The following is a 230686-nucleotide window of genomic DNA, read 5'->3' on the forward strand; positions in this document are numbered from 1 at the left end:
CATACTCAACGATGGCGGCTTGCGCGGCTTTGCGTGCGGTTTCCATGTCGTTTGCTGCAACTGCGAGTACGGGTTGTCCATAGTATTGAACTAGCCCGTCAGCAAGCAGTGGGTCACCGGGTAGTATAGCGCCGATATCAAGTTGCCCAGGTACGTCTTCATGAGTAATGGCAATCGCCACGCCTTCGAATTCATAACATGGAGAAACATCAAGCTTGGTAATTTTCGCATGAGCGTGGGTACTTAAACGCGCATACACATGCAGTTGATTTGGGAATTCAAGACGGTCATCAATATAGACCGCTTCACCCGTGACCTGCTTTGGGGCGCTATCGTGTTTTACGCTTTTACCAACGCCAGTTTTGAGATCTTGCTTTACGATGGCGACCATCTCTTCATGAGATAGGGTCTGATGGTGTGCGTTAGACATAAGACGTTACCCTCGTTTCAATCTGGTTGTTCTGATGGTTCTGCTCGATAAAGAAACGGCGCAGCATGTTCGCGGCGGTCATAGAGCGATATTCTTTGCTTGCTCGGAAATCAGACAGTGGCTCAAAGTCGCTGTATATCTCTTTCATTGCTTTATCGATAGTTTCTTGTGTCCAGCTCTGGCCAATTAAGGCAGCTTCACAGTTCGAAGCGCGCTTTGGTGTTGCTGCCATGCCGCCAAAGGCAATACGAGCGTCGACCACTTTGTCATCTTCTATCTGGATATTGAACGCCCCACATACTGCTGAGATATCGTCATCTAAGCGCTTAGAAAGTTTGTATGCACGGAAGGTGTCGTTACTCTTAGGTTTAGGAATAATGACTTGTTCAATAAACTCACTTTCTTGCTGAGCGGTCACCTTGTAGCTGATGAAGTAATCTTCAATCGGCAGGATTCTTGATTGCTTACCACGGCGCAACTTAACTTGAGCATTGAGGGCGATAAGAAGTGGTGGCGCGTCTCCGATTGGTGAAGCGTTACCAATATTGCCGCCAAGCGTACCTTGGTTGCGTACTTGCAATGATGCGAAGCGATGTAGCAGCTCGCCGAAATCAGCGTAGTGGCTGGTCAGCAGTTGGTATGCATCGCTAATTGCCACGTTGGCACCAATGTGTAAAGCGTCTTCACTCTCTTCGCAAACCTTCATGTCTTCAACAAGGTTGACGTTGATTAGAGTTTCAATTTCTCGGTGGAACTGGGTTACTTCTAGCGCCAAGTCGGTACCGCCAGCAACCAGTTTCGCCTTAGGATTTGCAGTGTAAATTTCTGCTAGCTCATCGACGCTACGCGGAAGGTACGCGGTCAAGTTTCCATGACTTAAGCTAGCTGGCTGTTCTTGCAAGGTTTGCAGCCTCGCGACCGTTTTCTTCTCAAGCTCAACAAACTGATCCATTAGTGGCTCGTTTGAAACCAATGACAAGGCAGCATCTACAATCGGGCGATAACCCGTACAGCGACATAGATTGCCAGCCAGTGATTCCATGACATCTTCTTTGTTCGCTGCTGGTTTGTTCTTACTTAAAGCGAACATGGACATAATAAAGCCCGGAGTACAGTACCCACATTGAGACCCATGAAAGTCCACCATGGCTTGCTGTGTTGGGTGCAGTTTGTTTTTGTTCTGCAAGTCTTCGACGGTAATAAGCTGCTTACCATGAAGGCTAGAGACGAACGTCAAACAAGAGTTAACAGAGCGATACTGAAGTTTCCCTTCGATGACCTCACCCAGTACTACGGTACAGGCACCACAGTCACCTGAACCACATCCTTCTTTGGTACCCGTTTTTTGTACATGTGTTCTCAGGTACTGAAGCACTGTCATGTTAGGCGACAGCTCACTTTCTTGTTTGAGTTCTTGATTGAGTAGGAAAGTAATCAAGAGACCTCCTTGTGCATTGACACTATTGTTCTGATGTTTTTTCTGACCTTGTGGTCAATAATTGGATAAATTGACCATGAGGTCAACTTTATTTTTACAAAAATGCAACACGAAAAGGCGCATTTTAGGCGCTATTCAACAGAGGTTTTTTTGGTAAATTAATGATTATATGGATAAAGTTATCTAATCTTTGAGTGAAAAATCTTTACGTAAAGAAAATTAATATTGTATTTTTTGTTGTGTACAATCTTGTTGGGAAGGAATCTGGAAAACTAGAAAACTAGAAAACTAGAAAACTAGAAAACTAGAAAACTAGAAAACTAGAAAACTAGAAAACTAGAAAACTAGAAGTGTGCGTGGTTAATTCTATTTGGGAGTGTTGTGCTGGGGTAGCTTTTAGGTATAGGGGAAGTTTGAAAGTTAAATACTGCCGAACCGATTAATGGAATGGAGCGTCCTTGTAAAGTAACGCTCCAGTTATCCAGTTATCCAGTTATCTAGCAGCGAAGCGTTCCCGCATCGTGCTACCTTATCAACGCCCTTTAATCAGATCAGAGAACACAACGTGCAGGTCGTTAGATGCAGCGCCGCTATCTAGGTTGAGCTTGGAACGAATATGGTCGATATGCACTCGCATTAACTCGACGGCCTGCTCGGTTTTACCTGCCTCAATGGCATCAAGTAACACCGTATGTTCATCTAAAGAACAATTAGCGTGGTTGCCTGTTTCGTACTGGGCGATAAGCAGTGACGTTTGAGAAACTAAGCTACGTTGGAAGGCAAGCAGCGGAGCGTTGTTTGCTATCTCAGCTAGCTTAATATGGAACTCACCCGATAAACGTAACCCTTTACCATAATCACCATTGTCGAAAGCTTCATTTTCTTTCTCAACCAATCGACGACACTCGTCAATCTCGGCGGGTGTGGCGTGCTCAACGGCTAACTCAGTAATCGCCAGCTCCATAACTTCACGCGCTTTAATGATCTGTTTAGCCTCTTCCTTAGTTGGTGCAGCGACCATAGCCCCACGGTTTGGACGAATACTGACAACTTGCTCCATAGAGAGTCTCAGCAAAGCGCGGCGAATGATGGTTCGGCTGACACTAAAGATTTCGGCTAAGGCTTCTTCATTGAGTTTCGTTGCTGGTGGAAGGCGTTGTTCCAGAATTGCATCGAAAATGTGGCAGTAAACGACATCATCTTGGGTCTGACCCGCGACCTTAGTCTTGATATTTTTTGCCACAGAATTTTTTAGATTTGCCATAGGCGGCGTTCACTCTTAAACCATTTATTTCCTTTATAAAACAATCATACTTTACTTTGTATACATGTGGCTAGAGCAGGGCTGAATTTGCGACTTTGAACGCACTGTAAATTTTTGCGAATCTTAACAAGAATTCAACATCAAAGTTGTTAGCCGATTTCTAGCTAATGCTGCGCCTGATCTAGCAACTCAATTAGAGCAGAGCAAAGCGACATCAGCTGCGTAAAATTACCGTTAGTCACACTGTAATTTCTGCAAGTATAAATTAAACTTTAGGCGTAAATCACGTGCTACTTGTTGATGGTTTTGTGTGGATTAATTGGCGCACATTTTTGTCATTAGCTGTAAGCCTTTGCTTTGTTTTAACTAAATATTGCTCAATTTTATATTTCGCTTGTTATTGATTTATTTGCGTAAATTGTAGTGAGCGTTCGGTAAAAGCGAGTTGAGCTATAAACTTGCTCAATTTTGGTTCTATCTTCCATGTTTAATGTGCGATTTATCGCTAAACACTTCCTATCTTGCTGTTGGGAAGAAGGAGTTTCTACAAATAACAGGAAAGAATAATGAACCAACAACGTCATTTAAGCTGGATGATTGCCGCTATCATGGGCACGTCTATGAGCTGGTCTGTGGCTGCGGCAGAAATGGTGCAAGTCAGTGATGATGCATTACTACAACAAACTCTTCGGGCTCAATCGAACAGTGTTGTTCCAGTAGAGACAGGTTTCGTCGAAGTGAAACGTGTCGAATTGCCAAACGGAAAAACAAAGGTCCGTTACCAACAAACACACTTAGGCCTGCCAGTATTTGATACTTCAGTTGTCGCCACCGTGTCGAAAGATCAGCCTAGCCAAGTGTTTGGTACCATGGCTCAGGGTATTGGTGCAGATCTAGCAACGACAAGCCCAACGCTGGATGAAAAGCAAGCTGTCTCGGCGGCTATTGCAGCCTATCAAGGTAAGTCTGTTGCTAAGCCTAATGTCGAAAATGAAAACGCCAAACTTATGGTCCGTTTAGATGAGTCACAGACGGCGCAAGTGGTATACATGGTAGATTTCTTTGTCGCAGAGGAAGAACCAGCGCGTCCGTTCTACTTCATCGATGCAATGACAGGTAAAGTACTTCAGCATTGGGATGGCTTAAACCATGCAGAAGCAACCGGTACAGGCCCAGGAGGAAACTTAAAGACCAATCGCTATGATTACGGTAAAGACTTCCCAGCTTTTGCTATCGACAAAACCGGTACTAAGTGTAAGTTGGAAAATGCTGCGGTCAAAACCATCGATTTAAATCATGGTACTTCTGGCACTCAGGCGTATACGTACGATTGTACTGATGGGACTAACTTTACCGATCACAAATACATCAATGGTGCTTATTCACCACTTAATGATGCTCACTACTTCGGTAATGTCGTGTTTGACATGTATAAAGAGTGGATGAACACCGCCCCTCTTACTTTCCAATTAACGATGCGTGTGCATTATAGCTCTAACTATGAAAACGCGTTCTGGAATGGATCGTCAATGACGTTCGGTGATGGTCAAAACACCTTTTATCCACTAGTGGACATTAACGTCAGCGCACACGAAGTGAGTCACGGATTCACAGAGCAAAACTCAGGGTTAGTCTACCAAAACATGTCTGGCGGTATTAACGAGGCGTTCTCTGATATTGCAGGTGAAGCTGCGGAGTACTACATGCGTGGCAATGTAGACTGGATTGTGGGTGCAGATATCTTTAAATCAGAGGGGGGCCTACGCTACTTTGACCAGCCTTCAAAAGATGGTCGTTCAATTGATCATGCATCTCAATACTATGATGGTTTAAATGTTCACTACTCCAGTGGCGTTTTCAACCGCGCGTTTTATCTGTTGTCGAATAAGACTGGCTGGAATGTCCGTAAGGGGTTCGAAGTCTTTACAGTGGCTAACCAACTTTACTGGACAGCAAACAGTACTTTTGACCAAGGTGCGTGTGGTGTAGCGAAAGCTGCCGCAGATATGGGATACAGCGTCGATGATGTTAAAGCGGCATTTACCACTGTTGGTGTTGATGCGAGCTGTGGCGCAACGCCTCCAGGCGGCAACGTTCTCGAGAAAGGTAAGCCTCTCACTAACCTTAGTGGCAGCCGCTCTGCTCAAGACTTTTACACCTTTACCGTAGATTCAGCATCAAATGTGGTTGTGTCTATTTCTGGAGGTTCAGGTGATGCTGATTTGTACGTAAAAGCAGGCAGCAAACCAACGACGAGTATCTATGATTGTCGTCCATACCGAAACGGCAATAGTGAGCAATGCAGTGTATCAGCCCAAAAAGGCGTGACTTACCATGTGATGCTGCGCGGTTACACAAACTACTCTGGCGTGACATTAAGACTTGATTAAGATTATGATCTTAGACATATGACTTAGGGCATCTTCGGATGCCCTTTTTAGTCTTGTGCTATTTGCAATATTTCTCTTGATTGACTGTGCAACTTGTGGTCTACTCTCGCCCCTTTTTTGACTTGCATACAAGGAGTTACAATGCATAAGGTGAATGTTGTAGGGACAAGTGGAAGTGGAAAATCGACCTTTAGTGCTCAGCTAGCAAGTGCTCTTGATTGCGAGCATATCGAGATGGACCGCTTGTTCTGGAAGCCAGATTGGCAGGAGTCGCCAGACCTAGAATTTTTTGCCAAGATCCGCAATGCATTGCAAGGCTCCAGTTGGGTGCTCGATGGCAATTACAACCGTACACGTAAAGTGAAATGGGAGAACGTCGATACTGTTATTTGGGTAGATTACTCTCTCCCACGCACTTTGTATCAGGCGGTAAGCAGAGCGATACAACGATGTATCACAGGCAAAGAGCTTTGGCCGGGAACAGGCAATCGCGAAACTTTTGCCAAGTCTTTCTTTAGCCGTGATTCAATAATCCTCTGGACTGTGAAAACCTATCACAAGAATCAGCAGCGTTATCTAGCGGATATGAATCACCCAGATTACCAGCATATTCGGTTTGTTCGCTTGCGTAGCCCTAAGCAAGCACAGCAGTTACTTAAAGGCTTGCGTAAAGAGCACAGTGTCGACCGTTAGTCTGTTATTGATTGGCTTCTTCTATAGGCTGTTTTGAATCCTTTGTTTCAATAGCCACGGGTTTATCACTGGGAGGTGCAAGCAAGATCCTCAGCCTCTGTTTTAGTGACATATGCTTGCTCTGCACATCATGGAGCATATCTCGCCATTCGGAGAAGGTGACCGTCAGCGGATTATAACTGTCGATAGGCTTGGTAATCCCATAGCGAACGGTTTCCACTTCAGGTTCAAACGTACCGAACAGTTTGTCCCAAATAATCAAAACCCCCGCGTAGTTCTTATCTATGTATTGTGGATTACGTCCATGATGGACTCGATGATGCGATGGCGTGTTAAAAATGAGCTCGAACTTACCCAGTGAGCGAATCCACTGAGTGTGGACGAAAAACTGCAAGCCTAAGTTGAGCAGCACGGCAAAGATGACCCATTTAGGTTCAAAACCTATGATGACCAAGGGAACCCAAAACAGCCACATTCCGGCTATCGGGTACATTAAGCTTTGACGAAATGCGGTGCTAAAATTCATTCTTTCCGAGCTATGATGCGCGACATGGGCTGCCCACATCCAACGTATCCTATGGCTCGCACGGTGAAACCAGTAATAGCAAAAATCCTGCAAAACAAGTAAAACAATGAAAGAGGTCGCGTTCATTTCAATGTCGAGCAACTTCCAACCAAACAGCCAAAAATAGAGTTTTACGATGACGAGACCTGTCAGCAGATCCGCTAGTTGATGCATGCCTGCTAACGAAAAATTGCACAGCACCTCTGGCAGTTTATAGGCGGAGTTTTCTGGCAGCTTTCCTCGTTTCTGACCGATGAAATACTCTGCGGCCATCAAGCCAATAAACAGTGGAGCGAGCAACATCAGCAGCCACTCTGGGTGATCAATAATCGTTTGAAATTCCATTTCTGCTCTCCGTTAAACAGGATTACCACTTGGCATAGTGATCTTCAGTGAGCCCAAGAACACTTCTTAGCTGATGCTTTTGCCCGTCATTGTCGATGACAAAGCCGTCAAAGAGACCGATGAACTGGCGAAAGTTACTTTTAAGTAGCAGTAAGTTGAGCTTTTCACTGCGTTTATTGAGCGGTTTGAACCTAAGAGATACTCGTCCATCGTCGGAATATATGTGCCAATCTTGCTCAACATGGTCGCGATCAAACGTAAAATGGACTGGGTTGAGCAGGTGTCGTTGGCCATTGACCCAAAGTGCATTCTCGCAGCTGCCGGTTTCATTAACCCCTGCGGCTAGGTTCAACCCAAGTAAGGTGTTTTCATCACGGGTATTGATGCTCGCCCAGCGCCAACTCGTTTCACGGCGCATATACCCGGCTGAAAAGTCATAACTGGCGAGTGCATTGTTTAGATCTACGCTATTGCCAGCGATTTCTAGCTTGCCAGTTACGGTAAGGGCGTTGTGCTTTTGAGTGTAAGTCCAGCCGGAATAGGCCGTAGGCGTGCATACGGAAAGCGGCAGACTATTGGCAGGAGCATGTAAGATAATATCGAGCTTCAGATCGTTGCTCATCGCTTTAGCACGCCACTGGCCTTTGGCTATTTCAAACTGCAGTTTTGCCCCAGCAATATGTGTCAAACCAGAGTAAGGCGACTCGGTCATTTGTTTATCAAACGACAGTGGCCTTAACCAGCTTTGTTCGCTTAGCGAGTCGCTTTCGGTGTCGTAGATATAGCAAAAAGACGAACCAAGGTAGCGTATATCTGCGATGGCGAATCCTATGATGTATCTTGCCGTTTTCAAACAGACAAACTGAAACTGCTTATAGTGGAAATGCTTGGCAAGCTTGCTTGCAGGCTTGTCCATACTATTTCGATAGTCAAAACAGGTCGTATTAAGCTGTTTAGGCGTACCATCAAAATGACCATAGGTGGGTTTGCCTTCTGACGACACAAGATTCTCAGGAGCAGATTGAGTAGAGATCATAGCTTTGATTTACAAATGATTAACACCTGACTTAGCTTGAGCCATTTTGAAGCGATTAATCAGGTCACTTTCGGACATAAAGTCATCTGCGATCACGAAAGTAAACTCATAATGTCAGTATGCTAGAAACACAAACTAGCCAACAAACCCAAATAACCAAAAAAACGAGTTATGGAAATTGTCGCTGAGTATCTACCTACAGATCATCGTCACCAGTTAGGCGTAATGGACATTGCCTTATTGCTAAAGGCGGTGGAGAGCTTTGGAGTTAAGACGACACCCATATTAGAGGATCTAGGCTTAGCTCACTTAGATTGGCAAAGTGAAAAGACGCAGTTGACCTATGTGGACAAGTTGATGCTGTTTCGCCATGTGTCTCAGCAGTTTTACGATGTAGGGCTGGGTTTACTGATTGGAGAAAGGGCCAAACTGAGCCATTTTGGTCTTTTAGGTTATGCCATCTTAAGTAGCCGTACTTTAGAAGAAGCGATCAAAACGGGCTTTAAATATCTCAACCTAAATGGTCCGGTATTTTCTGTAACAGTGACAATAGATGACGGTATTGCTTCTATCGTATTGGAAAATACGCTCGAAATTGGCGAGCTTTTGCCTTTCTGTAGCGAGTACTTTTTTAGTGCGCTAGTGGCTATGTTCGAAGAGCTAACTGGGGAGAGGCTTGCGATTACTCGCCTCTGTTTTCCTTATCAAGCACCTGCTTATGGTTCGAAGTACAGCGAACGATTTAGCTGTGCAGTCGAGTTTGAAGCGCCTAGTCTAAGCTTGAGCTTTTGTTCCTCGCTATTGTCTCTGCCGCTTAAAACACATAACGCGGATATGTTGAGCAATTGCCTTCAATCCTGTGATTCAGTCATTGCAGCATTACAATCGCCATATCTGCTGACCAACCAGATCAAAACAATTCTGTATCAGAGTGCGGGGGTATTCCCATCGATTGAAGCAGTTGCAATGCAGTTTGGTTGCTCTTCACGTACGTTAAGAAGAAAGCTTGAACAGGATGGGACAAGCTACCAGAAATTGCTCGGCGAGGTACGTAGCGACATTGCTAAAGAGTTTCTGCTCCGGACCGAATTGACCATTGAAGAGATTGCTTTTCGTTTGGGGTACAGTGATACCGCCAATTTCAGAAGGGGGTTCAAACGCTGGACAGGAATAACACCTCAACGATTTCGTGGGACTCAGTGAAAGCCTGCCAGTCTTGATTTGGCAGGCTCTATTTATACCGATTGATACTAAACAGGTTATTCGCTATCGCGGCTCGATGCCCAAGCGTACATCAGTTCAAGTGCGACGGTTGCGCCCGCTAAGGCAGTCAGATCGCTATGATCGTACGGAGGAGATACTTCCACCACATCCATCCCGACAATGTTAACGCCAGCTAAACCACGCAAGATCTTAAGCACTTTGTCAGAGTTCAAGCCACCACAAACTGGAGTGCCTGTACCCGGTGCAAAAGCAGGATCTAAGCAGTCTATATCAAAGGTAACATAGACTGGCCTATCGCCAATGATGTCACGAATACGCGCTACAATCGCTTCTGCACTCAAGTCATTTGCTTCCATGGCATTAATGACATTAAATCCATGATCATTTTGGTCATACTCAGTACGAATACCAATCTGAACAGAGTGCTTCGCTGAAATTAGGCCTTCATTTGGCGCATGGTAGAACATGGTGCCGTGATCGTAAGCACTGCCGTTGTCATAAGTGTCTGTGTGCGCGTCAAAATGAATCAGTGCCATTTCTCCGTGATGTTTCGCATAAGCACGCAGAATCGGCAAAGTGATGAAATGGTCACCACCTAGCGCTAACATCGTTTTACCGCTTTTAAGGATCTCACTGGTCGCAGCTTCTAGGCGGTAAGTGAAATCTTCCGCGTCGCCACAGTCGAACACCAAGTCACCAGCATCAATGACTTTTGCGCGGTCAAAGACATTGAAATCCCAAGGGAATTTTTTACCTTCCCACGCAAGGTTCACTGATGCACGACGAATCGCATCTGGGCCCATTCGCGCGCCTGGTCTGCCTGAGGTTGCCATATCTAGCGGTACACCCAGTACCACTAGGTCAGCGTCCGCTGAGACAGGGTTGCGCAGGTAAGGTCTGCGCATAAAGCTCATTGAGTTCGAGTAAAGCGAATAATCAGTTTTTGTAAACAAATCATTCATTTAGAAATCCTCTAAATAGGTGTAGCCTCTTAAGCCACCTTCTAATTCTTCTAAGACGGTTTGCTGCTCGTTCACATTGACACGCTCAGCAACTAACTCACGGTAGTTTTGACGAATCTTATCTACATCAATGTGTACATAGCGCATCATATCTTCGACGCTGTCACCTTCATCAATCCGCTCTATAATCGCCTCACCGTTTTCATCAACGGTCACCACTGCGCTGTGGGTGTCGCCAAATAGATTGTGCATATCGCCTAAAATCTCTTGGTACGCACCGACAAGGAAGAAACCCATTAGGTATGGCTTATCCTTATCCCAAGCTGGCACTGGCAGTGTCGTTTCAATACCTTGACCTTCAACGTATTGCTCGATAGCACCGTCAGAATCACAAGTAATATCGAGCATGACTGCACGACGCTCTTCAACGTTTTCCAATCCTGATAGCGGCAGAACAGGGAACACCTGATCAATCCCCCAAGCATCTGGTAGAGATTGAAATAGCGAGAAGTTAACGAAGAACTTATCCGCTAGTCGCTCATTCAACTCATCCAAGATCGGACGGTGGAAACGGTTTTTATTGCTCATCTGGCGGCTCAGCTCGAAGTAAATTCGTAGCGAAAGCTGCTCTGCCCAAGCGCGTTGCTGTAGGTTCAGTACGCCAGTTGCAAACTGTGAGTGAACTTCGGCTAAGTCACTTTGGGTATCGTTATAAATCTCAATCAAGGCACGCGCATCGCTACCATCTTGCAGGTTTTCCCAATTACGCCACATATTCTGTAGCAGAGTTGGATCTTCTGCGCTTGGCTCTACCACACTTTCTGGATGGTACGCCTCTGTACCAATTACGTTTGTGATTAACACTGCGTGGTGTGCTGTTAGCGAGCGGCCAGACTCAGAGATGATAACTGGTACAGGTTGCTCGTACTGCTGGCAGACATCGCCCACTGTACTTACGATGTTACGTGCATACTCAATCAGCCCGTAGTTCATTGAGTTAGAAGACTGACTGCGTGTACCGTCATAATCTACTGCTAAGCCACCACCGATATCGAAGTATTTGATATCTGCACCCATGCCACGTAATTCGCAGTAGAAGCGAGCTGACTCATTAACCCCATTGCGAATATCACGAATGTTGGCCATTTGCGAACCTAGGTGGAAGTGCACCAGTTGCATCGCATCCAGTTGGTCTTCTTGTTTTAGACGCTCAATGACGGTTAACACTTGAGACGCGGCTAGGCCGAATTTAGATTTTTCGCCGCCACTCGATTGCCATTTGCCCGCCCCTTGAGATGCCAAGCGAATACGAATACCTAAGCGAGGTTTCACTCCAAGACTTTTCGCCTCTTTCAGAACCAGATCGAGCTCAGATAATTTCTCTAATACGATGAAGACTTTATGACCTAGCTTTTCACCTATTAGCGCTAAGCGAACGTATTCACGATCTTTGTAGCCGTTGCAGACAATCACAGAACTCGCTTTCTGAGCTAGTGCCAATACCGCGAGTAGCTCAGGTTTGCTGCCTGCTTCAAGGCCAAGCTGTTTCGTTTCTAGCTGAGCTTGGCTTTCAAGAATCTCGTCAACGACCTCTTTTTGTTGGTTTACCTTGATCGGGTACACCAGTAGGTAGTTGTTGTCGTATTGGTACTCTTCAATCGCTTGGTTGAAAGCATGACAGATACCATGCACACGTTGGTGCAGGATCTGAGGGAAGCGAACCAATACCGGTAAATTTAGTTGTTTCTGTTCTAGCTTAGAGACGATATTACTCAGTGGTACCTGATGGGCATTATCATTGCGTGGTGATACATACACTTCACCTTGGTTATCGATACCGTAGAAGCCTTGGCTCCAGTAATGAACATTGTAATCAGCGCGAACACGATCAAGTTTAGAATTGTTTTCCACTACAAATCTCACAAAGGTAGGGGGAAAAAACTTATAGCTCACAGAAGGTGAACCATACCTGACACGGGACTGAATTTGGCTTCTCTAAGCTTCCGCGTCGAGCGCATTAACGGATAAAAAGCCACCAGAGTCTAACAAAACAATTTTGTCGTCACGATTGATGAAATCGCTCTGGCGAGGCGATGATTTTCTATTCATTTTTACTGCGGATTTTATGTTGGATGAAGCCTTTCTTTGACTGCATTGAGCCGTTAAAATAGGCGCAAATTGATGACTTACTTGTGGAAGAACAATGGCAAAACTGACACTTCAAGAGCAAATGCTTAAAGCAGGCTTAGTGAACGAGAAGAAACTGAAAAAAGCAAAGAAAGGCTCGAAGAAATCTCGTGTACAAGCACGTGAAGTTAAAGCAGCAGTGGAAGAGAACAAGCGCCAACAGCAAGAGCGCGATAAAGCACTGAGTGAAGAGCAGAAAGAGCAACGTTTATCCAAAGAGATTAAAGCGCAAATCAAGCAACTGATTGAGATGAACACCATCGATCAGAAAGATGGCGAAATCAAATACAACTTTACTGATGGCACACTGGTTAAAGCTATCTATGTGGAACAGTTGATTCGTGACCAGTTGGCAAAAGGCATTCTATCTATTGCTCGCACTGATGAGACTTACGTGGTCATTCCAAGTAGCGTAGCGAAGAAAATTGCAATGCGTGATGAGAGCGTCATCATCGAACAAAACGCACCAGCGGAAGATATCCCTGCTGAAGATGACCCATACGCAGATTTCGTCGTGCCAGACGATTTGATGTGGTAATCGCTATTAAATAAATGAAAGCTCTACTTCGGTAGAGCTTTTTGGGTTCTTATAGGCAATAAAAAACCAGCCACTTGGGCTGGTTTTTCGAATCTTAGATAATTGACGCTTAGGTCAATCTAAAATTAAGCTGGTACTACGTTAGCAGCTTGTGGGCCTTTTTGACCTTGTTCAACTTCAAAAGAAACCTGTTGGCCTTCTTTTAGAGTTTTGAAACCTTCAGAAGCGATAGCACGGAAGTGAACGAATACGTCAGCACCGCCGTTTTCTGGAGTGATGAAACCGAAGCCTTTCTCTTCGTTAAACCATTTTACGATACCAGTAGTTTTGTTAGACATGATGTCTTCCTTATATAAGTTAAGTTAATCTTCTATATGCACTGAAAATTTGAACTATTTAATGTAACGATGAAGCTAAGGGAAACACTAAGGATAACAACGGTAACGCGTTTTACTAAGAATTTACTTTCGACTTGCAGTTTCACTAATAACTCTGAATTGCAGAGCACGTAGATAGTACCTGAACTTAGCGCATTGTAAAGGTTTATTGTGAAGGTTGAGTAGGTTTCGAAGAGATTCGTTTAAAATATTTAGAAAAGCCCTCAAGAAGAAGGCTCTATATTGTTAAATTTCACCATTACCAGCTTTGCGAGTTGCTTCTTTTGCAGAGGTGATTTTGAAAAGAACGTCCATCATGGCTTTAATGCGCTCTTCATCACTTCCATATTTGTCAAAAGTCAGCTGATTTGGTGCTTTGAATGTCACGTAGCCAACGCGTTGCCCTTCCTGGTATGCAGTGATACGAGCATCTGCGATAAAGGTTTTAAAGTCCCAGCTCCAGCGAGATACATAGTCGAGAGTGAGTTCATTTTCCTTAGGGGTTGTGCCATCTACGACAACTTTACATGTGTAACCATTGATATCGCACCAATTTAGCATTGAAGCCAGAAAAATATCTCGTGTCGCATCATCTTCGACAATGGTGAGTTGTTTTGATTGGTTTGTCTCTTCAAGGGGCTTACCGTCAAATTTAGGTGAGCTACACCCTGCCATTACAAGTACAGCAGCAACGCAAAGTAGGCGTTTAAACATCATTAATCCTTAGTTTTTATGATCTAATTATTGATAACCTGACAAGCAACCCTGTCGCCTGTGGGAGCGTAAGATTATCATACTTTTCATAGGTATAATTTATAGTTCGCGAGTTATACATTAGTGCGGGAGCGTGCATTATATGTTGTTATCTTTGTTCTCGCTGTTTGTCTTTGAAAAAATAAAAAGGCTCCTGAACATCAGGAGCCTTGTTTATAGTTAATGTATTACTTCATTACTGAGGGTTTAGACCCAGAGTTTGCAGTACAAGTTTGAAGTTGTCTTGACGCTCTTTAACTGCGTGAACTTCACCACTCACTGGACAATGACTATCAGGACAGCCACGGTTTACAATGCCTGAAACTGCGTCAATAAACTCAGTGCCTTGTAGGCCACCGTCAACGTATCTCTTCAGCTCAGTATGGTAGTTCCAGCTTGCGTATGGACCACCTTCGTCGTTGTAAGCCTGTACGGAGGTCACCCAGTAGAATAGACCTGCAATCCATTTGATCTCTCTGTTCTCTTCTGAGCTACAAATTAACCCAGGGTTAGAACAGAAGTCGAGATCGGCATAGAGTGGGTTCGCAGGTGGTGCTTGAACAACCACACCATTCACAGTGGTTCCAATTGTATCTGGGTCAACGTGAGAACGACCCATGAAGTGGTTTAGCGTACCGAAGTTCTGGCGACCTGTGGTTTGAATAACACCACGGCCCCACCAGCCACAGCCTTCGACAGTGCCGTTAGTATCGCTACCATCCCAGATGAACTTACCTGCTTTCTGGCCTTCGTAAACTTTACACTCGCCACGTTCCCAAACCTGCTTAGAGGTATCTACGCTGGTTGGGACTTCCATACAATGACCGTCGTTCGTCCAGCGACCAACATTGCCGTTCACGAGTAAACCTTTCTCTGCAAGAACAGAGTCTGGTGCTGCGAAGACTGGCGCTGGCGCACCGTACCATTTCGCATTAGTTAGTGCTGTGACTTCCATCTTCGGATCGCGAGGGCACGAGTAAGGGTGGTCAATGCCGGTAACTGGATCCTTACCGTAATCGGCGTATTTCTGACCTAGCTGACCACAACTTGCTGTCATCGGGTAGTTAACTGGTGCGCCGTATCGAACTTCAGACCAGTTGTTTTCATCACAAGCGTTGTAGCGAATGGTTTCTTGCATACTTTGCGCTAAGAAGGCAGCGATAGCGACTTTTGCGTAAACTGAGTTTGTCGCATCGTTAGCAGCGTCATCTAGTAGCCAGAAGGTGTTACCGGCAACGCCGACATTGTGCATCGAGTTAAGACCCGCTAAGAAGTCATTCCATTTGTATACCGTAGATGGTGCCCATTGTGCTTGAGCCACTTCGTAAAGGAAGGCTTGGTTGTTCATTGCGTTCTCAGCGCTTGCCAACTCAGCATTCAGTGAGGTGATTCGAGTAAGTGGTCCATTCTTCACGCTTTCGCCAACGTAGTACAAAGGTACGGTCGCAGTCTGGTAACGAGCGATCTTAGTGTTTAGGTCAGCACTGTCTGTATCGAACAAAATCGCAAAAATGTTGCTGTGCGCAGCTTTGCGAATATGGCGGTCACCAGAGTTATTGCCTAAGAAGTAGGTGGAAGCCTGTGCGGTCGGAATTGAAGAGAGCAGTGCCGGAGTTTTGATATGGTCAGATACTTGTTTTACGTATTCTAACGCATAGTGCCATTGCTCATCGGTAAGAGCGGCAGTTGTTGCTGATTTAGTAAAGGCAACAAAGTCGGCCTTATTGAGTGAGTCTGCTTTATAAAGCTCGAAACTTGCCAACAGATCTGAAGACGCGCCTGAAGCGGCGTTCCATACTGCTCGTTTACCTGAATGAGTGTTGTAAGCAAAATCACCAATGCTCAATGTCCAACCGAATGTCGCCTGTGGTGCCAGCGCTGAAATGACAAGGTTATGAGCTTGCGCCCAACCTTTAACATCATCCGTAAGCGTATTGATCGCGTTAACGTCAATTTGGCTATGAGTACTAGTGGCGTCTACTGCTGCGGTTAGTGCTTGTTTGACCGCGACAGTACCAAGGGCTGCGCCTTTATCAGCTGTTGCAGCATCCAAGACATCACTGTTGAGGATGATTGACGTCGCGCCAGCAAGATCTGCTGCTTGAATCAAGGCTACGAAGGCGTCAGTCAGTTTGGTCAGATTTGCTAGGTCTTGGCTATTAATTGCATTGATGGTCAAAGTGGATGGAGCGTCAAGACTTGCAGGGCTTGCGACCACAAAATTACTTGGCCAACCGCTGACTTCAAGCCTTACCGGGTCTAATGGGTTTGGCAGTTTCAGTGCGGTAGTGCCACCGGAAGAGTTATTGTCACAATCTAAATGGTGCGCCCAACTGCTGTCACTACCCGGAATGGAAGATGTCCACCAGTTTGCTTTGTAGGCAACATTGTCGTTGACCATGATGTCGCCACCAGTAGCATGATTTCCTTGCGTCCAATTTGGGTATACGTTGAATTCAGCACAGACCCCAGTACCAGGAGTTGGATCGGGTGTTGGGTCTGGTGTTGGATCAGGTGTAGGATCTGGGGTCGGATCGGGAGTAGGGTCAGGTGTTGGATCCGGTGTCGGGTCGGGTTCAGGCGTTGGATCAGGAGTCGTGCCGCTGACCAGTTTCCATGGAGAATCCCATTCATTGGCGTAGTTATCAGTAGGGCTTTGTCCTGCATTCACCCACCATTTTGCTTCATAGGTATTGCCACCAACGGTTACTTGGCTACCGCCAGAGTAGGTTTTCGTTGCATCGTAAGGTTCTGCAGCATAGAGGCTGCCACTTAAAACAATACACGCTAACGAAGCCGCTAACTTGCTCATTCTAAACATAATTAATCCTTTCCACTCGTTATCTTATTATTTCTGTTTCACGTTTTAACGCTTATAAACTGCGCATGGTTAGATAAATAATTACCTAAAAATAAGTTAGCAAGTCTACAAAAGGATATGTGGAATATTGGCTATATTAGGTGCGTTATGCGGCTGAAATCACGAGGTAATGACTGAATTTTTGCATGTTACTTAATTGTTAAAAATAACTTGTGAGCTTGCTTCAGATTTGAATTTAAGCCAATCTCATTTCATAAAGATTGTGCGCAAGTGCATAGAATCGTTAGGGAAACGGGAAACGGGAAACGGGAAACGGGAAACGCGAAACGAGGGGAGAGAAGTCAGCCAAGCCGCGATTGGACTTGGCTGGGAAAGAGACCCTAGTGTTAGATCTTCTTAAAGATAATCGATGTGTTGATGCCACCAAAAGCAAAGTTATTGCTCATAAGGTATTCGACATCAAGTTCGCGACCGTTACCGGTAATGTAATCGAGATTACCACACTGCTCGTCTAATGAGTCTAGGTTTAGCGTTGGACTAAACCAACCAGTGTGCATCATTTCTAGGCTCAACCATGCTTCAATGGCTCCACAAGCACCAAGAGTATGCCCGAAGTAACTCTTAAGCGAACTGATAGGCACTTTACCTAATGCGTTCGCGGTGGCTTTACTTTCCGCAATATCACCACGATCTGTCGCCGTACCATGAGCCGAAACATAGCCGATTTTCTCCGGTTCGATGCCCGCATCTTGCAGCGCCATTTCCATACAAATCTGCATGGTTTCCATCTGAGGTTGGGTCACATGAGCTGCATCGCAGTTGCTGGCAAAGCCGATGATTTCAGCGTAGATTTTGGCACCACGTGCTTTGGCGTGCTCATACTCTTCAAGAACTAGAGTACCAGCGCCTTCACCAATCACTAACCCATCACGGTGAGTGTCGTATGGACGAGGCGTACTTTTTGGCGCGTCGTTCTTTAAGCTGGTGGCAAATAGAGTATCAAAGACCGCAGATTCGGTTGGGCATAGCTCTTCACCGCCACCCGCCACCATCACCGTTTGATAGCCATGTTTAATCGCTTCGTAGGCATAGCCAATGGCTTGGCTACCCGAAGTACATGCGCTGCTAGTTGGTATTACGCGCCCTTTTAAACCAAAGAATAGGCCGACATTCACAGCGGCAGTGTGAGGCATCATCTGAACATAGGTCGTGGCGGTAATGGCTCTGGTCGATTTCTCGTTGAGCATGACACCAAATGCACCGACGGCGTCGGTACTGCCTGTCGAAGAACCGTAAGCAATACCGGTCTGACCGTTGGTAAGAACCTCTGCGCCTATTAAGCCTGCTTGCTCTAGTGCATTTTCGGTTGCAACAGTTGCCAAGCGAGACACGCGCCCCATACCGCGAACTTGCTTGCGTTTGTAATGTTTAGGCAGCTCAAAGTTATCAACTGGTGCCGCGAGTTTAGTGTTAAGACCATCGTACTGCTCGTAAGACGGCATGTATTGAGTGGCGTTTTCGCAGGCTCTTAACTTAGGTTCTACAGATTGCCAGTCGTTACCAAAGGCAGTAACGCCGGACATACCAGTGACTACGACGCGGCGACTCATACTAAACCTCCGTTAACCGAAATGACTTGGCGAGTTACATAGCCCGCGATGTCAGACATTAAGTAGCTGACCAAGCCCGCCACTTCTTCAGGCTCTCCCATACGGCGTAGCGGAATTTGAGGCATCGCGTGCTCTTTGACATGGTCATCAACCATACCGGTATCAATAAGACCAGGCGCAACACAGTTAACGGTGATTTTGCGTTTAGCCAGCTCAAGCGCAAGAGATTTTGTTGCACCAATAACACCAGCTTTTGCCGCGCTGTAGTTGGTTTGCCCGCGGTTACCCATTAGGCCAGATACAGAAGCCAGTGTGACAATTCGGCCACCCTTACGTTTTTGTACCATTGGCATCACGCATGGGTGGAGCACATTATAGAAGCTATCCAAATTTGTGTGGATAACACCATCCCACTCTTCTTCTGTCATCGCAGGGAAGGCGGTATCGCGGGTAATGCCTGCGTTGTTAACCACACCATAATAAGCACCGTGCTGTTCGATGTCGGCTTCTAACTTAGTTCGGCACTCTTCGCGATTGCTGATATCGAACTGGATCAGACGGCCGCTGCCACCATTTTCCTCAATGAGGTTCAATGTGTCCTGAGCACCTTGCTGATCACCCATATAATGGACGGCAATGGTAAAGCCATCTTTAGCTAATTGAACGGCAATCGCTTTACCGATACCTTTACTTGCGCCTGTCACTAAAACTTGTCGGGTCATTGTTGACTCCTGATTTTCATTTCTTTTAATTTTTCTTCGGATGGTACGTAAACATTCAATTGGCAGCTCGCCACGGTTTGCTGCTCGAATTCGATTCGCGCAGTGAACACAGCCATTCCGTTATCTTCCATCATTTTCTCGGCGTATACATCGAGTATTTGACCTTGATTGAAATGGTCACAATGAGATGTGTAACGGCGACTACCAAGAAGAAAACCTATTGGGGGTTCTTGGTCTTGTTGCATGGCATGGTAACCAGACCAAGCTGCCACTGATTGAGCCATAAACTCAATACCGACGTATGCAGGAATGGTTTGTGACTCGGCGTTGAAGAACGGATTCTTATCACCAATATCCACCTGACAGTGAATGGTGTCTTGTTGAATGTTTAGCGCACGATCAATAAGTATCATGGGCTCATCATGGGGCAATAGGCGCCCAACTGAGGGGTAGTTAGTCATGGGTGTAACCAAAAATTAGACTAATGTTGTTACCACCAAACGCAAAAGAGTTACTTAAAATGGCTTTGCCTTGCAGCTTGGTTTGAGTTTCAACCAGTGAAACTTCAATGTCTTCTGCTTTGTTTTGGCAATGCTGAATCGGTAGTGGTAAATCGTGTTTTAAAATGTGCCAAGCAATCGCGGCTTCGGTAGCACTAGCAGCGCCCAAGGTATGGCCTGTCAAAGGCTTGGTTGAGCTAACAGGCACGCTGTTTGGGAACAGCCTATGGATGGCTTTGCTTTCCATGCTGTCGTTGAGTGGGGTCGCTGTACCGTGTGCATTGACGTAGCCAATATCAGCGGCAGTTAGCCCTGCATCATCAAGTGCTTTCTGCATCGCTTGCTGAGCACCAACACCTTCAGGGTGAGGTGCAGAGATATGATGAGCATCAGAACTATCACCTGCACCAAGTAAGGCAACCTTTGATGGTGTTTTGCCTAGCAGCATTATCGCCGCTGACTCGCCGATATTGATGCCATCACGAGCCTGTGAAAATGGCTGACAAAGGTTCTGGGATAAAGCTTCTAAACCGTTAAAGCCATTTAATGTTAGGCGGCAGATCGTATCAACGCCCCCGACAATGACAGCATCAACCAACCCACTGCGCATTAAACGCTGAGCAGTTATAAATACGCGCCCACTGGAAGAGCAAGCGGTTGAGATAGCATAACAAGGCCCGGTAATTCCAAAGTAGGACGCGACAAAGTCACTGGTATTACCTAACTCTTGTTTACGGTAGTGGTATGAATCGGGAAAGTCGCCACTATCTAACCTCTGCTTATAGGCAATTTCGCCATCGGCAATGCCAGATGTGCTAGTGCCGATAATCACAGCGATACGTGATGCACCATATTCAGCAATGGCATTTTGGACCGAACCCTCAATTTGCTTAAGTGCAGAGAGAGCCAATTGGTTATTGCGAGTATCAAATGCGCTTAAGTGCTCAGGCAGTTCGGGCAGCTCAGCTTGCACGCGACCGACTATGGTTGAGGTTTTCGTATTGAGTATATGATCATCTCGCACCATGTTTGATGCGCGTTGACCGGACAGGCACTGATGAATCTGAGAGTCTTCAGATCCCATCGCAGAATGAAAGCCACAGTCTTGAATAAAAATGGGTCTTGAAACGTGTGTCAGCATGATGGCTATCTATGGTGTTGTCTAAACTTTGTTAAATTGCAGTGTTTTAATTTTAATAGTGTAGTTGTCGATTAAGTGATGGAAAACGATATCTCCGCTTAGCCTGTCCTTGTTGCTATATTGGATATCAATGACCTTTTTACCACTATTATCGAAAATTGCTCGGGTATTATAGTTATCAATTATTTGCCACCTTACCTTATTTAATGGGGCTTCCCAAGCAGAAACAGGCCAGAGCGTGATCATCAGGTTAAATAGTACCTGCTCTGGAGGAGGTAAGACGCCCCCTAGACCACTTAGTACCTCGGTTGTGATCTCATCATCTTGATAGTTAAGCGATAATATTCGAGTGCCCCAAGATGAAAAACCAGCTAAAACCAGTTTATCGCCACTCACTTGTAGCTGAACAGGCAGCTGCTCTGTACGTTTTTGCTTATTGCTGTTCCACGTCGCTTCAATCAGTTGGCTTGCTGTTAGGGAATAACCTAAGTCGCCTGGCGTCGGTAAACTAACTTGCTCCTGCTGAGTAATCTGAACAACGGGTGTAGCTGATTGAGGAGTTAAGCTACAGGCACTTACAGTCACACCAAGCAATGTGACTAATAGCGTTTGGGATAGAAAACGTGACTTCATGATGGTTTCCTTTCTTCAATAGCCATAGGGGACAGCAACCAAGCAACGAAAATACCGCTCAACACTGTGATACCAAAACTATGAATGGCATGTGTCTGGCTCAGTGACAGCAAGCCAAACGAGAGCAATGTGGTCATCGCCGAAAGCGTAATTGCCAGTAATGTACTTTGACTACGCGCTTTTTCAGCAAAAAACAGTGTGTAGTCGATGCCAATCCCAATAATGAGAATAAGTGCGAGTAAATTGAACAGATTCAGAGTTGATCCTATAGCTGAAGCGGTCGCTAAACCAGCAACGCAGGCAATCAAAGAAGGCACCAAGATCTTGATTGAATGCTTGAAGCCATAACGTTTCACCAGCAGTAGTGCAATTACCGTCAATGCCGCAATAAGCAGTTCCATGACTTTAACTCGATAGTCGGCAAACAAAGCCGAGATCTCTTCGGCTTTATTGAGGTAGCTAATATCACTATGAATATTGGCAAATGCCTTAATCTCTTCTGGTTGCGAGAGCTCATTGAGAACAACGACCCCGGCGACTTTATCTGCGATTTTGCCGATATAGAGAAAGCGCACCGGCTCTGAAACCGTATGCTCAAGATACTCTTGCAGCGTCACTTTCGATAACGGAGCAGACAAACTAGGTACTTCGGATAGCTTTAACGTATCGCGGAGAAGAGTACCTTGCTGCTGATACAAATCTTGAATCAGTTGATAGTTTTGCTCTTGGCGAGCGACAGAACCAAGGTATTGGCTTAGGCTCTGATAACCTTGGACTTTACCTTCACCTTGCCAATTTTTTAGCTGTGTGTCTAAATCTTCAAGCCTTTGCAGTAACGCTTCATCGTTGGCAGCGGTCACGACTAACATCTGTTGTGATGATTGTAGGCCACTCAGTTGGGTAATGAACTCTTCCTGTTGTTTTAAACTCTCAGGCATGGCTTGAAGCTGCCTGATATCGTCATCATAGTGCAAATTTGATAAAGGCAAGGTCGACGCGATTAAGCAAGTTAAAGGTAGCCCGTACTTAACTGCAGGCTTAGTCCACACAGCGAGCCACTGTTGCCAGAACCATTGCCCTGGAAGCTTTCTGTCAGCACTTGGCTTAACCGCGAGCACAGGATACCAAGCGACGACAGTGGCGTAGGCGGCAATTAAACCAATGGAAGAGAACAGAGCCAGTTGTTGTAGCCCCGGGAAAGGTGCAATCAGCATTCCTAGGTAGCCGATTAAGCTGGTGATGAGCCCCATAGTGATTGCGGTAAAGATATGCTTTAGCCCTTTACGGCTGTCCCATTTTTGACCCGCGGCCAGACGTTCGGTTAGATAGTGGAATGCATAATCGATGGAGACGCCAATTAAGCTTGCCCCAAATACTAAGCTAAACAGATGCACGCTGCCAAATATCCAGGTTGTTAGAGCTAATGCGGATAAAAGGCCCACACCAATAGAAAGAAGCGCAAGTGATAACGGTGCTGCACTGCGGAAAACACCAACAATTAAAATGATGACGCCTAATAGCGAGAATAAACCTATGGTACTGATCTCGGATTTGGCACTTTCAGTACCAAATTGGGCGTAAAACAACACTCCAGTATGGAAGGTATTGGCACCAAATTGTTCGGTTAGCGAGTGCTCAATCGAAACAATATCTGCGACACCTTGCTGCGCCGTTAAGCTATAAGGTGAGTCATTGAGTGTCGCACTGACAAGTATATATTTTTGCCCTTCAAACTCTGTAGTGAGGAAACCTTGGTCAAGGACAAAAGCCGAGCTCAACTGAGTTAATTGAGAAAGGTAATCTCGAAAGAGGAGGAATGGATCGCTCGCGAGCTCTTGACCTGTTACACCAGAAAACGGGTTATACAGTGACTGGAGTACATGTTGAACTTGAGCTTGAGGTTGATTGGCTAACCTATCACGCTGCTCGGCTGTCAGTTGTTGGTAGCGGTGATCAAAATAGTAGGCCGCCCACTGACTTTGTTGCTCTGCGCTTACTTTACCGACGACTTCGGCAAACAGCCCTGTTTGGGTCAAATCTTGTTCCAATTGGCTGGCCGCCGCGAAGGCATGATCATCCTTGTTGGCGGTGACAACAAACACGACTTTGTCACTTAAATTGCCAGAGACAGATTCAAAGGCTTGTTCTGCGACAGGATCTTGCTGATTGATAGGCAGCAGCTTGAGGATATTGGTTTCAATTGGAGATTGGGCTGACCAGAGCCACTGCTTCGCAAGCATAGCAATAAACAGCATGACTAAACCTAGCCATGCTAGTGCGATTTTTCTCGTTGTTTTTGCTTCTGCTGAGTTAGGGAGCTTAGAAGCTGAATTGCGCTTGTTCAGCATCCGTTAGACTCTCTGGTTGATGAGTTTGATTGGAGAAAAGAATCTCGGTTTTATCACCACGAATTTCTTTTAAGGTCAGTTGATCAATGTTCTGGCTTCCAACTAGGGTGATTGTTTCGAATACTGCATTTAATGGCGCTTGCTTCGGTGTGAGCGTAATAGTCCAGTCACCAGAGGTCACCTTGAATGCAATGTCGAACTGTTCCTGCAGTGCTTGCGTATCACCATGGAAAACCGCCAAAAACACATGGCTGAAATAAAACGCCATTGGGTTGTCTTTTGCGGTGACGGTTTGTGGTTTTTGACCTGCAAAAGTTTGGCGCAGCTTATCTTTAGTCAGAACGAGATTAACTGGAAAAGGGACTGTTTGCTGCCAAAGTAGCCCTTGCTGTTTGCTTAATGTGAAATTGCCCTGTGAGCTAAGAGGTTGCTCGAACATTTCGATGTGTCGCAGTTGGGTGAAGTCTCCGCGAACAATTTCATGCTGTGCAAGTTGAACTTGCAGCGACTCAAGATCAGTGACTGTAGCCGATGAAAATGGAGAGACAGCAAGCAGGGCAATTAACAGCCATTTTTTCATTCGGCAATTCTCCCGTGTTGGTGCCAGTATTCTATTTTATCAGTTAGCGCCTTAGGTGAGGCAAAACACATCTCTTCCGTTTCCATTGCCACTGCGACTTGCATTGTGTGACCCTTACACATTCTTTGTCCTGACTTGCTATCATAAATGACGTAATCGACGCGCAGTCGGTTTTCCCACTCGGTGAGTTTCGCGGTTACGCGGATCTCGTGGTTAAATGGAATCGCTTTTACGTACTTAACTTGAGTCCCTATGATAGGCCACATGTAGCCAGAGGCATTCATTGCTAGGTAACCGTACTCAATCTTATCCATCATCACACGACGAGCTTCTTCAAAGTAGCGGAAGTAGTTACCGTGATAGATGACGCCCATCGGGTCAGCATCTTGAAAAGAGGTGACTAATGTCACCTCAGATTCGAGCGGGAATAGGATCTCTTGCTCCATTATGACTCCGAGTACAAAGACCAGTGACGCTGTTGAATACGTGAAATAAAGTGGCGCAGATCTTTCTCCAATGGACGATCTTCTGCAACAAATTCAAACTCTCCAAGTACGGCATCGCGAATCATCTTTAGATTGTCGCTCATATGGTGCTCATCGAGCTCATTATGACGGCGACGAATCTCTACCGCTTGAACACTTGCCAAAAGCGAAGCGGCAGCAACTTGTTCAGTCAGCTCCAATACGCGAATACAATCACGCGCTGCAATGGTGCCCATGCTGACTTTATCTTGGTTATGACATTCCGTTGAGCGAGAGAAAACACTGGCAGGCATGGTGTGTTTTAGTGCCTCTGCTGTCCAAGCCGAGATGCCAATTTGTACCGCTTTGAAGCCATGGTTAATTGGTTTACGTTCGCCTTCGGCACCCGTTAAGTTGAATGGTAAGCCGTTATTGAATTTGTAATCCATTAGCTGCGCCATTTGGCGGTCGAGCAAGTCAGCTAAGTTAGCGATACCTGTTTTTAGCGTATCCATTGCCATCGCAATATGGCCGCCATAGAAGTGACCACCATGCAGAACGCGTTCGTTGTCGCCATCGATTATTGGGTTGTCGTTGGCACTGTTTAGCTCGTTCTCAATCATTGAACGTAGCCAAGGTAGTGAGTCTTGTACTACCCCGATAACATGCGGCGCACAGCGCAGTGAGTATCGGTCTTGTAGTCGGTCACTGTTGCGCGGTGGACGATCCGCTTTTAGATCATCACGTAACCAAGCTGCGACCTGCTGTTGACCCGGGTGAGGTTTAACCGCAAACAGAGCTTCATCGAAGTGGAAGTCGTTACCATGCATACCGACAGAAACCATGGCAGTAATCTTGGTGCAAAGTTGCGCTAAGTACTCGGCGCGTTTATAGGCAAGACAAGCCAAAGCAGTCATGACGGATGTACCGTTCATTAAGGCTAGGCCTTCTTTGGGCTTTAGGTGAATAGGATCAATGCCAAGTTCGGCAAACACCTCAGCGGTAGGGCGCACTTCACCTTTGTAAAGGACATCACGTTCGCCAATTAATGCTGCAGCCAAATAAGAAAGTGGAGTAAGGTCGCCACTGGCACCAACAGAGCCCTCTTGAGGAATACGTGGCGCAATATCTTGATTGATCAAAGTAACGATTTGGTTAAGCAGATCATGGGTAACGCCAGACACACCTTGCGCTAATGAGCAAAGTCGCGTTGCGAGTACTGCTCTTGCTTGTTCATGAGAGAGCACCTCACCTAAACCACAGCCGTGGAAGCGAGTTAAATGCAGTGGCAGTTCGTCAACAAGGTTAGGCGGAATTGCGACGGTACATGAGTCGCCGTAGCCGGTTGTGACACCGTAGATGACGCCTTCTTCTTTCAGCAGGCGTTCTAAAAACGCAACACCGCGATCGATCTTTGCAGTGAATTCTGGTGAATTATTGAGGCTAGCATTGGCACCTTGGGCAATGGCAACCACGTCTTCTATGGTTAGCGCCTGTGCGCCAAACTTAATGGCGTTAGTGTTTTGCTTTGTCATCATTCTGATTACTTAATGTCCAAAAATTGAAAAAATTATACCACTGCAAGGGTGCTCGCAGGGTGTAGTGTTGCAGTCGATTAGCGTAATCTTGCACCACTTTCTCTAGCGCTTGCTGACGTTCTTTACGTGGAAGAACGATCTTGTCGCTAAATGGTTCGAAATAGACGTCAAAGTGAGGTTTCTCACTTGAATCATCTCTTAAGCCAAATAATAGGTAAACAGGTGCTTTGAGCACTGAAGCCAGCATAAATGGGCCTTGCGGGAAGGGAGCAGGTTTACCTAAAAACTCTGCCCACACAGAGCGACTTTCTTTGCTGGTGGAAGTGCGGTCACCGACAATAACCACCCACTCACCTTGCTCGATTTTTTGCTGGAGTAAAATCGCAGTATCCGGCCCCATTGAGCTGACCTGTATTAAATTTAACTCAGAATTTGGGTTGACGGCCTTCATCACGGTGTTGAAACGCTCAGCATGTTCAGTAAAGACCAAAGCGTTAATCTTGACGTGTGAATGTCGGCGGCCAAGCGCACGGCAAAGCTCAATATTACCCAAGTGCGAACCAAGGATAAGTACCCCTTGGTTATTGTCGACCATTTCTTGGAAATGTTCTTGACCGTGAATGGTCAGATTATCGACATTGAAGTCACCTTTCCAAGCGGCCAGTTTATCTAGCATGGTATGACCAAACGAGAGTAAATGCTGATAGCTATCTAATCCATTGGGCAGAGTGAGCGAGTGTTGCTGAGCGTAACTTTTCAGCTGCTTGAGATAGATGTCAGAAGCTTGTTTCGCGTCTTTGCCAGTTAGGTGATAGTAACGCATGACAACTTTGAGGATAAGGTTAAACACCTTACGCCCCAGCAAGCTGTAGATCGCGAGCATCAATTTGATACCAAAGATGGTGCCTTGCTCTTGTCGTTTAGACCAGTGTGCATCTTTATTGGCAGCGCTCTTGCGACGGTTACGCGCCAGTAAACGAGGGATTCTTGGCAACATGGCGAAGAAAAGTCGCGTGTGCATCCAACTGATTTTAACGTTGTCCCACAGAGCATCAAAGTGGGAGATGCCGCCTTCAGGGTAGATAACGCGAGTTTCAACAAAATCAATCTCGACGCCTTCCCAATACATACGCACAAGAATCTCGATATCGAAATCCATTCGTGTGCCGATGTCGTACTTATCGAGAACGTCTACGGTTTTGGCTACTGGATAGGCTCGAAAGCCACACATACTGTCTTTGATGGCAAACGACAGTGTCTCTATCCAGACCCAAACGTGGGTCGCGTATCGACCATATAAGCGCGATTTAGGCACGCTATCATCGTAGACGGGCTGACCAGAAATGAGATGATTGGGGTTTTGCTGTGAAGACGCTAGCAGATTAGGCAGCGCTTCTACGTCGTGCTGCCCATCGGCATCAATTTGCGCCACATGACTGTAGCCAAGCGCTTTCGCTTTGCGAATACCGGCCATGACGGCGCCACCTTTGCCCGAATTCTCAGACAGCGTGACCAGAGTAATATTGTCTTGCTCGGCTAACTGTTGAAGTGCCTGTTTAGTTTCATTATTGCTGCCGTCATCCACCACAATAAAAGGTAATGAAAAAGGTTCGAGCGATGACACCACAGCAGCGATGGTACTGCCATGGTTATAGCAAGGGATAAGGAAACAAGGTTGGTAATGTTCCACGTTACTGACCTAACTTCATTTTACCTGAAGAGTGGATAACCAATCTCTCACCTTGTTGTGAACTGTACTTGAAGGCGAGCTTTTGCTTTGTTTCATCCCAGCTCAGCGCAAGGTTAACTGTCATGTCTGGTAGGATAGGCTCTTGGAACTTGATCACTTCCATGCCTTTAAACGTCGGCGGAGTGCTTAGCTGTTCAACGGCATAATACAGCGCCCAATCGATTTGGCTGACGCCCGGCAGCAAAGGGAAATCAGTAAAGTGACCACGAAAATCCAATATGTCAGCATCCACTTTAAAAGTTAAAGTCGTTTCTGAATCTATTGTCTTTACATCTATTATCGTTGGTTTTCTTTTATCCATGTTCTTTTAATCTTGGAATAGCTTTTCAATTTCAGCGACTTGTCGCTTACCTTGACTGTTAAGCGGAATTTCATCTAGCACGCGATACTTTCTTGGAATCGCGATAGGCTCTAGCCAGTCGCGCAGACTTTTACGTAAAGAGAGCCAAAACTTTCCTTTACCAAGTCGCTCCACCTCTTGTTGGCCTGCGTTGGTTAATACTATGACTGCGCAAAGTGTTAAACGGTTCCCATCTTGCATTGGAATGACCGCGCTTTCTTCAATGCAATCTAATTGTTCCAAACGTTTTTCTACTTCAACCAAAGAAATACGTTTTTCCTCAATTTTCACGACTCGATCAGTACGCCCTTTTAGGTCAAAGGTCACATTATCATGGAAATGGCATTCATCCGCTGTCTGATACCACTCACCACCTGCAATGTGCGGAGCACGCAGTCTAAGACAATTTTCGCTATTTAGCTCTGCTTCTACACTTGGAAACAACTGCCAAGGTGTCGTTGCCACTTGCTGTTGTCTAAATGCAATCCCTCCAGTTTCTGTACTACCGAAGACTTCAATCGGAAGGTGAGTAAATAACTCATTGCTGTGTTTGGCTGCACTTAGGGGTAATGGACCGCCCGAGGAGAAAACACAACGTAGTGGTGAGCTAGAATGCTCCTCTGTCAAACGCTTAAGTAAGGCAGGGCTGCTAACCAAGACAGTATTGTCATCCGCGTGGTGGACAATTTGTTCTGGAAACTCAAGATTGAACTGTGCAAACGGCCTACCTGCACACAAAGGCCATAACAGGCGAAACAGTAAGCCATAGATGTGTTGGTGAGATACGGTACTTTCAATACGTGTATCTACCAAGGTTTGTCCCCACAGTGACTCTAATATTTCAATTTCAGTTGCAAGCTGTAAAAGCGTTTTGTTGATCGCTTTCGCTTTACCGCTAGAGCCGGAAGTGAACAAGGTTATCGAGATCTGTTCGAGTGATAACGTATCAAAGGAAACTTCATTGATCGTCCCGTGTGCGTATTGATTGAGCTTTAGTGCTTTCAGTTCGTTCGCTACCACGACTTGCTCATCATGGATAACGAGATCGAAATGGTCATTTAGCTCCGCTACGGCTTGAGTTTGGTAATTACCCGGTAGGATGATTGTTTTACTTGCATAACAACTGGCAAAGAAACTGACCGCAAATAGATAGCTGTTACCAAAGCACAGAGCGACGCGCTTTGCCGAATGTTGCGATAGCTGCTGAGAAAACTCAGCCACATCTTGTTGAAACTGACCCCATGTAATGGTTTCGTTTGACTCGAACGCCACTGGCTTTGTGCTCAAGCGCGATGCGTCCATAAGCGAAGCAAGCGAAGTAAATTCGGGGTTAACTAGGTTCATTTTGGTGAGTGATCCTTACGAATAAACTGACGCACAACCCACTCAATTGCAAACAAGCTGCCAGCAAGAATGTAGCTGATCAGCCCGTTGTATAGTGTCCAAACTTCGATAGATTGGAAACAGGTATACAGGGCAGTCAAACCATTGAGAACAAAGAATAGACACCAAACTATGGTGACTTTACGCGTGTAATCAACACCGCTTTGAGGTAGGTCGGGTTCTTGAAGGCGTGCCAAGCGCTCTATGATGGTCTGGGGCTGCTTCAAGCTAGAAGCAAACACAACCAGCATACATAGGTTGACAACGACGGGGTAGAACATCAACCAGCCATGTTGTTTGAACAGGATACCTAATCCAACCAGTGAGATACCCGTAACAGCGGTAACTTGCGCGACGTATTTGAGTTCTTTTAGTTTGGTACGATGTACGGACAGAAGGCGTGCTCCCAAGGCGGCGATCAATAGAATCCCCACCATGGAAAGGCCGTATTTATCTATGCCGAAGTAAACGGCGAATGGATAAGCGAGCAGGACAAGTGCAGACAGAACTGTCAGCAATTGGCGCATTAGGCTTCCTTAAGAAGCTCAGTCACTGCGTTAACCACGTCTTCGACAGTACGCACAGTACTGAACTCAGCGGGTTTGATTTTTTTGCCTGTCACGTTCTGTAGGTGAACTACTAGGTCAACAGCGTCAATGCTGTCTAAATCAAGATCTTGATACAAGTGCGCTTCAGGCACGATATCCGCAGTATCAATCTCAAATAACTCTTCAAGTGCGTCCTTTACTTGAGCAAATACCTGTTCTTTATTTACATCTGTCATGGGTGTACCTACGGATTATTCACTGATCTGTGAAGAAATATACTTCGCTAAATTACTCACTGAAGCAAAGTGCTCGCGAGTATTTGAATCATCCGCATCGATGACAATGTTGTATTTCTTCTTAATCGCTAAACCTAGCTCTAACGCATCGATTGAGTCTAGGCCAAGACCATCACCAAACAGTGGAGCGTCTGTCTCAATATCGTCAATGGTTAAATCTTCTAGATTTAGTGCATCAATTATAAGTTGTTTTATTTCGTTGTGTAGTTTTTCCACTTGGGCCTACTTGTCACTAGTCATTTTCTGGAAAGATCGTCTCTGATAAATGCTGCTGCAAACGGCGAGCGGCAATTGTTGGGGACGTAGTTTGCTCTATAAATGGTTTAACCTCAACTTTATCCTTAACTTCAACAAGGAAAAAAGGCTTGGTAGGGGGAACTTGATACCATTTTGTCTCTTTTGTGAGAAAGCTCGGAGAAACGCTAATGTGAATTACGCGTAAATCTCGCTCAGTGCGCACAGCGATTTGCGCTGAGCCTCGCTGTAGTTTCGATTCAACACCGGGTGTGGTTCGGGTGCCCTCTGGGAAGACGAGCAGTACGTTGCCTTGTTCAAAACGTTTTTCGCATATTGCCAGCAAGTCATCAGGCGTTTCATTTGGAATGTAACCCGCCGCCTTAACAATATGCTTCATAAATGGGTTGGCCCAAATGGCAGATTTAACTAAGCAGTCACATCGTTTCAATTGCGATGCAATTAGAACATAGTCAATAAGGCTTGGATGGTTGGCAACGATTAAGCAGTTTTTGTCTTGTTGCAGAAGCTCAGCGCCGACAATTTTGTAATCAATGGCACCAGTGAACTTCATCAGTTTACAAAACAGATTGAATGAACGCTGAATGGCACCTTGAACACGGTACTCTCGAACCGTTTGATCTTTGGTCAATAGGTGAATTGCGGGGATTACGACAAAACTCAGGGTTAAGCCGCCAAGGCCAAAAACAGAGAAGCAGAATCCCGTCGCGAAAACACGCCAATGTTGATCGAATGTTTTCATTAATTTCTCTGCCAAGTCCATGTCTGTTGTGGGGATTCAATTTTCCATTGGCTTTGATTAGACAAGAAATGACGGATGAATTCTAATCCTTGTGGCAGTGTTTGGGCTGATGTCTCGCTAGTTTGATGCTGCGATAGCGAGAAGCCGTTGCCATTTGCAACAACAAGTCCTAAGCCGTAACCGCGATAGCTCTGGTCTTCATACTTTTTGTAAGCGTCAGGTAGTGGCTCATCGAAATCGACAACCAATACTTTGCTGTTTGGATGATCGTTTAAGTACAACCAAGCTTCGATAATCGCACTTTGGAACGTATTTTCTGAAGCAGCAATAGAAGTAAGAGGAATAGGTTTTTTGGTCGCGATGGTGGCAAGACCTGCCGCAGTATTGTGTACCGACTGAGAAAACGCCATCGGAGAAGCTTCTTCACCATTTAAGATGTCGTCGACAAGTTTGACACTGCGGTGCAGTTCTCCATGACGACTGGCGAAGACCAGGTAGTCGACCTCGTGCTCATTGAGAAGTTCGATGGTCGTTTGAACGGCAAGCTTGCTCAGATTACTCATTCTACGGCGCATCATAGGTGGAATCGCAGAGGTAATTAATTTGTCCTCTTCAGGCCACTGTAAGCTATTTGCCCAACTTTCCCAGTTTTGAGACACTGAGAATCCGTTAGAATGCGCGAGCCACGCGTCGATGTTAAATGAGATGTTGATATCTGAATTTAGCATAAGATATTGAATTGTCGTTTTTACAGCGAAATACTATTAAAGACTAAACACCTAATAAGGAATTATTAATATGTCACCACTAAAGTTACTCAGCTCAGTATTGCTCGCATTGCTACTTGTCGGTTGTGGTCGCGTTCAGCCAGTAATGAACGTTGAGGATACTCCAGTTGCTTATAATCTTCAAAGTAAACAAGTTAAGATGGCGATTATGCAAGCTGCCATGAATCGCGGTTGGGTTGTAGAAGAAGTTTCTGCAAATGAACTGAATGCGAAATTACACGTTCGCTCGCATTATGCGGAAGTAAAAATTCCATATAACGACAAGTTTTACTCAATTATTTATCTCAACTCAGAAAACTTGAAAGCAGGTGATGGCAAAATTCACCGTAACTACAACCGTTGGATTAACAACTTAAACGTAGATATTAAGAAGCAGCTTGCGCTTACAGCGTCTGCACAATAATCATTTAATCAACTTATAGTTAGGTTTTTCGTGGTACAAGAAAACAAAGACCCGTTTAATGCTCTAGAAGCAAAAACAGAGGCTCAAAAGCTATCATTTGCGCCAATTGTGTTCCAAACAGCGCGCACTTTACGTGATTTAGGTATTTTGTCTGCTCTAGATAAAGCAGGTGAAAAAGGCTTAAATGCGGTAGACATTGCTCAGCAAACTCAGGTTTCCGAGTATGGCGTTAAAGTGTTGCTTGATATGGCGATCAGCGCCAATATCGTGTTGTGGGAAAAACCTAACTATTGCCTAGCAAACTTAGGCTTCTTTATCCTCCATGATGGCATGACCAATGCCAACATGGATTTTACTGCTGATGTTTGTTACGCGGCGATGATGCATCTCACCGAAGCGATAGTTGAAGGCAAACCAGCTGGCTTGAAGGAGCTTGGTGACTGGGAAACCATTTATCAAGGTTTGTCGACTCTGCCAGAGCAAGCAAAAGAGAGCTGGTTTAAGTTTGATCATTTCTATTCTGACCGTTCGTTCCCGGTTCTGCTCGAAGAAGTTTTTAAAAGCCAACCGAAAACACTGGTTGATATCGGTGGCAACACGGGTAAGTGGGCAATGCAATGCTGTAACTACAACCCAGATGTTGAGATCACCATTGTTGATTTACCTCAACAGCTTGAGATGGCGATGAAAAATGCTAAAGATCAGGGCTTTGCAAGTCGAGTTCATCCGCACCCTGCCAATATGCTCGATAAGCAGCAAGTACTGCCAGAAAGCGCCGATGTTTGGTGGATGAGCCAGTTCTTAGATTGCTTCTCGCCAATGGAAATTCTCAATATCCTCAAGAAAGTCAAAGGTCAGCTTCGTCAAGGCGATTCAATCTACATTCTTGAGTTGTTCTGGGACGCGCAAAAATACGACGCCGCTTCTTTCAGTTTGAATGCCACTTCTCTCTACTTTACCTGCCTAGCCAATGGCAATAGCCGTTTTTATCGTAGCGACGATTTCTTAGAGATCATTGAAGCAGCAGGTTTAGTCGTTGAAGAAAGAACCGATAATATTGGTCTTGGGCATACGTTGCTCAAGCTAAAATCACAATAAAAATTATGAAAAAAGAAATTACCCAAGTCGTTGTTGTTGGTGCAGGGCCTTCAGGTTCTACGGTTTCTGCGTTGTTAAACGCGCAGGACATAAACGTAATTGTTATTGAAAAGGCGCTGTTCCCACGCTTTTCTATCGGAGAAAGCCTACTTCCCGCGTGTATGGAAGTGGTAGAGCAGGCCGGCATGCTTGATGCGGTTAATCAATACGGTTTTCAGTACAAAGATGGCGCAGCGTTTAGGCGCGCTGGCGTATACACCCAGTTTGAATTCACCGATAAATTTACTTCAGGGCCAGGGACCACGTTCCAAGTACAGCGAGGTAACTTTGATAAAGTCCTCGCCGATAGCGCTGAGACGCAAGGGGTAGAAATTCGATATCAGCATGAGTTAACTGAACTTGAGTTTGTTGGTGAGCGCTCTTTGCTGACAGTGAAAGATAAGCAGGGTGAGAGCTACCAAATAGAAGCAGACTATGTGTTGGATGCGAGTGGCTTTGGGCGAGTTTTACCAAGAATGCTTGACCTTGAAGAGCCTTCTTGCCTTCCGCCACGCAAAGCTATTTTTACTCATATCGTTGATAACATTGACCCGCAAGCGTTAGAGTACGACCGCAACAAGATTCTAATTTCAGTGCACCCAGAAAATCACGATGTCTGGTACTGGTTGATTCCTTTTTCCAATGGCGTGTGTTCATTTGGTGTGGTGGGGGAACCTGAGTTCTTCGACCGCTACCCGGAAGATAAAATTGCCGCTATTAAGCAACTGGCGAGTGAAGAGTCTGGTTTAGCCCGATTGCTTGCCAATGCAGAATACCCAAACCCTGCGGGAGAGCTAGGCGGATACTCAGCGAACGTAAAACAACTCGCGACCAAGCACTATGCTCTGCTAGGCAATGCAGGAGAGTTTCTTGATCCGGTATTTTCTTCCGGTGTGACCATTGCGATGAAGTCGGCCCAGTATGCCGCCGAGTGCGTGGTGAAACAGCTAAATGGGCAAGAGGTGGATTGGAATGAAGAGTATGCTAAGCCACTGATGGTTGGTGTAAATACTTTCCGAACTTATGTCGAAGGCTGGTATAGCGGTATTCTGCAAGATGTTATCTTCTACCAGAACCCTAATCCTAGAATTAAGCAAATGATCAGCGCTATCTTAGCGGGGTATGCATGGGATCAAGATAACCCATACGTTAAGAATAGCGATCAACGATTAAAAACATTGGCGGAGCTAGTTCGCGAAAACAATAACGCTTAGAGTTTTGATTTGGCTCAAGACTAGAGATGGCGAAAACCTCAATCACCGATCATACTTTTGGAGGGCCTGTTGACCTTTTGAGCTGATTTTTGCAGCTGTTTGTGGGTTCTTTATGCAAGGCAGAGGCTTTGAATTGTAGTTGCCCTACCTGATAAAGCCGATAACGCAGCAGAAAGGAGCCACAAACGCTGCCCGAAGGGTTCGGCTAAAAGCGTTTTACTCTTTGTTGAGAGGTGTTTTGCTTAGAATGACTAGGCTACAAACAACTAGCCGTCCGCCACTCGCCGCGATTAAAACGCTTTTGTCTCGAACAAAATTTAACCGCAAAAGGTCAACAGACCCTCGAAATAGATCGCTATTCAAACCATTTACGTAGGTTTGGATAGGGAAAGGAGGTGATCTATGAAGAACGAACTTGATCCAACCAAGGTTCTACAAGCTTACGAAACGGTGATGGCGAACGGCTCACCAACTGAGCATGGCAAGATCTATGAAGGTGTTGAAGCCTTCTCTGATTACGATGGGTACAATGTGTATATGCGAGGTAATGGTGTCGAGCTAAAAATTGGCTTTCACAATACCTATCATCTCGATTATGACCAAGAGCACCTTAGAGATAGCTTCCTGAAAAAGGTCGCCATGTTAGCGAAATAGAAAACACCATAAATAAGATAATGAATCTGCCCCAATGGTTGAGTAATCAACTATTGGGGCATTTTTATATCCATACACATCATAGATTACCCCACTTAGCAAAATGGTTTGGCTTATCTCCTATGTGTCTCAATTCTGAGTAGAGTTATGATAAATCAATGTATAGAAGGATGGTTTGATGGCTAACTATATGGGTGGTAAATGTGGTTCTGTTTATCATGTGAGATTGGTGTCACTTTTTGGTTTCGGTCATGAGGTTTTTCTTTTTCTTTGTTTCAACTTTGATATATTGCACGCGAGTAGTTGCATGATTGGCTGCTCTGGCGGTTTGAGTTGGATCTTAACGTTTTCTATCAGATAGGACTGAGCCTAATTTCGATAGGTGTGAAAACGAAAGTTATGGACGGATATCTTAGTGAAACATACTAAGTGTTACTGAGTTGCTATACATACCATGGTTGTAAGAAAGGAATGAATACAACGGTTCTTAAACAAATGATTTAGTTGGTTAATCAAATACAACGATATCGCTGTTGGCTTAATTTATATGCAGTAAGGTATTGTTCTTTGGGGGATAGATGTTCTATTCATTTAATCTATGTGATGATAATTCCTTAGATTTGGTTCTGAGTGGCAGTCAGCTATATAGCGTTGAAAATGATAATAAAAAACGTGAAACTGACCTTGATGAAAGAGAACGTTTTGTACTCGAATTTCTTATCAATAATAGTTCTGTAGATAACCCGATTAGTCTAAACGACCTCGATAGCGCTTACAGGAGCATTGAATGTAAGGAGACTGAAAGGGAGCCGTGGCAGACAACGATTCGGAGATTGCAATCAAAGTTCAAGCGCTTAACCACGGGTTATGGCCAAAGTATTAATGAAAAGAGACTGATATCGAATGTATGCCAAAAAGGTTATTATGTTGATCTTACACGCTCGACAATGACGACCCCCCAAAATACTGATCTCAAATTAAGCGATTTCAAGCCGAGTCTTTTTTTGATGTTAGGCTCATTTTTGATGACCTACAAAATGATGTTATTAAGAAAATCGGCCCGAGTTTTGTTGTATGTTGGAGTAATAACCTCTTTATTTTACTCATTGCATATCTATCAACTGACCTCGATCGTTGAACAGTTTCGAGGCAATATCGATCATGTCGCCCAAGAGTTAACATCACTCGGATGCCATGATGATGAAACTCTGAGTGCTTTTAATCATTCTCTATATCTTGATTCAGCTCTTTTAATTTCGCCCTTTGATTCATGCTTTGTAGATAGAGATTCGGTTGAACTGCTCAGCACCGATTATGTTAACTCGCTGCTCAACTTGCCTCAGTTTGTTTATAGCGTTAGAGATAACGATGAGACTTATACCACGATGATTGGCAGGGTATCTCTTCGAGCTGTTGAGAGTATGTATAGCAACAACCTTTGGTCTTTACTGGTTGATGGTTTAGTTATCCAGTATATGAATGAAGAAGAGGTCGCTATCGGTCAATCTGGTGGTATTCGAATTAAAACAAAAGTACTCTCTAGTGGCACCACAGTTTCCTTCTATGCGAGCAATCTAGTGGTTGAAATTGTGTCTCTTTTCTTTGTTGTTTCTTTTGCATTGCATTGGCGCAAAGTCGCAAGGTTTATCCGTTTTTGCCAAGATTGGACTTTGCTTGATTACGAGTTAGAGCCTGTGGTTGACACCAAAAAGAAAACCACGATTTACGAGGAGATATTAACTCGTGTAACGCAACGTTCAGCGTTGCAGTACATAGAGAATTTGGCGGAAAATCGGCTTATAACCTTTCATACCATACTTCTCGCTAAGGTCATTGCGAACGCGAATCGAAAGGGATCAGCTGGAGTCTATGGGATCAATATTTGTCCTAGTTCCTTGCTAGGTGATAACTATTTTATCTTAGAAAAACATCTATCTCGGTTACGACCAAGTGAGGTGGTGTTGGAACTGACGGAAAACTCCAATTTGCCTTACGACAAGGAGATTTGTGCCAATATCACTAAGCTTCAACAGAGAGGTTTTAAGATAGCACTCGATGATTTTGGCACTGGTAATAACAATGTTGAGGTTGTTCAAAAGATTTCTCCTGATTACCTCAAAATTGATAAAGAATTTATTCGTGACATTGACTCAAACGAAGCTAAGCAAAGGTTGCTAGGGATGTTGTCTGAAATCGGTGCGATGTCAGCATGTGATATAATCCAAGAAGGGGTTGAAACCTATGCTCAGCAACTTACCTTACAAAGCTTGGGTTATAACCTTCACCAAGGTTATTTGTACGTATAGCTAATACCAACTAAAAGCCCCAGACAATTTTTCTGGGGCTTTTGTTTATGGGCTTTGCTGATGTAATCTTCACAGGTTTTTGGCTATCTAGTGTAGTAAACGGTTTTTACGGTGTGTTGTTTATTACAAAGCGATCCGTTTCAATAATCTTGATCGATACACCTTCAACGCTTTTGGGGATCTTGCGCTCCATGACTAATTTTGGGAGGGCGCTATATATAACTAAGCAAGCCTTTCCATTCAACTCACCAATTGCAACACCAACCACGCCTTCGATTTTCATCCACTCGATCTGCCATTTCTCTTGCAGCTTTATTACATCAGACAATTTCATTGGAGATATTAAAGCCCAGAGCGCACTGGGCTTTGTATTGCTAGAAGTTCGTAACAACCGTGTTGGAACATGAACTGGTGCCGGCTTCACAGAGCTTATGGCTATAGCTTGCTCCGCCTTTGTTGTTAATGTGATCAGTATAAAAGCCAGAGTTACTCACGGTATCCACAACTGAGCCATCTCGATAAACATCGACATTTGAAGCTTCGCTACCAGACCATTCTAAGTTTACTTTATGGAAGCCTTTTACTTTATAACCTGAAGCCGTCAAAGAGAAATCTCCGCTTGGAGGTGGAGGAGGTGGCGGTGCATCAGAGTCGATACTCACTCCAAAGCGCACCAATACAGGTTCAATGGGTGAGGCTATAGTATGCGAGGATGAACCCGCAAACAGCAGTCCAACTGGATTGTTGCCATTGCTACTCACAATAAGTGAGCCCGAATCTCCTCCGGCGCTAAATGTTCCCGGTGTGACAACGATTTGTCCGACAAAGAGCGCCAATTTCGTACAAGTTGAAGATCCCTCGTAGCAGACATTGACAGAAGCGTTAATGGCGTCAACGGTACCTTGAGTGAAACCAGTTGTTCGGCCATATTTCTTGACCGACATACCTATAACAGCCTCATTGACTGTGCTATCGGGTGTTCCGTAACCATCGGCAGGAGTTGAAGTGGTTAATTCACCTGTACTAGTGAGTGCGACAGCCGCATCCATAATGTTTGCGGAGCCATCAAATAGAATGGGCTCGTAATCGGTCAGTGAAGCGAAGGTGTCGTTCTGTTCAGTACCGCCGTCGAAAGGCCCTGGTTGTAGCATATTTTCCGGCACATTAGTGTCATTAGAATTGGCAAATACATGATTGTTACTGAGAGCAAAAACGTTAGTGCCATTTGTTACACGAGCGCCAATTGTACCCGCTGTGATCGCTGGGTGGCCGGTTGAAACTCCGATAGGTACGGGTCGCTCAAACCGAGCTGTTGGGTCGACAGGGTCTGGTTCGGGATCAGGGTCAGGATCGGAAAAACACTCAGGGGGACGTTGCGATGGTGGCCCTCCACACTTTGGGGGAGCGAGAGAATAAAACCGCCCTGTATAGACTTCTTTAACCGCAACGCCATCTAACCATTTTGGTGTGCCTTTAGGCTTGGGATCGTCAGTAAAGACAACAATGATACCTTGGCCATTTTCATCCACAGCAAGGCCGTGACCTACAACGCCGGTTGTCTGAAGTAGTTCTTGGCTGTGTTTCGCTTGAGCTGCGGCTGCAACGGCAAGACCGGGTGGTACGTCAAATGGAGGGGACGCTAAGGTGGTGATCGACCACAGTGCACTAGTTAACAAGCTAACTAATGATATCAACCAATGTTTGAATAGCATAAAGCAACTCTCCCCTAAAAGTTTAATTAATAATTATGTCAATTATGGTTTGGAAATGTCTGCTTTGCGTATGGTCAAAGGGAAGAAATTGACCACGATTGAGGGATTGGAAAGAAACTGTTTGACTAGAAAGAGAAAACCCGAGAAATAAAATTTCTCGGGTTGGTATTATTGAACTTGAAATTACGCTTCAGAGTGTTTGAGATGAACTTCTTCTTCTTTTACACCCGCCATTGGGTCATTGAAGCGATTTTCATCTAGCGCACCTTCAGATTTAGCAACAATGATGGTCACTGCGCTATCACCTGTGATGTTTACCGCGGTACGAATCATATCAAGTAGACGGTCGACACCCATAATAAGAGCGATACCTTCTAGTGGTAGACCAACTTGGTTTAGCACCATGGCTAACATGACAAGACCAACACCTGGAACACCCGCAGTACCAATTGACGCTAGAGTTGCCGTCATGATCACCATTAGGTAATCACCCATAGTGAGGTCAATGTTGAATGCTTGAGCAATAAACGCTGTAGCGACACCTTGCATGATCGCCGTACCGTCCATGTTCACTGTTGCGCCCAATGGCACAGTGAATGAAGAGACACGGTTTTCTACACCCATACGGTTCTTCGCTGTTTCCATTGTGACTGGAATCGTCGCATTTGAAGAAGCCGTAGAGAAAGCAAACATGATCGCATCTTCCATCTTCTTCAAGAAGGTAATTGGGCTAAGGCCCGTAAAGCCTTTTAGCATCACACTGTAAGTCACCAGACCGTGCAGCAATAGCGTTCCTGCTAGTACAAGGAAGTACTCCGCTAGATTGACGATAGCGCCAAGACCTAAGCCAGTGAATAGCTTCGCCATCAAGAAGAACACACCGTATGGCGCAAGGTTCATTAGGATAGCAACAAGCTTCATGATCACTTCATTGAGATCTGAGAAGAAAGAAGCAATACGCTCGCCCGGTTTACCCGCAGCGCTGATTGCAATACCAAAAAGCACAGCAAAGACGATAACTTGAAGGGTTTTACCTTCTGCCATTGCGCTAATTGGGTTGGTCGGGAACATATCAATGATCACCTGACCAAGAGAGGGTGCTTCCGCCGATTTAAACGAGCTTGCGGCAGTTAAGTCTGCACCAGCGCCCGGCTGGAAAAGGTTACCCATGGTTAGGGCAAGAGTGATGGCAACGGCTGTGGTTGCAACATAAAACGCGAGTGTTTTACCACCCATACGACCCAGTGTAGAAAGGTCTTTCAGAGAGCTTGTACCGCAAACTAGTGAAACGAAGACTAGTGGGACAACAAGCATTTTCAAGCTAGCGACAAAGATCTGGCCGCCGACTTCAAATAATCCATTTACAATATATGCATCGACAAATCCGTTGTCAGCAAAGAGACTGCGAATCGCAAATCCTGTCAAGATACCCGCAACCATACCTAGAATTACGCGGCTGGTTAGCGACATCGGTTTCTTGGTATTCATAGTGAACACTCCTTATAGTTATGCACCTTGAGTTCACTTCAAGGCGAGCAGGAGGTTAGCAGGCAGATCGAAAAATCAAAAAGCAAAATAACTGACTAGATTTATAGATGTGACATTCATCACTAGAATTTTATGCCATTTAACAGGTTTTTAACCAGTATGATTAACGGAATTATCTATAAATTCTATTTTGTAACAAGGAAAGGGCTGATCATTAATATATGTAGGTTTCTCATTACTTGAGAATCTAAATGCATATACTGGTATGAGGTGTTAAAAACTGCATATATAGTCGAGGCTTATGCAGTTTTTAACATGAAATCATAGGGCTAGAGTTGTTCTTCAATTGGCAGCAACCCTGAAACCCAAGCGCCCATTTTTCGCCAAATACTGGCGTCTGGTTCAGAGGTTAACAGTTCCCCAGAAGAGAGGTCTTTCCACGCAACGTCACCGTCTTGAATGACTATTTGATAGGCATTTTTCTCTAAGCTTTTTGGCAGCTCTTCGAGAGATTCTTCTACAAAGCGCTTTTGTTCTATGACCACTGCCATTTCTGTGTTGAGGTATGCAGAGCGAGGATCCCAGTTCATAGAGCCGACAAATAGAGTGCTGCCATCGATGAATATCATTTTGGCGTGCAAACTTGAACGACTGCTGCCTGTTACACTCCATTTACTTGCTAGATCTGCATTGGCTTTGGTTTCCCATAGTTCTACCCCACCTTTGACGAGCGCTTCACGGTATTTTGCATACCAGCCATGAACGGCAAACACATCGTTTGAGGCGAGACTGTTAGTCACAACGGTAACGTCTATTCCTCGTTGAGCCGCTTCTACCAAAGCGGTTGTTCCAGATTCGGTAGGAACGAAATAAGGAGAAATCAGTATAATTGAGGAATCAATATCTGCTAGCAGTTCACTTAAATTATCAACCAGTTGGCTCTGCTGTGTGGCGACTTTGTCAGGTAAGTCATACCAAACAACACCTTCTCCCCAATACATATCTAAATCACCTGCGACGAGCTGCTCGTAGAGGTCTAATTCAGTAAAGTCGTATTGTCCTTCTGAGAACTTTTCGCCGAGCTTTCTTTCCGCGACTTCTTGTTCAATAGCGCTCTCATTTGGGCGTTGTGCATTTTCAACGATCCACTCCATTGGAATGGCGTAAAGGCTGTTCCAATAGAGGTCAAACTGCTCGGCGGTTTGTTCAACGGCTTTACCATATAAAAGCACATCAAAGTCACCAAACTCGACATTAGACTCAAATGAAAAGTACTCATTGCCTATGTTGCGTCCACCTACGATAGAAGCAACGCTGTCAGCGGTGAAAGACTTATTGTGCATGCGCCGATTTAGTCTTTGGAAGTCACTTGCCATCGCTATTATTCGGGCACTTCGATAGTGGTGAGGGTTAAACAGGCGAATCTCTATGTTTGGGTGGGCATTGAGTGCAGCCAGTTTATCATCACCTCTATCCTGCATATCATCGAGGAGCAAGCGAACCCTAACCCCACGCTCCGCTGCCTCGTAGAGTCGCCAAGTCAGCAGTTGGCTTGTCTCGTCATTACGATAGATGTAGTACTGTAAATCAAGCGAGCTTTGTGCCGATTCAATCAAGGCTAGGCGGGCTAGAAGAGCGTCTTCTCCTTGATCTAAGGGCAAAAATCCAGTCAGGGAAGGATCGGGGTGCTTATCAAACTCAAAGTATTTGGCGAGTGGGCTACTCTGTTGATAACCCAAATGAGTGGAGGTGGCTTTTTCAGGCAGCGTGCTTGGATCCACCGACGCACAGCCAACCAACCAAGTGAAACACAATAGTGTAAGCATGCGCCAAATGAGAGTGAACAAGCCTAGCCCCTTATAAGTGAGAAACAGTTAATAGACTGATTATAATATCATTTAGCGTTGTCACCACTAATCCAACCAATTACGTGTATTGGTTTTAAGAGTTCATTGCTTTATGTTAGACGCATAACACAACAAATAACGATAAAAATCTCAACTATGAATACCGCTTTGCTGGGAATGTTTATTCCGACTTTTTTCTTTGTCTCAATTACGCCGGGGATGTGCATGACGTTAGCGCTGACCTTAGGCATGAGTATTGGCTATCGCCGAGCGCTGTGGATGATGGCAGGGGAGTTAGTTGGTGTCGGTCTAGTGGCTGTCGCTGCTGTCCTCGGTATTGCTGCTGTGATGCTCAATTATCCGTGGTTATTTGTAGCACTGAAGCTCATTGGGGGCAGTTACCTGTTTTATCTAGGCATTCAGATGTGGCGCTCAAAAGGTAAGCTTGCTATTAACCTAGATGAACAAGCTCCGCAACCTTCAAGTGATTGGGATTTGGTGGTGCAAGGCTTTGTCACTGCGATCGCTAACCCTAAAGGCTGGGCGTTTATGATCTCTTTGCTTCCTCCGTTTATCGACCAGAGTGCTGACTTAGCCCCTCAGTTGATTGTATTGGTCTCGATAATCTTGGTATTCGAGTTTATCTGTATGACTTTGTACGCAACGGGCGGGAAAGGGCTGAAACGTCTACTTGGGCAATCGCAAAACGTTCGGTTGCTGAATCGTATTGCTGGCACGCTTATGATGGGTGTCGGTGTTTGGCTGTTTATGAGTTAGTTATGATAAATATAAGGAGAACTCTATGATTAAAACTACTACTTCAGTTGTTGAAGGTCGTCCGGTCCAAGACTATTTGGGTGTTGTTGTTGGCGAGGCAATATTAGGAGCCAATATCTTCAAAGACATGTTTGGCGCAATTCGCGATGTGGTTGGCGGTCGTTCAGGTGCCTATGAGCGAGAGATGGGACGCGCGCGTGAAATCGCCTTCCAAGAGATGGAGTCCAGAGCTCGTGAGTTGGGTGCAGATGGTATTGTCGGTATTGATATCGACTACGAAGTGATAGGTAGCGGCGGTAGCATGATGATGGTGAGTGTTAGCGGAACGGCGGTTAAGTTTAAATAACGCTATTAAGTCCCTAGTAATTACGGTCTAATAGCGTCAATAGACCGTTTTTAGGAATAATGAAGAATGAAAATTTGGGTAGATGCGGACGCTTGTCCTGTCGTTGTACGAGACATCTTGTTTCGCGCTTCTGAGCGTACTGGGGTTGAAGTTACTTTGGTAGCTAACCAGTTTATTCGCACTCCAGCCTCTCCAAAGGTAACCATGCTGCAAGTTCAAGCCGGATTTGATGTGGCTGATAACGAGATAGTTAAACGCTGCCAAACGGGTGACTTAGTGATCACCAGTGATATTCCGCTTGCGGACGAAATCATCACCAAAGGCGGCCATGCACTGAGTTCGCGCGGTGAGTTGTTTACCAAAGAGAACATCAAATCACGTTTGAATATTCGTGATTTTATGGAGACCATGCGTAGCAGCGGTATCCAAACAGGAGGGCCTGCGCCATTAAGTCAGGCTGATCGCCAGCAGTTTGCGAACCATCTTGATAAGTGGTTGGTGCAATGGCAGCGAGCTCAATAGTAAGGTTGTAATATGGCGTTAGTGAATCAACTCTCTCTGTTTATCGATGTCGTCCAGCAAGGCTCATTTACCAAGGCAGCCGCTCTGCATGATATGGACAACTCTTCTCTCTCAAAGCAGATAAAAAAACTAGAGTCTGATTTAGGCGTTCAGCTTCTTAACCGTTCGACGCGCTCATTTTCACTAACGCCAGCAGGAGAAGAGATTCTCGAACAAGCTCATAACCTTGTGGGTACTTTGACGCACGTTCAATCAATTGCTGACTCTTATCATGCTCAGCCTAAAGGGCGAATTAGAGTGACTGCCCCGTACCATGTGGGTCAAAACTACCTTCGCCCTGTGATCAGTCAGTTTATGCAGGCGTATCCAGATGTTGAGATTGAACTGCTATTGGATGATAAACGTTCGGATATAATTTCTGACCACTTTGACGTGGCGTTTCGTTTAGGGCGCTTAGATGATTCGAGCTTGATTGCGAAAAAGATTGCCGATATTAGGGCGGTGATCCTTGCTTCACACAGTTTTATCGAAAAGTATGGAGAGCCGTTAACCCCTGAAGAGCTAGTAAAGCTTCCTTCTGTGGTGTACAGCAACCGCTCTTTGACTGTCGATACGATGAGGCTTAGCGAGCAACCCAACTCCAGTAATATCGTTAACTACAAGATGAGAGGCAAGCTCAAAGTCAATGATGTCCCGACCTTGATTGCTTCGGTTCAAGATGGGCTTGGTTATGTGACGCTTTCTTCTTCCAATCTAAACTGCTCTATTGATGAGCTTGGGCTGAAGCCGCTTCTTACCGACTATACCTTGTGTAACAAAGGACTGGCTCTTTACGCTTTATACCCTCACCGTAAGCAGACGGCACTGGTAAGAGAGTTTATTACGGCTGTTCAACAGTATATTGGGACTCCACCTATTTGGGAGCGGCATATTCCCAACTTTGAACATTACTATCCTGCTAAATCATAGTGACTCACTCTTGAAGTACTATCTCGTATAGCGACCGTAAATGCATTAATTCTACTGGTAACCTTATTTTAACTAAGGTTATCGTTAGCATTATTTATCAGAGATAAAAATTTTCTAAGATATCTTGCTATATTAGAAATATTTCACCTTTAATGGGTAAGGTTTGATGTAAAAGGAAAACATTTTCTCTTAGTGATTCATTAGACTACATGCCAAATTTTTCGTGCTTCAACGCACAGTTTTCATTTGCGTAGTTGATGAGTTATCACCATGAATTCAAAGTCATTTACCTTTTTTCTGTTCCTATCGGTTTGTTTAATTTGGGGGACAACTTGGTTTGCGATGGAAGTCGCGCTGCATTCCATTCCACCCATGTTTGCCACTGCTCTACGCTTTTTGCTCGCAGTTCCACTGCTTATTGTCTTAACCAAAGCATTTAACCAACCGCTGCTTTTTCCTAAGGGTAAGCGTCGTTGGATGCTGATTGTGTCGATTATGTATTTTGCAATCCCGTTCACCCTGATGATTTACGGCGAGCAGTACATTTCGTCGGGTCTTGCTTCGATTATCTTTGCCAATATGCCGATTGCGGTGATGTTAACCTCTTCGCTATTTTTAGGTCTACGTTTGGAAAAGCACCAAATGTTCGGTTTAGTGTTAGCGGTGATCAGCCTATGCATCATCCTATCTAATGAAATGGAGCTTGGAGGTGAAGATTACCTTATTGGCACCTTATCGCTGGGTATGGCTGTTGCGATCCATGCGTTTATGTATGTTTTTGCTCAAAAGCAGTGTCGTGATGTTCAGGTTCTGACCTATAACGCGATACCTTGTTCTATTGCTTCTCTATTTCTATTTGCTGTTTCGGCTGTCGGTGAAAACGTAGAGATTGACGCGTTCACATGGGACTCGATCTGGGCGGTTATCTACCTTGGCTTGATTGCCAGTGTTGGCGGTATCGTGGCTTACTTTAAACTGGGGCAGGTGTCGTCCCCATTTCATGCTTCAATCTGCTTTTTGATCTTCCCGATTGTCGCATTGTTTATTTCTTCTTATGTAAACGATGAAATGATCTCAGATCAGTCAGTTGTTCTGATGTTACCTCTCCTTTTTGGTATCTTGTTGACTAAAGTTCCTAAGAAGTTTTTCAAGCGCGGCCAAGAAGCGACAAACGCTTAGTTTGTTTTGGGTCGGAATAGATCAAAGCGCCAACTTTTAAGATGGAGACAGTAAACGGATGATCAAATTTGAAGATATCAAGCGCAGTCAAATTCTAAACGGTGTGACACCTTTGGAGTTCGCCCCAAGGCTTTCCGCAGAATTGGGGTGCAATTTGTATATCAAACGTGATGATTGCACCGGATTGGCTGGTGGTGGAAACAAGGCCCGTAAACTTGAGTACCTTATTGCCGATGCGCTAGCACAAGGGGCGGATACTTTAGTAACCGTCGGTGGTTTCCAATCGAATCACGCCAGACAAACTGCGGCAGCGGCTGCTAAGTTTGGTTTGGATTGTGAGTTAGTGTTGGAGGATGTCGCGGGTACACCAAAGACTGACTACTACAATAACGGCAACATGTTGCTAGATCACCTACTGGGTGCTGAAATTCACTCCGTGCCTCAAGGTCAACAATGCGATGACTTTGTGGCTCAATTAATGAGTGAGCTTACCGATAGCGGGCGTAAACCTTACTTGATTCCAATGGGTGGCTCTAACGTCATTGGCAGCTATGGTTATGTTCGATGTGCCAACGAGTTGGTACAGCAGATTGCTGAACAAGAAGTAAAAATCGACCAAATCGTTTTGGCTACGGGGAGTGCTGGCACACAAGCGGGTTTATTGGCAGGGTTGATTGCTGCCGATGTTGATATTCCGGTACTTGGAGTAACGGTTAGCCGTTCTACTGAGGAGCAGCAGGACTTGGTGATGCAGCTTCTACGCCAAACGCTAACAAGCTTAGATTTAGACCCTAATCAAGTGAACGGAAAAGTGTTTGCCGATGGCAGTTATTTTGGCGACGGCTATGGCATTCCTACCAAAGCGATGGTGACAGCGGTTGAGCGCTGCGCTCGACTTGAGGGGCTGCTCATTGATCCTGTTTATACTGGGAAAGCAATGGCCGGTCTTATGGATCTTTGTGCTAAGGGAGAGATCAAGGCGGGCAGTAATGTTTTGTTCTTACATACCGGGGGCAGCCAAGGTTTATTTGCTTACCGCGAGACATTTGCTTATTAAGCACTCGCTTAAACAGAAAACAATCGGTGTTTGATTAAGCCAAACACCGATTTTTGTTTTTAGTGAGCACTCTCGATCAAGCCAAGCGTTCAATTGCCTCCACGACTTGTTGAACTTTCAAATCATCAAGCGCATCGACATGCGGCTCAGAGAAACGTTCGAGGTCGTTATCGAAATAGAGTCCATGCGCATTGGCAAACTCGGCTGAAAGGCTCGCTCTTACGAGTATATCGGCACCTAAGCTGAGGTCACCACCAGCAATGCCAAACGCGTCTTTTACCATCTTGCTTCCGAGTAATGATTTTGGGTTGACGGAAACAATTACAGGGCCAGTATCTTTATGAGCTAAACCTAAGTGACGAGACCACATAGTGAGCGCGAGCTTACTCTGTGCGTAGGCGTCACCATCAGCAAGCGCTTTATTGCCAATAAGAGCCTCAATGCTGACACTTCCTTGAGCGGCTGAAGATAAGTTTACTACTCGACCATCACTTGGTAGCAAAGGCAAAAGCGCTTTAGTGAGTTTATAAGGCGCTAGAGTATTGACCATAAAGCGGATGTCTAAACCCTTGTCGGTACGTGGTTGTTGGGTAGAAAATACGCCCGCATTGTTAATCACGACATCGATGGTTTCAAAGTCGCTAACAAGTTGCTGGGAGAGCTTGTCTACGTCACTTAAGTCAGACAGGTCCGCCACATAACTAGAGACGTTGCCAAGTTGACTTAGTGTTTCTTCTACATGTTGCAGCTTGCTTGGATTACGGCCATGAATAAGAACGTGATGCCCTTGGCTAGTGAGCATTTTTGCAGTTTCAAAACCGATGCCATCTGTTGCGCCTGTTACGAGAATAACCTTTTGCATTTTACTGAACCTGTCTGATGTCGATGTAGCCATTATGGGACAAATGACTCAAGACTACATTAATCGATTCTTCCGAAGATTATGGGTTAAAGCTTCCATAATCAAAGTACACTTGAACGGGAAGTTTATTGCCAGTAAGTGCGAGAGCGCACATTTCACGTCAGTATTCGTTGCTATGGTTAAAAATTGAACAGTTAATTTCTACCATGGAGGAGTACATATGCTCGGTGAAGATCATTCTCTACTAAAAGAATTTCCTGAATATAAAGATGCGATTCTTGCGCTTGTCGAAACCAATGAGGACTTTGCGCAGATGATGAGAAACTACAACTCATTAGATAAAGAGATTCGAACCCTTGAGTTGCGAGATTCTCCAATTAGTGACGGAGAAATGCATCAAATGAAACATGACCGAGCCGAGATGAAAGATGCTCTCCATAGTTGGGCTAAATCCTTTTAGTCCAACACTTAGCAAAAAATCTCAATTTTATACGAGCGCCTTTCTGGCGCTTTTTTATTGATATTCATTAGGTTAAATCTCAGCCTTATCCCTGATTTTAGGCAGCATTATGCTTTTCTTACACACGTAGCTTCTACCACTTTTAAAGCTTAGAAAGTCACTGCTACTAAATTAATGAATGAATAAGTATCCAAGCTTAAATAGTGATTCTGTGCGTCTTATAAAATGAGACTCAAAAATTGAATATGAGTAATTTGTTTCATAGTTAAGATTTTCCCGTCTAGATTATTCAGTGATTTCGCAGTAAGTGAGATCCGGTGACGGCAATGCCGTTTGTATAAAATATACATAGGTAGAAGAGCTAAGATGGAACTTAAAAAACTAACAATAGCAGTGGCAGGTGCTTTATTTTCTTTGAACGTGTACGCGGCGAGCGAGCCAGTGCCGCAATATGTAGACCGAAGTGTTCTGCATGACCATGAACATCATGGTGTCGAAGATCATCAACCAGACAACGCACCAAAGAAAACACTCACTCAAAAACCAGAACCAACTTTTAAGATGTTTTCTGCTGCTGCAGATGAAGCAGCAGTAACCTGTGATGTAGAGACATTTGCCACTTCAAATAGTACAGCGCTTATCTCCGCGATTACGACGCAGGGAGCGAGTTGCGTGAACAAACTTTTCTCAGCAGAAAGCCGCGTTCAAGAAACAGCCTTTGAGTCTAGCAACATGTTCAATGTCGCCAAGCACACGGTGAATATTGCAAAAGCATATCAGGGTGGTGGAAGTGATGAGTTAGAGGCGTTGTTCCTCTTCCTGCGCGCAGGCTATTACGCTGAATTCTATAACAACAACGTGAGCTTTTTATCTTGGGTGACACCTGCGGTAAAAGAAGCGGTCGATGCTTTTGTCGCGAACGCTAACTTTTATGAAAGCAGCGATGCTCACGGTAAAGTGTTGCGTGAAGTGATCATCACAATGGATAGTGCAAGTCTTGAGCATGCCTACCTTGATGTTATTACGCAGTGGCTAAATCGCTGGAACTCCGATTACGCTCAGCATTGGTATATGCGTGATGCCGTCAATGGCGTTTTCACCGTGCTGTTCGGGGGGCAATGGAATGACCAATACGTTCAGTCGATAGGTTCGCAGACCGCTTTGGTCGACGCACTCGCTAAGGTGGCACTCAATCGAGATTCTATTACGCGAGCGGATGAGTTTATGACCGCTAACGCGGGTCGTGAAATGGCCAGATTACTAAAGTACAGTGGCACTGCGATTGAAGCGAAAGTAAAAGCTAAGGTCACCGAGGTGTTCAGCCAATACGAGATGTATGGCTATGGTGATACGGTTTGGCTCGCGACTGCTGATACTGCCTCCTATCATTCCGATTGTTCTCAATTTGGGATCTGTAATTTTGAACAACAACTGAAATCCCTTGTGTTGGCACAAAGCTACACGTGTAGCCCAACTATTCGTATTCTGTCTCAGAATATGACCCAAACTCAGCATCAGGCTGCGTGTGAAAAAATGGGTTTTGAGGAAGGTTACTTCCATACCCGACTGGAAACTGGCAATCAGCCTGTCGCAGATGATCACAATACTCAGCTGCAGGTAAATATCTTCGATAGCAGTGACGATTACGGCAAATACGCAGGCCCTATTTTTGATATCAGCACTAACAATGGTGGCATGTATCTAGAAGGTGACCCTTCTAAGCCGGGCAATATTCCTAACTTCATTGCTTATGAAGCGTCTTACGCTAACCCAGATCATTTCGTTTGGAACCTTGAACATGAATATGTCCACTACTTAGATGGGCGATTCGACATGTATGGTGACTTTAGTCATCCAACTGAAAAAGTTGTGTGGTGGAGTGAAGGGGTCGCTGAGTATGTCGCAAATGAAGACAACAATCCTAAAGCGATAGAAACAATTAAAGATGGCTCTACTTACACATTAAGCGAAATATTCGAAACCACTTACGATGGCTTCGATGTCGATCGCATCTATCGTTGGGGTTATTTAGCCGTGAGATTCATGTTTGAACGCCACATGGATGACGTCAATCGCATGTTAGTTGAAACACGAAGCGGAAACTGGTCCCAGTATAAAGTCATCATCAATCAATGGGCAGTTCAGTATCAGTCTGAGTTCGAACAGTGGCAACAACAACTGGTCAGTGGCGGTACAGAGTCACCGACCGCGGTAATCAATGTAAGCAATGAGGGTAAAGTCGGTGAATCCATTTCATTCAGCAGTGCAGGTAGTTCAGACAAAGACGGGCAAATCACAAAATACCTCTGGGACTTCGGTGATAGCTCGACAAGTTCCGAGGCCAATCCGTCGCACCAGTTCAACAGCGAGGGTAACTACACGGTTCGCTTAACTGTTACGGATAACGATGGAAATACCGGCACGACGACCGCTTCGATTGTTATTTCACCGCAAGGAGGTGATTCTTCACTACCTACTGATTGTGCAGTACAAAGCAAAATCTCAGGCGGACGATTGGTGGCAGGGGAGCCTGCATGTCTTGCGAGCCAGTCAGCCATCTGGCTTAGTATCGAAGGGGTCAATGAGCATCAGTCGATGGCAATAACTTCTGCCAATGGGACAGGTGATCTTAAACTGGAATACAGCAATTTTGGATGGCCGAATGAAGCAGGATCAAACCTTCACGGATGGTCAGACAATGAAGGCAACAGTGAGTGTATTACTATCGCTGGGCAAGCTAATTACTGGGGATATCTGAAAGTTTCCGGCAATTTTGAAAATGCAGCAATAGTCGTTGATTTCGATACCGCAAGCTGTCGCCCGTAATCAGCTAACCAAAGAAAAAGCTCAGCAATCGCTGAGCTTTTTCAGTTGAAGTTATGAACCACAGTTTATGAAAGTTTGATCTTTTGCCAGATTTTTACTTATAGCTTTGCTTCTTGTTGCACGTAAACAATGTCTGATTCACGAATTTGTATCGCGATTACTGCGAAATAACCATGTCATACATTCATAACATTTATGTAAAGCATATGCTCTAGATTCAAGCCTCCAAAACACAACAAGGATAACGTAATGAATTTTAAGCAGTGTTCCATCGCCTTAGTCGCTCTGATGGCAAGCTCAGCTTTTGCTGACACAGATGTGTATCTCACCAACAACTCTAGCCAAGCGCTGACTATTCAAGTCAGCCATGACGGCACAGACATTCTCAAACATGGTGAAGAGTGGAAGCAGCATGTTGAAACCCTCGGACCTTGGGAAACCAAACAGGTGATGAGCTTCAATCGTTGGGAAGGGGTTAAATCCGGTAAAACCTACCGTTTTAGTACCGTTGTTTCAAACCCGGTGGGTGAAAGTGTAACGTTAAATCAGGTGATGAAAGGGCATTGGTACAACTCTTCCATTGAGTATGGTGTATCTGCGTCAGATGTTTCGTTAAGTTTGAAAGATGATCGAAATGTTCACCGTTACAACAGCCAATCATTTGGGGAGCGCAGTGCTGAGCTTGCTTTTAAATCGGCTAAAACAGCTCGTTATGATGACCTTTACTACACCATTACGCCACAAAAGGTCGAAGAGCAAGTAGAGAACGATGAGAACACCCTCAAAATGATGACCTACAATATTTGGGCACTTCCTGTTATCGCTTCTCATATTGGTGATCGTTATGATCTGATCCCTGAATATGTGAAGGGTTATGACGTGTTGGCACTGCAAGAAGTATTTGCAAGTGGACGTGATGCTTTTCTGCGTGAACTGGCGAAAGAATACCCTTATCAAACCAAGATGCTCGATAAGGAAGGGATCAACATCTACGATGGTGGCGTGATGATCGTGAGCCGCTATCCTATTGTGAATCAGGCGCAATATGTTTTCCCAGATTGTACGGGTACTGATTGCTTTGCGGATAAAGGTGTCAACTATGCTGAGGTGATCAAAGGTGGAAAGGCTTACCACGTATTCGCCACTCATACTGCGTCGTTTGATACCGATACGGCGAGGGATTACCGTCAGCGTCAGTTCAAACAGATTCGCCAGTTAGCGACGTCACTCAACATTCCCAAAACAGACACTGTGGTGTACAGCGGTGACTTCAACGTCAACAAGCTGAAGTTCCCGGGTGATTACCAACAGATGATTGCCAACTTAAGCGCTATCGAGCCAACCTACTCGGGCTATACGGCGTCGACGTTTGATCCTCGAATCAACGACTTTGCTGGTGAAGCCATGTCTGGGGGAGAAAACGTCGAATATCTAGACTACGTGATGGTCAGCAATGAGTATCAGGTGAAGTCCTATAACGACAACCGTGTGGATGTCCCTCGCTCAACCGACGAACGATTATGGAAACACTATAATCTGTCGGATCACTTCCCAGTGACTGCGGTAGTGAAATAATGCAGCGTTTGTTGGCATTGGTTATGCTCGTCGCTTCGGCGAGCATTATTGGTTGGTTCGTCATCGAGGATCCGTCCTCTTCAGCAATGAATCATAACGTTAACCTTGTAGAGTCCGCGGTTGAGACGGCGAGAACACCTCCTCCTATTGATAATCTGGCTCAAGAAGACAAGGCTCAAACTCAGGCGCGATCTGCTCAACCTAATCAGCCGAATGCAAATGAATGGGTAGCGCGCTTATCAGGTTTGGAAGGGACAGCGCTAAGTCAGGAGCTCGAAGCATTCTGGCAACATTGCCTAGAATTGAACAACTGTGAAATGCAACTGGTCTCGCTGAAATCTTTAATGACTGACTCAGGTTACTTCTTGCTGGCAAATTATCCTCAATTGAAGCAGCAATGGCATGACAGTTTAGGGACTCTAGAGTTAAACCAACTAGCAACGTTAGCAGACAAAATTGCTGAGTTTAAACGTCAAGCGCAAGTGATTTGGGGTCAGCAAGCAGGAACAATATTAGCAGATCAATTTGCAGCCTATGATTTTGCTCTCGACTCCCAAGCACTCGCTGATATCTCGCCAGATGATTACCTCGCTCAGTTCCAATCCCTTACGCAGCGTTGGCAACAGAATTCGGCTTCGGTGGGATTGGACGGTGATGTTGCCACTTTTGAAACGGCGGTTTCTCTCATTCCGGCTAGTTACAGCCAGCAGCAAAGAGATGCGGTCGTCAATCAACTAGCTGCGACTTACCTAAGCAGTGAACAAATCAATGAAATCAGCACTCGGCAACAGCAAGTAAAGGATCAGCAGCAAGAAGTACAAGACTATCAAAGCCAGCTTTCAGCATTGAAGTCCTCACTGAGTCAACAGCGAACTTCCACTTACGGCGCGATGACTGATTCTGATTGGATAGCCTATTACAATGAGCAGATTAGCCAGTTCCGTGTCGACTTTTTTAATTCTAAGTAATTGTTAAATAAGTGTTTAATGAAAACGATTGCTATTTGAACAGAGAGCGAAATTTTTGAATGGGAGTCTAAAAGGCTTCTGATATGTTTTTAGTTAATATATTGATTGTTGTTATAACGCGCCTGCCATTTATCAATAAAAACAGGGTGTTGCAAATGAAACAACGTCAATGGGCTCTCGGAAAATTAGCGGGAGCATGTCTAGTAGCGAGCTTGGGAAGCTACGCTCAAGCGTCTACACAATGCGAATATAACGAATTATCTCAAAGTCATTTATGGGTAGAGAGTATCGCATCTGCTCAATCATCTTGCTATCAATCTTGGTTCAATGCGCCAGCTGAAGCGGCTGTTTCACTTTATAGTGAAGCATCACTAAACCAAGTAGCACGCGCGTTAAGTGCTGAAGTGAACCAGTACAAAGGGGAAGACACGCAGGCAGTTCGAATTGCTAATCTAAGCGAATTCATCAAAGCGGCGTATTTTGCTCGTTATGCGACACAGGAGCAGTACGGCTACTTTTCAGATGATTTGAGTCGCTCGATTGCAAAAATCTCAGATCGCTTTATTCGCTCTCAACATGCAACAGACCAAGGACGCGAGCAAGTTAGGGCAATGTCGTCCATGACCTTGTTGGTTGATAGTGTTAAACAGCTTCATGTAACGATGGAGTCTATGCTGACTTTACTAGAGTCGTTTGATCGTGAAAACAGCAACAATCTTCAGTACGTTGATGGCTTAAACAACCTCTTTCGTGCAATGAACGGTCACATTGTTCGCGATGCTTTCTATGAGGAGTTGGTACAACATCCTCAGTACTTGCAAAGATTAAAACAATTTGTCGATAGCAACTTGTGGACTCTAGGGACGGACTCTGAGTTTCTTATTTACAACGCAGTGCGTGAAACAGGGCGTCTTCTAGCGGGCAGAAACGAATCGCTTAACCAGCAAGTTATGCCTTTCTTAGAAAGCATTATGGCTCAGCATAAAATCGGAACCCAAGGTGAAAAACTTTGGCTGGCATCCGCTGAAATGCTGAAGTTCTATGCGCCCGAAAAGGCAGAACAGCTCAATATTGAGGGTAAAAAGCGACAACTAGAGCGACGCTTGTTAGTGAATCGCTATGAGTGTAATGGTCCGGCAGTGATTCGCTCTCAGAACCTTACTCAGCAGCAGTCACAGCAGGCATGCGAGATACTGGGTTCGACTGAGGCTGATTTCCATCTAGTTGCCAATACTGGTCAGATTCCAGTCAAAAACGACCATAACAACAAGGTAGAGGTTGTAGTTTGGCAAGACAATAATTCGTACACCACATATTCGAACTTTCTGTTTGGTAATAGTACTGATAACGGTGGTCAGTATTTGGAAGGAGACCCTTCGGATGAGAACAACGTGGCGCGATTCCTCGCGTATCGATATTCGTCAGATGAACTCTCAATCCTCAATTTAGAACATGAATACGTTCACTATCTTGATGGTCGATTCAACTTGTATGGTGGCTTTGGTAAGACACTAAGTGAAGGAAACATTGTTTGGTGGCTCGAAGGTTTTGCTGAGTACATGCATTACAAAAAAGGCTATCAGGCTGCGGTGGATCTTATTGGTGATGAAAACTATTCATTGGCAGAAATACTAACAACAACATATGAGCATGACCTTAATCGAGTTTACCGATGGGGCTACTTAGCGGTTCGTTTCCTGTTCGAGCAACATCCAAGCGAAGTTGACCGTCTGCTTCAGTTTGCTCGTTCGGGCGATTATGTGACATGGTCTCGCGAAGTAGATCAGCTTGGTGCTAACTTGAATGCCGAGTTTGCTACTTGGCTGAAAGTTGTGTCAAAACAGCCGGATACAGAAGAGGGGGGCGGCAATGGTGAATCGGGCACCATTGATGAACCTCAACCACAAGAGCTATTGAGTATCGGCTTAAATCAAACAATGAGTTTTAAGGCTGATGATTATCAGGAGCAGCTGTTTTATGTTGATGTTCCTAACGGTATTTCGGAGTTCAGTATTTCGATAACAGGCGACGGAGACGCTGATCTTTACGCTAGTTACGAGAAAGTCGCTCACTATTATGACTACCAGGTTTCAGAGTTCCAGCGTGGAAGTGAAGAAACGATTCAGTTCCTTGCACAATCGAACGGTTTGGTTGCCCCTGGGCGTTACTATTTTAGCTTGGCAGCGCGCGAGGCATTTCAAAATGTCGAAGTTGTTACGTTTGCTAAACAGCAAAATCAAACTCATAAACCGAAAGATGACCTATCGCCACTATTGATTGAAAATAACAGTGCTAAATCACTTACTGTGAATGAGCGTCGTTATATCGGATTGTACGTTGAACAGCCGGGTACTGTCCGTGTTTGGTTGACACCTAAACAGCAAGCGCAAGGAGAAGTCGATATGTACGTTGGTCTAGAGGCCTGGGCATCTGAAAATCAGTATGACTTTTCCACGGTTTCACAGGGCAAACACCAGTATCTTGAGTTCAATGTCGAAAAAACGGGCTATGTCCACTTCACTCTCAAGTCTTCTCACTTAGGCAGTGAAATAGAGCTATTTGCAAGTTACTAAAACTAAACATAAAAGAGCGCCAATGGCGCTCTTTTAGTTAATGATATTACAAATATGTCAATAGGTGGAGGTTAAATTCGCTGTTGCTAAATTAGACAAAATTAAATATTGATATTTTATGTGATAGAGTGATCTTGAGCAGAAAAATCGGCCAAAATCTAATCATTTTGCTTCCTCTTATCCACCAAGCTGATAGGTTGTAGTAGTAGATTAATTACTCTACTACTGATAATTATTACAATGAGGATCATTTATGAGACCGAATATTTCTATCAGCTTAATGCTTGCAACGGCAGTGGTTGGATTCCAATCCAACGCAAAACCTCTTATTGCACAAGACATGACTCCGGTGTCGAAAGCAGAAGAAATCTCCAAACAGAAACAAGAACTCGCATTTCAGTTCAGTGAAAGGTACCAATCGCTAGAAGCTAACCTGAAAGCGCAAATCACCGAGAAGAATTTGTCGGCATCCGTCAGTCAGATTCAGTCGGCCCAACCGTACTCGGCCTTTAGTCGTCAGTTACAACAAGCAGACCAAGACTACCGGACGATCAAAGGAGTCGAAGATTTTACGGACTCTTTAATCGAGCTACGCATTGCTGATGCTTCGATGGTAGAACAGTGGAAGCAGGGGGAAAGCCCACTTTTCGCATTCGAACCTGCTGGCGATGACTCCAACTGGCAGTACATAGAGGCCTACGACATATACGGTCAGCTGCATCAGTTAGACGTATATGAAATGCCAGACGTACCTGTTCTGGTTGTTGATAGTAATGGCGCCGAGGAGCTAAGAGCGGGTCTACAAGCGATGCAGGCAGAGATGCAGCGCTTAGGCCAACCAACCAAGCTAACAACCGATGAACCCGTTGCTAAGCAAAAAGTTCAGCGGTTTAAACGCTCTGCTATGGCAGCAGATGTGCAACCTCTGAGTACGACTCAGCTTACCAAAATTCGCCTCAATGATGACCAAGAACCTTGGATTTCTGGCAAGGCAGAGATCTACGCTATCATCACTGGTGTTGATCCAAGCAGAGACGCGCCTCAGATAGATTTAGTTGAAATGCCTTACCTCGATTACGACGGCCAAGACTACTACCCAGGGCAAACAATCATAATCTGGCCTCGTTACCGCTGGGGAGCCGTTGATATGGTTCTGATGGAGCAGGACGACGGCACTGACTACAAGGAGCTTGCCAAGCTTCTAGTGAAAGCCGCTGAAGAGATCTTAAAAATGATTCCAGATCCGGAAGTGCAAGGCTATGCCATTATCGCTCAGATCACCGGAAAAATTATTGACGTGATTCCTGATGGATTGCTGACCAATGATGACGATTATGTCGATGTTTATTACACCTTGATGCAAAACACGCCATATGTCGATCGCCCTGGTGCTGGTGGTAATGCTACGGCGACCTTCAAGCCAGTGACGATTAATCCAACTGAGTAAAGATAACGAAACAAGATCTAAAATAATGGGACTAGAAATTAGTCCCATTTTTCGTGGTTCAAGATTATCGACGCAAGAAAGTTTAGATGAATAAGTACCGCATCACTTCAATGGAAACGAAACTGATTAATTTGGAGATGAATGCGATCCATATACACCCTTCAAGAGGTGTTTCGGTCACGTAGTAAAGAAGGGTGACAAAAATGACTAAGCTAATCACCCACCCTAGTGAAGGAATCAAGGAAAAAAGAGACACAACAACAACGATTGCTGTGAGAGAAGCGAAATGCACTTTCTCGAGTGCAATTTGTGCAGCGACATAAACACAACACGCTGAAATGAAAACTTCAAAGGCAAACTCAATGGCGAACGAGTCCATAAGTTCTTTCCCCAATGCTCTGACTAGTTATTGGTATTTGCCTACGACATTGTTGATGGAATTGTTATTATTGTCTTAGTGTAGCTCAAGTCTTAGTACTCATTTTTCGTTATGATGTTTTAGAACGGGCGACGCAAACGTATCTGGTTTGAGCGTTACAACTGAACAATCGAGTTGGCTAACCATTGCTTCAGCTGTGTTTCCGAGCACAAAACCTGCTATGCCTGTCCGCGACATGGAGCCTAAGATTACAAGATCTATGTCTTCATCAGCGACATACTGAGGGAAAACTTCTCGAGTTTCACCTTCGAGTATTTTAGTTGTTATATCTACTGAGCACTCTTTTTGTCCTTCTAAGAGTTTACTCAAACGAGATTGTCTTTCTTTGCGCATTTCTTGGGCTAGCAGTGCGATTTCAATGTCACTATAACCACTCCAATCTTTTAGAAACCCTTCGGATTCAAATTTCCAAACGTGACAAAGGGTGAGAGAAGCGCCAATTTGGGTGCAGAAATCTACTGCCATTGCCAAGAGCTGTGCATTGAAATCTTGATATTCGTTATTGGTTAGATCGACAGCGGCAACAACGTTGCGAGTTGCTCTTGGAGCTCGGCTTAAAGACCAGATCGGCACTTCCGATTTACGCATTAGATTGAGAGTGTTGCTGCCTCTTTCGCACGCATCTTGTTTCGATTCTCGATAGGAATTAATGATGATCATTGACGAGTTCGACTCGTCAGCTTCCTGAATGATCTCAATAAATGGTGTACCAACACGAACCTTAGTCGTAAAACGTATATTGGCATATTGTTCTGATAGGGTTCGCGCTTGTTGAGCCAAATGGTCTTTAAAGTGATGGGTCGCTTGGTCAAGTACGTTGAGCGATGATCCAGAAAGGTGAAAAATCTCTTTGAACTCCGCCAATTCCTTTATAACAAGCAGCAAGGTGACATTTGCTGAACAATTATTAGCAAATTGGAAAGCTTGATGGTGGGAATCATCAATCTCTTGTCCAGGAGCAATAGGGACCAATAGTTGAGTAAATGTCATATACCTTCCTCCAACATAATGTGGAATGGATCAAGCTACACTTCTAACTATAGGTAATGTGTCCTAAATTATCATTTTGCTCTTATCTATTTTTTGTAATGAGCACTTCATTCAATTTTTCCTAAATAACTGACGGGTTAGTCTTTAAACCAAGACTGGTAAATTGGGTTTAGATCCCTAACATCTCGATAGATCCAAACCATACGATCAACAAACCACGCTTTGGTTGCCATAAGCCAAAGCGTGCCAAACAACATTGATTCGATTTGGAGCGAATAGACGCCATAGAGCCAAACGGGTAAGCCGAGAAGCTGTAGCAGCATCAAAATTTTGCACATAATAAGGTGATGCTTGGGAATAAGGTCTTCTTTGTTTCGATTAAGGTAAATGCGTTCGCCAAATGTTCCCATTGAGGCCCAATTATTGGTTGAATTTGGAGCCGGGAAAATACGTGGATTGAGCCATACCCAAGCCAATACCAATAGTGTTGGAATCAAAGCATACCCGCCTAACCACTCCCTTGACGCTAGGGCAGAAGTAAGCAGCGGTAAAATTGAAAAGCGAGAATAGACACTCCAAGGGCTAGAGTGTTTAGCCCATGCGTCGTCGTCCATAGACATGGCTTTTTCTGCAAATTTCAAAATGTCCATTTCAAACCTTTAGGAAGAGGCATATCGGCTACGATAAAGCTTCGCGTGCGATAAACAATATTCGTCAGTTAACTGAGCACGAATATCGGCGTCTACTAGCATTTCTGGCGGTTTACCATAAGCATAAACAGTGAGAGCCTCACCTGTCTCTACACACTCAACTTCAAGTGAAACTCTCCTATAACCGTCCTTCGCATCAATACGTTCAAGCTTGTCCATTGCCGACAAAGCTTGGTCAGTAACGCTAAAAATTTGCCCCTTGACCGGATGACCTTGCCCGTGTTGTAACACTAGCCAAGGGGAGTGGCGTTCACCAATCAGGTAAAGAGGGAATCGCTGTTTGGTTTGGAATGTATTGCCATAGCGAGTCCCTTTATTAGTTTTAAAATTAGGAAAGCCTTCCTTTAGCGTCCCAAAAACAAATACCTTGTGCACTTAACTCTCCCTAGTTTGATGGCAAATATCATTCGTGCCAATATGCCACTAATGGGGTATAGGTGCAATTTCTAACCCGCGAATTTAGGGACAAAACAGAGCTTGTCTGCGGACATCTTTAGCCCATTTTGCATTTTTATATGGGTGACAGCCCAGAGCACGCAACCATGCGGTAAGTTCAGTAAGGAGCGGGTCTGCGTGAACAGGACGCCATCATCGTATGCGGGGGTGATGTTGGTGGCGGCTCCTTGCCAAGCTTGACGGACAGTTTTGATATCCACGTTTGGAATGATCAGCGAGAGCATTTCTGGTTCAACATCTTTGACGACTTTTAGGCAAAGACGGCATCCATCATAATATGGTTCAATCCAGACTTTATGCATGATGGCTCGATCAACCCAAGTTAGCTGTAGAATATGTTCCATGGTGTAAATCCCTTTTCAGATCCAACAAAGGCAGCGCATGAAGGCTGCCTTGAATTGTCGTTTTAACGATATCAGTCGTAAGTTAAGCCGTGACCAAAGGCGTACAAGGTGTCGGCTTGGTCATACCCAGGGTAATCAGAATCTTGATCCACAATGGCTTGTGCGCTGTTGGCGAGTGCGAAGGGCAATTTACCTTGCGGAGCAAAGTTACCCGATAAGACTTCCATTAAGTTGCTATCGGATACGCCAAAGGTTGCCACAATTGCGCCAGCAGATTTGAGTTTGCTGGTGTCATCTAACACAAATGGCTGGCGGAAGTTGATAGAAAGGATGGTGTTTTCAGCGCCGACCTCATTCATGACCGCTTGAATATCTTCTAGGCTTGGTTCAACCTTCCAAGATGCTGCTGTTGCCATTTGGCTAAAGGCTAATAGATCAAGCTCATCAGGGTTTGCGCCACCAAAGAACAACTCAGGATTTGCGCCTTGATTTGATACACGAATTCGAATAACCGCGTAGTCGGTGTTTGTAGGTACTTCCGGACGAACCTCACCCTCTTGATAGTCTCCAGAGGTCACGTTAAAGCCATACTTGCTGTCGCTAACTATCTCTCCATCCATCCCCATGGCATATAGAGAAACGGCTTTGTTCGGAGTCGGTGCATTTAAAGGTAAAGCGTGGTTAGTGTTCTGCAGTAGTACTACGGATTTCTTCTGAGCATAATCAGCACGTTGCTGATGCTTCTTATCACCTAAGACTTTCTCAGCTTTGTTTTCGTTGACATAGCTGTTTTCAAACAGCCCTAGTTGAAATTGTTCTTTTGCTAAACGAGCGACTGAAAGATCTACCCTTGATTCACTAATCAGTCCTTTTTCAACTAAGTTAACAATAACGTTTTTGTCATTGAAACCAGATAGAACATCGACACCAGCATCGACTGCCATTGCGACTTGTTCGTCGATGGTTTTATCTTCTGCTCCCCACGCGCGACTACCGATAATCCCAGTGTCTGAGTTGACATTCCCTGTGTAGCCAAGTTCTCCACGTAGTAGATCAGTAACGATCCCTTTCGAGAAAGACATGCCTACATCGTTTGGCATCCATTTTTGATCCACGGGGATGCCATAGTAAGGCATGATGGATGATGCGCCTGCATCAATTGCTGCCTTAAATGGAATAAGGTGATAATCAAAGTTGTTCTTTGGATAGACCTGATTTTTACCGAAGTCGTAATGAGGATCAGCGCCATTTTCTTGCGGGCCGCCACCAGGGAAGTGCTTGATGGTTAGGGCAATACTATCGCGGTCAATTTCTCCACCACCCTGCAGTCCATTGATTAGCGAACGCATGATATCTGCGGCAAGGTGCGCATCTTCAGTAAAGGTTTCATGTACGCGATACCAGCGAGGCTCGGTAGCGAGATCCATCATATAACCATACATACTGCGCAAGCCAATAGATGACCACTCTTCATTCATGATGCCTGCAAACTCTTCGATTAGTTCTAAATCGCGTGTTGCGGCTAAGCCTGCTTCTTTTGGCCACGCAGAGAATGCGCCGGAGGATACATTGATCCCGGCTCTGGCTGAGGGATCAATATGATTGCGAGCATTAGACTTAAACAAAGCAGGTATACCCATGCGTGTTTGTTCACGAAGCTCTTGAACGCTATTCATGAATACAGCCGCCTCTTTAGGCGTGATTTGGCAGCCGGAGCGTCCATTGGCACAATCTGGATTATTATCAGGTTGTTGCATTACGTTATTGCGGAAGATAAAGCGAGTCATCTGAGCGTTGCCAATCATATCTTGGCCTTTGCTGGAAACAAGCCCACCTTGATCGGAGTTCAGTGTATCGATCAGCATCATGCCTGCTTTTTCGTCGAGGGTCATACGTCCGACCAAATCTTGTGCGCGCTCATTGGGTGTTAGTCGCCAGTCTTCAAAGGGCTCGAGTGAGCCATTGCCATTGGAATCGCGAAACTGGTATCCATCGACATTGAGTAGATCATGTACGCGGGAGAATACTTCAGGTTGTTCGTAGCCGTAACATCCGGAAAGAACAAGCGCCACAGCGATAGGGGTAAGTTTAGAAAGGTGTTTCATGTCGCAGTCCTATTGTTGGTATAGTTGTTATGTTCTAGACCAATTTTAGTGACTTAATTATATTGGTTAACCAAATGTAAGAAATCTTTAAGATTTGGATCACCATTTAATTTTATTTCGTGATACTACTCAACGATGCAATAAAAACTGTTTGACCAAAAAATCGCCTTTTCAATTTGCTGCGAGCTAAACAACCTCTAAATGGTCTCTGTGCTAGGGCATTTATTGGAGGGAGATGAGCGATAAAGTCGAACTATGGTGATGAGGTTGGTCACGATAAATGTGGCTTCAATCAAAGAGCCACCAATCGAGCCTAGCCAGATGTTATGGACAACCCAGCACAGTGAGTTGAACAAAATAAGACAGCGCAATGCAATCCCTTGTTTGCTAAATAGCGCCCACGTTGCCACTGACGAACCAACCACTGTCATCAACTCAAACAGGTGAGTGATATTAGGTAACGTCATTAGCCACATTAATCCAATGAAAAACCACATGACTTTGCGCGATTGAGTTTTGATCGATGCAAAACTACGCACAGCATTGATGATGACACCAATCGCAGCGACGGTAGCGCCCATCAATATGAAATGCACCCCCATAATCAAGCAGAAAGTCATCATCTGATAGCGGAAACGAATATCGTCTTTTTGCCAAAATGCCATAACACCAATAATAAAGGCGAAGCCGCCGACACTTTGTGCGAGCCAGTTTTCCATTGTCTTGTCCTGAACTATGTGGTGAATTTGAGGGTTATAAGGTGGTTGGGGGCTATTAAGTGTTGGCTACCAATGCACTCAGCCCTCCCTTTAAGGGAGGGCTGAGTGTGTGGTGGTTAAATTAATAGCGCGTTATTCATTGACCAGTGCGACCGCCTCACGGGTTAAACGTGCAAGCTCTTCCCAGTTCCCTGACTCAATCAGCTTTTTATCTACCATCCATGTTCCGCCACATGCTACGACTCTTGGAATAGCGAGATAGTCTTTTACGTTTGCTGGGTTGATACCACCAGTTGGCATAAGTTCAACATCGGTGTAAGGAGCCAGCAGAGACTTGACCATGTTTATGCCGCCAGACGCTTCAGCCGGGAAGAATTTAAGTGTAGTCAGCCCCATTTCAAGTGCTGCTTCTACTGTGCTTGGGTTGTTAACGCCCGGAACAATATCAATGCCGATCTCTTGGCATGCTCTCACGGTGTTAGGGTTAAAACCCGGCGAGACGATAAAAGTTGCACCAGCCTCTTTTGCCGCAATTGCTTGTTCCTTGTTAAGCACGGTTCCTGCTCCAATAAGCATGTCTGGTTGGTGTTGGCGAAGAAGGCGAATTGCCTCTACCGCTGCGTCTGATCGAAAGGTGATTTCAGCGGCAGGTAAACCATTTTCTGCTAGTACCTTACCCAGAGGGATAATGTCTTGCGCGTTGTCGATAGCGATGACTGGGATGACTTTGAGTGCTTTTAACTGTTGTTTGATGTTAGACATGAGTGTTCCTTTAAACGACGCCAAGCGCCGGTTGTGTAAATTCTTTTGAAATTATGGCACCGCGATGTTGAATTACGACGCCAGCCAACTGGTTTCCTCGTTGGCATGCGGTGACTAAGTCTGCTCCTGCAAGGTAGGCAGAGAGGAAGCCACCATTAAATGAGTCTCCCGCTGAAGTGGTATCAACAACCTGCTCAACGACTTGAGTTGTAACTGCATGTTGTTGTAAATGTTCATCTTGGACCAAGCATCCATCGGCGCCCATTTTTACTACTGTTTTTGCTACGCCCAAAGATCCTAAGCGAGCAAGGGTTTGCTCGGGAGTAGCATCTCCCCATAGCGCCTGCTCATCGTCAAACGTTACCAACGCGATATCGGTGAGCTGGTACATCGCTTGGTAGATCTCTTTGACGGTTTGATTGTCATCTTGTGGCCAAAGAGCAGGGCGAAAGTTGCTATCAAAGGCGATCTCAACACCTGATGATTTAAGCTCCACAATTAAGTTGAGCAGCGAAATACGGTCTTGCTTAGGTAGAATAGCTAAGCTAATTCCGCTCAAAAACAGCGTATCCACTTCTCTTAACGCCTGCTTAACCAGTGAGAAGTCGGGATGTTGGAGAACATAACGGGCTGCTGATTGATCTCGCCAGTAAAGGAACGTCCTTTCTCCTTGCTCATCGAGTTGGATTAGGTAGAGCCCTGGCGTGCGGTTGTCATCGTGTAGAACAAGTTCTGTCGAGATGCCTTCTTGTTTCCAACGATTGAGCATACCTAAGCTGATGGGATCTTGCCCCAATGCGGTGACATAAGAGGTTTTAATCTCTTGTGGCTTGGAATTCGCCTCACATCCGCGCGCTAAATAGACCGCAGCATTGAGAGTATCCCCACCAAAGGTTTGGTGCATTGAGCCAAAGGGTTTCCCGTTTAGCTCAATCATACATTCACCAACAATGGCGATGTGTTTCATGGGTTAGTTCCTCTCTTCAAAATAGCGCTTAGCATTGCCAAAGCAGATGTTTTCAATCATAGGCCCAAGTAGAGTGAAGTCTTTCGGTACTTCGCCGTTTTCTACCCAGTGTCCGACCATATTACACAAGATACGACGGAAATATTCGTGTCGAGTATAGGAAAGGAAACTGCGCGAATCAGTTAGCATACCGACAAACTGACTGAGTAAGCCAAGTTGCGAAAGCTGTTCCATTTGGCGCTGCATACCGTCTTTCTGGTCGTTAAACCACCATCCAGAGCCGAATTGAATTTTGCCTGCAATACCACCACCTTGGAAGTTACCAATCATGGTTGCCATCATCTCATTGTCACGCGGGTTCAAGCAGTAAAGAATGGTACGAGGAAGTTGGTTCGTTTTGTCCATTTCGTCTAATAGATTGGCAAGCTCAAAAGCAAACGGTCGATCGCCAATCGAGTCAAAACCAGCATCGGCCCCAAGTAGGTTAAACATACGCGTACTGTTGTTGCGCTGCGCACCAATATGAAGTTGCATGACCCAACCAAGCTGAGCATAGCGCTTACCTAACCACACTTGTACGGCAGTGGAGAACTGAGCGCATTCCAACTCACAGAGCACTTCACCATTGAGTCGACGTGAGAGTAGGGCATCGAGGTCAGATTCGGTTGGAATGGGCGCATAGCGAACCACTTCAATACCATGATCCGCCGCTTTGCAGCCGTGAGTATCAAAGTGAGCAAGCCTTTTATCTAAAGCGTCTAATAGATCATTGAACTTGTTAATCTCAATATCGGCAACCATGCCCAGTTGCTGCATATAATCAGCGAATCCATCGAGTTCGATTTTAAACGCTTTGTCTGGTCGCCAACTTGGAGCGACGTTAACGTCAAAAGAGTCATCTTCAGCGATGGTCTTATGATGTTCGAGCGAGTCGATTGGGTCATCAGTCGTACCCGCCATAACGACATTCATCTGCTTCATGATGCCGCGCGCACTGAACTCAGGCGTTTGCAGCAGTTCATTACATTGATGCCAAATGTGCTCGGCGCTTTCAGGTGAAAATAAGCTATTCGTAATGCCAAAGGGGCGGCGCAGTTCAAGGTGTGTCCAGTGATAGAGCGGATTACCTAAGGTCTGTGGAACCGTTTTTGCCCAAGCTAGATACTTTTCGTAATCACTGGCATCTCCGGTAATAAATCGCTCGTCTATCCCCGCTGAACGCATACCCCGCCATTTGTAATGGTCACCTTCAAGCCAGATTTGTCCGAGGTTATCGAATTGGCGATTGTTGGCGACTTCTGACGGATTTAGGTGGCAGTGGTAGTCATAAATTGGCTGGTGGGCTGCATGCTCATGGTATAAGCGACGTGCCGTTTCATTTGAAAGCAGAAAGTCTTCACATAGAAATTGTTTCATCATCCTATCCTTTACAGTGAAGCGACGGTTTTACGTGCGCCATGGTCAATGAGTGATTGATAAGCTGTGCTCACTGCGTCTATAACTTTAGGGTTTTGACCCAACTCTTTGGGAAAGATCGCTTCTACGGCAAGTAAGGCAGGAACAACGGATACATTAAAGCCATGCTCATCGCAAATTTGGCGCAGAGTATCAGCCATTGGGTCGCGAACATCGATGTTATGTCCTTGCTCATCTACCCCAGACACATAACGCATCCATCCGGCAATAGCAGTGGCAAGCCAAGAAAAATCCGAGCCTTGTGTTAAATGGAATTGAAGGCTGCCTCCAAGACGTTGTGGGATTTTTTGGCTGCCATCCATCGCGATTTGCCAAGTTTTGTGTTTAAGACTTGGGTTAGTGAAACGTTCAATGAGCAGCTTAGCGTAGCCTTTTAAATCCGTCCCTTCGGGCATGTTTAAAGAGCGAGCCTGCGCCTTTATCATCATATTAAACGCAGCTTTTCGGTAACCGTGGTCAGTCATGGTATCTGAGATATGCGCATAGCCACCAAGATAACCGAGATAGGCGAGGAATGAATGGCTGCCGTTGAGCATTCGCAGTTTCATCTCTTCATATGGCACAACATCAGCAACAAACTCCGCACCTGTAACGTCCCACTCTGGTCTGCCAGCGACAAAGTTATCTTCTATCACCCATTGGCGAAAAGGTTCGCAGGCGATAGCGCAAGGGTCATCGCAACCAAGCAATTCGGCGATCTCCGCTAAGGTTTCTTCTGTCGCAGCAGGGACAATGCGGTCAACCATAGTGCAAGGGAAAGTCACATTCTCCTCAATCCAATGAGCAAATTCAGGGTCGAGTAATTGGGCAAATTCCAATATCGCTGCTTTCGCTACGTGGCCATTCTCTTGAACATTGTCGCAAGACATTACGGTAAAAGGTTTCAAACCACTCTCTCGGCGCATTTTTAGGGCTTGAACAATATACCCAAGCGCAGATTTAGGCTCGGTAGGATTGGCTAAGTCGGCGATAACCAATGGGTTATTCTTGTCTAGCTTGCCTGTTGCAGGATCGGCGCAGTAACCTTTTTCTGTGATTGTCATCGACACAATCGACACCTGTGGCTCTGCCATTTTACTCAGGACAGTATCAATGCCATCAAGGTTTGGATGGAGAGACTCAGTGACCGAGCTAATCACACGAACGGTGGTTGATTCTGCCCCTTTCTCGGCGACCGTATACAAATGGTCTTGCTGTCTAAGCGATTCGATTAACGCTTCGCCACCAAACAGATTTACCTCGCAGATTCCCCAGTCTGAACCCGTTTTACTCAACATTTCATTGGTAAACAACGCTTGATGTGCGCGGTGAAAAGCGCCAAAGCCAAGGTGAACAATGCGGCTTTTCAGATTGTGACGATCATAGTCCGGCAGCAGAACAGCGTCATTTAATATGGTGTTTGCGATAGTTTTCATTGTTATATCCCTCATCCCACAGAGTGAACTATGGGATGGTTTATTGTATTAGTTAGTAGCCAAGCACAAGGTTCGGTAAGAAAAGGCTCAGTTCAGGAATAAAGGTGACGGCCATCAGTGCGGCGACCAGGGCTGCGTAAAATGGCAGCAGAGGTTTAATGATCTTATCGATAGCAACGTCAGCGACTGAACAACCAATAAACAGAGCACTGCCGACAGGTGGAGTACAGATACCAATCGCGAGGTTAAACGTCATCATGATGCCGAAATGGACTGGGTCGATACCCATATCGAGCGCGATAGGCAGGAAGATTGGTGTAAAGATCAATACCGCGGGTGTCATATCCATAAAGATACCGACAATCAGCAGAATGATATTGATAATCAGCAAAATCATCAGCGGGTTATCAGAAACAGCCAATAACGCATCCGCAATCATGTATGGGATATCCGCGTTAGCCATTGCCCATGACATACCCATTGAAGCGCCAACTAACAGTAAAACGATCGAAGTGGTCACCGCAGACTCAAGAACAATCTTTGGTAGTTCACGCCATTTCACTTCACGATAGATGAGTACAGCAAGGGTAAAGGTGTAGACAACCGCGATGGCAGAGGCTTCGGTCGCTGTGAAAATACCACCAATGATTCCGCCCATTATGATGACAATCAGCGCTAATGATGGTGCCGCTTTGAGGAAGGTATTCCATACCACGGACATAGAAGGGCGCTCTGCGATTGGGTAGCCACGTTTTTTGGCGATGTAGCCTGCAACCAGCATGATACTTAAGCCCATTAAAATACCGGGAATGTAACCCGCTAAGAAGAGCGCAGCGATAGATGTGCCACCTGAGACCAGTGAGAAGACAATCAAAGTATTGCTTGGCGGGATCAACAGACCTGACGGACACGACGTAATGTTAACCGCTGCCGAAAAGTTCTCATCATAACCATCTTTCTTTTGCAAAGGTGACATCGTGCCGCCAACTGCAGCAGCAGAGGCAACAGCAGACCCTGAAATCGAACCAAACATCATATTCGCCATCACGTTAACGTGAGCAAGAGAACCTGGCAGGCGACCACCGAGCACTTTTGCGAAGTTAATTAGGCGCAGGGCAATGCCCCCTTGGTTCATGATGTTGCCTGCAAGAATAAAGAACGGGATTGCGAGCAGGGCAAAGTTGTCTAGCCCAGCAGCCATACGCTGAGCAACCACTGCGATTGCAGGTTCAAGTGGTAGACTCATGAGAATGGTCGCCAAAGACGATAAACCAATCGCAAACGAGACAGGAACACCTATTGCGAGCAATACGGCAAAGGTGCCGAATAGAGTAAGAATTACTTGCCATTCCATTGTGGAATCCTTCTATTAATCAATCTGAGATTCGGCGACTAGTGCGTTGCCTGAAATAAGCTGTTTAACGCGTTCAGTGGCGAAAACTGCCGAATAGAAAATCATTAGTACGCCGCTGATAGGCAAGCAGAAATAGATGTAACCCATTTCTAAACCTAGGGCGGGAGTCTGTTGACCTGTGGCTAGTGTTTTAGCAGCGAGCTGAATGCCACCATGAACCAATACGATATAAGCAAACACGCCAATCGCAATTTGAATAACAATCTCATTAATCAGTTTACGTTTGCCCGTTAGCTTCATGGTGAGTAGGTCGATAGCCAGGTGTCTTTTTAACCCTGTGGTGTAAGCCGCCCCTATCAGTGCGACCCACATAAATAGGTAGCGGGCGAGTTCATCGGTCACTGTACTGGGTTTGCCTATCACATAGCGGGAAACGACCTGCCAAATGACGCAGAACACCAGAAAGGTAGAGAGGGAGACGGTAAACGCGGCTAACCCCTTGTTTATGTAACTGACCAATTTATTCATCTTTAATTCCTTTCAACAACATACCGTACATTCCGTAACAATTGGTATACCAATGTGGTGTCTTTTTATGACTTCGCCAAAGAATGCGCCGAAATTACTGTTTGGATTATAAGTTAGACAATTTGGTTGTCACGTGAGCAGGTTCACAAACGTATTGGTTGACCAATTTATGGGTATTTATTGTGATTTTGGTCAATCAATTTGCTTTTTTGTTTTGACGATTGGTTTTTTAACCACCAATATTGGCTTTGAAACAAGAAGTATCCCTAAAAAAATAAACACCCTAGATATTGGACAACCAATCAATGGAGAGAAGAATGAATAAGCGCACAACTTTGCTAACTACCGTAATTGGAGCAGCACTGACATTAGGAGCGACTGCTTCAGCTTTCGCTGCCACTAACCTAAAGCTAAGCCACAACCATCCACGTGACCATGCAGTACATAAAGCAATGGACTACATGGCAAAAGAAGTAAAAGAATTGACGGATGGTGAAGTTCGCATCCGTATTTACCCTGATGCTCAGCTCGGTACACAACGTGAATCCATGGAGCTAATGCAGAATGGCGCTCTAGATATGGTGAAAAGTAATGCCGCAGAACTTGAAGCCTTCTCTCCTGCTTATTCAGCGTTCAACTTACCGTATTTGTTCCGTGACAAAGACCACTACTACAAGGTGACGGACGGTGAAGTTGGTCGCGAGATCCTTGGTTCTTCTAAACAAAGCGGTTTTATTGGTGTGACTTACTATGATGCAGGTGCTCGTAGTTTCTACACCAGCAAACCAATCAAAACGCCTGACGATCTTAAAGGTCTGAAAGTTCGTGTTCAGCCAAGCCCATCGGCCATTGCAATGGTAAAAGCACTCGGTGGTAACCCGACCCCACTGGCATACGGTGAACTTTATACGGCATTACAACAAGGTGTGGTTGACGCAGCAGAAAACAACATCCCATCGTTTAGCTTAAGCCGTCACAGTGAAGTGGCGAAGTACTTCAGCTTAGACGAGCACACTATGGTGCCAGATGTATTGGTTATCTCATCGAAAACCTATGACAAGTTGACGCCTGAGCATCAAAAAGCCTTGATGAAAGCCGCGGCAGATTCTTCAGAGTACATGAAAAAGCTTTGGGCTGAATCTGAGGCTAAAGAGCGTGCTAAAGCTGAAAAGATGGGCGTCACTTTTGTTAAACCAAACAAAGAGCTGTTTGTAAAAGCTGTACAACCAAGATATGCAGAAATTGAGAAATCGAACCCAGAGCTAGGTGCTTTGGTAGAGAAAATCAAAGCTGTTCAGTAATTCACAAAAAATATAAGTAGTTATCGAACCAAAACAAGGTGTTACCACATTCTGGTATATAGAGGTTGACCAATTTTTATTGGTCGCTATGATGGCGTGAGAAGTTAGATGGAATACAGTGATAATATCATCATGATGCCTTTTGAAGCGAAAAGACCGTATCAAGAGATCGGTTTAGTACTAAGACAAGAGTTAATCGAAGGCCAATACAGTGTCGGAGATAGGCTCCCGCCAGAGCGCGATATTGCAGAACGTTTAGACGTTAGCCGCACAGTAGTGCGTGAAGCGATCATCATGCTTGAGCTAGAGAACTTAGTCGAAGTGAAAAAGGGATCCGGTGTTTACGTTATCAATATTCCATCTCAACCTAACTCTCGTGAGAACGTGATTAGTGATGACGCAGGTCCATTTGAGATGCTGCAAGCTAGGCAATTGCTAGAAAGTAATATTGCTGAATTTGCGGCTATGCAAGTGACACCAAGTGACATTGTCAAAATGCGTTCAGCGCTTGATCTTGAGCGAGAAGAACTCGCAAGCGGGACTGCTGATTGCAATGGCGATGAGACTTTCCACCTATGCATCGCTGAGGCAACGCAAAACTCAGTGCTAGTGGATATGTTGAAGCAGTCTTGGGAGCGTCGTGAGTGCAGCCCTATGTGGAAAAAGCTTCACTCGCACATTGTCGGTCAAGATTATCGCGAAGAGTGGATCGACGATCACGCCAAAATCCTCGCCGCATTACAGCGAAAAGATCCTATTGCTGCTAAAAATGCTATGTGGCAACACCTTGAAAACGTCAAACAGCGCCTGTTGGAGTTGTCTGACATCGATGACCCAAATTTTGATGGTTACCTATTCAGCTCAAACCCGGTAGTTCTGCGGGGCGCTGAAAAGAGTTAACCACATTATCCGACTTAGGTCGGGGTTAGTCAGAGTAGCGGCATAGTCACCGCTACATAATAAGAAGTCGTTTGCACTTAGCTTGAAATCTTTGAGCGGGATAAGTGCGTCTTAAAAAAGGTGAGTGTCATGGAACAAACTTGGCGTTGGTATGGTCCGAATGATCCTGTGTCGCTAGACGATATTCGTCAGGCTGGCGCAACAGGGATAGTCAATGCGCTGCACCACATCCCAAATGGTGAAGTGTGGTCAAAAGAAGAGATCTTAAAGCGCAAAGCAATTATTGAAGCAAAGGGCTTAAACTGGTCGGTGGTTGAAAGTGTACCAGTGCATGAGGAAATCAAAACTCAAACGGGCCAGTTTCAACAGTGGATTGATAACTATAAGCAAACTCTTCGCAATCTTGCGGAATGCGGCATAGATACGGTTTGCTACAACTTTATGCCTGTGCTTGATTGGACTCGTACAGATTTAGAATTTGAGATGCCAGATGGGTCAAAAGCGCTCCGTTTTGACCAAATAGCCTTTGCGGCATTTGAGCTGCACATTTTAAAGCGTCCTAATGCACGTGCAGATTATACTGAAGCTGAGCAAGCTCAAGCTTTAGATTACTTCAATCAGATGAGCGAAGAGCAAGTTAAGCAGCTGACAAGTAATATCATAGCTGGTTTGCCGGGAGCAGAAGAGGGTTACACCCTTGAAGAGTTTCAAGCGCAACTCGATCGCTACAGTGGTATTAGCAAGGATAAATTACGTGAGCATATGGCACATTTCTTAGCGGAATTAATGCCAGTTTGCGAAGCGCACGGGCTTAAACTTGCGGTACATCCTGATGATCCACCACGCCCAATCCTTGGTTTGCCTCGTATCGTGTCCACAATCGAAGATATCGATTGGTTGACCGAAAATATCCCGAGCAAAATGAATGGCTTAACCATGTGTACCGGTTCCTATGGTGTGCGTGGCGACAATGATTTGGTCAAAATGATCAAAAAGCATGGCGACCGCATCTACTTTACTCACTTGCGCTCAACCAAACGTGAAGAGAGTAACCCAATGACGTTCCATGAAGCGGCCCACTTAGATGGTGACGTAGACATGTATAACGTGGTGATGGCTATCCTAGATGAGGAGCAACGTCGAGCGGAAGTTGGGGATGACAGACTTATTCCAATGCGTCCTGATCACGGCCACCAAATGTTAGATGACTTAAATAAAACCACCAACCCTGGCTATTCAGCGATTGGTCGCCTAAAAGGTTTAGCAGAAGTTCGCGGTCTAGAGATGGCACTGAAGCGCGCTTTTTATACTAAGTAGTATTGAAATGGTTGAAGAAAAACGCAGATCACTCAAAGACCTGCGTTTTTTTATGGTTGTCTCGATGATTCCATGACGTTGAGTTAAGATCCGAGCGGGTTGATCTTTGGGATGCTCAAAACAGATTCAATCCAAACACCTCTTTTACCTTGTTCAGCATCAGTTGTGTTGTTTGATGAGACCTGATGCTGCCTTGTTTTAGCACCTCAATAAGCTGCGCTTTATCAGCGAGATAATCGGCGCGTTTCTCTCGTATTGGACGAAGCATCTCTTGCAGGCACTCCTCAAGGATTTTCTTCGTTGTACCGTCACCGAGACCACCTCTTTGATAGTGGGCTTTAAGCTGCTCGACATAGTCTTTGTCGGTATGAAAAGCATCAAGATAGGTGAAGACGATATTACCTTCCACTTGCCCTGGGTCTTCTACTCTTAAGTGGTTTGGATCGGTAAACATTGACTTTACCGCAGCGCGAATCTCTTTTTCATTTGCACCTAGATTGATGGCATTACCCAAACTCTTAGACATCTTGCTTTTACCGTCAGTACTGGGTAAACGCGGCGCGTCACTTAGTAGTGGTCGGCATTCATTGATGATTGGCTCATCCGCTAGATTGTTAATTTTTCGAACGATTTCATTGGTCTGTTCCAGCATAGGCAGTTGGTCATCGCCAACCGGAACCAGCGTCGCGTTAAATGCGGTGATATCGGCTGCCTGAGAAATCGGGTAAGTAAGAAAACCAGCCGGAATAGAGCGCTCAAAACCTTTACTCTGGATTTCATTTTTAACGGTTGGATTACGTTCTAAGCGCGCTATAGAAACCAGATTGCTATAGAACATGGTGAGTTCGGCAAGAGCAGGCAGTTGAGATTGCAAGCAGATGATTGTTTGTGATGGGTCTATGCCCACGGCTAAGTAGTCTGCCACCACATTCAAAATGTTTGATGAGACTTTTGCTGGGTTATGCGCATTGTCGGTAAGACCCTGCATGTCGGCGACCAAGATGGTTTGATCATGTTGTGCTTGAAGGGAAACGCGCTGTTGCAGCGAGCCGACGTAATGACCTAAATGCAAAGGACCTGTTGCTCTATCCCCAGTGAGGATGACTTCGCGCTGTAAAGGGGGTGGATGATTGTTCATGGTTTATCTCCGAGTTAAATAGATCGCTACTGGAGATAAAAAAGCACCGCACTCTTAGCTACCATCCAGCAGCGTAAGAATGTGACTATTCTGCGCCGCTCTAGTTAGAGCGCCACCAGAAAAGATTGATGTGAGAGGTTTTAAATTCTTTCATCCTCACAACGTAACAGTCGGTGAGGATGAAAGCAAGCAAAGAGCAATAGCGGCTTAAACAATTGAAACGGGGAAGTTTTAGCTCAACTTATTCACTGACAAACACGTACAAGTCGCCTCGACAATGGTTGATGCTGTACTCAATCGGTCTGGCTGATTTGTCGTAAGCGGTTTGTTCAATCAGCAGGACTGGGGTCTTCTCGTCGATATGGAGCTTTTCTAAAGACTCTTTAGTCGGCATGATGGCCGAAACGCGACTTTTTGTTTTTGACGGCATAATGTCTTGGCTACGGAAATAATCGTAGAGCGATAACTGAATTTCGTCTGGGTTGTGGATGAGCTGTGCTGGTACATAAGATTCTTCGATGGAGACTGCCTGATCATCGATATAGCGAACACGCTTCAGAATAAAAACTTCATCTCCTTGGTTTATATTAAGCGTTTCTGCAATCTCAGTAGAGCAAGGGACAATGTCTTTTTTAATCCACAATGTGTCGGGTTTTTTGCCCTTCAATACCACCTGCTGTGAAAAGCCCGCGGCTTCTTTACCTGAATATTCGACGGTTTCACTGATCTTTGTGCCTAAACCTCGTGAGCGGATGATGACCCCATCTTTATCAAGTAGGTCTAATGCTTTACGAACCGTAATCCTTGAGACACTCAGCAACTCACTAAACTCACGCTCTGTTGGGATAAAGTCTCCACCGTTGAGAATGTCTTGCTCTGTGGCACTTTTAACCGATTCAGCAATTTTGATGTACAACGGAGATTTATCGCCTTGTTCGATGCGCTTTTTGATCAGCGAAATCAGAGGTTGATACGTAGTCATGAGTTTCTTTTTGTTATCAGTGATCTGGCGATTATAGCCGATTTGCTCTACCGATATGAAGAGCTGTGCAAAGGAGTGGGTGTATCCCCACTCGCTTTTTAGAGCGTTATGAGACTTGTGCGATGACAACATCTTGTGAGCGGGGTTTTACTTGCCAGACTAGTAGGCAAGCGATGAGCACGAGCCCTGCACAAATTAAGTATGAAAGGTCATAGGAACCGAAGCTATCGATTGACCATGCGGCGAGTACAGGGCCAATAAAACCACCCATTCCCCAAGAAGTGTAGAGAATGCCGTAGTTAGTACCGAAGTGTTTGAGTCCATAAAGATCTGCCATTACTGATGGGAAAACAGCAAGCAAAGTGCCGTAGCCAATTCCTGCTAACCCGGCACCAATGATGAGAGTGAGTGAAGTATCATACTGAGTAAACAGCAGCATGTTGCTGGTTTGCAGCCCCATTGCCAATGCCAAGGTTTTCACTGCGCCGATTTTGTCACTGAGTAACCCTGCCGCCAAGCGGCCGCCTGAGTTGAATATTGCTAAGGCGATAACCAAATATGCACCATCGAATATATTGGCTTGATGAGTGGCGATAGAGGTGATGTTTGCGATAATCATTAACCCGGCTGCAGCTGCAAAAGCGTAAGCAAACCAAAGTAAGTAAAATGAGCGTCCTGCGAGCATTTCTCTCCATGCAATATTGGTTTGAGATCTCTCGCTTTTCGTGGCGTTTGTTGCTTGTCTAGCTGGCGGATTATAGCCCGCTGGTGGATTGCCGAATGAACACGCCAATGGAAAAGCAATGAGCAGTAATCCCGCTCCCAATATTTTCAGACTAGCCGATAGACCATACTGGCTGATTAAAAAAGTCGTGAGAGGCGCAAGGTAGAGTGCGGCGAGCCCAAACGCGGTCGCGAGAACACCGTTGACCATCCCTTTCTTTGAAGGATGAAACCATTTCATCGCTGTTGGGTTAAGGCAGGCGTAAGCAAAGCCAATTCCTGTGCCTGTCAGCGCCCCAAAGCTTAAGCTGAGATTGAGTGGCGTAAGTGAAAGCCCAGATACCATCATTCCGCTGCCAGCGATTAAAGTGCCGACCATCAAGATCTTTTGCGGGCCAAACTGGTCTTGAATTCTGCCTGCGACAAGCAGTGCTAACGATAAAGTCACAATGGTGATCGTATAGGGCAGAGAAGCTTCAGTATGTGTCCAACCCATTTCAATAAGGGCATTTTTAAACACACTCCATGTATATAGTACGCCGATGCACAAATTGATGCCGCATCCAGCGGCGAGAATGGTGTTCGCTCTAGATTTCATAATGTCTTGGGATTGCAAATAGGTAAAGGATATGCTCTAAGAGGCTTAACGCATGGTTAAGCCTCGGTTACTAATCGATTTCTGAGATTTAAGCGTATTGAGATAGATAGTTTGAAAGCTGTTTAGCGTCAGGGGCGCAATCGCCTCCGGCATGGCTGACGACGTATGAAGCAACGGCATTGCCCAATAAGACTGCATCAGCAAAATCCCAACCAGAGCTAAGACCCGCGAGTACTCCGCCAGCATGGGTATCGCCGGCACCTATCGTATCAACCACTTGTGCAGCGAAAGGAGCGACAGTGCCATAAGCGTCACGATTGCTGAACAGAGCCCCATCACTGTCCATTCGCAGGATTAAAGGGCATTGGTAGCGAGAGTACCACTGTTCGACAAACTCTTGGCTAACATCCATTCCTAAGTGTTGTGCTTCTTGTCGATTCAACGAAACGATCGGTTTCAGCGCTAGAAGACGTTCCATGATATTTGGCTCTATGTCATTGATTCGTGGGCCGAAGTCGATAAAGAGTTGGGTACTACGTGGCAAGGTTTCAAGCCAATCAACAATCGTTTCGCCACATTGTGAAGCCAGTTGATAACCAGAAAGATAGATGATGGCATCTGCGTCTAGGTTAAGCGTATCAAGCACCTGCTGATTCCAATTATTCTCAACACCGCTGACAGAGAGAAAGGTTCGCTCACCATCAGGCTCTACGAGTGCTAAACACCAACCATTATCGCCGCTGTTATCTTGGAGATCAGAGCTTATCCCTTTTTCTAGCATGGCGTTGCGAATCAAATCGGCCCATCGCCCTTGTCCAATAGGTAGGGCATTAGTAGAGCGAATTCCAAGTCGATTGACCGCAATAGCGATGTTCAGTGCGCATCCTCCGACATGCATACCTTTTTCCTGCATTTCAACATCACCACCGCGCTGCGGAAGTGCGGGAGTTTCAGTTACGATGTCGACGACGGCTGCACCAATTAGGCATAGTTGACGCCGATTACTCAAGCTAGGTATCAGGTTGATTAGAGCATTATGAGGCATAGACATGCTCCTTACTTTCTCTCAATACTCTGAACTTACGAGCGTACTCTTCAAAGTCGAGCTGATTTTTGTCATCGAGCTGTTTTCTAAGCATAGGATCAATAGCCTGAATGCCATGCAAAGCGCCACAGATAGCGGTTGCCATCGCACCGATAGTATCAGTATCACCACCCAAGTTAGCACATAAAATCGCGCAACGGTTAGGGTCAGTTTGTGCTAACTCGACCATTGCAATTGCCGCAGGCACGGACTCTATGGTGCTTACTCCTGCACCTACTAGGTTATAGATTTTCTCCATGCGTTCCTCTATGCCTGAAGGCTCGCTAGCAATGTTCAGCGCTAGCTCGATACGCGCTCCCATTGAAGCACTGAAAGTGGTGATGTTCTTAGTTTGAGCAGCAATAGCAATGGCAGGCAGCTGATCTTTAATGGAAGACCAACTCGTACCTTCAATGGCTTTAGAAATCGCCCATGCAATCGCGACGGCACCTGAGATAGCGACATCTGATTTATGAGTTGGGCTAGATGCCAATGCAACCTCACTGATAAAGTCGTCAAGGCTTATAGCAGGTAGCAGGCACCCCATAGGAGAGACGCGCATTGCTGCACCATTGGTTACGCCATTGTTTTCAAGTTCGCTGATCGCAACACCATCTTTAATCGCGCGCATCGCAGCTTTTGAACTAGGGCCGAAAATGTTCTTGTTGAATGCATCGAACCCTTCCGCCCACGTTAGCACGTTGCGAGCAATCACTTCAGGAACAATTTCACCATCACATTCGATAATCGCATCGGCTAGTGCTAGCGCCATATTGGTATCGTCGGTGAACTGGCATGCTTCAAAGTAGCAGGCGGCATTATTTTCTTGTGGGCCATCGAGAAAACGATCAATCCAACCAAAATGGGCTTTTACTCGACTACGTGGCCACAACTCAGACGGCATTCCCATCGAGTCACCTAATGCCTGACCATAAAAAGCACCGAGAATTTTATCTTGTTTTGTAATCGTCATTTTACTTACCAAAAATTGAGGTTGAAGAGCCTGCTCAGAAACCGTTGTGGGGCTATGTCTGAGCAGGAAATTAATTAAGCTTGTGCTTTTTGTTGGGTATTGGATTCATCGCTTTGTGAGTCAATCTTAATCGGTTTGATCTCACCGTTTGGTTCACGGAAGAAATACATGAAGATGACTAGGATGACGGCGATCATCAGGCCACCGAATCCCCACATGCCCGCCCAGTTAAAGGTCAATCCGTCTTGTGGCGTGTCATAAGCGAACATTTTTTCCATCAATACTCCCCCGAGACGGTAGCCTAGCAAGCTGCCTATACCTTGACAGCCAAGGGTGATAAGGCCTTGAGCGGCTGTTCGCATATGCGCTGGCGCTTTCTTATCGACATAAATGTACGCCGTAACGAAGTAGAAGTCGTAACTAACCCCATGCAGTAGAATGCCCAAAAATAGCAGTGAGTATAGGTACCAAGCTTCTGCACTGCCGTAGACAAAGAATCCGTAGCGAATTGCCGCAGTAAAGAGACCAAGTAATAGTACCTTTTTAATACCAAATCGCTTGGTGAAGAAAGGCAATGCGAGCATGAAGAAGATTTCAGAGAACTGGCCTAGCGTCATCCAACCCGTGGCGTTGCTCATACCAACTTCAGTTAAGAAACCATTCGCGAAGATGTAGTAGAAAGCCAAAGGCATGCTAAACATGAAAGAGCAAACAAAGAAAGCAAGGAAGTTACGATCTTTTAGAAGCACCATGGCATCAAGACCAAGCATAACTTTTAGATTCAGCTTGCCAGTACTTTTTGGTGGTGTGTTAGGTAGTGTTAAAGCAAATACGCCAAGTAATGCAGAGCTTAGAGCCGTGATGATCAGTGGGATATTGCTTGACGAGATATCACCATAGCCTAACCACGATGGTAAGAAGCCGATAGCGATACCAGACGCAATCCACCCAATCGTGCCCATTACACGGATGCGTGGGAAGTCGCGTTCAACGTCATCAACGTTTGAGAAAGCGATGCTGTTGGTCAGTGCGATGGTCGGCATGTAAGTGAGTGAGTAACCGAGTAGCAGCGGGAAAAAGGTAGAGAACTCAGTTTGTTGTGCTGCTAGGTACATCAGTCCTGCACCCGCTAAAAGCATCACGGAAAGTACTTTCTGCGCGGGGAAAAAGCGATCAGTAATTGAGCCAACAAGGATCGGCGACAAAATAGCGGCAATCGCAGTACACGCATAAGACCAGGCAATTTCCGTAGGAGTAAATCCGTTAGTATTTAGAATTTGCCATAAGGGGACGAACCAAGCGCCCCATATAAACCATTCAATGAACATCATGAATGATAGTTTGATGTTAGTAGATTTCATTTTATGTCCTTAGGTACTGTAGGGTACGCATTGATGGTATTTTAAAATATAATACCAATACAATACCAAGGTGATGCTTTTGTGATCTGAATAAAATTGTCAGTAACTGACTTTTATAATTAAAGCAGTGATCTCCAGAGATGACGAATGAGTGCTGAAATGCAGAAAGCTTGATTAAGCAAAGCGTTAGACTCGCTGAAAGCTGTTGTGAGACAAGGCGAGATAAAGAGGACCCGAAAAGCACTTGATCCTTTAAACGTAGCATATACAATAAATATACGTTTTATATATAAAGTGTATTTTATGGGTATTGTTAAGATTTCAGACGAGTTGCATGAAGAGCTCAGAAAAGCGAGCTCTGTGATGGCGCGCTCGATCAACTCGCAGGCAGAGTTCTGGATCAAGATTGGTATGCTTGCTGAGCTGCATCCTCAGCTCTCTTTCAATGACTTGGTGGCAGATTTAATGAAATCGGCAGAAGTGTCAGTGACCAATGTTTCTGCGACAGAAGGCGTTGCTAATGAACAGTAATGTAGCGATCAAGTCAGAAAGCGAGATTGAATTAATGCGCACCTCCGGCAAGTTGTTGGCTAAGGTGTTTCAAATGCTGGATGACTGCGTGAAGCCGGGTGTTTCAACTATGGACATTAATAACCGAGTTGAAGATTTTATTGTCAATGAGCTACAGGCGAGACCAGCCAGCAAAGGGCAGTATGATTACCAGTACGTACTCAATACTTCGTTGAATGAAGTGGTTTGTCATGGTGTGCCTAAAGCTAGCCAAATCCTAAAAAGTACTGACATTATCAATTTGGATATTACGCTAGAGAAAGGTGGCTTTATCACTGACTCAAGCAAAATGTATGTGATGCCTGATGCAAACCCACTGGCGCGAAAGTTAGTGAAAGTTACTTATGAAGCGATGTGGCAGGGGATCAAGCAAGTCAAGCCAGGAGCGCGTCTTGGTGATATTGGCCATGCCATTCAAAGCTATGTAGAGACTTACGGCTACAGCATAGTAAGAGAGTACTGTGGTCACGGCATTGGTCGAGAAATGCATGAAGAGCCGCAAGTTCTTCATTATGGTATTCGCGATACCGGTTTGCTGTTAAAAGAAGGCATGGTGTTTACCATTGAGCCTATGGTTAACCAAGGTACCGAGAAAACCAAGACTAAGAAAGATGGCTGGACGGTGATAACCCGAGACAAAAAGCTGTCTGCTCAATCAGAGCATACTGTGTTGGTGACCAGTAGTGGATATGAAGTGCTGACGTTACGAGAAGAAGAAAGATTGCCTAGTTGACAATAATGATAGGGAAGGGATGTTAACTCTGTTAGAATCCGCGCCACCAAGTGTTGCTGTCTTTGTCCTTACTATTTGGACATCTACTCAGCAGGGTATGCGCAACACGGGCTATTTAACTCGCCGCAATTAGTAAGACACCTAGGATCTCAATATGATGACCGATGAAGAAAGAATTGAACTACAACAAAATAACCCTCTACACGGCCTGAAACTAGAGACTTTACTACAAGAGTTAGTAGACTTTTATGGTTGGGATATTTTAGATACTGCAATGCGCTTCAACTGCTTCCATACCAACCCTTCGATTGCTAGTAGTGTCAAATACTTAAAGAAGACCGACTGGGCGAGAGAGAAAGTAGAAAACTTTTATCTGTACCGTTTTAAGCGTATGCCTAGAGCATCTAGTGAAGAATATGATCTACCTCCACGCGCTCGTACTTTCCCACATGGCCTTAAACCAAAAGAGCCGATGGAACTGACCGTTGAATCAATCTTGAATTCACAAGCAAAGGCAGCCTCGGCGCATAAAGCGCGTTCGTCGCGTGGCGGTCGCTCACGAAAATAACGCTTCAACAAAACCTATTGATTCTGCCAGATACATCATGGCGTATCTGGCAGAGTGACGGCATGAGGTTAGATCGCCTGCGTCGCTTTCTCTAACCAAGCTTTTCCTTGCTCATCGAGGTCTGGTGAGAGCTTGCTCCAACATTGCTGATGGTAGTCATTGAGCCATTCAACCTCACTGCTATCCAGCATCGATTTATTAATCATCTTGGTCGCGATTGGCGCGAGGGTTATGGTCTCAAAGCCATAGAAAGTGCCAAATTCGTTTTCTTCTAACTCGACCACTTTCATGATGTTTTCAATCCGTACTCCATGCACACCTTCGCGGTAAACGCCGGGTTCATTAGTTATCACCATACCCGGCCTAAGGGCGACTTCGGCAGGATTTTGCGAAAAGTTTTGCGGCCCTTCATGAACATTCAAACATACGCCGACACCATGGCCCGTACCACATTTATAGTCGATGCCATGTTGCCACAACACGCCGCGCGCCATGATATCGAGATTGGCTCCAGTCGAGCCTTTCATAAAGCGAGTTTGTGTTAGGCGTATGACAGCCTTTAGCACTAAGGTGTAGTCCTTTCTTTCTTGTGCTGAAGGGCTGCCAAAGTGGAAGGTGCGAGTGATGTCTGTTGTACCACCTGGATATTGCCCACCCGAATCGACAAGGAAGAAATGGCTCTCATCGACTTGGTAGCAGCTCGTTTCGTTTGCCGCGTAGTGCATCTTAGCGCCATGCTCAGCAAACCCTGCGATGGTTCTAAAGCTCTCGCCTAAATAGCCATCAATCTGCTTGCGGTAGCCCATTAACTGTTGTTCGGCATTTAACTCGGTGACTTTGCCACTGGGTACTTGTTCATCTAGCCATTGCATGAATTTCACTACTGCGACGCCATCTTGGCGTAAGGTCTCTTCCATACTGGCAAGTTCGGTTGAATTCTTTTGGGCTTTCATTAGCGTGACAGGGCATGGGCGGTCAAGTAGACATAGCTCCGATTTAATCTGGCTTGCTAACAGGCTGTCACAGTTTTTAGCGGTATAAATGACCCTAGCGCCTTTTTCGGTAAGGTTTAACGCTGTGCTAAGGTGTTCGTAATCATGGATATGAACCTGAGATTCTTCTAGTGCGGCGACAACTTGTTGAGTGAGCTTTCGGTTATCAATAAACAAACGACAACTTTGCTTATCGACAAGTAGGTAGCCCTCAGATATCGGGCAATAGGCGGTATCGCCTCCACGAATGTTAAGCGTCCACATCACGTCGTCTAGCGTTGAAATCAATAGTGCATCGGCTTTCTCATCATTGAGGTATTGACGAATCTGAGCGACTTTTTCGCCACATGTTAGCCCTGCTACCTCTATTGGATGGTTAAAAACAGGCGCTGTCGGTCGCGATGGTCGATCATGCCAAATGGGGGAAATAAGATCGTGCTCTAGTACCACTCGAATCGATTTGTCTTCGAATGCGCTAGTAAGCTCATCAAAAAACTGTTTGCTGATACTGCGACCATCAACACCTACCGTTGCGTTTTCTGGCAAGGTTTGAGCTAACCATTGCGCAATTGTTGGCGTCTCGGCTAAGCGCCCTTTAAATAGCGATAAACCAGAGCCTTCGATTTGCTCTGCACCTTGAATGTAGTAGCGTCCATCTGTCCAAAGCCCACCGCCATCTTTGGTCACCACCACATCGCCAGCAGATCCAGTAAAGCCGGATATCCATTGTCGTGCCAACCAATAATCGGCGGAGTATTCACTGGCATGTGGGTCATTATTGGTGACGATATAAGCATCAAAATTATGTTTTTGCATCCCGTCGCGTAAAGCGTTAAGTCTTTGTGGAACAGTGGTTAAAGTCATAATGGTTGGCTTCCTAGCAAAGTATGAGTACAGAAAATGTGGTGGTCTGGCAGACCACTTCGAGTCGGTTTTTGTTGACCACACAAATTAGTGGCACTTGGGCAACGAGTGCGAAATACACATCCACTTGGTGGGTTAAGGGGCGAAGGAAGATCGCCAGGCAGTAGTTGAATATCACGATTGCGAGCGAGTGTTGGGTGAGCGATAGGAACTGCAGATAGTAAGGCCTTAGTGTATGGGTGTTGGGCGTCATCGAAAACTTTATCGTAGCGCCCAACTTCCATCGGTTTACCTAAATACATCACCATGACACGATCGCTGATGTGTCTTACTACACTTAAGTCGTGGGCGATCATGAGCAGTGTTAAGCCCATCTCTTGTTTTAAGTCATCAAGAAGATTAATCACCTGCGCTTGTATCGATACATCAAGGGCGCTGACAGGTTCATCGCACACCACTAAGTCGGGTTTGAGGATCAGAGCACGCGCGATGCCCACGCGTTGACATTGACCGCCCGAGAACTCGTGCGGATAGCGATTTCGCTGGCTCGCAAGTAAGCCCACTTTGTCCATCATCGCGATAACGCGACTTTCTACCTCTTGGCGGCTTAAATGGGGTTCATGAGTAAGCAAGGGTTCAGCGATACATTCGGAGATCGTCAGACGAGGATTCAAACAGGCAGAAGGATCTTGAAACACCATTTGAAACTCACGACGTTTTTTCGCTAGCTCTTGTTTACCAAACCCACGCATATCTTGCACCTTCCATGAGAGCTCGCCACCTGTCGGTTCTATCAGGCGAAGCAGTGCTCGTGCTAGGGTTGATTTTCCGCACCCAGACTCACCGACAATGCCTAAAGTTTCTCCGCGGAACACTTCTAAGTCGATACCATCGACGGCTTTCACCACTTTGCGTTTACTTGGCAATATGTGCTTATTGATTGCGAAGTGAACTTTTAGATCACGCGCTGAAAGTAAAACTTCTGGTTGGTTCATGTTACCTCCTAAGCTGAACGCGCAATGGATGTGATGGAAGCGGGGGCATTGACATGGCAAGCTAGCCCTTGGCTCGTAGAGAGTGCTCTAAATGGCGGCATTTGCGCACTGCACTCCGCCCGGTACTCGTTACAACGTTCTTTAAAAGGGCAGCCTTTGTTGTGAATCAGTGCACTAGGGGGATTGCCGGGAATGGTAGGCAGGCGATCCATATCTTCACTGATTGAAGGTATCGCTTTGAGAAGACCTTGTGTGTACGGGTGAGAAGGAGTCGAAAAAATTGACTCCGTATCTGCTTCTTCCATTTTGCGCCCGCCATACATGACCAAAACTCGATCACACATTTCCGCGACCACGCCCATATCATGGGTAATAAGCAGGATAGCGGTGTTGAATTCAGCTTGCAGCTCACGCAATAGAGTCAAAATTTGCGCTTGTACCGTGACATCCAATGCGGTGGTCGGTTCATCCGCGATCAGTAGTTCAGGTTTGCACAGCAATGCCATTGCAATCATCACTCGCTGGCGCATGCCGCCGGACATTTCATGCGGATACTGCGCCATCCTTGTGGCCGCTGATGGAATCCTTACCGCATCAAGCATCGCAATGGCTTCTTTATCGGCTTCTTTGCGTGACATACCTTTGTGAATCATCAAAACTTCGGCTAGTTGCTTACCAATTTTCATAAACGGGTTAAGTGAGGTCATCGGATCTTGGAAGATCATGCCAATCTTTTCTGCACGAATATGATTGAGTTGGCTCTTTGACATCGAAAGTAGGTTTTCACCGTGGAAATTGGCTTCACCGCTGACCAAACCGTTGTCAGCAGTTAAGCCCATCAGAGCAAAAACCGATTGGCTTTTGCCCGAGCCGGACTCGCCGACAATGCCCAAGGTTTCGCCCTTGTTTATGCTATAGGACAAATCACTGACCGCTTGCACTAAACCATCAGGGGTTTGGAAGCGCACATTCATCTGGTTAATCGAGAGAATACTCATCACTACTCCTTAGCGATCTTTTGGATCGAGTGCGTCACGCAGACCATCACCGATAAAGTTAAAACAGAACAAGGTGGCAACAAGGAATATTGCAGGGAACACCAATTGCCAAAGGGCGACATCTATTGTTTTCGCACCCTCAGCGATTAAGATGCCCCAACTGGTATCGGGTGGTTGAACGCCCAGCCCCAAAAAGCTTAAGAAGGACTCAAACATAATGAACCCGGGTACCATGAGTGAGGAGTAAACCATCACAATGCCCAGTACATTGGGTAACACGTGACGGCGCACTATGGTCAATCGAGACACCCCGATAGAATGGGCTGCTTCGATAAACTCCCTTTTCTTGATACTGAATGTGACGCCGCGTACGACCCTAGCAATGCCGAGCCAAGAGACCATGCCGATCACAACAAAGATCAGGTAGATATTATTGCCAAATAGGGTAACGAACAGGATGACCAGGAACATAAATGGGACGGAGTCGAGCACCTCGATAATGCGCATCATAGTGCTATCAACGATCCCCCCGAGGTAACCAGATAAGGCTCCCCAAGCGGTTCCAATCACCACCGCGACCAGTGCGCCCATAAAGCCAACCATGATCGAGAGCCTACCTCCCTGCATGGTGCGGGCGAAAATATCTTGGCCTAAGTCATCGGTACCAAAGTAGTGCCCCGAACTGAGCGAAGGTTTACCCAATTCATAAGGGTCAGCAACCACGTTCCAATCAATTTCATCGTGACCGAAGGCAGCAAGCTGTGGGCCGAACGTGATACACAAGACGATAAACATCAGCACATAAATGGATGTCATTGCAGCACGGTTCTTACGAAAGCGAGTCCAAGCGTCTTGCCATAAGCTACGCCCTTCAACCGCTTCAACTTGAGAGCTTACTTGATCTGCTAGTTCCTTGGCGTCAATACGTTTGGTTAACATTGGTTACCTCCTAAACACGAATGCGCGGGTCGATGACGGTGTAGAGAATGTCGACCACCAAGTTAAACAAGATGGTAAGAGAGGCGACAATCAGGGTTATGCCCATGACTAAGCCGTAATCTCGGTTGAGTGCTCCAGAGACGAAGTGTTGCCCCATACCTCCGGTACTAAAGAAGATATCGATGATCACCGAGCCAGTGACAACGGCAACAAAGCTCGGGCCGAGCATCGCGACAATCGGTATGAGTGAAGGGCGAAGAGCGTGATGAAACAGGATGTAGCTGGTGGACAGCCCCTTTGCTTTTGCTGTGCGTATATAAGGTTGGTTGAGCGTCTCAATCATTGCGCCGCGCATGACCCTAGCGATACTTGCCACAGAGCCAATCGCTAAACTAAGTACGGGCAAGATCAAAAACGAAGCTTGGCCGCCTTCCCATCCGCCTGCGGGTAGCCAGCCTAAATGGATGGAGAAAATAGTCACAAGCACAGGCGCCAAGACAAACGCAGGAATCACGACACCTGTCATTGAAAGCGACATAAGTAAGTAGTCGAGTTTTCCATTGCGATTGAGCGCGGCTACGGTGCCTAGAACCATGCCTAGTGGGACGGAAATACAAAAAGAAATTACGCCCAACACAGCTGAAACAGGCCATGATTGCGCAACAAGTTCGGTGACACTAAAGTCTTGATAAACGAAGCTAGGGCCAAGGTCGCCCTGAATGAAGTTCCCAATGTAGATAAAAAACTGAACAATAAAAGGTTCATTAAGGTGAAACTTAGCTTCAATATTAGCGCGTACCACTTCTGGCATCGGCCTTTCCATATCAAATGGGCCGCCCGGGGCAATATGCATAAGCCAAAAAGAAACCAAGGCGATAAACAGTAATGTGGGCACTGCGATAAGCAAGCGACGGAGAATATACAGCAACATGACGCATCCTTTCGTTCAAAAAAGCCCGCAACCTACGAGGTGCGGGCAAACCGTCCCAATTAGTGGGCCTTTACGTAAACATTCTTGCGGTAGTATGACGACTCAGGGTTGGTGCGCTCGAATCCACCGACATACTCTTTGATCAGGTATTGGTCATTGCCATTGCGATACATCGGAATGATCGCCATGTCTTCGATAAGAAGCTTCTCTGCAGCAATATATTCAGCGGAAGGGTCACTTAGGCTCTTAGAGTCAGCCATCAAACGATCATACTCTGGGTTGTTGTATTTTGAGTCGTTGTACTCGCCGGTTGAGACAAAGATATCTAACCAAGTGGATGCTTCATTGTAGTCGGCAGTCCAACCACCACGGCTGATGTTGCCCGGATCTTTAAGTGCGTAAAAGACTTTAGGCTCTAGCTGTTTGATTTCGATTTGTGCACCCAGTTTGCTCTTCCACATACCAGCCATTGCGGTCGCCATTTTCACATCTTTCGAGAAGGTAGGGACAGTGAAGGTCAGCTTAAGTGGATTGCTCTTACTGTACCCCGCATCTGCAAGCAGTGCTTTAGCTTGAGAATCTCGCTTAGCTTGATCCCAAGTTGCGAAGGTTGGCGTATGAGTTTTAAAACCATCGGTTTGCGGTGGCACCAAAGTGAACATAGGGATGCCGCCATTCTTAGCAATCGCTTTGGTAATGATGTTACGGTCAATCGCAAATGATAAAGCCTGACGAACGCGTAAATCTTTGGTTGGCCCTTTTTGTGTGTTCAAGTAGTAGAAAGTCGATCCTAAAGAGGCACTGGTATCAGCGACTTGTTCTGGGTATTTCTTAAGGAGTTTGTTTTTCTGCGCCGCTGGAATTGAGAGTGCTTGATCAATTTCCCCTGCAAGGTAGCGGTTTAGTGCGACGTTAGCATCACCAATCGGTAACCAAGTAATTTTCTCTAGTACGACATTATCTGCGTCCCAGTAGTGAGCGTTTTTCGCCATCACCATCTTCTCATTGACTTTCCAACTTGAAACGGTGAACGCGCCGTTGGTCACGATGTTTTCGGGCTGTGTCCAAGCGTTGCCATGCTTTTCTACCGTTGCCTGATGAACAGGGGCGAGTACAGGATGGCTAAGCAGTTTGATGAAAAAAGGAACAGGCTTTTCTAACGTTACCTCAAAGGTATAGTCGTCAACGGCACGCACACCTAAGGTATCTGCCGATGCTTCACCCTTCATAATCTTGTTTGAGTTTTTTATGCCCGGAATCGCAGCAAACCATGCGTACGGAGAAGCGGTCTCGGGATTGATTAAGCGTTTCCAGCTATAAACGAAATCGTGCGCAGTCAAAGGCTCGCCATTTGACCATTGAGACTCACGCAGCTTAAAGGTATAGACAGTGTTGTTATCATTAGCCTGCCAACTCTCTGCGATACCTGGAATGGTTTTGCCTTGTTTATCTTGGATTGTAAGACCTTCAAACAGGTCTCGTCCTAGATTAAATGCAGGCTCTGCCGCTTGTTTTGCAGGGTCAATAGAGGTGACTTCTGCTCCGTTGTTTAACACAATCTCTTGTTTATCTGCGAGCTGTGTCCCAACAGGAAAGGGTTTAGCTATCGCGTTGCTAGTCAGTAGCGCAGCAGCGATGGTACTTAGTGCGATCAGTTTTTTGGCTTTCATAGCTTCCTCGTTATGTCCTTATCGGAGTGGCCCTTTGGCGTCACTTTTTGGGGGAGGCCTACTCGAAAAACGGCACAAGAGTAAGCTTGATGTTTCACCAAAGGGATAAGAGAAATGTATATTGTATAAAATAATCAAACAACATTAATTAACATGTTTGTAACAAGGTGGCAAAAAGAGAGACCGGCAGTCTTAGAATCTGAGACTGGGTAAAAAACAAGCTATTGATGTGACAATTACTTCGCTTTGATCACAGTAAGCTCTCAGGAAGAGAGGGTTACTGGCGACGGAAGCGGGAAGAGACTTCTTTAAGCAGCTTTCCATCAATTTCAGGAATGCCGTCAGAGAAGAAAATCTGTTGTCCGGGAATGTTTCGCAGCAAGACATTCGTCAACTCGCCCGTTCCATTGGCGCTGTTGGCGGCATGCATCTCACCGATTTTCTGATCGACTTCTTTTTCTAGTTGCAGCCGTTGCTCTGCGGTTAATCGAACGCGAGCGTGGCAGACTTGTGAGAGGGTTTCATCCGCCATAGACACTTGTTCAAAGCGTTTTTTGAACAAGGTATCAAGCGCAGTGCCTTCTTCCATGATAAAGCGGCGTCCAGAACGATAAAAAATCTTATCTCCGAGATTTTCTATGTAGTCCAATACTTCTGCAATACTAAGGTAAAAACGTACGCTGGTATCAGACAACTGGTACTCCTCAGCGATTTCCTCTGGGGTTTTATTGCAAGAAGTCACTAGGTAGATGAAGTCGAGCAGGTAAGGGTGTTCAACAAACAAGGCGTTTTGTTCGTCGGATAAAAACTGTTCGTTATCGCGTTGAATTTGAATCGCGATATCTGATATGCCTTGTAAATCAGTATTAAGATGCGTGGTGTAGAGCAAGATTTTATCTAAGCCCAGCGATGGATTGTGTAGCTGGCGCTTAATCGTTGACAACGGGATCCCCGTTTTCTCGGACAATTCGCTGTAACACAAACCTTCGTCTTTAATTTTCTGGCGAATTGCCGCCAGTAAGAACTCTGGGCCTAGATGCATGGCTTTTACTCACTCTATTGATGGTTATTACGCTCAAGCAGTAAGTCGCGAATGGCAGCACCAGCCTCAAGAATATGCTTTTTCAGCATGTACTTAGCGCCGTCAATATCGCGGTTTTGGCACATTTCCAGTAGCGCCTGATGCTCTTTATCTGCCTTTGCCGTTCCTTCGGTGAAAAGGAGCTGCATGCGAATGTAGCGGTCACACTTGGTGTTGAGGTTGTAAATTACATCCATAGTCTCAGGCATGTTAGCCGGAGCGTAAAGCGCCTTGTGAAGCTCATAGTTGTAATTGCTCCACTCTTCGACTTCGTCCCCGCGGCTCACAACATCATCGAAGCGTTCGCGAATCTCATTGGCACGCGCCAGGTCTTCATCTGTCATATTTTGAATCGCACGCTCTAAGATGTGGCATTCAACCACTGCGCGCAGTTCAAACAGCTCATCAATCTTATCTGGTGAAAGCTCGGTTACCGTCGCACCTTTATGGGCTTCGAAGCTCACTAACCCTTGCGCCTCAAGCTGCATTAAGGCTTCACGTACGGGAATTCGACTGACATTAAACTCTTTTGCCAACGCATCTTGACGTAATGGCTGCCCAGTTTTTAACTCGCCTTTTAAAATCTTGCTGCGGATTGCTTCTTCCACTAATTGGGTTCGAGTCTTAAAAACAGGTTGTTGCGACATCCAAGTCTCCGGTGTTTCTCTATTACTATTTTGTATTCAATATACCATTTGATTGGCGTAATGCGACTTTACAACTCAAAAACAGCTGCTTTTTGGGGGATTGGTCAATAGTTGGTGAGTACATGCAAACGAGCTAAAACGAACCATTGCTCTAAGTTGTGCTGTTATTGTTTCATTTAAGTTCTAAATACGCAGAATTCAATTTGCACTTAATATCGATATCATTACTATATTCAACTGATGTATAAACTTTAGTTTCATAATATGCGCCTAGGCCCTGATTGCTCAAGGCTTGAGCAGTGTTTCTTAAAGCGCAGAAACAGAAAATAATAAGTATAAATTCAAAGGAATGATATGGAAGTTGTCAAACGCCTAAAAGTGGCTTTGTTGTGTGCAGTGTCTTTAATCGCATCTATTGGTTTTGCCTACGCGGATTCAGATGCAAGTTACCCAGAAGGGTGGGAAGATTGGCCGGTTGTGAAAGAGTCGATGAACCTTCCTGCTGATACCGTTTTACCGCCAGATACCTCTCTGTTTATTCAAGAGTCAGTTCGTGCGTACGCGTGGATCAATGAAGGAAGAGGATCACCTCTCACGATTCGAGTTAACCCAAGTAAGTTAGAGCAATACAAAACTCATGGACCTTATACCGATGGCCCAACAGTCGTTGCGGTTTCAGAAGTAGACGGGATTATCTGGGTAACGGAACATATAGAAGGGTTGGCGATTTATGGAAGCTACAATCGCAAAGGCAAGGACATTAGTTCGATGCACCCTTCTTTAGAACCTAGCTTTTGCGCTAGCTGCCACACCACTTACAAAGATATCTGTATCAATGGTACCTGTACTGAGCCTGTGCTCGCGACCTATATGGATAGCAAAGAGTAACGCTGTTGAGTGACCGTTTATTTGGCTGGATGACAATCAACCAGATGCTGTTTGTTTCGCATCTGGTTTTAGTTTTGTCCATCATCTTTGGTATGTCTTACAGCCGCTATCAAAATGACTGGTCAACAAAAGTTGAGTACCTAGCGGATATGTCTGCCAGTCATCTCGCGGCTTATAATACCTTCTTTTCTGGCTCTGTAGCCGGAAGAAATTATGCCAATCTGCTCATGCAGTCGACGTTAGATAACCTCAAAGCGATACCGAACTTAAAGTTTGCCGAAGTCTCGGGAACCAGTGACTACCTAAAGCAAACCGTTAAGGTGAGATACTCGATAGCCAAAAGCAAAGGGTGGCGGTTGGATGTCACGGAAGAAGAAGCTCAAATACTGGCTAACAAATTAGTTAAGCTTGAGAACAAATTAGCCGCAACACCAGCCACCAACGCAGTACATATTAAGAAACTTAATCGATTGATTAATAAGCTAAAGGTTGATCTTTCGGTTATCAATGAGAACCTTGAGCTACGCTCACTGCCAATTCCGACTATACCTGAGAATCTATACGACTCTGGTTATTACCTCGATGAAGAAGCGGGGCTACTTCATGTTCAGGTTAAATTACGCAATAACAATGGCGGCTACTTTAAAGCGGTTGTCGATGCCACATCGCTCGAGCAGATCCAAAAGGAACTGCTTGTTCGCGTATTGTACGAGGCATTGGTTGCGTTAGTTATCTCATTCCTACTGATTTATTTAGTGACTTTTTGGTTGGTCAGCCCGGTCAAAGCTTTAGCACTGTCTATGAAGCAAGATATTGAAAAGATTGATCAATCTAAAATTCCAGAGATAAAAAGAGCGGATGAGATTGGTGATTTGGCGCGCTCTTACTCGAGCTTGATCACCAAGATTAAAAACCAACTGCGGATTTTACATAATCAAACAGAAACCGATCCGCTAACCGGTATTGGCTCTCGCTTTAAATATCAGAAACATGCCGCGAAAACGGTACAGCAAGCATTGCATCAGGGAGAGTTTGTCTATTTCGTCATGTGTGATATCGACAACTTTAAACTGTTTAACGACTCTTACGGTCACACGGAAGGGGACAATGTCCTCACTGATGTGGCGAATGCAATGAACGGTTTACTTGAGCCACAAGAGTTAGGTTGTCGTCTAGGTGGAGAGGAGTTTGTATTCATTCTTTCGAGCAAAGTGGAAACGCAGCTAAAAGAAAGGGTCAACGCACTAAGAACCGCCGTTCAAGAGCTCAATATTGAGCACTGCAAGAATTCCCCGCATGACGTTGTCACTGTGTCTATTGGAGCTGTTCCGATATCTTCAGGGTTGCACGATGTCACCGTGGAGCAATCAGACCAATGTATCCAACGCGCTATTGTCAAAGCGGATGAGCAACTCTATTTGGGTAAAGAAGCTGGCCGAAATATGGTGATGTATAGCCAGGCTTTGATCATTGAATAAGCCTTCCTTTTTATCCTACTTAAAAAATAATCCCACTAATAAACAGAAAGCAAAGGAGAGTCTATGCAAGGTCTTGATTCTAAAGACTTCTTGATGCAGCCTCAAAAACGTACATGGATAGATACGGATATTACCGTCGACCACTACAATGGGTTAATCCCTTGTGACGTTGATGACGGGTACGCGTTAGGTGTTTTATTCCGCAGTCAAGAAGTCGATATTGTTGGTTTGAGCTCAACGCTTGGTAATACTGATGATATTGACGTGACGACGGAGATTGCAACTCAGTTTACCGCCAAATTTGGGCCAACCAGTTTGAGGGTATCGAAAGGAAGTCCCGTTTTCTATTCTGAAGCGCAAGACAAAGAGTTGCCAGAAGCCGTCAACAATCTCGCTCAAGAGTTAAAGCAAGGCCCATTGACCATTCTTGCTATCGGCGCGTTGACCAACATAGCCTTACTTATCAAACACTTTCCCGAGTTGGTCGCGAACATTGAAGAAGTTGTCTGTGTTGCTGGGCGTCGAAATACAGACCAACATTTCGTAGCGAGTAAGAGGCAGTTGCGACCTTTCAGAGACCTCAACTTTGAAGTCGATGAAGCGGCGTTTAACGTGCTGCTAAACAGTGACGTTCAACTCACGCTTATTCCGTTTGAAGTTTGTGATGATATTTGGATTGATTTCCATGAGTTGAGAGAAATGCGTAACGGCAGTTCACTGGCGGAGTACTTAGAAAAAGAGTCGCGTATTTGGGCACTTGAATGGGCGGCGCTATTTGGGTCAAGCCAAGGGTTCATTCCTTTCGATATGGTTGCTGCGGCTTATGTGATTAACCCTGAGTGGTTTGCTTTAAAGCAATGGCATACTCAGGTTCAAGTTGCTCCAAGTGACACCGATAGAGGTGAAACCAAGGAATACCTAGTATGCAATGAACAGCTAACCACGGGCAAATTGGTGAACTACGCGGTGGAGTTGTCGCCTAGTGCTGAGCCTGAGCTATTTAAACGTCTTACGCAACAGGATATCAGTAGTTTTATACTGGGTTTATCTCACGTCAACATCATTGTTGAAGATGTCGACAGTGCCGCTGAGTACTATCACAGAGTACTGGGTTTTGAGCGTGCGATAGATGACCAAGGCCAGAAGATGGACTATCGCAATGTTTCAATGGCGGAGTTCAATCAAGATGCTGGACTGTCAGACCAAGATGTCGAGCTGGATGTGCTTTTCCTTAAACACCCTTATGCTTCGATCTATTTGGAGCTGATGCGTTATCACAAGCCGATAGGTCAATCAGAAATCCCACCTCAGCCAAGAACCTATGATCTAGGTGGTCCGCGACATATTGCCCTTGAAGTCTCGAACTGTACTGCGGTGTTTAGATACCTTAAGCAACAAGAAGGTGTGGCGATGATTGATCCGTCTGATGATTATCACCCTGAGAAGCTAGATGGTTTCCCGATTTCGTTTTTCTACTGGATTGACAAGTATGGTGTGCAGTGGGAAATGGAAGAAGGGCGCCGCGTCGGTGTCGCTAGAGGGATCATGTAAACCTTGTTAGCAATATGAAGCAGTCATTGGCGACTGCTTCACTTACTCCATCATCTAATTGCTTTCTGCGATAGCAATAATGCGTTTTATCACCGTATCTGGCTCAAGATCTTTGTCGCGATAGAATCGGAAAATGGCTGAGTTGATCGCTTGCTGAGCCACAGGGTTAACCGCCATCGAATCAATCATACTCGGCACGACTTTGTTATTGGTTATTCCGACTTGGAAATCCTGATATGACTGTATCTGACAAGGATTGAAGTCACTGATATCAATATCTTCTCGAACGGGAATAGAGCCTTTTATCTGATTAAAGTCACGTTGAAAGTCTTTGTCCGCCAGAATATCAGCAGCATGATTGGCCTGAGAGAAGCTAAAGGATTTGCTCGCCATAAAGATAAGGCTGTCCATGTTAAACAGGAATACGCCGTCACTTTCTGGTGTGGCGTAACAACCGACATCATTGGGTACATTGATGTTGTTCGCCATTAACTCACCTAATATCCAGTCACCGCCAAGTTGGAACAAAGCTTGGTCTGAAGCCAGCGCACGGGTAGCAGTGTCCCATTTTGTGTCCGGTAGCGAGTTTTCTACCAGTAAACTTATTCGTCTTAGTTGTTGCAGCGCAAGCCTCAAAGGTTCACTGTCGATACTCTCTTTTTGTAGCTCAACCATGGCTTTGGTATAGAACTCTACGCCTTGCGTTGAGATAACTAAATTCTCAAACAACATGGCGATTTGCCACGGCTGCTCACCGACCGCAAGTGGGCTAATACCACTTCGTTTGGCCAGTTCCATAGTAGTGAACATTTGCTGCCATGTTTTGGGAACAGGCTGACCAAGAGAGCTAAGAAGCTTATGGTTAACCCACATCCAGTTAAGTCGATGCAAGGTCAATGGTAAGGCTACGTAACCATTTTGCGTTTTATTAATATCTCTTGCGAGTGGGTACAAAGTCTCATCCCAGTGATGCTTCTGCGCGACGGAATTGACGTCATGGAGAATACCTATCGCATCCCAAGATTTGATGCTCGGCCCTTCAGTTTGGGCAAAACTTGGTGGATTTCCCGCTAAGGCGCGTGCTTGCAGAACCGTCATGGCGCTGTCACCACCGCCACCTAATACTGGGCTAGGGGAGAGTGCTAAGCCGTGGCTAGTGAGCTGTTTTTCAAGCGCGCTGAGTGCCTGCTGTTCACCGTCCGATGTCCACCAATGAAGAAACTCGACGTTAGCGTAAACGGGTAACGAGAGAAGAGGGAGGGACAATAGTGATGCAAGTTTTTTCATAGCGAATCTCTTGGGAAAGATAACGTAGCGCATAATCCACCAAACTGAGAGCGGGATAAGGAGAGAGAGCCGCCATGCGCTTTGGCAATGCTCTGGGAAATGGTCAAGCCTAGCCCGGTGCCCTCATGCTCAGTGTTGGCTCGGAAATAGGGTTGGTAGAGCTTTTCGAATAGCTCTGGCTCTATGCCCTGACCATGGTCTTCAATCCGTATATCGACATACTCGGTCTCTTCAATCAAAGTGATTTCAGCTTTTTCACCATATTTAAGCGCGTTGTCGACTAGGTTCTGAACACAGCGTTTGATGGCTAAAGGCTTACCTGCTAAGGGCTTATCGACGTGCCCTAAGACCGTTAGGTTATCGGCTTGATGAGGAAATGAAGTAGTAATATGTTGGATCAACTCATTAAGGTTGATAGGTTCAATTTCCTCGTGGATATCTGTGTCTTTTATGCATTGAAGGGCGCCTTTGACCATGAGGTCGAGGTCATTAGCGATGCGAGTAAAGCGCTCTCGTTCTAATTCATCTTCAAGCATTTCGGCCCTTAGCTTGAGACAAGCAATCGGGGTTTTGAGATCATGAGAAATCGCGCCGAATAGCATTTCACGATCGTTAATATGACTATCTATTCGGCGATTCATTTTATTAAACGCTCTCACCGCCGCTTTTAACTCTTTGCTCCCTCTTTCTTTCACTTTTGGTACATCGAGCCTACTCGACATTAAGGTCGCAGCTTTGGCGAGCTCACGGATAGGTAGTATCTCGCGTCGAACGATAAACCAAGTACAGAGCAACAGAAGCAAGGCAGATAAACAGAGCGTTAACCATTCTCTGAGCTCAAAATAGTTGGTTTCAAGGTTCACATAGGGAGCGGGTAGGACGGCAGCAAGGTAAAACCATTCATTCTCGGCTACTTCAACTTGCATCACTAAAATCGGCGGATCTAAATCCCCAAACGAGAGTGAGTAATGTGCCCAGAGTAGTGGTAGCTCATCAATGGGTAACTCGTTATTAAACACACGCAGGTTTTCTCTTTCAGTAAACTCAACGTCGATATTCGGAACGCCTTGTAACTCATTCTTTAACACTTGCTCAACTTGATTGACGACCAGTGTTTTAGTTTCGCTTTGAGCAATGGGTGGGACATCAATACGGTGGTTGTTAAGTGAGACAAAAAAGCGCGTGCCGCCCATATTTCTCAATTGGTTTAGGACTAAGTGTCGATATTCAGCAGGAAGCGTCTGAAAAAATGAAATCGTCGATGAGGCACTTAAGGCTAAGCTTTTAACGGTATTGGAGAGCCCTTGCTTGTCCCGCTCACTGGCATGCTGATACCAAATCAGTCCAGATAGTAGCTGCGCGGCAAGAATTACCACCAACAGGAATGCGCTGGCACGAAAGGCTAACGACTGGCTGAGTGCTCTAATTTTCATAGTGGACATCCGTTGTCAGCATGTAGCCTTTGTTGCGAACTGTTAAGATCAAAGAGCGATCTTTATCTTCGAGATGGTGTCGTAGACGACTGATTTGAACATCAATTCCTCGTTCAAACGGGTCGGCGTCTCTGCCCCATATTTCGCGGGCGATATCGTCGCGAGACAAAATAGCTTGAGCATTGTTTATAAATAGTCCAAGCAAGGAGAGATCTGCGCCACTGAGTTGTTTGACATGCTTGTTATCTAGGTGAGTGAGCTGACGAGTGACCGTATCGAGTTGCCATTCATTGAATATAACTTTACGGGTAAGTTTCGCCTCAGCGGTGTGTTGGCTGCGTCTTAGAATGGTCTTAATTCGTGCTAACAGTTCACGAGGGCTGAATGATTTGGTGATGTAGTCATCCGCGCCCATTTCGAGTCCAGCTACTCGATCGGCTTCCTCGGTTACCGCAGTGAGCATGATGATCGGAATTTGCGAGTCACGACGAAGTTTTTGGCACAAGGTAAAGCCATCTTCACCGGGCATCATGATGTCGAGGATGATCAAATCGGGTTGATTGGATTGCAGTAAGTGCCACATCGCTTGACCATTCTCTGCGCCAATAACGTCGAAGCCTGCCCGGCCAAGGTAATCAGATAGGGCTTCTCTTAGCTCTAAGTTATCATCTACCACCAGTATCTGTTTGTTTTCCATTGTCATGCATCCTAGCTTGTGCGCACAAATATGATGCATTTTTGCTTACTCTTTCTCAATCGAGGACGAGGCAATTTTCAGATTTTGAAGCAACACTTTTGTAAGTCATCACTTACAAACTGGCAGTGTTTTGTAACCTTCAACATTTCTAGACTGGATAAAATTTCCCTGACTTTACGTGAAACACAAAACCCGAGGATTCCTCGGATACTAAATGACTGACATAAGTCAGGAGGGAACCATGTTTGGAAGTTTATTTGGACAACTACAAAAAATAGGGCGGTCATTGATGCTGCCAGTGGCCGTGTTACCTGTCGCGGGCCTTATGCTCGGGATAGGTAATGCCGGATTTGCCTTTATCCCAGAATCCTTAAGTAAGATTATGCTGGCGGCGGGTGATGGCGTATTTGGCAATATGCAGCTGATGTTTGCGGTCGGCGTTGCGCTTGGACTATCTAAAGGTAACGATGGCGCTGCGGCACTCGCTGGTTTAGTCGGTTTGATTATTATGAACGCCTCGCTCGGTATCGTTACTGGGCTTAGAGGTTTTGAAACGGATGCGACCATTATGGGCGTTAGCACCTTGCAAACAGGGGTGTTTGGCGGCGTGATTATTGGTGCCGTCGCAGCTCTAATGTACAACCGTTTCTACAATATTCGTTTACCCGAGTATCTCGGCTTTTTTGCCGGAAAACGTTTTGTGCCGATTGTTACTGGTTTAAGTGCCATTGTCGTTGGTGCATTTTTGGCGTTTGCTTGGCCACCAGTAGGGCAAATGTTAGATGCATTCTCCCATTGGGCGGCTTATCAGAATCCAGTTTTGGCTTGGGCTGTTTATGGAGCGGGTGAGCGCTCACTACTTCCAGTTGGCTTGCACCACATATGGAACGCGCCTTTCTTCTTTGAAGTCGGTAGCTACATTGATCCTGAGACAGGTAAAGAGATCACTGGTGAGTTAACTCGCTTCTTTGCTGGAGATAAAACAGCAGGGTACCTCTCTGGTGGCTTTATGTATTCAATGTGGGCATTACCCGCAGCGGCTTTAGCTATCTACAACTGTGCAACCCCAGAGCGTAAGAAAATCGTCGGTGGTTTAATGATGTCAGCGGCGCTAACCTCGTGGCTAACAGGTATTACAGAACCTATCGAATTCACTTTCTTATTTGTTGCACCAGTGCTGTACATTATTCACATCTTTTTGACTGGTATCGCCTTTGCTATTACTGCGTTCTTGGAGATCAAGCACAGTACTGACTTTGCCCACGGAGCGATTCAGTTCTTCTTGTACTACCCAATGTCGACTAACGCGTGGATGTTTATCATCATAGGTCCAATATGGGCATGCCTATACTATGGTCTGTTCCGCTTCTTAATCGTAAAACTGGATCTTAAAACGCCAGGTCGTGAGACTGAAATTGCGGAAGTTAAAATCGCGGGTCAGCCAGATGAGATTGCGGTTGATGTGATTGCCGCTCTCGGTGGTAAAGCGAATATCAAGTCTGTTGATGCGTGTATAACCCGCTTGAGAGTATCAGTAAAAGATATTGCCAATGTCGATATAGAAAAACTCAAGCAGCTCGGTGCCCATGATGTGCTAGTGATAGGTGACAGCCTGCAAGCTATCTTTGGTACTCAGTCAGATACAATTAAATCTGAAATTCACGGAGTGCTCGCTACCTCCTGATCTTACCTTTCCCCCTAAATCACCTGATTGGTAAGATTTTGCCAACCTCAAACGAGGTTGGCTTTTTCGTTTTACACTGATTTACTTCCCATCGACGCTCATACGTACATTTAGTGGATTAGTCGACTTCAGTGCTTGAGGCAATAACTCTTCAGGCACTGATTGATAAGCGACCGGCCGTAGCCAACGTTTAATCGCCTCTGCGCCGACAGAAGTACTCGCGGGCATAGTCGAAGCAGGGTAAGGGCCGCCGTGTACCATGGCATAACTGACTTCGACACCCGTTGGCCAACCATTAAACACGATACGACCTGCGACTTCTTCTAACTCAGACAATAGTTGAGCTGCGACCGGATGATCGTTGGGTTCTGCTTGTATGGTCGCGGTAAGGCTACCTGCTAAGTTTTGGCTAAGTTCAAGCATATCTTGGTCGTCTTCACACAAAACGACAATGGATTGGGGGCCAAAAATCTCTTCTTGCCACTGAGGATTTGAGCGCCACTTCTCGCTGGTGGTTTCAAACAGCATTGACGGTACGCCTTGTTCCGCTGACGATAGTGTGCGAGTAAGACCTGATTGCTTTGCTCTTAGCTCACTTTGCTCTAGATAATTGTGTCTAATGCCAGCGGTGAGCATGGTTTGCCCTTGCTGAGCGGTAATACCTTCGCGTACGGCAGCTAGGAACTCATCGGTTGCAGTGCTTTTTGCGACAAAGACGACCGCAGGTTTGGTGCAGAACTGACCGCAGCCCATATTCATCGACATTACATACTCTTCAGCCAAAGACTTTGCGCCACTCTTCATTCGATTCGAAAGAATGAAGACAGGGTTTGAAGCGCCTAGTTCACCGTAGAAAGGAATCGGTTCTTGTCTTCGCTGAGCGAGATCAAACAGTGCTCGACCTCCATGAATGGATCCAGTAAATCCGACCGCTTTAATTGCAGGGTGCGTTACCACAGCCTGCCCAAGCTCGTGTGTAGTTCCTTGAAGCAGAGCAAAAACGGCTTGCGGCAAGTTTACGATGTTGAGTGCTTTTGCTATGCACTTAGCGACGATGTCACTGGTTCCAGGGTGGGCTGGGTGGCCTTTTACAATCACAGGGCAACCTGCCGCAAGTGCAGAAGCTGTATCGCCACCAGCAGTTGAGAAGGCAAGGGGGAAGTTAGAAGCACCAAATACGGCAACAGGACCTAAGGCGATGTTTTGACGGCGAATATCGGGTTTAGGTAAAGGCTCGCGAGATGAATTAGCAGTATCAAATATTGCCTCCTGCCAAAGACCTCCTTCCACTACATCAGCAAACAGTCGGAGTTGAGCTGTAGTGCGGCTTAGCTCACCATTAAGTCTTGCAAGTGGGAGGGCTGACTCAAGATTCGCTCTTTCTACAATCGCTTGGCGATCCTCTTCTAAGCAGTCGGCGATGGTCTGTAACAGTTGGCTACGTATATTGGGAGAGGTTTGCCTATATGCTTTTGCTACTTCATGAGCAGCAGTAATCGCGAGATCAACGTCTTGGTCAGAATGCTCGGCGAATACCCCTTGCAAGGGCTGCTGTGTTTGAGGGTTTATGGCTGAAAAAGTAGTTGCGGTACTCATAACGGGTTCCTAGTTGTTCTAATTCGATTCGGGTTATTTAAGTTCAAAGCCATATGCGTAAGGGTCTTGATCATCTACCCATATGGTGTTGTGTCCAGTGACTTGAGCCCAACCTTCGATGCTTGGCAGTATGGCCGCGCGCCCGTTGACCTCAGTGATACCTTCAATACGGCCAGTGAACAAGCTGCCAATAATGCTTTCGTGGATAAAATCTTCGCCCTGTTTGAGTTTTCCTTTGGCATACCACTGCGCCATGCGCGCGCTGGTTCCTGTACCACATGGTGAGCGGTCGAGCGCTTTTTCACCGTAGAAAACGGCATTTCGTGCGGTAGATTCTGGCTGAGTCGTTGTGCCTGTCCACAAAACATGAGACACACCACATACGGTTGGATCTTCAGGGTGGATACATTCGACGGCCTGTGAAACCGCCTGTCTAACTTTAGGGCTAAGCATTAGAATTTCATCTGATGAGTAGTGTTCAAGCCCTTTATAGTTTTCTTGTGGATCAACAATGACGTAGTAATTGCCACCATAAGAAACATCAACCGTTATTTCACCCAGTCCTTCCACGTTAACGGTGACATCTTGATGGGCTAGGTAGGCAGGAACATTGTAGATCTTCACAGAGGTGACTTTCTCGCCATCGCGTTGGTAATGCACTTCAATTTGACCAGCCGGAACATCGAGGATCAACTTGCCTTCGACGCGCGGATTAATCAAACGATGTTCTAGGGCCGATGTCACTGTACCGATCGTGCCGTGCCCGCACATCGGTAGGCAGCCGCTAGTTTCGATAAACAGAATCGAAGCATCAGCATTCTCACTGCAAGGAGGAAGAACGACTGAACCAGACATCATTGCATGACCGCGAGGTTCAAACATCAGCGATTGACGGATCCAATCATAGTGCTCCAAGAAAAACTGACGCTTGTCACTCATCGTCTTGCCTTCTAAATGGGGAACACCGCCTGCTACTAGCCGAACAGGATTGCCGCAGGTGTGTGCATCGATACAAAAGAAGGTTCCTTGTCTCATTTCTTGCTCCTTGAATAAGAAATTGGTTGAAGTGGTGAATTTGGATGTTATCGTGATGTTAAGTATATTTTATACAATTTTGTTTTTGAAACGTGATAAGGAGCAAAATAAATGGTGAACAACAATTCAGCAGATTCGCAAAATATTGCAGTGATTGGTGGTGGGATAATTGGCTTGTGCATTGCTCTGAAGTTACAACTTGAAGGTGAAAACGTGACGGTTTTCGATAAGCGTGGAGCAGGGCAAGGATGCTCGAAAGGCAATGCTGGACACTTCGCGACCGAGCAAGTTTTTCCGCTTGCGACACCAGCACTTTTGCCTCAACTGCCAAAGATGCTTCTGTCTCGTCATAGCCCGGTCTCAATACGCATTCAAGACATTCACAAAACCACCCCTTGGATGATTCGTTTCTTACTAAATGCGAGAGATAAAACGACCAAGCAATCCACTCAAGCCTTGACCCAACTTAATCAGTGCGCAATGCAAAGTTGGTTCGCGCTGCTTGAGGAAGTCGGGTTGCAACACTTAATCGAGATGGATGGTTCATTGCTGACATTTGAAAGTGAGCGGCTGTTTGATTCGTATCGTGCGACGCTAAAAAGCTTGCGAGAACACGGGGTGGAGTGCCAAGTTTGGCAGCAAGAGAAACTGCGCGAACGAGTCCCTCAACTTTCTGAATCAGTAAAGTTTGGCGTGTTTTTTCCAGATGCTGGCCATAGCCTAAACCCTTATAGGCTATGCGTTGAGCTTGAATCTTCTTTTAAGTTTCGACAAGGGAGCTTGGTAGAAGAGCAAGTGGAAGAGGCATTTTTTGATGGTGAGTTGGGTATTGTCGCAACGGAAAATGAGAGCTACTCGTTTGACAAAATTGTCATTGCCACTGGTGCTGAGTCAACCGATTTGGTTAGAAGAATTACCGGTATTAAGGTACCACTTCAAGCAGAAAGAGGTTACCACTTAATGGTGCCAGAGCTTAAAAATGCTCTCCCTTTTCCTGTCAGTTCAGCGGATAGAAAATTCATCATGACGCCTATGGAAGAGGGACTGAGGTTAGCGGGTACGGTTGAGTATGCAGGGCTGAACTCACCCCCGAATATGAAACGTGCGACCATGCTTAAAGAGTTGGCAAAAGGGCTTCTAAAGTCGGAGTTATCCTTTCAGTCCGATGGTGAAAAGTGGATGGGAAACCGCCCCTCATTGCCTGATTCTTTGCCCGTTATCGACAGCGTAGAAGATGGAAAAATCCTGTTTGCTTTTGGCCATCAACACCTTGGTCTTACGCAAGCGGCCATCACTGCAGACCTAATCAGTGAACTAAACCGACAGCGTGAAACATCGCTTGATATTTCACCATTTGCGCTAAGTCGCTTTTGCTAAAAAATTTTAAAATTAAATATTGTATAAAATATACAGACATATTATGTTAACAAAAGGTTGCATTAAAAATGCAAAAGGAACGAGAGATGATTAACTTAGACGCGCAGCAAATAGTCAACTGCCTTTCGATGGTAGGGCTGATTGAGTCAATGCGACTAACCTACCAAGAGCAAGCAACTATTCCACAGCGTAACGTGATGCCTTTAGAGGAAGGTAAATACGATGCGTTTGCCTTGTTACCTGCTTGGAGTGAATCGCTGATCACCGTAAAAGCGTTTACTTATTTCCCAGATAATTACATCGAAGGCAAAGACAGCTTAGCATCGAAAATTCTCGCCTTTGATCGCTCTAATGGTGAACCACTGGCTTTGCTCGATGGAAAAGTTCTTACCTATTGGCGTACTGCCGCAGCATCAGCCCTTGCTGCCGATTATTTGTCAAGGCGTGAAGCTGAAACCCTGCTCATTTGTGGAACAGGTAATCTTGCTCCCTACATCGCTTACGCCTATTCAGCTATTCGTCCGATACGCAAAGTGCTGATTTGGGGGCGCGATGAGCAAAAAGCACGTCAAACTCTCGATACTATTTCATCGAGTAGTGAGTATCAGTCGCTGCCCAACTCTCATCAGTTCACGTTAGAAGTTATTGAAGATGTCGATTCAGTTCTCAACCAAGTGGATATCATTTCATGTGTCACTGGGTCAGATAAGCCTCTGTTTAATGGCGCTCTGGTTCAACCAGGAACTCATATCGATCTGATTGGTAATCACGACTCTGACAAGCGCGAATGTGACAGCACTATAGTTCAAAGGGCTGAAGTGTTTGTCGATAGCAAAATTAATGTGTTGGCAGAAGCAGGTGATTTGCTCATTCCGATCGAAGAGGGAGTTTTCGCCGCCGAGAATATACGAGCAGAGCTATCTGATCTGTGTAAACAAACTCACCAAGGTCGCAGTAATGAAGAGGAAATAACCTTATATAAATCAGTAGGTAGTGCTCTTGCTGATCTTGCTGCGGTAAAGTTTGTGCTACAGGAAGAAGAGATTTTTTAACTAGGGGAAATCCCCGTATAATTGCAGTTTCGACTGTAAACTTAAATTGCATACAATATACAAATGGAAGGTAAAGATGAACGTAGATTGGAAAGGTGTCTACCCTGCAGTAAGTACTCAGTTTCGTAAAGATCAGAGCATTGATCTCGACGCCACTCAAACTGTAATCGATAACCAAATTAACGATGGCGTTAATGGCATTATTTGCTTGGGGACGGTCGGCGAAAACTGCGCGCTGTACCCTGAAGAGAAGCGTCAGGTTCTCGCGGCAGCGAGAGAAGTGGTTGCAGATAGAGTGCCACTGATTGCGGGGACAGCAGAGTCGATAACCACTGCGGCGATTGATTACATGCAAGATGCGCAAAAAATAGGTATCGATGGCTGCATGGTGATGCCTGCAATGGTTTACCGCACATCGGATAGCGAAACAGTGGACTACTACAGTACTCTTGCGCATGCAACGCCTGAAATGCCAATTATGATTTACAACAACCCTGTTTCCTATGGCGTAGATGTGAATCTTGATCTAATGGAACAACTTGCAGAGTGTGAAAGTATCGTTGCGGTTAAAGAGTCTACCACTGACACGCGTCGTATTACTGAACTGTACAATCGTTTCGACGACCGTTTTACCATCTTTAGTGGCGTTGATGATATCGCTCTGGAGTCTCTCATGCTTGGTGCGACGGGGTGGATCTCTGGTTTAACCAACGCATTTCCTGCTGAGTCTGTTGCTATCTATAAACTGGCAAGCCAAGGACGCTATGCTGAAGCGTTAGAAATCTACCGTTGGTTCTTACCACTGCTTCGTTTAGATACGATTCCAACTTTGGTTCAATGTATCAAACTGGCGGAACAGGTGTGTGGCCGAGGAAGCGAGCAAGTACGTGCTCCTCGCCAGCTGCTGAAAGGTGGAGAACGCGCGCAAGTGATTGCATTAGTCGAACAAGCGATAGCGACGCGTCCAGATTTGTCGAAGTACAATCTTTAAATCATGTTCCTAGCAGGGCAAGTTCCATCTTGCCCTAATTAAACCGAGCCCTAAATTGGGTGGGTGTCATCTGCTTAACGGCGCGGAACTGGCGGTTGAAATTAGAAAGGTTAGAAAAGCCCGCTTTTTCCGCGACCAACGCAATTGGAGACTGAGTACTGGCAAGCAGTTCACACGCTTTACCAATTCGAAATAGCTTTAAGTGATCGGAGAAACTGACTCCAAAGTGCTTTTCAAATAACCGATATGCGGAGCTTTCACTGATGTGGAGGGCGTGGCACACATCAGAGATTTTGATCGGTTCGTGGAAGTGCTTTTCGATGTATTGTGTGGCTCTTTCCACTTTCTGGTGGGCATCCTTATCAGAGATTTGGCTAATTCGATAAGGCGTCGTAGAAAGTTTCTGGGATTCTAAATCATCCGCTAAGTGAATAAGAACTTCCATGACTTTTAAAGCTTGGTAGTGGCGCTCAAGCGATTCCGTTCCAATCAACAACTGCGCCACCTTTTGGGCCGTTTCGTTACTGAATTTGATACCAAACGCCGCTTTTTCTAGTAGCGCTTTGATATTTCGTGCTTCGGGGATGGTTGACTGAAGCCTTTCAATCCAATGATGCTTAAGCCAAACGATGATTGAGCTGTGCGGTTTTTCTACACTGCTGGCAAGCTTGCCTGTGATCATATGCGGTAACCCCGGCCCATAAAGCAGAAGCGTGTTGTTATGGACTTGGCCTATTGCATCGCCTGCAAGATAATTGCCGTTAAAGACATTCTCCGGATCAAGGTAAAGAACCAACTCGTACTCAGAGTGATAGTGCCATGAACAAGCAAATTCTTCTTTCTTCACACGACAATGAAATTCTCGCACCAGCCAGTCGTAATTTGGTGCGCTGAGTACATTTTCTATAAATGGTTTCATCAATAAGCCCCTTTGTCAGCGCCTAGGCTAAGCCAGATGACTTTAACCGTCAAAAACAAAAGAGATATTGAAGGAATAGTATTAGAGGTGGCTCGAATACTATCAATTGATAGGCATCGGTTTGATTAAACTAGCGATAAGTTAAAGACATTACATCGCACGAGTTGGCTCATCATGTACAAAGATAAAATTGCTCTATTATTTATTTTCACCGCATTTGTAACAGGCTTATGTGGTGCGTTTTTTTACCCACTTTCGAGCTTATTTATCGTCGAACAGCTTGGCGCCTCGCCAATGATGTTGAGCTTATATATGGTGCTCGCAGTGGTGAGTTCCGTTGTCGTCTCACAGCTGCTGGCTGCTCAATCTGACAAGAACTGGCAACGAAAAACGATCTTAGTTGTTTCGTTGACCTGTTACTTGGTGACCGTAGTGAGCTTTATCTTTATCCGAGACTATTGGATGGGGGTCACAATAGCCACACTGTTTGGCAGCTTCGGTGGTGCGGCGTTTGGACAGCTATTCGCCATGGGGCGCGAGTACGCGGATGATAACGTTGAAGATAGCACAACATTCCTGTCGACCATGCGTGCAGGTATTGCCATTGCGTGGGTGTTCGGACCGCCTATCGCTTTTATGCTTAAAGCGACCTTTGGTTTTGGCGCGGCATTTAGTACATCTGCTGTCATTGTCGCTGTCGGTATCTTAGTGATCATGTTTTTCTTACCTTCATGTAAAACGTCTGCCGAAGAGTTAGAAGAAGACCCGACAAAACCGAGTTCGAAAGGTAAAGGTGGCTTGATTTCATTGTATTGCCTAGTGCTGGTTGTCGCTTTTGGCGCTAACAATCTCTATATCACCAGTATGCCTCTCTATCTCTCGCAAGAGTTACAAGTTGACCCTAACTGGTTGGGCTTTTTATTTGGTGCTGGCGCACTATGTGAGATCCCTGTGATGCTTTGGGCTGGGCGCTTGTCGGAGAAAGTAGGGACGGTAAAACTACTGCTTATGGGTATTACCAGTGGTACGCTTTTTTATGCGGTGATGCTGACCAACACAAGCTTTGAGGCCATGTTAGCTGCTCAACTATTGAATGGGTTCTTTATCGGTATTTGCGCCACATTGGGCATGGTGGTTCTGCAAGACATGATGCGAGATAGATTAGGAACAGCATCAACTTTGTTCTCCAATATGCTAAATATCAGCATGCTAGTAGCGAGCCTTTCTGTCGGCGTTGTCGGTGAACTATACAATTATTACAGTACCTTATATGTCTCCTTAGGTGGAACCTTGGCTGCGCTCATCCTGTTAGTGTTATTCAATATAAAGTTGAATAGCAGTGGCGATGAACTGAAGCAGGCAAAGGTGTCTTAATTAGGTAGTAAATGATTTATAGAGAGAGTTGATGGACGGCAACATTCCTTACAATACAAGATGTTATTTGCAATCTTGAGTTTGATGGAGTTCTCTTTTCTAGTTCAAAAGTTAACCAAGTGCTCAACTTTAGTACTGTTTTATATTGTGGGAGATAGTTTGAAGTATAGTTATTAAATATATCTATAATATTTATGGTTGTTGGAATTGGCGTCTCTTAACGATAGAAAACTGGTGCTGTTAATTCGATATGTACCCACCTTGATTGTTGCTTTGTTTGCGACTGTCATCATGTTGGTGTTTATCAGCGACAGTAAGGAAAAAGCACGCCTTAGTGTTGAATCGTTACGAAGCAATATGTTGGATCACCAAAAGCAAGTGATCTTTGAGCAAGTGGAGCAGGTTTACAACCGAGTTGTTTATCGTCAGGCACAAACGGTATCAGAGTTAAAAAGTCAGGCAAAGCAAAGAGTTGATGAAGCTCATCAAATCGCCGTAAGTATCTTCCAAAATAACCCGAATAAAAATAAATCAGAGATCAAGAAAATGATCTCTGATGCCCTCAAGCCTATTCGCTTCTATAATAATCGAGGTTACTTCTTCATCTTTCAGATGGACGGTATCAACGTAATGCACGCCCTTAAGCCGCAAATAGAAGGTAATTCGGCGTGGAATGCTGTCGATATTAAAGGCACCTATATCTTAAGAGAGCATATCAAGCTGATACAGCAGAATGACGGAGAAGCTTTTTATCGCTGGTGGTACCAAAAGCCGGGCTTCCCTGCCACACAAGAATTTGAAAAGATAGGTTTTGGTAAAGCCTTTGAGCCGTATGACTGGTTTATAGGAACGGGTGAATACGTAGCTGATGTAGAGGGAGACGTAAAATCCGCCTTGATTACAAGTATTGCTGATTACCAATCTAACCAAGAAGAAAAGGTGTTTATCTTTGATGCCGATGGCGTCATTTTAGTGCATGAAAACTCTGATTTGGTTGGAAAGAATGTTTATCAACTCGACGGTCAATTGGCTAAAGCTTGGCAGAAACTCACTCGTCGTGATTTCGCGCAAGGCGATTTCATTGAGCCTCCAATTGAACAAGTCAGCGCAAATTCCAAAATTGCCTATTTGAGGCAGTTTAATCCTTGGGGCTGGTATATCGGGGCCTCGTTTCCGATCAACGAAGTTAATCGTTACATAGAGAAGCAGCAAGAGATACTTGAAGACAGCCACAACCAGCAGTTAATTAACCTCGTTCTTATTAGCTTAGCCTCAACGTTGCTCATGGTTGGACTGAGCTTTGTAGCAAGCCATATTATTGTGAAGCGTTTTGGCAAGTTCCAACAACGGATTACCGATGACTTTGAACGCTTAGAAGAGTCCAAAAACCAAATGCAGTACATGGCGCTGCATGACCCACTAACAGGGTTATCCAACCGCTCTGCTCTGATAGAGCAAATTGAAACGGGAATCAAACAATCGAAAGATAGCCAGAAAAAGCTTGCCGTTATCTTCTTGGATTTAGATGACTTTAAAAAAGTTAACGATCTTTATGGACACTCTGTGGGAGACAAGCTTTTAGAGTGCTTAAGTCGTAAGTTCGAATCACTGCTTGAACCTCAAGACTCAGTGGCTCGTTTCGGTGGCGATGAGTTTATTTTCTGTTTCCCAGCGTTAGACGATAAGCAGCATGCAATAGCGAAAACATCGGCAGTCAAAAGCGTGTTCGATGAGCCTTTGATCATTGATGGACGCTTACTGACAGCCGATTGCAGCATCGGTGTCAGTATGTATCCATGTGACAGTGATAGCGCAGAAACCTTAATCACCAATGCAGACATGGTCCTTTACCGTTCTAAGCAAAATAAGAAAGGCAGCATCCTTTTCTTTGATCATGAGATTAATCAACAGATCAAAGATGAGTATCAAATTGAACAACAACTAAAACATGCGCTGCGCCGTCAGGAACTTAGCGTGGTGTATCAGCCCCAAATATGCACTGCACGCGGAGAAACGGTGGGTGTTGAAGCCTTAGTCCGATGGAATTCGAAAAAACACGGATTTGTTCCACCGGATGTCTTCATTCCTCTTGCAGAAGAGAATGGAATGATCAACGAAATAGGGCTGTTTGTGTTCAGGAAAGCCTGTGAAGATATTTGCCATTTACCGGGTAATGGCGGTGAGGGGTTAAATGTTTCTATCAATGTTTCTCCTAAACAGCTGCTGCTCGACGGATTTGTTGAAAGTCTACTTGCGATCACGGAAGAGGTTGGAATAACCACCAAGCGAATAATGCTTGAAGTAACGGAAAGTATTTTTATTCATGATTTGGAGAGAGTGACACCTATCATTGCTCGATTGCAGTCACATGGATTCAGCATTTCACTGGATGACTTTGGCACAGGCTACTCTTGCTTGAGCCATCTTAATCAGTTCACTATTGACGAGTTAAAGATTGATAAGAGCTTTATCGCTAATTTAACGGACAACGCGCAAAGCAATGCATTGATCAAAGCTATCTTGGCAATCGGAGAGACTTACCAAATTAAAGTGGTGGCAGAAGGGGTCGAAACAAAAGAGCAACACATGATGCTAAGTTCATACGGTTGCAACTGCGTCCAAGGTTATTACTTCTCTAAACCCATTCCTGTTGAAGCGCTAAATGTGTGGCTGCAAGAGCGGGAGCAAGCTTAGAACGTCACTTCAAGCAAGGGCCATGTTGCAAGCCAGTTTTTCTCCTCAATTCTACTCACGAATAGTTTTTTCGGTCGCGCAGGGTTGTGAGATATTTTTAGTTCAAACAGTGAGTCTAAACCGAATGCAGAAACGCATTCATATTCAAGTTTATCGTTTAGTCTAATTCCTATGGCGGTTTCTTTTTCCGGCCAGTAGCCCATCGCATCAACCGAATTTCGGTATGGTGCATCTCCATTCCGAATATGCATCAATGCTTGGTTTCTAACCTGCCAGTTTAAATTTGGCATCTGTAGTCTTAGTTGTTGTTCATATTCGAGGTAGCTGTCTGAGTTTGATTCACTGCTATCGAAATAGATGACGTCAACGTCATTTAACGGTGTTGGCTCAGGTTGATGGTGTAATGAGTCCCACACTAAATTTCGCACAAATCCAGCTGCAATATAGCAATCAGGTAGACAGAGTTCAGCAACGCACTTTAGAGCTTGAGTACGTAAGGAATCTGCTTGAATAAGGTCTATCAACTGCTTTTCAAAGGGCGCGTGTTGCATCGGGTAGTCTCAATCAAAAAAGCCAAGTGCTAAAACACTTGGCTTTATCTCATTAAGCGAGTTTTTGCTCAAACTGCTGGCGGTACATCACCATATCTTCAATGGTCAGTACTGGCATATTATGTAGCTTACCAAAGGCGACGATTTCTGGTGTTTTCGCCATGCTACCGTCTGGGTTTGTCACTTCGCAAAGTACGCCTGCTGGCTGAAGACCTGCCATCTGCATGAGATCGATTGTGCCTTCAGTATGACCACGGCGAGTAAGTACACCACCTTTGCGCGCACGCAGTGGGAAGACGTGGCCAGGTCTTGCTAAGTCTGAAGGTTGCGCTGTCGGGTTTGCGGCAGTCTTGATAGTAGTAACGCGGTCTTGTGCGGAAACACCTGTTGTCACACCCACTTTCGCTTCAATTGAAACCGTAAACGCAGTTTGGTTTGCGCTGTTGTTGTTTTCAACCATTGGGGTCAGTTCAAGGCGGTCTGCTTGCTCTTCTGGTAGGCATAAACATACGATACCGCTGCACTCGCGAATCATTAACGCCATTTGCTGCGTTGTGAGTGATTCAACTGAATAAATAATGTCGCCTTCATTTTCACGATCTTCATCGTCAAGCAAAAGCACGCCACGGCCCTGTTTAAGAGCAATAAGTGCGTTTTCAACGCGAGTAATTGGTTCGCCGAACTCGGCAAGTAGAGATGACTGATTCATGGTTAACTCCTAAATATCACCAGAATCAGGGCATACATGAGCACTGAGGTATAAAACCCCAGCCAAAACGAAATGCACCACGACACACTTAGATCAACCGATCTTTGCATGATGGTGTGTTTTCATTCTCTCTCATCCGGACTTTAACCGTCGGCTCTGGGTTTTCACCAGATCTGCTGACCTCGACGTATCGAGCGCTCGCGGGCTCACCCTAAACTTTGAAGGGAATACCGCCGGTGGGGAATTTCGCCCCGCCCTGAGAATAAATAAACGTTTGCTTAAATAGCGCAGAGATTGTATCGGTTTTGACAGGGAAATCAATATCGTGCCAAGAAAGCTATGATTTAAGCGCTTAGTTTGTAAGCTAAAAAGGAGGTGATAATGGGAAAATCTCGCCTTTAATTTCATCTCTTTTTTCCAACCTTGTTCGTCTTTAATCTGATGATTATCGAGACTAAAGAGGCAAAGTGATGAAAATCGAACATATCGCAATCTGGACAAAACAACTTGAAGTGCTTAAAGAGTTTTACACTAAGTACTTTGATGCGAAGGCCAACGAAAAGTACCATAACCCAAGCAAGAAGTTTTCTTCGTACTTTCTATCCTTTGATAGCGGCTGCAGACTAGAGCTAATGGAGATGGAAGGCGTTCCGGAATCAAAAGATGATTTGTATGAACAGTTTACGGGCCTGATTCATTTTGCGATTTCATTGGGTAGTGAACAGGCTGTTGACGAGTTAACGGCTCGCTTAGTCGCGGATGGGTATGAGAGAGTTGACGGTCCAAGGCATACTGGCGATGGCTACTACGAAAGCTGTGTGTTTGACCCAGATGGTAATCGACTAGAACTAACGGTATAGAGATGGATAAAGATAAGGTTTTACTGCAACTATTTAATCGGGAAGCAGAGCCGCAAGCCTTGGTGAACAAAGAAGCCTTATCACCAACGCAAATGCAGAGTAGTGAGTATCTACATTGGCTTGAAGGTAAGCGTGAACTTACACTTGACGATGTTGTGGGCAATCATTGGATGAAGACCTGCACTGGTGGCTACATTACCGAAGTCGCTTTTCATTGTGATGGTACTTTAGACGAGTATCGATTGTTTGACCGTTTCCATACTACGGGGAAGTGGAGATTGAATGAGGGGCTCGTCTTGGTAGAGATCTACAAAGGGGAGAATACCTACAGTTTTTACATTGTCGGTAACGCTGAGATCAATATTCATTCTGCGGTAGAACGCAAGAATGGCGAGCTCCACTCCTATCTTAAGCTGTCGCAGATTAAATAGGGAAACCTTTACTGGTGAGTTGTGCCTATTTAGGGCTGCCAATGGTGTTTGGTAGCCCTGTTTAGCTTACTTAACTGGCTCGGTATGAACATCTACTTCGCCAGTAGCTTGATTTACTTTTGCATGGTAGGTGAAGTCGGGATCACCGTAATGCTTGAAGGTGAAGCGAAACTCTTCGGCCGGTGCCCAAATCTCGACATCATAAACCGCTTTAATATCGTAACCATCTTGTTGATAAAGCTCCATTGCCATGACTTTCTCCATGGCACTTTGTCGTTGTGCTTCGAGATCGATCACTGGCTCTACAGATGGGTTACTTGGGTAAGACTCTCCGTTGAAGCTCATCAGTCGGTATGCGCCATTACTCCAAACGATAAAGTCTCGCCAACCACTGCGGTAGCTATCAGCGAGTAAGATTGACGTATCGGTGACTGTCATGTTGGTGATGATGTTGCCTGCATTATCGAAGATGGTCGCACTACAGCCGCCGCTGCCACAAAAGTAAGGATCTTGAATTAGAACAAAATACTCGGGATTACCATCGCTGTTTAAGTCCGCTTTCCCTGATAGATATTCGATATTGTCAGTGGCTAGCGAGAGTCCTTCTGGGGCTAAAATCTGTGAGTCTACCCATCCTGCAATCTGGGCATCAGCATTTTTATCGGCCGCATTTTCGATGTCGCCAGTTGATGAGCAGCCAAACAAAGATAGTGAGCCTGAGATTAATGCTGTGGCAATGAGTTTGTTTTTCATCCAAGTTGTCTCTGTAGTGTGATGTTGGGTCTAAGCCCTAGTATACGCGCTACTTAGCATTTTGAATAAATGTTTTGATATCAAATAAAAAGCCAACTCAAACAAATGAGTTGGCTTTTGGGTTACTATACTTTGCAAACAAGGTTAACCGTAGGCAACACTCGGGAACCAAAGAACTAACTGCGGCCAAACAACCAAACAGATAAGTGCGACCAACTGAATGGCGATAAACGGAATAACGCCGCGGTAGATATCTTTTAGTGCGACACCCTCTGGGCAAACCCCTTTCAGGTAGAACAACGCAAAGCCAACCGGTGGGGTTAGGAAGCTCGTTTGCAGCGCCATAGCTACCAACATCACGAACCAAACCAAGCTTGGGTTATCCACCACACCGTGACCATCCAGTTCAATTCCTAGGCTTGCGATGACTGGCGCGAGTAGTGGCAGCGCAATCAAGGTGATTTCAATCCAATCAAGGAAGAAGCCAAGCAGGAAGACGATCATCAAAATGAAAGCGATAATGCCATAAGGACCAAACGGTAAGCCGCTTAAGAATGACTCAATCAGTTCATCCCCGCCTAATTCTCGCAGCACTAGAGCAAAACAAGAAGCGCCTAAGAAGATCATAAAGATGTAAGCCGTAGTGCCGTATGATGACAGTAGAACCTCTTTCAGTACTTTGAAGTTAAGCTTCTTATTGTAAGCCGCGAGCATAGTCGCCCCCATTGCTCCAATGCCGGATGCTTCAGTTGGCGTAGCGACTCCAGCGAATATCGAACCTAGTACACAGAAGATCAGCATGACGGTTGGCGTGATGTCTTTGAAGACTTGCAGAATCAAGCTCCAATCGACGGGCTCGACATCTTCTGGGACAGGGGCTTTGTCTGGGTTCATCTTACCTACTACCAGAATATAGATGATGTACAAACTTCCCAGTAGCAGACCCGGCATAATGGCACCCATAAACAAGTCACCGACCGAGAGACCAAGTTGATCCGCCATGATCACGAGCATAATGGATGGGGGAAGTAAAATACCCAGCGTCCCTGCCGATGCGACCGTGCCGAGAGCAAGAGGTAGGTGATAGCCCTGACGCATCATGCTTGGCAGTGACATCACGGTTAACAGCACCACAGAGGCACCGATGATTCCAGTAGAAGCCGCTAAGATGATACCAATTGCCATTACAGTAATCGCTAAGCCACCATGCACCTTACCAAACAGAGCCTGCATTGAAGCCATAAGCTTTTCTGCGATTCCTGATTTATCGAGCATGTTACCCATGAAGATAAACATAGGCAGGGCAACCAAGATCCAGTTGTCCATGATCTTGTAGATACGGTTAACCACCAAACCTAAACTGGTGTAATCGAGGCCAGTAAAAGTATCGAGATAGATATCCGCGAAATATCCCACTGCCGCAAACACAACGCCAATACCGCCAAGTACGTACGCAACTGGAATGCCGGTAAACAGTAACAGGATAAACGAGCCAAACATGGCGATCACAATCCATTCATTCGCTTCCATGATTTGCTCCTTTTGATTGTTCGCCGCCAAACAAAGTTTCTAAATTGCGCAGAATTCTCGCCAGCATCGACAGCAGTAACATCGTAAAACTGAGTGGGATAACGCTTTTGATAAGCCAGCGATAAGGCAGTCCGGATGGGGACGCAGAACTTTCATTCACGCGCCAAGACTCATAAGCGAAATCATAAGAGTGAAGAATCACAATCGCGACAAAAGGTATCGCTAGCAGGGTTAGACCAATTAGATCGACGAGTGCTTTTTTACGTTCCGAGAACTTGTGATAAAACAGATCGACGCGTACATGTAGGTTGGATATTTGCGCGTAAGCGGTACCAAACATTACCGCCGTTGCGTACAGGTGCCATTGCAACTCTTCAAGCGCGATTTGGCCATTGGAGAAGACTTTTCTCAGCACTACCTGAATGATGATCACTGCAACTAGGGCTAGGTTCGTCCAAGCCAAGGCCTTACTTGCGGTGGTGATTAAGCGTTCAATGTGGCAGTACATAGGGACCGTCGGGGTTGAATACAACACTTTGCTCATTGGTTACTCCTTACAACCATGGCCGACGTTTTCACGTCGGCCTTTAATACCAACCAGAATAAATATCTGTTCATTCTTGCTAGTTAAAATCGCTGATAGCGTCGTTATAGATTTTGAAGGTAGATCAACTAGCTAGCTGCAATCTATGCCTTGCTCTAAGCGATTTTTCCTGCGCAATTATCTGATCACCTATTTATCCCGATTGGTATAACCAATTAACGTAAGCTTATTGGCTTTGGGTTTCACGAGGTAAGAAGCCGTTGGCTGCCCACAGCGCGTATCCTTCACGGAAGGTGCTTAGGTCACTCCAGACTTTATCGAAGAATGGGTCGGCGGCTTTTTTCTCATCAACCACTTCTAGCCAAGTATTCTTAAACAGGCTGAGCATTTCTTTGTTCCAGTAACGAATCTCTACTCCGTTTTCCTTAGCTTTTTCCATCGCAGCAAATTGCAGTGCTTCACCTTCTGCAATTGAGTAAGTCATGGTTGCCATACAAGTGGTTTCAACCGCAGCTTGTTGAGTGTCACTCATCTTGTTCCACGTATCTTTGTTGATCAGCAGCTCGAATACGGTCGATTGTTGGTGCCAGCCCGGGAAGTAGTTGTACTTAGCCACTTTGTGGAAACCTAAACGCTGGTCAATAGCAGGCTGAGAGAATTCTGAAGCATCAATCGCTCCCTTCTCTAGAGCGCCGAAGATCTCACCACCTGGTAGTTGAACCGTACCAACGCCAAGTTTTTCCATCACCGATGCGCCAAGGCCGAAGAAGCGCATGTTAAGGCCTTTTAGGTCCTCTGGCTTCTCGATAGGTTTACGGAACCAACCCGATGTTTCAGGGGAAATGATCGCACAAGGCATCACTTTTACGTTGTAGCCACCTTGGTCATACATCTCTTGATAGAGCTTTAGTCCGTTGCCGAAGAACAGCCACGCCATGTATTCCCCCGCTTCTGGGCCAAATGGTACTGCTGAGAAAAGTGCGGATGCAGGAAGTTTACCTTGCCAGTAACCAGCAGTTGAATAACCTGAGTTGACCTTACCTGTAGACACAGCGTCTAAGATCTCAGCTGGATTGACCAACTTACCTGGCTCATAGATCTTCATTTTGATCGTACCGCCCGAGGTTTTGGTGATGTGATCGGCGTACCATTGAATCGGTGTACCAAGAGCAGGTAAGTGGCTACCAAAAGCGATTGGGGTTTTCAGTAGTACCTTTTTATCTGCGGCATGAGCGCTGATAGAAAGACCTGATGCTGCAAGAGTGAGTGCAGTAGCGATGGCAACTTTCTTAAGGTTCATGGGGGTGTCTCCTTGTTAAGCTGAGTTCCTTGTCAATATTGAGAAATGTGAACATCGCGTAGTAATTTGTGTTAATGCAATGTTACATTTGAGCTTAAGTTTAGAGAGGGGATTTATTGCTCTCTATTGGGAGAATTGCGCAAATTTAGTCGGTATTAAGTGCAATTTTCCGAATAAAGTTTCAGTAAAACTACGTACAAGCATGGATGGCGAAATGGGATTTGTAAGTAACAGAAGGCTGACACTCAACATCATTCTACTATCGATAGTTCCATTAATTATCGTAGTGGTGATTGTTGCTAGCATCCTATTTAGTCAAGCAAAACAGCTAGTTGAGGAGCAGGTTGCCTTGACCCGAAATAATGTCCTCGCGGTCAAAAAGCAAGAATTAAAACAGTACGTAGAAATGGCAGTCAAAAGTATCGAGCCTTACTACCTAGATGACTCGTTAACTGAGGAGCTAGCCAAGCAAATTGTTGCCGAAAAGTTGAGCAGCCTCACATATGGCAGTGATGGTTATTTCTTTGCCTATACCTGGGAAGGCGATGCGCTCGTGTTGCCATATCAAACAGATAGAATAGGCAAGAACTGGTGGAACGTAGAAGATGTTCAAGGCAAAAAATTGCTGCAAGAGCTCATCCAAGCAGGAAAAAACGGTGGCGGTTTTGTCGATTACCTATGGCATAAGCCATCGAAGAAAGAACCCTTACCCAAGCTGAGCTATGCAGTCTCGCTTGATAAATGGCAGTGGATGGTAGGGACAGGGGTCTATCTCGACGATATTGAGCGACAAGTCGAGCATATGCAAAACGGCTTTGACCAGAATGTTGGCAAAACCAGTAGCGCCTTGTTTGGTTTGGTGTTTGTTGCCGTATCTGTAATTGCTGCTTTGGGTGCTTCACTCAATCTCAATGTTCGCCGATTAGCGAATCAACAGTTAAGCGTATTGAATCAACAGATTATCGATTCGCAAGAGAATGAACGTCGCCGCGTATCGCGAGAGCTGCATGACGGCGTCAACCAGTTGTTGGTCGCCGCTAAATACCGTTTAGACAATGTTTCCCAAGAAACGAATGAAGAGAAAAAAGAACTCGAGCTCGATGCGAGTAAAAACGCGATGGAGCAGGCGATTGTTGAATTAAGAAGAATTTCGCGTGATTTACGCCCACCGCAATTGGATGACTTAGGGTTGGTGGCGGGGATTGAAGCCTATATTAACGAGCTAAGAGAGCGTACGCAGTTAGAGCTCGTGTTCGAACACGATATAGATGGAGAGGAGTTTTTACCAGAAGTAGAAACGACCTTGTATCGGGTTGTGCAAGAGGCACTGCATAACGTCGAAAAACACGCCAATGCACAAGGCGTCGATGTGATTATGCAAAGAGAAGGCAGAATGTTGATTTTAACCGTTAGTGATGACGGGGTCGGTATTCCGGCCAAGAAACTAAAATCAGGAAAGCGCAAACAACCTATATTTGAACATATGGGATTGCAGAATATGAAGGAAAGGATTCAGGCGATTGGTGGCACATTTGCCGTAACCAGTGAGCAGGGACAAGGTACAGAAGTACGAGTGAGCTTAAACATGGAGTTTGTATGATTAGACTTGTATTAGCCGACGATCATCGTTTGATGCAGGATGGGCTAAAGTCGCGACTTGAAAGGGAAGACAACCTAGATATCCTCGCTTGTGTGGGAACAGGTATCGATGCACTGGACACCACACTGTCACTGAAGCCCGATGTGTTGTTGCTCGATATTAATATGCCGGGCCTCAATGGGATTGAAGTCTTAGAGAAGCTAGAAAAAAGCCATTCACGCACGGCAGTGATTATGTTGTCGATGCACGATAGCCGAGACTATGTCGTTCGCTCTGTCAAAGCAGGGGCGAAAGGGTATGTGCTCAAAGATGTGGGTTCTGAAGAGTTGGTCATGGCAATCAACCAAGTGGCGCAAGGGCGTTCTTATTTGTGTCCTCAGGCATCAGATCGATTGCTTGAGCAGATAAACGATAAGCCAGAGCCAAAAGACGATACGCTAACTAACCGCGAGTCAGATGTGCTGAAGGCGATTGTTAATGGCGCGTGCAATAAAGATATTGCCGACTCGCTTCATATCAGTGTTCGTACGGTAGAAACGCATCGACTCCGAATCAAAAAGAAGCTCGGCGCTACCTCAACAGCCGCGTTGGTCAAACTCGCTCTGCAAAAAGGGTTGGTGAGTGAATGACAACGAATCTGCTTTCAAGCCGACAGCCTATTCTGGATAAGATAGTCTTTTTTTGTGCCGTGATTCGATTTGGCTCTTTTCGTGAGGCGTCCATTCAACAAGGTATTTCTCCTGCGGCGGGCAGTCGGTGGGTTAAAGAGCTTGAACAAGCAATGTCTGTCGAGCTGATTAAACGAAGTACACGGCAGTTGATCGCCACTCAAGCAGGCCAATTACTTTATGAGCGTTTTTCTCCGCTATTGCCCGATATTCATAGCTTGTGTGAAGAGGTGCAAAATCTAGCGGAAGAGCAACGTGGTGAGATAAAGCTCTCTTCCACCCCCTTATTTGCACGTCAATATCTGACCAAGATTGTCGCCGAGTATATTGAAATGCACCCACAGGTGAACTTTAAGATCTTTATTGAGGCAGGAGAGTTTGATCCACTCAGTATCGACTTTGCGTTTCGTGCCAGCGCCAGTTATGACGGTGAACCAGAACAAGATTCGTTACTTGTGCGTAAGCGGCTGCTGCGTGAGCCCTTATACTTATGCGCCTCTCCTCATTACCTTACTAAACATGGTATACCCGAAAATCCCAATGAACTTGGTCAGCATCGTTGCCTATATGCGCGAACCTTGGTTGGAGGAAACCGATGGTGTTTTGAGCGTGATGGAGAAACGGAGATAGCCACCATTCAAGACACTCTAGAGTGTGACAACAGCGAAATGCTGCTTGATCTCGCCCTAGAAAATGCTGGGATTGCTTATCTACCTCATTCCTTGGTGAGCAAGCAGATTCAAGACGGCGAGCTGCAACACATCATGCAAGATTACCAGTGCGCGAGTTTTGATATCGACCTGTTTTTCCGCCCAAGAACGCCAATGCCAGAACGTTGCCTCGGCTTTAAACAGTACCTCTATCAGAGGGTCGAAGAGATCTGCACCGCTCACTCCCCTAGCTAAAAACTATTCCTAATATGAAATTCACAATCCCTATTTGTGCAATTAACAACAGCGCCGACAGGAACTAAGCTGATTTGGTAGACAGAAACTCGGGCAGAGACAACAAGGGAGGTTGAAGTGGTCGCAAAGCTTACACCGGAACAGGCAGCGCAATGGATTCATGACGGTGATTCAGTATTACTCGGGGGCTTCATTGGCAGTGTCGTGCCTGAAGCCATTGAAAGAGCCATTGGGGAGCGTTTTACTCACACTCAGCAACCGAAAGACCTTACTCTGATTTTTGCCGCAGGGCAGGGAGATGGGCGAGGTCGCGCTGTTAATCATCTTGCAAAACAAGGTTTAGTGAAACAAGCCATTGGTGGGCACTGGGGCTTAGTCCCTAAGCTACAACAGTTAGCGGTCGACAACCTGATTCAAGGCTACAACCTTCCTCAAGGTATTATCTCTCACTTATTGCGTGACACCGCAGCAGGTAAGCCGGGCACGATTAGCAAAGTCGGGTTAGGTACGTTTGTCGACCCGAGAATCGAAGGGGGAAAGATCAACTCAGCAACCACGCAGGAGTGGGTAGAAGTGATTGAGCTGCTTGGAGAAGAACACCTGTTCTTTCACAAACTGCCCGTCAATGTTTCCATATTGCGAGGTACGACAGCCGATGAGAACGGCAATATCACGATGGAAGATGAGTGTCTAATTGTTGAAAGCTTAGCGGCGGCGCAAGCAGCAAAAAACAACGGGGGTAAAGTGATCGCTCAGGTGAAACGTGTCGTCGAAGCCGGAACGCTCGATCCACATGCGGTGAAGATCCCCGGGATTTTTGTTGATGCTGTGGTTGTGTGCCAAGACGAGGCAGAGCATATGCAAACCTTCGCCACCATGATGAATCCTGAGTTTGTGGGAATCCCAACTCCTCAAGAGCACGCAACACCTCCTGATTCTAACCAACCTACTAAGCTTGATGCGAAAACCATTATTGCTCGTCGTGCCGCGATGGAGCTAGAAGCTAACTCGATTTTAAATTTAGGGATTGGGGCCCCAGAATATATTGCACAAGTCGCGCAGCAAGCGGGGGTTTTGGAGCATTTCACTTTAACGGTTGAGCCGGGCGCTGTGGGTGGAACGCCGCAAAGTGGATTGGATTTTGGTGCTTCTCGTCTACCACAAGCCATTATCAGCCAAGATCAGATGTTCGATTTCTACGATGGTGGCGGCGTCGACCAAGCCTTTCTTGGCTTAGCCCAATGTGACCAAAGCGGCAATATTAATGTCTCTCGTTTTGGAAGCAAGATTGCGGGTTGTGGCGGTTTCATCAATATCACGCAGAACGCGAAGAAGGTCTACTTTTGCGGCACTTTTACCGCACAAGGTTTACAAGTTGAGGTAAATCATCAAGCTTTGACTATTATTCAGGAAGGTCGACAGAAAAAGCTCATTAACCAAGTAGAACAAATCACGTTTAGCGCTAAGCAAGCCGTTATGAGCAACAAGCCTGTTCTGTACATCACCGAAAGAGCGGTGTTTCGCTTAACGGAGAATGGATTAGAGCTAATAGAAATAGCTCCGGGTATGGATTTAGAGCGAGACATCTTGCAGCACATGGATTTCGCTCCTGTCGTCAGTTCGTCATTAAAATTTATGGATACTGCAATCTTTGACACGCAGTTTCGACTCAAAATTAGTAAAGATGAATAGCGGTTTAATCGTTCATCGACTTCCAATCAAGGCAGACACCGATAAATCGGTAGGCTAAGTGCGTTTGTGATTGATTGGTTTTACTCGTCAGTTTTTTATTTTGCCCATAAGGATTAAGACATGTTTGAGAACAAAATTTGTCTGGTAACAGGCGCAGCGCAAGGAATAGGTCGAGCAATCACTGAGAGGTTTGCTCAAAACGGAGCAGAAAAGGTATATGCCTTAGATATGAATTCGGACGGATTAGCCGCGGCATTTTCTGATATAGAGAATGTGCAAGCTGTTACGGTGAATATCTGTGACCGACAAGCGATTGCCGAGCTGGTGGAGTCAATTAAACAACAATACTCGCGCGTAGATGTGTTAGTGAATAACGCGGGCGTTACCCGAGATGCACTGATCGACAAAATGACAGAGCAAGAATGGGACTTTGTACTAGACGTTAACCTAAAAGGCGTATTCAACCTGACTCAAGCCATCGCGCCGTTAATGATGGAAAACAACTACGGCTCGATTGTGACTATGTCTTCAGTAGTTGGGACCGACGGCAACATTGGACAAACCAACTATGCGGCCACAAAAGGTGGAGTTATCGCCATGACAAAAGGGTGGGCGAAAGAATTTGCTCGTAAAGGGGCTCAAGTTCGCGCCAACTGTGTAGCACCTGGCTTTATCGAAACACCTATGACCGCTGATTTGCCAGAGAAAGTTCTCGATATGATGAAAGGCAAAACACCACTTGGCCGAATGGGGACAACCGAAGACATCACCAATGGTGTCGAATTTTTAGCCAGTGATAAATCAAGCTTTATCACTGGGCAAGTGCTGAAAATAGACGGAGGGTTGGTACTCTAAGATGACCGAAAAAGTCTATATTGTTGCTGCCAAGAGGACTCCGATTGGCAGCTTCCTTGGCGGGCTGAGCTCCCAATCTGCCGTTGAATTAGCGAGCTTAACCATTAGGAGTGCGCTTGCCCAAGCCGAACTTGCCCCGACCATGATTGATGAAGTGGTAGTGGGTAATGTGCTCGGTGCAGGTCTGGGGCAGGGGGTGGGTCGGCAAGCCGCTATTCACGCAGAGATACCTGTCACAACCCCTGCTTATACCTTGAACATGATCTGCGGCAGTGGCATGAAATCTATCCTCAACGCCATAAACTCGGTACGAAGCGGTGACGCAAACCTTGTGGTTGCTGCAGGCACCGAAAGTATGAGTAATGCTCCTTTCGTGATGGATGGGAAATGTCGCCAAGGCAATAAAATGGGCGATATCTCCATGATTGATACCATGCTCAAAGATGGCTTAACGGATGCTTTTGGCAGTTTTCATATGGGTATTACTGCTGAAAACATTGCCAAGCGCTATGAGATAAGCCGTGGAGAGCAAGACGCATTTGCCCTGCGTAGCCAATCAAGAGCCGAGCAAGCAATTAAGTCTGGTTGCTTTGAACAAGAAATCGTTCCTGTCGTGATTAAATCACGCAAAGGTGAAAGCGCTGTGAATCTTGATGAGCATCCGAGATTCGGTACGACCATAGAAAGCCTGTCTGGGCTTCGAGCGGCATTCGATAAGCAAGGGAGTGTAACGGCAGGCAATGCCTCTGGCTTAAATGATGGCGCGGTAGCCTTGATTGTTGCCAGTGAGCAAGCGGTTCAGCAACATGGGCTTGCTCCTCTGGTTGAGGTAGTCGCAACAGGGCAGGGTGGTGTTGAGCCTGATGTGATGGGATTAGGCCCAATCCCGGCGGTAAAACAGGCATTGCAACGCGCAGAGCTCGAGCTGAGTGATATTCAAAGGTTAGAGCTCAACGAAGCCTTCGCTTCGCAAGCCATTGGAGTGATGAAAGGGCTGTCTGAACAGCATCAAGTGCCTTACGATTGGTTTGAAGGTAAAACCAACGTCAATGGCGGTGCGATAGCCCTTGGGCATCCAATCGGAGCATCGGGTGGCCGAATTGTCACTACGCTGATCTATGAAATGATCCGCTCTAAAACTCAACTCGGTCTCGCCTCACTGTGTATCGGTGGTGGTATGGGTACTGCGTTGATTCTCAAGCGGGTTAGTTAAGCTTAACGTCTCTATAGCGTCACAAGCGCTGTTAGATACAGACCAAAGCCATAGAAGCTATGCGCTAACAAACTTAACCCTCGTGCTTTCCACGGCGAGGGTGTTTTGGTTGCGGCAATACCAAATCCTAGGCAAGGTTGGATGATCAAGAATGGAAACGCTAGGGTCACTATGCCTGTCATGAGTGCAGGTACGATACTCGGATTCATAAGCCATGTTTCGCCCAAAATAAGTGTGTGGACCAACGCAAAAACGATACCAGTCAAATAATGTAGAGCCCAACCCAATAGCCTCTCTCCCTTGACTGGTGGCGTCGCCATAATCGGACGATGAACCCATTGTCCGTTTGGTATCAAACATACCCAACGCGCGACTAACGCGTAATCAAGAGGTGGAATGCCAAGCACACGCTTCTGAATTAACGCCCAAATATCCATGATCACCGTCGCGCCTATACCAACCCAAATCGCTTGTAGCCAAATCGATAGTTCCATTTCGTTTTCCCTGTTGTAATTCGTTTTTAACCTGTTAGTTTTGAATCATGTTACAACTTGAAGTTAACTTTAAGTCAACGGGAATATTTATGGATATTGCAGTCGTTTCTAAAGAGTCAGGTTTGGCGCCGTCCACATTAAGGTATTATGAAAAGATTGGGCTGATTCGTTCGATTGGAAGAAATGGCTTACGTCGACAATACTCACCTAATATTTTGAATAAATTAAATATTATTTCACTGGGTCGGGCTGCGGGGTTATCGCTAGAAGAGATCGCATCCATGTTTGATGTCGACGATGAACTGGCTATTAACCGAGATTTGCTTACTCAAAAAGTGGAAGAAATTGATGAGCAAATCAAGAGGCTGGCAATCGTACGCGATAACCTTAATCACGTCGCGAACTGCCCTCTACCGTCTCATCTAGAGTGCCCATCTTTCCAAAAACTGATGAAATCAGCTAAGCGTTATTTGCCATAAAGTGTGAATGGAGATGATGAAACGTCGAGGTACCAGATGATAGTAATGGGTATGCTGACAAGAATGAATTGTCGCTGATTTCCATCGAGTATTCTAGTGTCGAAGCTCGCTAGCGAGCTCTCTTCAATACGCTTCGAAGTTGGTCGATTGTATGTTGGCTGAACACCTTGATGCCGTTACGCTCCAATAAAGCAGCCGTTACGCCAGAGCCAGTGATTTTGGTGCCACTGAATGTTCCATCGTAAATCTTGGAGCTACCACAAGAGGGGCTGCCCTCAGCCAGTACTGCATACTCTATTTGTTGTTGCTGGCATATTTTCAGAGCATTCTCAGCACCTACTACGAATTGAGCTGTGACATCAATACCATCATCTCCAACAACATTGGCGGAGCCACTAAGCACATCAATCCCTCTTCCGAAGATGATTTCAGCAGGCGCTCTTGGAGTGGGAAGGCCAGCCGACACTTCAGGACAAAATATCACGAGATCTACATTTGATTGAAGCCAATGGAAATCGGATTCAGGAATGGATAAACAACTGGCGTTGTATCGAACTTTATTGCCAACCAAACACGAGCTAACTAAAACTTTCTCCAAATGAGATTCCTTTTCATGTGCTTATCTGTGCATTATTGATTTTCAGCCAGAATGATTCTTGGCACTGATTCGTAAAGTGTTTTTTCTTGGGGGTTATGTTTAGTGTACTCGGTTGCTCAGTGACTTCGTATGAAATCCAGCATTCCTCACAGACTGTATCCGAGTCATGATCTGACAGCTCTCGTTCGGTCAACTTTCTCACACCTACACCATTGTTAAACGTTACGAGTAGTTCACTGTTTTCTATAAGTATTCCGTCTTCTTCGGTAGTCTGTTGCGTATGTACTCTCTCAATTATCGATAGGCCGTCAAGCTCTTCTTTCATTGCTGATACATACGTAAACAAATTATTCATTACATCTGCCCCTTTGAAGCTATAATCGTCCAACCACAAAAACCAGTAAATTGATTGTCATTACCAACTTAGCTGAACAAAAAAAGCCGAGCGTTTGGAATCCGTTTAAACGTTTTGCAATTGCTATTTACTTTAGACTTGCTTGAATTATTAACAGCTCAATTTCATTGCTCGATGTGTTTACCAAACCATGTGTGCCAAAACGTTTGTTAACTATCATATCTCCTGAAGACACCTTTCTTTCCTTACCTTCGATGGTCATAGTGCCTTCACCTTTCAAAATGATATACATTTCTTCATCGTCTCCATGAGTATGTTCGCCCATAGAGCTTCCCGGTGGCATAACGACACGAATAGCGAAATCCCATGCACCGTCGAAATCTTTACGCTTGAACGCACGAAAAATGTCTATTGAGCCTTCTCCGTCATGGCTATTTTCATCCACTTCTTTTTCGCAAGTGTAAAAGTTACGTATCATTTTTTCGAATTCCTTTCTGATTATTTTCCGTAAATTTGCAAAGCGCTAAAACTACTGTTGGGAGAGTATTTCTACTACAACTCGTATTTAATATTCACCAATCTATTTTATATCGTATCATGTTGGGGTTAGACGGATAAACAAAAAGAGCCAACCTTCTGGTTGACTCTCTTTCCTTATTTAAAACGCCTAGTTAGACGTGGTTTTCTGCGATGTCTAGTGCCTCAACTCTTACAGCTGCGACCTTAAACTCTGGGATCTTAGCGTGTGGGTCGGTGGCTGTAGTGGTGAGCCTGTTTACTGGCGACTCGACGAAGTGGAAGGGAATAAAGATCACCCCTTTCTGGATTCGTTTGGTTACAAACGCATCGATCTCTATCTCTCCTCTGCGGGTTGAGACTTTCAATCTTTGACCATTTGAAATCCCCAGTGCTTCGGCGTCTTGTACACTGATCATGGCTCTTGGCCCGGCAAGCTTGTCGAGCCCTCTGGTCTTACGAGTCATGGTTCCGGTGTGGAACTGTTCTAACACTCGGCCTGTGGTAAGCACTAGCGGGAACTCTTCATCAGGCAGTTCGGCTGCGTAGCGGAATGGAACTCCAACCATCTGCCCTTTACCGCGAGTGAATTGGGTTTGGTGCATGATGCGTGTGCCGTTCGGGTTGTTCTTATTGCTCGGCCACTGGACACCTTCTGGCGTAATGTTATCCCACTTGAGGCCAGCATATTGTGGCGTGACGCGGGTGATTTCCGCTGTTATGTCAGCGACATTTTGGTAGTGCCAGTCACTGCCCATTGCATTGGCGATTTGTTGGATGATCCACCAGTCCTCTTTCGCTTCTCCTGGAGCGTTGACTGCGGCGTTGACTCGTTGCACGCGACGCTCTGTATTGGTGAAGTGACCAGATTTTTCGGCAAACGAGCATGAAGGTAAAACCACATCTGCGTATTGGGCTGTCTCAGTTAAGAAGATGTCCTGCACCACTAAGAAGTCGAGCGTTTCTAACCCTTCAATTACATGGGCTTGGTTCGGGTCACTCAATACTGGGTTCTCACCCATAATGTACAAGCCGCGCACATGACGTTGGCATGCGCCATCAATGATCTCGGTGAGTGTTAACCCGGGTTCTGCTGGCAGGTCAGGTGCGTTCCACTCAATAGAGAACTTTTGGCGTATCATTGGGTTATACACCTTTTGATAGCCAGGGTAGTTGTTTGGTAGTGCACCCATATCACAGGCCCCTTGAACATTAGATTGACCGCGTAGTGGGTTGATGCCACCACCTTCAATACCAATGTTGCCGCACAAAAGCTGCAGGTTGGCGATTGAGCGAACGTTGTCGTGCCCCGTTGTATGTTGGGTAATGCCCATAGAGTAATAAACAGCGGTACGCTTGGCGGTGCCTATGGTGCGCGCCATCGCAAAGATGTCTTCAGCGCTGACTCCAGTGACAAGCTCGACTTTATCTAAGGCGTAAGCAGGAGACATCACTTCTTGAAGTAGGGTGTCGAAACCATCCACACGCTCTTCTATGTACTCTTGATCGTACCAACCGTTTTTAATGATCTGCTGCATCACCCCGTTTAACAGCATGACATCTGTCCCCGGTCTATGAGCGAGGTACAGCTCAGCATGGTCGACCATATCAATCCGTTTTGGATCGGCGACGATCAGTCGAGCGCCATGATGACGAATTGCCTGCTTGATATGCGAAGCGATAATCGGGTGCGCAGACGTGGTGTCTGAGCCAATGATAAAGATAACATCCGAATGTTTGATGCTGGGTATGTCGTTGGTCATTGCACCACTGCCTAACGAGGCTTCAAGACCGGTAACGCTAGAGGCATGACACAAGCGCGCGCAGTGGTCGACGTTGTTAGTGCCAAGTTCACGACGAATAAATTTCTGGAATGCATAGTTATCTTCGTTGGTGGTTTTTGCTGACGAAAAACCTGCTAACGCATTGCCGCCGAAGTCTTGCTTAATCGAAGAGAACTTCTTCGCGACTAAATCGATCGCTTCTTGCCACGTTGCAGGTTGTAACCAACCATCTTTGCGGATGAGTGGTGTGGTAAGCCTTGAGTCATCATTGATAAAGTCGAAGCCAAAACGGCCTTTGACACACAGCATGCCTTGGTTAACGGGAGATTCTGCACCTTTAACGTAGCGGATTTGGTTGCTCGCCTCGTCGACATGCATGGTGAGCTTGCAGCCAACCCCGCAATAAGTACAAATGGTATCGACTTGTTTAAGTTGTTCGCTGCGACCTTGAGAGCGATCTCGGCTATCGACCATGGCGCCTGTCGGGCAGGCTTGCACACACGCTCCACATTGCACGCAGTTGGAGTCACCCATGAGCAAACGACCATTTCTCGCTGAGCCAAAGTGCGGTCTGTCATCGGGGCGAAGGGCTGGGCGTCCTTTCTCATCGTGAATAAAATTGAGAATACCGTGAACGGCTTGTTCACTACATGCCTGAATACACTGACCACAGCTGATACAGCGGTTAGCATCGAACTCGATAAACTGCGAACTACGGTCAACGCTGAACTTATGTCTAGAATCTTTACTGCGAAGTGTTAACCAATCTTGATGAGATTTCACCTCTAGGGAAACTTTGAATTGCTGCTCAGCACCATATTCTGTTGAGTAGTCACGTAGATCGCATTGGGTGTTGGCTTGGCAGCCACATTCAAGACAGCGCATTGCTTCTTGAATGGCGTCATCGTTATCGAAACCCAGTTCAACTTCGGCAAAGCTCTGCTCACGTTGCTCTGGAGTGAGCTCGGGCATAATGCTTCGCGCGATTTTTTCGATATGTTCGAAATGAAGCGGATCAACTTGAGAAAGCTTCTTCTCTTTACGTGAGTTGAACTCTGGTTTAGGCATATCTGCCATGTCGCCATTGAGGTATAGATCAATCGCTTTCGCGGCGATGCGACCATCTCCCACGGCTTCTACTGCGGTAGCAGGGCCACGTCTGAAATCACCAATACTGAATATATTGCCTGTCCCCGTGTGCATGGTGGCGTCATCCGTTTGCGCGGTATTCCAACGAGTCAGTGGGATGGAGAGTGAATCGTTATCCAGAAAGCTCAAATCCGGTTTTTGCGATACCGCGGCAATCACGGTATCAAATGCTTCAGTGAAGAATTCACCAGTGGCTTGTGGACGGCGGCGCCCTGAAGAATCTGGAGCACCTAGCGCCATTTTCTCTAACCGAACTGAACTGACACGACCATTTGAGTCGGCAATATTTTCGGCAGGATTGGTCAAGAATAAGAACTTCACACCTTCGTGTTCGGCTTCTTCAATCTCGTAGTCTTCGGCGGGCATCTCTTCGCGAGTACGGCGATAAATCAGGGTGGTATCTGCTCCGGCTCGACGTGCTGTTCGAGCGCAATCTATCGCCGTGTTACCTCCGCCAATCACTGCGACCTTTTTGCCAGTGGTGTAGTGCTGCTCAGTGACATAATCTTTGAGGTAATCCACACCTAGGTAGCAGCCATCTAAATCACTGCCCGGATAGTTCATCTCGACAGCGAGTGATGCACCGACAGCAAGACATACCGCGTCATAATCTTCGCTTAATTGAGATAAGCTAAAATTCTCACCCAGCTTCTGATTCGTTTTCACCACCATGCCGTTACGGCACATTAACTCGATCTCTTTGTCAAGAATCGCTTTAGGGAGTCGGTATTCGGGGATCCCATATCGAAGCCAGCCGCCAGCTTGAGGCATAGACTCGAACACCGTGACATCGTAACCTTCATTGGACAAGTAATAGCCCGCGGTTAGGCCACCCGGCCCACTTCCGACAACTGCAATGGAAAGGTTTTTGGCTGGTTTTTTCTCTGGTACATAAGATTCTTGCGCTGCAAGGTCACCATCAGCAGCATGACGTTTAAGTTGTCGAATGGCTATCGACTCATCAACCAGTGAGCGGCGACATTCACTTTCACAGAATGCAGGGCAAACACGCCCAATTGACAGCGGCATTGGCAGTGTCTTCTTGATTACTTCAATCGCTTTTTGATGATCGTTCTGTGCAATGAAATATAAGTAAGACTGAATATCGACACCCGCAGGGCAAGCGGTTTTGCATGGCGCTTCACAATCGGCGTAGTGATCTTGCATGATCCGGTTGAGTGCTTGCTTACGGTGGGCGCTGAGTTGTTCTGATTGGGTGATGACATTTAACCCAGAATAGACTTCTAATTCACAAGCACGCTGTGTTCCGCCACTTTCGACTTCGACGACACATAAGTCACAAGGGACTTTTTGGTCAGATTTGTTCAGGCCACATAGTGAGGGGATGTCTACTCCACACACTTTGGCCGCTTCTAGAAGGGTCGAGCCTTGCTCAACAATTCGATACTTTCCGTCTATTACGATTTCAATCATAAGACCCCCGCAGCAAAAATATAGCCACACATTCTATAAGGATAATATGTTGCAAGGAAAGTTCGTGTGACAAAAAACTCAATCTTTAGATATTTGTTGGATAAGGTGAGCTGTGCTTTCCCTGCAATTTTTCAATATGGGCGCTTTATCACTGCGGTTTGTTGATAAGCATCAATTGAAGTTTGATACACCTCTTTAGAGGTATGTATCTCGATCTCATTGCTCGCAAAAATAACCGCAATTTTACTATGGTTGCTATGCTTAAGTAGGTTGTAAGTCACCTTACAATGTAAGCGAAGGCGAGAGGTATTGGGTCATGAGTTCGTCTAATTCAAAGCTATCAGAGAGTCGACGTCGGTTCTTACGGGATGCCGCACGAACGGCCGCAGGAGTCGGAGTCGCTGCGACAGTATTGGGACTTCAGTCGACGCAAAGTCAGGCAAGAAACGGAGAAGGTGTGCCCGTGCGACCACCGGGAGCGCTGCCTAAAGGGGAATTTGAAGCGGCGTGTACTCGCTGTGGTTTATGTGTTCAGGCCTGCCCTTATGATACCTTGAAATTGGCAACGCTACTCTCTTCTGTTGAATCAGGAACGCCTTACTTTAATGCGCGCAAAATTCCATGCGAGATGTGTGAAGACATCCCTTGTGTGCCTGCTTGTCCAACCGGAGCGCTTGACCCTAATCTGACCAATATCGATGATGCTCGCATGGGGACCGCGGTCTTGATTGACCATGAAAGCTGTCTTAACTGGCAGGGTTTGCGCTGCGATGTCTGTTATCGCGTCTGCCCACTGGTTGATGAAGCAATAACCCTGGAGCATATTCGCAATGAAAGAACGGGCTATCACGCGAAACTCATTCCAACCGTTCATTCGGACAAATGTACAGGTTGTGGTAAATGTGAACAGGCCTGTGTGACCGAAGTTGCCGCAATCAAGATCATTCCAACAGAGCTCGCGAAAGGCAAGATGGGAGCTCACTACCAATTGGGTTGGGAAGAGGTAACCAAGTCACTGGAAAATAGCGCGCCGGAAGTACCTGTAGAAGCGTTAGAAACGCTAGGAGGTAAGCTCTAATGGCTAAGAATCTAGCGAAAGATGCAGGAAAAGACGCAATCCGAGAACTCGGCTGGTGGAAGGCTCATCGCTTCTTGCTGCTGCGCCGTGTATGTCAGCTCAGCATCATTGCCTTGTTCATGGCAGGGCCAACCTTAGGTGTACTAAAGGGCAACCTATCGTCTAGCAATCTGTTTGATGTCATTCCGTTTAGTGATCCATTAATTGTTCTTCAAACACTCGCAGCAGGGCATATGCCTGAACTCACCGCTTTGATTGGCTTCGCCATTGTGGTGGTATTTTATGCTGTAGTGAGCCCGCGTGCTTTTTGCGGCTGGGTTTGCCCACTTAATATAGTTACCGACTTCGCCGCTTGGCTGAGAAGAAAGCTCAATTTAAAGGCGAGCTACCGTTGGTCATCTAAACTTCGTTACTGGTTGATTCCAGTATTACTTATTGGCAGCGCAATTTCGGGAAGCGTGCTTTGGGCGTGGATTGATCCGGTTGCCACCCTTCATCGTGGATTGGTGTTTGGAATGGGGGCTGGCTGGATACTGATTGTTATGGTCTTCTTGCTAGACTTGCTGCTTGTTGAACACGGCTGGTGCGGTCACTTATGCCCGCTAGGTGCAACCTACGGTGTGATTGGTTCAAAGAGCTTACTTCGTGTTTCAGCAGTGCGTCGTGAAGACTGCACCAAATGCATGGATTGCTACAATGTTTGCCCAGAGCCAGAGATTTTGCGTCAACCGCTAAAAGAAGGTGACCCACGAGTCATGAGCCAAGACTGTATGAGCTGCGGACGTTGCATTGATGTGTGTGCAGAAAAGGTCTTCGAGTTCAAAAACCGTATTTCGGTTCAGCAAGTCGATTAATAGCATTCGAGATAAAGAGATGAACAAGCTTATGTGTGCGGTTGATCATCTCTTTATTTTTTAGCGCTTGAAGTTTGAACAAAGATTACCCTATACTCCCGCCATCACTTCTTTAGGAGATTACGCCAATATGAATAACTAACACCTGTTATCCAATTTTACATCGTTATTAGGATTTCACAGGGTTAGTCGGCGTAGCTCCGTCTGTGCTCAATCGAGCATGACTTCTCTTATACAAGATTGTTTTTTTATCGTATTTGTTTGCGATCTGTTTGCTACGCGCAATGCCTAATCCTGTCTAACAGGAGGCAATTTATGCCAGTTATACAAGCCAATAAAATCAGCTACCACTTCGACAATGGCGAGGTGCTTTTCAGTGATATCTCTTGTTCGTTAACGCAATCTAAAGTCGGGTTAGTCGGACGTAATGGGGTGGGGAAATCAATTCTCGCTTCTATTCTAACCAAGGCTCTTTGTCCCACTCAGGGTGAAGTCGCGTTAAATGCGATCGTGAAAACTTACACTCAATTACCTTCAAAGCTACTAGATGGCAATATTACTGTTGCGCAGTACCTTGGAGTTGAAAATGTATTGCACGCTTTGGCGAAAATTGAGCAAGGAGATTGCGACGATCATTGGTTCGAGATTGTCGGAGAGCAATGGTCGTTGAAACAAGAGCTCGAATCCCAGCTCGGTGAGATGCAGTTACCGCGAAACACGGACTTTCTCTGTTCAGATCTAAGCGGTGGACAACTCGCACGCATACAGTTGTGGCAACTGTTTCAATCTGATGCACAGCTGCTAGTGCTAGACGAACCATCCAACCATTTAGACAAACAAGGTCGCGAGTGGCTTCGTGAGCAAATGAATGCCTTCACAGGTCATATATTGCTTATAAGCCATGATCGCTTTTTATTGCGAGAAATGGAGCAAATATGGGAGCTTTCAACCTTGGGGTTAGCCCAATATGGGGGTAACTATGATGATTATAGAAGTCAAAAAGAGCTCGAAGTAACTGCGGTTGAACGTCAATTAGACAGTCTCCACAAGGAGCAAAAAAGGCTTGAGCGACAAGCGCAGAAGAACAAAGAGAAAGCCGAGCAAAGACAAGCAAAAGGAATGAAAGCGCGCAGAAGTGGCAGCCAACCTAAAATCTTGCTTGATGGTATGAAAGACAGTGCTGAGCGAACCATGTCTAACAAGTTGAAAAACGAAAACAGTCGTCGAGACTTGCTTGATAAGAAAGAGCACGCTTTGAACAAGAGGAGTGAGCAGTTAAAAGCGCAAAAGTTCTATATGTGTGAAAGTCATGGAGGCCGGAAAGGACAGCTAGTTTCGATAGTCAATGGTGTCTTACCTTATGGCTGCCAGGAGCCTATTCATTTGCAGCTAACGGGAACTAGCAAACTTTGGTTGCATGGGAGCAATGGGTCAGGCAAATCTACCTTGCTTAATATCTTGCGGGGCAAAAGTACTTTGCTCAGCGGTGACTGTTACCTCAACACGCCGTTATTTTACTTAGACCAACACTTTGGCTTATTAGATAACGCCAAAACTCTGTTAGAGACGGTGATGGAGATGTGCAGTGGCCTAGTGGAAGCAGAGGCTCGAACTTTGTTAGCAGGTATCGGTTTTCGGCGTGATTCGGTTTTCCGCACAGTCAGGCAGCTAAGTGGTGGTGAAAAAATGAAGTTATCAATGCTGGTGGTCAGCCATCAGCCAACTCAGCCGGTACTTTTGTTGGATGAACCTGATAATCATCTTGATTTGGAGTCTAAGCAGTTACTCGCCCAGACGTTAAATCAGTACAGTGGAGCATTTGTCCTGGTCAGTCATGATGAGGACTTTGTGCAGGAAAGCGGGGTAAATGAAACTTACAGCCTGAGTAACGAGTGTTAATCGGCTAAAGGCTTAAGTTCTCTACTTTAGCTCTTTAGCAACAACCTTGTTGCGGCCGCTCTCTTTGGCATCATAGAGGGCGGCATCAGCGGTTTCATAAAGTTGTTCCATCGTGTACTTAGGTTTATTGGTCGTCACTATTCCAAACGAAGCCGTAATAACATCAGAAGCGCGGCTGAACTGGTGCTCTAACTGTAACGATTCAATCTCCAGTCGGATTTGGTTGACGAACGATATGGCTTCTTCTGGAGAACGCCCTGTAAACAGCACGCCAAATTCCTCTCCGCCCAGACGGAAGCAGTAATCAGAACTCTGCTGACACTGCTTTTTCAGGGCATTAGCAAATTCGACGAGCTGTTTGTCACCGTTAAGATGTCCGTAATGGTCGTTGTATTGCTTGAAGTCATCGACATCAATAATTACAAAACTTAGCCAGTCTTGGATGCTCTGCGCTCGTAGGATTTCTGTAGGGAGCTTTTTATTATAGTAACGGCGGTTAAATAGACCTGTTAAAGGGTCAGTAATCGATAGCTGCTCGATTTTGTTTTTTTCATGTAACAGCTGCTGTTCTATCTGCTTTCTCTCGGTAATTTCGCTATTGAGTTTGTCATTTAACTTGGAGAGTTTACTCGTCCAGTAACTTAATAAAATCAACACCGACAACGACACAAGAGCGATTTTCCACACGAGACTATAATCCACTCCGTGTTCGTATCTAACCGTTACCCATCGGGAGTAGATGGTTTGTTTCTCTTCTTCAGAGAGGGCATCCAAAGACTTCTGCAAGATGCTGTTGAGGATTGGCCAGTCACTTCGCACTGCCATTCTAAGATCAATTCGATACGGTGTGAGCCCTGAGACTTTAAGGTTGCTATACCCTTCGCGTGTCATAACATAGTTGGCGGTTGCAATATTACCTACGTACGCATCTACTTTGCCTGATGCGACGGATTGCAAAGCATCTGACACGTTTTCAGCAGCATACAGTTTGATTTGTGGGTGGTTGTCTCGCAGTAGCTCGTATGAACTATACCCTTCTACCGCAGCAACTTGCATACCATTGAGAGCCTCGATATCGCGCACATAAGGAATGTCTTGATTGGTGATAATCATGAGTGGAAAACTGAGGTATGGGCGAGTGAAGTCCAGATATTGCTCACGATCTTGCGTGACAGGAAGAGCAGGGTAAATGTCTAGTGCTCGCTGTTTTGAAGCTTCAACAACCTCAGACCAACTCATATTGGTACTAGGAACAAGCTCTATCCCTAAGCGCTGAGCGATCAGTTTAATGTAGTCGGCAGCAATGCCCTGATACTCTCCACTACCGTCGACATACTCAAAGGGCGGCCAATCTATATCAATTGCTAACCTTAGTTCGTTATGATCTCTTAACCATTCTACTTCTTCATCGGTCAACTTGAGTGCTTTGGTGTTTTGATAATAACCATCAAGTAGGAATTTGATGCTGAAGTTATACAGTTTATCGCTCTCATGTTGTTTAGAGAGCGCCTGAAAATCAATACGTTGCCAATTGTCGTCAATAAAGCTTTGAAACATGGCTACATTGGCGTGATTGATGGAATAGAATGGGGAGCGAAACTGGGTGGATTCAGCAATGAAATCGTGACCATCAAGATAGTCGTTCAACAAGATCATGCTCCACGCCGCTTCGGTAAAGTGACCACCAACCGAGATATAGGGCTCTCCCTCTTCAATTACTCTAAGTGCTTCCGGTAGCCAATCCACTCCTCCTATATAGATGGAATTTAGCGGTAACTCTAGCTCTCGCATGGCATCTCTGGCACCTAATGCGATAGTGTCAGAGGCGGCCCATACCATGTTGATCTCAGGATGACGTTGGTAAAAATGCTTAAATTGGCGTTTCGCTTCTTCACGCCCCCAACTCATATTGGAGTCACTTTCAGCAACAACAGTTACGCTCGGGTTGTGCCGTATAAACTGATAAAGCCCTTGGTTTCGCTCGATTGCCGATAACTCTTTGAGATTACCATTGAGCACCAGCATTTTTACTTTGTTGATCTTACCATTGGCTTTTAGCAGCAGTTGCTCGGCTAAAACGGAACCTGCTTTGATATCGTTAGGAGTAATTTCTCCAATCCAATAACGATATTTGGTTCGAGGGAGAAATTCACGTGAGTTAAACCCTGTGTTGAAAAGAATACTCGGTATTTTGCACTTCTCAGTAATGGCAAGCAGCTTTTCACCTATCTGTTCGTAGTTCATGAACAGAACACCATCTACGCCTTTCTCACATGCTTGGGAGACTTGCTTCAACATAGTCTCGGGTTGGTTCTCTGCATCATAGACATGTAAGGTAACGCCAAGGTCATTGGCAGCCGCTTGGGCAAATCTTATTTGTGATTGCCACGAAGCACTCTCTGTTCGCGGAACAAACAGCGCGATCTCTGCACTCATAACTTGAATGGGTAACAATAAGAAAAACAACAGTATTGCGCGAACTTTCATTAGTACCGTTCAAGAGATGGGTTTTCTCTAGTATAGCAGTCGCTACTTTAGTCAGTTAGGCGTAGCTCTAAGTCGTAATTAAGTTTAAGTTCAATGTTTGTGTCAACGAACTCAGATGGTTAGGTTTATTGCGCTGATTTAGCTTTACGATACTGACTTGGGGTCATACCAGTGATTCTTGAAAATTCCCGGTTAAAATTTGATTTAGTCTGAAAGCCACTATTCATGAAAATCTGTGTCACGGTATCTTGAGAGCTGCGTAACGCTTGTTTTGCATGGCAAACGCGGTAAGAGTTGATGAGTTTAGAAATATTTTGAGCATGTACTTGATTGACTGCGATAGAAATATGCTTAGCGGGTATGACGAGTTTACGGCTAAGTTTCACGAGTGTTAAATCGGGATCGAGATACAGAGACTCTCGACGTATTTTCTCATCTAACAAAGACGTAATCTCGATAGCTCGCTCTTGTGACATCGTCATTGTAGAAACAGTATTACTTACCAAATGATCTGGCTGTGCTTCAGCGTTCTCAGCCTCTGAAATAGGTGTGTTTATACCAACAATAACGACAGCAATAGAGAGCGTCGGCAACAATACTAGGTGGGCAACAGTCAGTATATATAACGACATCTCTCCTTTGTTGTAAGCGAAATCCAGTGACATCAATGTATCGACGAGTGCTGAAAACAGTAACATCCAACCCGCAATACTCTCTGCTTTCTTAACGTTATCCCAACTTCCTAGAGAAACATTGATCAATAAGGACTCTTTTCCTGCAAACCGGATCAACCCAATGCCATAACCGATATAGGTAAGAGTGAGAACTTCATCTATAGGGAGTGACAACCAATCTTGAGTAGCCACGCTAGTCAATATGTATGCAGGTGCGACAAAGTGCTTTGCTAGTGACCATAAGTTTCTTTGCGTTGATGCCGAAAAAACGAACCAAGCACAAACCGGAATCAGAGAAGCTAAAACGGGCTGGAAAAAGTTAAACAGTGAGACATCAAATGTCCATCTCAAACCTACCATCGCGATTGTTGTTGCGCACAACCCCAGAAACAAACAAGCTGCTTTGGTTTGTCGCTCGAAACGCAAATAGAGCGTAATCGCTAATAGTCCAAGTAGCATTGAGACAACAAAAGGCACAGGAATGGCGAGCATAATCGGTCCTAGATGAAGTTTGATTCCGTTTCGAGTACCAATAAGGATAACTCTTTGAAACTTAATTAAAAACAATAATAGGACAAATGCCGGTTTTGAGACGACCTAGAACGCGATTTAGGTCTTTTTAGATTCGAAATCGCCTGAAAATCTCCTTGTTGTTTATAAAGGAGTGACATTTATGCGGTTTTATTTATTGGCGTGGAGGCGCAGTTTTGACTTCTCTGGCTGCTCGTCGAAACAAGAATTTTGGCGGTTCTTCCTTGTACATGCCTTGGTTAGTTTGGTTTGTATATTGGCTGATGTTGCGATGAAAAGTTGGTTTGATGCTACCTATGGGATTTTGAGCTTATTTCCTACTCTTTCTGCCATAGCTCGAAGGCTCCACGATAGTGGTAAATCAGGATATTGGGGCTTTGTGTTTTTCGTCCCAATTGCAGGGCCATTTTGGTTGGTTTACCTGTTAGCTCAACCGACTCTTACGCATATGACTGAGGAGGCGTCAGCATGAAAAACGTCATCAAGCTTCTATTTCTATGTTCGGCTTCCGCAGTTGCTGTTGCCTCGCAGGAAGTGCCATCCAATTCATTAGGCGTTATCGTCGCAGACCAAATGACCCAAGGACAATTAGTTTGGCTAAAAGGAAGGGTTGGAAATGCCATCTACCGTTTTTCAGATCCCGATGGTCGTGATTGTACTATGGAGCTGCCAGTGGCCATCGGTAGTGTGTCAGATTCTGGGTTAGGGATCAGCGAGACAAAAGGCTTCACCCTTTATGTGGTTAGTGAGCAACTTAATCAGGCAATTCAACATGGTCAACGAATAAATAGTAAAAATTGGCGCTTTTCGCTTAACGCAAGTGATTCACCTATCGACGGTTTCATCACTGGTGGTATCGGTGCTGATGAGGGCTTTATATTGAACTCGAAGATAAGATGGGTCTCTTGGCTTATGGGAGAGGAACCAAAAATTGAGTGCAGTTAAGTAAGCAGAAAACGAGTGGATGTCACTCGTTTTAGCTTATAGAACAAACTGAACTGTTACAGCGACAAAGGCATGGTCACTGGCTTGCTTGTCTTTTTCAAAGCTTGGGTTGATCAAGTGGGCATCCAGTGTTTGGTACTCTGTGACGTCAGCCATCGAATACTGAGAGTCGGGTTGAAACTCCTGTGACAGCAGAATGTAGTCGAGCACATTCCCTTTGGCAAAATGATAGTGAGTGGGTGGTCGCTCACTTTCAATTACCGATGTAGATTGAAGCTGCCAGCTATCTCTTAGCCTGAGTTGTTTATCATCTTCATTGACTTGCTGAGTCAGTAAACCAGTAATATTGCTGCTTATCGCTTGGTTCATATCTCCCATCAGCACCGTTGGGATTGGGTTATTGTTATATTGTTGTTCCATAAACAGTCGTAGCATAACCGCTTCCCATCCCCTTTGCTGGCTGGATAACCATTGACCAATAAGGGAGTGAGATTTCTCTGCATCAAGGCTGTCTGTTGGCCGTTGTGACTTAAGGTGACAGACATAAACGGCTACCTCGCCGATATCTGGTATCTCGACCGTGGCATAAATTGGTTTGCGGCTAAAGTCGGGAGCCTTAACCTGATAGCTCTCTTCAATCGAAGTTAGCGGAGTGACGGCACTGACGCTGACAATTGGGTATCGTGATGCAATGGCGACAACGGGTTGAGAGCAAATATAGTCCTGCTCCAAATGAGGTTCATCAACAACGGCAAAATGAGGGTAGCCCAGCCCTTCAAACAATATTCGCGCGGCGTCGATACTAAACACTTCTTGAACACCAACAATGTCCGCGTTTAGGATGTTGAGTTTTTCTTGAGTCCAGCGACACTTCTCTTTCCATGCTTCGCCATCATAGATGTTTTCAAAGTCGTAAAACGCCTTTGGAGGCTCTACAAAATTAAACAGATTCGCTGTAGCGAAAGTCAGCGTTTTATTGGTCAGCAATGGAACGGCTCTACAAACTCTAAAAGTTTAGTGTAATCAAAATCCAACTAACTTGCTGTAGCTGAATAGTTTTACTGGGTAGATTTTTGTCAAAAGGTTCAGGTGGGGAATTAATTAACTGTCAATTAATTGATATTGATTATGGTTATCATTTTATGAGGTGTCATTATTGAAGGTAATCAATCTCGCATCGCTCAATGCGGTCTGCCTAACCAGTAGAAAAGGGACAAAACATGTATGGTTTGTTAGTCACATTACATATACTCGCGGCGACTATTTGGACAGGAGGGCATATCGTACTAGCTGTGGTCGTGCTGCCTAGGGTGCTACGAGAACGTTCTGCCCAGCGACTTTTAGATTTTGAATCTGTCTATGAAAAAATAGGTATGCCTGCGCTAGTTATTCAAATCATTACAGGACTTATGTTGGCATACAGAATGTTACCTGATGTGAGTTTATGGTTTGATATGTCTATTCCAATTTCGCACGGGATTGTCGCTAAACTTACTCTGCTATTACTTACTTTTCTATTCGCATTAGATGCAAGGTTCCGAGTGATTCCTAAATTATCAGAATCTAATCTCACTGATATGGCATTGCACATTATCCCGGTTACTGTTTTCTCAATACTGTTTGTTATTGTTGGCGTATCTTTTCGAGTTGGATGGTTGTACTAGTGGAAAGTAAAAGCGTTTTCTTAACCTAGAGCTATTTGGGGCAAACACTGCCCAGTATCGGCTTTTTAACCACAGCCATCTAAGTATTTACTTAGGGCTAGATAAACATTTTAAATCGGTTTTTCCAATCAATAACATGCTCAATAAAAGCATCGACTCTTGCTGGGCGATTTCCTCTGTCTCTATACATCATATAGACTTCTTTACCGGGAGCCAGCCAGTCAGGCAACAACGGCTGTAAGTTGAAGTGTTCCTGATTAAGGTCATGAAAATAATAGGTGGGTATCCAAGCAATCCCCAGTCCTTGAATGACTGCATCGCGGACAAGTAGAACATCATTAGAAGCGAAATGACATTTAGGCTGCTCACAATATGTTTCATTGGTTAGCTGGTTGATTAACGTCCAAGTGCGGTCGTTGTTTAAAGTAATTAGTCGATGATTAACCAGTTGTTTAGGATGAGTGATTGGTTCGTACTGCTCTAAGTAACTCCGTGATGCGCATAGCCCGAAAGGAATGGACCAAAGTTTACGAGCAATCCAATCCTGCTCGATGAGATCCCCGAGACGAAATGTGACGTCGATACGATTGGAAACTAGGTTGACCTTTTCATTTTGCACATCTAAATCAATGCATATGTTGGGATGCTTTTCCGAAAATTCATAGACACATTTCTTTAACCACATTTGGGTCATGTTGATTGGGGCTGATATCTTGAGTGTGCCCGATAGGGACTGGCGCTCGGTTGCAATACGAGTTGTAACGTTTTCTAAACCCTGAAGTAAAGGTTCACATTGCTGCCTATACCTTTCTCCATCTGGTGTTAATACGAAGTGATGCGCACTTCTGTTGAGCAATCGACATCCTAAGCTAGTTTCTAGCTTTTTAAGCTTTCGGCTCAAGGTTGCAAGAGGAATATTTAAGTGCTCAGAGGCTTGTGTAAGGCTGCGATAACGCGCTATGGAAACAAATAAATATAAATCGTCTAGAGAATGAGATTCCATATTTGAAATCACCCCTCCCATAAGTGTCTATTAAAAGGCAACTATGAAATATATAACCTTGCTGAGTCAAGTTTATAAGGAGACTTTATGTCTAAACATTTATCTGTTTGGGGCGGCGTTGTTATCGCTATCTTTTTCTGGTCTAGCAACTTTAACGTCATTAAAGCTATCGATGGAAATATATCGCCGCTAGTTTCCGCAGCTTTAAGATTTTCAATAGCTGCTTTGATTTTACTGATATTGAGATGGGGTATGCGATACCCACATGAAGTAAAGCTTAAGAGTAAAGACATGTTCTCGTTGTTTATCATCGCGACAATCGGAGTCACTCTACAAAACTGTTCAATTTTTTATGCGATGACTTTCACTGTTCCCGTCAATGCGGCAGTCGTTCAAGCAAATATGCCTCTAGTCGCTATTTTGCTCTCAGGGCTCATTCTTAATTCCCCCATTTCGTATAAAACAATCTTAGGTGCGTTAGTGAGCTTTGTTGGAGTGATTATTGTCATTACTGGTGGGGAAATGACGTCAATAGCACTGAATATTGGTGACATTCTTATGGCGTGCGCCTTGTTGAGTGGTTGTTTATATACGATTTTAGCGAAGCGTTTGACACCTCATATACCTGTAGGACAGCAACTGAGGTGGGTGTTGAGCATTGGTGCTATGCAAATGCTATTTATCGCAACTCTTCAAAGTGATTTTGGCAAAAGTATCGATTCTATTGGTGTTCAGGATTTGGCACTAATAACCTATATGAGCCTATTCGGAACTTTGATTGCATATTACTTTTGGGTGAAAGGTGCGATAGTCCTTGGACCGGATAAAACGGCATCGTTGTTCAATATCATGCCTGTGTTTACTTTACTGATTTCTATCTACTTTGGTCAGCATGTTGAATGGGTTCATGTTTTAGGCATTGTTTTGGTCGGTGTTGGAGTGTTTATTGGCAACTCAAACCCCTTTAAAAAGGTATCGATTGAAGCGGTGAAAGCATAGATTTATTAAGCAAGGCAGTACAATGAGTACTGCCTCTGTATTCACAATGAGGGAAACTCAATAAAACCCGCCATTTTTGAAGTGTGCGAAGGTCAATACGCCTGCAATGACGAGCTCTAGAACTAGCGGCGGTACTACAGCTTTATCAAACCCATCAAGCACAATACCGACGATGCGACCTATCGCGACAGCGAGCATGACGACTGCAACAAAGAAGTAGCCTTCTGTATCGCCAGAGGTTAGTCCAAACACCAGCATTGCTACGCTGGCTAAAAATAGACCGCCCATGACGGAGCGAACGGTATTGAGACCCGCTTTACCGATGGGCTCAAGCGCGAAGTTAGCTAACATTTTTTGAGGGGCGAACATCGACATCACACCGAGTCCAGTTAGCATCAGAGTGAAAATTCCTACCAGTATTTGCAGTGTAGTATCCATAATGATTCTCCTATTCGTTGTTATTGTTACGAAAATTGTTCGATAGCTTGGCGTGCGTTATCTTGCGCAGCGATATTGCCTAGCGAAGGTTCAATCGTGATTTGGTCGACGACGGGGCCAGTTGGGGAACCTTGTCTACTGGCGTAAAAGTGCCCAGACTCAAACCTTGGATCGAACAGACCATCAAGGTAGCGTTTTGCCCCTTTTTCGACGCTGTGCATCATGCCTATCATCGGCATCAGTAGCCCTCCAACATATTTGAAGAACACTTTTTTAAGGAAAGGAAGGTCATCCATCCCATTGGTGCCCGTTGTGCCACCTGGACTCATAGTGACAAATCGTAAATGAGGGTGCTGGCGTGCCATTGAAGACATCCATAGCGCAGCGGTGAGCTTGATGGTTCCATATATATCCAGTGGATCTGCTTTAACACCGAATTTGCTGCCGTTGGCAATAGAGGCGAACTCTTCGACGGATGAACTGCTCAACTCGGGCTTAGCAACACCCATTTTAGGTACACCTCGCGCGGTTTCAGAACCTGCATAGAGCACGGTTGATGTAATCAGCTGCCTTTTAATGAGCTCTTCAACCAACACCGAATGCCCAAACACATTTGCCGCAAAGATATTGGTTACGCCATCTGAAGTGAGGGCATTCGGCTTGCGCCCACCTGTGCCACCCGCGTTTAGTACAACGGCATCAAGAGGTGCAGACAGTGTCGAAACAGCGTTGCGCACTGACGATGAATCCGAAACATCAAGGATTAGGATTTCAAAAATGTCTCGGCCAGATAACTGAACCAAATTGGCTTTCGCCTCTCGTGCCTTAGCGAGATTACGGCAGCCGAGATAAATTTTATTAATGCCTTCTTCTTGAGCGAGCTGGCGTGCCGCTTCGAAGCCAAGACCTGCGTTAGCGCCTGTGATTAATACCGTTTGAATAGTACCCATGTCATTCTCCATTAGTGTGATTGCTGACTTGGGATTAAGTTACCATGGTTGAAAAAATGGACTGTATACAGGTAAAAGTGAACACGGTGCTTCAAAAATGAACCATTGGAGAATGAAGTGAAGACGAATGAGAGCTATACCTTCAACTGGGATGATCTTAAGTATTTTCTGGCTGTGGTACGCAGCGGTACGTTGCGCGGGGGCGCAGACAGCATCGGAGTGAATCACACTACACTAACTAGACGTATATCAGTGATGGAAGAACAGATAGGAAGTCGTTTGTTTGACCGCTCTAAGCAGGGGTTAGTCCTAACCCAAATTGGTGAAGAGTTGCTGCCTTATGCAGAAAGAGTCGAAGATGAGATGACGTCCGCGTCGAGAATGATCATTGGTAGAGACTCCGATCCAGTGGGAACGGTTTATGTCTCTATGCCTCATGGGATGGCTTTGACTTCACTAATGGATGATTTGGCGCTGTTTTCGGAGCGCTATCCGGACATCACTCTAAACTTGCAGTTTGGTAATGATATTGCCAACTTGAGCCGACGAGAAGCGGATGTATCTATAAGGGTCGCCAACGAAGTTTATGATGAAGCGGTAGGACGAAGACTGGTTCAAATGTCGCAAGCAGCGTATTGTACTCGGGAATACGCGGAAAAGGTCAAAGACAACCAAGGTGAAGGACTATCATTCATTGGTTGGCATGAACCTGAAGGCGACATCACAGCGAAATGGTTGCAAGAGAGCTACTATCCAAAAGCAACGCTAAAACATCGCGTTTCAGAACTTGTACCTCTGATCTCTTTGGCAGCTTCAGGACTTGGTATGGCTTATCTTGCGTGTAATCTGGGTGACAGGCATCCAAACTTAGTTCGTGCGCCTTTTCAAAAACCGATTCCCTATCGCAGTATTTGGCTATTGATGCACAGCGATCTGCGCAGAACAGCACGCATTCGATGCTTTGTTGATTTCCTCGCTGAGCAGGTTCAGTCAAGGGAGAACGAATTTTGGGTAGCAGGGACGGTTAAAAAATGAAGCGTTGAATCAAGCTTGATTTGAGTGAATCTGATAGCGATTTCGCCCAGCATCTTTTGCTTGATATAGGGCGGCGTCAGCTTGGCCGAACACAGTTTCCCAATCATCGGCAAGATATTCTCTCTTACAAGAAGAAGCACCAATGGAGACCGTGATGCTAAATTTTTGCTCGTTGTGATGAGCAATATGCGCTTCGACATTAGCGCGTAGGCGCTCAAGAGTCTCCTCAAGTTTACTTAAATCTTCCATCGGCATGACTAAGACAAACTCTTCGCCTCCCCAGCGAACCAAGATATCTTTTTTACGCAAGTTGTTTTGGAGTGTTTCAACTGTTTCTTTGAGTACGAGATCCCCAATTTCGTGCCCATACAGATCATTAAACTGTTTAAAGTGGTCAATATCGATCACACTAACGGCATAAGCTGGGCTCTGCATGGTGGATGGTGCTTGCTCTAGCCAGTTTTCTAAAAAGCGTCGGTTGTAGGCCCCAGTGAGAGGATCGGTGGTGTTTTGGTTGCGTAGTTCTAAGTTTGCGCGTTTTAACCGGTATACACTACGAGTAACGAAATAAGCCAATATTAAAAACAGCGCGGCATAAAGAATCTCCCGTGAACGCTGCTCTTTTAAAGTAATGGTCTGGAGTTCATTTTTTGCTTCGAGTAACTCGATCTCTCGTTTGTTCAAGCGTCTTTCTAAGGCGCTCTTTTCGCTGAGAATGTCTTCATTGTATGCTTGGCGATAGAAGTTTTTGCGCACTAAGTATTTTTGTTTCATAAACTTGAGGGCTTTTTCGTAGTCGCCTAGCGCTTCGTGCGCTGTGACCAGTTTCGATAAAACATCCATTTCCCAGATGATTTCATTACTTTCTGAAGCCTGCAAAATGTAAAGGACCTTATGGGCGTAAGTGATTGCCTGTTGGTAGTCTTTCTCCAATAGGTAAGCGCCAGCATAGGCCTCATAGCAGGTTGCTAGCATTAAGCTAGCGGAACTCTTGTCAGCTTGCATGACACAGCGCTCAGCCATTGCCAATGCTTCTTTGGGTTGATCAACCTTTGAGAACATTTGCGACATGTTGGATAAGGTCGAAATCTTGATTCGATTAGATCCCGTTTTATCAGCTTCCTCTAGGGCTCGTTCCATATAATATTTTGCTTGCTGATTATGCTCAGTAGCGAAATAGATCGCACTCGAATTAGCAAACAGTATGGCTTCAAACAGGCTGTTATCATATTGGTTGTCATTGTACAGTTTCAGCGCGCGTTGAATATAGGTGTCGGCACGTTCCCAGTCTTCAGAAAGCATGTAGACTGTCGCGATATTGTTTAGCGTCATTGTGCTCTGAAAGTCATCGCCAATTTCACTGACAAGTTCATAAGCGGTTTTGTAGTAATTCAAACTCGCTTTGATGTCTGAACGCTGGATTTTTATGTTTCCTAGCCAGCGATAGGTACGAGCAAGTAGGCGTCGATAACCGATTTCACGCGCAATGGGTACCACTTCGTTGAGTAGATATTCCGCTTGCAATAACAGATCAGCATCGATCAATTTCAGTGCTTGATTGAGTTTAGCTTCTGCAACAATCCAGCCGATCTTGTTCTTGCCTCCGATTTGTTCTATATCTGGAACATTGACACTCTCTATTCCCTCGTATTTTTTTAAATTGCCAATAGCGAAGTAATAAAGTGCTTGTGACGAGGGTGAAGCATCTTCCGATAGTTTAATCTTACTTAGGTCGACTTCCCCAGGTCGGCATAAAGAATGATAGTAAAGCTCAAGCATCGGGCGGTCTTGAGGAGCAATGTGTGAGTACAAAAAGTCCTGATCAGCCGGGACATTACAGGCAGCATGAGTGGGCGCTGCGGCAGTCCATGCCAAAATGGTAACCATTAAGGTGAAAAGGCGTTTCATTAAATCAGGCAATCTCTCTTATTAGGGGTTGTTATCTTATAGGTCTACGGACCCTAGAAGATTAATACTTTAGTTTACCATCTTACAGGTAACCTGCACTGCATTGTGGTCAATAATTAGTAATGGTTTGTCCAGTATTTCTCATTTTCTACGTGTTATCTTAGGTCCTATTTTAATTAATGCTGCTTACATCTCGATTTGATTAAAATCGATCCATCCATTCGCAAGCAGTTCTGGTGCAGATATCTGGTCAGATATATTCAGGTCTTGTTTTGTGTGAAAAATTGGTTGATATAGGTTTTTAGTGATCAATGTTTTTTCAATTTTTTCTAGCATCTTCAGCTGTTTACTTTCAATCGTCTCGGCGACGGCTTCGATAACTTTTTGCTTTAGCCACTGTTGGTTCTTTTCTGATAAACAAGCTTGGTGGCAGTAATTACACAGTAGCCAATCAACCCAAGAAAACAGCGTATCTTCGCCAAACACTTCTCCACTGATGATAATATCCGCATTTTTGAACGTTTCAGGTCGATTGAACTCTGGGTACTCTAAAACTTGTAGTTGGCAATTGAAGCCGAGTTGCTGCAAACAATCTGTAACGAGTTGTGCGGTGGCGATATTGGTTCCAAGCTGATAGGTGACAACAGCTAAGGGTTTTAATGGGCGTTTAAGATCCGCGAGAGCATGTTTGGCCCCAGATAAATCTTGCTCGGCAATAGGAGTAGGAGTTGAGAGCATACCTTGCGCGCGCGCGACTACTTCACAATCTTCCCCGCCAGGTGTGCCGATACTAAGCATAAGCGCTTGTAACCACTTGCGATGAGCTCTATTCCGCATCCAAGTATGATGGTGAGGATTCAGCATTGCATAGGTACAACCCTGTTCCCACTTTTGCTTGGCGGTAAACTTCGCCGCCGATTTTTCTGCTAGGTGGCGACCATGAACCACATCGCAATTGAGTTCGAGAGTTTTGGCATTATCACCCACGTTCCAAATTTCGACGCCATCGACCCAAGGTCTTAAGCCGTGATAGTGCGGGTTCACATTGAGTAATGTGCGCCATTCGGTTTGTTCTGTTAGTAAAAAGGAGCCGCAGCCGAGTAATTTTCCATCCTTCACTTTCGTTATGCCCATCGCACTGTGACTCAGTAATCGAGGCAACAGAGTTGGCATAGTGTGGCTGGTGAATCTAATCCGAAGAGGGTTGATTACCTCCACTCGATCGATAAATCGAAAAAGCTCGACTTGTGCTCCGCCTTGTTCCATCAAGCGTTGAAAATGTGCCTTGATATCTTTTGCCTCTAATGGGCTTCCATCATCAAACTTGAGCCCTTTTCTCAAGGTTATCGTCAGACTGTCACTTTGCTGTTGCCATGAATGTGCGAGATCGCCATGCAGACTAGGCTGAGTTCGAAGCAAATTCGCATATAGATAACTGGCGATGTGCAGTTCGGTGCGGCGATTAATATTGACGGGATCTAGGCAATGGGTGCCACGATAGAAAGGAATTTGTAAGATGTCTTGTTGAGTTTTCACTGGCTGATACTGGGAAAGATATTGGCTAAGAAAACTCTCCCTTTCTTGTGTATCAACGAGAACAAGCGCTGCTTCCACATTACCTTGTTTAAGTAGGCTAGTCGCTTTCTGTTTTAAAACACCATCAAGCGGTTGCTTTAATTTCGCTTGAGGTAAATTTCCGCACCCAACCCCTGATTGCCATTCAATTTTCTCTTCTTCAACCAAGCGTTTAATTAGCAACTGTGCGTTACGACGCGTACAACGTAAAGCATGGCTGAATTGATCTAATGATACTTGAGTCCAATGTTGGAACGAGAGGTTATCACGGCAAAATGCCAGAGCATTCCAATAGCGCATAAAGGTGAAATCCTAATTTTATATTTCTATTTTTCTTCATCTTTTAATCTCGATAATAAGAGATTCTATTCAGGATGAAAGGAGAAATAAATGAATACGTTAGCTAAGCCTCAAACTTCAATTTGGCGTAACAGGCCATTTCAAATTCTATTTTCTAGCGCGTTGTTTGTTGCCTTTTCAGCGCAGATTTACAATCTCGCATTACCACTGTTGGTTTATGAACTGACGCAATCTTCAAAGATGATGGGGTGGATGCGCGCAGTGGAATTTTTGCCAAATTTACTCTTGGCGCTGTTTATCGGTGTGGTAGTCGATCGCGTTGATAAGAAGCGTTGGTCACAAGCGATGTTGTTGGGTCAGTTGGTGGTTGTTTTGTGTTCGTATCTTGCAGTGGAGTGGCTAAGTGAGCCACTTTGGCTCCTGTTTCCTGCTGCCTTTTTGATGATGGCGTTTAACTATGGCTATCACAATGCGCGCATGACTATGATGAAAAGGGCATTGGCTCCTGAAACGCAAAATACCGCGATAGCGAGGATGAGTTCGTTAAACAGCGTGATGGAAACGGTTGGACCAGTGTTATCGGGAGTATTGATGCTGATGTCGACAATCCACAATGTTTTTCTCGCTGTGGCGGTGCTTCTGTTGCTTTCATATTGGCAATTAGAAAGGTTAACACTTGCTCCAAGTGAACCGCCAAAAAAGCAGAGTGTTTTTGCGGCATTAAAAGAAGGTTGGACAGTGTTACGAGCTGAACGCAATATGTGGATTATTACTCTTGCGGTAATGGTGATTAACACCACAGGAGCCGTTTTCTGGATCCAAGCGATATTCTACGCGAAATCAGAGCTTGAGTTTAACGCTTTGGAGGTGAGTTACTTGATCGCCGCCTCGGGTATTGGTGGGCTGTTAGGGGCATTCAGTGCAGATAAATTACGCGCAAGATTGGGTTTAGGAGTGGTACTGATTGGCTCGATTGTTTTGGAATCTCTTGGTTTTATTTTCCCCCTAATCATCAACAATGTCTGGGGTATGGCTGCGGCATTTTTATGGATTTCTGCGGTTGGTTTGTACAGCAGTATTTGTATCTGGAGCTACCGACAGGAAGCGTTTGAAGAGAAATATTTAGGCAGGATAGCCGGGATTACTGGTTCGCTATTTAAGTTGCTGATGCCCTTTGGTTTGGCGGCATCGGGCTATTTGATTGCTCACTTCGGCATAGAAGCTATCTTTATATCTTGTTTTGTCGTTCAATTATTCGCTGCATTGGGCCTACTGTGTTCCCAGGTGAGACGAATAGCGTAACTCTTATGTGAGCTTTACATACATTTACGCTCTCAATGTGTTTCTTTACTTGCCACTATCTAGACTATGATTACGTTGAGCAAACAAGGAACGACAATGAAAAATGCACCAATAAACAGTTTGTTAGCTATAGCTTGTTTCGCCGTATGGTCTAGTGCGGCTAATGCAAACGAGCTAACCACACCGATAGTAGATACCAACCAAACCCAATGTTTTGGGCTTAGAAACACATTGAGCTCTTGTCCCTTTTCTTCTGATGACACTTTTGGACAAGACGCTCAATATCAAGGCAATACCCCAAGCTACACCAAAAATAGTAATGGTACTGTAAGTGACAACGTGACGGGTCTTATGTGGACACAGTCAACCGATCTCAATGGCGATGGTAAGATAGATGCGCAAGATAAGCTGAGTTATGACGATGCTATGGATTACGTCGCGTCATTGAATCACGGTGGTTATAGTGATTGGCGCTTACCTTCTATTAAAGAACTCTATTCTTTGATTTTGTTTGATGGTCAAGACCCAAGTGGTGTGAATCAGTCAGGCGCTGTTAAGATGGTCCCATTCCTTGATGCGAGATACTTCGATATGAATGCGGGGGATGTTCATTCAGGCGAAAGGTTGATTGACAGTCAGTTTGTGTCGAGCACCAAGTATGTTTCTACCACCATGAACAAAGATGAAACGGTGTTTGGCGTTAATTTTATTGATGGACGGATTAAGGGTTATGGCATTGCGAGTCCGCGCGGCGGTGACAAAACCTTTTATGTCCTCGCCGTGCGCGGTAACCCAGATTACGGCCTCAACAAATTTGTAGACAATAACAACGGTACCATCACTGATAGTGCAACGAGTCTTATCTGGCAGCAGTCTGATAGCCAGTCGGAGATGGATTTTCCTCAAGCGTTGGCCTACTGTGAAAACCTTGAACTGGCGGGCAGGAGTGACTGGAGGTTACCAAGCGTGAAGGAACTGCAATCTATCGTTGATTACACGCGTTCGCCTGCCACAAGTAACAGCGCGGCAATTGATCCAACTTTCAATACGACTGCGATCACTAGTGAAGCAAAGCGCGAGGATTACGCGAACTACTGGAGTAGCACGACTCACGAAAATATGAGAAACGGCGGGCATGGTGCGTATGTCGCCTTCGGGTCATCCTTAGGTTACATGCGCAATGCTTGGATTGATGTTCATGGTGCGGGTTCTCAGCGTAGTGATCCTAAAACCGGAGACGCGAGTCAATACCCGACTGGACATGGCCCTCAGGGAGACGCGATTCGAATTGATAACATGGTTCGATGTGTAGCTGGTGGTGGTGTCGAATTTATTCAGCAGCCAGCTTTAGTGAAGCGACCAGCAGAAAGTTACCAAAATGGTGGTAGCGCTTCTTCTATGTCGTCAAAAGGCAAACAAAATATGGCTGGTTCGAATAACGGACACTTTTCTCGCATGGATCGAAATGGTGACGGGAAAATCTCTCGCCTTGAAGCAAAAGGCAAGTTGGCAAAAGATTTCAGCCGATTTGATAGAAACAATGATGGCTATTTGACCCAAGCGGAGATGCCAAGCAGAAAATAGCGAGCTTACTTGACCCGTCTATAGCTTTATAGTTTAGAGTTAATGATATCGACTAGAAGCTATGAATGGACGGATGTACAAGATCTCTCAATTAGCAGAGCGGGCGGGTATTTCTCGTACCACTCTGCTTTATTACGAAAAGCTAGGCATTATTAAAGGAGCGAGACAAGCGAACGGCTATCGCTCCTATAGTGACAAAGATCTCCAGCGTTTGCTTTTGCTGCAAAAATTGCAGGCTGGTGGTTTGACGCTGAAAGAGTGTCAGGCTTGTTTAGACGCACAAATCAATCGTGATTTATTGAAAGACAGGCTGAATCAGCTCGATCTAGAAATCTCGCAAAAGCAAAAGTCCCGCGAACTGCTTGCCGCGTTATTAGGCGAAAGTTCTCTTAGCGAGTGGCACGATACCCTCGACCAACTTGCCCCTGATGCGCATTTAGACTGGCTGATCAAACAAGGTTTTGATGAGAAACAGGCTATGCGTTTGAAATGGTTATCAAAAGATATGAATGAACATGATCGCTATATGCGAGACTTTGATCGGGTTTTCAGCCAACTGACGTGTTGGGGACCGGGAAGCCAACAAGATACACGTTCAGCGATTCAGAAACTGCCCTTTTCACCTAAGCATATTTTAGAAATTGGCTGCGGGCAGGGCATTGCGACCCGAACACTGCTAGAGCATACCCAAGCGCACATTACAGCGGTCGATAACGAAGAGTATGCACTAGAGAATATTAATCAAATTATGCAGCAACTCGGTGAAACAAAACGTGTGACTACCGTGTGCGCCAATATGGCGAAACTGCCATTTGAATCTAAGCAGTTTGATCTGATTTGGTGCGAGACCAGTGCTTACATTATGGGAGTTGAGAATGCTTTTAAGGAGTGGCGACATCTCTTGTCCGATGACGGTTATCTAGTGCTGAGTGATTTGATATGGAGTGTAGAGGAGCCATCGTCCGATGCCATGAGATTTTGGCACAAAGAGTACCCCGATATGACCACTGAAGAGACGCGCATTCGGCAAGCAAAGCGAGCTGGATATACGTTAGTAGATTCATTCCCTGTCAGTGATCAAGCTTGGGACAACTACTACCAACCGCTAAAAGCTCGGGTGAATGAGCTCGCGCACGAGTTAGCTGGCTCATCTGCTCTCGCGGATTTGAACCGCGAGATCTCTGCTTATGACAACCGCAATGGTGAGTTCAATTATCAGATATTTATTCTTAAAACAGGGTGAATTTTTTGATCAGTCAGTGTTGACCTGTCTACCGCTTTACAGTTTAAGCTGCGTGCATAAACTTTAAAGAGGAACACACTATGAACTACGGTCTATTTAATCCGAAAGAGACAGACGAACTTATTCAGTTATTCACTAAAACCTTTGGAGACTCTGAAGGCGTAGAGGAAGGAAAAGTTATTGGCACTCTAGTGAACACACTAGTAGAGACGACACCAGAGCAAGACATCGCGATTTTTGTTGCGAGAGATGAACAAAAGATTGTTGCGAGCATTCTATTTACTCGTCTTGCTTTTGCGGAGGAACACGCAAGCTTCTTGATGGCACCGGTAGCGGTTAGCACTGAGTATCAAGGACAGGGTATTGGGCAAGCATTAATCCGTCATGGTTTAGAGGCGATGCGCAGCCAAGGTGTGAAGTTAGCTTTCACATATGGTGACCCAAACTTTTACACTAGAGTAGGTTTCAATCCGACCTCTGAAGAGCAGTTTAAGGCACCGTTAACACTGAGCTTCCCTCATGGTTGGATGGTGCAGACATTATCTTCAGAGATGATTCAAGCGCTTGAAAGTCGCCCAACATGCGTAGAAGGATTTAATAATCCTGCGCTTTGGTAGATACTTAAAGCTGCTCGTCAATCACAGGTTAAGGAACAAGCCATGGAACCACGTGTCAGCATAATTACTTTAGGGGTGCGAGATTTAGAACGCTCATATCAGTTTTATTCCAAGCTAGGTTTTCCTTCCTCCAAAAATCCTGAAGAGGGGATCATCTTTTTCAAAACGGGTGGCGTGTGCTTAGCTTTGTATCCGTTAGATGCATTAGCAAAAGATGTTTCGCCGGATATGGCGGTTGTCAAAGAGGGCTTTAGTGGGGTGACGCTCGCACACAATACCCGTTCAAAGCAGGAAGTGGATGATGTGTTAGCGCTTGCGGTCAGTGCAGGAGCCAAGCTAGAAAAACCAGCACAGGATGTGTTCTGGGGTGGCTACAGCGGTTATTTCTCTGATCCAGATGGTTATTTATGGGAAGTGGCCTACGCCGATTTTTGGCAGTTCAATCAAGACGGCTCACTGGTTATTGAATAGGGGGATTCGTGGAGCTCAAAAGAATACATCATGTTGCGGTTATTTGTTCTGATTACGAGGTTTCAAAACGTTTCTATACCCAAGTTCTGAAGTTAGCCGTTATCGCTGAAAACTACCGCGCCGAGCGGGATTCCTACAAACTTGACCTTGCTTTGCCTGATGGGGGACAGATTGAGTTGTTCTCTTTTCCTAACCCGCCAGCAAGGCCAACCAGTCCAGAAGCGCAGGGTTTAAGGCACTTGGCATTTAGCGTTGATTCGGTAGAGCAGTACGCCGCTTATTTGATGCAGTGTGATGTGGAAGTTGAGCCGATTCGAGTTGATGAGTTTACTGGTAAGCCGTTTACCTTTTTCAAAGATCCTGACGGCTTACCGTTAGAGCTTTATCAAGATTAGCTTAGTAGTTCACGCTGAATGACGGTAAACACACCAGCCTCACGATTGCTTGGCGCCTGAAAGCGTGCAATCTCTTTAATCTTAGGGTGAGCATTATCCATTGCGTATGAATGATAGCTCGCCTTAAGCATCTCTAGATCATTAAGGTAATCACCAAAACTCATGGTTTGCTCGTGAGTAAAGTTGAGCGTGTTTTGTAGGTGCTCGATCGCAGCGCCTTTTGAAGCTTCAGCGTTCATCACGTCGAGCCAGATTTTGGCACTCACAACCACTTGATGGGTCTGACCAAACGCTTGGTCGAAAGTAGGGAAAACCAGCTCTTCTGTACCGTCGAAGTGGCAGATAGCGACCTTGATGAAATCATCATCTACATTAAGCAGATCGTCTACATACTGACACTTGTGGTAATACTTAGCGAACTCCTCAAGCGCTTGCTGATCTTGCGTTTCGATATACGCTGAATGTTTGCCACATAGAACAATTTGCGCGCCAGAAATGCCTCTAGCTGCCTCAATAATTGATTTGATTGAAGGTTTGTCGATCTCACAGCTATACAATTCTTCACCTTTGTGCATCACCAATGTGCCGTTTTCAGCAATGAACATCATGCGATCATTAATTGGTGAGAAGGTCTCCATTAGGCTGTAGTACTGTCGCCCAGAGGCCGCAGCGAAGATAATGCCTTTCTCTTCTATTTGCTGGTATAGATTAAAAAACTCTGGATTGAGTTGGCTATTTTCATCGAGAAGCGTGCCATCCATATCGGTGGCTACGAACTTTATATCAGGTGTCGGCATAGTGGCTAATGTCGTCTCTTCGGACTGTTTGCAAAAACGATAAGTTACCTGACTTTTGTGACGACTCAAGTGTTTTAAATCAATCTACAATGAAATCACCGATAGTGAGTGGCTAATTAAACCTGATGATTCTGTTCTAAAACGGCAAGTGTACTCTCTAAATCAAAGTGGGCAGCAAACTCCTCATTGACGGCTTTGCCACTCAAAATAGAGTTGGCGATATACACCGCACAGGCTGGGCTAAAATCAGACTCCATTAGCTTTTCTGGGTCATCATGGTTTAAGACCCCTTCAATGATGGGCAAAGGAAAGCCCCAAAAGTGCAGTAGATATCCCCCAAGCTGCTCTGATTTGGTTTTAAACAGGTAGTGTTCTAAGTGCGATTTATCGTTGCCTTTGGTTCTAGGATTTAGAAACGCGCTCATTAAATCTGGGGCTATTTTCATTCTGACGTATTCACCAATACGGTGAAGAATACCCACTAGAAAAGTCGTATCTTTGAGATCCGGTTCAACTAAGGTTGAGGCGAGCTTTGCGACTTTAAGGCTGTGCGATTGAATTTTTTCCAATGGCTTGCTCGGTTCATTCATGGAGACAGAATAGACTTCAAGCATGGCGATAATATTGGTAACCACTTGGCCACCTAAACGAGTGATTGCTTCAGAGATACTCTTGATCTCTTTGCGTCCTCTAAAGATGGCATTATTAGATATCTGAATGATCTTAGCGCACATTGCCGGCTCTTCACTAATGAGCTTTGCCACATCATGCATCGAGGAGTTGGGATCCATTAAGGTACGCTTAACATCAAAGAACAGCTTGGGCGCTACTGGCAGCGATGTAATCGTACCAATTGCATTTTGAATCACTCGATCAGGGAACAATTCAAGAATCTCTTCAATACGCTGGACTTCCGCCTTGATGACACTTGGATCGCAAGGTTTCATAAAAGCTTGGTGGGCGAAAAAACCGCCTTTTATTGTGACATCTGGATCCGAATACCCGGACAATGATGCACGTATAATACCTGGGTGCCTTTTACTCACCTCTTCAAGTAGTTCAGCACCGTTCATCTTCGGCATAAGCATGTCTGAGATAATTAAATCGACCTCATGCTCTTCCAGAAACTGCAAAGCCTCTTCACCGCCTTCTGCGGTAAATATTTTCCATCCAGTTCCAAAAAGGGCTCGCTTTAATCCGTTCAGGATCATGCGTTCATCATCAACTAGCAGCAGCTTCATTATCTAGTCTCTCTTCAGTGCCAACGCTCACGTTGTCTAACGGTAGTGAAATTGTAAATGTCGTTCCTTCTCCAACAGTACTGTTGGTACTAATTGCTCCTTTATGTAAATCGACGATAACTGAGTAAGCTAAACTAAGCCCTTGCCCTGTTCCTTTACCAACATCTTTTGTGGTAAAGAAAGGATCGAATATCCGGTCAATAATATTGTTCGGTATACCCGTACCATTGTCTTGGATGCGAATCTGAGCAGTATTTTCCTCGAAATGTGTTGAGACCTTGATCGTGCCCAAAGAGCCGTCTTGGCGACCAAACTTTTCTTCGATTGCGTGAGCCGCATTAATGATGAAGTTAAGCATTACTTGGTTAAATTCATCACGGTAACAAGGAATAGCAGGTAATTTAGAGTCAAAATTGGTCTCTACTTCAGCAACATAGCGCCACTCACCGCGTGCAATGGTAATGGTCGACTCAATGGCTTCAGCAATATCGACTTGGTGCATTTCGTGGTTACTCGAATGTGAGAAAGACTTCATCGCTTTTACGATCCGGCTAATGCGTTGCAGCCCCTCTAAGGACTGATCCAGAGCGAGCGGGATTTCTTCTGCGATAAAGTCCATATCGCCTTCAGCAATTTCGCTTTTAATCTGTGCTTTTAGCGTATCGACAGACTCATCTCCTGACTTTTCAATGGTTTGTGTAATCTGGTTGATGGTGTTTAGACAGGTTTGAAAGGCGTCTTTTAAAAAGATCGTGTTGTCTGAAACATATTGAGTTGGTGTGTTTATCTCGTGAGCGATACCAGCGGCGAGTTGTCCCATTGATTCCAATTTCTGAGCTTGCCTTAACTGCTGTTCAAGTTCCATACGCATCGAAATATCTCGGATAACACAGTTAAACAGTTCCTTCTCTTCATTGCGAATTGAGAGTGCAGAAAGGCTTACTTCTATGGGAAACGAGCGACCATCTTTTTTAATCCCTTCAGTGGTTAGGTTGCTTCGGTGCTCTAAGTCGTTGTTGGCACAATTTCGCAACGAGACTTTATCAAAGGTTGGCATTAGATCTTCGATGTTCTTGTGAACGATCATTTCCTTTTCATACTCGAACATCCTTAATCCCATGTCATTAATGCTATCTATGATGCCTTCTTGATCAACGATAATGACACCGTCGGCAAGGTTGTTCAGGATATCTTGCTCACGCAGCTTACTGGCGACAATGGAATGTTCTGCTCGTTGGAGGCGCTGGTCGACAATAGAAGCGACGAATGTTGCAGCACAGATTAGCAGCACAAATAGAGCCACGATCAAAGCAATATTATGAGCGTCGCTCATATGGTTATGTATGGTTGGAGTATCGGATAAGGCGTAAAAGCTGACTGCGCCCATAGCGGTGTAATGCATACCAGCGACCGATAGACCCATAATAGGAGCTATTAAGGCGCGATGAGTAACGTTCTCTCCATAATGGCGGTTGCGAAGTTTAATCATATAGATTGAGATACAAGCAAACAAAAAAGCAATCAGAATAGAGAGAACAAACCAGACGAAGTCGTAGACCATCAAGGCGTCCATCTGCATCGCTTCCATGCCAAGGTAGTGCATCGAACCAATACCTAGTGCCAAATATAGGGCACTAAGCTGAATATCTAATAGTGAGAATCGTTGACTATAAAGGACTTGAAACGCGAAGTAAGCGCCAACGACTGGTGGGATAAAGGACAACGCGGTTATACCAGGGTGATAGGACATTTGCGCAGGCACCATAAACGCCAACATGCCTGTGAAATGCATTGCCCAGACACCAAGGCCAAATACAATACTGCCAAATAAACGCCACAAGCTGACCGTTTTCGCCTCATTAGAACTCCACATTCGCTCAATGACGATCAAGCAAGAGTAAGCGGCTAAGCTAGAGACCAGAATGGAAAGCAAAACCAAAGAGTAATGAAACTCTCCTTGGAGTAAACTGTAATCCGCTAAGTCAACGGATTTAAATCGCCAAAACTCTACCATAGCCCAACCTGTCCTTTGTTTACGTTGTTAGTTATTTCATTAAGGCGCTGATTAAAAATTCTGCGCTTTCTCTTCACTCTCGGTTTGTTGGTGCTCTTCTGGCTCTATCATGGTTACCCAGACTTCCCCTGCTACCGCTTTGTTCTCTAGGCAGTGGTGCACGATATTCATCAAAGTTTGAGTCACTCTCTGCCCTTTTCTTGCAATAAGTTGATCACGGTTGGTTCGAATCTCCTGCTCAATAATCATGTTGGGATTTAGGAAGCTGACATCGACGAAAATTTTTGGTGGTTCAAAATCGAGCGTCGATTTAAAAGCGCTGAGAATGCTTGGGTCATAAAGGTGATCTTGGTTGTCGAGTTGCTCAACGGCATCAGGGATGGTGTAGCCAGCACTTTCAAGTTTTATATAGTCGCAGACAACCTTAAGCATTCTTGAACCGTAGGGTAAGTCGGTTCCCTCAACGTCATCAATAGGATTACCTTCTCCATTAAAGCCTTTTTCTTGGTAGAGAATAGTTTTAGCGATCCCGCTCATCCTAGGGATTTGTTTGAGTAAATCAGAGGAAAGGCAAGGGTGTTGATCGAAGAGTTGACGATCTTCTTCAGTGACGACTTGTCCACTACCAATATTTTCTAAGGTGCTTTGGGGAAAAATAATAAAGCCGAGTTGAGACAACTGAACCATAGGCTCAAAACTCCAATGAGGTTTTAGGTTAAGCGCTTTACCTAACTGCTGCATATGGAATTGAACTTTATTACTGCGGTCATTGATTTCAGGGCTGACAAGAGAGACAACATCGCTCAGGACATTAATGACGCCCTTTAACGTCTTATTAAGCAGCACTTTTTCTGCAACGATAAGCTCGTATTGCCGAATGGCAGCGTTTATAAATCCTAGTAGTTGTTCCGGTGTACATGGCTTATTAATAAAACGAAATACGTCACCTAAGTTGACGGCATCGACCGCTGTTTGTTGGTCTGCATTACCGGTAAACATCATGCGTACTGTGTCAGGTGACTTTTCTTTTACGGCTTGCAGCAATTGAAGTCCGTTCATGACAGGCATTTGCATATCAGACACAATCACAGCGTACTGCTTCTTGGCGATGAGTTCGAGTGCTTGCTCGCCACTGTTTGCAAGATCAATATCGACATGACTTCTCAAAGTCCGACGAAACGAATTAAGGATGTTCACTTCATCATCGACTAAGAGTACTGGCTTCTTCATTGCTTATACTCATGTAGTTGCACTTAAGGTTAAGTTTAGTACATACAGTGAGTTATCAAGTTCTATTGATAAACATGTAACTCTTGGGGTAATGAAATGAGAGTTTAGCTAGATAAATTATCCTTATGCATCATTTTATTTTGCTGATTGCTGACATTCAGTCGCTTCAAAAAGTTTCGAGAGTAGTGATAGGCTAACGAGGTTTATCAGTTGGGTTCCAATTATGTTTGCGGATTATCTTAAATCAAAGAGAAAAGAACGAAAGTTGACTCAATCTGAACTGGTTTTAAAGTTGAAGCAGTTCCGATTAAATGCCTTTGAGTCGCTTGATAACGTGACAGTAAGCCGTTGGGAGAGAGGGAATACCTCTCCTTCTCGATACAAGCAGTTACTGATTACGCGCTTCTTCAATGACGATCTTTCGGAGTTTTTACTGGCTCAGCACGTTGAAAATGACTTCAAAGAGCTGAGAAAGATTTTCTATGATAGATATGAATCCGTTTACAGTTTCTCGAATCGACTTAAATACGGTGAGCATCAGCCTAACCGCTACCAAGTTAGTGAGTTTGAGTCGCTGTCACAGGGTGAACTCAAGATCTGCCTAAACGAAATAGAAGGTATGCATCAGCAGTTTGGTGTTCCTGATAGTGATATGTTTCGACTTGATTTTGATGATTTGATTGCCGACAAGCGCGGGGAATTTAGAACTTACTTCAATAATGGTGTTAAAGCTGGCCACTATCTCGCGTATTACTTCAGATATGAAGAATTTTGCCAACAAATGGAGCAATCAAACTGCACACCAGATTACAGCAAAACTTGCAATAAAGAGCAGAATAACGATCTGGTTATGTTTAGTAGTAGCCGATTTTTTGAAGCACCTAGCTTGCGCTTATATAACGTTTACCGCGAGGTCGTTACTGCAATTAATAATCCGAACATTCAGTACTTTGCGATGCGAATAGTCACTCAATCTGCATATAACTACTACAGTCATAGAGGCTTTTCCGTAGTTGCATGCGAAGGTGAGGGTGGTGCGGGCGAGTTTATTATCGGCGGAAAGAAATACCGACAAGCAATTATGATGGTGGATATTAATCGCTTGTTGTCATCTGAGTACCTGATAGCTCTGTTCAAACATTATCATCCTATGCGCTCTGAAGCAGAGCAGTTACACAATAGCTTTATCTAAGTTTCATTCCGTTCGCTACAAGACTAAATAAATCCTAAAATATATTTCTCTTTGCAAACTAGGCATTTGGCACGTTGTATATCTATAGCATGCCTATTGTTGTTCTTTGATAAGTGGTTAAAATCTCCGCTTGTTATTTGTTCTATTAACAGAATAAGTATTGCTTATTATTTAATACTGTTATTTATGTCAAATAATGTTATTGGATTCTATAACTAGGAGATTTAAGTGAATAAAATAAAAAAGTCGGCTATTGCCATTGCATTATTGAGCGGAAGCGTGATGAGCAGCGGTGTATTTGCCGCAGATAATTTTGCTAGTATCGCGCAAGCGCAATTAAACTGGCAAGGCGTTGTCGGTGGTTCGTTCTTTTCTAAAGATATCGCACTGACTGGTCAAGGCGGTGGTGACATTATGGATGGCACAATAAAAGTGGCCAACAGCGGTACTTTTAAGTCGTTCAAAGCAATTGTTGTAGAGGCTCATGCAACAATTGATAACGGTGATGGCAGCTACTCGCCTGATCCAAGCACACTTTATGATCAGGATGTGAATTGGAATTTAGTCTCATCAAACGTGAGCTCAACGGGTAACGGTGACTATGATAGCACACGCCTTAAGTTTGCTTTAAATGGTACGGATGTAGTGTCGGGCACACCTTATAAAACAACTGCTGGAGACAACATCGTAGGTGTAACGACAAGTTATACAGATGCCGTCACAGGAGTGGTTCCTGGTGAAACAATCATTGTTACAGCCAACATTACCGCAGAACCAGACGTAGGTAAAATCTAACCTACTTATTACTCAGAACCGATAATACTTTGGCTGTTTTATAAGCTGCAGTTTTGCTGCAGCTTATTGTCATGCTCATGATATATAAAATGAAATATACAATGTTATTTTTATCTTTCTCTTTGGTGAATTTTTCTGCCTGTGCGGAAAATATAACTAAGAGTTTTAATGTCTCTACATATATAGATAAAGGGAAAATATACCCATACACATTAGAGATTCTTCCTGAAGAGTCTAATTTTTTACTTGAGTACGACGAAGAGACAAAAGTATTTTTGGATCATAATGTTCAGTTAGATATTGTTTCAGATATTCCAAATTCTGAATCGTCGATGGGATTTGGATATAACCTAAACTTACTGGAAAATCGCTCTATTTGCCGTCGCAGTAGTGACGATTCGGTCAGTCAGGAAGGATTCATTAACCTTTTGATTGACGGCAATCCGTTTGACCAAACACAGCCTGCTAGTGCTTTGTTATTGTCCCCTTCAACAGAGGCAGGAAACTTAACAGGCCAAGCTATTTTGACGCTTAAAAGCCAGAAAATTAAAGAGACAATGCTGAATTGCTCAGGGTCAATTAGCATTGAGGCAGAGCTATCGCTATGACTTTCAATAATATTTATCGAGCGCTATCGAAAGTCTGTCTATGCTTTCCACTGGCTGTTTTCGCTTCAGAAACGCCATCAGAGTTTCAAGACTTGATCCAATCTGAACGTGCTCAAACCAAGTTTATGATCAACGATAGTGACTCTGTCCTATTAATGGCTGATTTAGGCTACGATAGCGTAAAAGTTGATGAAAATGAAAGAGATGCTCTCCAGAGTTTCCTCTCTAAACAGTATCTAAAATCACACGCGATTCGACATGTGTTGACAGACCTTATGGACGGGGTTTCAACCAGTGAACTTTGTAAAGGATTGAGAGAAAACTGCGTTATTAGCGGCGCTTTACAATATCAATATGTCGTCATCAAAGATAAGGCAACCGTGCGTGTTGTCATTCCGACTTCAGAAATGGCGGAGCGAAAATCGGGTCGCCATTACATTGATGACGCAGTGGATCAAAATGCACTAATGATGCACCACCAGTTCAACGCCAATATGGGCTCTGAGAGTGACATTAATGCTTTTTATAAGAACAAGTCGACATTAGGCGCTTTTGGTGGTTACTTTGTCAGTGATCTCAACGTTAGCAATCATTCTGCATCTGGTAACAATGACCTCTATTTTGATCAGTTAAACTACAACTACGCGAAGGAAGACACCCGCTTTCGTTTCGGCTATACGTCAAGTTCTGTTGACTACTACTGGAACAGCAGCGCGATTCTAGACGCACATACCCAGATAGATGCTGTTAGTTTTGACTTAGGCTCAACGTCTGATTTGATATTCAAAAACCGAGATTCAGATCAAAGGCTCTACTTCTCTATCCCTTCTTCTGGGCGACTTATAGTCACTCGTAGAAATGGTGAACCTGTACTCGAGAAAAATGTAAGTGCTGGTCAGAATTACATTTCATATAGTTCGCTGCCGAAAGGAATTCATGTCCTCAATATTAAAGTTGTCTCTGGTGATAGCGTTATCTATCACGAGGTCAGAAAAATTTACAATGCCACTAAGTATGCACTGAATTCAGGTAGTTTTGACTATCAACTCTCGGCAGGCTCTATGTATAAACAAGATGCTGATGAGGTAGCAACAGATCAGTATGATGTTGAAGAATATCAATACAATGGCTTTGTTCAGGCAAGCATAACAAACCGAATTACTGATCCAGTTTTAATTGGGGGCGATGTGCTGAATACAGCGGAAGATTATTACGCGCGCGCCGCCATTCAAATTGATGTAGATAGAAATCTCGCTGCTAACGCGTTAGCAGGCACCTTTAGTGATGACAGTCGTTATCTTCAATCTGAACTGACGTTAGGTAAAGCCTCTTTTACGTGGAGTAAGTTCACAGACGAGACCAGCCCACTAAAATATGACCTTTCCAACTACCTATATGGTTTTGGCTCTTTTCAGGAGTTTACAGCGAACTATAGCCATCAGTTAGGTTCTGGCAATTTCTACGCTAGCTACTCCAATTACACAAGCGAGAGGGGCGGTACTTATTACGAATTCGGTGATGAAGAAGTATTTGATGATTATAAATCAGTGATGGCTGGCTATACATTTTCGAGCTTATGGCACAGTACTATCGATATCAATACAACCTATTCAGAATCTACCGATGCGCTAAGTGGTGAAATGAATGATGAGTGGATGTTTGGCGTTAACTTCTCTGTACCGTTAGGTACGCATTCATCAATGAATTATGCCGCGAGCACCAGCAGTAATGGGTACCAATACCACCGAGCTACCATCAATCATCAATTTGAGACCGATGATAACGTGTCTCTAAGTGGCGAAGCAGGCTTTAGATATAGTGATAGTGAAGCGATTCCATCTGAGACCATTGGTGAAGCGACTTTGTCTGCGGGATATCACGATCAGCACTTAAGCGGTAGCAGTTACGGTTACTTGGACACAGAAGGTGACTACAACGTATTTGCGGCTTTCTCAGGTTCGACGATAGTGACCAATGACAATACCTATATGACAGATAGAGCGGCTGATAGCTACCTAATCATTGAAAACCTACAGCCTGATCAGGAGCTCCACTCTCTTAGTGACGAAAGCGAATTTGTGAGTGTAGCTCGTATTAAAAGTAACGATGACCCTGCAGGGCAAGTACTCGTCGATGAAGATACGGTGATCTACCCATTTAAACCTTATCGAGAGTACAAAGTCGCATTAGATGAAGCGGCGAGTGATTATCACAATACTGGTGAATCCTATGCGGAATCGAGTAGCTATCCGGGAACCATTCTTAAGTTAGATGTTGATTTGCATAGTGTTAAATCTTACTTGTCAGTATTTACCGATATTGAAGGGAATGCTGTAGATGACGTGAAATGTGAAGGCGCGGGTTGTCTTGATGTTGAAGAACTTTCCCAAGGCGTGTTCAAGTTTAAAATCAGCCAAGGTTTGCCGTACCAGCTTGTCAGTCGCGGACAACGATGCGTTATTCCCCATTCTGATGAGTACGCGAGTTACAACCTAGGTACCAATTTCTGTATGCCTCAGTTTGACTTGGAGGACGGGCAGCAGATAGCGAAAGGGCAAAACAACAAACTCTATTACTATGTTGGAGAGTTCTCCCAATCATCTGTTATCGAGCATTATGAAGAGCAATTAACTAACCAGGATCTTGTGTTTGTTAAAAAGCGAGTTGGAGAGCACACCTTCGTATTTATCGAGGCTCAAGAGCAGCTCGCCAGTAACCAAATTCAATTTATTGATGAATTCAGTGCCTACGCATTGGAAGAGTCAGATCATGTTCCATACGCCTCTCTACAGGAGATATCCAATGAAATTCAATAGCTTGCTATCAGGCTTTATCGCTACGGCCTTCTATTTGTTTGCTGCTAATACTTGGGCTTTTCAAGTAGATACCTTGATGCTAGCTGGTAATGAAAAAGGAAACGGTATGTTTACCGTTTCTAACTCTGAAGAAGAAACTATCTATTTGAAAGCCGAGGTTTTAAAAGTTGTGGTTGAACACAACCAAATAAAAAAAATTCCTCTCAATAAAGATAACTTTATGTTGTGGGATCTTGCTGTTAATCCGGCTAAGGCGATTCTTCACTCAGGCGAGGCGAGCAACTTTTCGGTTCGATATCTGTGCCGCAGAAATTGCGACCGCAGCCATGACAATGTTTATCAGGTCAGATTTACACCAGTGGTTTCTCCTGATGCGGAAAACCAGAATAAACTCGATATCCGTTTTGGAATAGCCCCTTATTACATTGTTCCTGCACTGAAGTCTGATGTGGATTATGACATTAATTTTGATAAACAAAACAAACGGTTAACTGTTAGGAATACAGGTAACACCTTCATCAAAGTTAAAATTGATAGCTGCGATAAATTCAGTATGGATCAAAAAGGATGCCGAGCGCTCTATTACGTTTTAGCAGGGCGCAGTAAAACCATCAAGCTGTCAGACAAACTCTACCGTGAATCACTCAAAGTTATTGTAGGTAACCATGATCAGTCATATAACGAGACCATCACTCTATAAGTTAGCGTTGTGCCTATTCAGTTGCCTGTTGCTACTGCCTTGTGCCGAGGCGACAACGATTAGCGGCCTTGTGAAAGGTGATAGGCTAACTTGGTTCAATGCATACAACCAAAGTGGTTATTTAACGTCGACTAATTGGCAACCACTCTCCGGATTACAGCCAACAGCAGAGTGGGTTCCGGGGACTTTTCTTGGGCAGTCGGTCAGTACAATAAAACTGAGGAACAATGAAACAGGCGAGAGCGTTGATCTTGATTTTCAGGTTGTCGGTATTCAATACAATTTAGGTAAAGCGAGCGCTCACTTCGGTGGCTCAGAGCCTGTTAACGGCAGTTATAAAGTATGTGAAACCGCGATGGGTGAGGGTGGAGTGGTTACACTGGCGGATACAGGCATCGGTTTTTGTATCAATAGTAATACCTATAAAGCGGCGACGGCATTTACCCCCTTTCAATTTGCTAGACCATTAATAAAAACCTCTGACATAGCTCAATCGTTACGTGAAGCGGGAGTAAGCAGTGGGCAATACACCGGGTCAGTCATGATTCGCCCTGCATATGGTTTTCGCTCTCCTACGGGGAGTTGGACATATCGAAGTACCAACGGTGTACCTGTCACATTGTCTATCCGCTACGAGGCGGCAAATTTGGCCAATATTGAAGTCAGCGGAAGTGGGATCATGCCAGCAAAGTATGACCAGAAGAAGTTAACGGCTTCAGGACAAACCGATTACTTAATAACGGCTCATGGCTTTTTTACCAATGGGCTCAAGTTAAGCTTCCCAGAGAATGAAGTTGATGGTTTTAATTTAGCCTATGTTGATGAAGGCAGTGCTAAACCAATTCCATATAGCATCGATTGTAATGCCTGCGAGGATACTTCGCTTGTCAGCAACGGAAAGCTCAACTTAAACAATAGAGAAACGGTCGTAGGTGGAGAAGGGGACACGGTAAGCCTGATGCTTAATGTTCACTACGACAATATTTCTGCAGATGATTTAACGACTGGCAATTACTATGACCAATTTACCGTATATTTTGAAGAAAACCTGTAAGCATTCTCCAGCCATGAGTTTATTGGTGTGTGCACTAGCAGCTTCTCATGGTTTGAAGGCAGAAGAATTAAAGTCATTGGACGATATCTCTTGGCCCGTTGAGTTCGAAAGCAAGGTTTATTTCGGGGACACAACGACATTGGGTATAGATGCCGTTCATAGCTGGGAAGACTTTCGTCTTAAAGCGGGTGGGCAGTTCCATATTGCAGGAGAGACAAACCCAGCACCTAATGGCTATCATCGAAATACCTTTTCCGTAGGTGTGAGTCACCAATTTCAGCTTACGCAGGATCTCAATTTAGAGCTGGGAACAGGCTATGCGTACCGCTCAGCTTTTGTTGACTACGGTTTAAAGTATCAGCTGCTGGGTAATATCACCGCCTTGGCAGGGTATCGCTTTAGCTTTGATAACACGGAGGTGAATAAAGACCAGTTTTACACTGGGCTGAGCATTGCGTTCGATCATTCTAAGACGTGGGAAGAACCGAATACTTCACCACTACAAGTCGAGGTTCCAATAGCAGCTCCTCAATCAGAAAAGCATGATTTAGACAATAAACCGGACAAGCCATTAATAAAGCGACACAAATATACTGTTAAGAAGGGAGATTGGTTAATTAAAGTTGCCAGTAAATATAATATCCCATTATCAAATTTAATAGAAAACAACAAATTCGAAAATATAGACCTAATTTATCCTGGAGATACTATTTATTACCTTAAATAGCAACGTCCTCTAAGGGTTTAAACACACAACAAGGGAGGAAGCTTGGATGGGTAGTCAGTCAGCATGTCTCAAGAGAGGCAGCGAAAAAGAGTTGTTAAACATGCTGAAGATCAAGCACCTGAATCACTTTCATGTTAGGCGAAAAGGGTTTAGCTATTTTTGCTTCTACGATGATGAAAATGAAGGCTTTTCAATGTTTAAGATTAATGATAGCCAGCAAACGGTGAGTAGAATGCTCATCAAAGCAAACTCAATTTCTGAGTTTCTACACTCAGATATCATTAGTGATATTGAAGAATTTAAAAAGAGTTACTTTTAATTACTTAATTTATCTAAATAAGACGAATTATTTTCCTATAAGAGGTAACTCTCTTAATGGGCGGGCTTTTATCGCTTTTTATTTAGGAGATTAATACAAGCTTATTCTGGAATAAGAGAAAGTTATGCGGTTCAACAACAAACGATTATTTGTTTATTTATTGCCACTCATGTTATTTGGATGTGGGGGAGAAACGAATGAGCAGAATGAACAAAGCTCACACCAAGAAGCGGTCAGTTCTCCTGTAGTAACAGATAACTACTCGCAGTTTTTGCTCGATGAGAGCCAGCATGTTGTGTCTTTGGCAGGGCATGTGAGCGATCCTCGGGGATTGCCGTTAACACTAGAACGTGTTGAACCTCTTAGTCAGTCTTGTGGTATGCCAGTTGTAGATAAACATCACTTATCTTTTACGGTCGCTGAGTCTATTCCTGAAACATGTGTATACCGCTATGTGGTTCGAAACCACCCAGAAAATCCGCAATTAGATAAGGAGTCCAGTGCCGAAAGCGTGGTGTTACTCAGTAACGAAACAGATTCTTCGCTAATTCCCCCGATATCGAAGTCTGTAAAAGTAGATTCTGAATTAACCATTGCTCTTAGGCAGGAGCTGGGCTCCACTTATCCTGATGGCTACACATTAAACCAAGATGTTGTGCTGCTCGGAGACGGAGTGGCGAGTGCGGATGTTAGTTCGGATACGATCTTATACCAAGCAAGCAGCACACCCGGAGATACCCGTTTGATTTACTCATTGTCGAGCGACGATGGTAACAATGTGAAAGCGGGTTATGTCGATATTGCCGTTTCTTCAGAGGGTAACAGTATGCCTATTGCGGAAAACATCGCGGGGCCAGAATCGTTATACCCAAACACAAATATTACGATAGACGTGAGTGGCTCGGTTAGTGATCCTGACGGCGACTCGCTGCAACTAACCGACGTGTATGCCTATAACGCTAATGTCGCGATTACCGATCCGCTTGATGTTAACAACACAAAGTTTAACTTCTTGGCTTCTCAACCTGGTAATTACAGCGTGACTTACTATGTGTCGGATCATAGAGGCGGATACGCCGTAGCCGTGGTACGTATTGTGGTGTCTGAGCCGCCTCTTCCTTGGAACGATATTGTGCTAGCGAGCGGTGCTCGTTATACAGCGCCGTGGGAGAAAAGTAGTGCCGATATCGCGGGTATTTACTATCAGGGAACCGAGCCTGAAGTCGTCAATGGGACAGAATATCTCATTCCTCTGTTTAGCGCGGATGCGGCTCAAGCTTTATGCCAGTCTAGAGGTATGGCATTGCCGAGCTTAGAGCAGATGAAAGCGCTATTTCAAGCACGACCTGATGTCGCGAACTCTGATCATTGGCCTACCTCTGTAGCGTATTGGAGTTCCAGTAAATCCACCGCTAATCAGCAGTACGGTTTTAATATGAGTAGCGGTGCTAAGATTCTATTACCGACATCAAACCCCTTAATCGTTACCTGTGTTTATCCTGGTGAGCTCTCAACTTTAGTGAGTAAAGACAACGCTTATCAAACCGAGCTCGCTGATGGCGATTTCAACACAGTGGAAGCGTATGCCAAGCAGACAGATGGTTCTCCTATTTCCGGGCAGCGTATTTATGCGTTTAGTGATGACGAAAACCTAAGCTTCGAAAGCCAATCAGCCCTAACGGATAGTGAAGGCAAGGCCTCTTTTAAAGTGCGTAGTGCGCTAAGTGGTGAGTTCGATGTCTTGGTTAACTACTACTCACAGTCAAAGTCGGCATTGGTGCACTTTATCGACGACTTAGTGCTAAGCATTTCTCTTTCTGGTCCTGAGTTTTTGACGCTAGGCGAAGATGAACAGCTAGAAGCAACAGGATCGTTTGAATCAGGCACTAGCAAGAACATCACGCAAGAGGTGGCTTGGCATTTTACTCAACAAGGTGTGCTATCAGTTAATGATAAGGGGATTGCCCATGCCGCATCTCCGGGAGTTACCCAAGTGACGGCTCAGCAAGATGCAGCTACTTCTAACTCAATGGAGGTTCGGGTTCCATTAGAGGTAGAGGCAGACTCATTTGTTCGAGGTGGAAGCTATAGTAAAACTAACTTTGGGAGTAGCACTGTGCTTGAACTGAAATCAGATCAAGTACAGAGCTATGACCGAAGAGCGGTGTTGAAATTCGATCTACACCAATGGGTTGGAAGTCGGCAAGGAAGGGCGATACTAAGGGTTTGCCTAAGGGGAATGAACGTTGATTATCAACGAAGCATTACTGTTTCAAGGTTGGCATCTAGTGACTGGACGGAAAGCAATATCACTTGGGCGACTATTCCAAATGTTGATTTAAAAGGAAGTAGCACTCTTGTTAGCCACGATGACGTGAATCATTGGATCGAGTGGGATGTTACTGAGTTGGTCAGTTCCGCACCTTCCAATGGGATCTTATCATTGGTATTAGATGACTTTGGTGCTGCTGGTTCAAAATCCAATGTGAACTTTTTTAGCAAAGAAGGCGGCTTCCCACCGCAACTGATTTTTCAACCTTAATGATTACCCCGCTATATCGGTCTGAAGACTGATCATTTTTGACTCCATTAATGCACGGAATTTCCAATGAAACGAAGTTTTTCATCTGTTTTGCTGTCTACAATATTACTGCTTCATGGCTGTGGTGGTGAAGGTGGTAGTGAACCCCAAAGCGTCACAGATATTGATAATATTAGTTCGCCTATAGCTGTAGAGAACTTTGCTCAACTCTCTTTGCAAGATGGAGCCAGTCATGAGGTTTCACTTAAAAACAGCGTCAGTGACCCTGCCGGATTACCATTAAGCTTAGAATCGGTGACATCTTTAAGCAGTGACTGTGAAGACCCGAAGTTTGATTCACAGGCCATGAGTTTTCAGGTTGATAAGAGCACACCAGAGACCTGTTTGTATCAATATGTGGTTCAAAACCACTCAGATACTCCGCAGTTTGATAAAACTGTGTCGAGTCGCAGCTACGTTTTATTAAGCGAAACGATGACATCTTCGGTAATTCCACCTCTGTCTGAGGTTGCTCAAGTCAATGATAGTTTATCAATTTCGCTTGAGGAAAAACTCGCGACTAGTTTTCCAGCAAACTATGGGCTTGATGAACAGATTGTAGTACTTGGTGATGGAAGCGCCTCTGCTGATGTCTCAACCAATACGATTCAATTCCAAGCAGGTTCTGAAGTCGGGGTGTCAAGGCTGATCTATTCCATGACCAGCGTTGAGGGTAATAATGTAAAGGTAGGTTACATAGATATCGCCGTATCAGAGAGACTGGATGGCATGCCAACTGCGGAAAACTTTTCTGGACCAGAAGACCTACTGCCTGAGTCGACAATTACGATTGACGTGGCTGAGCATATCCAAGACCCTGATGGCGACATACTGCAATTAACAGAGGTCTACAGCTATAACGCTCAGGTATTCGTTGCCGATGAAAATGACCCCTCGAATACGCGTTTTACATTTTCGGCTAAAACCCCCGGCTCTTATGATGTCAGCTATTATGTGACAGACCATAATGGAGGCTTTGCGGTTGCTACAGTTCGCCTCACGGTCGCTGAGCTTGCCAAGCCTTGGCAGGATATTGTCTTAGCCAATAGCCAGAGATACACAGCGCCTTGGGAAGAACAGAGTGCTGATGTCTCACAGCTGTACTACCAAGGCATAGAAACGGAAGCTATCAATGGCACGGATTACGACATCACTCTGTTTGACCACAATACTGCCAGTTCACTGTGCTTAAGCCGTGGAATGGTGCTGCCGACCAGCGAGCAAATGGAGGCTCTGTTTACTGCGAAGCCTGATATTGCTAGCAGCGATCATTGGCCTGTTGTCGCCCGTTATTGGACATCCTCATCACAAGCGGCAAGCAGCTACCAAGCGATTGATATGAGTACGGGTGTGCTTACCGCTTCCAGTTCAATAACACCACTTATTGCAACGTGCGTGTATCCGGGTGATTTATCCGCTCAAGTCATTAAAGATAAGGCCTATATTACCCATCATGGTGAAGGGGACTTCGATCAAGTTCAAGCTAAGGTAGTTGGTAAAGACGGCGCACCACTTATCAATCAGCAGGTTTATGCCTATGCAGACAGTCGTGCCTTGCACTTTGACCATCAAGGTAGCTTAACCGACGCAAGTGGTCTGGCTACATTCAATGTCAGTAGTGGTACAAAAGGGCCGTTCAACGTATTTGTAAACTACTACTCACAAACGCTAGAGACAGTCGCCAATTTTATTGATGATACTCTGACAGAGATAATGGTTTCTGGTCAGCAAACTCTATATCAAGGAGGTAGCGCTAGTTTGCAGGCGATAGGCTCCTATCAATCAGGATACAGTGAAGATATCACCAATCAGTCAAACTGGCAGTCCAGCGAAAGCTCAACGGTAACTGTCAATCAGCAAGGGGAAATTAATGCGCTTAAAGTTGGTATGGCTGCGGTCAGCGCAAGTTTAAGTGGGGCTCACTCAAATGGTTTACTGATCACGGTAAAACCTTTGCTGACTGCATTGGTTGTGGAACCCGATTCGTTAGAGATTAAAGTCGGTGCTAGCAAACAATTAGTCGCCACGGCGCATTATAGTGATGGTTCATCCAAGCTTGTTACTAACTCAACAGATTGGAGCTCTACTGATAGTAATAAAGCGTACGTAGATAGTAATGGCGTTGTAAAAGGAAAAGCCGCAGGTACCGTTACTATTCATGCGTCATTTAAGGATGGAGAAGTTACCCAAACAGCAACGGTTTATCCGGTTAATGTATTTACAAACCAGCTACGTATTTCACCGACCAGTGCGAGTGTTCTACCGGGGGAAAGACAGTATTTCAAGCTTGAATATCTAGATGATGACCATAACTGGGTGGGTGTTACCAGCTCTGGTACTTGGAGCAACTCTGGAGCAACTTACTCAAAGAATAAAGGAGAGGTGATTGGTTTTGGTAACGGGGATGGGACGGTAACGGCGAAATACAATGGCCTGTCTGTAAGTGCCTCAATGGTTTCCTCTGGCATACCCCCATTACATGGTCCTGCAACTTGGAAAAAAGCAGATGAAGTTTGTAAGGATTACAATGGCTATTACGGCCCATATAGTGGCAACAAGTCTCCCACAGGCTTGACACACGGAGGTAAAGTAGTGCACAACCATGAAAACAAACATCTATGGACAAACTATTACGTCACTGGCACGAACAATGGCGTCACGTATATAGAGAAAAATGGGAAATGGGTAAAAGGACCTAATTACGATAAGAGTACAAAGCTGTATTTTCATTGTTTCGGAGAAGATACCGAATCCGGTGTATAAGCATATGAAACGCCTCCATTAGGGAGGCGTTCTACTATAAGCTCGTTATTTTCCCACAAACGCCACAATAACCTTGTCCTCACCAAGTGTTCGAGAGAACACATAGGCATTGTCATTGTCTATTGGCTGATGTTTGCCCGCACCAATTGCAGGGTGGTTGTGGCGGAACTGACCAACGGTTTGCCAGTGAGAAAGTAAGGCTTTACTTTTATCGTCGAGCTGCCAGACCATATCGGAACGAGTCCCTTGGTGGAAATCGTCTGCGTATGGGCCAAGCTCTCGACCGACTTCATCACCATAGTACACTTGAATAGCACCAGGGCTTAGGAGCAGGGCATTAGCGGCGTTACGCTGCATGTCGAAAGATTTAAAGCGGTTGAAGAACAGCTCTGTGTCGTGGGATGACATATAGCTGACAGGGGTATAGTCAGGGGCAGATTGCATTGAATCGGCGTAGTTCTGGTAGACGTCTTGCATCTGGCTAAAGCAGGCTGCGCCTTTATCGAGTTTCTTCTGCATATCAAAGTTGATCAGCGCATCGAAACCTTGATCCGCATACGGTGAGCGGTAAGCCGAGTGCCCCCATACTTCACCCATCATCCAGAACGGTTGCCCAGACTTACCATTTTCACTGCGCCACTGCTCTAGGTTCTCGCTTGCGGCTTGTTTTAGTTTAAGCCAAACGTCCCCTTCAACATGTTTTACTGTATCGACTCTGAAACCATCAATACCAAAACGTTTTACCCAGTCCGACTGCCACTCAACCAAGTAATCAGCCACTGTGTAGTCAGGTTTAGCGACAACGCGGGTATCTGGGTTGTCGAGAAGCCACTTAGGAGGTGTAACTGGTTTTGTTGATTCAGTAATAAAGTCTGGTAAGCCTGCTAAGTTCATTGTGGTGTCGCTGCTACCGGGTTGTGTATAGCCCGGTAAACCTGCGCGAACCCAATCTGGGCCCCACCAGTTTTGCCACTGCTTGCTTTGATAGTCGATGGCGCTATTGAAACTGTGCCAGTTTTGACCTTCTTCAGGAGTCCATTTTGCCCACTGCTCTGGCATTTTCGAACGATCGACCACCTCTAGGTTATCAAACTGCATATCTGCAAGTGTGCCATAACCCGCATGATTAACGACGGCGTCGAGTAGGATCTTAATGCCGCGTTTGTGTGCTTCCTCAACCAAGGTTTTCAGGTCTTGTTCGTTACCAAAGTTTTGGTCGATTTTAGTGAAGTCCCGTGTCCAGTAGCCGTGGTAAGAATAGAATGGGAAGCTGCCACTTTCGCCGCCACCAACAAATCCATGTACTTGCTCAACAATCGGAGAGAGCCAAATCGCGTCTGTACCTAGGCTCTTTATATAATCGAGCTTTTCAATCACGCCTTTTAGGTCGCCACCGTGGAAGGTACCAACTTCCTGTTTGCCGTCTTTCTGTCGACTGTAACTCTGATCATTGCTGGTATCTCCATTGTTGAATCGGTCGACCATCACAAAGTAAATATTGGCGTTCTTATAGCTAAATTCGGGCTTATCAATAGGACTCGTTGGCTCAAGTAGAACTAGACCGCCGCTGTGTTTCGACGGTGTGATGGTGACCGAGCCATTTTCAACAGTCACAACTTGCCCGCTTAACGCATCTTTAAGCTCTTCGCCATCGGTGAATGTATCGCCTAGATTCAAGGTAACTTCTTCACCAGAGTACTTTTCGCATTTTACATCAGGGATAGGTCGGCTGAATGTCTGTTTGCTCTTCTTTGCTTCACGCGCAATGGTCAGCGTGTTGTTCTCTTTATCGAAGGCAAACGAGTAGTCGCCACCGAAACGGACTTTCAGTGGCAGGACGGTATCTTCTCCGCAGTTAAGTGACAAAGGTCGACGAAATCTGACTTTCTGACCTTCAACCACAGGGCAGTTGCCATCAATCCCCGATACGGTAAGTTGATACGTTTCTTTACTCAGTGTCATGAGCGCGGGTTCAGAGGCTGATAGTGGGACATCGCGACTGGTGGTTGTTGTGGATAAAGTTAAAGTTGGACTCGCTACTACAGGTACGCTTAATAAAGCTAAGAGCATGATTGGGTTGGGTTTAAACAGACTATTCACGTTACATCCTTGAGGTTATTATTTTTTTACCCCACTACCCTAACTGAGCTTCGAACACACGACATCATTCCCAGCGTCTACGCCTTAAACAAAGATGTTCATCACATTCCTTATTGCTAGGGGAGGAGTAAGGATTATTGATAGCGTCGATAGAAGTTGATCTTGGTTCAAACTTGGAAAATAACCCTCAAACCGCAGTGAAAACTGTTGTTGTAGAAATAGTGAGTGAATTTTAAGCAATTAAGCAATGACGGCGCCTTTTATTCTCATAACTGATACAAATGGCAAAGTTTTTCAGCCGAAACTAAATTCTAATCACCTTTAACCTGCGAAATCCCTTATGTAACCTATACTTATATCTTGCTTATTGATATTTATGTCGAATATAAAATGCTGGAAATGCGAGCTATATTTGATATTTTGTGCGCATATTCTGACAAAAACTATAACAAAACGTTTCTAGCTTCTTGCTCAGCCTGCAGGAGTGTGATTAGGAGACCTTATGGACGTAGAAGTATTACGCCAAGCCGCGATAGTAAAAGAAGTTTCTGGTGATGTTGTTGCTGTCAAACCAGATGGAAGTGCTAAGAAAGTCGTTGTAGGCGATACCATTCCTAGTGGTGAAATCGTTATTACAGCCAACCATTCGACCATTTTGATGGAGTCCTCTGAGGCTGCTATTAATCTTGATGCGAATACCCTCGCGACAGAAGATGACCTGGGCGGGTGGGGAGTTGCCCCGGTTGCCGGAGAAGTGAACTTCGACTTGGCGCAATTGGGCGAAGGTGCGATCAGCGAAGACGAATTAGCGGCCATTCAAGATGCTATCTTGGCAGGCGCTGACCCTACAGAATTGCTTGAAGCAACGGCGGCAGGTGCAGGTGCCGCAGGCTCAGCAAACGGTGGTTTTGTAACTATCGAGTACAACGGTACTGAAGTTCTGGCGAGTACTTTCTTTGAAACGTCCGGTTTTTCTACAGACTCTACCGAGCAGGTCGATGATGAAATCAGACCTATTATCTTCGCCGATGGTGGGCAAAGCATTAGTGAGGCTTTAACTGAAGGTTCTCTCTCTGGCGGTACTTACCCACAGTCAGTGACGAGCTCAGTGACCATATTTGCCGCTGATCTGTCTCTCGATCCTACCTCTTTTGTGCCAGAACCACTTTCTTTGGCCTCACTGTTAAGTGAACTAAACTCCGATATTACGTCTAATGGTGAGTCAGTTACGTTTACCTATAACGCTACGACTAACACAATTACGGGTGTAGATGGTGATGGCAATCCTGTCCTCACTATAGATATTGATGCAACCAGCGTTGGTAGAGATGTCGGTTTAGAGCTAACCACAACAATCTTACAGCCAATTGATCACACACCTTCTGTTGGCGGCGGCCAAGTCGCCTTCACTGGTGATCAAATTACCGTTTCCTTTGAAATAACGGGTACGGATACGGGTGGAAACTCAATCCAAGCTCCGATTGATGCTCAGGTAACCATTGGGGATGGTACCGATCCTAGTGTTGCCAATATCACCGAAGCCAATGTGTATGAAGCGGGATTGGACGATGGTTCAAAAGTTGGCGATACAAGTACTACAGCAAGCGGAACCATCACTTTTGCTGCGGGAAGTGATGATGTCACTCAAGTACAGATTGATGTCGATGACTTCAATTCCTCTCAGCAAACATCACCAATTACTTCGCAAGGTCAAACTGTTGTATTAGAAGCGGTTGCAGGCCAGCCAGGCGTATATGTTGGTTTTATTACACTAGGTGGAAATCGAGTCGATGTACTTCGCGTGACGCTTAATGATGTCGTTAAAGCTGGAACTGATACTTCACCAACCTTTAATGCTGGCTATTCGATTGAACTGCTTGAAGAAATAGACCATCCACTACAAGGGCAGGATTCACTTTCTATTTCTCTTCCAGTATTTGCTACGGATGCGGACAACGATCAGTCTGTGCGTTCGAACTTAGTGGTGAATGTGGGCGATGATATCCAAGTTGTTACCGATGGTAGCTTGAGTGTTACTGAGCCAACGATTGGTCAGTCGGCGCAAAGCAACGAGATTGATGTCATTACCGAAGCGGGTGCTGATCAAGGTAAAGTATCGACGGTGACGTTTGACGGTCAGAGTATCAACTTCAACGAGAATCAAAGCGAATACCCAGTGACTGACGGTAAGTTAGTGGTGTCTGCGGACGGCAAGATTTCCTTTATTCCTAACAGCAATGTCGACCATTCAGGCAGTGATGAGGTTAAACACACCATTGTTGTCACGGTGACAGACAAAGACGGCGATACGCTCACAAGCAACGTCGAGTTAACGATTAAAGATGGTGCTGACCCAGTCATTACCGACATCACTCAAGCCAATGTGTATGAAGCGGGCTTAACGGATGGCTCCAAAGTCGGCGATACGGTGACGACAGCGACTGGAGACATTAGCTTTACCACTGGCAGTGACACTGTGGTGGCGATGAAAGTCGATGTGGCTGAGTTCAATCGTACTTCGACGCTAGAGTCTGCGGGGCAAAAGGTCGTACTAGAAGAAATCACCGGCCCGAATGGTGAGTTCACCGGTCAGTACGCCGGTTACATCACGCAGAATGGAGTTAAGGTTGAGGTACTGAAAGTGACCCTCGACCAGAGCAACTTAGGCAAGTACACAGTAACCTTGTCGCAAGAAGTCGACCATGGTGCGCAGGGCATGGATTCACTGGCGGTGAATGTGCCAGTGTATGCGGTAGACAAAGACAACGACAATTCAGCGAGTGTAAATCTGAAGGTCAATATTGGTGATGATATCCAAGTTGTCACCGATGGTAGCCTGAGTGTTACTGAGCCAACGGTCGGTCAATCGGCGCAAAGCAATGAGATTGATGTCATTACCGAAGCGGGTGCTGACCAAGGTAAAGTGTCAACGGTGACGTTTGATGGTCAAAGTATCAACTTCAACGAAAATCAAAGCGAATACCTAGTTACCGACGGTAAGTTGGTGGTGTCTGCGGACGGTAAGATTTCCTTTATTCCTAACAGCAATGTTGACCATTCAGGCAGTGATGAGATTAAACACACCATTGTTGTCACGGTGACAGACAAAGACGGCGATACGCTCACAAGCAACGTCGAGTTAACGATTAAAGATGGTGCTGACCCAGTCATTACCGACATCACTCAAGCCAATGTGTATGAAGCGGGCTTAACGGATGGCTCCAAAGTCGGCGATACGGTGACGACAGCGACTGGAGACATTAGCTTTACCACTGGCAGTGACACTGTGGTGGCGATGAAAGTCGATGTGGCTGAGTTCAATCGTACTTCGACGCTAGAGTCTGCGGGGCAAAAGGTCGTACTAGAAGAAATCACCGGCCCGAATGGTGAGTTCACCGGTCAGTACGCCGGTTACATCACGCAGAATGGAGTTAAGGTTGAGGTGATGAAAGTGACCCTCGACCAGAGCAACTTAGGCAAGTACACAGTAACCTTGTCGCAAGAAGTCGACCATGGTGCGCAGGGCATGGATTCACTGGCGGTGAATGTGCCAGTGTATGCGGTAGACAAAGACAACGACAATTCAGCGAGTGTAAATCTGAAGGTCAATATTGGTGATGATATCCAAGTTGTCACCGATGGTAGCCTGAGTGTTACTGAGCCAACGGTCGGTCAATCGGCGCAAAGCAATGAGATTGATGTCATTACCGAAGCGGGTGCTGACCAAGGTAAAGTGTCAACGGTGACGTTTGATGGTCAAAGTATCAACTTCAACGAAAATCAAAGCGAATACCTAGTTACCGACGGTAAGTTGGTGGTGTCTGCGGACGGTAAGATTTCCTTTATTCCTAACAGCAATGTTGACCATTCAGGCAGTGATGAGATTAAACACACCATTGTTGTAACCGTGAAGGACAGTGATGGTGACGAGCTAACCAGTACCGTCGACCTGACGATTAAAGATGGTGCTGATCCAGTCATTACCAACATCACTCAAGCTAATGTGTATGAAGCGGGCTTAACGGATGGCTCCAAAGTTGGCGATACGGTGACGACAGCGACTGGAGACATTAGCTTTACCACTGGTAGTGACACTGTAGTGGCGATGAAAGTCGATGTGGCTGAGTTCAATCGCACTTCTACGCTAGAGTCAGCAGGACAAAAGGTAGTACTAGAAGAAATCACCGGTCCGAATGGTGAGTTCACCGGTCAGTATGCTGGTTACATTACGCAGAATGGGGTTAAGGTTGAGGTGATGAAAGTGACCCTCGACCAGAGCAACTTAGGCAAGTACACAGTGACCTTGTCGCAAGAAGTCGACCATGGTGCACAAGGCATGGATTCACTGGCGGTAAATGTGCCTGTCTACGCGGTGGACAAAGACAATGACAATTCAGCGAATGTGAATTTGAAGGTCAATATTGGTGATGACATCCAAGTTGTCACCGATGGTAGCCTGAGTGTTACGGAGCCAACGATTGGTCAATCGGCGCAAAGCAACGAGATTGATGTCATTACCGAAGCCGGTGCAGACCAAGGTAAAGTGTCGACGGTGACGTTTGACGGTCAGAGCATCAATTTCAACGAAAATCAGACCGAATACACAGTTACCGACGGTAAGTTAGTGGTGTCTGCAGACGGTAAGATTTCCTTTATCCCTAACAGCAATGTTGACCATTCAGGCAGTGATGAGGTTAAACACACCATTGTTGTAACCGTGAAGGACAGTGATGGTGACGAGCTAACCAGTACCGTTGACCTGACGATTAAAGACGGTGCTGATCCAGTCATTAATACCATTGATCAAGCTAATGTGTATGAAGCGGGCTTAACGGATGGCTCCAAAGTCGGTGATACGGTGACGACAGCGACCGGAGACATTAGCTTTACCACTGGTAGTGACACCGTGGTGGCGATGAAGGTCGATGTGGCTGAATTCAATCGCACTTCGACGCTAGAGTCTGGCGGTCAAAAGGTCGTACTAGAAGAAATCACTGGTCCGAATGGCGAGTTCACCGGTCAGTACGCCGGTTACATCACGCAGAATGGGGTTAAGGTTGAGGTGCTGAAAGTGACCCTCGATCAGAGCAACTTAGGCAAGTACACCGTGACCTTGTCGCAAGAAGTCGACCATGGTGCACAAGGCATGGATTCACTGGCGGTGAATGTGCCAGTGTATGCGGTGGACCAAGATAACGACAATTCAGCGAATGTGAATCTGAAGGTCAATATTGGTGATGACATCCAAGTCGTCACTGATGGCTCAATCAGCGTGGTTGAGCCAACGATTGGCCAATCGGCGCAAAGCAACGAGATTGATGTGATTACCGAAGCGGGTGCCGACCAAGGTAAAGTGTCGACGGTGACGTTTGACGGTCAGAGCATCAACTTCAACGAGAATCAAAGCGAATACCCTGTTACCGACGGTAAGTTAGTGGTGTCTGCAGACGGCAAGATTTCCTTTATTCCTAACAGCAATGTTGACCATTCAGGCAGTGATGAGGTTAAACACACCATTGTTGTAACCGTGAAGGACAGTGATGGTGACGAGCTAACCAGTACCGTTGACCTGACGATTAAAGACGGTGCTGATCCAGTCATTAATACCATTGATCAAGCTAATGTGTATGAAGCGGGCTTAACGGATGGCTCCAAAGTCGGTGATACGGTGACGACAGCGACCGGAGACATTAGCTTTACCACTGGTAGTGACACCGTGGTGGCGATGAAGGTCGATGTGGCTGAATTCAATCGCACTTCGACGCTAGAGTCTGGCGGTCAAAAGGTCGTACTAGAAGAAATCACTGGTCCGAATGGCGAGTTCACCGGTCAGTACGCCGGTTACATCACGCAGAATGGGGTTAAGGTTGAGGTGCTGAAAGTGACCCTCGATCAGAGCAACTTAGGCAAGTACACCGTGACCTTGTCGCAAGAAGTCGACCATGGTGCACAAGGCATGGATTCACTGGCGGTGAATGTGCCAGTGTATGCGGTGGACCAAGATAACGACAATTCAGCGAATGTGAATCTGAAGGTCAATATTGGTGATGACATCCAAGTCGTCACTGATGGCTCAATCAGCGTGGTTGAGCCAACGATTGGCCAATCGGCGCAAAGCAACGAGATTGATGTGATTACCGAAGCGGGTGCCGACCAAGGTAAAGTGTCGACGGTGACGTTTGACGGTCAGAGTATCAACTTCAACGAAAATCAAAATGAATACCCGGTTACCGATGGTAAGTTGGTGGTGTCTTCGGACGGTAAGATTTCCTTTATTCCTAACAGCAACGTTGACCACTCCGCGAGTGAAGAGATTAAACATACCATTGTTGTGACCGTGAAGGACAACGACGGTGATGAGCTAACCAGTACCGTCGACCTGACGATTAAAGATGGTGCTGACCCAGTCATTAACACCATTGACCAAGCCAATGTGTATGAAGCGGGCTTAACCGATGGCTCCAAAGTCGGTGATACGGTGACGACGGCGACTGGAGACATTAGCTTTACCACTGGCAGTGACACTGTGGTGGCAATGAAAGTCGATGTGGCTGAGTTCAACCGTACTTCGACGCTAGAGTCAGCAGGTCAAAAGGTCGTGCTAGAAGAAGTCACCGGCCCGAATGGTGAGTTCACTGGTCAGTACGCTGGTTACATTACGCAGAATGGGGTTAAGGTTGAGGTGCTCAACGTGACCCTCGACCAGAGCAACTTAGGCAAGTACACCGTGACCTTGTCGCAAGAAGTCGACCATGGTGCACAAGGCATGGATTCACTGGCGGTGAATGTGCCAGTGTATGCGGTGGACCAAGATAACGACAATTCAGCGAATGTGAATCTGAAGGTCAATATTGGTGATGACATCCAAGTCGTCACTGATGGCTCAATCAGCGTGGTTGAGCCAACGGTAGGTCAATCGGCGCAGAGCAACGAAATTGATGTGATTACTGAAGCGGGTGCCGATCAAGGTAAAGTGTCGACGGTGACGTTTGACGGTCAGAGTATCAACTTCAACGAGAATCAAAGCGAGTACCCGGTTACCGACGGTAAGTTGGTGGTGTCTGCGGACGGTAAGATTTCCTTTATTCCTAACAGCAATGTCGACCACTCCGCGAGTGAAGAGGTTAAACACACCATTGTTGTCACAGTGAAGGACAACGACGGTGATGAGCTAACCAGTACCGTCGAACTGACGATTACAGATGGTGCTGACCCAGTGATTACCAATATCATTCAAGCCAATGTGTATGAAGCGGGCTTAACCGATGGCTCCAAAGTTGGCGATACGGTGACGACGGCGACTGGAGACATTAGCTTTACCACTGGCAGTGACACTGTGGTGGCAATGAAAGTCGATGTAGCTGAGTTCAACCGTACTTCGACGCTGGAGTCTGCGGGTCAAAAGGTCGTGCTGGAAGAGATTACTGGCCCGAATGGTGAGTTCACTGGTCAGTACGCTGGTTACATTACGCAGAATGGGGTTAAGGTTGAGGTGCTCAACGTGACCCTTGACCAGAGCAACTTAGGCAAGTACACCGTGACCTTGTCGCAAGAAGTCGACCATGGTGTGCAGGGCATGGATTCACTGGCGGTAAATGTACCTGTGTATGCGGTGGACCAAGACAACGACAATTCAGCGAATGTAAATCTGAAGGTCAATATTGGCGACGATACCGCGACTATTGATGGCTTCAAGATCGGCAGTACCTTCTCGGTTAATGAAGATGATACTAGCTCTGGGTCTTCGCCGGGCAGTGCAACTGCAACGGGTAGCTTTATCACTACTGAAGGTGCAGACACCGTTGTTAAGTATGAACTCGTTAATATCAATACGACGGAGAATGGCCTTAAGTCAGGTGGTTTTGACGTTGATATTACTAAACAGACAGGGACTTCTGACCCCGCGATATATCAAGGTAAGGCGAATGGTGAGCTGGTCTTCACCTTAGAGCTGAACAGCGATGGTAGCTACACCTACACCCAAATTAAGGCCCTAGATCATGCACCGGGCTCTGATTCACTAATGGTTCCGTTTGATGTTGTGGCGATTGACCGAGACGGAGACGTTTCTCCATCGGTTCCTCTTGCTATTGAAGTGAAAGATGACAAGCCAATATTAACAGGCACAACGGGAGAGAAAGTTGTCGACGAAGACGATCTGACTGGAATTGGTTCGGATCAATCTCAGGATACTCAAATCTCTGGCAACTTCGTTGTAAACGAAGGGGCTGATGGTGTCGTTGAGTATGAGCTTGTGGATGCAGATAATACGCTAAATGGGCTTGAATCTGGTGGTGAAAGTTTAGAGTGGGCGGCCGTTACAAATAGCGGAACTGTGTTTACCTACACGGCACAAACCACCTCAGGTGTGCCTGTGTTCACGATCAAGTTTGATACCGCAGATAACAGCTATACCTTTAATCTTCTTAAGCCTTTGGATCATCCAGATGGTGATGGTCAGAATAGCCTCGACATCAATTTCAAAGTCAAAGCAACAGACTTTGATGGCGATGAAAGTGGCGTCATTACGCTGCCGATACAAGTGACCGATGACATTCCGCAGCTAACGGGGCAGTCAATCACACGTATCGAAGGCCAAAACTTTGGTGGCTCCAAAGTGGATATGTTCGCTGATGAAACAGATAAGGGTGCGGACAATGCTGCGCTTACCAAGATTGAAGGTACAACTGATGCGAATGGCGCAGAGATTGTATTTGGTGGTCCAAGAGGCACTTACTTAGATTCAGTCGATCTGCGCGATGGCCGCCAAAATGTGCGTGTTTACGAACAAACAGATGATGGCAATGGCGGTACTGATACTCGTCAGTTAGGTATTTTGCGAATTAACTCAAACGGTGAGATTGAATTCCGAGCAACTAACTATCTTGAGCACAATGGTGACGAGATTAACTTCAAGGTCAATGTAACCGCGACAGATGGGGACAATGATACCTCTATTGCCCCTCTAGATATCACGATTACTGACCGTGAAGCTCGCCCTATCGCACTTAAAGTGACGACTTTCGAAGATGCAGGTCGCGACAGCAGTATCAATTATGCATCCGGTGATGAACCGGCTTGGGAAAACGCTCAAGACAACCAAGCAGGTCTACCAAATGAGCCTGCTAAGGTCTCTTTGTCTGTTAATCTCTTCGATAGAGATAACGCCGAAGACATTGGTCAATTGACGATTAAAGCGGGTAATCATCGTGGCACTTTCTACTATGAAGAAAATGGTGTGCTCCACGAGCTTAAGGCAGACGCTAATGGCGACATTATTTTTGATGGCACCGTGCTACAGCAAAGCTTTACGCAAAGTGGTAACAACACGATAGCGACAATCGATAACCTCTATTTTGTTCCTGATCGTAACTATTCAACCGGTAACGGCGGCGTTCGCATTAACTATCAATTGCAAATCGACAATAACGGCACGGCTGATCATACCGTCGATTCAAACTTTAGGATTGAAGTAGAAAGTGTGGCAGATATTGCTACATGGAACGATAGTCGTAGCACTTACCAATACCAAGTGGAAGAAGATGGAGACAATGTACGCATACAACTTCGCGCGGAAACTCAAGATACGAGTAGACCAGAGACGATCACATACGAGCTGAAAGTCACGGACGGCGAAGGACACTTTGAGTTGCTTGATCGTAATGGTGACCCGATCACGCCTGTTAACGGTGTCTATACCATTTCGGCCCAAGACATAAACCGTATTCAGGTTAATCCAGCAGATAACTACTCGGGTCAAATTCGATTTGAAGCAACTGCGGTTACGACTGAGCGATCTAACCCGTATAACGATGGCACCCTTGATAAGGAAAGTGCACGCTCAGAGCCTAAAGAAATCATTATAGATGTCACTCCAGACGCCGATATGGGTAGCTTTAGCGTCAACCGTATCCAAATTAACGAAGATAATATCGCTGATCCTGATTACACAGGAACTGGACCAAACCATGAACCTTTCACGCTCAACGAAGTTATCACAATGAACCCTTCGGTTGATACTGATGGTTCTGAGACTCTGCATGTTCGTATCTCAGATATTACGGAAGGTGCAAGTTTGGTTTGGGTTGGCTCAGGCTCAAGTCAAATCACTACCGTTACGGTCAATGGCGAAACATATCAAGAAATTCCTTATGACCAGCTTGGCAATGTGGAAGTGGTTCCTGATCTGCACAGTAATATAGATTTCAAGTTTGATGTAACGGGGGTGGTTAAGGATACTGCCAACCTATCGGGTAATGTTGTTCATGTTGATGAAGCGATTATGGGCACCAAAACCGTTAACGTTGCGGTTAAAGGTGTCGCAGATACGCCTGAGAACAACACGGGCAACTCAGCTGACTGGAAAGAGTTTACTGATGGTAGCACCTCAGGTGTAGAAACAACGATTGATGAGAATGGCTCAGCAGAGATTAAGTTCTCGGTGGAATCTGGAGAGTTTGCCCAGCGTCCGGCGGATAATTCTGAGTCGATTACGGTTCTTTTGTCCAACATACCAGATGGTGTGGTGATAGAAGACGCCAGTGGCAATGCTGTGAACTTAAACTTCACGGGTTATGACTCAAATGGCCAGCCAATCTATGAAGCGAATATTACCAACCTAGGGGCAGGATCTAATTCAGGTATTGTGATTAGACCGGTTTCGTCTTCTACAGAAAATATCCATATCAAAGAGACCATAATCGTCACGGAAAATGATGGTCACTCTAAGAGCTTTGAGCGTGAGATTCGCGTTAAAGTTCAACCGGTTATCGATACATCAGATAACTACAAGAATACCTCTGTGGGTGATGAAGATAGCCCAATCGACATTAAGTGGCATCCTAAGGTAGGCCAAGACTATACCGATACTGATGAACATGTGACGTCGATTAAAATCAGCGGTATTCCTGATGGCTCAACGGTTTATGTTGATGGCCAAGTCGTAACGGTAACCAATGGTAGTATTGAGGTTGTTCCAAGTGCGGGTCAATCTCCAGAGGCATTTACTCAAGCAGCCCTGCAAAATGGCTTCATCCAGATAACTCCTCCGAAGGACTCAAGTACTAACTTTGATCTGCAAACGACGATTGAGATAGAAGAGGTTAATCACGAGCATGCGATTGGTCAACCTACCGATGAAGTCGGTCGTGCACAAGCAACACTCAATGGCACCATCACCGTTAAGGTGAATCCAGTCGTTGAGCCTGAAGATGCCAATAATAGGCTGATTGTAGAAAATGAAGGTGGTAGCGAAGTTGGCTCGGCTACGAACCAAGTAGTTGCAAACAGTGACGGTTCGATTCTGTTTACAACTAATACTGCCAAAGACGCTCAGTCTGGCGAGTTTGTTATTCGCTACCTTGAAACTGATGCCTCAGGACCAGTAGGACAGCCGAATGAAGTGGTGACTCAGCTCGTCGTACAATTTGACGATACTCGTCAGGAGATCATGGATCAGCTCTTTATTGAAGGCGCCGTTTATGAAGGTAATGGCCGTTGGGTGATTACTGATGAAGATGCATTCAGTATCAAGGCTCCAAACGGTTTAGATTACACACCAGCGACTACAGGTGACCCAAATGTATTTAACGATATTGGTCTGACTATCTATGCTCAAGTCGTAGACAAGGGTGATGATGACACAAAGCAGAGCGTCGCAGAGCAGCGCGAGACAAAAGTCACTCTATCATTCCCAGAACATGTTGATGGTACTGATTACAAAGCTGGTGTGATTGATATTGTTGATAACAGTGTAGTCACGGGAACAGAAGACACCAGCATTGACCTTGGTACACAGTTAAAACCTGTCATGTCGGTTATTTCTCATGACAATGTCGTTGGTCATGAAGACACCGTCACTATCGTTATAGATAACTCAGTTACTGTTGACGGTAAGACCTTCTCAATTGGTATTGGTGGTTCGAATGTAGACTTTACCAATGGTCAATATGTGTTTAAGGCAACCTTAACCAAAGATGGCGTGATAGAAGGATTGGACGGGCTAACCCTTATTCCACCGAAAGATTATTCCGGTGATTTCAGGCTGCCTCTGACGGTGATTACAACCGACAATACGACGGGTGATGAGATTTCGAAATCAGAGTCAGTCATCATTAAGGTAGATCCTATCGCGGATGTCAAAGATGGGGCAAATCCAGAACCAGAGATCACGTTAGAGGTGAAAGGCTCACTGGATGACTCAATGGACCCGATTGATCAAGATGGTCAAGGTGGGCCGGATAAAGTTGGCTACGAAGATAGTTACATTCAACTCGATCTTGGTTATGACATCGCTGATAAAGTGACGGGCGTTGAAGGTGGTAAAGAAGTGCTCTCTTCTGTGACGCTAACTTTAGCGGACACAACGATTGGTGAGTTTTATGACCAAGCCGGGAAAAGTTTAGGGCCATCGGTAACCTTTACTCAGGCTCAGATCGACGCAGGCGCGCTAGACAATATCTTGTTTAGGCCGAAAGCGAACTACCCAACGGGTAACGATGACAATAAAGTCACGATCAATGTAACCGGTACAGTTACGGATACTGCGACATTTAACGAGCTGGGTACCACTACATCCTCTAGCCATTCAGATAGTTTCACTACTAGTGTTAGCTTTGAAGTGGCGCCAGTTGTGGATGATGTGAAGGTGACAGGACCAGGTTCTGATCCTAGCCAAACCATCGAGGTAACGGGCAATGAAGACGAAGCCATTTCACTTGGCAACTCCGGTGCAGTCTCCATAGAGCTGACTGATACTGATGGCTCAGAATCCTTTGTGTCGATTAAGTTCACTGATGTGCCAGATGGTTTCTTGCTTATCGCTGATCCATCTAGCGGCTATACCGTGAAAAATAACGGCAATGGTGAGTGGAGCGTTAAAGTGCCTGCAGGTTCAACAGACTCATTGGATCTAAGTGCGATATCGGTTCAACCACCTAAGCACTTTAGTGGTAGTGCTGAGTTTGGCGTGGCGGTCTTTACTCAGGAATCGTTACTTGGTGTACCTACCGCAGCGAAAAACCTGCCTAACTTCAAGCTTACGGTTAACCCTGTTGGTGATATTGTCGATACTGACCCTACAGATTCAGCAACGGGCTCTGAAGGTCAGAATATCGATATTGCTATTAACGCTTCTGTGATTGATAAAGCGATGTCCGCGACAGGAAGCGGTACATACACCGAGAACGCGCCAGAAACGATTCGTGTGGAAGTGACCAATGTTCCTCAAGATGCGAAGATCTTCTACCCAGATGGGACGACACTCGCGAGTTACGATCCGGCGACTAAGGTATGGACGCTCGATATCTCGGCGCAGCAGCTCGACAAGATCGTGTTTAACTCAGGCGAGCACAACAGCGATACAGGCAATGCTTTAGGTATTGATGCGCCGATACATATTGCTGTGCAGTCGAACGACAATGGCGCATTAGGACCGAAGTCTGAGTTTGATGTCGATTTAGTTGTTGACCCAATCAATGATCAACCTACTTTCGTGAACGTTGTAAACCTAGATACGTCGGAAGATGTTGCTGGTGGTTTAGCAATCAATCAGTTGTCTATTGCTGATGTTGATGCCACTTACGATGATCCCGATGCGACTTACACGCTCACTTTGCAAGTCGATAAAGGTACGCTTGAGTTTGTTAATGATGCGAATGTTAACTTTACTCTTGCTGCTGATGGCAGTCTTATCGCGACAGGTAAATTGGCGGATATCAACGCTGCGATCGCTGCGGGTAAAGTAATTTTTAAACCAGATGCTGACAGTAATGACATCAACTCGGGTGGTCCTGTGACTGTGACCGCGATAGTGGATGATGGTGGCAACAATGGCGCGATCGACCCAGGCGATAGCAGTACATCATCGACCAATCAAACCACCTTCTTGATCAACGTAACAGAAGTCAACGATGCGCCAGAGCCGAAAGATTTCAACTTAGCTGATCTGCCAGAAGAGGGCAGTATAACCATCAACGTACAAGATCTTATTGATGGAACCTTCGACAAAGAAGGTGACACCATTACTGTTGAAAGCCTTACTCTAGTTGAGGGTCAAGGCACTTTGACTCAGCAAGGAGGTAACTGGGTATTTGAAGCGGCTAAAGATTACAATGGCCCAGTGAAAATCAGTTATGTTGTCAAAGATGACGGCACGACCAATGGTCAACCGGATCACCTGACAGGAAGCGCGGAAATAAACTTTGATGTGACTCCTGTTAACGACAAACCAGTACTGGATATTGACGACATCACTTCATCAATAGACGAAGCATCGAGCCAACAGCTCAGTGGAATCAATGTTTCAGATATCGACTATGTTGGGGCGTCTGCCAATGATTTGATGACAGTGACACTCAATGTGGATTACGGCAAGCTGTCTATCGTATTACCTGCGGGCTCGGGTGTGACGGCTACTGGAGAAGGAAGCAGCACACTAACGCTATCAGGAACTCTAGCGGATCTTAATGCGCTACTTGATACGCCGACAAGCACGACAGGGGTGTTTATTGACGCGAGTTTAGCGCCTTCAAATACCATTGCGCTTGATGTGACTGCTAAAGATAGCTGGAACCCGTCAGGTCTTCGATTGGAAGCAGAACCTAAACACTATGACATTACGGTTAATCCAGTGGCAAATGCGCCAACACTGGCATTTGACAGCAAATATGCTTTCAACAAGAACATTACCGCGACTCAAAGTGCCAGCACCAGCGGTATTGCGGTACTGGGTATTATGGCAGCACTAACCGACACCACAGAAGCGCTCACTTTAGAAGTTAAAGATGTGCCTCCAGGTGCGACGTTGGAAAGCACCAACGGTACAGTTTCTTTCGAAAACGGAGTCTGGCATGTGTCGCAGGATGCGATTGACACATTGACGGTGAAAGGGGCGACCGTAGGCGACCATACTTTGCATATTACCGCTGTGTCGGAAGAGCTTGATGGCAATGGCCAACCTCTAGATAGAGCAGAGTCAGTTAACCATATCGCGATCGACCTTAATGTGGTAGATAACGTCACTGCGTTAGAGATTAACAAGTCATCGCAAACAGAAGCCGTACACCTTGATGGCAGTGGCTCGAATAGTACGCTAACAGGTGGTAGTGGCGATGACTTACTGGTTGGTGGAGCCGGCAATGATACCCTCATCGGTGGAGCGGGAGACGACACACTAATGGGTGGCGAAGGTAACGATACCTTAGAAGGTGGTCTGGGCTCTGATATTCTTGTGGGTGGCACTGGAATGGATGTTTTCGTCTGGCGTGAAATCGACGATGGTTCACTTGATACCATCAAAGACTTCAGTGTCAGTGAGGGTGATAAGATCGATTTACGTGAGGTGCTTCCTGAACTGAAATCAGGTTCTTTGGATATGGATACGTTGCTTGAGCATCTTAATGTCAAAGTCGATGGTAACAATGTTGAACTGCATGTTCACCCAGGTGGAGACGGAACCCAAGACCAAGGTATATTGGTTGAGAATCTTGTGCCTCAGCTTGATAGTGGCTTTAGTGGCATGTCTCATGAAGATATGGTCTCTTCACTACTGCAGCATGTTATGGTTCATGACAACAACTAGAACCGTTTAGTTAGCGATGAATACAACAACGCCCCTGATTAGGGGCGTTGTTTTAATTTATGGTTGCTTCAACTTATATAGCTACTTCACTTTGTAGGTTGCAACAAAACTCGTGACTGCGTGTTTGATGGCTTGCTGAACTTCTTCGCAGCTTGGAGGAGGCAAATGAGCGACTAATTGTGGCCAGAAAATCACCGCTTTAATGCTGCCAATATATTGTTCTATGGCAATAGATACATCGGATATTTCCAATGCGCCTGCTTTTATACCTTGCTTAGCCCATGTTTGTAAGCCGTATGAATCTCCAACCGACTCGAACTTAGACACCAATACCTTTGAGGTTTCATGACAGCGGATACATTCGGCCATCACAAGCCTTGCAGTAATCTGGTAATCCTCATTGTTGATGTAACACATCTGCTTCAACGTTAATTCGGTTAATTGCTCTTCAATTGATACAGAAGGTTCAAACGCCACCTCACATTGGTCATCAAAGCGGCACATAAGCTTATCCACAATAACTTCAAATAGAGCGTCTTTGTTTGGGTAGTATTTGTAAAGCGTGCGCTTAGATACACCAGCATGCTTGGAAATACCCTCCATACTTGCTTGTTCGAAGCCTTTTTGAGAAAAAACCTCGAAGGCAGATCTAATGATATCTTCTTGTTTTATATCGCTTCTTTTTACCATGAAAAGTACCCAACAGACTTCAAGTAAACGATGGCACTTACTTTATAATTGGTGATGCTTAAAGTATACACCATCGTTTACTTCATAATTTTAATTAATCTTAGTGAGATAGATACTTAATGTCAAAAACGAGATTAACACAAGATATTGGTGGTTTGAGCAAGAAGTTCAACTGGAAGAAATGACTCTTAGCTATCGAAACTAGAATCTTTAACTATTTATTTTTAAATGCCTTTTGCGGTTTTTCCTACAATTTACAGGCTTTCTCTCTACTCGCTCTATAAAGCCTTTTGTTTTTATTGATTATTTGTATACTGGCTAAATAACAATTATGCAACAAGTTGGTTTAAGGAGAGTGGTATGGAAAGAGAACAAAGCTTGTTTCAATGGGAAAGGGTGAAGCGATTTAACCTTCCCGTCTGGACTGTCCTTATCGGTGTTCTTATCGCGCGAACCAGCTTCTTTATGGCTTGGCCATTCTTAGTTGTATTCCTGTATCAAGACTACGGCGCCTCGGCAATTGAAGTCGGCGGTATGCTAGCAGCGTCTGCATTTATCGGATCTTCGACAGGTCTCTACTCGGGCTACTTATCCGATAAGTTTGGTCGAAAATGGCTGATGGTTGCAGGCTGCTTTATTGCATTCTTTGCCTACTGTGGTATCGCTCTAGCGACAGAAATGTGGCATTTCCATCTATTAGTATTACTGACCGGTTTGATGCATCCAATGATTGATGGTCCAGCAAAAGCGGTACTCGGTGACTCCTTGGCTGATTTGAAAGACCGAGAATTGGCGCTTAACACACGCTACTTCCTGTTAAACATAGGTGGTGCTGTTGGGCCATTAATCGGCGTTACATTGGCATTGTCAGATCCGCAAAGCTTATTTTTAGTGACAGGGATTACCCATCTTGTCTATGCCTTTTGGATTATGTTTGGTATTGAAAGAAAGATCCACAAAGCGGATAAGGGCAAGGAGTCTTCTGTACTACCAAACTTTAGGCAAACCCTAAAAGTGATTAGCCAAGACAAAATATTTGTTCTGCTCCTATTTGCTAACTTGCTGCTGATGTTTGTCTACGCTCAATTAGAATCATCAGTGCCTCAAGTGATTGTACGTAGTGGTATTGAAGATGCCGCTAAACTCATTGCTATGCTGATGGTCGTCAATACTGCAACGATAGTTGTTTTCCAGTTCCCATTGCTTAAGTTAATGGAGAAGCTGCCGCTGTTTAGTCGCACTAGAATTGGTATGGTACTGATAGCGATGGGGCAGGTTGGCTTTATCGTGTCACCAAACGATTCCGCACTTGGTTGGGCTATCGCTTGCTTTATTATTAGTGTCGGTGAAGTGATCACTTTCCCAACCATCAATGTACAGATTGATCGTCTTGCACCTGACCATTTACGCGGTTCTTATTTTGGCGCCACCGCGCTATACACGCTAGGTTTCGCGATAGGGCCGCTGCTTGGTGGGGTAATGATTGAATGGTTTGGTGCCACTTGGTTATTTGCGCTCTGTTTTGTCGCTTGTTTAGGGATGATTTGGCTTTACCACGTTGCCTCCCATATGGAAGACAACGTAGAACGCGAAGTTGCATGGCAGTAGCCCAAGTCTGGGCTACTTATCGAATGTTTAGCGCGTGATTACCTCTTCTTCGCCGGCTCGGTGAGGATCAAGTTGTATCGTTTGAGTCGGGAAGGCGATATCGGCATCATGCTGCTGAATGATCTGGTAGATTTTGAGCAGTACATCTTGCTTCACTTCGTGGTAGCGAATCCAGTTAACGGTTTTTGTAAAGGTATAAACCATTAGGGTCAGAGAGGATGGAGCAAAACCATTAAAGTTAACAATCAGGGTTTGCTGTGTATCGATATCTGGGTGGTTTTCGAGCATGCTTTTAATATCTGATACGATGATTTCGACTTTTGCTCCATCTTTGTATCGAATACCAATGTTCTCGTTAATACGTCGGTTGAGCATGCGAGACGGGTTTTCTACGACAATGTTGCTGAAAACAGAGTTAGGAACGTAGATGGGTCTCTTGTCGAAGGTTCGAATGATCGTCATACGCCAACCGATGCGTTCTACCGTTCCTTCTATCTGTCTGTCTGGAGAGCGAATCCAATCACCAACTTTAAATGGTCGGTCAAAGTAGATCATCATTCCACCGAAGAAGTTAGACAGCAGATCTTTGGCGGCGAGACCAACAATTAAACCACCGACACCACCAAACGTAAGTAGGCCAGACAGGCTTAAACCAAATGCCTGCATGACAGTTAGCGCGCCAATGACGATAAAGAACAACCGCGCAACTTTGGCAACCGCCTGTACAGTTGTTTCGTCTCTGTTGTTCTGTTTTAGTACGTACTCTTCAATGTTGTTGATAAGACGCATGGTGATCCAAACGAAAATACCAATCACTAAAATGAGCTTAAGAGTACTCAGCCAGTTAAGCTTGGAACCCATGTAATCTTGGAGAAGAAAACCTGCTGAGATAGTTGCTGGCCAGCACCATATCAATGCACTTACTGGGGTCTTTAATGCTTCTAGCGTTAGATCATCCCAATGAAAACTGGTTTTTCCAACCAATACCTCTAGTCGGCTGTAGACGATGCGCCATACGATCCACACCAGAAAACTTGCCAACGTGATAAGCAAAACATTGGTATCCCAAGTTTGGAGCATGTTGGCGAGTGGTTGCGGTAATTGCGTGAGTAACTCGTTCATTTTTCAATTCTAATTTGGTCGGTATGGCACAAGTATATGTGTTATATCACAGTCAAACTAGAGGTTATCAACCGACTAACGTGAAATGGAGTGTGCGACAAAGAGACGAGCGTTGATTCTCACTTATTGCCGAAATGATCAGAGAGCGCTGCGCGACGATTTTTAGCGGAGCCTCCTCCTGACATATCGATAGTATTTTCATAGCCCTCTTTGATAAAACGCTGTGTAGGGCTGTTGGGTTCTAAACGCCTAAGTTGAGGAGATTTGAAGGTTCCCGCCAGTTGATAGATGGAATCGCCACCTCCTGTCTGAACGGTAATGCGCTTGCCATCGAAATCAAATTGGGTCGCTATTAATCGGTCGTTACGATAGACGCCGCGCGAATTCAAGGTAAGCACCTCAGTCTGATAAGGCGGTGCACCGATTTCTATCCACCTGCCGTAAACATGTTTAGGATGGATATAATCTTGATAGCTAAAATAAAGCAGCGCACTGAACGCGATAGCCAGAGTGACGAAGATGAACACGAAGGCGGTTCTGATAGCGGAACTTTTAGTCATTTCAACCTGCTGTCTTCGTCATAGGGGTGAATTTACTGCGGACACATAGATTGTCGGAGATTAAAACTCAGCGCAATAACCGCACAGAGAACTTTGAACTCCAGCCCAAAAATACGGAACAAGTCATAGTGCCCTTCACTTTATTTTAGCTGACTTCAAGTTAATTAACGAACTATAGTCTTCGTTGAAATCATGGTTGACAAGGCGTTAAGAGAGCGGTTTTATCATTGAGTAACTCATACCAACCAGAATAAATATCTGGTCATTCTTGCTAGTTAAAATCGCTGATAGCTTCGTTATAGCTATGTTTGCAAAGAATGGTGTAGGTAGATCAAATAGCTAGCTGCAATCTATGCCTTGCTCTAAGCGATTTTTCCTGCGCAATTATCTGATCACCTATTTATCCCGATTGGTATAAATATAGTTGCCTGATTTAAAAAAATTCGATAAAACAAACGTTTTGATGGAAAGTAGTTAAGCTCAAGGAGAGATAAATGATCAAGGTAAACAGTTACTTTGAAGGTAATGTACAGTCACTCGGTTTTACCCAGCAAGATGGCGACTCCAGTGTTGGCGTTATGGCTGCTGGTGAGTACACATTTGGTACAGCAGCGCCGGAAAAAATGACCGTAGTGAAAGGCACATTGACCGTCAAACTAGCCGGTGCTCAAGAGTGGGTGACTTATGGCGCAGGCGAGTCTTTTAACGTTGCTGGCGATTCATCCTTTGATCTGCAAGTGAAAGAATCCACCGCGTACTTATGTGAGTACTTGAGTGAGTAATCATCATCGCTTTAACAACTGACAAAACCACGCAGCGGCGTGGTTTTTTTATGCCTGACAGTTCTTCTCGTCAAAAACACTTGGTAACCCAATGTTAACCAGCGCTTTGCTACCTTTGCCGCTTGAGAGAGCGATATTCAAAGGTAACACGGTGCGATTCGATATTCAGCTAGCGGTTCCAACAAAATGGAAAACAATGGTAGCGCTTTTGCTTGCCATCATTGCCTTGAAGTTCAACCTGTTTGTTATTTGGGGTGCCTTTTGTTGCTTTTGGGGTGTTGAGAATTTGCGAAACAAAGAGGCTTACTTTGTCGAGCGAGTCAAACTGAGCGACAACCCGATACTTTTTGCCATCATCATTTTGAGTTGGTTTTTTATGGGCGCGCTCTACTTCTATATGGACGACCGCATCTTCCAGTTTATCTATGCACTTTAACCATCAAGAGGTGTGACATGAAGGTTTATCTAATCAAAGCGTCTTCAGGCAGTGACTATTCCAAATATAAAGCGGAGACTGGCGGCCCGCCGCAAAACATATTTGCAGCGGCAGCTGCAACGCCTAATTGGTATAGCTTAGATATGGTGGATGAAACCATCGGTATGAAGGCAGACTTGAAGACAGATGCGCAGTTGATAGTGATATTTATGTCTACACCAGATGCATATAGAGCGTATGAGCTGGCAAAAAACTACCGAGCGAAAGGTAAGCTGGTGGTACTGGGTGGATTACATACCAAGTTCAATCAAGACGAAGCAGCCGACCATGCAGATGCGATTATCATTGGCGAGGTTGAAAACTATTGGCTGGAATTACTCAATCACGCCGAACTTGGTAAGTTGAAACCTAAGTATGAAAGCAAGGAACAGGTTGACCTTAGCCAGCTTAACTCTTACCCAACAGATATCATTTCGCCTTCGACTTACCACTACACATGGTCAGTATTGGTGACGCGTGGATGTCCGTTTAAGTGTAATTTTTGCCTAGTCCCTAGGTTCTTTAACAAGTTCGAGACAAGGCCGATTAGTCATATTGTTGATGAGTTAAAGCACCTAAAGTCGCTTGGGATTGAATGGGTCGAGCTACATTCAGATAATCTCACTCATAATCGAGAGTTTGCTATTCAACTATTCGAAGCTATTGCGCCACTGAAAATGAGTTTTTATGGTGAGACAACGGTTTTGATTGCACGTGACGAAGAGCTACTCTCAGCGGCCAAAAAAGCGGGCTTTAAAGCGGTCCTGCTTGGAATAGAAACACCATCGGAAGCGGCTTTGAAAGCGCAGAAAAAAGGATTTGTAAAACCAGACAAAATGAAGGAGTACATCAACAAGATAAGGCAGTATGGTATTGAAGTGTGGGGAGACTTCCTATTCGGATTTGACGAGCACGACACATCAATCTTTGAGCAAACTCAACAGTTTGTAAAAGAGATAAAAGTCGACAAGGTGATCCCGCACTACATGATTCCTTTCCCTGGTTCGGAAACGTTTAAAAAACTGGACCAAGAGGGAAGAATTTTAACTAAAGACTGGTCTAAATATGATGGGAGCCATGCCGTTTACTTGCCCAAGAAAATGACCGCGAGCGAGCTTGAAGAGGGGATTTATTGGATATGGAGCAAGAACACGTCTTTTGTCGATAAGATGAAATCTTGGTTTAGTTAAGCCAATAGCGTTAAGTTTTCCTATTTTGATTATCGATTTGACAAAGAGAAAGGACTTTCAAAAAGTGAAAGGCTAGAAAATATTAGTTAATCAAACACTTAGGTAAGTGTTTAAAAAGTGGCATAAGGTTTGCTGTGCATAAGGTAAGCCTTTTTGGGGAGTGATTCCTTGATTGGCATTTCGGAAATGCCGAAGATTTCAACAGTTATTATCAGAATTGTTATTGTAAGTCTTGGCTATACTTAGATAAAAGGCGGTCAAAAGAGAGGAGGTGCTTATGGCTGTTGTTCCAAAACACACTGACTCCCATAGTCGATACGACCCTAAGCAGGAGTTAACCGCAGATCAGTTACATCGTTTTGGTAAAGTGGCACAGAAAGCCCGTGAGCGACGTAAAGAAGAAGTGGAAAGAGGCACTATGTCTGCTGTTGCAAGGGCTGCGAAAGAAACTGCATTCAAACCAATAGTGACACCTAAGCGTGAAAAACGTAACACGGTTCGTTACGCTGCATGGATGCTAGTCGCAATGGCTGTGTCGTTATGGCTAATGTATATGAGCCGCTAACCTCGCTTTAATGAAGTGACGCTTGCTAGCGTCTCTTCTTTATTTTGATCGTGTCCTTGCTCTAGTTGGCTTTCTACTCGATAAAAACGATATTGGTTTTTTCCACTGTGTTTAGCGGCATACATGGCTTTATCAGCGCATCGAGTCAGTTCTGAGAGCGTTTCGGCGTCGTCTGGATAAAGGGCGACTCCTACGCTGACAGTGAGTTCGTTGATTCGTTCTGACGCTTGATAGCTATGCGAAAATAAGTTGCAAATTCGATTAAGAATACCTTCGAGATCTTGCTTTGACTTGACGTCATAAAGCAGCAAAACAAACTCATCTCCCGCGAAGCGAGCGATGGAATAATCATGTTTATCGGTATTGCGATCCTTGTTGCGAATGTTATTTTTCAATCGCCTTGCAAAATGTTGTAGAACTCGGTCACCGACATCGTGACCATAGTTATCATTGATGAACTTAAAGTTATCGATATCGAGAAAAACCATCGCTGTCACAGCGTCACTATCTTTCTTCTCTTCTAGCTTACCGAGTGCCCAGTTTTCAAAACTCCAACGATTAGCAAGACCAGTAAGCTGATCTATGTAAGCAAGATCTTCTATTCCTTCCTTATACAAAGATTGCACATAACTCATGACTTTTGAGTATTGATACGCGGAGATGTTACAGAGCAAGTAAAGAGCAAACAGGCTAAAAAGAAAGATGCTTTGCGAACCTCTAACCATGTAGGATATGGAATCAGAAAAAAGTACTGACGACAAAATGACGAGGAAAAAGCCAGTACTGAGTGCTACACCAGTTTTAAACTCGTTGGCAAAGATGATGATTGCGGTAATCGGATACAACCAGAGCAAGCGATCTGGCACACTGTGCCCATAAACAAGCAAGATCACACCATGAAATAGAAGAACGCCGCTAAGTATTAGATCGCTAAATTTAGGTGTTGAGTGTTTGACTAGATAGAGAATATTGAGTGTTAGAACGATAGAGGTAAAAAAGTTAATTGAGGCGAAAAAGTAGTTTTGTTCAATAAACCGAACTAAGCAGAAGGTGAAAATAATGGCTAGGCACACTGACGAGCATAGCAAGACAATCTTACGTTTTCTCGTTGCGCGAATATCCGCCATCTCTTCTATTTGTTGCCCCGCCATTTGTGGCATAGTCCACCTTTCGATAAATGTATCCCCTCAAGCAAAGTTTAGAAGATAAATAAAAGTCTGAACGGGCCAATAATTATAAAGAATTTAACGACTTCAATAGCTTATATGTGCTTTTGTGCATACTTCGTGGCTAAAAAGTTAACGTAATGAATTTTGACGCATATATAACTCACTGTCTTGAATTCCAAAAATGACCATCCGGTAGTTTATTGACGCTAGCCACATATTGATTGGTCGATTTAGTAAAGCATATTGATAGCTCTATTTATAACAAAACAATCTATTGTTCCAATCGCGTATTTTCGCTGAACTCGCGTCTTATCCAGCTTCGAAGTTGCAGTACGTTCTCGTTTTTCAACTTTCCGGGTAAGCAAGCGAAGTAAAACTCTTGGTGTGGATTCAATACAGGTTCACCAATTTCGACTAGGTAGCCTTGTTGTACGTCATCACGAACAAAAATCCGGTGTGTAACAAATACTCCAAGGTGACGGGTGGCAGCCTGAACTGCTTGGATAGAGGCGCCAAACTTTAGGTTGTTTGCTGGATTGGGAATTGAAGTATTGTTCGCTTCGCACCACACTTGCCAGTCATGTTTTCGTCTGTCGTTAGCGGCAATGATTGCTGGGTATTTTTTAAGTAGTGCTATGGGACAATCATAGTCAGCGGCTAACTCTGGGCTCGCGACCATGATCAGTTCATCATCTGCGAGCTTTTCACAGTAGTAATCCTGCCAGTCTTCAACATTACCGTGTATCACAGCGACGTCAACCCCTTCATCTTCCATGACAAATGTCCCAATGAGGGTAGAGATCCTCACATCAAGATTTGGAGCGTACTGGTTGAGTTGGTTAACTCTCGGAATCCACCAATGCATCGCCAGCGAGTTGACCATATTCAACGTTAAGCGATGAGATTGCTTGTCTTCGATTAGCTGGTGGGTAGCACGAGTGATCTGCTCAAGAGCTGGGGCAATATTTTTGTAGTATTGGCGCCCAGTGGCATTGAGAGTCACATGACGCCCAACACGGTTAAACAGAGATTGCCCAACGTGTTTTTCTAAAGACTTGATCGCTTGGCTGATGGCAGAGTGGCTGACATATAGCGCTGATGCGGCCTCTGTCATGCTGCCTGTTTCTGCGACGGCGACGAAGGCATAAAGAGATTTTATTGGAGCGGGAACGATACGTTTCATGTGTAAGTTTTTCTTACTAATGGTGTCAATATTACTCGTTATTTATTTCGGCTTGTTGCCCCTACACTTTAGATTAAGGGAGGGAGTTATGTCGAACCAGTTGTACCCAGTTTTATTTATGTTGGCCTCAACCTTTAGTCTGTCACTAACCGGACTATTTTCAAAATTCTTAGGTCAATATCTTGAACCAAGCCTACTTAGTTTTCTAAGGTTTATAGTGCCTGCACTCATTATTGTCGCAATGACACGAAGGCTCTATACGCGACCCACAGGCACATTGTGTCAGGCGATTTGGATTCGCGCCTTATGCATCGCCGCATGCCAAGTTTGCTTTATCTATTCGCTGAATCATTTAAGTTTAGTCGAAAGTGTGGTTTTATTCGGCACAGGTCCATTATTCTTACCTGTGTTAGAAAGATTAATATTTCACACTCAACTAAAGTGGATTTCAATTTGGGGGCTGGTACTGACGTTTACGGGAGTACTTCTACTCGCGGGAGACGTTTCAGGGATTAATCTACGACTAGAATTGTTGGTTGGACTAGCGTCCGGCCTATTCAACGCGGGCTCGCAGCTTAGCTTATATCGCATTAGTCAGTCAGAACTCAACGCGTTTGAAATCAACTACTGGACGTTTTTATTTGCGGCGATAGTATTATCCCCTTACGTTGGTTTTAGCTACTTTACGACTGAACAGATGCTCACTACGTCAGGGACTAAACTAGAATTGCTTTTTGCTGCGATGCTAGGGGTCTCATTCCTAATCATCAATACGCAGGTATTTCGTTCCAAAGCATACAAGTTGGCAGAATCAGGGTCGCAATTGGCTCCGCTGATCTTTACTAACTTGCTGTTCACCGCGATATGGCAGTGGCTATTTTATGAAGAAAGCTACAGTTATTTACAAGTGATGGGACTGACTTTGATCGTGCTTGCCAATATGTTTGTCGTCTTTGCTCCTAGACTTCTCGCAAAGAGACAAGCATCTATCGCCTAAACAAATAGCCCCGCGGTTGCGGGGCTATGCGAAGTTTATTGCGGGATAAGTCCATATGGTGGGTTAGAGAACATCTTTGGTTGATCTTTCACTGTTGGAGCTTCATTAACTTGCTGCCAGTCAAGCAACATGATGGCAAGAACATTGCGGTGTTCACCATATGTGACATCGAAATCACCAGTGACAGAAGGAATCATCCCTTTGTCTGGGTCAATTGAGCTTTGAATTGCTTTACGGGTTTTCTCGACCACTAGGTCATCTTCAAGACCCGCTAGCAAGAAGGTAATCCCTACCTCTGCGATGACATCTTCTTTAGCTCGAATCAGAATGGTATCAATGTTGTCGCGGAAATAGTCGTATATCCACTGATGCTGCTTTTCACTGACTTGGTGTTGGTAGTATTCCGAATCGCCGAAAATGATATGAGTCATACCATAAAGCTTGTTGCCGTATTGCTGCTTGGATAGCTTTTTGTCTTCGCGGTCTGGGTAGGCTTTCTTGAAAGCTTCTGTGAAAGGCTCCACAACATCTTGCTCTCCTAGCTGTCTTAGCCAGTAAACTTGATTGGCCAGTTGCGCAGCCCAAGCCTTAATCATCTCTTGGTCTGTTGCGTATTTAGCGAAGTCATATCGACGAATGACGGAACGAAGCTTGTCATCATACTTGTGCTTCAAGCCGTACTCATTGGCGCGCGCCATCGAGCCTAACAGGTCAACACCAAGATAGAGATATTCAGGCATATGTTTAGTGACGGTATAACGTCTAACGCTGCGCTCATCGGTCTCGCCAATGTAGCCTGAAACACGCCTTTCTGAGTAGAGGAGTATCTGCTCTGGTGTGTTGATTTCCGCGGTAAACTTATTGAGTCGACTGGCAACACGGGCCATGTCAGTCCACACCGCCGCTGAGTATTTTGGATCCAACGTTTGGCGGAACATACGGAGTCCGTAGTGTCCTTCTTTAAAAGCTGGCAGGGTATATAACTGACTCTCGTAGGTGTTTCGAATGATGTCTGCGGACTCTTTGTAGCTTTGTGGCGGAGATGCCATGACTGAGTGAGACAATACAATAGCAAAACACAATCCGATTAACTTTCCGCGCATTCTAATAGCCCAATAAAACCCAATGAATATAACCATTAAGGTTAACAGGTATTTTAAAAGTCGATGTTATCTCTCGGTCAAATATTTCGTTGAATAACAGTCTACAAGCCATTAACGCGAGCTGGATGCAAAATCGCCCAGTTTAGATAATCTACTCATTAAAGTGGCGAGCATTGGTCTTAGTCACGCTGATTTTCGTTGTTACACTCGATAAAAATGGCCTTATTGTCGATAATTTTATCTATTGTCGATGAAAAACAGGCCGATTTATTGTAACTTTTATATAACCAATACAAATAATAACAATACGAATTACAGGCTTTATTCCTCGGGTGTGACCCGGTTTTTTGTTGTATGAATAGTTGTGGGGGGCGGATGGCCTTGAGTTCAGGCAGGCATTTTTATCTTAATGCTGTATGTTTGTTGGTTTTTGTTATCTCTATTGGATTGGTTGAGTCCCTCGATCGTAGCCAAAAATCTTTCTTGCGCGATAGTTTATTGGCCCGAGCCAAAGAAGAGGTCTCTATTGTTCGTTCTGAACTTGAATCGGCTATTGTTTCAGATATCTACGTTGTTAACAGCCTGCCTGCATTAGTCGCAGCTAACCCCGAGTTTGAGTTTTCTGGTTGGGATCTGATTGCATCTAGTGTTATCCGCAAAAGTAGCCACATTGAATTATTGGGTTTAGCGCCTGATGACGTGGTTCAATATATTTACCCGCTCGAAGGGAACGAAAAGGCGTTGGGTTTAGATTACCGAACGATCCCAAGCCAATGGCGAACCGTAAAAAAGGCTCAAGATCTTCAAGAGATTCTTATCGCTGGCCCTGTGAACTTGGTGCAAGGAGGATTGGCTTTAATTGCTCGCGTTCCTATCTTCTCGGATCCCCCATATAACTCCCGGTATTGGGGAGTCTGTAGCGTCGTTATATCGCTTGAATCATTGTTTCTTGAAGCTGGTATCGCTTCATTTGAACACAAGTACAACATTGCGATTCGAGGTAGGGACAGTTCAGGCCTAGATGGAGAAGTATTCTATGGTTTGCAATCGACATTTGATGATGCTTTTGCTATTGAATCGGTTCACTTCCCTTATGGGAATTGGGTAATTGCTGCTTCGACTAAGAAAGACTTGCTCGCGAGTAAACCTTGGTATCAAGTCCATGCAGTTCGGCTGCTTGGCTACCCAATGATACTTATTCTACTTGGTGCGTTTGCATTGACGTATCGCCTTTATGCTGCGGCAAGTAAGCGCTCGCTGCAAGACGAGTTAACGTTACTACCGAATCGACGTTACTTTATGTATACCTTGCGTGAACACTTTGATGCGGTTCGAAAGCGCCACGAGCAAGATCGCTTCGCCATTCTGAATATTGATCTCGATAAATTTAAAGCGATCAATGACACTTTCGGTCACGCGGCAGGTGACAAAGTTTTAATTGCCACTGCAGAGCGTTTGAAAAGTGTGTTGAGAACATCTGATGTTGTAGCAAGAATCGGTGGGGACGAGTTCTTAATCCTGTTGCCACGAATTGAAAACTCCAATGACATCGATGTAATCAACATCGAATTGCAGAAGGCGATTTGCCATACCCCAGTCATATACGAACAGCACTTGATCAATTTACAGGTGAGTGTTGGCTATGCGATCTATAAGCCTGAATTCAATGACATAGACGACATGCTCAAGTTAGCAGATTCACGTATGTATCAAGAAAAACGCCGCCAGTTGCAAAGAACTATCACAAATTAGTCTTTATTGACGGCAGGGGATGTAAAGCCATGCTATAGAAATAATAGGATGATTTTACAGGTGAAAGAGTATGAAGGATCTCACTCAATGGCTCACTGAATACGGTGAAAGCCATCAAAACCCGATCAATCAAAAGATACATAAAGTTGCCGTCCCGGGGATTTTCTTGTCAGTGGTTGGACTGATTTGGTCAATACCACCGCTTGAGCTATTTGGCTTAACTTTCAACTGGGTATGGATCGCTGCGTTGCCAGTGATGGTGTTCTATTTCCGGCTGTCACTCAGTGTATTTATTATGATGCTGGGGTTTACTCTTGCGTGTATTTCGCTGGTTTGGTCTATTGAGATCATGCAGCTGTCGGTTTTGCTTGTATCTTTGGTGCTGTTTGCCGTGCTGTGGCTGTTTCAGTTTATCGGCCACAAAATCGAAGGGAAAAAGCCCTCATTTTTCGAAGATGTTCAGTTCCTACTTATTGGCCCGATCTGGGTATTCAGAAAACGATAACAGATTCTGTGATCTAGCTAAGCGAGACTTTGATCACAGAGTCTGATCTTGATGTTAATTCTTTTGGGTTAGTAAATAACAAATGTGACAATAGTCATAGTAAAACGTTATCTGTTACCGGTAACATTGCCTGTAACGTTACCGGTAACATAAAAATTAGAACCGGTAGTTTACCTAGGTCATATCGGCTAGATTGGAAACTGAAACAAATAAAGGATACCCCTACTATGAAAGCGATGACTAAAACTCTGCTTGCTGCCACGATTACCAGTCTTTTCTCCGCCTCAGCGCTAGCTGCAGATTTTAATCTAAAGATTCAATCATCAGATCCGTCTGGCGATCTTAACTACAAGGTTCAGCAAAACTGGGCAGAGCGCGTTGAGAAAATGTCTAGCGGCCGCATCGAAATCGACCTATTACCAGTAGGTGCTGTGGTTAAACACACTGAAACCTTAGGCGCTATCAAAATGGGTATCCTAGATGGTCAAGTGACAGCGACCGGTTATTTCTCAGGTAAAGATCCAGCGTTCGGCCTTATCGGCAACATGGTAGGTGCTTGGTCAGATACAACACAGTTACTGCAATACATGAACTATGGTGGCGGTAACGAACTAATGACTGAGCTGTATGCGCCTTACGGTGTTAAGTTTGTTGGCGCTTCAACTACAGGTGTTGAATCCTTTATTTCTAAGAAGCCGATTGATGGTGTTGATGATCTAAAAGGTTTGAAACTTCGCGCACCAGAAGGTCTGGTTCAGCAAGTGTTTGCAGCTGCGGGTGCGACGCCTGTTAACTTGCCAGGTTCAGAAGTATTTACCGGTCTTAGCAAAGGTGTTATTGACGCAGCAGACTACACGGTTTTCTCAACCAACCAGAAAGCGGGCATGAACGATATCGCAACGCATCCTGTTCAACCTGGCTTCCACTCTTTGCCGCTAATCGATATCTCTATCTCGCAAAAGAAATGGGACAAGATGCCGGAAGATTTGCAAACCATTCTTCAGACCTCGGTACGCGACTTCTCTTACGATATGACGACTCAGCTAAAAATGGCTGACCAAGCTGCAGTGAAGGAAGCGCAAGCAAACCCAAATATCACCATTCACAACTGGTCTGACGAAGAGCGTAAGAAATTCCGTGAAATTGCCAAGACTCAATGGAAAGTGTTTGCAGAGCGTTCTCCAAATGCACAAAAAGTGTATGACTCAGTAACAACATTCTTAGAAACCAATGGTCTTCTTTAAGCTATCCGTCCTTGTTTAGCTTCTCTCGGGAGGGCTAGCGCCCTCCTAATTTTTTGGGAACATTTTTTATGACTGATAAAACACCCCATACGCCACCAGAGCCTGATGAACAGCCAAGAAACTTTTTGGACAGAATCATTATAAAAATCAGCAACCTGTTGAGCTGGCTCTTTATCGCGACAGTACTTATCTCATTTTACGAAGTTGTGATGCGTTATGTATTTGATGCACCGACGACTTGGGTTCACGAAACGGCGTCATTTATTGGTGGGTCTCTGTTCATTGTGGGGGGTATATACGCATTTGCCGCCAATAAGCATGTTCGTGTGGTGTTGATTTACGATGCGGTCTCTTCTCAAACCCGCAAGTATCTGAACCTAGTTCACCATATTGTAGGACTAGCTTTCGCCGGGATGCTGGCTTATGCCGCGTATTTTCTAGCGCAGGAAGCTTGGTTTACTCCTTGGGGTGAGCTTAGGTTAGAAACGTCTGGCTCGGTCTTGAACGCCCCTTACCCTGCGTTACTCAAAGGTTTGATCTTTGTTGTTCTCAGTATTCTTGTTGTCCAGTTTGTATTGCACCTAATCCAAGAGATTATGGGGCTAAGGAAGAATGACGATGTTTGATCTCTCTTCAATTGGCATCGCATGGGGCAGTGTACTCATGCTAGTAATGATGATTGGCTTGCTGCTTACCGGCATGCAGCTTGCTTTTGTGACAGGTTTTGTCGCCATCTTCTTCACCTTATGTTGGTTTGGGCCAGATGCTCTACCTCTTATCGCGAGTCGTACCTACAGCTTCGCCTCTGGCTACGTGTTCTTAGCGGTTCCGATGTTTGTCTTAATGGCGGCGCTGCTTGATCGTTCTGGTATCGCGAAAGACCTGTTTGATGCGATGAAATCAGTCGGTCGAAAGGTGCGCGGTGGCGTTGCGGTTCAGACACTATTGGTCGCAGTATTGCTTGCTTCTATGTCTGGTGTTATCGGTGGTGAAACAGTACTACTTGGTATTCTCGCGTTGCCTCAGATGCTTCGCTTAGGCTACGACCGTAAACTCGCTATCGGTACTACTTGTGCTGGTGGAGCGTTGGGAACCATGCTGCCTCCGAGCATTGTATTGATCATCTACGGTATGACAGCGAGCGTATCAATTGGTGACTTATTTAAGGCGTCATTTTTGCCCGCATTTATCTTAGCTGGCTGCTACATCGCATACGTGTTGATTCGCTGTAAGCTGAACCCTTCTCTGGCACCGATTCCTAGCGATAGTGCCGAGGAGGATGAACCACAAGTCAGCTACTTTAAAGCGCTGTTTTTCCCTCTACTCTCAGTCGCGGTTGTATTGGGCAGTATTTATACCGGTGTTGCATCGGTAACTGAAGCATCGGCATTAGGTGTTGTCGGTATCATGCTCTCTGCGATTATTCGTGGCGAAATGAACTTCAAAATGCTTAAGGAAAGTGCCATCGCGACGATGCGTACCTGCGGCATGATCATGTGGATTGGTATCGGTGCAAGTGCATTGGTCGGTATCTACAACCTAATGGGCGGTATTGATTTTGTTGAAGAGGTGATTCTTGGTCTGAGCGGTGGTAGTGCGATTGGCACTCTATTGATCATGATGGTGATTCTATTGGTACTGGGCATGTTCCTTGACTGGGTTGGCGTAGCGCTGCTAACCATGCCTATCTTTGTACCAATTATTACTGGCTTAGGCTTTGACCCAGTGTGGTTTGGTGTCGTGTTCTGTTTGAACATGCAGGTTTCTTTCTTGTCACCACCGTTTGGCCCTGCTGCATTCTACTTAAAATCCGTAGCACCGAAGGACATAAGCCTTGGAGAAATCTTCACTTCACTGTTGCCATTTATCGCATTGCAGGTGTTTGTACTTAGCTTAGTGATTATTTTCCCGGAATTAGCGATGTGGTGGAAATAACCACCTCATAAGCGAACGATTACACATTTTGAATTGGTACACAGCCTTCGGTGAGAGTTGAAGGCTAAGGATAGTATTGTCCAATGAAAGCAAAGAAAATATTAGTGATGGGCGTATCAGGCTGCGGTAAGAGCTTGATTGGCAGCGAGATTGCGAAGTCCCTTAATTTACCGTTTTATGATGGTGATGATTACCACCCGAAAGCCAACGTTGAGAAGATGCGTCAAGGTACGCCGCTCAAAGATGATGACCGAATTGGTTGGCTGCATACTTTAAATCGTCTCTACGTCGAGAATGAAGCAGCGGTTATCGCTTGCTCCGCGCTAAAACCTGAGTACCGCGACATCTTAAGGCTAGATAACCAAGATCTAGTGATCGTGTTTCTTAAAGGCGAGTTCGAAACCATTTGGTCTCGTCATCAAAAACGCGATAACCACTACTTCAATGGTGAAAGTATGTTGAGGAGTCAATTTGAAGCACTTCGAGAGCCAACACTGGAGGAAGCGCTACACATTGATATTCGCCATTCAGTGGAAGAGGTCGTTGAACAAGCTTTACAGGCGATTGAGGAGTCATACTCATGATTCAGTCAAATATTGCCATGATTGGCCTTGGAGTGATGGGGAAAAGCCTCGCGCTTAACCTGCTTGATAATGGTTTCAATGTTACTGGCTTCGATATCAGTCAACAAAACCGTGAACGTGCTAATGAGGAAGGTAAACAGCTATCAACGCAACCAAGCAAAGGCCGTCTACACATCGTAGAAAACTTAACAGAGCTGCTAGAAAGCCTAGAGAATCCGCGAGTCATTGCTCTGTCTGTTCCTGCTGGTGAGATTGTTGACTCAGTCATCGAAGATTTACGTAGTGCTGGCTTAAGCCGTGAAGATATTGTTATCGATACCGGCAACAGTTTATGGACCGACAGTGAACGTCGTGAACAGCAGTTTTCTGGTCAATTACGGTTCTTCAGTACCGCTGTTTCAGGTGGTGAAGTCGGGGCGCGTACTGGACCGTCATTAATGGCAAGTGGAGACCGCGAAGCGTGGAATTATGTGAAGCCGATGTGGGAGGCGATTGCAGCAAAGGTTGATGCAAAAGGTCTCCCGGTTGCTCAGTTTGAATCTGGGGACGCATGCGCAGCCTATCTAGGAAGAGCGGGGGCAGGGCATTACGTTAAAATGGTGCACAACGGTATTGAGTATGCGGATATGCAGCTGATCTGTGAGGCGTACCACTTTATGTCGAGCGCGTTAAACATGCCTGCACACGAGATTGGCGATGTATTTGAGGCGTGGAACCAAGGCGTACTCAATAGCTACTTAATGGAAATCAGTGCAGATATACTGCGCACTGATGATCCGGTGACAGGGCGACCGTTTGTTGAAATTGTTCTAGATAAAGCAGGCCAAAAAGGAACGGGGCTTTGGACCGCGGTGGATGCTTTGCAACAAGGGGCTCCTGCTCCAACTATTGCTCAAGCCGTATTTGCCCGTGCTCAGAGTAGTCAAAAAGAGACTCGTGGTTTAGCGTCTAGCGTTTTCAAGTCAGAACCGAACTCCGACACCGAGTTGGATAAAGCGTCACTGCTAGCAGAGTTACACGACGCGCTCTATTGTTCAAAGCTGACGGTTTATGCTCAGGGTTTTGATCTACTCAAGACCACCTCAGACAAAGAAGAGTGGGCACTAGATTTTGCTAACATCTCTAAGATATGGCGAGCGGGATGCATTATTCGAGCAATCTTCTTACAAGATATTACTCACGCTTATCAAGAGAACAAACAACTGGAGAACTTGCTCCTCGATCCTAAATTTGTTGAGCAACTAAATAATCGCTCGCTAGGCTGGCGAGGGTGCATTGCAAAAGCAGCGCTAACCGGCGTTCCAGTGCCCGCAATGAGCTCAGCGTTGAGCTACTTTGACGGGCTTCGCAGTGCGGTTGTGCCAGCGAACTTACTCCAAGCTCAGCGAGATTACTTTGGTTCACACAGTTATGCGAGAATTGATGAACCGGAGGAGGCTCGCTATCACTTGACTTGGAGCCGCGAGCAAAAACAACAGATTTCGGTATAAATCAGAGCGTTCACATCAATGTGAGCGCTTTTTTGTTAGGTTCAACAATAAAAAAGATTCAAATACTCGGTACTATGTTACCAGTAACACAAATGGAACAACGCAAAGTAAATCTTCATGGCGAACAAGAAAAAAAGACCAACGCTTCAAGATATTGCCGACAGAGTCGGCGTAACGAAAATGACCGTCAGTCGTTGCTTACGAGATCCTTCCCAAGTCTCTGAAGCAATCAAAGATAAAATTAACCAGGCAGTAGATGAGCTCGGCTATATTCCCAATCGCGCCCCAGACATACTTTCAAATGCTAAATCGAATGCCATTGGTGTCTTGGTGCCGTCTTTAACCAACCAAGTCTTTGCTGAAGTCATGCGAGGTATCGAATCTGTCACTACCCCGGCTGGCTATCAAACTATGATTGCTCACTATGGCTATAGTGCGGAACTCGAAGAAAAAAGTATCGCGTCATTACTGTCTTATAATGTGGATGCGATTATCTTGTCTGAAAACTTCCACACAGACAAAGCACGCAAGATGCTTGAAACCGCTTCAATACCCGTCGTAGAGATAATGGACTGCTTTTCTCCTCGGATTGAACAAGCCGTCGGTTTCGATAACGCAAAAGCATCACAAGCGATGACAGAGGCCATTTTGGCCAAAGGCCGCAAACGGATCGCTTATTTTGCTGCGAGAATGGATGAGCGGACTCGGTTAAAAATGCAGGGTTATCAAAACGCAATGGAGTGTGCCGGTTTTGAACCAATCAGCTTGCAAACGGAAGAAGCGTCTTCATTTACCCTTGGCGCTAAGCTACTTGGTGAGCTTAAAGAGCGCCATCCTGATGTAGACGGCATAGTATGCACTAACGACGATTTAGCCATCGGGGCGCTCTATGAGTGCCAAAGGAGAGGGATTTTGGTCCCTGAGCAAATGGCGATTGCTGGTTTCCATGGTCATGATATCAGCCAAGCGATGATTCCTAAACTGGCGACTGTGGTGACACCGCGTGAGGAAATAGGACGTGTTGCGGCGACCCAGCTGATTGACAGGCTGAAAGGGAAAGCATCATGGAATGATTGTATCGATCTGGGTTATCAAATCGAAACCGGTGAAAGTATATAGTTGCATTTTGCAAAACTTGCGTTTCTTATAATGCGTTAAATTGCAAAATGAAAACCTATTATGCGCATTGTTTTTGTGAAATAGGTTATTAATTAGCCATAAATGAGGGTTTTGAGCGTTTTTTAAAGTTGGCACGGTAAATGCTTTATTACTAGTGACCCTTCTTAAGCCGAGGGTCACCTAGCCAACTGACGTTGTTAGTGAACCTAATTTGTTCACACTTATATGTAGCCAATCACGATTGTTGTGATTGGCTTTTTTTCTATTTGGGCTAGGTAAATCTAAATTTGAATCGACGCTTCCTGACAACCGTTGTAACAACTTGGTTTACGTGGGCACACTGCACCTCGTGAACAGATAACTCTTGCATCAGTCTGTATGCCACGTTCAATCCAGTTAATATTAAGAATCTTAGCAATGGTCGTGAATTCTTTTTGCATGTAGCGAGGAATAGCGGCGCTACCCCCATTACTCACACACAGAGATTTAAGCTCTTCTGCCAGTTCAATCGAATTTCCCCCCTGAGCATCGATAGCTGGGTTTAAGTCGATCCCCGCACAAAGAACACGATTGTTTCCAGCCGGGTCAGTCATGTTGACTGATTCACAACAGTATATTCTTGGCTCATCCCCGACGTTCAATATCGATATTTGCGCCGAGCTACCTTGCTGTGGCTCCGACAGTCTTCTAAACACTGCCCAGTGCTGACAAGGGTCATTTACCTTTCTCATGTTTCCCCAAGGTAGAGGAATACCATTGCCACGATATACGGCTTTGAGTTTATTTTGACCGTAGGCATCAAAGTAGTGCCAGTGGGGGTAAGGAGAAACAACGGTCATACGTCGCATTGCAACAGAAGGAGAGACACCGGCTTTTAGGTGAACATCGATTTCATAACCACTGCGATCGAGTAATTGCCTAAAAGGAACTTTAGGGCACAGTAGAGCACCTGCGAAAAAGCTCGATTCGAAGTCTCGCCATGCTTGTAAAATGTCTTGGGAGTTAAGCTCAGATGTAGGAGAGGCTTGGCTGTTTTCTTCCCAGCTGTTGGCGTGTCCAACGGAGAGAACGCTCTTAAGCCCTTCTTTACTATGTAACACGCAGTGACCTATATAGACCGCTAGATCGTATTTAAGGCGCGTTGGGTACTGTTTAAGTACCTCATTTAGGTAGATGCTACCGGGAGGCTCAAAGAATGACGTGACAATCTGTTTTGCACTTACTCCTAATTCGTCCACGACATCTTTAGGAGGGCGAGAAATCCAGCGAATGGTTAGCCCTAAACTTCGCGCAATATCCATCAAATCTTCAGCTGACAGATTGAGCCTTTTCAATCCTACTTCTTCAGCCGCTCGCTCTAAGTCTGGAAAGTGGTTTTGATTACTTTCTTGATGAGCACGAATAAGAAGGTGTGCAAACTGGCGGCCAGTAATGCCAGTTTGTGACAACATCTCGGGTATCGCTATCTGCAAAATATCATTAGAGAACAAAAAGCTTGGCTCTAGCGCCATTCCACTGATACCGCCTCTATTGCCTTTGTCTGGTGTAATATCTGCTTGCTCTGGTTCATCATCCAAAAACCAAGCCGGATCTTTTTGGAACACCTCTGCAATGACCTCCAGCATATCAATGCTTGGAACGCGCTTTCCCCGCTCTATCATGGATAGATACGAGACAGAAGGGGCATACTCTGGATTGACTCGAATACAGCGTGCAGAGAGATCCTCCATAGTTAAATGGTTGCGTTTCCTAAGGTTTCTAATCTTAGTACCTAAAAAATGAGACTGACGAATAAGGCTTTTTGACACTGGCATTTTGTAAAATTCACACTGTAAAATTTTTGTTGTGAAATTGTAGTCAAAAACTCACTAGTATACAAAGTAAGCAAAGTCACAAATTCGCAAATCAATGAAACGCTAGTTTGGGATATTTGCTCTAGGACATAAAAGTTGTGAAATATCCGCGAGGGAAACGCTATGAATATGCTGACATTCGATAAGACTGAAATCCAAAAACAAAATAAGCCATTTATCGCTGAAGCAGTCTTCGCGGTAGAAACTATCAACGCAAGCCAAGCCAGTGAAAAGCAAGTAAAAGCTAAGCAGCTACTTGATCGCTTGTTCCCATTAGAGAACGGCTCTCATAAAGAAGTGACCGCGTATGTTATCGATTACCGCCATGTAATGGCTTACTTCAAAGACGGCAGCCATAGTGGCCTTAAGCATCCAAAACACTTTGTCGCTTACATGGGCGAAAAAGAAGACCCGACGTCAATTCTGTTTAGAGATGGCACAGGAAGCCACGTTGAGGTGACCTTTGGTAACCATAAAGGGACAGGTTGTATTGAACTGATAGATATCGAAGATATTCAATTGGAGACTTGTACGACTTTCCCGCAAGAAATGGCAGAAATGGCGGCGATGCGCCACTGGATTAGCCTAGTGAAAGGCGACGAAAAAGGTAAACCAAGAGCTTGTACTGAAGAAAAAGAGTACACCGCAAAAAATGGTGATGACTACCAATTAGAGTGCTGCTATACGATGAAATAATCGAGATTGTGTAAAACGAAAAAAGGATACCGACAGGTATCCTTTTCTTTTTAAAGTAATGTATTGATTAAAAATGCAATTGAATCACAGATGTGACAACGGCACCTGGACGACGAACGCCTTCAATCTCGACTTTAATTTCACGTTCGATTTCCAAGCCTTTACGGATTGGCGTTACCTTAGACAAGGTACTTACCGCACGTACTTTGTTATCGGCCTTAACAGGATAAGGGAAGCGTACTTGGTTTAATCCAATGTTGACGACCATCTTCGCTGTAGGAAAGAGGTTGTTGTCAGGATCAACGCTATCAGTCAGCTTTGGTAACAAAGCCAACGTCAGAAAGCCGTGAGCAATCGTGGTTTTGAATGGAGACTCTGCTTCTGCGCGCTCTGGATCGGTATGGATCCACTGCATGTCTTCAGTTACTTGGCCAAACTGGTTAATTCGTTCTTGAGAAACATCTAACCACTCACCAGTATGGATCACTTCACCTAGTTTTGCTTGCAGCTCTAGATAGAGTTTTTGCGCTTCAGGCTTTAACTCAATAGGCTTTGGTTGCTGAACCAGAGGCTGAACTCCATCATTAACAGCAGGAGCCTGAAAATCACGCAGACGAGTAAACAGGTGGCGGTTGTGAGCCTTGTTAACAATCTCTCCCCAGTACTCTTTTACAGTTGGAGTCATCCACTGCATAAACTCAGAATGCTGTTTAGTAATTGTTTCACCACGATGTTTAAATAAGTCAGCGACTTTCATAAAAACCTCTGATATAGACGATGTTACTCAGTTAATTCCGTAATTTTGAATTAGTTCACACTATTGTGCAATCACTTTCGGGCGTACACGTGTTGCGTCAAAGTGTTATTTCTTTTTAATATCAGTAATATATAAATAAAACACTATTTTATTATCATTATTGATTTAGAGTACTTAACCCATAATTTGTTCATTCAGTGCGCTTAAAATCACGAAAATGTGTGAAATGCTTGTATAGATTATCAACACTTGAAACATAGAAGGTGAATTAGTGCTTTACAAGCCAGAGACCAATACCTAATATACGCACCGCAACGGAGAGATGGCTGAGTGGTTGAAAGCACCGGTCTTGAAAACCGGCATACGTTAATAGCGTATCTAGGGTTCAAATCCCTATCTCTCCGCCATTTTTAAAGATTAAACCGCTGTTTTTACAGCGGTTTTTTCGTTTTTATAACTCAAAAGTCGACAAATACAAGAGGATGATACAGATGTATTTGTTTCGACAACCCAATAGCGTGTACTACACACGTGTTGCAATCCCGACTTCCCTTCAAAAAAACGGTTTTCCTAAGGAAATTCGCTTATCCCTAGTCACACGTGATCGTCGTATGGCTTACAAACGCAATCTTGACCAAACAAAAGTTATCTTCGAGCTTTTCGAACTGGCACAAACAAAGTCATTACCTTTTCCAGATTTTAAACAAAGGCTCAATGCTGAAATTAACCAGCTTAGAAACTCTTTCAACCAGCGAGCTAGCGATAGCGATTCGAAATGTCGTCTGCTTTCCGAAACGTATGTCCCCAAAACAAAGAAAGAAGCACCGTTAATCAACGCCGATGTACTAGATCGTTTTATTGAATCTAAGCGTCTAGAAAAAGTCACTAACCTCACTCTTAAGCAGTTAAAGCAACGTAATGGAGACTTCTTAAAGTTTGTAGAACAACTGGAAGTAGCAAATATCACTAGTAGTGTTGCAATGGTCTACAGAGACGAGCTCCTAGGGCGGGGATTAAGCCATAAGACATTACGTGACTACTTCGCCGCAATTAAGCAGTTTATGAACTGGTGTGTGGTGCAGGAGCTGATAAACACCAACCCATTTGCTCACATAAAGCTACCCACCAAAAGCACCTCGTCTCATTCCCAGCGTCAACGCTGGGGCAAAAAGGAGCTGACACGCCTGTTTTCCAGTCGTGCTTTTCAAGAACAGGATTCATCCTTCCAATGGGCCACTAAAGTCATGATGTTGCATGGCTGCCGTCCGTCGGAAGCCTGCCAACTTCGAGTGGTCGACATCAAAATCGATGACATTATTCCAACCATCTCTTTTACTGACAATGGAGAGCTGCAACATCTGAAAAATGCATCTTCTAAACGGCAAGTTCCAATCCATAAAGAGTTAGTAAAAATGGGCTTTCTCGAATATGTGAAATCTCGACAAGATCAAAAACAAATGCAGCTCTTTGATTTTACCCCTCGGGGTAAGGATTCTGATTGGTCAAAGGATTTCAGAGACAGCATGGGTGACGTTCTGACCGCGTGTGGATTTAAGGCGGGCAATCGCCCCACAGCGTACTCCTTCCGACACACTTTTGTTGACGAACTGAAACAGAGCAATATCGATGAACATGTAGTTGCCCAAATCGTGGGGCATACAAATACCAGCATGACTTACGGGCATTATGGCAAACAGCTACCTGTAGAGAAATTAGTAGATGCTGTTAATGCATTTACGCTTAAACCGTTTTAAATTTCTTGCATTAGAGTTACACTGATTTTGGATGACATACACGGGTTGCTGGCGATACCTACCTCTGTCCAAAATCAAACCACTTTAACTTAACTCAAAGTCTTTGTGCTGAAACCCAGTGCACTAGTGAGCTTTCGTAAACGCCAGCCGCAGCTTGCTATTGCATGTTGGAGAGACAGCTATGCGTTTACGCAACAAATCGACTTACACTAAGTTAACTAATGCCTTCAATGAACACCTAAGACGTAATTTAGAGCTAAGTATTCCCTTCAGGAAACGGGATGACATGCTCGCGCACATTTTATTTAATCTCACGCCCAATGAAGTCCATCAAAGGCTTAGTCGCAATATGGATGTTTTGGTTGATTGGAAGCAAGAAAGTAACTCCGTTTTAGAGGCTCGCTTTCAAAATACCATCTGGCCTCGCGTTATGAAGGCATTCCAAGGCTACCAGCTTTCCGAATCGCAACTTATTGAGTTGATGGCAAGCACTATCAAACCTGCTTTACTCGACTTAGAGCCGTCCATGGTCTCAATGAGCTTTCAAAACGCCCTTGGGATTGAGTTTGTTTTGGTCACAGATGAAAAGGAAACGAAGGCATCAACAGGACATCACCTATTAAAGTGGCACTTACCATCACGAGACAATGTAATCGTGCCGAATAGTTGGACAGGACTCGATAATATGCGCCTTTACACACCGAGCAGTGCGAGAGAGCGTTATTCTGCTTTCGACCAGCAGACATATCAAATCATGTCGCTCGCATGCGATAGTGTTTTGGTCGATGCTTATCAGCAAGCACCCAAACTAAATGGTCAATACTCATCTCTCTATAAAGATCTGCATCAGCTACGTGATTGCCATCTACTTCTTTTGTTTGTTCAGGAGTATTACAACCTAGCGGATACGATGGTTCAGAGTATTGCTGAACATTATCAGAGCAAACTCAATTACACGGCAGATGCCTCTGATATCAAACAAGACCTTGACTGGTTCTCTGAGCTCCAAGCAATTAATTTCTCATTGTACAGCCTCTGGAATGTCGTAGAGGATGAATACCAAGAATTTGCTCGCAAGAATCACCTGCCAACAGCAAACCGTTACGTCGATGAGTTGTACCTGCTTATTATGCAGTACATGTTTGAGACAGGACTGGTTAATCAACAAAACAAAGACTTTTCCGCGCACGATGTAACACTTGTATATGCAGTCAATGATGCTTGCAGAATTGCCGTTTCAAGTATTACGACTGAGTTGAGTCGTGGTGTGCGCCTTCTCACTCATGGTAACCCGAGCGAGTTACTTATGAAGCTAATACCAGCAGAAATTTAATTTCCCTTATTCGCAGCGCTTTTCAAAGCGCTGCGTTTCGCATTATGGTTTAGTTGAGAGGAGAACAATGACTACAGTTTGAGCCGTTTTCCATTGAATCATAGTTTTAAGCAGCAACTATATTAACTCGGGTAATTCGCCATTATCTAAATGTTCCAATAATTCAGGAGTATCAAGCACTGATTGGTAGTATATCGCCCCCCAAGCATTTTCTGCTTTCTTACGTTCTTGACGAAGAAATCTTCTGATAAGCTGTTCAGCCCTCAGAGGTTCTTCATCTTCTCTTTCTTCTTTCATTAGTTTTAGTAGATGTAGGTGCTTGCTTTCGCAGTATTTCTCAAATCGACTCTTAAACTCAATCCCTTCTATATGACTCTCTACTAACGGTTTAAGGTCTCCCGTAATGTTATCTTTGACTGCAACACTAAAGCCTGAAGGATTGTTGAACGGGGGGCGAATTGTTACATAAAATAGACTTACAAAAATTTCATCATAGTAAGGGTGAAGAAACGCTTTTTGTCCGCCCTTTGTAATGTAATCCGTAGACTTCTTTCCTTGACACGTGCTACACATGGGGGTCAGGTTAGCAAGACACACCGCTAACTCAGGAAACTCTGTTTTTGGCAAGTAGTGATCTAGCGTACCAGGCGCACCATCTTCACCACAAGATGGACAAAACAACAAACCATGCTCATTTCTCATTTCCTCTAGTATTGCGTAGGGGGTCTTATCCTGCTTCGGACTGTACAAATTGATCAGAGAACTTTTCCGCTTTATTGCTTCTTCGTCCGTCTTAGTATAGTCCCTAAGATTTAAAGCAGTAATCTGAGTCGGGTCTCCTCGATGTTCGATATAGACAAGGACTTGCTCTCTTAGGTCTTCTGAGATTGAGTTGTAAAAAGTTAAAAACTTCTGCCTTTCCTCAAGTACAGTATTTATTACCGTTAGGGAGTCATGAGCAGGCATCGCTATTTTTGCCACCATTAGTGCTTTCTCCCTAGTCGGAGAATAGACATGGTCATTTCTTCGTTTATTTCTTCGCCAAGAAGTTCGATTAGTTGTTCTGAAGTGTACTTCGTCGCTTGGTCTGCTAAAAAGTCCTCAAATGGTTTAGTTACTGACTTATCGCCAAAAACATATGAAGATATACGTTGCATATCTCCACCAAATGTTTCGAATGGAGGAGAGACAACATCTAGTCCGTATCCTTCATCCCTAAATATATGTACACACTTGGATGGAACTTCTCTAACAACGGCTAGTGAATGCGTTGCTAGGATGGCTTTGGACTTAAACGGAGCAAGGACTGTCTTGAGTAAAGACACGAACTCTATCTCTAAAGTTGGATGCAAAAAAAGTTCGGGCTCGTCTATTACGACCAAACTATTTTGCTTCAGCTCTCCCACTACGTTTATTGCAATATACGTGAATAATCTTTGACCTGAACTTAATGTGCAAAGGTCACCTTCTTTCAGGAATATCACCCCTTTTTCTAAGTCACATGCTTCTTTCAACTTTTCTTCTGATACATATTCGACTATGTCAGGAGACAACGGTAAAAACTGCTTACCATCAATGGTTTCGGCTGCCAATGAAGCCACACCTAATTTAGATAGATCTTTGATTTCTAGAGCTAACTTGTCGAACTCAAAAGCAGTTCTAAGAGCGCTATGAATTGTCGAATATTTTTGGACACGGTCTTTAACAAAGTTAAGCTTTGCATCATCGTAGATTGCTTTGATTATAGATAAACCTGAATGGTACACTGGTAGATTGCGGTTGATGCCAATCGCACCATCTGCCTTTTTGTGACGGAACCCAAAATAGGTATAAGCCTGTTTATCTTGTAAATTATGCTGATTTAGATCTAGTTCAAACTCTTCAAAAGGGCTGTATGAAACAAGAATCATATTTCTAAAGTTGGGTACTTTGTCAAATGGCTGATGACCTGACTCCTTAAGCTTCTCTAGGTCACCTATACCTGTTTTTAACCAATACTCCACTAGAGACTTTATACTGTAAGATTTACCGATCCCATTTGGCCCAATCAAAACATTTATATCATAAGGTAAAATAGAGGACTCAAATCTGAAAGGGACAGCTTTTACTCGCTTATCTTTTGACAACAAGTTCAGATTGAAATTGTAAATTTCCATTGAGCTTCCATCAAAGATACGCCAGCCATCTTTGAATGATTTGGTTGCTCCGCTCTCGCGCAGTAAGGAGTTAGTGAACTCATCACTGTCAAGTAGAGGAGTAATTGATTCATCTTTTATAACATTTTTAAGTAAGCCAGCATCTTTTAGTTCTGTTAGAAGTTCTATGGCTTTGTCCGTTCCAAGTTTAGACTCGACTATTGCGTAAAATTCAATGTCTGAAGGTAATGAGATATAGTTGCACCCTACTATAGGGAAAAAGCCATCCCAACCAGCAGCTTTCATTTCATTCAAAGTACTTGCAGTATAGTCACTTCCTTCAATCAGCACTTTTATGTGGAAATCAAAGTCTACTACTTGCCCATCAAAATATAACTTGGCATTTAGAGTCGTTTTTGTTCCATAGTCGTCCCAGTCATTGCCGTTCAGCGCTAACAGGTTCGGTTCTGTAGCGAGACCTGAAGGAGTTTGCCACGTACCTTGACCATGGTAATAAATTCTCATAATTCAACCTTCTAAAACTCTAATGCATGTAGATCTGCAATAATATGAAATTGATGGTGTATCAGTTTATCAAATCCTAGAGGCAAAACTCTTCTTCTTGTCAAAAATAACGTGATTCCAGTCACTTACGTAATTTCGCAAGACGACATGTTGAGGTGACTGAGTATTAAATTCTGAAGCGCTTGCAAAGCACGCTGATTACACAGCAAGAAAAGTTTAATCGGTCGGTTTACCCTCAAAGAGAACAGCCGTTACACCTATTGAAGTTCAACCACTGGAAGGCAGTACTGCCTTCCATTTTTTTTAAAAAAAAATGCTAACTCTCAACTAATTGATTAAGAACGAAAGTGCTCTAATTTTATAATAAGTAACTAATAATATTAGTATTTTTAGTATAGATTTTCTAATTTCACCTAGATATGATGCTCTCAAATAGAAGAGCAGCAGAAGCTGCCAAGTTGAGAAAAATGGAAAATGGGAACACAAAAACACTAGAACAATACATTAAAAGCTACATGAAAAGCTTCCAGTTTTTGGCTGCTGAATCGACATTCAAATCTGACAACTGTAAAGCAAACCGATTGATAGATTCTTATGGTCAGATACCCATTCAGGATTTCTGCCATAGCGACATTCTCGACATTATAGATGACCTGCATGAATGCTACGCCAACAAAACTATCAATGCATTCCTGACTATATTAAGAGCAACATTTGCCATTGCAAAGCGTGATGGTGCTATTAATACCGATCCTATGGCTGGGATCAAGACTCTGAAAAACGGTAAGAGTAAACCTTATCCTTTTACTAAAGCTGAATTGAAAAAACTGCACAACACAGCATGGTTGTGCGAAAGCGGTAAAAATGCCGCCGAGCTTAACGTGTTAACAGGTTTACGTATCAGTGAAATTCTTGCGATTGGCTGGGAAGATGTCGATTTCGAGAAGCGTAAGCTATATGTACGACGAGCCAGAGTTCTAACCAACTACAAAACACCGAAAAATCCAGAATCTGTCCGCACTGTTGAGCTCAATACATTGGCCATAAGCATTCTGAAACAACAATTAAAAATTACAGGTCAAAAGCCAGCGCTGAATGTTTCTGTTGTGCAGGAAGATAATAAAACACGTACTCAAGAGCACGTTCGATTTGTTTTCTACAACAGCAAAAATAACGCACCGTTTCTTAACGCCGCGCAATACAACAAAGCATTTTTTAAAGGGTTTCTTGAAGACGCAGGTGTAAGTCATCGAGGTGCTGGTCAACTACGGCATACATTCGCTAGTCAAAACCTAACCGCAGGGATTTCGAAAGACTGGATTGCAATGCAAATGGGTCATACTGACACTGCGATGATCGATAAGCACTATGGCGAATGGATCACTGACGATTCCCCTGATTATGCGAATGCATCTGCGAAACACCTCGCAGGAACGTTTGGACAGTCGTTACCTGCTGATGAAACAGAGGTATCTGGAGAGGTCATAATTCAGAACGATGAATTGGCATTGGTCAAAATCCTTCAAACTAAACCTGAGCTTCTCGCTGCGGTAAAAATGCTTGTCGGGAGTCAGCCATGATTACTCTCGACACCATTGGCATTTGTGTTGTCAGCCATGGCAGTTTCACTGCCAAGAATGGCACCATTGGTGCCAAAGTCATTCACTTAAAAAGTGAGATGACTAAGCAACCCGCTGCGCTCCCGTCACACTTTTTGTTCCAAAAAGATGAACGTGAGCTGCGGGCAAGAGATGGCTCTCTTGACTCTCTGCCATACTCACCCTCTCGGGGGTGATTATGAAGGAAATTCGATTCTTTCATCGACGCTTTAACTTCACATCAAAACCAGTTGATCGAGTTAAATGCGAACACTCGCTAGCTCACTCATTACGTATCGCTCCACCAACAGCCGCTAATAAAGCTAAGAAGTTGGAGTGGAATGAGGAGCTTGCAGATTCCAACTTAATCTGGCTCGGTTCAAATATTTTGTCTTTGAGCTCAGTGTCTGAAGAGGAGCGTCTGGAGCTGTTATATCAATTCGCACCTGAGCCTAAAATTCGTAATCAGTCCAAGCTGCAAACTCAGCAGCGGCAATATCGCCTCAAAATTAAGAAAGCTATAGAGAGTGAAACAAGTAAAGGTAATGTTGATGTAGCTAAGTTTTTGCAAGATATCTTAAATACAAAAGGGCATGTTTCGTACTCTCGCATAGAGCAGTTTAAAAAGCTTCCAATGCAGAGGAAAGCTCAACGCATCAAAATGCTCGAAACGTATTTGAACGCATACAATCAATTACAACAACGGCCAGCCGCTAATCATGTCTTTCTGCAAGAAGGCATCTTTAAAATTCCACATCGGTGGGATGTTGGTACTGATGTTATCAGCGTTGAGGAATACATACTTTTTACGCAAAAATTTTTGGACGACCATTTCCCTGATTATCCTATTCGCGCAATCATTGCGCATGACGATGAGCGTAGCATTGAAGTAACTACTGGAGCACATACTCACTACTTTATCTCAGGTCAAAATAGCCAGACAGGTAAATATGACTTAAGGAAGAGTCAGATTAGAGTAGTTAATAAGTACATCAATTCTAGTTTTCCCGATGAGGAGTTACTACCTGATGATGGGAAACTAAGCAGAAAATTAACCGAAAAATTTGGCCACTACTTTCAGTGCATGGTATTGGATTACGCTAACGAGCACTTGTTTAAAAGTAAAGCGCTAAGAGCAGACTTTGCACCTGAAACGGAGCAGAAGTCAGAGCTTCGCAAGAAAATGGACAGAGAAGCAAGCCTACCCAAATCTGAACGTAGCCATAATCATTACACTCATCAATTAGAGCTTGCTCAAGCAAAGGTTCAATCGGCAGAGCAACAGTATGACAAGTTGCTAGAAAATACCCAGTCACTGGAAAGGCAGTTTGAAAAGTTACTTGATGAAGTCACTGAAGTACAAATTAATCTCAGCGAGCTGCAAGTTGAAAAAGTTACTGTAATGACAGAAGTATCGGAGCTTCAGGCACAAAAGTCGCGTCTATCTCAGCTAACGAAAGAATTAACAGAAGCTATCGTGCCAAAGTTGATCAGTGTGTTTAAGAAAGTGTTGCTTGCTCTCAATGCTCGTGACCAAAAGATGGCAACGAAACAGATTGAGTATCTTGATTCCGCTTTCAGTGCCGCGTTAGAGCTTCCTCCTTCGGTAGCGCAAGGGATTAACAGAGAAATTATGGCTATTAAAAAGGCCAATACTACAATTGAAGCCGAAGCTTCAATGGATAAGTAAGTTAGTTCACGTAACTAACTTACTGTACTAACTAACCTGAAAATAATAACTAAAACATAGGTAAAACAATGGCTAGACCAAAATCGTATACCGATGACGATGTCATCAAAATTGCTACTCAATTGATCAGCAAGGGAAAGAAACCTTCGGGCTGGCATATAAAGGAAGTTCTTGGTCGAGGGAAAATTTCCACGATTAAGGCAGACTTAGATCGGCTGATACAAAATGGACATATCTCGGTTGAAGCCCTTAATGCGCAAGACTATAAAGTGTGTGAAGCTACCCGTGCTTTTCTGTCATATGATCTTCCAGTGGAGTTGCAGGAACTTTTAGCTAAGCGGGAGGAAGAGCTTTGTAAAGTAATGCGTGATATGACGACTGCTTTGAATAACAAGGCGCACGAGCATTATGAAACCATGATGGCTATTCGTGTCAGAGATCTCGATGCAAAATACAATCTAACGTATCAAGCAAAAGAGCAAGCTGAAGCTGACTTTACTGATATTGAAGAACGTCTACAAAAGCAAGTTGAAGAGAAAGAACACCTTGAAGACAAGATTGAAGAGCTAGAGTGTGATTTGGCTGAGTCAAAACAAAATAATTCTGAGTTACTACAGCACAACCTTCACCTTACAAATAACTTGAGCGCAGCGGCAGAGAAGTACGAGACACTTCAAGGTACGCACCAAGACCTGAATGGGCAGCTTTCAGCACTACAAAACGATCATACTGCTGTAGCTGTGAAACTGGAGTTCGCGATAAACGAAAACGACAGCCTCCAATCACGCGTTGATGAGTTAACTGTTAGGTATGAGGAAGCGAAAGAGCAGTTAGCTGAAACCAAAGCGAAGTTAACAGTCTCTGAGGATAGGCTACATAAGTCAGAAAGCAGCTAGAAAAATCGATAGAAGGAAACAGGTAGTCGTAATTTACCAAGTCGTTTTATGTTCGCACCACACTCTCGTGGTCATAGTGTAAGTCCGATGAAATCACATTACTTATTATTATGACTTGAGTTGCTTAATCAACAAGAGCAGTATTGGAGGAATAAAACCTTACCACATGCAAGGTAAATCAAAGGATTAGAATGGAAAACTTCATAGATGCAGATTTGTTTTCTCAAGTAGAGGAACATCTGAAATGTACCGAGCTAAACTGGTTGATGGGCGCAGGTATTAGTTATGATGCCAAACTGCCACTTATGTACCCGCTGACAAATAAAGTTAAGAAGGACTTAAAAGCGGACAACCAGGACGTGTTCGATAAGATTGTTGCTCCCCTGTTCACAGAGTTACCTCAGGAGTGCCATATCGAACATATCCTCAGTCATTTAGGTGACTATGCAGCCTTGGCGGAGAGGAGTAAAGACAAAAAGATCAGTATCAATGGTGCTGAAGTAACGTTAGTTGAGTTGCAAGAAGCCCATCGTTTAATTCTTGACTCTATATCAAATGTAATTAGAAGTGGTTATGTTGAAGACAAAGCAGGAAACACAACTGAACAAGGAACTATAGCTGAACCAATAGTAGAAATTGACTCTCATTTAGAGTTTATTGACACTTTATTCAATCACGCAGGTGCTGGTATTTATGAACGGAGGAAGTCCGTAAACATTTTCACCACCAACTATGACACCTTGCTAGAAGATGCTTTGGCATTAAATAAAATCTCATACTGGGATGGTTTTTCTGGAGGTGCAGTAGCTCACCGAACTCAACGCTATGGTGAGCCTGTCCCTACTAGTGGTCAACGTGCCAACTTAGTCAAAATGCATGGTTCAATAGACTGGTTTCTATGTGAAAAGGGACATGTTTGGAGAGTCAGAGATAATGATCGCTATCCAAAAGCTGACCGCCGCGTTCTCATCTATCCTCAAGCTACAAAATATATAGCAACCCAACAAGATCCATTCTCTGCACAATTTGACCTATTTCGTAAAGCTCTAAACTCTTCGAATAGTAATGTGTTAGCTGTGTGCGGTTATAGTTTTGGAGATGAGCATATCAACAATGAAATTGAGTTCGCCCTATCTAAAGATGACAACAGAACCGTTTTAGTCGCTTTTCTTGAATGCCGAGAAGAAATGCCATCCTGTCTAGAGCAATGGCGCAAGTCGAGTTATGGCTCGCGAGTAATTATTGCATCTCTTCATGGTCTCTATGTAGGTGCGCAAGGCCCCTTTAAAAGAAAACAAGATGACGACTATTGGTGGACATTCAAAGGTGTCACATCAGTACTTAAAAACGGATGTGAGGTATAAATCATGTTTACACCAACTGACGAGCTGAAAATAGGCCAAGTTGTTGAGGTCTCAGGGACGACTATCAAAGTGGAAGTCTCGAATAAGGTCTCTGAACTAACTCGAACTTTCGACGGTCGAGTTTATCCAATAGGCCAAATTGGCAGTATGGTTAAAATCCACTACGGTCGAAAGGTTATTTTTGGTTTAGTGACAATGCTTCGAATGCGCTCTGAAGAGTTACTAGAGGCAGGTATGCCTATAAATACTGATTCTGACCAACGTTTGATGGAAGTGCAGCTATTGGCGGAAGGTAGTTGGAATAACGCTAGCTCCAAATTGTCCTTTAAGCGAGGTATTAAGACATATCCATTACCTCAGCAAGGTGTGTTCTTATTAACAAATGACGAGATTTCATGTGTTTATCGCTCTGCTGAAGGTGAACGAGAAGAGAACGTAGATCCATTAGTTCCATTTGCTGTATATAGTGCATCAGAGTCAACAGCTTGCCGAGCGAATATAAATAAAATGTTTGGAATGCACTGTGCAGTATTGGGCTCGACAGGTTCAGGAAAATCAGGAACAGTCGCAGCAATAATTCACAGTGTTTTGGAACACAAGAGTGGAGAAAAAAGCTTCTCCCCGCAAATAGTTGTAATTGATCCACATGGGGAGTACGGTGCTGCATTCAGTGAGCGAGCTGTTCAATATCGAGCATACGATATTGCAGCAGGTCAAGATGGGCAAGAACGTATAAAGCTTCCATATTGGCTAATGTCGAGTGATGAATTTACTAACCTTATTATTGGGAAAACCGAAAGAAGTGCAACTAGCCAAAACAATGTCGTTCAAAAAGCACTTACCCATGCAAGAATGGTTGCGGCAGGAATAGTTAAATCATGTCCAAGTGAGTTCGGTACAAATGCATTAGATCACTTAGATAACTTCGATGACCCAGATCTGTGTGATGGTAAAGAATTGTCACACGTATTGGAGTTTGACCGTGATAAACCTAGACCGTTTTGTCTTAATGAGTTCGAGAATCATATTCGATATATACAAGGAGGCAGGTGGAATCAAAACAGTCATCAAACACAAACACCGTCAGCTTTAGCCTCTTCCCCGATCCCTTCAGTACTAGATAAACTGAAAGTACTACGTCGAGATACTCGACTCTCCTTTATGATGCATTGCTGGGAAGGCGAGCAAGATCAGATAAAACTGCATAAAGTCTTGAATCAATTTGTTGGTTCCCCAGAAGAAGCTGGAAAAGATATCAGAATCATTGATATCTCAGGGTTGCCCAACGAAGTTGCTGGCCCTCTTGCAGCATTGATAGCCAGGTTATTATTTCAATATAAAGTGTTCCAAACACAAGATGAAAAAGAACAAGACCCAATTTTACTTGTTTGCGAAGAAGCGCATAGATATGTACCTGATCACGGTGAAGCTCAATATGCAGCTGCACAGGGAGCGATAAGACGTATTGCACGGGAAGGAAGAAAATATGGCCTTGGGCTAATGTTGGTGAGTCAAAGGCCCGCAGATGTGGATAGTACTGTGATATCACAATGTGGCACCTGGGTCGTATTAAGGCTAACTAATTCTGCTGATCAGCAGCATGTTGCCCGTTTTCTACCTGATGGACTGTCAGGAATGGTTGGTGCACTACCTATTTTATCTCAACAGGAAGCCATATTTGTTGGTGAGGGTGCTGCTCTGCCCTCGCGCATCAGAGTTAGAGACCTTAGTAAAGAACAACTGCCTAAGTCAAACACAATACCTTTTGCTGAAGGTTGGGCTAATGGTCGCTTAAAACTAGACGAGCTTGAGGCTATTGCTGAGAGAATGTGTAGCTGAACAAGCTAAAGCACGGTTCTTATTGACTGTCTATTTAGAGGTAAGAAATGTCATTGGAAGAAATAAAGGCTAGGTTCCAAGAAGTAAGTGATACGAAAGAAGGTTTACTTGCCCTCATTGATGAGCTGTATTACGAGGAAATAAACTCTGACGACAAGGTTTTGGAACAGGCTCTAACAGAGCTGCATAACTCAGGGAGTATTGAACTTGTCAACATTGTAAGCACGGTTGAGAAGAGCTCAAGTAGATATGATTTTTTCACTGTTTTGCACGTCTTTGAAAACGTGCTGCCGTCTTTACATGCAAGCATTGAAGATGTCCTCCGTTGCCTTGTAAACCTGACGCAGTTGGCAGGAAGAGATTTGGCTGCTGGTGGCGTCTATAGAGCTTATGAACGCTTTTGTCTAATGGAAACTAATCGCCCAAGAGATAGTGTTAGATTTATCCTAGAACAAAGTGACCTTAGCGCATATGCTCCTTTTCTCTCTAGTTCAATTCTCTCATTTGACTCAGGTAGCGTGCTTGAAGCTATCCAGACAACAGAAAGCTTGATTGCAATAAGAAATAACGCTGTCAGACATCAAGCTTATTTTACTCTGGGGCGCATTGATGCAG

Annotated in this window: 192 protein-coding genes, 1 tRNA gene and 1 riboswitch (2 of these 194 cut by a window edge); of the genes, 95 read left to right on the plus strand and 98 right to left on the minus strand. The window is 44.9% G+C overall.

The features are described from left to right. The 3 genes from xdhB to IX91_RS16205 form a co-directional block, all read right to left on the minus strand. On the minus strand, window positions 1-430 hold the start of the coding sequence (gene xdhB / locus IX91_RS16195) for a xanthine dehydrogenase molybdopterin binding subunit (RefSeq protein WP_004749593.1). It extends 1955 nt beyond the left edge of the window; 430 of the gene's 2385 nt are visible here — the first part of the coding sequence; it begins with the start codon at window positions 428-430; its stop codon lies beyond the left edge, outside the window. Next, a complete protein-coding gene (xdhA, locus tag IX91_RS16200) occupies window positions 423-1811 on the minus strand; it encodes a xanthine dehydrogenase small subunit (protein ID WP_236643000.1) in 1389 nt (462 codons plus the stop codon). Before xdhA ends, xdhB begins: the two co-directional genes overlap by 8 nt. Window positions 1812-2400: 589 nt before the next feature. Then, on the minus strand, window positions 2401-3132 hold the full coding sequence (locus tag IX91_RS16205; RefSeq protein WP_004744605.1) for a GntR family transcriptional regulator: 732 nt from the start codon (window positions 3130-3132) through the stop codon (window positions 2401-2403). Between the two features lie 566 nt (window positions 3133-3698). Between IX91_RS16205 and IX91_RS16210 the strand changes: the two genes are divergently transcribed. Together IX91_RS16210 and IX91_RS16215 are read left to right on the plus strand one after the other, a co-directional pair. Beyond that, a complete protein-coding gene (locus IX91_RS16210) occupies window positions 3699-5522 on the plus strand; it encodes a M4 family metallopeptidase (protein ID WP_004744606.1) in 1824 nt (607 codons plus the stop codon). 141 nt (window positions 5523-5663) lie between these two features. After that, complete coding sequence (locus tag IX91_RS16215; protein WP_004744607.1) at window positions 5664-6215, plus strand: AAA family ATPase; 552 nt, start codon at window positions 5664-5666, stop codon at window positions 6213-6215. Between the two features lie 4 nt (window positions 6216-6219). Here the strand turns inward: IX91_RS16215 and IX91_RS16220 are convergent, their stop codons facing one another. Both IX91_RS16220 and IX91_RS16225 read right to left on the minus strand, forming a co-directional pair. Then, window positions 6220-7125 carry a sterol desaturase family protein gene (locus IX91_RS16220; protein WP_004744608.1) on the minus strand — a complete coding sequence of 302 codons (906 nt, stop codon included), beginning with the start codon at window positions 7123-7125 and terminating at the stop codon, window positions 6220-6222. Window positions 7126-7147: 22 nt separating this feature from the next. Continuing rightward, the gene (locus IX91_RS16225; protein WP_004744609.1) at window positions 7148-8161 is read right to left on the minus strand and encodes a DUF2804 domain-containing protein; all 1014 of its coding nucleotides are present in this window, start codon (window positions 8159-8161) and stop codon (window positions 7148-7150) included. A gap of 171 nt (window positions 8162-8332) precedes the next feature. Between IX91_RS16225 and IX91_RS16230 the strand changes: the two genes are divergently transcribed. Further along, the gene (locus IX91_RS16230; protein ID WP_004744610.1) at window positions 8333-9364 is read left to right on the plus strand and encodes an AraC family transcriptional regulator; all 1032 of its coding nucleotides are present in this window, start codon (window positions 8333-8335) and stop codon (window positions 9362-9364) included. A 56-nt stretch (window positions 9365-9420) separates the two neighbouring features. Here the strand turns inward: IX91_RS16230 and speB are convergent, their stop codons facing one another. After that, entirely contained in the window at window positions 9421-10347 is a 927-nt protein-coding gene (gene speB, locus IX91_RS16235) for an agmatinase (RefSeq protein WP_004744611.1), read from the minus strand. Then, window positions 10348-12258, minus strand: coding sequence for an arginine decarboxylase (speA, locus tag IX91_RS16240; RefSeq protein WP_004749672.1), 1911 nt, complete (start codon window positions 12256-12258; stop codon window positions 10348-10350). It lies immediately after the preceding gene. Between the two features lie 292 nt (window positions 12259-12550). On the opposite strand from speA, the gene IX91_RS16245 reads away from it, so the two are divergent. Then, entirely contained in the window at window positions 12551-13072 is a 522-nt protein-coding gene (locus IX91_RS16245) for a DUF2058 domain-containing protein (protein ID WP_004744613.1), read from the plus strand. Between the two features lie 125 nt (window positions 13073-13197). Here IX91_RS16245 and cspE read toward each other — a convergent pair whose 3' ends face one another. The 20 genes from cspE to IX91_RS16345 form a co-directional block, all read right to left on the minus strand. Further along, window positions 13198-13410, minus strand: a complete 213-nt coding sequence (cspE, locus tag IX91_RS16250) for a transcription antiterminator/RNA stability regulator CspE (RefSeq protein WP_004744614.1) — start codon at window positions 13408-13410, stop codon at window positions 13198-13200. Between the two features lie 285 nt (window positions 13411-13695). Then, entirely contained in the window at window positions 13696-14163 is a 468-nt protein-coding gene (locus IX91_RS16255) for an Sbal_3080 family lipoprotein (protein ID WP_004744615.1), read from the minus strand. Window positions 14164-14398: 235 nt separating this feature from the next. Then, window positions 14399-17023 carry a cellulose-binding domain-containing protein gene (locus IX91_RS16260; protein WP_004744616.1) on the minus strand — a complete coding sequence of 875 codons (2625 nt, stop codon included), beginning with the start codon at window positions 17021-17023 and terminating at the stop codon, window positions 14399-14401. Between the two features lie 386 nt (window positions 17024-17409). After that, window positions 17410-18633, minus strand: coding sequence for a beta-ketoacyl-ACP synthase (locus tag IX91_RS16265; protein ID WP_004744617.1), 1224 nt, complete (start codon window positions 18631-18633; stop codon window positions 17410-17412). Beyond that, the gene (locus IX91_RS16270) at window positions 18630-19355 is read right to left on the minus strand and encodes a 3-ketoacyl-ACP reductase FabG2 (RefSeq protein ID WP_004744618.1); all 726 of its coding nucleotides are present in this window, start codon (window positions 19353-19355) and stop codon (window positions 18630-18632) included. The genes IX91_RS16265 and IX91_RS16270 overlap by 4 nt, the downstream gene beginning before the upstream one ends. Continuing rightward, entirely contained in the window at window positions 19352-19816 is a 465-nt protein-coding gene (locus IX91_RS16275) for a hotdog family protein (protein WP_004744619.1), read from the minus strand. The genes IX91_RS16270 and IX91_RS16275 overlap by 4 nt, the downstream gene beginning before the upstream one ends. Further along, the gene (locus IX91_RS16280; RefSeq protein ID WP_004744620.1) at window positions 19809-20996 is read right to left on the minus strand and encodes a beta-ketoacyl-[acyl-carrier-protein] synthase family protein; all 1188 of its coding nucleotides are present in this window, start codon (window positions 20994-20996) and stop codon (window positions 19809-19811) included. The genes IX91_RS16275 and IX91_RS16280 overlap by 8 nt, the downstream gene beginning before the upstream one ends. Window positions 20997-21017: 21 nt before the next feature. Next, window positions 21018-21629: a DUF3261 domain-containing protein gene (locus IX91_RS16285; protein ID WP_004744621.1), complete on the minus strand. Its 612-nt coding sequence runs from the start codon at window positions 21627-21629 to the stop codon at window positions 21018-21020. Further along, window positions 21626-23977 carry an MMPL family transporter gene (locus IX91_RS16290; protein WP_004744622.1) on the minus strand — a complete coding sequence of 784 codons (2352 nt, stop codon included), beginning with the start codon at window positions 23975-23977 and terminating at the stop codon, window positions 21626-21628. The genes IX91_RS16285 and IX91_RS16290 overlap by 4 nt, the downstream gene beginning before the upstream one ends. After that, window positions 23949-24557 (minus strand): LolA family protein, encoded by a 609-nt coding sequence (locus tag IX91_RS16295; RefSeq protein WP_004744623.1) that lies wholly within the window; start codon window positions 24555-24557, stop codon window positions 23949-23951. The genes IX91_RS16290 and IX91_RS16295 overlap by 29 nt, the downstream gene beginning before the upstream one ends. Continuing rightward, on the minus strand, window positions 24554-25003 hold the full coding sequence (locus IX91_RS16300) for an acyl-CoA thioesterase (RefSeq protein ID WP_004744624.1): 450 nt from the start codon (window positions 25001-25003) through the stop codon (window positions 24554-24556). Before IX91_RS16300 ends, IX91_RS16295 begins: the two co-directional genes overlap by 4 nt. Beyond that, a complete protein-coding gene (locus IX91_RS16305) occupies window positions 25003-26556 on the minus strand; it encodes an HAL/PAL/TAL family ammonia-lyase (RefSeq protein WP_004744625.1) in 1554 nt (517 codons plus the stop codon). Before IX91_RS16305 ends, IX91_RS16300 begins: the two co-directional genes overlap by 1 nt. Next, window positions 26537-28249: a glycosyltransferase family 2 protein gene (locus IX91_RS16310; protein ID WP_004744626.1), complete on the minus strand. Its 1713-nt coding sequence runs from the start codon at window positions 28247-28249 to the stop codon at window positions 26537-26539. Before IX91_RS16310 ends, IX91_RS16305 begins: the two co-directional genes overlap by 20 nt. Before the next feature lies 1 nt (window position 28250). Then, entirely contained in the window at window positions 28251-28610 is a 360-nt protein-coding gene (locus tag IX91_RS16315; RefSeq protein WP_004744627.1) for an ApeI family dehydratase, read from the minus strand. A gap of 6 nt (window positions 28611-28616) precedes the next feature. Further along, entirely contained in the window at window positions 28617-29993 is a 1377-nt protein-coding gene (locus tag IX91_RS16320; RefSeq protein ID WP_004744628.1) for an AMP-binding protein, read from the minus strand. Next, entirely contained in the window at window positions 29990-30559 is a 570-nt protein-coding gene (locus IX91_RS16325) for a COG4648 family protein (protein WP_004744629.1), read from the minus strand. Before IX91_RS16325 ends, IX91_RS16320 begins: the two co-directional genes overlap by 4 nt. Next, complete coding sequence (locus tag IX91_RS16330; RefSeq protein ID WP_004744630.1) at window positions 30559-30816, minus strand: acyl carrier protein; 258 nt, start codon at window positions 30814-30816, stop codon at window positions 30559-30561. Before IX91_RS16330 ends, IX91_RS16325 begins: the two co-directional genes overlap by 1 nt. 15 nt (window positions 30817-30831) lie before the next feature. Continuing rightward, window positions 30832-31092, minus strand: a complete 261-nt coding sequence (locus IX91_RS16335) for a phosphopantetheine-binding protein (protein WP_004744631.1) — start codon at window positions 31090-31092, stop codon at window positions 30832-30834. 16 nt (window positions 31093-31108) lie between these two features. Further along, window positions 31109-31873 (minus strand): lysophospholipid acyltransferase family protein, encoded by a 765-nt coding sequence (locus IX91_RS16340; protein ID WP_004744632.1) that lies wholly within the window; start codon window positions 31871-31873, stop codon window positions 31109-31111. Next, complete coding sequence (locus IX91_RS16345; RefSeq protein ID WP_004744633.1) at window positions 31873-32601, minus strand: beta-ketoacyl synthase chain length factor; 729 nt, start codon at window positions 32599-32601, stop codon at window positions 31873-31875. The genes IX91_RS16340 and IX91_RS16345 overlap by 1 nt, the downstream gene beginning before the upstream one ends. A gap of 70 nt (window positions 32602-32671) precedes the next feature. On the opposite strand from IX91_RS16345, the gene IX91_RS16350 reads away from it, so the two are divergent. From IX91_RS16350 to IX91_RS16375, 5 genes are all read left to right on the plus strand, one after another. Continuing rightward, a complete protein-coding gene (locus IX91_RS16350; protein ID WP_004744634.1) occupies window positions 32672-33064 on the plus strand; it encodes a hypothetical protein in 393 nt (130 codons plus the stop codon). 30 nt (window positions 33065-33094) lie between these two features. Beyond that, window positions 33095-34162 carry a methyltransferase gene (locus IX91_RS16355; RefSeq protein WP_004744635.1) on the plus strand — a complete coding sequence of 356 codons (1068 nt, stop codon included), beginning with the start codon at window positions 33095-33097 and terminating at the stop codon, window positions 34160-34162. A gap of 5 nt (window positions 34163-34167) precedes the next feature. Then, window positions 34168-35415, plus strand: coding sequence for an NAD(P)/FAD-dependent oxidoreductase (locus IX91_RS16360; protein ID WP_004744636.1), 1248 nt, complete (start codon window positions 34168-34170; stop codon window positions 35413-35415). A 402-nt stretch (window positions 35416-35817) separates the two neighbouring features. Continuing rightward, the gene (locus tag IX91_RS16365; RefSeq protein WP_004744637.1) at window positions 35818-36069 is read left to right on the plus strand and encodes a DUF3081 domain-containing protein; all 252 of its coding nucleotides are present in this window, start codon (window positions 35818-35820) and stop codon (window positions 36067-36069) included. Between the two features lie 578 nt (window positions 36070-36647). Beyond that, window positions 36648-38375: an EAL domain-containing protein gene (locus tag IX91_RS16375; protein ID WP_004744639.1), complete on the plus strand. Its 1728-nt coding sequence runs from the start codon at window positions 36648-36650 to the stop codon at window positions 38373-38375. A gap of 106 nt (window positions 38376-38481) precedes the next feature. Here IX91_RS16375 and IX91_RS16380 read toward each other — a convergent pair whose 3' ends face one another. The 4 genes from IX91_RS16380 to IX91_RS16395 all read right to left on the minus strand — a co-directional run bounded on the left by IX91_RS16380 (window position 38482) and on the right by IX91_RS16395 (window position 43401). Further along, window positions 38482-38709, minus strand: coding sequence for a hypothetical protein (locus IX91_RS16380; protein WP_004744640.1), 228 nt, complete (start codon window positions 38707-38709; stop codon window positions 38482-38484). A 40-nt stretch (window positions 38710-38749) separates the two neighbouring features. Continuing rightward, window positions 38750-40087 carry a chymotrypsin family serine protease gene (locus tag IX91_RS16385; RefSeq protein WP_004744641.1) on the minus strand — a complete coding sequence of 446 codons (1338 nt, stop codon included), beginning with the start codon at window positions 40085-40087 and terminating at the stop codon, window positions 38750-38752. A 183-nt stretch (window positions 40088-40270) separates the two neighbouring features. After that, window positions 40271-41575: a dicarboxylate/amino acid:cation symporter gene (locus tag IX91_RS16390; RefSeq protein ID WP_004744642.1), complete on the minus strand. Its 1305-nt coding sequence runs from the start codon at window positions 41573-41575 to the stop codon at window positions 40271-40273. Between the two features lie 329 nt (window positions 41576-41904). Then, window positions 41905-43401 carry a phospholipase D family protein gene (locus tag IX91_RS16395; RefSeq protein WP_174329853.1) on the minus strand — a complete coding sequence of 499 codons (1497 nt, stop codon included), beginning with the start codon at window positions 43399-43401 and terminating at the stop codon, window positions 41905-41907. Window positions 43402-43578: 177 nt separating this feature from the next. On the opposite strand from IX91_RS16395, the gene IX91_RS16400 reads away from it, so the two are divergent. The 6 genes from IX91_RS16400 (at window position 43579) to IX91_RS16425 (ending at window position 48272) form a co-directional block, all read left to right on the plus strand. Further along, window positions 43579-44199 carry a LysE family translocator gene (locus IX91_RS16400; RefSeq protein ID WP_004749102.1) on the plus strand — a complete coding sequence of 207 codons (621 nt, stop codon included), beginning with the start codon at window positions 43579-43581 and terminating at the stop codon, window positions 44197-44199. 25 nt (window positions 44200-44224) lie between these two features. Further along, window positions 44225-44545, plus strand: a complete 321-nt coding sequence (locus tag IX91_RS16405; RefSeq protein ID WP_004744645.1) for a heavy metal-binding domain-containing protein — start codon at window positions 44225-44227, stop codon at window positions 44543-44545. 66 nt (window positions 44546-44611) lie between these two features. After that, entirely contained in the window at window positions 44612-45067 is a 456-nt protein-coding gene (locus IX91_RS16410; protein ID WP_004744646.1) for a YaiI/YqxD family protein, read from the plus strand. Between the two features lie 12 nt (window positions 45068-45079). After that, complete coding sequence (locus IX91_RS16415; RefSeq protein ID WP_004744647.1) at window positions 45080-46036, plus strand: LysR family transcriptional regulator; 957 nt, start codon at window positions 45080-45082, stop codon at window positions 46034-46036. Window positions 46037-46306: 270 nt separating this feature from the next. Then, window positions 46307-47215 carry a DMT family transporter gene (locus tag IX91_RS16420; RefSeq protein WP_004744648.1) on the plus strand — a complete coding sequence of 303 codons (909 nt, stop codon included), beginning with the start codon at window positions 46307-46309 and terminating at the stop codon, window positions 47213-47215. A gap of 58 nt (window positions 47216-47273) precedes the next feature. Next, the gene (locus IX91_RS16425; protein ID WP_004744649.1) at window positions 47274-48272 is read left to right on the plus strand and encodes a D-cysteine desulfhydrase family protein; all 999 of its coding nucleotides are present in this window, start codon (window positions 47274-47276) and stop codon (window positions 48270-48272) included. A 76-nt stretch (window positions 48273-48348) separates the two neighbouring features. Here the strand turns inward: IX91_RS16425 and IX91_RS16430 are convergent, their stop codons facing one another. Continuing rightward, window positions 48349-49134 (minus strand): SDR family NAD(P)-dependent oxidoreductase, encoded by a 786-nt coding sequence (locus IX91_RS16430; RefSeq protein WP_004744650.1) that lies wholly within the window; start codon window positions 49132-49134, stop codon window positions 48349-48351. Window positions 49135-49354: 220 nt separating this feature from the next. On the opposite strand from IX91_RS16430, the gene IX91_RS16435 reads away from it, so the two are divergent. From IX91_RS16435 to IX91_RS16460, 6 genes are all read left to right on the plus strand, one after another. Further along, a complete protein-coding gene (locus IX91_RS16435) occupies window positions 49355-49594 on the plus strand; it encodes a YdcH family protein (RefSeq protein WP_004744651.1) in 240 nt (79 codons plus the stop codon). 366 nt (window positions 49595-49960) lie between these two features. Beyond that, window positions 49961-52420, plus strand: a complete 2460-nt coding sequence (locus IX91_RS16440; RefSeq protein WP_004744652.1) for a collagenase — start codon at window positions 49961-49963, stop codon at window positions 52418-52420. A gap of 249 nt (window positions 52421-52669) precedes the next feature. After that, the gene (locus IX91_RS16445) at window positions 52670-53995 is read left to right on the plus strand and encodes a sphingomyelin phosphodiesterase (protein ID WP_004744653.1); all 1326 of its coding nucleotides are present in this window, start codon (window positions 52670-52672) and stop codon (window positions 53993-53995) included. Beyond that, complete coding sequence (locus tag IX91_RS16450; RefSeq protein ID WP_004744654.1) at window positions 53995-54963, plus strand: hypothetical protein; 969 nt, start codon at window positions 53995-53997, stop codon at window positions 54961-54963. The genes IX91_RS16445 and IX91_RS16450 overlap by 1 nt, the downstream gene beginning before the upstream one ends. A 155-nt stretch (window positions 54964-55118) precedes the next feature. Further along, window positions 55119-57536 (plus strand): M9 family metallopeptidase, encoded by a 2418-nt coding sequence (locus IX91_RS16455; protein ID WP_004749103.1) that lies wholly within the window; start codon window positions 55119-55121, stop codon window positions 57534-57536. A 253-nt stretch (window positions 57537-57789) separates the two neighbouring features. Beyond that, a complete protein-coding gene (locus tag IX91_RS16460) occupies window positions 57790-58983 on the plus strand; it encodes a DUF3103 domain-containing protein (RefSeq protein WP_004743977.1) in 1194 nt (397 codons plus the stop codon). A gap of 82 nt (window positions 58984-59065) precedes the next feature. Here the strand turns inward: IX91_RS16460 and IX91_RS16465 are convergent, their stop codons facing one another. From IX91_RS16465 to IX91_RS16525, 13 genes are all read right to left on the minus strand, one after another. Then, window positions 59066-59362, minus strand: a complete 297-nt coding sequence (locus IX91_RS16465) for a hypothetical protein (RefSeq protein ID WP_004749104.1) — start codon at window positions 59360-59362, stop codon at window positions 59066-59068. A 99-nt stretch (window positions 59363-59461) separates the two neighbouring features. Then, window positions 59462-60412: a universal stress protein gene (locus IX91_RS16470; RefSeq protein ID WP_004743491.1), complete on the minus strand. Its 951-nt coding sequence runs from the start codon at window positions 60410-60412 to the stop codon at window positions 59462-59464. A 137-nt stretch (window positions 60413-60549) separates the two neighbouring features. Then, on the minus strand, window positions 60550-61062 hold the full coding sequence (locus tag IX91_RS16475; RefSeq protein WP_004743490.1) for a DUF6653 family protein: 513 nt from the start codon (window positions 61060-61062) through the stop codon (window positions 60550-60552). 9 nt (window positions 61063-61071) lie between these two features. After that, on the minus strand, window positions 61072-61497 hold the full coding sequence (locus IX91_RS16480) for a gamma-glutamylcyclotransferase family protein (RefSeq protein WP_004743489.1): 426 nt from the start codon (window positions 61495-61497) through the stop codon (window positions 61072-61074). A 71-nt stretch (window positions 61498-61568) separates the two neighbouring features. Then, window positions 61569-61922, minus strand: coding sequence for a hypothetical protein (locus tag IX91_RS16485; protein ID WP_004743488.1), 354 nt, complete (start codon window positions 61920-61922; stop codon window positions 61569-61571). A 71-nt stretch (window positions 61923-61993) separates the two neighbouring features. Continuing rightward, window positions 61994-64027, minus strand: a complete 2034-nt coding sequence (locus tag IX91_RS16490) for a glycoside hydrolase family 3 protein (RefSeq protein WP_004743487.1) — start codon at window positions 64025-64027, stop codon at window positions 61994-61996. A 197-nt stretch (window positions 64028-64224) separates the two neighbouring features. Further along, on the minus strand, window positions 64225-64746 hold the full coding sequence (locus IX91_RS16495; RefSeq protein WP_004743485.1) for a YgjV family protein: 522 nt from the start codon (window positions 64744-64746) through the stop codon (window positions 64225-64227). A gap of 132 nt (window positions 64747-64878) precedes the next feature. After that, window positions 64879-65508 (minus strand): bifunctional 4-hydroxy-2-oxoglutarate aldolase/2-dehydro-3-deoxy-phosphogluconate aldolase, encoded by a 630-nt coding sequence (locus IX91_RS16500; protein WP_004743484.1) that lies wholly within the window; start codon window positions 65506-65508, stop codon window positions 64879-64881. 10 nt (window positions 65509-65518) lie between these two features. Continuing rightward, window positions 65519-66475, minus strand: a complete 957-nt coding sequence (locus tag IX91_RS16505) for a sugar kinase (RefSeq protein WP_004749105.1) — start codon at window positions 66473-66475, stop codon at window positions 65519-65521. Window positions 66476-66478: 3 nt separating this feature from the next. Then, window positions 66479-67891, minus strand: coding sequence for a glucuronate isomerase (gene uxaC, locus IX91_RS16510; RefSeq protein ID WP_004742884.1), 1413 nt, complete (start codon window positions 67889-67891; stop codon window positions 66479-66481). Between the two features lie 11 nt (window positions 67892-67902). Further along, on the minus strand, window positions 67903-69366 hold the full coding sequence (locus IX91_RS16515; protein WP_004742883.1) for a mannitol dehydrogenase family protein: 1464 nt from the start codon (window positions 69364-69366) through the stop codon (window positions 67903-67905). A 52-nt stretch (window positions 69367-69418) separates the two neighbouring features. Then, entirely contained in the window at window positions 69419-70720 is a 1302-nt protein-coding gene (locus tag IX91_RS16520; RefSeq protein ID WP_004742882.1) for a TRAP transporter large permease, read from the minus strand. A 15-nt stretch (window positions 70721-70735) separates the two neighbouring features. Further along, window positions 70736-71248, minus strand: coding sequence for a TRAP transporter small permease (locus IX91_RS16525; RefSeq protein ID WP_004742881.1), 513 nt, complete (start codon window positions 71246-71248; stop codon window positions 70736-70738). A gap of 317 nt (window positions 71249-71565) precedes the next feature. Between IX91_RS16525 and IX91_RS16530 the strand changes: the two genes are divergently transcribed. From IX91_RS16530 to uxuA, 3 genes are all read left to right on the plus strand, one after another. Continuing rightward, window positions 71566-72549, plus strand: a complete 984-nt coding sequence (locus tag IX91_RS16530; protein ID WP_004742879.1) for a TRAP transporter substrate-binding protein — start codon at window positions 71566-71568, stop codon at window positions 72547-72549. 108 nt (window positions 72550-72657) lie between these two features. After that, a complete protein-coding gene (locus IX91_RS16535) occupies window positions 72658-73449 on the plus strand; it encodes an FCD domain-containing protein (RefSeq protein WP_004742878.1) in 792 nt (263 codons plus the stop codon). A gap of 129 nt (window positions 73450-73578) precedes the next feature. Continuing rightward, on the plus strand, window positions 73579-74766 hold the full coding sequence (uxuA, locus tag IX91_RS16540) for a mannonate dehydratase (RefSeq protein ID WP_004742877.1): 1188 nt from the start codon (window positions 73579-73581) through the stop codon (window positions 74764-74766). A 115-nt stretch (window positions 74767-74881) separates the two neighbouring features. Here uxuA and trpS read toward each other — a convergent pair whose 3' ends face one another. From trpS to IX91_RS16570, 6 genes are all read right to left on the minus strand, one after another. After that, window positions 74882-75904: a tryptophan--tRNA ligase gene (gene trpS, locus IX91_RS16545; protein WP_004742876.1), complete on the minus strand. Its 1023-nt coding sequence runs from the start codon at window positions 75902-75904 to the stop codon at window positions 74882-74884. A 241-nt stretch (window positions 75905-76145) separates the two neighbouring features. After that, the gene (locus tag IX91_RS16550; protein ID WP_038197264.1) at window positions 76146-76886 is read right to left on the minus strand and encodes a GntR family transcriptional regulator; all 741 of its coding nucleotides are present in this window, start codon (window positions 76884-76886) and stop codon (window positions 76146-76148) included. 106 nt (window positions 76887-76992) lie between these two features. Then, window positions 76993-78129: an L-lactate MFS transporter gene (locus IX91_RS16555; RefSeq protein ID WP_004742874.1), complete on the minus strand. Its 1137-nt coding sequence runs from the start codon at window positions 78127-78129 to the stop codon at window positions 76993-76995. A gap of 166 nt (window positions 78130-78295) precedes the next feature. After that, window positions 78296-79252, minus strand: coding sequence for a PfkB family carbohydrate kinase (locus tag IX91_RS16560; RefSeq protein ID WP_004749106.1), 957 nt, complete (start codon window positions 79250-79252; stop codon window positions 78296-78298). Beyond that, complete coding sequence (locus IX91_RS16565; protein ID WP_004743664.1) at window positions 79242-80264, minus strand: ADP-ribosylglycohydrolase family protein; 1023 nt, start codon at window positions 80262-80264, stop codon at window positions 79242-79244. Before IX91_RS16565 ends, IX91_RS16560 begins: the two co-directional genes overlap by 11 nt. 74 nt (window positions 80265-80338) lie before the next feature. Then, window positions 80339-81625: a nucleoside permease gene (locus IX91_RS16570; protein WP_004743665.1), complete on the minus strand. Its 1287-nt coding sequence runs from the start codon at window positions 81623-81625 to the stop codon at window positions 80339-80341. 303 nt (window positions 81626-81928) lie between these two features. Here IX91_RS16570 and IX91_RS16575 point away from each other — a divergent pair, with 303 nt between their 5' ends. The 3 genes from IX91_RS16575 (at window position 81929) to IX91_RS16585 (ending at window position 83496) form a co-directional block, all read left to right on the plus strand. After that, window positions 81929-82156 (plus strand): ParD-like family protein, encoded by a 228-nt coding sequence (locus IX91_RS16575; protein WP_004743666.1) that lies wholly within the window; start codon window positions 81929-81931, stop codon window positions 82154-82156. Further along, window positions 82146-82928, plus strand: a complete 783-nt coding sequence (gene map / locus IX91_RS16580; RefSeq protein ID WP_004743667.1) for a type I methionyl aminopeptidase — start codon at window positions 82146-82148, stop codon at window positions 82926-82928. The genes IX91_RS16575 and map overlap by 11 nt, the downstream gene beginning before the upstream one ends. Window positions 82929-83082: 154 nt before the next feature. Continuing rightward, window positions 83083-83496 carry a VF530 family protein gene (locus IX91_RS16585; protein ID WP_004743668.1) on the plus strand — a complete coding sequence of 138 codons (414 nt, stop codon included), beginning with the start codon at window positions 83083-83085 and terminating at the stop codon, window positions 83494-83496. A 68-nt stretch (window positions 83497-83564) separates the two neighbouring features. Here IX91_RS16585 and IX91_RS16590 read toward each other — a convergent pair whose 3' ends face one another. From IX91_RS16590 to IX91_RS16625, 8 genes are all read right to left on the minus strand, one after another. Beyond that, window positions 83565-85352, minus strand: coding sequence for an aminopeptidase P family protein (locus IX91_RS16590; RefSeq protein WP_004749107.1), 1788 nt, complete (start codon window positions 85350-85352; stop codon window positions 83565-83567). Further along, on the minus strand, window positions 85349-86347 hold the full coding sequence (locus IX91_RS16595; protein WP_004743953.1) for an ABC transporter ATP-binding protein: 999 nt from the start codon (window positions 86345-86347) through the stop codon (window positions 85349-85351). The genes IX91_RS16590 and IX91_RS16595 overlap by 4 nt, the downstream gene beginning before the upstream one ends. Window positions 86348-86355: 8 nt before the next feature. Further along, window positions 86356-87345: an ABC transporter ATP-binding protein gene (locus IX91_RS16600; protein ID WP_004743954.1), complete on the minus strand. Its 990-nt coding sequence runs from the start codon at window positions 87343-87345 to the stop codon at window positions 86356-86358. Between the two features lie 9 nt (window positions 87346-87354). Next, window positions 87355-88284, minus strand: coding sequence for an ABC transporter permease subunit (locus IX91_RS16605; protein ID WP_004749109.1), 930 nt, complete (start codon window positions 88282-88284; stop codon window positions 87355-87357). Window positions 88285-88294: 10 nt separating this feature from the next. Then, the gene (gene oppB, locus IX91_RS16610) at window positions 88295-89215 is read right to left on the minus strand and encodes an oligopeptide ABC transporter permease OppB (RefSeq protein ID WP_004746151.1); all 921 of its coding nucleotides are present in this window, start codon (window positions 89213-89215) and stop codon (window positions 88295-88297) included. A 59-nt stretch (window positions 89216-89274) separates the two neighbouring features. Beyond that, window positions 89275-90885 carry a peptide ABC transporter substrate-binding protein gene (locus IX91_RS16615; protein ID WP_004746150.1) on the minus strand — a complete coding sequence of 537 codons (1611 nt, stop codon included), beginning with the start codon at window positions 90883-90885 and terminating at the stop codon, window positions 89275-89277. Window positions 90886-91162: 277 nt separating this feature from the next. Then, window positions 91163-91927 (minus strand): hypothetical protein, encoded by a 765-nt coding sequence (locus tag IX91_RS16620; protein ID WP_004746149.1) that lies wholly within the window; start codon window positions 91925-91927, stop codon window positions 91163-91165. Between the two features lie 14 nt (window positions 91928-91941). Then, on the minus strand, window positions 91942-92613 hold the full coding sequence (locus IX91_RS16625) for a GntR family transcriptional regulator (protein WP_004746148.1): 672 nt from the start codon (window positions 92611-92613) through the stop codon (window positions 91942-91944). 354 nt (window positions 92614-92967) lie between these two features. Here IX91_RS16625 and IX91_RS16630 point away from each other — a divergent pair, with 354 nt between their 5' ends. The 3 genes from IX91_RS16630 to IX91_RS16640 all read left to right on the plus strand — a co-directional run bounded on the left by IX91_RS16630 (window position 92968) and on the right by IX91_RS16640 (window position 96530). Beyond that, on the plus strand, window positions 92968-93501 hold the full coding sequence (locus IX91_RS16630) for a hypothetical protein (RefSeq protein ID WP_004746147.1): 534 nt from the start codon (window positions 92968-92970) through the stop codon (window positions 93499-93501). A gap of 5 nt (window positions 93502-93506) precedes the next feature. Further along, on the plus strand, window positions 93507-94979 hold the full coding sequence (locus IX91_RS16635; RefSeq protein WP_004746146.1) for a diguanylate cyclase domain-containing protein: 1473 nt from the start codon (window positions 93507-93509) through the stop codon (window positions 94977-94979). A gap of 63 nt (window positions 94980-95042) precedes the next feature. Continuing rightward, entirely contained in the window at window positions 95043-96530 is a 1488-nt protein-coding gene (locus IX91_RS16640) for a nucleoside hydrolase (protein ID WP_004746145.1), read from the plus strand. Window positions 96531-96584: 54 nt separating this feature from the next. Here the strand turns inward: IX91_RS16640 and IX91_RS16645 are convergent, their stop codons facing one another. From IX91_RS16645 to IX91_RS16655, 3 genes are read right to left on the minus strand one after another with little or no spacing between them, the layout of a single operon-like run. Further along, window positions 96585-97817, minus strand: a complete 1233-nt coding sequence (locus IX91_RS16645) for an ABC transporter substrate-binding protein (RefSeq protein WP_004746144.1) — start codon at window positions 97815-97817, stop codon at window positions 96585-96587. Continuing rightward, the gene (locus tag IX91_RS16650) at window positions 97814-99250 is read right to left on the minus strand and encodes an ATP-binding protein (protein ID WP_004746143.1); all 1437 of its coding nucleotides are present in this window, start codon (window positions 99248-99250) and stop codon (window positions 97814-97816) included. The genes IX91_RS16645 and IX91_RS16650 overlap by 4 nt, the downstream gene beginning before the upstream one ends. Continuing rightward, window positions 99240-99947: a response regulator gene (locus tag IX91_RS16655; protein ID WP_004746142.1), complete on the minus strand. Its 708-nt coding sequence runs from the start codon at window positions 99945-99947 to the stop codon at window positions 99240-99242. Before IX91_RS16655 ends, IX91_RS16650 begins: the two co-directional genes overlap by 11 nt. Before the next feature lie 241 nt (window positions 99948-100188). On the opposite strand from IX91_RS16655, the gene ptsG reads away from it, so the two are divergent. After that, a complete protein-coding gene (gene ptsG, locus IX91_RS16660) occupies window positions 100189-101631 on the plus strand; it encodes a glucose-specific PTS transporter subunit IIBC (RefSeq protein ID WP_071881316.1) in 1443 nt (480 codons plus the stop codon). Window positions 101632-101712: 81 nt separating this feature from the next. Here ptsG and IX91_RS16665 read toward each other — a convergent pair whose 3' ends face one another. Together IX91_RS16665 and IX91_RS16670 are read right to left on the minus strand one after the other, a co-directional pair. Next, window positions 101713-103227, minus strand: a complete 1515-nt coding sequence (locus IX91_RS16665) for an aldehyde dehydrogenase (NADP(+)) (RefSeq protein ID WP_004746140.1) — start codon at window positions 103225-103227, stop codon at window positions 101713-101715. A 33-nt stretch (window positions 103228-103260) separates the two neighbouring features. Then, the gene (locus tag IX91_RS16670) at window positions 103261-104262 is read right to left on the minus strand and encodes a 4-hydroxyproline epimerase (protein WP_004746139.1); all 1002 of its coding nucleotides are present in this window, start codon (window positions 104260-104262) and stop codon (window positions 103261-103263) included. A 111-nt stretch (window positions 104263-104373) separates the two neighbouring features. Here IX91_RS16670 and IX91_RS16675 point away from each other — a divergent pair, with 111 nt between their 5' ends. The 3 genes from IX91_RS16675 to IX91_RS16685 all read left to right on the plus strand — a co-directional run bounded on the left by IX91_RS16675 (window position 104374) and on the right by IX91_RS16685 (window position 107682). Then, complete coding sequence (locus IX91_RS16675; protein WP_004746138.1) at window positions 104374-105639, plus strand: NAD(P)/FAD-dependent oxidoreductase; 1266 nt, start codon at window positions 104374-104376, stop codon at window positions 105637-105639. An 86-nt stretch (window positions 105640-105725) separates the two neighbouring features. Then, window positions 105726-106691 carry a bifunctional Delta(1)-pyrroline-2-carboxylate/Delta(1)-piperideine-2-carboxylate reductase gene (lhpI, locus tag IX91_RS16680; protein WP_004746137.1) on the plus strand — a complete coding sequence of 322 codons (966 nt, stop codon included), beginning with the start codon at window positions 105726-105728 and terminating at the stop codon, window positions 106689-106691. A gap of 76 nt (window positions 106692-106767) precedes the next feature. Continuing rightward, complete coding sequence (locus IX91_RS16685; RefSeq protein WP_004746136.1) at window positions 106768-107682, plus strand: dihydrodipicolinate synthase family protein; 915 nt, start codon at window positions 106768-106770, stop codon at window positions 107680-107682. A gap of 34 nt (window positions 107683-107716) precedes the next feature. Here IX91_RS16685 and IX91_RS16690 read toward each other — a convergent pair whose 3' ends face one another. After that, window positions 107717-108601, minus strand: a complete 885-nt coding sequence (locus tag IX91_RS16690; protein ID WP_004746135.1) for a helix-turn-helix domain-containing protein — start codon at window positions 108599-108601, stop codon at window positions 107717-107719. 174 nt (window positions 108602-108775) lie between these two features. Here IX91_RS16690 and IX91_RS16695 point away from each other — a divergent pair, with 174 nt between their 5' ends. Next, window positions 108776-109975 carry a sugar efflux transporter gene (locus IX91_RS16695; protein ID WP_004746134.1) on the plus strand — a complete coding sequence of 400 codons (1200 nt, stop codon included), beginning with the start codon at window positions 108776-108778 and terminating at the stop codon, window positions 109973-109975. Between the two features lie 234 nt (window positions 109976-110209). Further along, window positions 110210-112669 carry a bifunctional diguanylate cyclase/phosphodiesterase gene (locus IX91_RS16700; RefSeq protein WP_236642944.1) on the plus strand — a complete coding sequence of 820 codons (2460 nt, stop codon included), beginning with the start codon at window positions 110210-110212 and terminating at the stop codon, window positions 112667-112669. Here IX91_RS16700 and IX91_RS16705 read toward each other — a convergent pair. Both IX91_RS16705 and ribB read right to left on the minus strand, forming a co-directional pair. Further along, the gene (locus tag IX91_RS16705) at window positions 112666-113220 is read right to left on the minus strand and encodes a nucleotidyltransferase family protein (RefSeq protein WP_004746132.1); all 555 of its coding nucleotides are present in this window, start codon (window positions 113218-113220) and stop codon (window positions 112666-112668) included. The genes IX91_RS16700 and IX91_RS16705 overlap by 4 nt on opposite strands. A 52-nt stretch (window positions 113221-113272) precedes the next feature. Continuing rightward, window positions 113273-113929, minus strand: a complete 657-nt coding sequence (gene ribB / locus IX91_RS16710; protein WP_004746131.1) for a 3,4-dihydroxy-2-butanone-4-phosphate synthase — start codon at window positions 113927-113929, stop codon at window positions 113273-113275. A gap of 120 nt (window positions 113930-114049) precedes the next feature. Further along, window positions 114050-114197: riboswitch (FMN riboswitch) on the minus strand. Window positions 114198-114399: 202 nt separating this feature from the next. Here ribB and IX91_RS16715 point away from each other — a divergent pair. Then, complete coding sequence (locus IX91_RS16715) at window positions 114400-114789, plus strand: VOC family protein (protein ID WP_004746130.1); 390 nt, start codon at window positions 114400-114402, stop codon at window positions 114787-114789. A 2-nt stretch (window positions 114790-114791) separates the two neighbouring features. Then, window positions 114792-115220 carry a hypothetical protein gene (locus tag IX91_RS16720; protein ID WP_004746129.1) on the plus strand — a complete coding sequence of 143 codons (429 nt, stop codon included), beginning with the start codon at window positions 114792-114794 and terminating at the stop codon, window positions 115218-115220. 66 nt (window positions 115221-115286) lie between these two features. On the opposite strand, the gene IX91_RS16725 is transcribed toward IX91_RS16720, so the two are convergent. From IX91_RS16725 to IX91_RS16740, 4 genes are all read right to left on the minus strand, one after another. After that, entirely contained in the window at window positions 115287-115973 is a 687-nt protein-coding gene (locus tag IX91_RS16725; RefSeq protein WP_004746128.1) for a hypothetical protein, read from the minus strand. 144 nt (window positions 115974-116117) lie between these two features. Then, window positions 116118-117503, minus strand: a complete 1386-nt coding sequence (locus IX91_RS16730; RefSeq protein WP_004746127.1) for a TRAP transporter large permease — start codon at window positions 117501-117503, stop codon at window positions 116118-116120. Then, complete coding sequence (locus IX91_RS16735; protein ID WP_004746126.1) at window positions 117490-118047, minus strand: TRAP transporter small permease subunit; 558 nt, start codon at window positions 118045-118047, stop codon at window positions 117490-117492. The genes IX91_RS16730 and IX91_RS16735 overlap by 14 nt, the downstream gene beginning before the upstream one ends. 226 nt (window positions 118048-118273) lie before the next feature. Continuing rightward, window positions 118274-119347, minus strand: a complete 1074-nt coding sequence (locus IX91_RS16740; RefSeq protein WP_004746125.1) for a TRAP transporter substrate-binding protein — start codon at window positions 119345-119347, stop codon at window positions 118274-118276. 214 nt (window positions 119348-119561) lie between these two features. On the opposite strand from IX91_RS16740, the gene IX91_RS16745 reads away from it, so the two are divergent. The 6 genes from IX91_RS16745 to IX91_RS16770 all read left to right on the plus strand — a co-directional run bounded on the left by IX91_RS16745 (window position 119562) and on the right by IX91_RS16770 (window position 126280). After that, window positions 119562-120947 carry a cache domain-containing protein gene (locus IX91_RS16745; RefSeq protein WP_004746124.1) on the plus strand — a complete coding sequence of 462 codons (1386 nt, stop codon included), beginning with the start codon at window positions 119562-119564 and terminating at the stop codon, window positions 120945-120947. Continuing rightward, window positions 120944-121576: a response regulator gene (locus tag IX91_RS16750; RefSeq protein WP_004746123.1), complete on the plus strand. Its 633-nt coding sequence runs from the start codon at window positions 120944-120946 to the stop codon at window positions 121574-121576. The genes IX91_RS16745 and IX91_RS16750 overlap by 4 nt, the downstream gene beginning before the upstream one ends. Beyond that, on the plus strand, window positions 121573-122520 hold the full coding sequence (locus IX91_RS16755) for a LysR family transcriptional regulator (RefSeq protein WP_004746122.1): 948 nt from the start codon (window positions 121573-121575) through the stop codon (window positions 122518-122520). The genes IX91_RS16750 and IX91_RS16755 overlap by 4 nt, the downstream gene beginning before the upstream one ends. 117 nt (window positions 122521-122637) lie before the next feature. Then, window positions 122638-124212, plus strand: a complete 1575-nt coding sequence (locus IX91_RS16760; RefSeq protein ID WP_004746121.1) for an acyl CoA:acetate/3-ketoacid CoA transferase — start codon at window positions 122638-122640, stop codon at window positions 124210-124212. Between the two features lie 120 nt (window positions 124213-124332). Continuing rightward, on the plus strand, window positions 124333-125067 hold the full coding sequence (locus IX91_RS16765; RefSeq protein WP_004746120.1) for a beta-ketoacyl-ACP reductase: 735 nt from the start codon (window positions 124333-124335) through the stop codon (window positions 125065-125067). A gap of 1 nt (window position 125068) precedes the next feature. Next, window positions 125069-126280 (plus strand): acetyl-CoA C-acetyltransferase, encoded by a 1212-nt coding sequence (locus IX91_RS16770; protein ID WP_004746119.1) that lies wholly within the window; start codon window positions 125069-125071, stop codon window positions 126278-126280. An 11-nt stretch (window positions 126281-126291) separates the two neighbouring features. Here IX91_RS16770 and IX91_RS16775 read toward each other — a convergent pair whose 3' ends face one another. After that, a complete protein-coding gene (locus tag IX91_RS16775; RefSeq protein WP_004746118.1) occupies window positions 126292-126774 on the minus strand; it encodes a DUF2938 domain-containing protein in 483 nt (160 codons plus the stop codon). A gap of 89 nt (window positions 126775-126863) precedes the next feature. On the opposite strand from IX91_RS16775, the gene IX91_RS16780 reads away from it, so the two are divergent. After that, the gene (locus IX91_RS16780) at window positions 126864-127253 is read left to right on the plus strand and encodes a helix-turn-helix domain-containing protein (RefSeq protein WP_004746117.1); all 390 of its coding nucleotides are present in this window, start codon (window positions 126864-126866) and stop codon (window positions 127251-127253) included. A gap of 109 nt (window positions 127254-127362) precedes the next feature. On the opposite strand, the gene IX91_RS16785 is transcribed toward IX91_RS16780, so the two are convergent. The 3 genes from IX91_RS16785 to fdhF form a co-directional block, all read right to left on the minus strand. Further along, window positions 127363-127851, minus strand: coding sequence for a DUF523 domain-containing protein (locus IX91_RS16785; RefSeq protein WP_004746116.1), 489 nt, complete (start codon window positions 127849-127851; stop codon window positions 127363-127365). Between the two features lie 482 nt (window positions 127852-128333). Further along, window positions 128334-128684 carry a cupin domain-containing protein gene (locus IX91_RS16795; protein WP_004746114.1) on the minus strand — a complete coding sequence of 117 codons (351 nt, stop codon included), beginning with the start codon at window positions 128682-128684 and terminating at the stop codon, window positions 128334-128336. Between the two features lie 193 nt (window positions 128685-128877). Continuing rightward, window positions 128878-133089 carry a formate dehydrogenase subunit alpha gene (gene fdhF, locus IX91_RS16800; protein ID WP_004749110.1) on the minus strand — a complete coding sequence of 1404 codons (4212 nt, stop codon included), beginning with the start codon at window positions 133087-133089 and terminating at the stop codon, window positions 128878-128880. A 316-nt stretch (window positions 133090-133405) separates the two neighbouring features. Between fdhF and napG the strand changes: the two genes are divergently transcribed. From napG to IX91_RS16815, 3 genes are all read left to right on the plus strand, one after another. Continuing rightward, complete coding sequence (gene napG / locus IX91_RS16805) at window positions 133406-134167, plus strand: ferredoxin-type protein NapG (protein ID WP_038197251.1); 762 nt, start codon at window positions 133406-133408, stop codon at window positions 134165-134167. Continuing rightward, window positions 134167-135021 (plus strand): quinol dehydrogenase ferredoxin subunit NapH, encoded by an 855-nt coding sequence (napH, locus tag IX91_RS16810; RefSeq protein ID WP_004742811.1) that lies wholly within the window; start codon window positions 134167-134169, stop codon window positions 135019-135021. Before napG ends, napH begins: the two co-directional genes overlap by 1 nt. A gap of 315 nt (window positions 135022-135336) precedes the next feature. Continuing rightward, a complete protein-coding gene (locus IX91_RS16815; RefSeq protein WP_004742812.1) occupies window positions 135337-136920 on the plus strand; it encodes an ATP-binding cassette domain-containing protein in 1584 nt (527 codons plus the stop codon). A gap of 21 nt (window positions 136921-136941) precedes the next feature. Here the strand turns inward: IX91_RS16815 and IX91_RS16820 are convergent, their stop codons facing one another. Continuing rightward, complete coding sequence (locus tag IX91_RS16820; RefSeq protein ID WP_004742813.1) at window positions 136942-139407, minus strand: diguanylate cyclase; 2466 nt, start codon at window positions 139405-139407, stop codon at window positions 136942-136944. Between the two features lie 125 nt (window positions 139408-139532). Continuing rightward, a complete protein-coding gene (locus IX91_RS16825; RefSeq protein WP_004749111.1) occupies window positions 139533-140573 on the minus strand; it encodes a helix-turn-helix domain-containing protein in 1041 nt (346 codons plus the stop codon). A 181-nt stretch (window positions 140574-140754) separates the two neighbouring features. Between IX91_RS16825 and IX91_RS16830 the strand changes: the two genes are divergently transcribed. Together IX91_RS16830 and IX91_RS16835 are read left to right on the plus strand one after the other, a co-directional pair. Further along, window positions 140755-141084 (plus strand): DUF805 domain-containing protein, encoded by a 330-nt coding sequence (locus IX91_RS16830; protein ID WP_004749112.1) that lies wholly within the window; start codon window positions 140755-140757, stop codon window positions 141082-141084. After that, on the plus strand, window positions 141081-141557 hold the full coding sequence (locus IX91_RS16835) for a hypothetical protein (protein WP_004742815.1): 477 nt from the start codon (window positions 141081-141083) through the stop codon (window positions 141555-141557). Before IX91_RS16830 ends, IX91_RS16835 begins: the two co-directional genes overlap by 4 nt. A 36-nt stretch (window positions 141558-141593) precedes the next feature. Here IX91_RS16835 and IX91_RS16840 read toward each other — a convergent pair whose 3' ends face one another. After that, entirely contained in the window at window positions 141594-142544 is a 951-nt protein-coding gene (locus IX91_RS16840) for an endonuclease/exonuclease/phosphatase family protein (protein ID WP_004742816.1), read from the minus strand. A 233-nt stretch (window positions 142545-142777) separates the two neighbouring features. On the opposite strand from IX91_RS16840, the gene IX91_RS16845 reads away from it, so the two are divergent. Beyond that, entirely contained in the window at window positions 142778-143221 is a 444-nt protein-coding gene (locus tag IX91_RS16845; protein WP_004749113.1) for a CopD family protein, read from the plus strand. A 97-nt stretch (window positions 143222-143318) separates the two neighbouring features. On the opposite strand, the gene IX91_RS16850 is transcribed toward IX91_RS16845, so the two are convergent. After that, the gene (locus tag IX91_RS16850) at window positions 143319-144224 is read right to left on the minus strand and encodes a LysR family transcriptional regulator (RefSeq protein ID WP_004749114.1); all 906 of its coding nucleotides are present in this window, start codon (window positions 144222-144224) and stop codon (window positions 143319-143321) included. 87 nt (window positions 144225-144311) lie between these two features. Here IX91_RS16850 and IX91_RS16855 point away from each other — a divergent pair, with 87 nt between their 5' ends. Then, window positions 144312-145223 (plus strand): DMT family transporter, encoded by a 912-nt coding sequence (locus IX91_RS16855; RefSeq protein WP_004743195.1) that lies wholly within the window; start codon window positions 144312-144314, stop codon window positions 145221-145223. A 57-nt stretch (window positions 145224-145280) separates the two neighbouring features. On the opposite strand, the gene IX91_RS16860 is transcribed toward IX91_RS16855, so the two are convergent. Both IX91_RS16860 and IX91_RS16865 read right to left on the minus strand, forming a co-directional pair. Continuing rightward, entirely contained in the window at window positions 145281-145661 is a 381-nt protein-coding gene (locus tag IX91_RS16860; RefSeq protein WP_004743194.1) for a DUF4345 family protein, read from the minus strand. A gap of 26 nt (window positions 145662-145687) precedes the next feature. Further along, window positions 145688-146611 (minus strand): SDR family NAD(P)-dependent oxidoreductase, encoded by a 924-nt coding sequence (locus IX91_RS16865; RefSeq protein ID WP_004743193.1) that lies wholly within the window; start codon window positions 146609-146611, stop codon window positions 145688-145690. 117 nt (window positions 146612-146728) lie between these two features. On the opposite strand from IX91_RS16865, the gene IX91_RS16870 reads away from it, so the two are divergent. Then, window positions 146729-147646 (plus strand): LysR family transcriptional regulator, encoded by a 918-nt coding sequence (locus IX91_RS16870; protein ID WP_004743192.1) that lies wholly within the window; start codon window positions 146729-146731, stop codon window positions 147644-147646. A 9-nt stretch (window positions 147647-147655) separates the two neighbouring features. Here the strand turns inward: IX91_RS16870 and IX91_RS16875 are convergent, their stop codons facing one another. Beyond that, complete coding sequence (locus tag IX91_RS16875; protein ID WP_004743191.1) at window positions 147656-149554, minus strand: tetratricopeptide repeat-containing diguanylate cyclase; 1899 nt, start codon at window positions 149552-149554, stop codon at window positions 147656-147658. Between the two features lie 186 nt (window positions 149555-149740). After that, complete coding sequence (locus IX91_RS16880) at window positions 149741-151429, minus strand: ABC transporter substrate-binding protein (protein WP_004743190.1); 1689 nt, start codon at window positions 151427-151429, stop codon at window positions 149741-149743. A gap of 90 nt (window positions 151430-151519) precedes the next feature. On the opposite strand from IX91_RS16880, the gene IX91_RS16885 reads away from it, so the two are divergent. The 6 genes from IX91_RS16885 to gloA2 all read left to right on the plus strand — a co-directional run bounded on the left by IX91_RS16885 (window position 151520) and on the right by gloA2 (window position 157041). After that, window positions 151520-152731: an MFS transporter gene (locus IX91_RS16885; protein WP_004749115.1), complete on the plus strand. Its 1212-nt coding sequence runs from the start codon at window positions 151520-151522 to the stop codon at window positions 152729-152731. Window positions 152732-152827: 96 nt separating this feature from the next. Beyond that, the gene (locus IX91_RS16890; protein WP_004747694.1) at window positions 152828-154315 is read left to right on the plus strand and encodes an Lcl domain-containing protein; all 1488 of its coding nucleotides are present in this window, start codon (window positions 152828-152830) and stop codon (window positions 154313-154315) included. Window positions 154316-154388: 73 nt separating this feature from the next. Beyond that, entirely contained in the window at window positions 154389-155558 is a 1170-nt protein-coding gene (locus IX91_RS16895; RefSeq protein ID WP_004747695.1) for a MerR family transcriptional regulator, read from the plus strand. A gap of 80 nt (window positions 155559-155638) precedes the next feature. After that, window positions 155639-156175 carry a GNAT family N-acetyltransferase gene (locus IX91_RS16900; protein WP_004747697.1) on the plus strand — a complete coding sequence of 179 codons (537 nt, stop codon included), beginning with the start codon at window positions 155639-155641 and terminating at the stop codon, window positions 156173-156175. Window positions 156176-156217: 42 nt separating this feature from the next. Further along, complete coding sequence (locus IX91_RS16905; RefSeq protein ID WP_004747698.1) at window positions 156218-156646, plus strand: VOC family protein; 429 nt, start codon at window positions 156218-156220, stop codon at window positions 156644-156646. An 8-nt stretch (window positions 156647-156654) separates the two neighbouring features. After that, window positions 156655-157041, plus strand: coding sequence for an SMU1112c/YaeR family gloxylase I-like metalloprotein (gloA2, locus tag IX91_RS16910; protein WP_004747699.1), 387 nt, complete (start codon window positions 156655-156657; stop codon window positions 157039-157041). On the opposite strand, the gene IX91_RS16915 is transcribed toward gloA2, so the two are convergent. From IX91_RS16915 to IX91_RS16930, 4 genes are all read right to left on the minus strand, one after another. Further along, a complete protein-coding gene (locus IX91_RS16915; protein WP_004747701.1) occupies window positions 157038-157838 on the minus strand; it encodes a Cof-type HAD-IIB family hydrolase in 801 nt (266 codons plus the stop codon). The two genes, gloA2 and IX91_RS16915, sit on opposite strands and share 4 nt — an antisense overlap. A 116-nt stretch (window positions 157839-157954) precedes the next feature. After that, on the minus strand, window positions 157955-159079 hold the full coding sequence (locus tag IX91_RS16920; RefSeq protein ID WP_004747702.1) for an HDOD domain-containing protein: 1125 nt from the start codon (window positions 159077-159079) through the stop codon (window positions 157955-157957). Continuing rightward, a complete protein-coding gene (locus tag IX91_RS16925) occupies window positions 159060-161093 on the minus strand; it encodes an MHYT domain-containing protein (protein WP_004747703.1) in 2034 nt (677 codons plus the stop codon). The genes IX91_RS16920 and IX91_RS16925 overlap by 20 nt, the downstream gene beginning before the upstream one ends. 51 nt (window positions 161094-161144) lie before the next feature. Continuing rightward, window positions 161145-162323 carry an HD domain-containing phosphohydrolase gene (locus IX91_RS16930; RefSeq protein ID WP_004747706.1) on the minus strand — a complete coding sequence of 393 codons (1179 nt, stop codon included), beginning with the start codon at window positions 162321-162323 and terminating at the stop codon, window positions 161145-161147. A 265-nt stretch (window positions 162324-162588) separates the two neighbouring features. Here IX91_RS16930 and IX91_RS16935 point away from each other — a divergent pair, with 265 nt between their 5' ends. The 10 genes from IX91_RS16935 (at window position 162589) to IX91_RS16980 (ending at window position 175878) form a co-directional block, all read left to right on the plus strand. Then, entirely contained in the window at window positions 162589-163515 is a 927-nt protein-coding gene (locus IX91_RS16935) for an XRE family transcriptional regulator (protein WP_236642946.1), read from the plus strand. 228 nt (window positions 163516-163743) lie between these two features. Next, window positions 163744-164310 (plus strand): hypothetical protein, encoded by a 567-nt coding sequence (locus IX91_RS16940; RefSeq protein WP_004747710.1) that lies wholly within the window; start codon window positions 163744-163746, stop codon window positions 164308-164310. 89 nt (window positions 164311-164399) lie between these two features. Continuing rightward, complete coding sequence (locus IX91_RS16945; RefSeq protein ID WP_236642948.1) at window positions 164400-164918, plus strand: hypothetical protein; 519 nt, start codon at window positions 164400-164402, stop codon at window positions 164916-164918. Then, window positions 164915-167734 carry a CS1-pili formation C-terminal domain-containing protein gene (locus tag IX91_RS16950; protein ID WP_004747713.1) on the plus strand — a complete coding sequence of 940 codons (2820 nt, stop codon included), beginning with the start codon at window positions 164915-164917 and terminating at the stop codon, window positions 167732-167734. Before IX91_RS16945 ends, IX91_RS16950 begins: the two co-directional genes overlap by 4 nt. Beyond that, window positions 167721-168434: a fimbrial biogenesis chaperone gene (locus IX91_RS16955; RefSeq protein WP_004747716.1), complete on the plus strand. Its 714-nt coding sequence runs from the start codon at window positions 167721-167723 to the stop codon at window positions 168432-168434. Before IX91_RS16950 ends, IX91_RS16955 begins: the two co-directional genes overlap by 14 nt. Continuing rightward, the gene (locus IX91_RS16960) at window positions 168400-169488 is read left to right on the plus strand and encodes a hypothetical protein (protein ID WP_236642950.1); all 1089 of its coding nucleotides are present in this window, start codon (window positions 168400-168402) and stop codon (window positions 169486-169488) included. Before IX91_RS16955 ends, IX91_RS16960 begins: the two co-directional genes overlap by 35 nt. Next, window positions 169451-170215: a LysM peptidoglycan-binding domain-containing protein gene (locus IX91_RS16965; protein ID WP_236642952.1), complete on the plus strand. Its 765-nt coding sequence runs from the start codon at window positions 169451-169453 to the stop codon at window positions 170213-170215. Before IX91_RS16960 ends, IX91_RS16965 begins: the two co-directional genes overlap by 38 nt. 100 nt (window positions 170216-170315) lie before the next feature. Next, window positions 170316-170534 carry a hypothetical protein gene (locus IX91_RS16970; RefSeq protein ID WP_236642954.1) on the plus strand — a complete coding sequence of 73 codons (219 nt, stop codon included), beginning with the start codon at window positions 170316-170318 and terminating at the stop codon, window positions 170532-170534. Window positions 170535-170658: 124 nt separating this feature from the next. Continuing rightward, a complete protein-coding gene (locus tag IX91_RS16975) occupies window positions 170659-173076 on the plus strand; it encodes a CBM96 family carbohydrate-binding protein (RefSeq protein ID WP_004747722.1) in 2418 nt (805 codons plus the stop codon). Between the two features lie 66 nt (window positions 173077-173142). Further along, complete coding sequence (locus IX91_RS16980; protein ID WP_004747723.1) at window positions 173143-175878, plus strand: Ig-like domain-containing protein; 2736 nt, start codon at window positions 173143-173145, stop codon at window positions 175876-175878. Window positions 175879-175923: 45 nt separating this feature from the next. Here IX91_RS16980 and IX91_RS16985 read toward each other — a convergent pair whose 3' ends face one another. Then, window positions 175924-177948: an alpha-amylase gene (locus IX91_RS16985; protein ID WP_038197272.1), complete on the minus strand. Its 2025-nt coding sequence runs from the start codon at window positions 177946-177948 to the stop codon at window positions 175924-175926. Between the two features lie 532 nt (window positions 177949-178480). Here IX91_RS16985 and IX91_RS16990 point away from each other — a divergent pair. Further along, complete coding sequence (locus tag IX91_RS16990; RefSeq protein ID WP_041944756.1) at window positions 178481-193558, plus strand: retention module-containing protein; 15078 nt, start codon at window positions 178481-178483, stop codon at window positions 193556-193558. Window positions 193559-193639: 81 nt separating this feature from the next. Here the strand turns inward: IX91_RS16990 and IX91_RS16995 are convergent, their stop codons facing one another. Then, entirely contained in the window at window positions 193640-194248 is a 609-nt protein-coding gene (locus tag IX91_RS16995; protein ID WP_004749049.1) for a TetR/AcrR family transcriptional regulator, read from the minus strand. Between the two features lie 360 nt (window positions 194249-194608). Between IX91_RS16995 and IX91_RS17000 the strand changes: the two genes are divergently transcribed. Continuing rightward, window positions 194609-195856: an MDR family MFS transporter gene (locus tag IX91_RS17000; RefSeq protein ID WP_004749048.1), complete on the plus strand. Its 1248-nt coding sequence runs from the start codon at window positions 194609-194611 to the stop codon at window positions 195854-195856. Window positions 195857-195883: 27 nt separating this feature from the next. Here IX91_RS17000 and IX91_RS17005 read toward each other — a convergent pair whose 3' ends face one another. Together IX91_RS17005 and IX91_RS17010 are read right to left on the minus strand one after the other, a co-directional pair. After that, window positions 195884-196978, minus strand: coding sequence for a mechanosensitive ion channel family protein (locus tag IX91_RS17005; RefSeq protein ID WP_004749047.1), 1095 nt, complete (start codon window positions 196976-196978; stop codon window positions 195884-195886). A 119-nt stretch (window positions 196979-197097) separates the two neighbouring features. After that, entirely contained in the window at window positions 197098-197538 is a 441-nt protein-coding gene (locus IX91_RS17010; protein ID WP_004749046.1) for a DUF2850 domain-containing protein, read from the minus strand. Window positions 197539-198032: 494 nt separating this feature from the next. On the opposite strand from IX91_RS17010, the gene ppnP reads away from it, so the two are divergent. From ppnP to IX91_RS17030, 4 genes are all read left to right on the plus strand, one after another. Further along, the gene (ppnP, locus tag IX91_RS17015; RefSeq protein ID WP_004749045.1) at window positions 198033-198320 is read left to right on the plus strand and encodes a pyrimidine/purine nucleoside phosphorylase; all 288 of its coding nucleotides are present in this window, start codon (window positions 198033-198035) and stop codon (window positions 198318-198320) included. A 91-nt stretch (window positions 198321-198411) separates the two neighbouring features. Then, complete coding sequence (locus IX91_RS17020) at window positions 198412-198756, plus strand: hypothetical protein (protein ID WP_004749447.1); 345 nt, start codon at window positions 198412-198414, stop codon at window positions 198754-198756. A gap of 17 nt (window positions 198757-198773) precedes the next feature. Then, a complete protein-coding gene (locus IX91_RS17025; RefSeq protein ID WP_004749448.1) occupies window positions 198774-199985 on the plus strand; it encodes a B12-binding domain-containing radical SAM protein in 1212 nt (403 codons plus the stop codon). A gap of 277 nt (window positions 199986-200262) precedes the next feature. Further along, window positions 200263-200550, plus strand: a complete 288-nt coding sequence (locus tag IX91_RS17030; RefSeq protein ID WP_004743979.1) for a hypothetical protein — start codon at window positions 200263-200265, stop codon at window positions 200548-200550. Here the strand turns inward: IX91_RS17030 and IX91_RS17035 are convergent. Both IX91_RS17035 and IX91_RS17040 read right to left on the minus strand, forming a co-directional pair. Further along, the gene (locus IX91_RS17035) at window positions 200547-201710 is read right to left on the minus strand and encodes a GGDEF domain-containing protein (RefSeq protein WP_004743980.1); all 1164 of its coding nucleotides are present in this window, start codon (window positions 201708-201710) and stop codon (window positions 200547-200549) included. The genes IX91_RS17030 and IX91_RS17035 overlap by 4 nt on opposite strands. 280 nt (window positions 201711-201990) lie before the next feature. Further along, window positions 201991-202902: a LysR substrate-binding domain-containing protein gene (locus tag IX91_RS17040; RefSeq protein WP_004743981.1), complete on the minus strand. Its 912-nt coding sequence runs from the start codon at window positions 202900-202902 to the stop codon at window positions 201991-201993. Window positions 202903-202990: 88 nt separating this feature from the next. Between IX91_RS17040 and IX91_RS17045 the strand changes: the two genes are divergently transcribed. After that, on the plus strand, window positions 202991-203899 hold the full coding sequence (locus IX91_RS17045) for a DMT family transporter (protein ID WP_038197555.1): 909 nt from the start codon (window positions 202991-202993) through the stop codon (window positions 203897-203899). Window positions 203900-203934: 35 nt separating this feature from the next. On the opposite strand, the gene IX91_RS17050 is transcribed toward IX91_RS17045, so the two are convergent. After that, window positions 203935-205002, minus strand: a complete 1068-nt coding sequence (locus tag IX91_RS17050) for a DUF3541 domain-containing protein (RefSeq protein ID WP_004743983.1) — start codon at window positions 205000-205002, stop codon at window positions 203935-203937. A gap of 375 nt (window positions 205003-205377) precedes the next feature. Here IX91_RS17050 and IX91_RS17055 point away from each other — a divergent pair, with 375 nt between their 5' ends. From IX91_RS17055 to gntR, 8 genes are all read left to right on the plus strand, one after another. Next, window positions 205378-206754 carry a diguanylate cyclase gene (locus IX91_RS17055; protein WP_004743984.1) on the plus strand — a complete coding sequence of 459 codons (1377 nt, stop codon included), beginning with the start codon at window positions 205378-205380 and terminating at the stop codon, window positions 206752-206754. Window positions 206755-206824: 70 nt separating this feature from the next. Then, window positions 206825-207259, plus strand: coding sequence for an Mpo1 family 2-hydroxy fatty acid dioxygenase (locus IX91_RS17060; RefSeq protein ID WP_004743985.1), 435 nt, complete (start codon window positions 206825-206827; stop codon window positions 207257-207259). A 227-nt stretch (window positions 207260-207486) separates the two neighbouring features. Continuing rightward, window positions 207487-208503, plus strand: a complete 1017-nt coding sequence (locus tag IX91_RS17065) for a TRAP transporter substrate-binding protein (RefSeq protein ID WP_004743986.1) — start codon at window positions 207487-207489, stop codon at window positions 208501-208503. 68 nt (window positions 208504-208571) lie between these two features. After that, on the plus strand, window positions 208572-209129 hold the full coding sequence (locus IX91_RS17070; RefSeq protein ID WP_004743987.1) for a TRAP transporter small permease subunit: 558 nt from the start codon (window positions 208572-208574) through the stop codon (window positions 209127-209129). After that, window positions 209122-210438 (plus strand): TRAP transporter large permease, encoded by a 1317-nt coding sequence (locus IX91_RS17075; RefSeq protein WP_004743988.1) that lies wholly within the window; start codon window positions 209122-209124, stop codon window positions 210436-210438. The genes IX91_RS17070 and IX91_RS17075 overlap by 8 nt, the downstream gene beginning before the upstream one ends. Before the next feature lie 83 nt (window positions 210439-210521). Then, the gene (locus IX91_RS17080) at window positions 210522-211022 is read left to right on the plus strand and encodes a gluconokinase (RefSeq protein WP_004743989.1); all 501 of its coding nucleotides are present in this window, start codon (window positions 210522-210524) and stop codon (window positions 211020-211022) included. Continuing rightward, window positions 211013-212512: an NADP-dependent phosphogluconate dehydrogenase gene (gene gndA / locus IX91_RS17085; protein WP_174329848.1), complete on the plus strand. Its 1500-nt coding sequence runs from the start codon at window positions 211013-211015 to the stop codon at window positions 212510-212512. The genes IX91_RS17080 and gndA overlap by 10 nt, the downstream gene beginning before the upstream one ends. A 117-nt stretch (window positions 212513-212629) precedes the next feature. Continuing rightward, complete coding sequence (gntR, locus tag IX91_RS17090) at window positions 212630-213631, plus strand: gluconate operon transcriptional repressor GntR (protein WP_071881317.1); 1002 nt, start codon at window positions 212630-212632, stop codon at window positions 213629-213631. Between the two features lie 281 nt (window positions 213632-213912). Here the strand turns inward: gntR and IX91_RS17095 are convergent, their stop codons facing one another. Next, a complete protein-coding gene (locus tag IX91_RS17095) occupies window positions 213913-215445 on the minus strand; it encodes a DUF3612 domain-containing protein (protein WP_071881318.1) in 1533 nt (510 codons plus the stop codon). Between the two features lie 162 nt (window positions 215446-215607). Between IX91_RS17095 and IX91_RS17100 the strand changes: the two genes are divergently transcribed. Next, window positions 215608-216180, plus strand: a complete 573-nt coding sequence (locus IX91_RS17100; protein ID WP_004743993.1) for an aldolase/citrate lyase/malate synthase family protein — start codon at window positions 215608-215610, stop codon at window positions 216178-216180. Window positions 216181-216247: 67 nt separating this feature from the next. On the opposite strand, the gene IX91_RS17105 is transcribed toward IX91_RS17100, so the two are convergent. After that, entirely contained in the window at window positions 216248-216937 is a 690-nt protein-coding gene (locus IX91_RS17105; RefSeq protein ID WP_004743994.1) for a MaoC family dehydratase, read from the minus strand. Between the two features lie 316 nt (window positions 216938-217253). Between IX91_RS17105 and IX91_RS17110 the strand changes: the two genes are divergently transcribed. The 3 genes from IX91_RS17110 (at window position 217254) to IX91_RS17120 (ending at window position 220024) form a co-directional block, all read left to right on the plus strand. Next, a tRNA-Ser gene (locus IX91_RS17110) sits at window positions 217254-217344 on the plus strand. Window positions 217345-217428: 84 nt separating this feature from the next. Next, window positions 217429-218691 carry a tyrosine-type recombinase/integrase gene (locus IX91_RS17115; protein ID WP_004743995.1) on the plus strand — a complete coding sequence of 421 codons (1263 nt, stop codon included), beginning with the start codon at window positions 217429-217431 and terminating at the stop codon, window positions 218689-218691. A gap of 181 nt (window positions 218692-218872) precedes the next feature. Continuing rightward, window positions 218873-220024, plus strand: a complete 1152-nt coding sequence (locus IX91_RS17120) for a hypothetical protein (RefSeq protein ID WP_236642956.1) — start codon at window positions 218873-218875, stop codon at window positions 220022-220024. Between the two features lie 117 nt (window positions 220025-220141). On the opposite strand, the gene IX91_RS17125 is transcribed toward IX91_RS17120, so the two are convergent. Beyond that, window positions 220142-221008, minus strand: a complete 867-nt coding sequence (locus IX91_RS17125) for a hypothetical protein (protein ID WP_004743997.1) — start codon at window positions 221006-221008, stop codon at window positions 220142-220144. Then, window positions 221008-222684 (minus strand): AAA family ATPase, encoded by a 1677-nt coding sequence (locus tag IX91_RS17130; RefSeq protein ID WP_004743998.1) that lies wholly within the window; start codon window positions 222682-222684, stop codon window positions 221008-221010. The genes IX91_RS17125 and IX91_RS17130 overlap by 1 nt, the downstream gene beginning before the upstream one ends. 467 nt (window positions 222685-223151) lie before the next feature. Between IX91_RS17130 and IX91_RS17135 the strand changes: the two genes are divergently transcribed. The 7 genes from IX91_RS17135 to IX91_RS17165 form a co-directional block, all read left to right on the plus strand. Beyond that, complete coding sequence (locus tag IX91_RS17135; RefSeq protein WP_004743999.1) at window positions 223152-224264, plus strand: tyrosine-type recombinase/integrase; 1113 nt, start codon at window positions 223152-223154, stop codon at window positions 224262-224264. Beyond that, entirely contained in the window at window positions 224261-224479 is a 219-nt protein-coding gene (locus IX91_RS17140) for a hypothetical protein (RefSeq protein ID WP_004744000.1), read from the plus strand. Before IX91_RS17135 ends, IX91_RS17140 begins: the two co-directional genes overlap by 4 nt. Window positions 224480-224481: 2 nt before the next feature. Further along, a complete protein-coding gene (locus IX91_RS17145; RefSeq protein WP_004744001.1) occupies window positions 224482-225972 on the plus strand; it encodes a hypothetical protein in 1491 nt (496 codons plus the stop codon). A gap of 68 nt (window positions 225973-226040) precedes the next feature. Then, on the plus strand, window positions 226041-226868 hold the full coding sequence (locus IX91_RS17150; protein WP_004744002.1) for a DNA-binding protein: 828 nt from the start codon (window positions 226041-226043) through the stop codon (window positions 226866-226868). Between the two features lie 191 nt (window positions 226869-227059). Continuing rightward, window positions 227060-228232 (plus strand): SIR2 family protein, encoded by a 1173-nt coding sequence (locus IX91_RS17155; RefSeq protein ID WP_004744003.1) that lies wholly within the window; start codon window positions 227060-227062, stop codon window positions 228230-228232. Window positions 228233-228235: 3 nt separating this feature from the next. After that, the gene (locus IX91_RS17160; protein ID WP_004744004.1) at window positions 228236-230071 is read left to right on the plus strand and encodes an ATP-binding protein; all 1836 of its coding nucleotides are present in this window, start codon (window positions 228236-228238) and stop codon (window positions 230069-230071) included. 47 nt (window positions 230072-230118) lie between these two features. Beyond that, window positions 230119-230686 carry the beginning of a hypothetical protein gene (locus IX91_RS17165; RefSeq protein ID WP_004744005.1) on the plus strand. 1175 nt of this gene lie beyond the right edge of the window, so only the first 568 of its 1743 coding nucleotides appear in the window; the start codon lies at window positions 230119-230121; its stop codon lies off the right edge, out of view.

Origin of the sequence: Vibrio tubiashii ATCC 19109 (genome assembly GCF_000772105.1) — a bacterium.
Classification (GTDB): Bacteria; Pseudomonadota; Gammaproteobacteria; order Enterobacterales; family Vibrionaceae; genus Vibrio; species Vibrio tubiashii.

Bases quoted from the DNA above. Each gene is read 5' to 3' on its own strand.
- IX91_RS16300 (WP_004744624.1), bottom strand. From the start codon at position 25,003: ATGGAGCAAGAGATCCTATTCCCGCTCGAATCTGAGGTGACATTAGTC.
- IX91_RS16395 (WP_174329853.1), bottom strand. From the start codon at position 43,401: ATGCTTACACTATTGTGTTTCACTTGGTTGGTTGGCTGTGCGTCGGTG.
- IX91_RS16955 (WP_004747716.1), top strand. From the start codon at position 167,721: ATGAAATTCAATAGCTTGCTATCAGGCTTTATCGCTACGGCCTTCTAT.
- IX91_RS16340 (WP_004744632.1), bottom strand. From the start codon at position 31,873: ATGAAAACATTCGATCAACATTGGCGTGTTTTCGCGACGGGATTCTGC.
- IX91_RS16515 (WP_004742883.1), bottom strand. From the start codon at position 69,366: ATGAAAACTATCGCAAACACCATATTAAATGACGCTGTTCTGCTGCCG.
- IX91_RS16305 (WP_004744625.1), bottom strand. From the start codon at position 26,556: ATGACAAAGCAAAACACTAACGCCATTAAGTTTGGCGCACAGGCGCTA.
- uxuA (WP_004742877.1), top strand. From the start codon at position 73,579: ATGGAACAAACTTGGCGTTGGTATGGTCCGAATGATCCTGTGTCGCTA.
- IX91_RS16550 (WP_038197264.1), bottom strand. From the start codon at position 76,886: ATGACTACGTATCAACCTCTGATTTCGCTGATCAAAAAGCGCATCGAA.
- IX91_RS16500 (WP_004743484.1), bottom strand. From the start codon at position 65,508: ATGTCTAACATCAAACAACAGTTAAAAGCACTCAAAGTCATCCCAGTC.
- IX91_RS16270 (WP_004744618.1), bottom strand. From the start codon at position 19,355: ATGACCCGACAAGTTTTAGTGACAGGCGCAAGTAAAGGTATCGGTAAA.
- napG (WP_038197251.1), top strand. From the start codon at position 133,406: ATGAGTTCGTCTAATTCAAAGCTATCAGAGAGTCGACGTCGGTTCTTA.
- IX91_RS17140 (WP_004744000.1), top strand. From the start codon at position 224,261: ATGATTACTCTCGACACCATTGGCATTTGTGTTGTCAGCCATGGCAGT.
- IX91_RS17040 (WP_004743981.1), bottom strand. From the start codon at position 202,902: ATGAAACGTATCGTTCCCGCTCCAATAAAATCTCTTTATGCCTTCGTC.
- IX91_RS16295 (WP_004744623.1), bottom strand. From the start codon at position 24,557: ATGAAAAAATGGCTGTTAATTGCCCTGCTTGCTGTCTCTCCATTTTCA.
- IX91_RS17035 (WP_004743980.1), bottom strand. From the start codon at position 201,710: ATGCCACAAATGGCGGGGCAACAAATAGAAGAGATGGCGGATATTCGC.
- IX91_RS16980 (WP_004747723.1), top strand. From the start codon at position 173,143: ATGAAACGAAGTTTTTCATCTGTTTTGCTGTCTACAATATTACTGCTT.
- IX91_RS16225 (WP_004744609.1), bottom strand. From the start codon at position 8,161: ATGATCTCTACTCAATCTGCTCCTGAGAATCTTGTGTCGTCAGAAGGC.
- IX91_RS16495 (WP_004743485.1), bottom strand. From the start codon at position 64,746: ATGGAAAACTGGCTCGCACAAAGTGTCGGCGGCTTCGCCTTTATTATT.
- IX91_RS16315 (WP_004744627.1), bottom strand. From the start codon at position 28,610: ATGGATAAAAGAAAACCAACGATAATAGATGTAAAGACAATAGATTCA.
- IX91_RS17070 (WP_004743987.1), top strand. From the start codon at position 208,572: ATGACTGATAAAACACCCCATACGCCACCAGAGCCTGATGAACAGCCA.
- IX91_RS16230 (WP_004744610.1), top strand. From the start codon at position 8,333: ATGGAAATTGTCGCTGAGTATCTACCTACAGATCATCGTCACCAGTTA.
- IX91_RS16330 (WP_004744630.1), bottom strand. From the start codon at position 30,816: ATGACAGATGTAAATAAAGAACAGGTATTTGCTCAAGTAAAGGACGCA.
- IX91_RS17125 (WP_004743997.1), bottom strand. From the start codon at position 221,008: ATGGTGGCAAAAATAGCGATGCCTGCTCATGACTCCCTAACGGTAATA.
- IX91_RS16215 (WP_004744607.1), top strand. From the start codon at position 5,664: ATGCATAAGGTGAATGTTGTAGGGACAAGTGGAAGTGGAAAATCGACC.
- IX91_RS16960 (WP_236642950.1), top strand. From the start codon at position 168,400: ATGATCAGTCATATAACGAGACCATCACTCTATAAGTTAGCGTTGTGC.
- IX91_RS17010 (WP_004749046.1), bottom strand. From the start codon at position 197,538: ATGACTAAAAGTTCCGCTATCAGAACCGCCTTCGTGTTCATCTTCGTC.
- IX91_RS16435 (WP_004744651.1), top strand. From the start codon at position 49,355: ATGCTCGGTGAAGATCATTCTCTACTAAAAGAATTTCCTGAATATAAA.
- IX91_RS16615 (WP_004746150.1), bottom strand. From the start codon at position 90,885: ATGAAAGCCAAAAAACTGATCGCACTAAGTACCATCGCTGCTGCGCTA.
- IX91_RS16895 (WP_004747695.1), top strand. From the start codon at position 154,389: ATGTACAAGATCTCTCAATTAGCAGAGCGGGCGGGTATTTCTCGTACC.
- IX91_RS16280 (WP_004744620.1), bottom strand. From the start codon at position 20,996: ATGCTGACACACGTTTCAAGACCCATTTTTATTCAAGACTGTGGCTTT.
- IX91_RS16445 (WP_004744653.1), top strand. From the start codon at position 52,670: ATGAATTTTAAGCAGTGTTCCATCGCCTTAGTCGCTCTGATGGCAAGC.
- IX91_RS16360 (WP_004744636.1), top strand. From the start codon at position 34,168: ATGAAAAAAGAAATTACCCAAGTCGTTGTTGTTGGTGCAGGGCCTTCA.
- oppB (WP_004746151.1), bottom strand. From the start codon at position 89,215: ATGTTGCTGTATATTCTCCGTCGCTTGCTTATCGCAGTGCCCACATTA.
- IX91_RS16690 (WP_004746135.1), bottom strand. From the start codon at position 108,601: ATGAAACCATTTATAGAAAATGTACTCAGCGCACCAAATTACGACTGG.
- IX91_RS16975 (WP_004747722.1), top strand. From the start codon at position 170,659: ATGCGGTTCAACAACAAACGATTATTTGTTTATTTATTGCCACTCATG.
- IX91_RS16490 (WP_004743487.1), bottom strand. From the start codon at position 64,027: ATGAAACACCTTTCTAAACTTACCCCTATCGCTGTGGCGCTTGTTCTT.
- IX91_RS17150 (WP_004744002.1), top strand. From the start codon at position 226,041: ATGGCTAGACCAAAATCGTATACCGATGACGATGTCATCAAAATTGCT.
- IX91_RS16390 (WP_004744642.1), bottom strand. From the start codon at position 41,575: ATGAATACCAAGAAACCGATGTCGCTAACCAGCCGCGTAATTCTAGGT.
- IX91_RS16945 (WP_236642948.1), top strand. From the start codon at position 164,400: ATGAAATATACAATGTTATTTTTATCTTTCTCTTTGGTGAATTTTTCT.
- IX91_RS16205 (WP_004744605.1), bottom strand. From the start codon at position 3,132: ATGGCAAATCTAAAAAATTCTGTGGCAAAAAATATCAAGACTAAGGTC.
- IX91_RS16875 (WP_004743191.1), bottom strand. From the start codon at position 149,554: ATGAAACGCCTTTTCACCTTAATGGTTACCATTTTGGCATGGACTGCC.
- IX91_RS16705 (WP_004746132.1), bottom strand. From the start codon at position 113,220: ATGCAACACGCGCCCTTTGAAAAGCAGTTGATAGACCTTATTCAAGCA.
- IX91_RS16455 (WP_004749103.1), top strand. From the start codon at position 55,119: ATGAAACAACGTCAATGGGCTCTCGGAAAATTAGCGGGAGCATGTCTA.
- IX91_RS16290 (WP_004744622.1), bottom strand. From the start codon at position 23,977: ATGCTGAACAAGCGCAATTCAGCTTCTAAGCTCCCTAACTCAGCAGAA.
- IX91_RS16425 (WP_004744649.1), top strand. From the start codon at position 47,274: ATGATCAAATTTGAAGATATCAAGCGCAGTCAAATTCTAAACGGTGTG.
- IX91_RS16670 (WP_004746139.1), bottom strand. From the start codon at position 104,262: ATGAGACAAGGAACCTTCTTTTGTATCGATGCACACACCTGCGGCAAT.
- IX91_RS16285 (WP_004744621.1), bottom strand. From the start codon at position 21,629: ATGAAGTCACGTTTTCTATCCCAAACGCTATTAGTCACATTGCTTGGT.
- IX91_RS17075 (WP_004743988.1), top strand. From the start codon at position 209,122: ATGTTTGATCTCTCTTCAATTGGCATCGCATGGGGCAGTGTACTCATG.
- IX91_RS16350 (WP_004744634.1), top strand. From the start codon at position 32,672: ATGTCACCACTAAAGTTACTCAGCTCAGTATTGCTCGCATTGCTACTT.
- IX91_RS16665 (WP_004746140.1), bottom strand. From the start codon at position 103,227: ATGAGTACCGCAACTACTTTTTCAGCCATAAACCCTCAAACACAGCAG.
- IX91_RS16245 (WP_004744613.1), top strand. From the start codon at position 12,551: ATGGCAAAACTGACACTTCAAGAGCAAATGCTTAAAGCAGGCTTAGTG.
- IX91_RS16990 (WP_041944756.1), top strand. From the start codon at position 178,481: ATGGACGTAGAAGTATTACGCCAAGCCGCGATAGTAAAAGAAGTTTCT.
- IX91_RS16920 (WP_004747702.1), bottom strand. From the start codon at position 159,079: ATGAAGCTGCTGCTAGTTGATGATGAACGCATGATCCTGAACGGATTA.
- IX91_RS16775 (WP_004746118.1), bottom strand. From the start codon at position 126,774: ATGGAACTATCGATTTGGCTACAAGCGATTTGGGTTGGTATAGGCGCG.
- IX91_RS16815 (WP_004742812.1), top strand. From the start codon at position 135,337: ATGCCAGTTATACAAGCCAATAAAATCAGCTACCACTTCGACAATGGC.
- IX91_RS16520 (WP_004742882.1), bottom strand. From the start codon at position 70,720: ATGGAATGGCAAGTAATTCTTACTCTATTCGGCACCTTTGCCGTATTG.
- lhpI (WP_004746137.1), top strand. From the start codon at position 105,726: ATGATTAACTTAGACGCGCAGCAAATAGTCAACTGCCTTTCGATGGTA.
- IX91_RS16475 (WP_004743490.1), bottom strand. From the start codon at position 61,062: ATGGACATTTTGAAATTTGCAGAAAAAGCCATGTCTATGGACGACGAC.
- IX91_RS16930 (WP_004747706.1), bottom strand. From the start codon at position 162,323: ATGAAGAAGCCAGTACTCTTAGTCGATGATGAAGTGAACATCCTTAAT.
- IX91_RS16265 (WP_004744617.1), bottom strand. From the start codon at position 18,633: ATGAGTCGCCGCGTCGTAGTCACTGGTATGTCCGGCGTTACTGCCTTT.
- ribB (WP_004746131.1), bottom strand. From the start codon at position 113,929: ATGAATCAGTCATCTCTACTTGCCGAGTTCGGCGAACCAATTACTCGC.
- IX91_RS17050 (WP_004743983.1), bottom strand. From the start codon at position 205,002: ATGCGCGGAAAGTTAATCGGATTGTGTTTTGCTATTGTATTGTCTCAC.
- IX91_RS17095 (WP_071881318.1), bottom strand. From the start codon at position 215,445: ATGCCAGTGTCAAAAAGCCTTATTCGTCAGTCTCATTTTTTAGGTACT.
- IX91_RS17060 (WP_004743985.1), top strand. From the start codon at position 206,825: ATGAAGGATCTCACTCAATGGCTCACTGAATACGGTGAAAGCCATCAA.
- map (WP_004743667.1), top strand. From the start codon at position 82,146: ATGAACAGTAATGTAGCGATCAAGTCAGAAAGCGAGATTGAATTAATG.
- IX91_RS16415 (WP_004744647.1), top strand. From the start codon at position 45,080: ATGGCGTTAGTGAATCAACTCTCTCTGTTTATCGATGTCGTCCAGCAA.
- IX91_RS16320 (WP_004744628.1), bottom strand. From the start codon at position 29,993: ATGAACCTAGTTAACCCCGAATTTACTTCGCTTGCTTCGCTTATGGAC.
- cspE (WP_004744614.1), bottom strand. From the start codon at position 13,410: ATGTCTAACAAAACTACTGGTATCGTAAAATGGTTTAACGAAGAGAAA.
- IX91_RS16430 (WP_004744650.1), bottom strand. From the start codon at position 49,134: ATGCAAAAGGTTATTCTCGTAACAGGCGCAACAGATGGCATCGGTTTT.
- IX91_RS16795 (WP_004746114.1), bottom strand. From the start codon at position 128,684: ATGATACGTAACTTTTACACTTGCGAAAAAGAAGTGGATGAAAATAGC.
- IX91_RS17130 (WP_004743998.1), bottom strand. From the start codon at position 222,684: ATGAGAATTTATTACCATGGTCAAGGTACGTGGCAAACTCCTTCAGGT.
- IX91_RS16695 (WP_004746134.1), top strand. From the start codon at position 108,776: ATGTACAAAGATAAAATTGCTCTATTATTTATTTTCACCGCATTTGTA.
- IX91_RS17100 (WP_004743993.1), top strand. From the start codon at position 215,608: ATGAATATGCTGACATTCGATAAGACTGAAATCCAAAAACAAAATAAG.
- IX91_RS16860 (WP_004743194.1), bottom strand. From the start codon at position 145,661: ATGGATACTACACTGCAAATACTGGTAGGAATTTTCACTCTGATGCTA.
- IX91_RS16595 (WP_004743953.1), bottom strand. From the start codon at position 86,347: ATGAACCAACCAGAAGTTTTACTTTCAGCGCGTGATCTAAAAGTTCAC.
- IX91_RS16585 (WP_004743668.1), top strand. From the start codon at position 83,083: ATGATGACCGATGAAGAAAGAATTGAACTACAACAAAATAACCCTCTA.
- IX91_RS16560 (WP_004749106.1), bottom strand. From the start codon at position 79,252: ATGCCTCATAATGCTCTAATCAACCTGATACCTAGCTTGAGTAATCGG.
- IX91_RS16570 (WP_004743665.1), bottom strand. From the start codon at position 81,625: ATGAAATCTACTAACATCAAACTATCATTCATGATGTTCATTGAATGG.
- IX91_RS16650 (WP_004746143.1), bottom strand. From the start codon at position 99,250: ATGAAAATTAGAGCACTCAGCCAGTCGTTAGCCTTTCGTGCCAGCGCA.
- IX91_RS17135 (WP_004743999.1), top strand. From the start codon at position 223,152: ATGGAAAATGGGAACACAAAAACACTAGAACAATACATTAAAAGCTAC.
- IX91_RS16740 (WP_004746125.1), bottom strand. From the start codon at position 119,347: ATGAACCTTAAGAAAGTTGCCATCGCTACTGCACTCACTCTTGCAGCA.
- IX91_RS16525 (WP_004742881.1), bottom strand. From the start codon at position 71,248: ATGAATAAATTGGTCAGTTACATAAACAAGGGGTTAGCCGCGTTTACC.
- IX91_RS16385 (WP_004744641.1), bottom strand. From the start codon at position 40,087: ATGCTATTCAAACATTGGTTGATATCATTAGTTAGCTTGTTAACTAGT.
- IX91_RS16830 (WP_004749112.1), top strand. From the start codon at position 140,755: ATGCGGTTTTATTTATTGGCGTGGAGGCGCAGTTTTGACTTCTCTGGC.
- IX91_RS16640 (WP_004746145.1), top strand. From the start codon at position 95,043: ATGCAAGGTCTTGATTCTAAAGACTTCTTGATGCAGCCTCAAAAACGT.
- IX91_RS16745 (WP_004746124.1), top strand. From the start codon at position 119,562: ATGGGATTTGTAAGTAACAGAAGGCTGACACTCAACATCATTCTACTA.
- IX91_RS16420 (WP_004744648.1), top strand. From the start codon at position 46,307: ATGAATTCAAAGTCATTTACCTTTTTTCTGTTCCTATCGGTTTGTTTA.
- IX91_RS16440 (WP_004744652.1), top strand. From the start codon at position 49,961: ATGGAACTTAAAAAACTAACAATAGCAGTGGCAGGTGCTTTATTTTCT.
- IX91_RS16950 (WP_004747713.1), top strand. From the start codon at position 164,915: ATGACTTTCAATAATATTTATCGAGCGCTATCGAAAGTCTGTCTATGC.
- IX91_RS16325 (WP_004744629.1), bottom strand. From the start codon at position 30,559: ATGCGCCAATTGCTGACAGTTCTGTCTGCACTTGTCCTGCTCGCTTAT.
- IX91_RS17025 (WP_004749448.1), top strand. From the start codon at position 198,774: ATGAAGGTTTATCTAATCAAAGCGTCTTCAGGCAGTGACTATTCCAAA.
- IX91_RS16820 (WP_004742813.1), bottom strand. From the start codon at position 139,407: ATGAAAGTTCGCGCAATACTGTTGTTTTTCTTATTGTTACCCATTCAA.
- IX91_RS16835 (WP_004742815.1), top strand. From the start codon at position 141,081: ATGAAAAACGTCATCAAGCTTCTATTTCTATGTTCGGCTTCCGCAGTT.
- IX91_RS16725 (WP_004746128.1), bottom strand. From the start codon at position 115,973: ATGAAAAACAAACTCATTGCCACAGCATTAATCTCAGGCTCACTATCT.
- IX91_RS16970 (WP_236642954.1), top strand. From the start codon at position 170,316: ATGCTGAAGATCAAGCACCTGAATCACTTTCATGTTAGGCGAAAAGGG.
- trpS (WP_004742876.1), bottom strand. From the start codon at position 75,904: ATGAACAATCATCCACCCCCTTTACAGCGCGAAGTCATCCTCACTGGG.
- IX91_RS16620 (WP_004746149.1), bottom strand. From the start codon at position 91,927: ATGCATCTAGGCCCAGAGTTCTTACTGGCGGCAATTCGCCAGAAAATT.
- IX91_RS16535 (WP_004742878.1), top strand. From the start codon at position 72,658: ATGGAATACAGTGATAATATCATCATGATGCCTTTTGAAGCGAAAAGA.
- IX91_RS16220 (WP_004744608.1), bottom strand. From the start codon at position 7,125: ATGGAATTTCAAACGATTATTGATCACCCAGAGTGGCTGCTGATGTTG.
- IX91_RS16600 (WP_004743954.1), bottom strand. From the start codon at position 87,345: ATGAGTATTCTCTCGATTAACCAGATGAATGTGCGCTTCCAAACCCCT.
- IX91_RS16905 (WP_004747698.1), top strand. From the start codon at position 156,218: ATGGAACCACGTGTCAGCATAATTACTTTAGGGGTGCGAGATTTAGAA.
- IX91_RS17105 (WP_004743994.1), bottom strand. From the start codon at position 216,937: ATGAAAGTCGCTGACTTATTTAAACATCGTGGTGAAACAATTACTAAA.
- IX91_RS16375 (WP_004744639.1), top strand. From the start codon at position 36,648: ATGTTCTATTCATTTAATCTATGTGATGATAATTCCTTAGATTTGGTT.
- speB (WP_004744611.1), bottom strand. From the start codon at position 10,347: ATGAATGATTTGTTTACAAAAACTGATTATTCGCTTTACTCGAACTCA.
- IX91_RS16275 (WP_004744619.1), bottom strand. From the start codon at position 19,816: ATGACTAACTACCCCTCAGTTGGGCGCCTATTGCCCCATGATGAGCCC.
- uxaC (WP_004742884.1), bottom strand. From the start codon at position 67,891: ATGAAACAATTTCTATGTGAAGACTTTCTGCTTTCAAATGAAACGGCA.
- IX91_RS16735 (WP_004746126.1), bottom strand. From the start codon at position 118,047: ATGAGCAAAGTGTTGTATTCAACCCCGACGGTCCCTATGTACTGCCAC.
- IX91_RS16485 (WP_004743488.1), bottom strand. From the start codon at position 61,922: ATGGAACATATTCTACAGCTAACTTGGGTTGATCGAGCCATCATGCAT.
- IX91_RS16900 (WP_004747697.1), top strand. From the start codon at position 155,639: ATGAACTACGGTCTATTTAATCCGAAAGAGACAGACGAACTTATTCAG.
- IX91_RS16855 (WP_004743195.1), top strand. From the start codon at position 144,312: ATGTCTAAACATTTATCTGTTTGGGGCGGCGTTGTTATCGCTATCTTT.
- IX91_RS16210 (WP_004744606.1), top strand. From the start codon at position 3,699: ATGAACCAACAACGTCATTTAAGCTGGATGATTGCCGCTATCATGGGC.
- IX91_RS16255 (WP_004744615.1), bottom strand. From the start codon at position 14,163: ATGTTTAAACGCCTACTTTGCGTTGCTGCTGTACTTGTAATGGCAGGG.
- IX91_RS16890 (WP_004747694.1), top strand. From the start codon at position 152,828: ATGAAAAATGCACCAATAAACAGTTTGTTAGCTATAGCTTGTTTCGCC.
- IX91_RS16645 (WP_004746144.1), bottom strand. From the start codon at position 97,817: ATGAAAAAACTTGCATCACTATTGTCCCTCCCTCTTCTCTCGTTACCC.
- IX91_RS16770 (WP_004746119.1), top strand. From the start codon at position 125,069: ATGACCGAAAAAGTCTATATTGTTGCTGCCAAGAGGACTCCGATTGGC.
- IX91_RS16865 (WP_004743193.1), bottom strand. From the start codon at position 146,611: ATGGGTACTATTCAAACGGTATTAATCACAGGCGCTAACGCAGGTCTT.
- IX91_RS16400 (WP_004749102.1), top strand. From the start codon at position 43,579: ATGAATACCGCTTTGCTGGGAATGTTTATTCCGACTTTTTTCTTTGTC.
- IX91_RS16915 (WP_004747701.1), bottom strand. From the start codon at position 157,838: ATGCCGACACCTGATATAAAGTTCGTAGCCACCGATATGGATGGCACG.
- IX91_RS17160 (WP_004744004.1), top strand. From the start codon at position 228,236: ATGTTTACACCAACTGACGAGCTGAAAATAGGCCAAGTTGTTGAGGTC.
- IX91_RS17155 (WP_004744003.1), top strand. From the start codon at position 227,060: ATGGAAAACTTCATAGATGCAGATTTGTTTTCTCAAGTAGAGGAACAT.
- IX91_RS16405 (WP_004744645.1), top strand. From the start codon at position 44,225: ATGATTAAAACTACTACTTCAGTTGTTGAAGGTCGTCCGGTCCAAGAC.
- IX91_RS16565 (WP_004743664.1), bottom strand. From the start codon at position 80,264: ATGACGATTACAAAACAAGATAAAATTCTCGGTGCTTTTTATGGTCAG.
- gntR (WP_071881317.1), top strand. From the start codon at position 212,630: ATGGCGAACAAGAAAAAAAGACCAACGCTTCAAGATATTGCCGACAGA.
- IX91_RS16720 (WP_004746129.1), top strand. From the start codon at position 114,792: ATGGATAAAGATAAGGTTTTACTGCAACTATTTAATCGGGAAGCAGAG.
- IX91_RS16675 (WP_004746138.1), top strand. From the start codon at position 104,374: ATGGTGAACAACAATTCAGCAGATTCGCAAAATATTGCAGTGATTGGT.
- IX91_RS17065 (WP_004743986.1), top strand. From the start codon at position 207,487: ATGAAAGCGATGACTAAAACTCTGCTTGCTGCCACGATTACCAGTCTT.
- IX91_RS16755 (WP_004746122.1), top strand. From the start codon at position 121,573: ATGACAACGAATCTGCTTTCAAGCCGACAGCCTATTCTGGATAAGATA.
- ppnP (WP_004749045.1), top strand. From the start codon at position 198,033: ATGATCAAGGTAAACAGTTACTTTGAAGGTAATGTACAGTCACTCGGT.
- IX91_RS16825 (WP_004749111.1), bottom strand. From the start codon at position 140,573: ATGCTCGCCATTCCTGTGCCTTTTGTTGTCTCAATGCTACTTGGACTA.
- IX91_RS17020 (WP_004749447.1), top strand. From the start codon at position 198,412: ATGTTAACCAGCGCTTTGCTACCTTTGCCGCTTGAGAGAGCGATATTC.
- IX91_RS17115 (WP_004743995.1), top strand. From the start codon at position 217,429: ATGTATTTGTTTCGACAACCCAATAGCGTGTACTACACACGTGTTGCA.
- IX91_RS16380 (WP_004744640.1), bottom strand. From the start codon at position 38,709: ATGAAATTGTCTGATGTAATAAAGCTGCAAGAGAAATGGCAGATCGAG.
- IX91_RS16655 (WP_004746142.1), bottom strand. From the start codon at position 99,947: ATGGAAAACAAACAGATACTGGTGGTAGATGATAACTTAGAGCTAAGA.
- IX91_RS16470 (WP_004743491.1), bottom strand. From the start codon at position 60,412: ATGACATTTACTCAACTATTGGTCCCTATTGCTCCTGGACAAGAGATT.
- IX91_RS17120 (WP_236642956.1), top strand. From the start codon at position 218,873: ATGCGTTTACGCAACAAATCGACTTACACTAAGTTAACTAATGCCTTC.
- IX91_RS16505 (WP_004749105.1), bottom strand. From the start codon at position 66,475: ATGAAACACATCGCCATTGTTGGTGAATGTATGATTGAGCTAAACGGG.
- IX91_RS16460 (WP_004743977.1), top strand. From the start codon at position 57,790: ATGAGACCGAATATTTCTATCAGCTTAATGCTTGCAACGGCAGTGGTT.
- IX91_RS16885 (WP_004749115.1), top strand. From the start codon at position 151,520: ATGAATACGTTAGCTAAGCCTCAAACTTCAATTTGGCGTAACAGGCCA.
- IX91_RS16715 (WP_004746130.1), top strand. From the start codon at position 114,400: ATGAAAATCGAACATATCGCAATCTGGACAAAACAACTTGAAGTGCTT.
- IX91_RS16850 (WP_004749114.1), bottom strand. From the start codon at position 144,224: ATGGAATCTCATTCTCTAGACGATTTATATTTATTTGTTTCCATAGCG.
- IX91_RS16365 (WP_004744637.1), top strand. From the start codon at position 35,818: ATGAAGAACGAACTTGATCCAACCAAGGTTCTACAAGCTTACGAAACG.
- IX91_RS16450 (WP_004744654.1), top strand. From the start codon at position 53,995: ATGCAGCGTTTGTTGGCATTGGTTATGCTCGTCGCTTCGGCGAGCATT.
- IX91_RS16730 (WP_004746127.1), bottom strand. From the start codon at position 117,503: ATGGAAGCGAATGAATGGATTGTGATCGCCATGTTTGGCTCGTTTATC.
- IX91_RS16590 (WP_004749107.1), bottom strand. From the start codon at position 85,352: ATGACTTTAACCACTGTTCCACAAAGACTTAACGCTTTACGCGACGGG.
- IX91_RS17045 (WP_038197555.1), top strand. From the start codon at position 202,991: ATGTCGAACCAGTTGTACCCAGTTTTATTTATGTTGGCCTCAACCTTT.
- IX91_RS17030 (WP_004743979.1), top strand. From the start codon at position 200,263: ATGGCTGTTGTTCCAAAACACACTGACTCCCATAGTCGATACGACCCT.
- IX91_RS16965 (WP_236642952.1), top strand. From the start codon at position 169,451: ATGACCAATTTACCGTATATTTTGAAGAAAACCTGTAAGCATTCTCCA.
- IX91_RS16410 (WP_004744646.1), top strand. From the start codon at position 44,612: ATGAAAATTTGGGTAGATGCGGACGCTTGTCCTGTCGTTGTACGAGAC.
- IX91_RS17145 (WP_004744001.1), top strand. From the start codon at position 224,482: ATGAAGGAAATTCGATTCTTTCATCGACGCTTTAACTTCACATCAAAA.
- IX91_RS16575 (WP_004743666.1), top strand. From the start codon at position 81,929: ATGGGTATTGTTAAGATTTCAGACGAGTTGCATGAAGAGCTCAGAAAA.
- napH (WP_004742811.1), top strand. From the start codon at position 134,167: ATGGCTAAGAATCTAGCGAAAGATGCAGGAAAAGACGCAATCCGAGAA.
- fdhF (WP_004749110.1), bottom strand. From the start codon at position 133,089: ATGATTGAAATCGTAATAGACGGAAAGTATCGAATTGTTGAGCAAGGC.
- IX91_RS16780 (WP_004746117.1), top strand. From the start codon at position 126,864: ATGGATATTGCAGTCGTTTCTAAAGAGTCAGGTTTGGCGCCGTCCACA.
- IX91_RS16260 (WP_004744616.1), bottom strand. From the start codon at position 17,023: ATGTTTAGAATGAGCAAGTTAGCGGCTTCGTTAGCGTGTATTGTTTTA.
- IX91_RS16465 (WP_004749104.1), bottom strand. From the start codon at position 59,362: ATGGACTCGTTCGCCATTGAGTTTGCCTTTGAAGTTTTCATTTCAGCG.
- IX91_RS16985 (WP_038197272.1), bottom strand. From the start codon at position 177,948: ATGCTCTTAGCTTTATTAAGCGTACCTGTAGTAGCGAGTCCAACTTTA.
- IX91_RS16630 (WP_004746147.1), top strand. From the start codon at position 92,968: ATGGAAGTTGTCAAACGCCTAAAAGTGGCTTTGTTGTGTGCAGTGTCT.
- IX91_RS17000 (WP_004749048.1), top strand. From the start codon at position 194,609: ATGGAAAGAGAACAAAGCTTGTTTCAATGGGAAAGGGTGAAGCGATTT.
- IX91_RS16530 (WP_004742879.1), top strand. From the start codon at position 71,566: ATGAATAAGCGCACAACTTTGCTAACTACCGTAATTGGAGCAGCACTG.
- IX91_RS16625 (WP_004746148.1), bottom strand. From the start codon at position 92,613: ATGTCGCAACAACCTGTTTTTAAGACTCGAACCCAATTAGTGGAAGAA.
- IX91_RS17055 (WP_004743984.1), top strand. From the start codon at position 205,378: ATGGCCTTGAGTTCAGGCAGGCATTTTTATCTTAATGCTGTATGTTTG.
- IX91_RS16750 (WP_004746123.1), top strand. From the start codon at position 120,944: ATGATTAGACTTGTATTAGCCGACGATCATCGTTTGATGCAGGATGGG.
- IX91_RS17005 (WP_004749047.1), bottom strand. From the start codon at position 196,978: ATGAACGAGTTACTCACGCAATTACCGCAACCACTCGCCAACATGCTC.
- IX91_RS16995 (WP_004749049.1), bottom strand. From the start codon at position 194,248: ATGGTAAAAAGAAGCGATATAAAACAAGAAGATATCATTAGATCTGCC.
- IX91_RS16685 (WP_004746136.1), top strand. From the start codon at position 106,768: ATGAACGTAGATTGGAAAGGTGTCTACCCTGCAGTAAGTACTCAGTTT.
- IX91_RS17080 (WP_004743989.1), top strand. From the start codon at position 210,522: ATGAAAGCAAAGAAAATATTAGTGATGGGCGTATCAGGCTGCGGTAAG.
- xdhA (WP_236643000.1), bottom strand. From the start codon at position 1,811: ATGACAGTGCTTCAGTACCTGAGAACACATGTACAAAAAACGGGTACC.
- IX91_RS16345 (WP_004744633.1), bottom strand. From the start codon at position 32,601: ATGCTAAATTCAGATATCAACATCTCATTTAACATCGACGCGTGGCTC.
- IX91_RS16605 (WP_004749109.1), bottom strand. From the start codon at position 88,284: ATGTTAACCAAACGTATTGACGCCAAGGAACTAGCAGATCAAGTAAGC.
- IX91_RS16880 (WP_004743190.1), bottom strand. From the start codon at position 151,429: ATGCGCTATTGGAATGCTCTGGCATTTTGCCGTGATAACCTCTCGTTC.
- IX91_RS16765 (WP_004746120.1), top strand. From the start codon at position 124,333: ATGTTTGAGAACAAAATTTGTCTGGTAACAGGCGCAGCGCAAGGAATA.
- IX91_RS16845 (WP_004749113.1), top strand. From the start codon at position 142,778: ATGTATGGTTTGTTAGTCACATTACATATACTCGCGGCGACTATTTGG.
- IX91_RS16925 (WP_004747703.1), bottom strand. From the start codon at position 161,093: ATGGTAGAGTTTTGGCGATTTAAATCCGTTGACTTAGCGGATTACAGT.
- ptsG (WP_071881316.1), top strand. From the start codon at position 100,189: ATGTTTGGAAGTTTATTTGGACAACTACAAAAAATAGGGCGGTCATTG.